The organism is Streptomyces sp. NBC_01089 (assembly GCF_045162975.1).
Lineage (GTDB): Bacteria > Actinomycetota > Actinomycetes > Streptomycetales > Streptomycetaceae > Streptomyces.
This window is the reverse complement of record NZ_CP108660.1, coordinates 4,109,780-4,338,851: the sequence shown is the minus strand read 5'-3', so window position 1 is coordinate 4,338,851 and position 229,072 is coordinate 4,109,780. Positions and strand designations below refer to the sequence as shown.

208 protein-coding genes, 6 tRNA genes, 4 pseudogenes and 1 riboswitch (1 of these 219 only partly in view) are annotated in these 229,072 nt (G+C 69.6%); of the genes and pseudogenes, 102 read left to right on the top strand and 116 right to left on the bottom strand.

The features are described from left to right. Positions 1–307 carry the 3' end of a hypothetical protein gene (locus tag OG510_RS19270; protein ID WP_406138316.1) on the top strand. 488 nt of this gene lie to the left of the window's left edge, so only the last 307 of its 795 coding nucleotides appear in the window; its start codon lies beyond the left edge, outside the window; its stop codon occupies positions 305–307. 68 nt (positions 308–375) lie between these two features. On the opposite strand, the gene OG510_RS19265 is transcribed toward OG510_RS19270, so the two are convergent. Continuing rightward, positions 376–597 carry a hypothetical protein gene (locus OG510_RS19265; protein ID WP_406138315.1) on the bottom strand — a complete coding sequence of 74 codons (222 nt, stop codon included), beginning with the start codon at positions 595–597 and terminating at the stop codon, positions 376–378. 222 nt (positions 598–819) lie between these two features. Here OG510_RS19265 and OG510_RS19260 point away from each other — a divergent pair, with 222 nt between their 5' ends. The 3 genes from OG510_RS19260 (at position 820) to OG510_RS19250 (ending at position 4,858) form a co-directional block, all read left to right on the top strand. Then, on the top strand, positions 820–1,290 hold the full coding sequence (locus OG510_RS19260) for a MarR family transcriptional regulator (RefSeq protein ID WP_164262713.1): 471 nt from the start codon (positions 820–822) through the stop codon (positions 1,288–1,290). A gap of 70 nt (positions 1,291–1,360) precedes the next feature. Further along, complete coding sequence (locus OG510_RS19255; protein ID WP_406138313.1) at positions 1,361–3,895, top strand: MFS transporter; 2,535 nt, start codon at positions 1,361–1,363, stop codon at positions 3,893–3,895. A gap of 144 nt (positions 3,896–4,039) precedes the next feature. Further along, positions 4,040–4,858, top strand: coding sequence for a YceI family protein (locus OG510_RS19250; protein WP_406138312.1), 819 nt, complete (start codon positions 4,040–4,042; stop codon positions 4,856–4,858). Positions 4,859–4,994: 136 nt separating this feature from the next. On the opposite strand, the gene OG510_RS19245 is transcribed toward OG510_RS19250, so the two are convergent. Continuing rightward, positions 4,995–5,399 (bottom strand): nuclear transport factor 2 family protein, encoded by a 405-nt coding sequence (locus tag OG510_RS19245; RefSeq protein WP_406138311.1) that lies wholly within the window; start codon positions 5,397–5,399, stop codon positions 4,995–4,997. Positions 5,400–5,538: 139 nt separating this feature from the next. Here OG510_RS19245 and OG510_RS19240 point away from each other — a divergent pair, with 139 nt between their 5' ends. Then, the gene (locus tag OG510_RS19240) at positions 5,539–6,369 is read left to right on the top strand and encodes a MerR family transcriptional regulator (protein WP_406138309.1); all 831 of its coding nucleotides are present in this window, start codon (positions 5,539–5,541) and stop codon (positions 6,367–6,369) included. A gap of 56 nt (positions 6,370–6,425) precedes the next feature. Beyond that, a complete protein-coding gene (locus OG510_RS19235; RefSeq protein WP_164262705.1) occupies positions 6,426–6,896 on the top strand; it encodes a PPOX class F420-dependent oxidoreductase in 471 nt (156 codons plus the stop codon). A 63-nt stretch (positions 6,897–6,959) separates the two neighbouring features. On the opposite strand, the gene OG510_RS19230 is transcribed toward OG510_RS19235, so the two are convergent. The 3 genes from OG510_RS19230 to OG510_RS19220 are packed head-to-tail and all read right to left on the bottom strand — an operon-like array spanning position 6,960 to position 9,994. Next, entirely contained in the window at positions 6,960–7,445 is a 486-nt protein-coding gene (locus OG510_RS19230) for a hypothetical protein (protein ID WP_406138307.1), read from the bottom strand. 59 nt (positions 7,446–7,504) lie between these two features. Continuing rightward, positions 7,505–8,440, bottom strand: a complete 936-nt coding sequence (locus OG510_RS19225; protein ID WP_406138306.1) for a TetR/AcrR family transcriptional regulator C-terminal domain-containing protein — start codon at positions 8,438–8,440, stop codon at positions 7,505–7,507. 48 nt (positions 8,441–8,488) lie between these two features. After that, positions 8,489–9,994: an MFS transporter gene (locus OG510_RS19220; protein WP_406138305.1), complete on the bottom strand. Its 1,506-nt coding sequence runs from the start codon at positions 9,992–9,994 to the stop codon at positions 8,489–8,491. Between the two features lie 119 nt (positions 9,995–10,113). Between OG510_RS19220 and OG510_RS19215 the strand changes: the two genes are divergently transcribed. Continuing rightward, positions 10,114–10,944, top strand: a complete 831-nt coding sequence (locus OG510_RS19215) for an endonuclease/exonuclease/phosphatase family protein (protein ID WP_406138304.1) — start codon at positions 10,114–10,116, stop codon at positions 10,942–10,944. 142 nt (positions 10,945–11,086) lie between these two features. On the opposite strand, the gene OG510_RS19210 is transcribed toward OG510_RS19215, so the two are convergent. The 4 genes from OG510_RS19210 to OG510_RS19195 are packed head-to-tail and all read right to left on the bottom strand — an operon-like array spanning position 11,087 to position 17,071. After that, positions 11,087–13,339 (bottom strand): ArnT family glycosyltransferase, encoded by a 2,253-nt coding sequence (locus tag OG510_RS19210; protein WP_406138303.1) that lies wholly within the window; start codon positions 13,337–13,339, stop codon positions 11,087–11,089. Beyond that, complete coding sequence (locus tag OG510_RS19205; RefSeq protein ID WP_406138302.1) at positions 13,336–14,616, bottom strand: glycosyltransferase; 1,281 nt, start codon at positions 14,614–14,616, stop codon at positions 13,336–13,338. The genes OG510_RS19210 and OG510_RS19205 overlap by 4 nt, the downstream gene beginning before the upstream one ends. 40 nt (positions 14,617–14,656) lie before the next feature. After that, a complete protein-coding gene (locus tag OG510_RS19200; RefSeq protein ID WP_406138301.1) occupies positions 14,657–16,330 on the bottom strand; it encodes an ATP-binding protein in 1,674 nt (557 codons plus the stop codon). Between the two features lie 3 nt (positions 16,331–16,333). Then, positions 16,334–17,071, bottom strand: coding sequence for a response regulator transcription factor (locus OG510_RS19195; RefSeq protein ID WP_164266832.1), 738 nt, complete (start codon positions 17,069–17,071; stop codon positions 16,334–16,336). Between the two features lie 234 nt (positions 17,072–17,305). Between OG510_RS19195 and OG510_RS19190 the strand changes: the two genes are divergently transcribed. Both OG510_RS19190 and OG510_RS19185 read left to right on the top strand, forming a co-directional pair. Then, the gene (locus OG510_RS19190; protein WP_406138300.1) at positions 17,306–17,857 is read left to right on the top strand and encodes an NADPH-dependent FMN reductase; all 552 of its coding nucleotides are present in this window, start codon (positions 17,306–17,308) and stop codon (positions 17,855–17,857) included. A gap of 25 nt (positions 17,858–17,882) precedes the next feature. After that, positions 17,883–18,098: a hypothetical protein gene (locus tag OG510_RS19185; RefSeq protein WP_406138299.1), complete on the top strand. Its 216-nt coding sequence runs from the start codon at positions 17,883–17,885 to the stop codon at positions 18,096–18,098. Positions 18,099–18,123: 25 nt separating this feature from the next. Here OG510_RS19185 and OG510_RS19180 read toward each other — a convergent pair whose 3' ends face one another. The 4 genes from OG510_RS19180 to OG510_RS19165 all read right to left on the bottom strand — a co-directional run bounded on the left by OG510_RS19180 (position 18,124) and on the right by OG510_RS19165 (position 21,082). Continuing rightward, the gene (locus OG510_RS19180; RefSeq protein ID WP_406138297.1) at positions 18,124–18,996 is read right to left on the bottom strand and encodes a DUF2797 domain-containing protein; all 873 of its coding nucleotides are present in this window, start codon (positions 18,994–18,996) and stop codon (positions 18,124–18,126) included. Positions 18,997–19,170: 174 nt separating this feature from the next. Further along, positions 19,171–20,184, bottom strand: coding sequence for a BRO family protein (locus OG510_RS19175; RefSeq protein WP_406138296.1), 1,014 nt, complete (start codon positions 20,182–20,184; stop codon positions 19,171–19,173). A gap of 542 nt (positions 20,185–20,726) precedes the next feature. Next, a tRNA-Arg gene (locus OG510_RS19170) sits at positions 20,727–20,799 on the bottom strand. A gap of 192 nt (positions 20,800–20,991) precedes the next feature. Next, positions 20,992–21,082 (bottom strand) — tRNA-Ser (locus tag OG510_RS19165). A gap of 280 nt (positions 21,083–21,362) precedes the next feature. Between OG510_RS19165 and OG510_RS19160 the strand changes: the two genes are divergently transcribed. Further along, positions 21,363–21,839 (top strand): SSI family serine proteinase inhibitor, encoded by a 477-nt coding sequence (locus OG510_RS19160; RefSeq protein ID WP_406138295.1) that lies wholly within the window; start codon positions 21,363–21,365, stop codon positions 21,837–21,839. Between the two features lie 167 nt (positions 21,840–22,006). Further along, positions 22,007–26,323, top strand: coding sequence for a PAS domain-containing protein (locus OG510_RS19155; RefSeq protein ID WP_406138293.1), 4,317 nt, complete (start codon positions 22,007–22,009; stop codon positions 26,321–26,323). 84 nt (positions 26,324–26,407) lie between these two features. On the opposite strand, the gene OG510_RS19150 is transcribed toward OG510_RS19155, so the two are convergent. From OG510_RS19150 to OG510_RS19110, 9 genes are all read right to left on the bottom strand, one after another. Then, entirely contained in the window at positions 26,408–28,057 is a 1,650-nt protein-coding gene (locus tag OG510_RS19150; RefSeq protein WP_406138292.1) for a long-chain fatty acid--CoA ligase, read from the bottom strand. A gap of 177 nt (positions 28,058–28,234) precedes the next feature. Continuing rightward, positions 28,235–28,771, bottom strand: coding sequence for a SigE family RNA polymerase sigma factor (locus OG510_RS19145; RefSeq protein WP_406138290.1), 537 nt, complete (start codon positions 28,769–28,771; stop codon positions 28,235–28,237). Between the two features lie 166 nt (positions 28,772–28,937). Further along, a complete protein-coding gene (locus OG510_RS19140) occupies positions 28,938–30,122 on the bottom strand; it encodes a glycoside hydrolase domain-containing protein (RefSeq protein ID WP_406138289.1) in 1,185 nt (394 codons plus the stop codon). A 75-nt stretch (positions 30,123–30,197) separates the two neighbouring features. Then, entirely contained in the window at positions 30,198–31,364 is a 1,167-nt protein-coding gene (locus tag OG510_RS19135; protein ID WP_406138287.1) for a lipid-transfer protein, read from the bottom strand. Next, positions 31,361–31,849: a MaoC family dehydratase gene (locus OG510_RS19130; protein ID WP_406138285.1), complete on the bottom strand. Its 489-nt coding sequence runs from the start codon at positions 31,847–31,849 to the stop codon at positions 31,361–31,363. The genes OG510_RS19135 and OG510_RS19130 overlap by 4 nt, the downstream gene beginning before the upstream one ends. Next, entirely contained in the window at positions 31,846–32,901 is a 1,056-nt protein-coding gene (locus OG510_RS19125; protein ID WP_406138283.1) for an acyl-CoA dehydrogenase family protein, read from the bottom strand. Before OG510_RS19125 ends, OG510_RS19130 begins: the two co-directional genes overlap by 4 nt. A gap of 1 nt (position 32,902) precedes the next feature. Beyond that, the gene (locus OG510_RS19120) at positions 32,903–33,979 is read right to left on the bottom strand and encodes a bifunctional MaoC family dehydratase N-terminal/OB-fold nucleic acid binding domain-containing protein (RefSeq protein ID WP_406138282.1); all 1,077 of its coding nucleotides are present in this window, start codon (positions 33,977–33,979) and stop codon (positions 32,903–32,905) included. Further along, positions 33,976–35,169 (bottom strand): acyl-CoA dehydrogenase family protein, encoded by a 1,194-nt coding sequence (locus OG510_RS19115; RefSeq protein ID WP_406142456.1) that lies wholly within the window; start codon positions 35,167–35,169, stop codon positions 33,976–33,978. Before OG510_RS19115 ends, OG510_RS19120 begins: the two co-directional genes overlap by 4 nt. Positions 35,170–35,389: 220 nt before the next feature. Next, positions 35,390–35,695: a hypothetical protein gene (locus tag OG510_RS19110; protein WP_406138281.1), complete on the bottom strand. Its 306-nt coding sequence runs from the start codon at positions 35,693–35,695 to the stop codon at positions 35,390–35,392. Positions 35,696–36,017: 322 nt separating this feature from the next. On the opposite strand from OG510_RS19110, the gene OG510_RS19105 reads away from it, so the two are divergent. Beyond that, positions 36,018–36,896, top strand: a complete 879-nt coding sequence (locus OG510_RS19105; RefSeq protein WP_406138279.1) for a bifunctional DNA primase/polymerase — start codon at positions 36,018–36,020, stop codon at positions 36,894–36,896. Between the two features lie 148 nt (positions 36,897–37,044). Here the strand turns inward: OG510_RS19105 and OG510_RS19100 are convergent, their stop codons facing one another. Continuing rightward, positions 37,045–37,491, bottom strand: coding sequence for a DUF6344 domain-containing protein (locus tag OG510_RS19100; RefSeq protein WP_406138277.1), 447 nt, complete (start codon positions 37,489–37,491; stop codon positions 37,045–37,047). A 241-nt stretch (positions 37,492–37,732) separates the two neighbouring features. On the opposite strand from OG510_RS19100, the gene OG510_RS19095 reads away from it, so the two are divergent. From OG510_RS19095 to OG510_RS19085, 3 genes are all read left to right on the top strand, one after another. Then, positions 37,733–38,893 carry a phosphodiester glycosidase family protein gene (locus OG510_RS19095; RefSeq protein WP_406138275.1) on the top strand — a complete coding sequence of 387 codons (1,161 nt, stop codon included), beginning with the start codon at positions 37,733–37,735 and terminating at the stop codon, positions 38,891–38,893. Positions 38,894–38,973: 80 nt separating this feature from the next. Further along, complete coding sequence (locus OG510_RS19090; protein ID WP_406138273.1) at positions 38,974–39,642, top strand: helix-turn-helix transcriptional regulator; 669 nt, start codon at positions 38,974–38,976, stop codon at positions 39,640–39,642. A gap of 55 nt (positions 39,643–39,697) precedes the next feature. Then, on the top strand, positions 39,698–40,174 hold the full coding sequence (locus tag OG510_RS19085) for a DUF3291 domain-containing protein (protein WP_406138271.1): 477 nt from the start codon (positions 39,698–39,700) through the stop codon (positions 40,172–40,174). Positions 40,175–40,821: 647 nt separating this feature from the next. Here OG510_RS19085 and OG510_RS19080 read toward each other — a convergent pair. The 11 genes from OG510_RS19080 to OG510_RS19030 all read right to left on the bottom strand — a co-directional run bounded on the left by OG510_RS19080 (position 40,822) and on the right by OG510_RS19030 (position 47,858). Further along, entirely contained in the window at positions 40,822–41,985 is a 1,164-nt protein-coding gene (locus OG510_RS19080; RefSeq protein ID WP_406138270.1) for a tyrosine-type recombinase/integrase, read from the bottom strand. Further along, positions 41,985–42,206: a helix-turn-helix domain-containing protein gene (locus OG510_RS19075; RefSeq protein WP_014155129.1), complete on the bottom strand. Its 222-nt coding sequence runs from the start codon at positions 42,204–42,206 to the stop codon at positions 41,985–41,987. Before OG510_RS19075 ends, OG510_RS19080 begins: the two co-directional genes overlap by 1 nt. Before the next feature lie 2 nt (positions 42,207–42,208). Next, complete coding sequence (gene repSA / locus OG510_RS19070) at positions 42,209–43,624, bottom strand: replication initiator protein RepSA (protein ID WP_406138268.1); 1,416 nt, start codon at positions 43,622–43,624, stop codon at positions 42,209–42,211. Between the two features lie 91 nt (positions 43,625–43,715). Beyond that, complete coding sequence (locus OG510_RS19065; RefSeq protein WP_406138266.1) at positions 43,716–44,030, bottom strand: SpdD-like protein; 315 nt, start codon at positions 44,028–44,030, stop codon at positions 43,716–43,718. Positions 44,031–44,056: 26 nt separating this feature from the next. Beyond that, entirely contained in the window at positions 44,057–44,212 is a 156-nt protein-coding gene (locus tag OG510_RS19060; RefSeq protein WP_010060553.1) for a hypothetical protein, read from the bottom strand. Positions 44,213–44,224: 12 nt separating this feature from the next. Beyond that, on the bottom strand, positions 44,225–44,416 hold the full coding sequence (locus OG510_RS19055; protein WP_406138265.1) for a mobile element transfer protein: 192 nt from the start codon (positions 44,414–44,416) through the stop codon (positions 44,225–44,227). Between the two features lie 5 nt (positions 44,417–44,421). Beyond that, complete coding sequence (locus OG510_RS19050) at positions 44,422–44,607, bottom strand: hypothetical protein (RefSeq protein WP_406138263.1); 186 nt, start codon at positions 44,605–44,607, stop codon at positions 44,422–44,424. An 18-nt stretch (positions 44,608–44,625) separates the two neighbouring features. After that, positions 44,626–45,291 (bottom strand): DUF2637 domain-containing protein, encoded by a 666-nt coding sequence (locus tag OG510_RS19045; protein WP_406138262.1) that lies wholly within the window; start codon positions 45,289–45,291, stop codon positions 44,626–44,628. After that, positions 45,291–45,476 (bottom strand): hypothetical protein, encoded by a 186-nt coding sequence (locus OG510_RS19040; protein ID WP_406138261.1) that lies wholly within the window; start codon positions 45,474–45,476, stop codon positions 45,291–45,293. Before OG510_RS19040 ends, OG510_RS19045 begins: the two co-directional genes overlap by 1 nt. Positions 45,477–45,556: 80 nt before the next feature. Then, positions 45,557–46,909: an FtsK/SpoIIIE domain-containing protein gene (locus OG510_RS19035; protein WP_406138259.1), complete on the bottom strand. Its 1,353-nt coding sequence runs from the start codon at positions 46,907–46,909 to the stop codon at positions 45,557–45,559. 169 nt (positions 46,910–47,078) lie between these two features. Beyond that, entirely contained in the window at positions 47,079–47,858 is a 780-nt protein-coding gene (locus OG510_RS19030; protein WP_406138257.1) for a GntR family transcriptional regulator, read from the bottom strand. Between the two features lie 18 nt (positions 47,859–47,876). Here OG510_RS19030 and OG510_RS19025 point away from each other — a divergent pair, with 18 nt between their 5' ends. The 3 genes from OG510_RS19025 (at position 47,877) to OG510_RS19015 (ending at position 50,845) form a co-directional block, all read left to right on the top strand. Then, complete coding sequence (locus OG510_RS19025; RefSeq protein WP_406138255.1) at positions 47,877–48,341, top strand: NUDIX hydrolase; 465 nt, start codon at positions 47,877–47,879, stop codon at positions 48,339–48,341. Positions 48,342–48,797: 456 nt separating this feature from the next. Further along, complete coding sequence (locus OG510_RS19020) at positions 48,798–49,859, top strand: DUF262 domain-containing protein (protein ID WP_406138253.1); 1,062 nt, start codon at positions 48,798–48,800, stop codon at positions 49,857–49,859. A 62-nt stretch (positions 49,860–49,921) separates the two neighbouring features. Next, complete coding sequence (locus OG510_RS19015; RefSeq protein ID WP_406138252.1) at positions 49,922–50,845, top strand: hypothetical protein; 924 nt, start codon at positions 49,922–49,924, stop codon at positions 50,843–50,845. Between the two features lie 336 nt (positions 50,846–51,181). Here OG510_RS19015 and OG510_RS19010 read toward each other — a convergent pair. The 5 genes and pseudogenes from OG510_RS19010 to OG510_RS18990 form a co-directional block, all read right to left on the bottom strand. Further along, positions 51,182–51,457: pseudogene (locus OG510_RS19010) on the bottom strand (hypothetical protein); the annotation flags it as partial. Positions 51,458–51,459: 2 nt separating this feature from the next. Continuing rightward, the gene (locus tag OG510_RS19005; protein ID WP_406142455.1) at positions 51,460–52,185 is read right to left on the bottom strand and encodes a GntR family transcriptional regulator; all 726 of its coding nucleotides are present in this window, start codon (positions 52,183–52,185) and stop codon (positions 51,460–51,462) included. Between the two features lie 8 nt (positions 52,186–52,193). Next, a complete protein-coding gene (locus tag OG510_RS19000) occupies positions 52,194–52,418 on the bottom strand; it encodes a hypothetical protein (RefSeq protein WP_406138250.1) in 225 nt (74 codons plus the stop codon). Between the two features lie 199 nt (positions 52,419–52,617). Next, a pseudogene (locus OG510_RS18995) lies at positions 52,618–52,928 on the bottom strand (hypothetical protein). A gap of 12 nt (positions 52,929–52,940) precedes the next feature. Next, positions 52,941–53,219: a hypothetical protein gene (locus tag OG510_RS18990; protein WP_406138249.1), complete on the bottom strand. Its 279-nt coding sequence runs from the start codon at positions 53,217–53,219 to the stop codon at positions 52,941–52,943. A 78-nt stretch (positions 53,220–53,297) separates the two neighbouring features. Between OG510_RS18990 and OG510_RS18985 the strand changes: the two genes are divergently transcribed. Continuing rightward, positions 53,298–54,053, top strand: a complete 756-nt coding sequence (locus OG510_RS18985; RefSeq protein WP_406138247.1) for a GntR family transcriptional regulator — start codon at positions 53,298–53,300, stop codon at positions 54,051–54,053. 163 nt (positions 54,054–54,216) lie between these two features. Here the strand turns inward: OG510_RS18985 and OG510_RS18980 are convergent. Together OG510_RS18980 and OG510_RS18975 are read right to left on the bottom strand one after the other, a co-directional pair. After that, positions 54,217–54,301 (bottom strand) — tRNA-Ser (locus OG510_RS18980). A 43-nt stretch (positions 54,302–54,344) separates the two neighbouring features. Next, positions 54,345–55,766: a S1C family serine protease gene (locus OG510_RS18975; RefSeq protein WP_406138246.1), complete on the bottom strand. Its 1,422-nt coding sequence runs from the start codon at positions 55,764–55,766 to the stop codon at positions 54,345–54,347. Between the two features lie 331 nt (positions 55,767–56,097). Between OG510_RS18975 and OG510_RS18970 the strand changes: the two genes are divergently transcribed. The 3 genes and pseudogenes from OG510_RS18970 to OG510_RS18960 all read left to right on the top strand — a co-directional run bounded on the left by OG510_RS18970 (position 56,098) and on the right by OG510_RS18960 (position 58,950). Then, positions 56,098–56,904, top strand: coding sequence for a glycerophosphodiester phosphodiesterase (locus tag OG510_RS18970; RefSeq protein ID WP_406138244.1), 807 nt, complete (start codon positions 56,098–56,100; stop codon positions 56,902–56,904). A 110-nt stretch (positions 56,905–57,014) separates the two neighbouring features. Beyond that, positions 57,015–57,528: pseudogene (locus OG510_RS18965) on the top strand (ATP-binding protein); the annotation flags it as partial. Positions 57,529–57,966: 438 nt separating this feature from the next. Further along, positions 57,967–58,950, top strand: coding sequence for a DUF5926 family protein (locus tag OG510_RS18960; protein ID WP_406138242.1), 984 nt, complete (start codon positions 57,967–57,969; stop codon positions 58,948–58,950). A gap of 430 nt (positions 58,951–59,380) precedes the next feature. Here the strand turns inward: OG510_RS18960 and OG510_RS18955 are convergent, their stop codons facing one another. Then, a complete protein-coding gene (locus OG510_RS18955; RefSeq protein ID WP_406138240.1) occupies positions 59,381–60,100 on the bottom strand; it encodes a bifunctional DNA primase/polymerase in 720 nt (239 codons plus the stop codon). Positions 60,101–60,616: 516 nt separating this feature from the next. Between OG510_RS18955 and OG510_RS18950 the strand changes: the two genes are divergently transcribed. Together OG510_RS18950 and OG510_RS18945 are read left to right on the top strand one after the other, a co-directional pair. Next, positions 60,617–62,206, top strand: a complete 1,590-nt coding sequence (locus tag OG510_RS18950) for a PP2C family protein-serine/threonine phosphatase (RefSeq protein ID WP_406138239.1) — start codon at positions 60,617–60,619, stop codon at positions 62,204–62,206. 121 nt (positions 62,207–62,327) lie between these two features. Beyond that, positions 62,328–63,812, top strand: coding sequence for an aminopeptidase P family protein (locus OG510_RS18945; RefSeq protein WP_406138237.1), 1,485 nt, complete (start codon positions 62,328–62,330; stop codon positions 63,810–63,812). A 56-nt stretch (positions 63,813–63,868) separates the two neighbouring features. Here OG510_RS18945 and OG510_RS18940 read toward each other — a convergent pair whose 3' ends face one another. Then, positions 63,869–64,348, bottom strand: coding sequence for an ATP-binding protein (locus OG510_RS18940; RefSeq protein WP_406138235.1), 480 nt, complete (start codon positions 64,346–64,348; stop codon positions 63,869–63,871). A gap of 247 nt (positions 64,349–64,595) precedes the next feature. Here OG510_RS18940 and OG510_RS18935 point away from each other — a divergent pair, with 247 nt between their 5' ends. The 12 genes from OG510_RS18935 to OG510_RS18880 all read left to right on the top strand — a co-directional run bounded on the left by OG510_RS18935 (position 64,596) and on the right by OG510_RS18880 (position 77,808). Continuing rightward, on the top strand, positions 64,596–65,420 hold the full coding sequence (locus OG510_RS18935) for a hypothetical protein (RefSeq protein WP_406138233.1): 825 nt from the start codon (positions 64,596–64,598) through the stop codon (positions 65,418–65,420). A 107-nt stretch (positions 65,421–65,527) separates the two neighbouring features. After that, on the top strand, positions 65,528–66,310 hold the full coding sequence (locus OG510_RS18930) for a YcnI family protein (RefSeq protein WP_406138231.1): 783 nt from the start codon (positions 65,528–65,530) through the stop codon (positions 66,308–66,310). Positions 66,311–66,348: 38 nt separating this feature from the next. Beyond that, positions 66,349–67,041 (top strand): SCO family protein, encoded by a 693-nt coding sequence (locus tag OG510_RS18925; RefSeq protein ID WP_406138229.1) that lies wholly within the window; start codon positions 66,349–66,351, stop codon positions 67,039–67,041. Continuing rightward, entirely contained in the window at positions 67,038–67,520 is a 483-nt protein-coding gene (locus tag OG510_RS18920) for a copper chaperone PCu(A)C (protein WP_406138227.1), read from the top strand. Before OG510_RS18925 ends, OG510_RS18920 begins: the two co-directional genes overlap by 4 nt. A gap of 13 nt (positions 67,521–67,533) precedes the next feature. Further along, complete coding sequence (locus tag OG510_RS18915; RefSeq protein WP_406138225.1) at positions 67,534–69,498, top strand: copper resistance protein CopC; 1,965 nt, start codon at positions 67,534–67,536, stop codon at positions 69,496–69,498. Positions 69,499–69,503: 5 nt separating this feature from the next. After that, entirely contained in the window at positions 69,504–70,835 is a 1,332-nt protein-coding gene (efeB, locus tag OG510_RS18910; protein ID WP_406138223.1) for an iron uptake transporter deferrochelatase/peroxidase subunit, read from the top strand. A gap of 68 nt (positions 70,836–70,903) precedes the next feature. Next, the gene (gene pheA / locus OG510_RS18905) at positions 70,904–71,839 is read left to right on the top strand and encodes a prephenate dehydratase (RefSeq protein ID WP_406138221.1); all 936 of its coding nucleotides are present in this window, start codon (positions 70,904–70,906) and stop codon (positions 71,837–71,839) included. 637 nt (positions 71,840–72,476) lie between these two features. After that, positions 72,477–73,754 (top strand): serine--tRNA ligase, encoded by a 1,278-nt coding sequence (serS, locus tag OG510_RS18900; RefSeq protein ID WP_406138219.1) that lies wholly within the window; start codon positions 72,477–72,479, stop codon positions 73,752–73,754. After that, positions 73,751–74,572 carry an HAD family hydrolase gene (locus OG510_RS18895; protein ID WP_406138217.1) on the top strand — a complete coding sequence of 274 codons (822 nt, stop codon included), beginning with the start codon at positions 73,751–73,753 and terminating at the stop codon, positions 74,570–74,572. Before serS ends, OG510_RS18895 begins: the two co-directional genes overlap by 4 nt. A 155-nt stretch (positions 74,573–74,727) precedes the next feature. Next, positions 74,728–75,402: a FadR/GntR family transcriptional regulator gene (locus OG510_RS18890; protein ID WP_406138216.1), complete on the top strand. Its 675-nt coding sequence runs from the start codon at positions 74,728–74,730 to the stop codon at positions 75,400–75,402. Positions 75,403–75,520: 118 nt separating this feature from the next. After that, a complete protein-coding gene (locus tag OG510_RS18885; RefSeq protein WP_406138214.1) occupies positions 75,521–76,798 on the top strand; it encodes a CynX/NimT family MFS transporter in 1,278 nt (425 codons plus the stop codon). A gap of 182 nt (positions 76,799–76,980) precedes the next feature. Then, a complete protein-coding gene (locus OG510_RS18880) occupies positions 76,981–77,808 on the top strand; it encodes a hypothetical protein (protein ID WP_406138212.1) in 828 nt (275 codons plus the stop codon). Positions 77,809–77,950: 142 nt separating this feature from the next. Here OG510_RS18880 and OG510_RS18875 read toward each other — a convergent pair whose 3' ends face one another. Genes OG510_RS18875 through OG510_RS18860 form a run of 4 tightly spaced genes read right to left on the bottom strand, consistent with a single transcriptional unit; the run spans position 77,951 to position 81,487 of the window. Next, complete coding sequence (locus tag OG510_RS18875; protein WP_406138211.1) at positions 77,951–78,670, bottom strand: ABC transporter permease; 720 nt, start codon at positions 78,668–78,670, stop codon at positions 77,951–77,953. Positions 78,671–78,687: 17 nt separating this feature from the next. Then, on the bottom strand, positions 78,688–79,599 hold the full coding sequence (locus tag OG510_RS18870) for an ABC transporter ATP-binding protein (RefSeq protein WP_406138209.1): 912 nt from the start codon (positions 79,597–79,599) through the stop codon (positions 78,688–78,690). Further along, on the bottom strand, positions 79,596–80,477 hold the full coding sequence (locus tag OG510_RS18865; protein WP_406138208.1) for an ABC transporter permease: 882 nt from the start codon (positions 80,475–80,477) through the stop codon (positions 79,596–79,598). The genes OG510_RS18870 and OG510_RS18865 overlap by 4 nt, the downstream gene beginning before the upstream one ends. Further along, positions 80,474–81,487, bottom strand: coding sequence for an ABC transporter ATP-binding protein (locus OG510_RS18860; protein ID WP_406142454.1), 1,014 nt, complete (start codon positions 81,485–81,487; stop codon positions 80,474–80,476). The genes OG510_RS18865 and OG510_RS18860 overlap by 4 nt, the downstream gene beginning before the upstream one ends. Positions 81,488–81,934: 447 nt before the next feature. On the opposite strand from OG510_RS18860, the gene OG510_RS18855 reads away from it, so the two are divergent. The 4 genes from OG510_RS18855 to OG510_RS18840 all read left to right on the top strand — a co-directional run bounded on the left by OG510_RS18855 (position 81,935) and on the right by OG510_RS18840 (position 86,685). Beyond that, on the top strand, positions 81,935–82,834 hold the full coding sequence (locus tag OG510_RS18855; protein ID WP_406138206.1) for a M24 family metallopeptidase: 900 nt from the start codon (positions 81,935–81,937) through the stop codon (positions 82,832–82,834). Next, positions 82,831–84,597: an SDR family oxidoreductase gene (locus tag OG510_RS18850; protein WP_406138204.1), complete on the top strand. Its 1,767-nt coding sequence runs from the start codon at positions 82,831–82,833 to the stop codon at positions 84,595–84,597. The genes OG510_RS18855 and OG510_RS18850 overlap by 4 nt, the downstream gene beginning before the upstream one ends. Then, complete coding sequence (locus OG510_RS18845; protein ID WP_406138202.1) at positions 84,594–85,565, top strand: metal-dependent hydrolase; 972 nt, start codon at positions 84,594–84,596, stop codon at positions 85,563–85,565. The genes OG510_RS18850 and OG510_RS18845 overlap by 4 nt, the downstream gene beginning before the upstream one ends. A gap of 175 nt (positions 85,566–85,740) precedes the next feature. Continuing rightward, complete coding sequence (locus tag OG510_RS18840; protein ID WP_406138201.1) at positions 85,741–86,685, top strand: MerR family transcriptional regulator; 945 nt, start codon at positions 85,741–85,743, stop codon at positions 86,683–86,685. Positions 86,686–86,862: 177 nt separating this feature from the next. Here OG510_RS18840 and OG510_RS18835 read toward each other — a convergent pair whose 3' ends face one another. Together OG510_RS18835 and OG510_RS18830 are read right to left on the bottom strand one after the other, a co-directional pair. Further along, positions 86,863–87,816, bottom strand: a complete 954-nt coding sequence (locus OG510_RS18835; RefSeq protein WP_406138199.1) for a GNAT family N-acetyltransferase — start codon at positions 87,814–87,816, stop codon at positions 86,863–86,865. 175 nt (positions 87,817–87,991) lie between these two features. After that, positions 87,992–88,903, bottom strand: a complete 912-nt coding sequence (locus OG510_RS18830) for an LLM class flavin-dependent oxidoreductase (protein WP_406138197.1) — start codon at positions 88,901–88,903, stop codon at positions 87,992–87,994. Positions 88,904–89,007: 104 nt separating this feature from the next. Here OG510_RS18830 and OG510_RS18825 point away from each other — a divergent pair, with 104 nt between their 5' ends. Continuing rightward, positions 89,008–89,865 carry an HAD-IIB family hydrolase gene (locus OG510_RS18825; protein ID WP_406138195.1) on the top strand — a complete coding sequence of 286 codons (858 nt, stop codon included), beginning with the start codon at positions 89,008–89,010 and terminating at the stop codon, positions 89,863–89,865. A gap of 202 nt (positions 89,866–90,067) precedes the next feature. Here OG510_RS18825 and OG510_RS18820 read toward each other — a convergent pair whose 3' ends face one another. The 5 genes from OG510_RS18820 to hisC all read right to left on the bottom strand — a co-directional run bounded on the left by OG510_RS18820 (position 90,068) and on the right by hisC (position 99,269). Then, positions 90,068–91,756, bottom strand: a complete 1,689-nt coding sequence (locus tag OG510_RS18820; protein ID WP_406138193.1) for a GAF domain-containing protein — start codon at positions 91,754–91,756, stop codon at positions 90,068–90,070. Positions 91,757–91,776: 20 nt separating this feature from the next. After that, positions 91,777–95,373, bottom strand: coding sequence for a thiol reductant ABC exporter subunit CydD (gene cydD, locus OG510_RS18815; RefSeq protein ID WP_406138191.1), 3,597 nt, complete (start codon positions 95,371–95,373; stop codon positions 91,777–91,779). Between the two features lie 29 nt (positions 95,374–95,402). After that, a complete protein-coding gene (cydB, locus tag OG510_RS18810) occupies positions 95,403–96,404 on the bottom strand; it encodes a cytochrome d ubiquinol oxidase subunit II (protein WP_406138190.1) in 1,002 nt (333 codons plus the stop codon). Between the two features lie 13 nt (positions 96,405–96,417). After that, positions 96,418–97,995 (bottom strand): cytochrome ubiquinol oxidase subunit I, encoded by a 1,578-nt coding sequence (locus OG510_RS18805; protein ID WP_406138189.1) that lies wholly within the window; start codon positions 97,993–97,995, stop codon positions 96,418–96,420. Positions 97,996–98,189: 194 nt separating this feature from the next. Then, positions 98,190–99,269, bottom strand: a complete 1,080-nt coding sequence (gene hisC, locus OG510_RS18800; protein ID WP_406138188.1) for a histidinol-phosphate transaminase — start codon at positions 99,267–99,269, stop codon at positions 98,190–98,192. A gap of 335 nt (positions 99,270–99,604) precedes the next feature. Here hisC and OG510_RS18795 point away from each other — a divergent pair, with 335 nt between their 5' ends. The 3 genes from OG510_RS18795 (at position 99,605) to OG510_RS18785 (ending at position 102,949) form a co-directional block, all read left to right on the top strand. Next, entirely contained in the window at positions 99,605–100,726 is a 1,122-nt protein-coding gene (locus OG510_RS18795) for a LacI family DNA-binding transcriptional regulator (protein WP_164258018.1), read from the top strand. Between the two features lie 171 nt (positions 100,727–100,897). After that, positions 100,898–101,968, top strand: coding sequence for a metallophosphoesterase (locus OG510_RS18790; protein WP_406138186.1), 1,071 nt, complete (start codon positions 100,898–100,900; stop codon positions 101,966–101,968). 150 nt (positions 101,969–102,118) lie between these two features. Further along, positions 102,119–102,949: a hypothetical protein gene (locus OG510_RS18785; RefSeq protein ID WP_406138185.1), complete on the top strand. Its 831-nt coding sequence runs from the start codon at positions 102,119–102,121 to the stop codon at positions 102,947–102,949. 35 nt (positions 102,950–102,984) lie between these two features. Here OG510_RS18785 and thiC read toward each other — a convergent pair whose 3' ends face one another. Further along, positions 102,985–104,760, bottom strand: a complete 1,776-nt coding sequence (gene thiC / locus OG510_RS18780) for a phosphomethylpyrimidine synthase ThiC (RefSeq protein ID WP_406138184.1) — start codon at positions 104,758–104,760, stop codon at positions 102,985–102,987. Further along, a riboswitch (TPP riboswitch) is annotated at positions 104,753–104,879 on the bottom strand. It overlaps the preceding gene by 8 nt. A gap of 64 nt (positions 104,880–104,943) precedes the next feature. Between thiC and OG510_RS18775 the strand changes: the two genes are divergently transcribed. Next, the gene (locus tag OG510_RS18775) at positions 104,944–106,350 is read left to right on the top strand and encodes a YibE/F family protein (RefSeq protein ID WP_406142453.1); all 1,407 of its coding nucleotides are present in this window, start codon (positions 104,944–104,946) and stop codon (positions 106,348–106,350) included. Between the two features lie 56 nt (positions 106,351–106,406). Here the strand turns inward: OG510_RS18775 and OG510_RS18770 are convergent, their stop codons facing one another. The 4 genes from OG510_RS18770 to OG510_RS18755 all read right to left on the bottom strand — a co-directional run bounded on the left by OG510_RS18770 (position 106,407) and on the right by OG510_RS18755 (position 108,684). Further along, positions 106,407–106,841, bottom strand: a complete 435-nt coding sequence (locus tag OG510_RS18770) for an SsgA family sporulation/cell division regulator (protein ID WP_406138182.1) — start codon at positions 106,839–106,841, stop codon at positions 106,407–106,409. 114 nt (positions 106,842–106,955) lie between these two features. Then, on the bottom strand, positions 106,956–107,726 hold the full coding sequence (locus tag OG510_RS18765; protein ID WP_406138180.1) for an IclR family transcriptional regulator: 771 nt from the start codon (positions 107,724–107,726) through the stop codon (positions 106,956–106,958). A gap of 242 nt (positions 107,727–107,968) precedes the next feature. After that, positions 107,969–108,187, bottom strand: coding sequence for a DUF5326 family protein (locus OG510_RS18760; RefSeq protein ID WP_164258033.1), 219 nt, complete (start codon positions 108,185–108,187; stop codon positions 107,969–107,971). Between the two features lie 179 nt (positions 108,188–108,366). Next, entirely contained in the window at positions 108,367–108,684 is a 318-nt protein-coding gene (locus tag OG510_RS18755; RefSeq protein WP_164258035.1) for a cupin domain-containing protein, read from the bottom strand. Positions 108,685–108,735: 51 nt separating this feature from the next. On the opposite strand from OG510_RS18755, the gene OG510_RS18750 reads away from it, so the two are divergent. From OG510_RS18750 to OG510_RS18735, 4 genes are all read left to right on the top strand, one after another. Then, a complete protein-coding gene (locus tag OG510_RS18750; protein ID WP_164258037.1) occupies positions 108,736–109,113 on the top strand; it encodes a phage holin family protein in 378 nt (125 codons plus the stop codon). Between the two features lie 7 nt (positions 109,114–109,120). Beyond that, on the top strand, positions 109,121–110,287 hold the full coding sequence (locus tag OG510_RS18745) for a cystathionine gamma-lyase (RefSeq protein WP_406138179.1): 1,167 nt from the start codon (positions 109,121–109,123) through the stop codon (positions 110,285–110,287). A 272-nt stretch (positions 110,288–110,559) separates the two neighbouring features. Then, positions 110,560–111,465, top strand: a complete 906-nt coding sequence (locus OG510_RS18740; RefSeq protein ID WP_406138178.1) for a LysR family transcriptional regulator — start codon at positions 110,560–110,562, stop codon at positions 111,463–111,465. 60 nt (positions 111,466–111,525) lie between these two features. Next, positions 111,526–112,008: an NUDIX domain-containing protein gene (locus OG510_RS18735; RefSeq protein WP_164258041.1), complete on the top strand. Its 483-nt coding sequence runs from the start codon at positions 111,526–111,528 to the stop codon at positions 112,006–112,008. Between the two features lie 107 nt (positions 112,009–112,115). On the opposite strand, the gene OG510_RS18730 is transcribed toward OG510_RS18735, so the two are convergent. Beyond that, positions 112,116–112,754: an HAD family hydrolase gene (locus OG510_RS18730; RefSeq protein ID WP_406142452.1), complete on the bottom strand. Its 639-nt coding sequence runs from the start codon at positions 112,752–112,754 to the stop codon at positions 112,116–112,118. A 76-nt stretch (positions 112,755–112,830) separates the two neighbouring features. On the opposite strand from OG510_RS18730, the gene OG510_RS18725 reads away from it, so the two are divergent. Together OG510_RS18725 and OG510_RS18720 are read left to right on the top strand one after the other, a co-directional pair. After that, entirely contained in the window at positions 112,831–113,364 is a 534-nt protein-coding gene (locus OG510_RS18725) for a DUF2269 domain-containing protein (protein ID WP_406138176.1), read from the top strand. Positions 113,365–113,369: 5 nt separating this feature from the next. After that, positions 113,370–114,224: a GNAT family N-acetyltransferase gene (locus OG510_RS18720; RefSeq protein WP_406138175.1), complete on the top strand. Its 855-nt coding sequence runs from the start codon at positions 113,370–113,372 to the stop codon at positions 114,222–114,224. A 27-nt stretch (positions 114,225–114,251) separates the two neighbouring features. On the opposite strand, the gene OG510_RS18715 is transcribed toward OG510_RS18720, so the two are convergent. After that, the gene (locus OG510_RS18715) at positions 114,252–115,550 is read right to left on the bottom strand and encodes an MFS transporter (RefSeq protein ID WP_406138173.1); all 1,299 of its coding nucleotides are present in this window, start codon (positions 115,548–115,550) and stop codon (positions 114,252–114,254) included. A 162-nt stretch (positions 115,551–115,712) separates the two neighbouring features. On the opposite strand from OG510_RS18715, the gene OG510_RS18710 reads away from it, so the two are divergent. Genes OG510_RS18710 through OG510_RS18700 form a run of 3 tightly spaced genes read left to right on the top strand, consistent with a single transcriptional unit; the run spans position 115,713 to position 117,900 of the window. Continuing rightward, the gene (locus OG510_RS18710; RefSeq protein WP_406138171.1) at positions 115,713–116,177 is read left to right on the top strand and encodes a MarR family winged helix-turn-helix transcriptional regulator; all 465 of its coding nucleotides are present in this window, start codon (positions 115,713–115,715) and stop codon (positions 116,175–116,177) included. Positions 116,178–116,224: 47 nt separating this feature from the next. Next, the gene (locus OG510_RS18705; RefSeq protein WP_406138170.1) at positions 116,225–116,677 is read left to right on the top strand and encodes a GNAT family N-acetyltransferase; all 453 of its coding nucleotides are present in this window, start codon (positions 116,225–116,227) and stop codon (positions 116,675–116,677) included. Positions 116,678–116,736: 59 nt separating this feature from the next. Next, a complete protein-coding gene (locus OG510_RS18700; protein WP_406138168.1) occupies positions 116,737–117,900 on the top strand; it encodes a winged helix DNA-binding domain-containing protein in 1,164 nt (387 codons plus the stop codon). A gap of 178 nt (positions 117,901–118,078) precedes the next feature. Here the strand turns inward: OG510_RS18700 and OG510_RS18695 are convergent, their stop codons facing one another. After that, positions 118,079–119,473: a serine hydrolase domain-containing protein gene (locus OG510_RS18695; RefSeq protein ID WP_406138167.1), complete on the bottom strand. Its 1,395-nt coding sequence runs from the start codon at positions 119,471–119,473 to the stop codon at positions 118,079–118,081. A gap of 294 nt (positions 119,474–119,767) precedes the next feature. Here OG510_RS18695 and OG510_RS18690 point away from each other — a divergent pair, with 294 nt between their 5' ends. Next, complete coding sequence (locus OG510_RS18690) at positions 119,768–120,181, top strand: hypothetical protein (RefSeq protein ID WP_406138166.1); 414 nt, start codon at positions 119,768–119,770, stop codon at positions 120,179–120,181. Positions 120,182–120,233: 52 nt separating this feature from the next. Continuing rightward, positions 120,234–120,535, top strand: a pseudogene (locus OG510_RS18685) (hypothetical protein); the annotation flags it as partial. A 54-nt stretch (positions 120,536–120,589) separates the two neighbouring features. On the opposite strand, the gene OG510_RS18680 reads toward OG510_RS18685, so the two are convergent. The 3 genes from OG510_RS18680 to OG510_RS18670 form a co-directional block, all read right to left on the bottom strand. Next, positions 120,590–121,960 (bottom strand): caspase domain-containing protein, encoded by a 1,371-nt coding sequence (locus OG510_RS18680; protein WP_406138164.1) that lies wholly within the window; start codon positions 121,958–121,960, stop codon positions 120,590–120,592. Positions 121,961–121,996: 36 nt separating this feature from the next. Continuing rightward, positions 121,997–122,371 carry a hypothetical protein gene (locus OG510_RS18675; protein ID WP_406142451.1) on the bottom strand — a complete coding sequence of 125 codons (375 nt, stop codon included), beginning with the start codon at positions 122,369–122,371 and terminating at the stop codon, positions 121,997–121,999. Positions 122,372–122,518: 147 nt separating this feature from the next. Beyond that, positions 122,519–123,211 carry a haloacid dehalogenase type II gene (locus tag OG510_RS18670; RefSeq protein ID WP_406138163.1) on the bottom strand — a complete coding sequence of 231 codons (693 nt, stop codon included), beginning with the start codon at positions 123,209–123,211 and terminating at the stop codon, positions 122,519–122,521. An 87-nt stretch (positions 123,212–123,298) separates the two neighbouring features. Here OG510_RS18670 and OG510_RS18665 point away from each other — a divergent pair, with 87 nt between their 5' ends. Beyond that, positions 123,299–123,856, top strand: a complete 558-nt coding sequence (locus OG510_RS18665; RefSeq protein ID WP_406138162.1) for a CGNR zinc finger domain-containing protein — start codon at positions 123,299–123,301, stop codon at positions 123,854–123,856. Positions 123,857–123,909: 53 nt separating this feature from the next. On the opposite strand, the gene OG510_RS18660 is transcribed toward OG510_RS18665, so the two are convergent. The 3 genes from OG510_RS18660 to dnaB all read right to left on the bottom strand — a co-directional run bounded on the left by OG510_RS18660 (position 123,910) and on the right by dnaB (position 127,408). Continuing rightward, entirely contained in the window at positions 123,910–124,770 is an 861-nt protein-coding gene (locus OG510_RS18660) for a MerR family transcriptional regulator (protein WP_406138160.1), read from the bottom strand. Positions 124,771–124,884: 114 nt separating this feature from the next. Continuing rightward, on the bottom strand, positions 124,885–125,802 hold the full coding sequence (locus tag OG510_RS18655; protein ID WP_406138158.1) for an alpha/beta fold hydrolase: 918 nt from the start codon (positions 125,800–125,802) through the stop codon (positions 124,885–124,887). A gap of 127 nt (positions 125,803–125,929) precedes the next feature. Beyond that, a complete protein-coding gene (gene dnaB, locus OG510_RS18650) occupies positions 125,930–127,408 on the bottom strand; it encodes a replicative DNA helicase (RefSeq protein WP_164258282.1) in 1,479 nt (492 codons plus the stop codon). Between the two features lie 424 nt (positions 127,409–127,832). On the opposite strand from dnaB, the gene OG510_RS18645 reads away from it, so the two are divergent. After that, complete coding sequence (locus tag OG510_RS18645; RefSeq protein WP_406138157.1) at positions 127,833–129,170, top strand: MATE family efflux transporter; 1,338 nt, start codon at positions 127,833–127,835, stop codon at positions 129,168–129,170. 134 nt (positions 129,171–129,304) lie between these two features. Here the strand turns inward: OG510_RS18645 and rplI are convergent, their stop codons facing one another. From rplI to rpsF, 4 genes are all read right to left on the bottom strand, one after another. Further along, positions 129,305–129,751, bottom strand: a complete 447-nt coding sequence (rplI, locus tag OG510_RS18640) for a 50S ribosomal protein L9 (protein WP_164258278.1) — start codon at positions 129,749–129,751, stop codon at positions 129,305–129,307. 18 nt (positions 129,752–129,769) lie between these two features. After that, positions 129,770–130,006, bottom strand: a complete 237-nt coding sequence (rpsR, locus tag OG510_RS18635; protein ID WP_003967857.1) for a 30S ribosomal protein S18 — start codon at positions 130,004–130,006, stop codon at positions 129,770–129,772. A gap of 43 nt (positions 130,007–130,049) precedes the next feature. After that, complete coding sequence (locus tag OG510_RS18630; protein WP_406138155.1) at positions 130,050–130,658, bottom strand: single-stranded DNA-binding protein; 609 nt, start codon at positions 130,656–130,658, stop codon at positions 130,050–130,052. Positions 130,659–130,730: 72 nt separating this feature from the next. Beyond that, positions 130,731–131,021 (bottom strand): 30S ribosomal protein S6, encoded by a 291-nt coding sequence (gene rpsF, locus OG510_RS18625; RefSeq protein ID WP_164258274.1) that lies wholly within the window; start codon positions 131,019–131,021, stop codon positions 130,731–130,733. Between the two features lie 266 nt (positions 131,022–131,287). Here rpsF and OG510_RS18620 point away from each other — a divergent pair, with 266 nt between their 5' ends. The 3 genes from OG510_RS18620 (at position 131,288) to OG510_RS18610 (ending at position 134,102) form a co-directional block, all read left to right on the top strand. Further along, positions 131,288–131,623 carry a hypothetical protein gene (locus tag OG510_RS18620; RefSeq protein ID WP_406138154.1) on the top strand — a complete coding sequence of 112 codons (336 nt, stop codon included), beginning with the start codon at positions 131,288–131,290 and terminating at the stop codon, positions 131,621–131,623. 120 nt (positions 131,624–131,743) lie between these two features. After that, positions 131,744–132,862, top strand: coding sequence for a peptidoglycan bridge formation glycyltransferase FemA/FemB family protein (locus OG510_RS18615; RefSeq protein WP_164258270.1), 1,119 nt, complete (start codon positions 131,744–131,746; stop codon positions 132,860–132,862). A gap of 208 nt (positions 132,863–133,070) precedes the next feature. Then, the gene (locus OG510_RS18610; protein ID WP_164258269.1) at positions 133,071–134,102 is read left to right on the top strand and encodes an alanine racemase; all 1,032 of its coding nucleotides are present in this window, start codon (positions 133,071–133,073) and stop codon (positions 134,100–134,102) included. Between the two features lie 52 nt (positions 134,103–134,154). Here OG510_RS18610 and OG510_RS18605 read toward each other — a convergent pair whose 3' ends face one another. Beyond that, on the bottom strand, positions 134,155–135,660 hold the full coding sequence (locus OG510_RS18605) for a glycosyltransferase family 87 protein (RefSeq protein WP_406138152.1): 1,506 nt from the start codon (positions 135,658–135,660) through the stop codon (positions 134,155–134,157). 143 nt (positions 135,661–135,803) lie between these two features. Then, positions 135,804–138,491 carry a transglycosylase domain-containing protein gene (locus tag OG510_RS18600; RefSeq protein WP_406138151.1) on the bottom strand — a complete coding sequence of 896 codons (2,688 nt, stop codon included), beginning with the start codon at positions 138,489–138,491 and terminating at the stop codon, positions 135,804–135,806. Between the two features lie 399 nt (positions 138,492–138,890). On the opposite strand from OG510_RS18600, the gene OG510_RS18595 reads away from it, so the two are divergent. From OG510_RS18595 to OG510_RS18585, 3 genes are all read left to right on the top strand, one after another. Next, entirely contained in the window at positions 138,891–139,565 is a 675-nt protein-coding gene (locus OG510_RS18595) for a helix-turn-helix transcriptional regulator (protein ID WP_406138150.1), read from the top strand. A 49-nt stretch (positions 139,566–139,614) separates the two neighbouring features. Continuing rightward, the gene (locus OG510_RS18590) at positions 139,615–140,697 is read left to right on the top strand and encodes an inositol-3-phosphate synthase (protein WP_406138149.1); all 1,083 of its coding nucleotides are present in this window, start codon (positions 139,615–139,617) and stop codon (positions 140,695–140,697) included. A 215-nt stretch (positions 140,698–140,912) separates the two neighbouring features. After that, positions 140,913–141,470, top strand: a complete 558-nt coding sequence (locus OG510_RS18585; protein ID WP_406138147.1) for a hypothetical protein — start codon at positions 140,913–140,915, stop codon at positions 141,468–141,470. 90 nt (positions 141,471–141,560) lie between these two features. Here the strand turns inward: OG510_RS18585 and OG510_RS18580 are convergent, their stop codons facing one another. After that, positions 141,561–143,003 carry a CCA tRNA nucleotidyltransferase gene (locus OG510_RS18580; RefSeq protein ID WP_406138146.1) on the bottom strand — a complete coding sequence of 481 codons (1,443 nt, stop codon included), beginning with the start codon at positions 143,001–143,003 and terminating at the stop codon, positions 141,561–141,563. Between the two features lie 182 nt (positions 143,004–143,185). On the opposite strand from OG510_RS18580, the gene OG510_RS18575 reads away from it, so the two are divergent. From OG510_RS18575 to trxA, 7 genes are all read left to right on the top strand, one after another. Next, complete coding sequence (locus tag OG510_RS18575; RefSeq protein ID WP_406138144.1) at positions 143,186–145,480, top strand: DUF6049 family protein; 2,295 nt, start codon at positions 143,186–143,188, stop codon at positions 145,478–145,480. A 46-nt stretch (positions 145,481–145,526) separates the two neighbouring features. After that, positions 145,527–147,686 carry a murein biosynthesis integral membrane protein MurJ gene (gene murJ / locus OG510_RS18570; protein ID WP_406138143.1) on the top strand — a complete coding sequence of 720 codons (2,160 nt, stop codon included), beginning with the start codon at positions 145,527–145,529 and terminating at the stop codon, positions 147,684–147,686. Positions 147,687–147,814: 128 nt separating this feature from the next. Next, on the top strand, positions 147,815–149,548 hold the full coding sequence (locus OG510_RS18565) for a protein kinase family protein (RefSeq protein ID WP_406138142.1): 1,734 nt from the start codon (positions 147,815–147,817) through the stop codon (positions 149,546–149,548). 25 nt (positions 149,549–149,573) lie between these two features. Next, positions 149,574–150,287 carry an RNA polymerase sigma factor SigM gene (sigM, locus tag OG510_RS18560; protein ID WP_406138141.1) on the top strand — a complete coding sequence of 238 codons (714 nt, stop codon included), beginning with the start codon at positions 149,574–149,576 and terminating at the stop codon, positions 150,285–150,287. Continuing rightward, positions 150,284–151,189 carry an anti-sigma factor family protein gene (locus OG510_RS18555; protein ID WP_406138139.1) on the top strand — a complete coding sequence of 302 codons (906 nt, stop codon included), beginning with the start codon at positions 150,284–150,286 and terminating at the stop codon, positions 151,187–151,189. Before sigM ends, OG510_RS18555 begins: the two co-directional genes overlap by 4 nt. A 106-nt stretch (positions 151,190–151,295) precedes the next feature. Beyond that, positions 151,296–152,270 (top strand): thioredoxin-disulfide reductase, encoded by a 975-nt coding sequence (gene trxB, locus OG510_RS18550; RefSeq protein ID WP_164258245.1) that lies wholly within the window; start codon positions 151,296–151,298, stop codon positions 152,268–152,270. A gap of 49 nt (positions 152,271–152,319) precedes the next feature. Further along, the gene (gene trxA / locus OG510_RS18545) at positions 152,320–152,667 is read left to right on the top strand and encodes a thioredoxin (RefSeq protein WP_406142450.1); all 348 of its coding nucleotides are present in this window, start codon (positions 152,320–152,322) and stop codon (positions 152,665–152,667) included. 87 nt (positions 152,668–152,754) lie between these two features. Here trxA and OG510_RS18540 read toward each other — a convergent pair whose 3' ends face one another. The 9 genes from OG510_RS18540 to rpmH form a co-directional block, all read right to left on the bottom strand. Beyond that, entirely contained in the window at positions 152,755–153,372 is a 618-nt protein-coding gene (locus OG510_RS18540) for a GNAT family N-acetyltransferase (protein WP_406138138.1), read from the bottom strand. 309 nt (positions 153,373–153,681) lie between these two features. Further along, positions 153,682–154,785, bottom strand: a complete 1,104-nt coding sequence (locus OG510_RS18535; RefSeq protein ID WP_406138137.1) for a ParB/RepB/Spo0J family partition protein — start codon at positions 154,783–154,785, stop codon at positions 153,682–153,684. Beyond that, complete coding sequence (locus OG510_RS18530; protein WP_164258364.1) at positions 154,782–155,858, bottom strand: AAA family ATPase; 1,077 nt, start codon at positions 155,856–155,858, stop codon at positions 154,782–154,784. Before OG510_RS18530 ends, OG510_RS18535 begins: the two co-directional genes overlap by 4 nt. A gap of 250 nt (positions 155,859–156,108) precedes the next feature. Continuing rightward, positions 156,109–156,825 (bottom strand): 16S rRNA (guanine(527)-N(7))-methyltransferase RsmG, encoded by a 717-nt coding sequence (gene rsmG / locus OG510_RS18525; RefSeq protein WP_371791453.1) that lies wholly within the window; start codon positions 156,823–156,825, stop codon positions 156,109–156,111. A 105-nt stretch (positions 156,826–156,930) separates the two neighbouring features. Then, positions 156,931–157,443: a R3H domain-containing nucleic acid-binding protein gene (locus tag OG510_RS18520; RefSeq protein ID WP_266855226.1), complete on the bottom strand. Its 513-nt coding sequence runs from the start codon at positions 157,441–157,443 to the stop codon at positions 156,931–156,933. Positions 157,444–157,458: 15 nt separating this feature from the next. Further along, positions 157,459–158,772 carry a membrane protein insertase YidC gene (gene yidC, locus OG510_RS18515; protein WP_406138135.1) on the bottom strand — a complete coding sequence of 438 codons (1,314 nt, stop codon included), beginning with the start codon at positions 158,770–158,772 and terminating at the stop codon, positions 157,459–157,461. Positions 158,773–158,775: 3 nt separating this feature from the next. Beyond that, complete coding sequence (yidD, locus tag OG510_RS18510; protein WP_164258231.1) at positions 158,776–159,105, bottom strand: membrane protein insertion efficiency factor YidD; 330 nt, start codon at positions 159,103–159,105, stop codon at positions 158,776–158,778. Next, complete coding sequence (gene rnpA, locus OG510_RS18505; RefSeq protein ID WP_406138132.1) at positions 159,102–159,473, bottom strand: ribonuclease P protein component; 372 nt, start codon at positions 159,471–159,473, stop codon at positions 159,102–159,104. Before rnpA ends, yidD begins: the two co-directional genes overlap by 4 nt. A gap of 18 nt (positions 159,474–159,491) precedes the next feature. After that, on the bottom strand, positions 159,492–159,629 hold the full coding sequence (gene rpmH, locus OG510_RS18500) for a 50S ribosomal protein L34 (RefSeq protein WP_030990579.1): 138 nt from the start codon (positions 159,627–159,629) through the stop codon (positions 159,492–159,494). 364 nt (positions 159,630–159,993) lie between these two features. Between rpmH and dnaA the strand changes: the two genes are divergently transcribed. The 11 genes from dnaA (at position 159,994) to OG510_RS18445 (ending at position 174,319) form a co-directional block, all read left to right on the top strand. Further along, entirely contained in the window at positions 159,994–161,760 is a 1,767-nt protein-coding gene (gene dnaA, locus OG510_RS18495) for a chromosomal replication initiator protein DnaA (RefSeq protein WP_406138131.1), read from the top strand. A gap of 850 nt (positions 161,761–162,610) precedes the next feature. Continuing rightward, the gene (dnaN, locus tag OG510_RS18490) at positions 162,611–163,741 is read left to right on the top strand and encodes a DNA polymerase III subunit beta (RefSeq protein ID WP_406138130.1); all 1,131 of its coding nucleotides are present in this window, start codon (positions 162,611–162,613) and stop codon (positions 163,739–163,741) included. A 111-nt stretch (positions 163,742–163,852) separates the two neighbouring features. Beyond that, complete coding sequence (gene gnd, locus OG510_RS18485; protein WP_164258223.1) at positions 163,853–164,731, top strand: phosphogluconate dehydrogenase (NAD(+)-dependent, decarboxylating); 879 nt, start codon at positions 163,853–163,855, stop codon at positions 164,729–164,731. A gap of 31 nt (positions 164,732–164,762) precedes the next feature. Then, positions 164,763–165,893: a DNA replication/repair protein RecF gene (gene recF, locus OG510_RS18480; protein ID WP_164258221.1), complete on the top strand. Its 1,131-nt coding sequence runs from the start codon at positions 164,763–164,765 to the stop codon at positions 165,891–165,893. After that, entirely contained in the window at positions 165,890–166,492 is a 603-nt protein-coding gene (locus OG510_RS18475; RefSeq protein WP_406138128.1) for a DUF721 domain-containing protein, read from the top strand. The genes recF and OG510_RS18475 overlap by 4 nt, the downstream gene beginning before the upstream one ends. Positions 166,493–166,854: 362 nt before the next feature. Beyond that, positions 166,855–168,918: a DNA topoisomerase (ATP-hydrolyzing) subunit B gene (gene gyrB / locus OG510_RS18470; protein WP_406138126.1), complete on the top strand. Its 2,064-nt coding sequence runs from the start codon at positions 166,855–166,857 to the stop codon at positions 168,916–168,918. A 41-nt stretch (positions 168,919–168,959) separates the two neighbouring features. Continuing rightward, the gene (gene gyrA, locus OG510_RS18465; protein ID WP_164258215.1) at positions 168,960–171,596 is read left to right on the top strand and encodes a DNA gyrase subunit A; all 2,637 of its coding nucleotides are present in this window, start codon (positions 168,960–168,962) and stop codon (positions 171,594–171,596) included. A gap of 93 nt (positions 171,597–171,689) precedes the next feature. Further along, positions 171,690–172,235: a DUF3566 domain-containing protein gene (locus OG510_RS18460; RefSeq protein ID WP_406138124.1), complete on the top strand. Its 546-nt coding sequence runs from the start codon at positions 171,690–171,692 to the stop codon at positions 172,233–172,235. Between the two features lie 59 nt (positions 172,236–172,294). Then, positions 172,295–172,368 (top strand) — tRNA-Ile (locus OG510_RS18455). Between the two features lie 153 nt (positions 172,369–172,521). Continuing rightward, the gene (locus OG510_RS18450) at positions 172,522–172,656 is read left to right on the top strand and encodes a DLW-39 family protein (protein ID WP_003958712.1); all 135 of its coding nucleotides are present in this window, start codon (positions 172,522–172,524) and stop codon (positions 172,654–172,656) included. A gap of 340 nt (positions 172,657–172,996) precedes the next feature. After that, entirely contained in the window at positions 172,997–174,319 is a 1,323-nt protein-coding gene (locus OG510_RS18445) for a hypothetical protein (RefSeq protein ID WP_406138123.1), read from the top strand. Between the two features lie 90 nt (positions 174,320–174,409). On the opposite strand, the gene OG510_RS18440 is transcribed toward OG510_RS18445, so the two are convergent. Both OG510_RS18440 and OG510_RS18435 read right to left on the bottom strand, forming a co-directional pair. Next, positions 174,410–175,753 (bottom strand): serine/threonine-protein kinase, encoded by a 1,344-nt coding sequence (locus tag OG510_RS18440; protein WP_406138121.1) that lies wholly within the window; start codon positions 175,751–175,753, stop codon positions 174,410–174,412. Positions 175,754–175,832: 79 nt separating this feature from the next. Next, entirely contained in the window at positions 175,833–176,381 is a 549-nt protein-coding gene (locus OG510_RS18435) for a DNA-binding protein (RefSeq protein ID WP_164258207.1), read from the bottom strand. A gap of 151 nt (positions 176,382–176,532) precedes the next feature. Between OG510_RS18435 and OG510_RS18430 the strand changes: the two genes are divergently transcribed. Next, positions 176,533–176,605 (top strand) — tRNA-Ala (locus tag OG510_RS18430). Between the two features lie 441 nt (positions 176,606–177,046). Here the strand turns inward: OG510_RS18430 and OG510_RS18425 are convergent. Both OG510_RS18425 and OG510_RS18420 read right to left on the bottom strand, forming a co-directional pair. Then, on the bottom strand, positions 177,047–177,217 hold the full coding sequence (locus tag OG510_RS18425; RefSeq protein WP_406142449.1) for a DUF397 domain-containing protein: 171 nt from the start codon (positions 177,215–177,217) through the stop codon (positions 177,047–177,049). A 266-nt stretch (positions 177,218–177,483) separates the two neighbouring features. Then, a complete protein-coding gene (locus OG510_RS18420; protein ID WP_406138119.1) occupies positions 177,484–178,227 on the bottom strand; it encodes an SDR family oxidoreductase in 744 nt (247 codons plus the stop codon). A 226-nt stretch (positions 178,228–178,453) separates the two neighbouring features. Here OG510_RS18420 and OG510_RS18415 point away from each other — a divergent pair, with 226 nt between their 5' ends. Continuing rightward, the gene (locus OG510_RS18415) at positions 178,454–179,299 is read left to right on the top strand and encodes a helix-turn-helix transcriptional regulator (RefSeq protein WP_406142448.1); all 846 of its coding nucleotides are present in this window, start codon (positions 178,454–178,456) and stop codon (positions 179,297–179,299) included. Positions 179,300–179,427: 128 nt separating this feature from the next. Here the strand turns inward: OG510_RS18415 and OG510_RS18410 are convergent, their stop codons facing one another. Both OG510_RS18410 and OG510_RS18405 read right to left on the bottom strand, forming a co-directional pair. Beyond that, entirely contained in the window at positions 179,428–181,050 is a 1,623-nt protein-coding gene (locus tag OG510_RS18410) for a Na+/H+ antiporter (RefSeq protein ID WP_406138117.1), read from the bottom strand. Between the two features lie 30 nt (positions 181,051–181,080). Beyond that, positions 181,081–183,477, bottom strand: a complete 2,397-nt coding sequence (locus OG510_RS18405) for an FUSC family protein (protein ID WP_406138116.1) — start codon at positions 183,475–183,477, stop codon at positions 181,081–181,083. Positions 183,478–183,692: 215 nt separating this feature from the next. On the opposite strand from OG510_RS18405, the gene OG510_RS18400 reads away from it, so the two are divergent. Further along, a complete protein-coding gene (locus OG510_RS18400; RefSeq protein WP_406138114.1) occupies positions 183,693–184,112 on the top strand; it encodes a MarR family winged helix-turn-helix transcriptional regulator in 420 nt (139 codons plus the stop codon). Between the two features lie 88 nt (positions 184,113–184,200). Here the strand turns inward: OG510_RS18400 and OG510_RS18395 are convergent, their stop codons facing one another. The 4 genes from OG510_RS18395 to OG510_RS18380 all read right to left on the bottom strand — a co-directional run bounded on the left by OG510_RS18395 (position 184,201) and on the right by OG510_RS18380 (position 189,045). Next, positions 184,201–184,893 carry an SRPBCC family protein gene (locus OG510_RS18395; protein ID WP_406138113.1) on the bottom strand — a complete coding sequence of 231 codons (693 nt, stop codon included), beginning with the start codon at positions 184,891–184,893 and terminating at the stop codon, positions 184,201–184,203. Positions 184,894–185,042: 149 nt separating this feature from the next. Beyond that, positions 185,043–187,550 (bottom strand): xanthine dehydrogenase family protein molybdopterin-binding subunit, encoded by a 2,508-nt coding sequence (locus OG510_RS18390; protein WP_406138112.1) that lies wholly within the window; start codon positions 187,548–187,550, stop codon positions 185,043–185,045. Positions 187,551–187,555: 5 nt separating this feature from the next. Continuing rightward, positions 187,556–188,176, bottom strand: a complete 621-nt coding sequence (locus OG510_RS18385; protein ID WP_406138110.1) for a 2Fe-2S iron-sulfur cluster-binding protein — start codon at positions 188,174–188,176, stop codon at positions 187,556–187,558. Next, positions 188,173–189,045, bottom strand: a complete 873-nt coding sequence (locus OG510_RS18380; RefSeq protein ID WP_406138109.1) for an FAD binding domain-containing protein — start codon at positions 189,043–189,045, stop codon at positions 188,173–188,175. The genes OG510_RS18385 and OG510_RS18380 overlap by 4 nt, the downstream gene beginning before the upstream one ends. A 312-nt stretch (positions 189,046–189,357) precedes the next feature. Between OG510_RS18380 and OG510_RS18375 the strand changes: the two genes are divergently transcribed. After that, the gene (locus OG510_RS18375) at positions 189,358–190,596 is read left to right on the top strand and encodes a TetR family transcriptional regulator (protein WP_406138107.1); all 1,239 of its coding nucleotides are present in this window, start codon (positions 189,358–189,360) and stop codon (positions 190,594–190,596) included. A 72-nt stretch (positions 190,597–190,668) separates the two neighbouring features. Here OG510_RS18375 and OG510_RS18370 read toward each other — a convergent pair whose 3' ends face one another. The 7 genes from OG510_RS18370 to OG510_RS18340 all read right to left on the bottom strand — a co-directional run bounded on the left by OG510_RS18370 (position 190,669) and on the right by OG510_RS18340 (position 197,124). Beyond that, positions 190,669–191,184 carry an SRPBCC domain-containing protein gene (locus tag OG510_RS18370; RefSeq protein WP_406138105.1) on the bottom strand — a complete coding sequence of 172 codons (516 nt, stop codon included), beginning with the start codon at positions 191,182–191,184 and terminating at the stop codon, positions 190,669–190,671. Beyond that, complete coding sequence (locus OG510_RS18365; protein WP_406138104.1) at positions 191,181–191,510, bottom strand: ArsR/SmtB family transcription factor; 330 nt, start codon at positions 191,508–191,510, stop codon at positions 191,181–191,183. The genes OG510_RS18370 and OG510_RS18365 overlap by 4 nt, the downstream gene beginning before the upstream one ends. 213 nt (positions 191,511–191,723) lie before the next feature. Beyond that, on the bottom strand, positions 191,724–194,303 hold the full coding sequence (locus OG510_RS18360; protein WP_406138103.1) for an MFS transporter: 2,580 nt from the start codon (positions 194,301–194,303) through the stop codon (positions 191,724–191,726). Next, positions 194,296–194,850 carry a MarR family winged helix-turn-helix transcriptional regulator gene (locus OG510_RS18355; RefSeq protein ID WP_164258314.1) on the bottom strand — a complete coding sequence of 185 codons (555 nt, stop codon included), beginning with the start codon at positions 194,848–194,850 and terminating at the stop codon, positions 194,296–194,298. The genes OG510_RS18360 and OG510_RS18355 overlap by 8 nt, the downstream gene beginning before the upstream one ends. A 169-nt stretch (positions 194,851–195,019) precedes the next feature. Continuing rightward, positions 195,020–195,484: a hypothetical protein gene (locus OG510_RS18350; RefSeq protein ID WP_406142447.1), complete on the bottom strand. Its 465-nt coding sequence runs from the start codon at positions 195,482–195,484 to the stop codon at positions 195,020–195,022. A gap of 125 nt (positions 195,485–195,609) precedes the next feature. Next, entirely contained in the window at positions 195,610–196,566 is a 957-nt protein-coding gene (locus OG510_RS18345; protein ID WP_406138100.1) for a hypothetical protein, read from the bottom strand. Between the two features lie 45 nt (positions 196,567–196,611). Beyond that, positions 196,612–197,124: a hypothetical protein gene (locus OG510_RS18340; RefSeq protein ID WP_406138098.1), complete on the bottom strand. Its 513-nt coding sequence runs from the start codon at positions 197,122–197,124 to the stop codon at positions 196,612–196,614. A 456-nt stretch (positions 197,125–197,580) separates the two neighbouring features. On the opposite strand from OG510_RS18340, the gene OG510_RS18335 reads away from it, so the two are divergent. Then, positions 197,581–198,198, top strand: a complete 618-nt coding sequence (locus tag OG510_RS18335; RefSeq protein WP_406138097.1) for a hypothetical protein — start codon at positions 197,581–197,583, stop codon at positions 198,196–198,198. A gap of 244 nt (positions 198,199–198,442) precedes the next feature. Here OG510_RS18335 and OG510_RS18330 read toward each other — a convergent pair whose 3' ends face one another. Next, positions 198,443–199,144: a DUF5324 family protein gene (locus OG510_RS18330; RefSeq protein WP_406138095.1), complete on the bottom strand. Its 702-nt coding sequence runs from the start codon at positions 199,142–199,144 to the stop codon at positions 198,443–198,445. Between the two features lie 284 nt (positions 199,145–199,428). Between OG510_RS18330 and OG510_RS18325 the strand changes: the two genes are divergently transcribed. Next, positions 199,429–199,980, top strand: coding sequence for a peptidylprolyl isomerase (locus OG510_RS18325; protein WP_406138093.1), 552 nt, complete (start codon positions 199,429–199,431; stop codon positions 199,978–199,980). Between the two features lie 166 nt (positions 199,981–200,146). Next, positions 200,147–201,067 (top strand): rhomboid family intramembrane serine protease, encoded by a 921-nt coding sequence (locus OG510_RS18320; protein WP_406138091.1) that lies wholly within the window; start codon positions 200,147–200,149, stop codon positions 201,065–201,067. Between the two features lie 389 nt (positions 201,068–201,456). Here the strand turns inward: OG510_RS18320 and crgA are convergent, their stop codons facing one another. Beyond that, the gene (gene crgA, locus OG510_RS18315) at positions 201,457–201,714 is read right to left on the bottom strand and encodes a cell division protein CrgA (protein ID WP_164258323.1); all 258 of its coding nucleotides are present in this window, start codon (positions 201,712–201,714) and stop codon (positions 201,457–201,459) included. A 146-nt stretch (positions 201,715–201,860) separates the two neighbouring features. Here crgA and OG510_RS18310 point away from each other — a divergent pair, with 146 nt between their 5' ends. From OG510_RS18310 to OG510_RS18285, 6 genes are read left to right on the top strand one after another with little or no spacing between them, the layout of a single operon-like run. Continuing rightward, positions 201,861–202,628: a DUF881 domain-containing protein gene (locus tag OG510_RS18310; protein ID WP_406138089.1), complete on the top strand. Its 768-nt coding sequence runs from the start codon at positions 201,861–201,863 to the stop codon at positions 202,626–202,628. A gap of 20 nt (positions 202,629–202,648) precedes the next feature. Continuing rightward, positions 202,649–203,380, top strand: a complete 732-nt coding sequence (locus tag OG510_RS18305; RefSeq protein WP_406138088.1) for a class E sortase — start codon at positions 202,649–202,651, stop codon at positions 203,378–203,380. Positions 203,381–203,440: 60 nt separating this feature from the next. Then, the gene (locus OG510_RS18300) at positions 203,441–203,617 is read left to right on the top strand and encodes a hypothetical protein (RefSeq protein WP_203598953.1); all 177 of its coding nucleotides are present in this window, start codon (positions 203,441–203,443) and stop codon (positions 203,615–203,617) included. Continuing rightward, positions 203,614–204,252 (top strand): aminodeoxychorismate/anthranilate synthase component II, encoded by a 639-nt coding sequence (locus OG510_RS18295; protein WP_164258330.1) that lies wholly within the window; start codon positions 203,614–203,616, stop codon positions 204,250–204,252. The genes OG510_RS18300 and OG510_RS18295 overlap by 4 nt, the downstream gene beginning before the upstream one ends. A 5-nt stretch (positions 204,253–204,257) precedes the next feature. Next, positions 204,258–205,667 (top strand): class E sortase, encoded by a 1,410-nt coding sequence (locus OG510_RS18290; RefSeq protein ID WP_406142446.1) that lies wholly within the window; start codon positions 204,258–204,260, stop codon positions 205,665–205,667. Positions 205,668–205,695: 28 nt separating this feature from the next. Further along, positions 205,696–206,427 (top strand): class E sortase, encoded by a 732-nt coding sequence (locus tag OG510_RS18285; RefSeq protein WP_406138086.1) that lies wholly within the window; start codon positions 205,696–205,698, stop codon positions 206,425–206,427. Positions 206,428–206,521: 94 nt separating this feature from the next. On the opposite strand, the gene pknB is transcribed toward OG510_RS18285, so the two are convergent. The 6 genes from pknB to OG510_RS18255 form a co-directional block, all read right to left on the bottom strand. Further along, positions 206,522–208,546, bottom strand: coding sequence for a Stk1 family PASTA domain-containing Ser/Thr kinase (gene pknB / locus OG510_RS18280; RefSeq protein WP_406138085.1), 2,025 nt, complete (start codon positions 208,544–208,546; stop codon positions 206,522–206,524). Positions 208,547–208,709: 163 nt separating this feature from the next. Continuing rightward, positions 208,710–210,173: a peptidoglycan D,D-transpeptidase FtsI family protein gene (locus OG510_RS18275; RefSeq protein ID WP_406138083.1), complete on the bottom strand. Its 1,464-nt coding sequence runs from the start codon at positions 210,171–210,173 to the stop codon at positions 208,710–208,712. Then, a complete protein-coding gene (locus OG510_RS18270) occupies positions 210,170–211,579 on the bottom strand; it encodes an FtsW/RodA/SpoVE family cell cycle protein (RefSeq protein ID WP_406138082.1) in 1,410 nt (469 codons plus the stop codon). Before OG510_RS18270 ends, OG510_RS18275 begins: the two co-directional genes overlap by 4 nt. Before the next feature lie 24 nt (positions 211,580–211,603). Further along, a complete protein-coding gene (locus OG510_RS18265; RefSeq protein ID WP_406138080.1) occupies positions 211,604–213,115 on the bottom strand; it encodes a Stp1/IreP family PP2C-type Ser/Thr phosphatase in 1,512 nt (503 codons plus the stop codon). A gap of 130 nt (positions 213,116–213,245) precedes the next feature. After that, a complete protein-coding gene (locus OG510_RS18260) occupies positions 213,246–213,764 on the bottom strand; it encodes an FHA domain-containing protein (protein ID WP_406138079.1) in 519 nt (172 codons plus the stop codon). 10 nt (positions 213,765–213,774) lie between these two features. After that, positions 213,775–214,602 (bottom strand): FhaA domain-containing protein, encoded by an 828-nt coding sequence (locus OG510_RS18255; protein ID WP_406138077.1) that lies wholly within the window; start codon positions 214,600–214,602, stop codon positions 213,775–213,777. Positions 214,603–214,927: 325 nt separating this feature from the next. Between OG510_RS18255 and OG510_RS18250 the strand changes: the two genes are divergently transcribed. Next, positions 214,928–215,013 (top strand) — tRNA-Leu (locus tag OG510_RS18250). A gap of 154 nt (positions 215,014–215,167) precedes the next feature. Here OG510_RS18250 and OG510_RS18245 read toward each other — a convergent pair. Further along, entirely contained in the window at positions 215,168–217,525 is a 2,358-nt protein-coding gene (locus tag OG510_RS18245) for a DHA2 family efflux MFS transporter permease subunit (RefSeq protein ID WP_406138075.1), read from the bottom strand. 10 nt (positions 217,526–217,535) lie between these two features. Beyond that, positions 217,536–218,147, bottom strand: coding sequence for a TetR/AcrR family transcriptional regulator (locus tag OG510_RS18240; RefSeq protein WP_406138074.1), 612 nt, complete (start codon positions 218,145–218,147; stop codon positions 217,536–217,538). Between the two features lie 169 nt (positions 218,148–218,316). Here OG510_RS18240 and OG510_RS18235 point away from each other — a divergent pair, with 169 nt between their 5' ends. Then, the gene (locus OG510_RS18235) at positions 218,317–218,676 is read left to right on the top strand and encodes an ArsR/SmtB family transcription factor (protein ID WP_406138073.1); all 360 of its coding nucleotides are present in this window, start codon (positions 218,317–218,319) and stop codon (positions 218,674–218,676) included. Then, positions 218,660–221,338, top strand: a complete 2,679-nt coding sequence (mgtA, locus tag OG510_RS18230; RefSeq protein ID WP_406138072.1) for a magnesium-translocating P-type ATPase — start codon at positions 218,660–218,662, stop codon at positions 221,336–221,338. Before OG510_RS18235 ends, mgtA begins: the two co-directional genes overlap by 17 nt. A gap of 39 nt (positions 221,339–221,377) precedes the next feature. Here the strand turns inward: mgtA and OG510_RS18225 are convergent, their stop codons facing one another. Then, on the bottom strand, positions 221,378–223,081 hold the full coding sequence (locus OG510_RS18225) for an LCP family protein (protein WP_406138070.1): 1,704 nt from the start codon (positions 223,079–223,081) through the stop codon (positions 221,378–221,380). A gap of 146 nt (positions 223,082–223,227) precedes the next feature. Here OG510_RS18225 and tatA point away from each other — a divergent pair, with 146 nt between their 5' ends. After that, entirely contained in the window at positions 223,228–223,524 is a 297-nt protein-coding gene (tatA, locus tag OG510_RS18220; RefSeq protein WP_406142445.1) for a Sec-independent protein translocase subunit TatA, read from the top strand. Positions 223,525–223,710: 186 nt separating this feature from the next. Here the strand turns inward: tatA and OG510_RS18215 are convergent, their stop codons facing one another. Beyond that, positions 223,711–224,643 carry a M56 family metallopeptidase gene (locus OG510_RS18215; protein ID WP_406138069.1) on the bottom strand — a complete coding sequence of 311 codons (933 nt, stop codon included), beginning with the start codon at positions 224,641–224,643 and terminating at the stop codon, positions 223,711–223,713. Positions 224,644–224,646: 3 nt separating this feature from the next. After that, positions 224,647–225,105 carry a BlaI/MecI/CopY family transcriptional regulator gene (locus tag OG510_RS18210; RefSeq protein ID WP_406138068.1) on the bottom strand — a complete coding sequence of 153 codons (459 nt, stop codon included), beginning with the start codon at positions 225,103–225,105 and terminating at the stop codon, positions 224,647–224,649. A 171-nt stretch (positions 225,106–225,276) separates the two neighbouring features. Between OG510_RS18210 and OG510_RS18205 the strand changes: the two genes are divergently transcribed. Beyond that, positions 225,277–225,852, top strand: a complete 576-nt coding sequence (locus OG510_RS18205) for a TerD family protein (protein WP_164263466.1) — start codon at positions 225,277–225,279, stop codon at positions 225,850–225,852. A gap of 109 nt (positions 225,853–225,961) precedes the next feature. Here OG510_RS18205 and OG510_RS18200 read toward each other — a convergent pair whose 3' ends face one another. Beyond that, entirely contained in the window at positions 225,962–226,576 is a 615-nt protein-coding gene (locus tag OG510_RS18200; protein ID WP_406138067.1) for an FMN-dependent NADH-azoreductase, read from the bottom strand. A 122-nt stretch (positions 226,577–226,698) separates the two neighbouring features. Here OG510_RS18200 and OG510_RS18195 point away from each other — a divergent pair, with 122 nt between their 5' ends. Further along, positions 226,699–227,046 carry a winged helix-turn-helix transcriptional regulator gene (locus OG510_RS18195; RefSeq protein ID WP_406138066.1) on the top strand — a complete coding sequence of 116 codons (348 nt, stop codon included), beginning with the start codon at positions 226,699–226,701 and terminating at the stop codon, positions 227,044–227,046. Between the two features lie 142 nt (positions 227,047–227,188). Here OG510_RS18195 and OG510_RS18190 read toward each other — a convergent pair whose 3' ends face one another. Continuing rightward, a complete protein-coding gene (locus OG510_RS18190) occupies positions 227,189–227,632 on the bottom strand; it encodes a MarR family winged helix-turn-helix transcriptional regulator (RefSeq protein WP_406138065.1) in 444 nt (147 codons plus the stop codon). A gap of 101 nt (positions 227,633–227,733) precedes the next feature. On the opposite strand from OG510_RS18190, the gene OG510_RS18185 reads away from it, so the two are divergent. Continuing rightward, complete coding sequence (locus OG510_RS18185; RefSeq protein ID WP_406138064.1) at positions 227,734–228,930, top strand: hypothetical protein; 1,197 nt, start codon at positions 227,734–227,736, stop codon at positions 228,928–228,930. Positions 228,931–229,072: the final 142 nt, after the last annotated feature.

Sequence of the window (229,072 nt, the reverse complement as noted above, 5' to 3'; positions counted from 1 at the left end):
CCCCGCCGTGCTCAAGGCCGGCGCCCCCGACCGGGCCGCGGCGGACAAGCGCTGGTGCGAGAAGGTGACCGTGCGCTTCAGCAACACCGGCGGTTCACCGGTCGCTTCGGGCACGGTGACCTTCTCCACGCACATCATCGGCGGGCTCGGGGTGGACTGGGCGACCCGCACCTCGAAACAGCCGCTGCCCGCGCCGATCGCCGCCGGTGCGGCCACGTCCAAGACGTACACCGTGTGCGTGGACGACTGGCGGGTGCCGCTGGGGATGCACATCGAGACCCGGAAGATCTCCGTCAGCTGGAAATGACCCTGGGCGGGCCGGAGTCCGGCCCGCCCAGGTCAGCGGAAGAGGAGTGGGAACGACTGCCGGGAGCGTCAGCCCAGCGCGAGGAAGGCGACGGCCGCCAGCACCACGATCACGACGATGACCCCGGCGATCAGGCCGATCCGCGGGCCCGACTGCTGCTGCGGAGCGGCCGCGGGCGGAGTGGCGCCCTGCGGTGCGCCCTCGTCGACAAAGGCGCGGAACATCTGGGTGCTGCCCGCGGGGTCGTAGTTGCCCTCGGGGCCTTGGGGCGCTTGGGGGTTGTGTGCCATGAGGCAGGACCCTAGCGAACCCTGCGGTTCCGCCCAACCCCCGGCCGACGGGCAACACCTTTCGAACACCCTTCCGTCACCTCGTTGACCCCACCCATGCGGATATTTTGACTTCCCTTTACCTTTCCCGGCCTCATTTAATTTGCCTGCAGCAACCAACGGCTTTAAAGTTGCCTGAAGCAACAACATAGAGTGCTCACAGACAGCCCACAGGGAGGTGCCGTGGCAGCGCAGAGTCAGTACGAAGAACTGGCCAGGCAGCTGAGTGCCATCGGCGCCGTCAAGCGGGGCCTCTCCCGCATACTCCCGCCCGAGTGCCCCGCCGGATCGGCAGCCGTGCTGTCCCTGCTGGGCCAGCACGGCGAGATGCGGATGAGCAGGCTTGCCGAATTGCTCGCCGTGGACATGTCGGTCACCAGCCGGCATGTGGCACACGTCGCGGAGCGCGGCTGGATCGAGCGGTCCCCGGACCCCGCCGACAAGCGCTCCCGCATCCTGCGGCTCACCCCCGCAGGCAACGACCTGCTCGGCGTACTCGCCGAGCGACACATCGAATCTCTCGCTCGCACGCTCAGCGACTGGTCCGACGACGAAGTCGGGCAGCTCAATGTGCTCCTGGAACGCCTGCGCGCCAGCTTCGGCGACTGCCGGGCCTGGGCCGGACAGCACGAGCAGACCCGTACATCCGCATAGACCCGCATAGACCCGCGTGGATACGCACGGACCCGCGTATCACCCGCGTAAGTAGAGACTGAGGAAACCCATGGCTACGACCACACCAGCCGGTGTGCGGGGCGGCCACGCCAAGCACGGGGGGAATCCCGCACCCCACGGGGGACAACCCGCCCCCGGCAGCGGTGCGCCGATGACCCACCGGCAGATCATGGAGGCCCTGTCGGGCCTGCTGCTCGGTATGTTCGTCGCGATCCTGTCGTCGACGATCGTCACCAACGCGCTGCCGAAGATCGTCTCCGATCTGCACGGCAGCCAGTCCTCGTACACCTGGGTCGTCACCGCGTCGCTGCTCGCGATGACGGCGACCACCCCGCTCTGGGGCAAGCTCTCCGACCTGTTCAGCAAGAAGCTGCTCGTCCAGATAGCCCTGATCATCTACGTCCTGGGCTCGGCCGCCGCAGGTCTGTCGCAGAACTCGTCGACGCTGATCATCTTCCGGGTCGTCCAGGGCATCGGCGTCGGCGGTCTCTCCGCCCTCGCGCAGATCGTCATGGCCGCGATGATCTCCCCCCGTGAGCGGGGCCGGTACAGCGGTTACCTCGGCGCCACCTTCGCCGTCGCGACCGTCGCGGGACCGCTGCTCGGCGGTGTCATCACGGACACCAGCTGGCTCGGCTGGCGCTGGTGCTTCTACGTCGGTGTGCCCTTCGCGATCATCGCGCTGATCGTGCTGCAGAAGACCCTGAAGCTCCCGGTCATCAAGCGTGAGGTCAAGGTCGACTGGGGCGGCGCGTTCTTCATCGCCGCCGCCGTGTCCCTGCTGATGGTCTGGATCACCTTCGCCGGTGACAAGTACGACTGGATGTCCTGGCAGACGGGCGCCATGGTCGGCGGCTCGATCGTCCTCGGACTGCTCTTCGTGCTCGTCGAGTCGAAGGCGAGCGAGCCGATCATCCCGCTGCGGCTCTTCCGCAACCCGACGATCACGCTCGCCTCGATCGGCTCGCTGTTCGTCGGTGTCGCGATGTTCTCCGGCACCGTCTTCTTCAGCCAGTACTTCCAGCTGGCGCGCGGCAAGTCGCCGACGATGTCCGGTGTGATGACGATCCCGATGATCGGTGGTCTGTTCATCTCGTCGACCCTCTCGGGGCAGTTCATCACCCGGACGGGCAAGTGGAAGGTCTGGCTGGTCAGCGGTGGTGTGCTGGTGACCGCCGGGCTCGGCCTGCTGTCCACCATCCGGTACGACACCACGTACTGGCACGTGGCGATCTTCATGGCCCTGATGGGTCTCGGCATCGGCATGATGATGCAGAACCTGGTGCTCTGCACGCAGAACCAGGTATCCCAGAAGGACCTCGGCTCGGCCTCCTCCACCGTGTCGTTCTTCCGCTCCCTCGGTGGCGCTGTCGGCGTATCGGCGCTGGGCGCGGTGCTCGCCAACCGGGTCACCCACTTCGTCACCGACGGTCTCCACGACCTCGGCCCGAAGGGCGCGGCACTGGCCGGAAAGGGCATGAGCGACGGATCGGTTCCCGACATCGGTGCCCTCCCGCAGCCGCTGCGCTCCATCATGGAGAGCGCGTACGGCCACGGCGTCGCCAACGTCTTCCTGTACGCGGCCGCGTGTGCGCTGCTCGCCTTCCTGGTGACGCTGTTCATCAAGGAGGTCCCGCTGCGGACCCGCGCCGTGGGTGCGCCCGAGGAGGAAGCACCCGCCGACGCCGTCCCGGCACCGATGGCGGAGACTGTCAGTACAAACGCCGTTCCGGCCGGCACCCGGCCGGCCCCCGCCACTTCTTACGAGAGTGTCCCGACCACTGAGGAGACGATGCCGATGCAGTCCGTTCCCACCCCAGGTATCACGATCCACGGTGTCGTCAGGGGCGCCGAGGGCGCACCGGTCGGCCAGGCGGCCGTCACGCTGATCTCGCTGGCCGGGCGCCAGCTGGGCCGCGCGATGGCGCAGGGCGACGGCGGTTACGCCGTGGACGCGCCGGCCTCCGGCTCGTACGTCCTGATCGCGTCGGCCGACGGCTTCCAGCCGCAGGCGTCCACCGTGTCCGTCGGGGACGAGGCCCTGTCGTACGACATCCTCCTCTCCGGCACGAGCGGTCTCGCCGGTGTCGTGAGGTCCGCCGACGGCGTCAAGGCCGTCGAGGGCGCGATGGTCGTCGTCACCGATGTGCGGGGCGACGTGCTGGCCACCGGTAAGTCCGGTGCGCAGGGCGACTTCACCTTCAGCGAGATGATTCCCGGCTCGGTGACCGTCGCGGTGAACGCGACCGGCTTCCGGCCGATGGCCCTGCCGGTGGAGGTCGGCGGCCAGGGTGTGACCCGTATCGAGGTCGCGCTGGAGTCCGGTTCGCTGGTCCAGGGTGTCGTACGCGGTGGAGCCGACCGGCGCCCGCTGCCCGACGCCCGGGTGACCCTCGTGGACGCCGCGGGCAATGTGGTGTCCACGGCGACCACCGGGTCCGACGGCGCCTACGGATTCGCCGACCTCAACTCCGGCGATTACACGGTCATCGCGACGGGTTACCCGCCGGTGGCGGGCTCGTTGACCGTCGCGGGAAGCGGCATCGACGGACACGACATCGAACTGGCCCACCCGGGCGAGTAGTCACCAGGCTGCCCCAGCGGATGCGGGGCGCGAAGGGGCCAGGTCAGGCCGGGCCCCTTCAAGCCCCGGACGCGGTGGTGGTGGGCAGGGGACGGCCCGCCACCACCGCCCGGGGCCCACTTTTTTGAAGGAGAGAGAACGGGAATGGGACTTCGCGCACAGGTACGGACGCGCGACGGCTGGGCGGTCCAGCACGCCGTGGTGACCGTGACCGACATGACCGGCGCGCAGGTACTGCGGGCGCAGGTGGGCGAGGACGGCACGGTGAGCGACGACGCGACCCTCGCCCCCGGTCCGCACACCGTGATCGTGACGGCCGTCGGTTACGCGCCCGCCGCGTCCACGGCGTTCGTCACGGCGAGCGGGCGTGCCGACGTCGGCACGGTCGTCCTGGCCAGGCAGGGCGGTGTGGAACTCCCGCCGCCCGGCACCTGGACGCTGGACCCGGCGCACTCGTCGGTGGGCGCGGTCGCCCAGCACCTGGGCATCTCCAGCGTGCACGGCCGGTTCACCGAGTTCGTGGGGCGTATCGAGATCGCCGAGGACGTCGAGAAGTCGCGCGTGGAGGCCGTCATCGCGACCGCCTCGATCGACACGGGCAACGGGATGCGCGACGGCCATCTGAAGTCCGCGGACTTCCTGGACGTCGAGACCTACCCGCAGATCACGTACAGCAGCACCGGGATCACCCCCGCGGGCCCGGACCGCTGGACGGTCCACGGCGAGCTGGCGCTGCACGGCGTGGCCCGCGAGGTCGACCTGAACCTGAGCTACCTGGGTACGGGCCCCGACCCGTGGGGCGGCGTGCGCGCGGCCTTCCACGCGACGGCCGAACTGCGCCGCGAGGACTTCAGGATGAACTACAACCAGGTCGTCCAGGCGGGTATCTCGGCCATCGGGACCACGCTCAAGGTCGAGCTGGACATCCAGGCCGTGCAGGGCGACTCGCTGCCCGTCGCGTAACGGGCCGCACCGGCACCGGCACCCGCACCGGCCCGCGCGACTTCTGCGCGGAACTCCGCCCGGCCCCGGCGGCACACGCTTTCCGTGTGCCGCCGGGGCCGGGCGTTGTGCTCCCTGTGCTGCCGCTCCGTGGGCCCTACGCCTCGGGCAGCGGCTGGACGGTCAGCTGGTAGTCCTGCAGGATCCGGCCGTCGTCGTCCAGCACGAGGAACACCCGGGCGACCCAGGCCACTTCGCCGGTCTGCGGGCCCTTGGCACAGGTCAGCCGGACGGTGAACACGACCACGTCGTCGTGCACGGTCACATGGTTGTCGTCCGTGAGGTGGTACGCGCCGGAGGCGACGAACAGCCCGTACGCCTCGGCGACCCGGTCCACCAGCCCGGCGTGACCGCGGAACTGGGTGCCCTCGACGAACTCGACGCCGTCCGGGGCCCACAGCTCCCCGACGGTGCGCTCGCGGGCGGCGGCATCCGGCTCGCTCCAGACGGCGACGTAACGCTCCACGATCCGGTCGACGTCCCTGGTGACGGTCTGCGGCATGCTCGGTCAACTCCCCTGCTCGGTCGGTTTCCGGCCGGGATCCGGCCGTGCACAGCAGCCTCCGGACGGCCGTCGGGGGAGGGTCAAGGGGGACGTCGCCGCCGGACTCTCCCCCTGGGGGAGGGCGCACAATCGCAGGGTGACGAGCTACCTGTCGATCGGCGATTTCTCGCGCGCCACCCACATGACCGTCAAGACCCTGCGCCACTACCACGAGATCGGGCTGCTCGAACCGGCCGCGGTCGATCCGCGGAGCGGGTACCGGCGTTACGTGGCCGAGCAGATCCCCACGGCTCAAGTGGTGCGCCGCTTCCGGGATCTGGGGATGCCTCTCGATGAGGTCAGGACCGTGCTGACCGCATCGGACGTGGCGGACCGCAACCGGCACATCAGCGCGCACCTGAACCGGCTGGAGGAGGAGCTGGGCCGCACCCGTCGCGCCGTCGCCTCGCTGCGGGACCTGCTGACGCCGCCCGCGTCCGACGCCCCGCCCGGCATCGAGCTGCGCGGCGTCGGCGCGGTCGGGGCCGCCGCTGTGACCGCGACGGTCGAGGCCCAGGACATCGGGGCCTGGCTCCAGGGCGCCCTCGGTGAGCTGTTCGCGACCGTGGCCGGCCAGGGCCTGCGGGAGACCGGCCCGGCCGGCGGTGTGTACGCGGACGAACTGTTCACCCTGCACCGGGGGCAGGCCACCGTCTTCGTGCCCTGTGACGGCGAGGTCCGGCCGGTCGGCCGGGTCGAGCCGCTGCTCGTGCCACCGGTGGAACTCGCCGTGCTCGAACACTGCGGCCCGCCGTCCGATGTGGACCGGGCCTACGGAGCGCTGGCCGCCTACGTGTCCCGGCATGCGCTCGCCGTGGACGGCCCGATCCGGGAGTACTACCTGGTCGGCGCGCGGCAGACCCAGGACAGCACGCGGTGGCGGACCGAGGTCTGCTGGCCGGTCTTCCGCACCCGCGCCGAGGACTGATCCGACACCGGGGGCGACGGCCCTCCCGGTCCGTACGGGAGTCGTATCGTGCAGCCATGGCACCCAACATCGCGACCAACACCCCTGTGGAACTGCCCGGCCTGCTCGACTTCGTACGCCCCAGGCACCGGGCGATCCTGCTCACCACCCGCTCCGACGGCCGCCCGCAGGGCTCCCCGCTGACCTGTGGGGTGGACGACTCGGGGCGGATCGTCCTGTCGACCTACCCCGAGCGCGCCAAGACCCGCAATGTCCGGCGGGACGCGCGGGTGAGCGTCATCGTGCTGTCGGACGAGTGGAACGGCCCCTGGGTCCAGATCGACGGAGCGGGCGAGGTCATCGACTCCCCGGACTCGGTGGAGCCGCTGGTGGAGTACTTCCGCAACATCTCCGGGGAGCACCCTGACTGGGACGAGTACCGCGCGGCGATGATCAAGCAGGGCAAGTCGATCATCCGGATCACGCCGGAGCGGTGGAGCCCGATCGCGACCGGCGGCTTCCCGGCACGGCTGGCCGAGGACGGGTAGGCGCCGGCACCGCGAGTCGGGCGGCCGCCCCTGCGAGGTGGGCGGCCTCCGGCACGCGCCGGGTCACAGTGTGGCGGCCCGCCCGCGCAGCAGTATGTTCTGTGTCCCCAGCCCGATCGCCAGGTACGCGTACAGCGACGCGGTGCCCAGCACCCCCGCTCCGGCCGCGTGGTCGATCCACAGCCCCAGACCGATGTGCACGGCCACCGAGGCCAGCCAGAGTCCGGTGGTGGCCGCCGTTCCCTTGCGCAGTACCTCTCCCTGGGCGCCGTGCCACAGCCGTACGGTCCGTGACCTGACCGCCCCCAGGCCCGCCGCGACCGCCAGGCTCACCACCAGCAGGGCCATGGGCAGCACGGTCAGCCGGTGGTCCTGGAGGACCGTGGCGATACCGAAGGCGATCCCCGCGACGCCCAGGACACCGAGGACGGCCGGGCCGATCAGCGAGCCGTAGCGCCTTACCGGGCGGGTGCGCAGCTGCCGGAATATCACCAGGCCGACGACCGCCACGGCTATGACGGGCGCGGGCCCGCCCTGTGTGCTCTGCATAGGACAACTCCCCCTCAGGCCACCGTTCTTGACGGCAGCACCTGACAGGGATTGTCCCCTCAGTGGCCGTCGGCCGCCGCGGAACCCCGCTCCGGCCCTTCCCCTGCCTCGCGTTTGGCCTCGATGCCCGCGATCAGCAGGTCGAGAGCGAAGTCGAAATCGCGCTCGCGCATCTCCTCGACCGTGTCGCCGCCGCGTGCCGCCATCACGTCCTGGGCCTGTTCGAACGTCCGGCGCAGCGAGGGCTGTTCGCTCATCCCGCCCATGGCGTGCCGGTGGTACTCGTCCTGGGTCATCCCGGCCCGTGCGCAGCGGTCCCTGAAGTGACCCTCGACGGTGCCGAACCCGTACACGAACTGGAAGACCGCGGCGAGGCCCCCGGTCTGGCCGCGCAGCGGGAGGTCCGCGTGGCGCATCACGTCCTGGGACGCCGCCGCGAACTTCACCGCGTGCGGCCCGATGTTGAGGAACACGCCGACCAGCGGGGAGACCCAGGGATGGCGGACCAGGATGCTCCGGTATCCGGCCGCGAGCCGGCGCAGCTGAACCCGCCAGTCGCCCGCGCCCTGGCCACCGCTCCGGTCCTGGTCCCGGTCCACGCTCTGGCCCTGGTCCCGGTCCCCGCTCCGGTCCTGGTCCCGGTCCACGCTCCGGCCCTGGTCCCGGTCCCCGCTCCGGTCCTGGTCCCCGCCGTCCTCATCCGTGCCGGGCAGGGCGAGTTCGCCCATCACCGCGTCCAGCGCCAGTTCCAGGAGGTCGTCCTTGGTGTCCACGTACCAGTAGACCGACATCGCGGTAACGCCCAGTTCGGCGGCGAGGCGGCGCATGGAGAACTTCGCGAGGCCCTCGGAGTCCAGCAGCCGGACCGTCGCCGCGGTGATCTTGTCCAGGTCGAGCCCGGCCGGCTGGTCCGTTCTGCGGGTGCGTGTCACCTTTCCGCCCAGCCAGACACTGGCCCGCGCGGGACCCTTCGCACGGTCGGCCGCAGTCACCATGGCGCGCCTCCTCCGGAACGTGTGGATCCACCGGTACCGATGTCGATGTTAGGCCGCCGCCACCCGTACATCTGCCCGCTCGGCCCGCCGGAGCAGCACCGCGGCGAGCAGCCCGCCCGCAAGTACCGCTGCCGCGCCCACCAGTTGGCTGGTCTGCAGACCCGAGGCGAATGCGTCCGCCACCCGGCCGCGCTCGCCCGGCCCGTCGGCGGCCGCGAGAGCCGCCGGCAGTGAGGCGGCGCCCAGGGCGGCGGGCAGGAGGCCCGCGAAGCGGGAGTTGAGTACGGCACCGAGCACGGCGACCCCCAGGCCGTTGCCGAATTCGGCCAGCGTGCCGTTGACGCCCGCGCCGACCCCGGCCTTCTCCGGCGGGATCGCGCTCATGATCGCGTTGGCCATCGCGGGCATGGCGAACGCGATACCCGCCCCCATGATCACAAGCCCCAGCAGCATCCCGGGGTAGCTGTCCCCGCCGAGCAGCGCGATGGCCGCGAGCCCGGCCGCGAGCGCGGCCATCCCGGTGGCGATGGTGGCGGGCGTGCCGAGCCGGGGCAGCAGCCTGGCCGAGAGCCCGGTGAGGTTCAGCGCCACGATGGTCAGCGCCATGGGTGCGGTCCGCAGCCCGGCGGCCAACGGCCCGTACCCGAGGACGAACTGCAGGTGCTGGGTGAGCAGGAAGAGCGAGCCGCCCATGCCGAAGGCGACGAGGATCGCCCCGGCGACGGCGCCGACGAAGCGCTGGTTACGGAAGAAGTGCATGTCCAGCATGGGGAACGGGATGTGCAGTTCCCAGGCGACGAAGACGGCCAGGAAGACGAGGCCCACGCCCGCCGAGACGGCGACATGGGTGGAGGCCCAGCCGTGGTCCGGGCCGGAGATGATCGCGTACACGACCGCGGTCATCCCGACGGTGGAGAGCAGCGCGCCGAGCAGGTCGGGGCGGTCTCCTGACGGGTTCTTGGACTCCGGTACGAGGGTGACCACGGCGAAGAGCGCGACGACCGCCACCGGGATGTTGATCAGGAAGATCGCACCCCACCAGAAGTGGTCGAGCAGCACACCGCCGATGAGCGGTCCGACGGCGAAGCCGAGTGAATTGACCGTGGACCAGAGGCCGATGGCCCTGACGCGCTCGGTGTCGTCGAAGATCTGGACGACGACGGCGAGCGTGGTCGTCATCAGCAGGGCGCCGCCGACCCCCATGCCCGCGCGGGCGGCGATCAGCTGCGCGGTGGACTGGGCGAGCCCGGCGACGAGCGATCCGGCCCCGAAGAGCGCGAGACCGGCGATCAGCATCTTCTTACGGCCGTAGCGGTCCGCCGAACTGCCCGCGGTGAGCAGCAGACCCGACTGCACCAGCGAGTACGCGTTGATCATCCACTGGATGTCGGCGGTGGACGCGTGCAGGTCACGGGTGAGGGAGGGGATCGCGACATTGAGGACGGTGTTGTCGAGCAGCACGGTCAGCTCGGCGAGGCAGATCACTCCGAGGATCACCCAGCGCTGGGGGTGCGGGGTGGTGACGCTGTCGTGCTCGGCGGCGGTGGCCGTCATGCCGACTCCTGTTTCCTGGGCTGGGTGGGGCGGGGCGGGTGGAGTTCTACACCGTAAAGGACATCCTTCTACGGTGTAAATTCGTTTTGCGTCGAGCTGCTTGCGGGTAACTACGTCCGATGAAGCTGACTGGTCGTGTTGCTGAAGTGCTGCTGGTCTCCGGCGTCCTGGCGGCGCTGGCCGTGCCCCCGGCGCAGGCGGCACATGCCCCCGCTCCCGCCCGTGGCCGCGACGTACCGCTGCGGGTCGCCTCGTACAACATCCACGCGGGCGCCGGGATGGACAACGTCTTCGATCTCGACCGCCAGGAGAAGGCCCTGCGCGCGCTGCACGCGGACGTGATCGGCCTGGAGGAGGTCGATGTCCACTGGGCCGCGCGCAGCGAGTGGCGGGATGTGGCGGGCGAGCTGGCGAAACGGCTCGGGATGCAGGTGTTCTTCGCCCCGATATACAGCGTCGACGGGCGGGAATTCGGCGTGGCGGTGCTCTCCAAGTACCACATCCTGAAGGCCACGAACCACAAGATCACCCGCCTCTCCACCCAGGACCCGAACCCGGCCCCGGCGCCCGCCCCCGGCTTCGGTGAGGTCGAACTGCGGGTGAAGGGCGTGCCGCTGCACGTGTACGTGACGCATCTGGACTACCGCGCCGACCCCTCCGTACGGGTGAGCCAGGTCGCCGAGACCCGCCGCATCATGGGGCGGGACCGGGGCCGCAAGATCCTCCTGGGCGACTTCAACGCGACCCCGGACGCCCCCGAGCTGGCGCCGCTGTGGCGGGAGCTGACGGATGTGGAGCCGGGCAAGCCGACGTTCCCGGCGCTGAATCCGGTGCAGCGGATCGACTATGTGGCGGTTTCACGCGGGGTGGCGGTGCGCGGCGCCGACGTACCCGACACGCTCGCTTCCGACCACCGGCCGATCGTGGCGGACGTGTCGTTGCGGCGGTAGGCGTGGGCCGCGGACGAGAGGCGAGGGCGAGCGGCAAGCGGCGAGCGGCGAGCGGCGGGAAGGCCGGGTCGGCCGAACGCGGGAAGAGGGGCGGGCCGGGGAGAGATGCTCCCCGGCCCGCCCCTTTCGTCCTCCCCGCAGGTCAGCCGCCGGAGGCGCTCGTGCCGGCCTTCACCTGCGTCAGGTCGTACAGGGTCACCGACCCCACCGTCACCTTCACGAACCGTCCCTCGACCCAGGACGTGATCTTCGAGGCGGAACCGCTGCCGGAGCCACCGGGGCCGCCGCCCATCCCGCCGCCCGAGACGAAGTAGTGGATCTTCCCGTCCGTCACGTCCTTCTTGAACTGCGCGAGCGTGGGCGAGGGATCGCTGCCGTTGAAGCCGCCGATCGCCATGACCGGCTTCTCGGTCGCGAGCTGGTAACTCGCGGCGTTCTGCGAGCCGATGGCCGCGGCCATCCAGGTGTAGTCGTCGGCGTCGGCACTGATCTTCGCCTTGACCTTGGCGCTGACCTTCTGGCCGTCGAGCAGACCGCCCATGCCACCGCCGCCGAAGCCGCCCTCGGCCATCCGGCCGCCGCCCGGCCAACGGCCGTTCTGCGTCCCGCCCTTGCCGGACTGGCCCTGGCCCTGACCTTGCTGACCCTGGCCTTGCCGGCCCTGCCCGGTCGGCGGCATGCCCGCCTGACCGCCGGGGGCGTTCCCCGGGGCCTGACCGCCAGGAGCGTTGCCCGGAGCCTGCCCGTTCGCGGCGGTCCCGGCCCCGCCGCCCTTCGCGTTGCCCTGCCCGGTGGGCGCCTGTCCCATCCCCGGGCCGCCGCGGCCACCGCCGCCGGGGCCGCCGCCCATGCCGCCCATCCGGCTCGCGCCCGCCGGGCCCGCCGTCACGATCGACCCGCTGTGGCCGGTGCTCAGCGTGGACACCGTGTACGCGAACGGCGCGGCCAGCGAAGCCACCAGCCCCACCCCCGCGGCGCCCAGCGCCAGCCGCCGGTTCAGCCGCCCGGCCACCACCAGGCCGATCGCCGCCACGAGCCCCACGACCAGCACCGCCCAGCGCAGCCACGGCAGATAGTCCGGCGTCCGCCCGAGCAGCACATACGCCCAGACCGAGGTGGCCGCGACCACGGCACCCAGCACCGCCGACCACCCGAACCTGCCGCGCTCCTCCCACAGGACCGTGACGCCCATCCCGACGAGAGCGGCGATGTACGGGGCCAGCGCCACCGTGTAGTACTGGTGGAAGATCCCGGCCATGAAACTGAAGATCAACAGAGTCATCAGCAGAGCGCTGCCCCACACCAGGAACGCCCCGCGCGCGGTCTCCGTGCGCTTCAGCCGCCAGGTGAGGACGACCCCGGCGACCAGCAGGATCAGCGCGGCGGGCAGCAGCCACGAAATCTGGCTGCCGATCTCGGAGTTGAACATCCGGTCGAGACCGGTCTCACCCCAGCCGCCCATACCGCCGCCACCGCCACCGCGGCCGTCACCACCGCCACCGCCCCCGCCGACACTGCCGGTCTCGTCGCCGCTGATCCGGCCGAGCCCGTTGTAGCCGAAGGTCAGCTCGAGGAACGAGTTGTTCTGCGAGCCGCCGATGTACGGGCGCGAGGACGCGGGCCACAGCTCGACGATCGCCGTCCACCAGCCGCCCGCCACGACCATCGCCGCCGCGGAGAGACCGATCTGGCCCAGCCGCCTGCGTACCGGCACCGGCGCGAACACCGCGTACACCACAGCCAGCGGCGGCAGGATCAGGAACGCCTGGAGGGTCTTGGCCAGGAAGGCGAAACCGATCGCCACACCCGCCCACACCAGCCACTTCGTACGCCCGTCCTCCAGCGCGCGCAGCACGAGGTAGACGGTGACCGTCATCAGCAGCGCCAGCAGCGCGTCCGGGTTGTTGAAGCGGAACATCAGCGCCGCGACCGGAGTCGTCGCCAGCACCACGGCCGCGATCAGCCCCGCCGCCGCGCTGAACCGGCGCCGTACCGCCGCGTACAGCACCGCGACCGTCCCGACACCCATCAGCACCTGCGGCACGAGGATCGCCCAGGAGCTCAGCCCGAAGATCCGCACCGACAGCGCCATCGGCCAGAGGGCGGCCGGGGGTTTGTCGACCGTGATGGCGTTCGCCGAGTCGAGCGAGCCGAAGAAGAGGGCCTTCCAGCTCTCCCCGCCGGCCTGGGCCGCCGCCGAGTAGAAGGAGTTGGCGTATCCGGAGGCGCTGAGGTCCCAGAGATACGACACGAGGGTGAGCAGCAGCACCGCGAGGAACGCGGGCCGCACCCAGCGCGGGTCGTCGGCACGGCCGCGCCACAGCCGGGCGAGGCGCGGGCCGCGGAACGGCGGTGCGCCGGCCGCCTGGATCGGATCGGTGGAGAGGGTGGTCATCGTGCAGTCCTCGGATCGTCGGTGCGCCGCTCGGGGAACACCCAGGCGCGGAAGAGCAGGAAACGCAGCACCGTCGCTGCGAGGTTGGCCGCGATCAGCACCGCGAGCTCGGTGCCGTGCGAGGGGTCGTCGGACGCCGCGCCGAGTGCGGCGAGTGACCCGCTGGTGAGGGCGAGGCCGATCGCGAACACGACCAGCCCCTGCGCCTGGTGGCGCACCGCGCTGTCGCGCCCGCTCACCCCGAAGGTGAGTCTCCGGTTCGCCGCCGTGTTGATCAGCGCCGAGACCAGCAGGGCGCCCGCGTTGGCGAGCTGCGGGCTCACCCCCGTACGGAACAGGGAGTACAGCAGCAGATAGAGCAGGGTCGAGACCGCGCCGACGACGCAGAAGCCGACCAGCTGGCGGGCCAGCCCCCCGGGCACACCGGAGAGTTCACGGTCGCGCGGATCGTCCCCGAAGGGGCGTGCGAGACGGTCGAGCGGGAGCGCGCCGACCCCCAGCGCGCGCCCCACCCGCCAGACGCCCTTGAGGTCGTCGACGGCCGTCCGCACGATGTGCACGGTCGACTCCGGGTCGTCGACCCAGTCGACCGGCACCTCATGGATCCGCAGCCCGGCCCGCTCGGCGACCACCAGCATCTCCGTGTCGAAGAACCACCCCGTGTCCTCGACCATCGGCAGCAGCCGCTGCGCGACATCCCTGCGGATGGCCTTGAACCCGCACTGGGCGTCGCTGAAGCGGGCGGACAGCGACGAGCGCAGGATCAGGTTGTACGCACGCGAGATGAACTCGCGCTTGGGTCCGCGCACCACCCGCGAACTGCGCGCGAGACGCGAGCCGATGGCGAGGTCGGAGTGCCCGGAGATCAGCGGAGCCACCAGGGGCAGCAGCGCGTTGAGGCCGGTGGACAGATCGACGTCCATATAGGCGAGTACGGGGGAGTCGGACGTGGACCACACACTGCGCAGCGCCCGCCCGCGTCCCTTCTGGTCCAGCCGGACGGCCCGTACCTCGTCCAGCTTCGCCTCCAGCTCCGCCGCCACCTCGGGTGTCCGGTCGGTGCTCGCGTTGTCGGCGATCGTGATCCGGAAGCTGTACGGGAACGTACCGGCGAGATGGTCGCGGAGCCGCAGCACACACGGTTCGAGGTCCTTCTCCTCGTTGAACACGGGGATCACCACATCGAGCACGGGGGCAACGAGCACGGGGGCGCCGGCCGCGGTCACGGGAAGGTGTTCCCGTGTCGGCAGGGTGCCCGGAGAAGTGTCGGTTCGCATACCGACGACACTCGCCGGCCGCGCTGTCACCCCTGTGTGGTCAGCCTGTGACAGTGCTGTGAGTACCGGCGCCGTGAGAGCCGGCGCCGTGAGAGCCGGCGCCGTGAGTAACAGCGCTTTGAGTGACAGCGCTGTGGGTCGTCGGGCCGGGGGCCGCCACGGGGGCCGCGGGCAGCCGGACCGCGAACTCCGTGCGCCCCGGCACACTCCGTACGTCCACCGTCCCGCCGTGCGCCACCACGACCGCCTGCACGATCGCGAGACCGAGCCCGGTCGAGCCGGCGTGCCGGGAACGCGAGGCGTCCCCGCGGGCGAACCGCTCGAAGACGTACGGGAGCAACTCGGCCGGAATGCCCGGGCCGTCGTCCACCACATCCACCACCACCCAGCCACCGTCGCGGCGTATCCGCGCGGTGACCGTGGTGCCGGGCGGGGTGTGCGTACGGGCGTTGGCCAGCAGATTGACCAGGACCTGCTGGATACGGGCCCCGTCGGCGGGCACCAGGGCCGGTTCGTCGGGGAGTTCGAGCCGCCAGATGTGGTCCTGGCCCGCGGCCCGCGCATCGCTCACCGCGTCGACCACGAGCGGCGAGAGATCGGTGTTCTCGTACGCGAGCGGGGAACGACCGGTGCCGCCGTACGCGGGCGGGGGCCGATCGGCGCCGCCGTACGCGGGTGTGGGCTGGTCAGCGCCGCCGTACGCGGGCGGGGAGAGGGGATCGGTGCCGGCGCCGTGCGCGGGCGGGCGTCCGGCGTCCAGGCGGGCGAGCAGCAGCAGATCCTCCACCAGACCGGTCATCCGCCCGGCCTCCGACTCGATACGCCCCAGAGCGTGCCGGGTGTCGGGGCCGGTCTCCTCGTGGCCCCGCCGGGTCAGCTCGGCATAGCCGCGGATGGAGGCCAGCGGGGTCCGCAGCTCATGGCTGGCGTCGGCGACGAACTGCCGTACCCGCGTCTCGCTCTCCTGCCGGGCCGCCAGCGCCGAACCCACATGGCCCAGCATCCGGTTGAGCGCCGCACCGACCTGGCCGACCTCCGTCCGCGGATCGGCCTCGGCGCCCGGCACCCGCTCCAGCGGGGCCACCTCACCGCTGTGCAGCGGGAGTTCGGAGACCCGGGTCGCGGTCGCCGCGACCCGTCTGAGCGGGCGCAGCGCTATCCCGACCAGCGCGGTCCCGGTGAGGGCGGCCGCGAGCAGCCCGGCCGCCGTGACACAGACCTCGACCACGATCAGGGTCGTGACGGTGGACTGGACACCGTCCAGCGGAAAGCCGAGCACGAAGGTGCCGCTGTGGGAGTAGGTCGCCCGGAAGTCCCCGAGGCCCGGGAGGGAGACGGTGTGCGGATCGCCGTCCCTGGGCACCGACTTCAGCGCGTCGAGCTGGTCGGCGCCGAGCGGCGAACTGTCGGGCCGCGCGCCGGGCGTGGCGACGCTCTTCACCCCGTCGACCAGATCGTCGCTGCCGACGACGGTCCGCCCGCCGACGGCCCCTATCGGCAGCCCGGGCTGCTGGACGATGGAACGGTCGCCGCCCATCGGATCGTGGTCGGGACGCTGGGCCGCCGCCGTCAGCTGCTTGTCGAGCTGCTGCTCCAGATTGGAGTGCATGACGATCGTGGTGACCGAACCGATCACGGCCACCACCACGGCGATCAGCGCCACGGCCGATACGACGAGCCGTGTCCGCAGCGACCAGCGCCGACGCGCCGACACCGGCTACTCCCCGGGCTTGATCAGATATCCGGCGCCGCGCCGGGTGTGGATCATCGGCGTACGCCCCGCGTCGATCTTGCGCCGCAGATACGAGATGTACAGCTCGACGACGTTGGCCTGGCCGCCGAAGTCGTACGACCACACCCGGTCGAGGATCTGCGCCTTGGAGAGCACCCGGCGCGGATTGCGCATCAGGAAGCGCAGCAGCTCGAACTCGGTCGCGGTCAGATGGATATTGGTCCCGCCCCTGGTCACGTCGTGGCTGTCCTCGTCGAGGGTCAGGTCCCCGACGGCGAGCAGCGACTCACTGCGCTGCGCGCCCGTGCCGGACCGCCGGATCAGCCCGCGCAGTCTGGCCACGACCTCCTCCAGGCTGAACGGCTTGGTCACATAGTCGTCGCCGCCCGCGGTCAGACCCGCGATCCGGTCCTCCACGGCATCCTTGGCGGTCAGGAAGAGGACCGGCACATCCGGCAGCTCGCGGCGCATCCGGCCGAGCACGGCGATGCCGTCCATGTCGGGGAGCATCACATCGAGCACCACGGCATCGGGCCGGAACTCCCGTGCTGTCCGCACGGCTCCGGCCCCGTCACCGGCGCTGCGCACCTGCCAGCCCTCATAACGCAGCGCCATCGAGAGCAGCTCCGCGAGGGCGGCCTCGTCATCCACGACGAGCACACGCACCGCGCTGCCGTCGGGCCTACACATTTCGGTACGCCCCTGGGGCGAGGTCGTAGTCATGGGACCACCTTCCGAGCGACCTCTGAGAGACCCCTTTCCCCAACCTGTGAAATTCCTGAGAAACACGGGCACGGCTGGGAGGCACGCGCCTGCTCTCATCGGCCGACCGGGCATGTGCCCGGGCATGTGCCCGGGCATGGGGATGGCCGGCCGGTGGGTCGGTCGGTCGATCGGGAGCACGGTCGGTCGAAAGCACGGTCGGTGTCGGCCGACCGGTCGGAGTACGGTCGCCCCATGCGGATCCTCACGCTTTCGGGCAGCCTGCGTGCCCGTTCCACGAATGGTTCCCTGCTGCGTGCGGCCCGGACGCTGACCGAGGCCGACGGCACGGCCGTCACGACCGCCGACATCGGCGGGCTGCCCCACTTCAACCCGGACCTGGACGGCGAGGGTGCCGTGGCGCCCGCCCCGGTGGCGGCCCTGCGGAAGTCCGTCGCGGAGGCGGACGCGGTACTCGTCGTGAGCCCCGAGTACGCGCACGGTGTGCCCGGCGTCCTGAAGAACGCCCTGGACTGGCTGGTCAGCAGCGGCGAGTTCATCGACCGCAGGGTTGGCGTGATCACCGCATCCCCCAGCCCGACGGGCGGCGACTACGCCAACGCCCAACTGCGCGAAACGCTGCGGATGATGACCGGCACAGTGGTGGACGAGTCCTGCCTGACGGTCGGAACCATCAGCGCCAAGCTCGACCGGGACACGGGCGAGATCGCAGATCCGGAACTCACGGCACAACTCAAGACAGCTCTCCAGGCCCTGACACCGAACCCAACGACGACGACGGCCTGACGACAAGGTCCTGACGATCACGGCGATGGCGGCGACTGCGACTGCGGGCGGCGCCCCGACGAGCACGGCGACTGCGGGGCGGCGGGCGGCGGCCCCGACGATCACGGCGACGGACACGGCGACGGCGGCCCGACGATCACGGCGCCGACGACTGCGGGCGGCGGCTGAGGGCAACGGCCCGCCGATCACAGCGACGGCGGCGACAGCGGGCGGCGGGCGGCGGGCGGCGGGCGGCGGCTGAGGGCAACGCCCGCGCCCCCTCCACCTCAGAACAGCCCAGGCTGGTCCACCCCCGGTTGCGGCAAGGCTGCCCGCACGGGCACGGTCACCCCAGCCCCCGGCTCCGCACCCGTCAGCCCCCAGCCGGCCATCAGCCGGGTGTCGAGGACGGTCACCGCACCATCACCCCCGGCCAGATGCAGGTCGGGCCCCGCGGCAGCCACCAGCCGCCCGGCGACGGCCCCGCCCGCCACCAGTTCGCTCACCACCCCGGCCGGGTCCCCGAGCCCCGCCAGTCCGAACACCTCTCCGTGATCGGCCACTTCGCAGACCATCCGCTCCAGCGAATCCGGCCACCCGGCCAGCGCGACGGCCCGCGCGTGCACACCACGTACCTCGGCCGCACGCTCCTCCCGCCCCGGCAGCCGGGACCGCACCGCCCGCTTGTCGGCGTACGGGATCCGGTCCGGCACCCCCAGCGCCGTACGCAGCAGCTCCTCGGTCCGCCGCGCCGCCATCAACGGCCCGCGTCCGAGCCAGCTGAAAGCCACCGCCCCCTGCTCCCTCAGCCGTGCAGGACCGCGCTCCTCCGCCGTGATCCCCACCTTGACCATCCCGGCCCCGAACCAGGCGAGGTAGACGCGGTAGACCCGGGGATCGTCGGCGATGGTGTCGGCCGCCACCGAGTGCGCCCGGTCGAGCCGCGCGCACTCCCCACACCGCGCCTGCGTGCCACGCCCCGGCACGCGTGCCCGCAGCGGGCAGGCATGTCCTCGCGCCCCCACGCACATCCGCTCCCCCGCATCCTCGACCCGGAAGCCGACCTCGGTCCCGTAGACAAGCGGACTGGCCCGGCCCCGCCCCTCCCACACGAGCCGCGGCCCTTCGTCCCCCCACCGCAGCCCGCCGGAACGCCACATGGTCCCTGCGCCCCTCTCCCTCTGCCTGGTCCGCCCTGCACGGGCACCACATCCCCGTCACTCGCAGCATGCCACCCCCCACTGACAGTGGGACCGGCCCCGAGCGGGGATGCCCGCCACACGCACCCGGCACGGGGCCGCGCACACCTTCAGCGGCACTCGGACGAGCGGCACTCAGACGAGTACGTAGACAGGCGCACCGTCCGGAGCGCACCCCGACTGCCGTATACAGCCGCGCCGCAGCAGATGCCGGACACAGTCCTGGACGCGGGCGGGGGACAGGCCGGTACGCCCGGCGATCTCCTCCGTACTGCAGCGAGCGGCGCCCGCCACGAGCCCGGGCGCCAGGACGGCCGCGACCGTACGGACGTCCTCGGTGATGACCAGGTTCCGGTCCTGCCAGCACGCGAGCAGTTCCTGAGGCGTACCGGCCCCCGCGGCGGAAGCACCCGCCCCTGCGGAGGCACCCGACCCCGCGGAGACGCCCGACCCTGCGTCGGCGCCCGGCCCGGCGGAAGCACCCGGCTGCGCCCGCTCGGCGAGCCGGTCCAGCGAATCGGCGATCCGGTGGAACGCCTGGGTCAGCAGATCCTGCCCCCGACTGGCCTCGCGCAGCAGCAGATGACGCTCCTCCTCCCTGGCCGCGCACGCCTCCGCCGCCCGGATGCTCCGCTCCTCGAGCCGCACGAGCGCGTCGACGATCTCCTCCGGCATGACATAGGCGGTACGCAGTTCGTGCGCGGGCTGCACCGGGGCCGGGACGAGTTCGTACGCACCGTCACGCTGCACCGTGGCCACCACATCGGCCACCCAGCGCCTGAAGGGTGCGCACTCCTGCTTCGTACAGCCGTTGACCAGCTGGATGAGCCCGGCGAGCGTCACCATCTTCATGGACTTCTTCAGCCCGTGACCAGCGATTCTGCGCGAAGCGTCTGCCCCGTAGACACCTCTCGCGAGATCACCCAGGCTCTGCCGGCAGTCCGGCGAGACATGCCACTGCAGGGCCTGTCTGGTGTTCGCGTAACCAAGGTTCCCCGCGACGTCCACGGCCGGAAACCAGTGCGCACCGTCGGGCAGCGTCAACCGCCGCACCCGCGCGCCCGTCGCCGCGAACACGAAGTCGCTGACGTCGACCGCGTCCCGGCATGGCGTCATCGGCTCGTCCTCGGGCGTGTCCTGCTCGAACATCGAGCACCACCTCCGGTTCGGAACCTAGCCGCAGGCATATGCAACTCCGCCCGAACGAAGGCAAGTTCACTCGTTAGGCGACAGGAGGCCGACTCCGCCGCCCCGGCGGCCGTTCCCGCCCGTCAGCTCAGACAGAAGAAGCGGAACGGCAATCAAAGACTCGACCGGTTCGACGCCGCGCTCTCCACCACCCATAACCGCGGCGGCAAGGCGGCCACGACATGGGGAGACCTGGGCGCGTCCGACGGCAGCACACCCGCCGACCCGAACGTGCACTGGGAGAAAACGGTCTGCGACCTGACCAAGGACGTCCACGACGATCCCTACGCCGTCGGATACACGGGGATGGCCTGCGTCGACCAGAGCGTCAGGGTTATCCCACTCAGCGACCACGCCGGTGACGCCCCCTGCGCTCGGCCCAGGCAAAGGCCGGCCTCAAGACCCCGAACACGGCACCCTGAGACATCGGAGAGACCCAAGAAGCACGCGGCCGACAACGCCAGAGGCCCTCAGGATTCCTCCTGAGGGCCTCTGGCCTGCTGTGCACTCGGCAGGATTCGAACCTGCAACCTTCTGATCCGTAGTCAGATGCTCTATCCGTTAAGCTACGAGTGCTTGGCGTTCCGGGCTTTTCTGCCCCGTCGGCGTTGCGAGAACAACATTACATGACCTGCGGCGTCAGGTGAAATCCATTAGCCGCACCCCCACTGAGCTGCGGAAACGCGCTCTCCCCCGCGCCCTGCGGAGACCGCCACGGAACGACTGAAGCCCCGTCCTTCACGGACAGGGCTTCAGCGATCCAGTCGGCGGAGGCGGAGGGATTTGAACCCTCGATGGGCCGTAAAACCCAAACCGCATTAGCAGTGCGGCGCCATAGACCGGACTAGGCGACGCCTCCAGCACACCGAACACAGTCGCGCGAGCGCGAAGTGGTGCGTGCAGATGATGACACAGCCTTGCGGGCCGTCACCAATCGCGGCTCACGGTACTAGGCCGTGGGGTGGGAGAGCAAAGTCGTTCGTGTCGCGCAACGCCCGGCGCGCACACGCGTTAGAGAGAGCGTTGGAGATGCAGTTGCAGGGGAGCCGCCCCTGGCCGCACCGCACCGCACCGCCGGTCCGTGGGCCCCCGCTCCCTGATCCTTCTGCCGTGATCCGTTCTGCCGAGGAGTTACGTCAATGCTGCGCCGCCTCGCTCTCACCGCCGCCGCCTGCCTTTCCGCGCTGGCCGCCGCCCCCGTCGCCACTGCCGCGACCACCGCTCCTGTCGCCCCCGTCCCCATCCCCGTGGCCCAGCCGGGCCACCGGCTGCCCGATCCGCAGGTCCGTGACCGGCTCACCATCACCGTCTCCGATTCCGGTGCCCGCGCCGCCGACGGCACCCGCCGCCTCAGCTGCTCACCCGCCGGGGGGACGCACGCCACGCCGCAGCAGGCGTGCGACCGGCTGGATCAGCTCGCCGCCGACGGGCGGAAGCCGTTCGCGCCGGTTCCCGCCACCATGATGTGCACGATGCAGTACGGCGGTCCGGCCACCGCGCACATCACCGGAATCTGGCGCGGCCAGCCCGTCGACGCGACATTCCGGCGTACGAACGGGTGCGAGATCGCCCGCTGGAACGCCCTGGAACCGGTCCTTCCGCACACCGTCGGCTGAGCTCCGCCCAGCCGTCCGTCCACACAACCTTGGTGAGAGCTCCCCCTCATCCGCCGCATGTCCGGAGCGCCTGCCTTTAGACTTCCGGCAGTGACACGCCATGGCCCGAGGGGCAAGATGGGCCGGGTTGTCAGCAAGGTGCAGTAGTTCAGGGAGGAAGCGTCGTCGTGAGCAGCAGGCCATCCCGAGGCGCTGCTCGCCTCGCAGCCATACTTGACGCCCTCCCGGACGGGCTGTTGCTCGTCAATTGCAACGGAACGGTCGTCAACGCCAACTCCATCGCCCTCGAAGCCTTCGAGACGCCGGGCACGGCACTCGTCGGCCGGGGGCTGCTCGATCTGCTGCCGGAGTTCGACTCCCGGCTGATCCCGGGCTCGATGCGGCGGCCCGAAGGCGCGGACGAGCAGGGCAGGACCAAGCCGACGCGGATGCTCGCGCGGCGCACCGACGGCGCGGAGTTCCCCGTCGAGGTGACCAGCGCGAATCTGGAGGACGGCCGGGAAGCCTACGACTCCTACGGTGGCGGGTTCACCGGTGACGAGCTGCTGATGCTCGTCGTACGGGATCTGTCGGGCACCGTCGACACCGAGGCCGAACTGGCGCGTTCGCAGCGGCAGACCGAGATGATCCTGCGTGCGGCGTCCGAGGGCGTCGTGGGCACCGACACCGACGGGCGCGTCGTTCTCGTCAACCCCTCGGTCGCGCAGATCCTCGGCTTCCGGGCGAGCGACCTCGGCGGCCGGGAGCTGCACCCGCTGGTCCAGCACTCCCGCGCGGACGGCGAGCCCTTCCCGTACGACGAGAGCGCCCTCGCCGACACGCTCAGGTCCGGGCGCAAGCACCGGGTGCGCGGGCAGGTGCTGTGGGCGAAGGACGGCAGCCCGGTGCCGGTCGACCTGACCACGGCGCCGGTCCGGGACGGCGAGCAGCTCGTCGGCGCGGTCCTGACCTTCGCGGACCGCCGCCCGTACGAGAAGCAGGCCAAGCAGCATGCCGACGAACTCCGGGCCAAGGACGAGCGGAACACCGCTGCCGAGGCACGGCACACGGACGAGCTCGCGGCCCGGGACAAGAAGCACGCGGCGGAGCTGTCGGCGCGGGCGGAGGAGTACGCGGCCGAGCTGGCGTCGCGGGCCGAGAAGCACGAGGCGCTCGAAGAGCGGCAGCAGCAGCTGACCGCGGTGCTCGGCGACGCCCTGCGCGGGCCGTTGGAGGAGCTGCGGGCCGAGCTGGGGACGCTCGCCGCCGACCCGGCAGGTCAGCTGTGGCCGGAGGCCAACCAGATCCTGCACCATCTGGCCGCCGGTTACGCCCGGATGACCACGCTCGTCGACAGCGTCCTCGGCTTCCAGCGGCTCGCCGCGGGAACGGAGGAGCTGACCAGGGCGAAGGTCATGCTCGACGCCGTGGTGGCAGCGGGGGTGGAAGGCGCGGTCGAGCTGATCGGCCCCGGCCGGGTGCAGTTCGCGGTGCACGCGCCGCCCATAGAGGCCGAGGTAGACGGTGGCCGGCTGGCGACCGCTCTCGCGCATCTGATCGCCGATGTGGCCGGCGTGGACGCCACCGGCAAGGCACGGGTCGCCCCCGGCGGCGCCTATGTGGACTCGACGATCGTGGTGGCCGCAGCGCAGCGCGGCAAGGTCGTACGGATCGAGGTACGCGGGCCGTTCAGCGGCGGGGACCCGGTGCACGAGCCGATCGTGCGCGGCATCGTCCGGGCGCACGGCGGTGTGCTGCAGACCCATGAGGTGCCGGGGACGGCCGGAAGTGCGTATGTGCTGGAACTGCCCCTCGGGGACGGTTCGGGCACGGTGGATCCGGCCGCCGCGGGCCCGGCGGAGTCCGGCGGTCCGGGAGCGGACCGGACCGACCGGCCCGACCAGCAGAACGTCACGTCGGGTGGCGGGCGCCGGCGGGGGAGGCGCTCGTCCACCGATGCCTTCCTGGAGAGCGCGGGCTCCGGCGGCGACGGGGGCGCGAACCCTGCGGACGCCACGGGGGCCGGCGCGGGTGTGGTTGGCGGTGCGGGTGCCGGTGCGCCGGAGCCGCCCACCGGCCGCCGCAGGGCGCGCCGCGGGGAAGCCGGTCCTGGTGCGGCTCCCGCGCCTGTTCCCGCTCAGCCGTCGGCCCCTGTGGCGGGGACCGGCGCGGGCGCGGCTGCCCCGGGTGCTCCGGGCGCGGGCCGTACGGACGGGGCCGGTACGGGTGCTTCCGGCGTGGGCGGCCAGGCTCGGGGGGCTTCCGGTCCTGCGGGCGGGGCGGCGGCAGGCCGCACCGGACCGTCCATTCCGGCACAGGAGAACGGCGCGGGCGACGGCGGAACGGGCCGCAGGCGCGGTCGTACGGAACTGCCACCGGGGGCGCCCGCGGGGCCGGGTCCCGAGGGCGCAGTGCCGCAGGCGGGTGGCATGCCGTCGGAGGGTTCCGTGGTGACCGCCGCCGAGAACGCCCGGGCGGGCGCGCCCGGTGCGAGTCAGCCGCAGCGCGGGGCGACCGTACCGCCGCAGGGTGTACCGGCGGATGCGCCGGTGCCCACCGGGCGGCGTGCACGGCGCGCGGAGGGCGTGCGCGAGATCGAGAACGCCCGCCCCGCCCTCGGCCCCGCTCCCGCCCCCGCCGCAGCACAGCCGGGGGCCGCATCCCCCGGTCGGCCGGGGCAGCCGTTCCCGGGCCAGCCGGGCCCGTCCGTCCAGCAGGGCCAGGGGCAGCCGTCCCAGCCAGGCCAGCCGGGTCAGGGCCAGTCGTTCCATTCAGGCCAGCCGGGTCAGCCGGGCCAGACGCAGACGCCGCCTCCCGGTCGTCGGGCGCGCCGGGCTCTGGCAACCGCTTCGGCTTCGGCGGCCGTTGAGGCCGAGCGCCCGCGTACGCCGTTCGCGCTGCCCCCCGCGGACGCGGACCGGGTCCAGGGCGACCCGCAGGCGGCCCCCGGGATGCCCGACGGTTCGCTGCCGGGCCACCACGACTCCGTACGGACGGCCGGGCGCCCCGGCGGCGACCAGCTCGCGCCGCACGCCCCGCAGCACCACCCGGGCACGGAACCGGGTTCAGGGCCGGGTTCAGCCCCTCCGGCGGGCGAAGAGCAGCTGAAGGACGGCACGTTGTACGCGTCGCCCGACGGCTGGCCCTCCGTCAGCGAGCGCCCGACGGCGGAACGCCCGAACACGGAGCGCCCGAGCACCGATCGCCCGACGGCCGACGAGGCTGCGGCGCAGCCGTTGCCGGCCGAGGAGCCGATGCCGGCCGACTCCGCCCAGGGACGTGCCATAAGCGTACGAACGCTCGGCCAGGGCGTTCCGTTCGCCGAGCAGATCGCGACACAGCAGAACCAGCCGCACTCGCTGGGCTCCGGCCGGCGGCGCAAGCTCGCGGCCCCGCCGGAGGGCGACCGCCCCGAACCGGCCGCCCGCCCGCACCCGCAGACAACCGGGGAGCAGGGCACACCCCAGCAAGGCACGCCACATCAGGGGACGCCCCAGCAGGGCACGCCGCATCAGAACGTGAACCAGCAGAACGCGAGCCAGCAGGGCATCAGCCAGCAGGGCCAGCCGCCCTCGGCCCACCTGGCGCAGCAGTCACATCTGGCGCAGCAATCACAGCAGTCCCAGCTGTCCCAGCAGCGCCTCTCGCCCCAGTCGGAGGGCCGTTCGTACGCCATAGGCGCCCCTGACGAGGGGTCGGAGGGGCCCGAGCCGCTGGACGGCCCCGGTGGCGCCGTGGAGGTGGCCAACCGGCCGCAGCCGCAGCCCGTGGACGACGAGCTGCCCCCCGAGCCGCTCGACAACCCGCGCCGGCTGCTCGTCTGGCCCGCGCCCGACGTCTCCACCCAGCAGGCGCTGAGCGACCGCGGTTACCGCCCGGTGATCGTGCACTCCCGTGAGGAGGTCGACGCGCAGATCGCCGCGTTCCCGGCGGCGCTCTTCGTCGACCCGCTGACCGGGCCGATCACCCGTAAGGCGCTGCAGTCACTGCGCCAGGCGGCGGTGGCGGCCGAGGTGCCCGTCCTGGTGACGGCGGGGCTCGGGCAGGCGACACGGGAGGCCGCCTACGGGGCCGATCCGGCCGTCCTGTTGAAGGCGCTGGCGCCGCGTGACAGCGAGCAGCACCCGTCGCGCGTCCTGCTGATCGAGGAGCACGAGGAGATCGCGCTCGCCCTGACCGAGACGCTGGAGCGCCGCGGTATGCAGGTGGCCCGGGCCGGCACCGACGCGGAGGCGGTCACCCTGGCGGCCCAGATGCGGCCGAACCTGGTGGTGATGGACCTGATGCAGGTACGCCGCCGACGTGCCGGAATCGTCGACTGGCTCCGCGCGAACGGGCAGCTGAACCGCACCCCGCTGGTCGTCTACACCTCGGCCGGAATGAACGCCTCCGAACTGGCCGGGCTCACGTCGGGCGAGACGGTGCTGTTCCTGGCGGAACGCTCCACCAGTACCGAGGTGCAGGGCCGGATCGTCGACCTGCTGGCGAAGATCGGCACCAATTGAGCGACCGGCCCGGACGGCACCGGCCCGGACCGGCACGGACGAGTGGCGCGGCTCTGACGTCAGAGCCGCGCCACTCGTCCGGCATCAGAGCTGGGTCGTGTCCAACTCACCGTCCGCGTACTGCTTCCTGAGCACCTTCTTGTCGAACTTCCCGACCGACGTCTTCGGCACGGACGGCACGATCGCCCACCGCTCCGGCAGCTGCCACTTGGCGACGGACCGCGCGAGGAACTCCCTGAGCTCCTCGTACCCGACGCTCTCGCCCTCCTTCAGCACGACCGTCGCGAGGGGCCGTTCGCCCCACTTCTCGTCGGGGACGGCGACCACCGCCGCCTCGGCGACCGCGGGATGCGCCATGATCGCGTTCTCCAGGTCGACGCTCGAAATCCACTCCCCGCCGGACTTGATGACGTCCTTGGCCCGGTCGGTGAGCGTCAGGAAGCCGTCGGGGCTGATGACGCCGACATCGCCGGTCCTCAGCCAGCCGTCGGGGCTGAACTTGTCGTCGGGCCGGAAGTTCTCGCCGCCCGCGCCGCCGTAGTACGCACCGGCGATCCACGGCCCGCGCACCTCCAGCTCACCGGCCGACTCGTTGTCCCAGGGCAGGATGTCGCCGCCCGGTCCGGCCAGCCGGGCCTCGATGCCGACGGGGAAGCGGCCCTGCGTGACGCGGTACGGCCATTCCTCCTCCGGGGTCAGCCCGGCGGGCGGGTTGGACGTCGTACCCAGCGGCGAGGTCTCCGTCATGCCCCAGGCGTGGCAGAGCCGCACACCCAGCTTGTCGTACGCCTCCATCAGCGCGGGCGGGCAGGCGGCGCCGCCGATGGTGACCCGCTTCATCGAGGTCAGGTCGCGCGGGTGGGCGGTCACCTCGGCCAGCAGCCCCTGCCAGATGGTGGGCACGGCCGCCGCGTGCGTCGGCTTCTCCTGCTCGATCATCTCGGCGAGCGGCGCGGGCTGCAGGAAACGGTCCGGCATCAGCATGTTGATGCCCGTCATGAACGTCGCGTGCGGCAGCCCCCAGGCATTGACGTGGAACTGCGGCACGACCACCAGCGTCGTGTCCTGGTCCGTGAGCCCCATCGACTGGGCCGAGTTGACCTGCATGGAGTGCAGGAAGATCGAACGGTGGGAGTAGACGACGCCCTTCGGCTCGCCCGTGGTGCCCGAGGTGTAGCAGAGGGCGGCGGCCTGACGCTCGTCGATCTCGGGCCAGTCGAATCGCGTCGGACGGCCCGCGATCAGTTCCTCGTACTCGTGCACGGTCGCGGTGGCCCCGGCGAGCAGCGAACGGTCACCCGGGCCGCTCACCACCACATGCTCGACGGTCGGCAGGTCCGGCAGCAGGGGCGCGAGCAGCGGCAGCAGGGAGCCATTGACGATGATCACGCGGTCGGCCGCGTGGTTGACGATCCAGATCAGCTGCTCGGCGGGGAGCCGGATGTTGAGGGTGTGCAGAACGGCGCCCATCGAGGGAACGGCGAAGTACGCCTCGACGTGCTCCGCGTTGTTCCACATGAGGGTCGCCACCCGCTGGTCGCCGTCGATGCCCAGCTCGTCGCGGAGCGCGTTGGCGAGCTGCACGGCGCGTACGCCGGTCTCGGCGAAGGTGCGGCGCTGCGGCGCGTCGGCGTCGCCCGTCCAGGTGGTGATGCGGGATGACCCGTGCACCAGCGTGCCGTGGACGAGAATGCGGGTCACTGTGAGCGGTACGTCCTGCATCGTGCTCAGCACGGCGACCTCCTGGGGGCAGCGTTGCCTACGCATGGGTAATGTGTCGCAATTCTGCTCACATACCACGCGGTATGTCACTACCCGTCCTCAGGAAATCCGTCCCTGCCCGGCCCCGCCGCCATCAGCCGGGTGCGGGCAGGCAGGCAAACAAGCAAGGAAGCAAGGAAGCAAGGAAGCTCAGTGTGCGGGTGACAGCTCCGGGTCCTCGCGCAGCTTGCCGAGTGCGCGGGAGACCGCGCTCTTGACCGTGCCGACCGAGACTCCGAGCACCTCGGCGGTCTGCTGCTCGCTGAGGTCCTCGTAATAGCGCAGCACCAGCATGGCCCGCTGCCGGTCGGGGAGCTTCATCACCGCGTGCCACATCGCGTCGCGCAGCGCCTGCTGCTCGGCCGCGTCGGGGGCGGGCGCTGTCTCCGGCTCGGGCAGGTCCTCGCAGGCGAACTCGTCGACCTTGCGCTTGCGCCACTGCGACGTACGGGTGTTCACCAGCGCCCGCCGGACGTAACCGTCCAGCGCGCGATGGTCCTCGATCCGTTCCCACGCGACGTACGTCTTGGTCAGCGCGGTCTGGAGCAGATCCTCGGCATCACTCGGATTGGCGGTCAGCGAACGGGCGGTACGCAGCAGAACGGGCCCCCGGGCACGCATGTAGGTGGCGAACGACGAGTACGGCGCCGCCGCCTTCGCTGCGCTGGTACAGACTGGCGTGGTCATAGCTCCACGCTAGGAGCCGGACCCCCCTGAGCAGATCGCCCAGAGGTGCCGAAGGCGAATCCCCCTCAGGTTGTAGGAGTGGTGGTACCCCCACCTCCTGAAGGTGGAGGGCGCCCCTCGCTTCGTCGGGGTTCCTGTGACGGGACCGGAGATTCGGACCCGGTCCCTAGTCGGCGATACGGGCCACCGGGGCGTCGACCCGGTTCCGGTCGATGCTGAGCTGTTCGCCGCCGTGCTCCTCCTTCACATCACCCGCGTACTGGTGGATCCGCAGATGCGGCGACCAGTCCTGGCTCCGCAAGGACGGTTCCCCGGTCACCGAGGGCTTGTCGTTCCAGCGGGCGAACCACATCACCGAAGGCAGGTCCGACGTACCCGCCCTGCGCTCCGCCCCGATCTGCTCCACCCCCGAGTCCGCGCTGCTGTAGAAACCGGAGACGTACCCGAGCCGCTCCACCTCGCGGTCCCAGGAGCGGATGAAGGAGAGGGTGGTGGCGGCGCAGTCCCGGTCGTCCTGCGCGTACGCCTCCATGTCCAGATAGAGCGGAGACCCCGCCACCATGCCGAGCGCCTTGGCCCGCTCGACCGCGTCGCGCCCCTCGTCCGCACCCTCACCGGCGGGGTCCGAGCCGATCGTGACCTTCCGTTTGCTGTCCGCCGACACGCACGGCGACTGCGAGCCGACGAACACCGGCAGCACCTTCCAGCCCATCCCGTACACACTCGACACCCAGCTCTTGGTCAGCTCGGGCTGGTTCGGGCAGCCCCGGCCGCGTCCCCCGTAGTACACGCCGATGCTCCGGTACTTGGACGAGTTCCAGGCGCGCATCGTCGCGAGGGACGGGGTGACACAGGTGTCGAACCCCCAGCCGTCGAACCGGTCGGTGTCGGTATCAGCAGCGGCACCCGACGCCGCTGTCACAGCCCCCGTCGCCCCCGTGTCACTGGCCCCCGCGTCACCGGCGCCCGTGTCACCAGCCCCCGCATCACCGACAGCCGTGTCACCGGCACCCGTCTCGTCGATGCGCGTCCCAGCAGGCTGCTCCGACCCGGTGTCCGCCGTCCCGGGCTGCGCCTCCCCGGTGCCGTCGGCGATGCCGTCGGGGCTGCCGTCAGGCCCTGGCACGGGGCCCGACCGCGAGCGGGACGGTGGGTCAGCCCGGGTGCCCGCCACGGAAGCGGTTCCCGCATCGGGGCCGGCCCCGGGCTGTGCGGCCGGCCGCGCGGCCGGCTGTGCGCCGTCCGCCGTACCGCCCCGCGTACCGGGCAGGGGAGTGGTGACATCCGGTGCCGCGTCGGCGGCCGGGGCCGCGAGCGCGAGGAGCACCGCCGCGCCCAGAAGATGGGACAAGAACATCTTTTGTCGTTGCATAGGGCGCAGTGAACGGCCCGCCTACCCGGACCACCCAGTGCCCACGCCGCAGTGTCAGCCGTCCGTGCCGAGGATGAGCCCGGATGTGGGTACTCCGGTACCCGCGGTGACGAGGGTGGTCGCCGCACCGGGTATCTGGTTCACCGAGGTCCCGCGCACCTGTCGCACGGCCTCAGCTATGCCGTTCATGCCGTGCAGATACGCCTCACCCAGCTGCCCGCCATGGGTGTTGAGCGGCAGCGCCTCCTCCGCGACGAAGGCCGCTGCTTCACCCGGCCCGCAGAAGCCGAACTCCTCCAGTTGCATCAGCACGAACGGAGTGAAGTGGTCGTAGAGGATGCCCACGTCGATGTCGGACGGCCGGAGTCCGGATGTCTGCCAGAGCTGCCGGGCCACCACGTTCATCTCGGGCAGGCCGCTGAGATCGTCCCGGTAGAAGCTGGTCATCTGCTCCTGTGCCCGGCCCGCCCCCTGCGCCGCCGCCACGATCACCGCCGGCGGTCGGCGCAGATCGCGGGCGCGCTCAGCGCTGGTGACGACGATCGCCTGCCCCCCGTCGGTCTCCTGGCAGCAGTCGAGCAGCCGCAGTGGCTCCACGATCCACCGCGAGGCGGCGTGCTCGGCGAGGGTGATCGGCTTCTCGTAGAAGTACGCCGCCGGGTTGCTCGCCGCATACCGTCGGTCGGTCACCGCGACATGGCCGAACGCCTCGGCCGTGAGTCCGTACGTGTGCAGATACCGCTGGGCGGCCATCGCCACCCAGGAGGCGGGTGTGAGCAGCCCGAACGGCAGCGCCCAGCCGAGCGCGGCGCCCTCCGCCGACGGCTCCCTGTGCTGGACCCCCGAGCCGAACCGCCGCCCCGAGCGCTCATTGAACGCCCGGTAGCAGACCACCACGTCGGCCACTCCGGACGCGACGGCGAGCGCGGCCTGCTGCACCGTGGCGCACGCGGCGCCGCCCCCGTAGTGGATGCGGGAGAAGAAGGACAGTTCCCCCATCCCGGCCGCCTGGGCGACCGTGATCTCGGGACTGGTGTCCATGGTGAAGGTGACCAGGCCGTCCACATCGGCGGGGGTGAGGCCCGCGTCGTCGAGGGCTGCGTGGACCGCTTCCACGGCCAGTTTGAGCTCGCTGCGCCCGGAGTCCTTGGAGAACTCCGTCGCCCCGATCCCGGCGATGGCGGCCTTCCCGCCGAGCGAGTCACGCCTGCGCGTGGTCACGCGGCCACCCCCTTTCCGGACTGCGCACCGGAACCGGCCCCCGCCTCGTTGCCGGAGCCCGCCTGACTGCCGGAGCCCGCCTGGTTACCGGAGCCCGCCTCCGCGCCGTCAGCCGTGACAGTCACGTTGCCAGTGACATGGCGGCCCTTCCCGTTGGTGCCGGTGATCCGGATCTCCGTGACGTCCCCTTCGACCGCGGTGACCGTACCCGTCAACACCATCGTGTCCCCCGGGTAGTTGGGAGCCCCCAGCCGGATCGCGACCTTCCGCAGCCGGTATCCGGGGCCGAAGTGGTCGGTGATGTATCTGCCGACCAGCCCATTGGTCGTGAGGATGTTCATGAAGATGTCCGGGGAGCCCTTCTCCCTGGCGGCCTCGGCATCGTGGTGCACGTCCTGGTAGTCGCGGGAGGCGACAGCGCCCGCGACGATCAGCGTGCGGGTGATCGGGATCTCCAGCGGCGCCAGTTCATCGCCGACTCTCATACCGGCTCCTCCATCTCTGCGGTTCCCGCCGTATCGCCGTCCACGAGCAACGTGCCCAGCTCGTCCAGCACTTCGCTCCCACAGCCCAGATAGGCGTCGAGCTGCCGCCCCCACAGGAAGTGCCGGTGCACGGGATGTTCAAGATCGGAACCCAGCCCGCCGTGCAGATGCTGACCCGCGTGCACGACCCGCTTGCCCGCTTCCGATGCCCACCAGGCCGCGGTCAGCGCATGGGTGGCGAACGGCAGCCCCTCGTCGTGCCGCCAGGCCGCCTCGTACGCCGTGACCCGTATCGCCTCGGTGTCCATGTACGCGTCCGCCGCCCGCAGCAGCACCCCCTGGTTGGTGGAGAGCGGCCGGCCGAACTGCTCCCGCTCCGAGGTGTACGAGACGGCACGCGCGAGCGAACCGGCGCACACACCGGCCTGGAGACCGGCGAACGCGATCCGTGCCACCGCCAGCACCTGCTGGTACGCCCCCGGGCCGCCCAGCGCCTCGGCGGGCGCCCCCGACAGGGTCAGCCGCCCTCCCGACCAGGGCGCGGTGCTCTCCACCGGCTCCGTGCGCCCGTCCGCCACCCGGACCAGCCAGAGCCCGCGGTCCTGGTCGGCCACCAGGACCAGAGTGGCGTCCCGCAGCCAGGGCACGAACGGCACGGTCCCGCTCAGCCTGCCGTCGGCGTCGGCCCGCACGCCGCCTCGCGCCGGGAGGGCACCCGTAGCCACCGCCGTCCCCTCCCGCAGCGCGGGCAGCAGTCTCCCGCGCTGCTCCTCAGTGCCGTGCGCGGACACCGCCAACAGCCCGTACACACAGGACGCGGTGAGGGGGACCTGGGCCGTGGTCCGTCCCTGCTCCTCCAGGAGCAGCACCAGACCGAGCAGCCCCGTGTCCTCGGCGGCCGCCACCAGACCGGCCGCGCCCAGCGCTTTCCACAGCTCGGCGTCCGTCCCCGTGCCGGCCGCCGTCAACCGCTGATGCGTGGAGAGATCCGCGAAGATCCGTGCGGCCAGATCACGCGCCGCTTCCTGCTCCTCCGTCGGTGTGAAGTCCATGTCAGCCCCCACTTGCCCTGAACACCGGAAGCTCCACGTCCGCGTCCACGCGCAGGAATTCGAGGCTCACCGGGAGCCCGACCCGCACCTTGTCGTACGGCACTCCGATCACATTGCTCACCATGCGCACCCCCTCGGCCAGCTCGATCAGCCCCACCGCATAGGGCGGGTCGAAAGCCGGAAAGGCCGGATGGTGCATGACCACATACGAATAGACCGTCCCGGCGCCGCTCGCCTCGACCGTGTCCCACCGGGACGAGCCACATGCGTTACAGCCCGGCAGCCAGGGGAACCGCAGTGCCGAACAGGACAGGCACCGCTGGATCAGCAGCTGGTGCCGGGCCACCCCCTCCCAGAACCCGGCGTTGTCCCGGTTGACCACCGGACGTGGCCGCCTCGCTCCCTGCCCCGGGGCGTCGGCGGGCCGGGCCTTCGTCGTCGCTCCGGACCCCCGGTCGGCCGTTGCCGGTGTCTTCGCCCTTGCCCCGGGGGCGTACTTGAGGATCCGGAAGCGGTGTGTCCCCACCAGCCCGCCCTCGCCCCGGACATCCATCCGCGTGGTGACGAAATACCCGGTGCCCAGCGCCGTCTTCTTGCGCCCGGAGACCGACTCGATCACCGCGTCGAAGGTGATCCGGTCGCCGGGCCGCAGGTCCCGCAGATACTCCTGCTCGCAGTCGGTCGCGACGACCGCCGTGCAGCCCGCACCGTCCAGCAGTGCGAACAGCTCGTCGTAGGCCGCCGTCCTGCCCTCGTGCCCCGAGAGCCCGCCCATCGTCCATGCCTGGAGCATGGTGGGCGGCGCGACGGCCGGATAGGCCGGGTTCGCGTCCCCCATCGCCTCGCACCAGTGCCTGATCATCGCTTCGTTGACCGGATCCTTGCCCACCCCCGACGTCGCGGCGGGGCACCCCTCGTACACCTTCAACTGCTCGTACAGCGGGTCCTTGCCGCCCCCCGCCGCACCGCCGACCGCACCACCGCGGACCGGCCCACCGCCGACCGCATCACCGTCAGCCGCACGACCGCCGGCCGCACCACCGTTCACCGCCTGGTCCCTCACCACCTCTCCGCTCACCTCTTCCTGCTCCTCATCCCGAGTCGCATCGTCGCGACGATCTCCCGCTGCACCTCGCTCACCCCGCCCCCGAATGTGTTGATCTGCGCCGCCCGGTTCATCCGCTCCAGCTCCCCGTCCCCGAAAGCCCCCGGAGCCCCCGCCCGGATCAACGCGGTCTCCCCCGCGATTTCCTGACACATTCGATACACCTCTACGGCGCTTTCGGTTCCCAGAAACTTGACCCCACTTGCGTCGCCAGGCGCGAGAGTCCCCGCCCCGACGTCCCCGACCAGGCGCCAGTTGAGCAATCTGACGGCCGCGAGCCGGGCGTGCACCTCCGCGAGCCGCGCCCTGACCCACGCGCGGTCGCCCGGGCGTACGCCGGTGTCCGGGTCGGGTGTGCGGGCGTACGCCAGGACCTCCGCGTAGGAGTCCTCCGCCTGCATACCGATCGCGGCCAGCGCCACCCGCTCGTGGTTGAGCTGGTTGGTGATCAGCTTCCAGCCCGCGTTCTCCGCACCCACCAGGTTCCCCGCGGGCACCCGGATCCCGTCGTAGTACGTGGCGGTCGTCGTCTGGCCGCCCACCGTCTCGATCGGGGTCCATGAGAAGCCGGGCGCGTCGGTCGGCACCAGGATGATCGAGATTCCCCGGTGCTTCGGCGCCTCCGGGTCGGTCCGGCAGGCAAGCCAGATCCAGTCCGCGTTCTGGGCGTTGGAGGTGAAGACCTTCTGCCCGTCGATCACCCACGCATCGCCGTCCCGCACCGCACGGGTGCGCAGCGAGGCCAGATCGGTACCGGCCGATGGCTCGCTGTAGCCGATCGCGAAGACGATGTCGCCGCTCAGGATGCGGGGCAGGAAGTAGTCCTTCTGCTCCTGCGTCCCGTACTTCATCAGCGTCGGACCGACGGTGTTCAGCGTGACCATCGAGACGGGCGCGCCCGCCCGGTACGCCTCGTCGAAGAAGACGAACTGCTCGTCGGGGCCCCGCCCCTTGCCCCCGTACTCGACGGGCCAGCCGAGCCCCAGCATCCCGTCGGCGCCGATACGCCGCAGCAGCGCCCGCTGTTCCTCGGGGCGTGCGCCGGCGCCCGGCGGTGCGCCAGCGGCGTCGGCGTCACCGGGTCCTGGGCGCATCACTTCACGGAAATAGGAACGGAGTTCGGCGCGGAGCGTCAACTGCCGTTCCGTCGGGGCGAGGTGCACGTCGGCGGCCTCCCTGGCGTCCGGATCAGATTTCTGACTGTCCGTCAGGTACACATCCGGTGTCAAGACCGGAACCCGATCACAACTGCCGCCGCAGCACGCGCAAAACCGTCCGGGCGACGGCGCCTCAGCACCGTCGCCCGGACAGTCATTCACCCCGTGCAGCACTCGTGCGGTTCCCGCACGGCCCCCACGATCCCGACCCCCATCGGGCCGTATGTCACCAGAGCCGGGTGAAGTTCACCGTGTAGTGGGCCTGGTCGATCGACGTGAACGCCGAGCCGTTCACACTCGCCGTGCTGTTCTGGTTCGATGCGCCGGAACCGGTGGCGACCTGCTGCGTGGTGGTCGAGTTGCCGTTGTTGTTGTGCCCGACGCCACTGCCGACGACCCCGGCAACACTGGCGTTGGATCCGCTGCCCGCGACGGCGCCGGTGTCCGCGGCCGCCACACCTGTGAAGAGGGCCGCTGCCAGCGGCAGGGCGGCGACGGCGGCAAGGACGCGAACGGTACGGATGTGTGCCATGTCATTTCCTCCAGGAACCAGAAGTTCGGCTGTTTCCGGGGCGGTTGGCCGACCGCCCCGGCGTGTTCGTTCACGACTGTCGCGAGATCAGAGTTGCCCACGCTGCCCCCGCTGAACCAGCCTGGAAGACCTGATTCCCTCGCAAGCGTGACGTTAAGTCGATAAACCCCCATCACGTCACGAACCTGCGCAACAGCAAGCACACGGACACAGAATCCGGGCACCCCAGGCGATGAAGCGTTTCTGCACTTCTCCCGGACGGGGCGCGAACGAACTCTCCGCCCCGCTTTTCCTATTCGAACACCTGCGCGACAATGGATGTATGGCCGCCATAGACAGGCACTCCGCCACCCTGGCCCTCGCCCACGCGCTCTCCGCCGCCGAGCTCGGTCTCCCCGTCATCCCCCTGTCCCGCACCAAGCTCCCGGCGATCCCCTCACCGCACCGCGGGGAAGCCGGCCCGGTCCGCTGCCGCGGCGCCTGCGGCCGTACGGGACACGGCGTCCACGACGCCACGGCCGACCCCGCGGCCGTGCGCGCACTGTTCGCCGCCGCCCCCTGGGCCACCGGCTACGGCATCGCCTGCGGCCGCCCACCGCACCATCTGATCGGCATCGACCTCGACACCAAGGCGGAGAGCGACTCCACGGCCGCTCTGCAACGCCTCGCACTCAAGCATCTGTTCACGATCCCGGAGACCGTCACCGTGCTCACCCCGAGCGGTGGCCGCCATCTCTGGCTGACCGGACCACCCGGCAGGGTCGTCCCCAACTCGGCGAGCCGGCTCGCTCCCGGCATCGACGTCCGGGGCGCCGGCGGCTATCTCGTGGGGCCCGGTTCACTCACGGCCCACGGTGTCTACCGCCTCGCGCCCGGCACGGCACATCTCGCGCCCGCGCCCTGTCCTCGTGCTCTGCTCCGTCTGCTCACGCCTCCCGCGCGTTCCCCGTACTCCACCGGCCGTCCCGTTCAGGGCCGCGGCCTGGTGCACTTCGTACTCGCCGCCCATGAGGGGCAGCGCAACACCCGTCTGTTCTGGGCCGCCTGCCGCGCCTACGAGAACGGCTTCGGCGATCAGCTCGCCGACCGGCTCATCCGTGCGGCTGTCCATACCGGACTCACCGAACAGGAAGCCCGTGCCACCATCGCCTCGGCAGCCCGCCTGGCGATGCCTTCCGCGCCATCGGTACGGCCTGTGTGACCAGCAGTACCTGCAGTACCTGCATGACCCGCATGACCCGCATGACCCGCATGACCCGCATGACCCGCATGACCCGCATGACCCGCACGCTGCGAGTGAACTGCGTGACGCGAGTGTCTTGCGTGATCTCGCAGTGTCGGTCGCACGATCAGGCCGGCTGAAGAACCGCTTCGCCGACCGCGGCGTCCGCGATCGCCTCGTCCGAGGCCGCGTCGGTGTCGAGCGGGAGGTGCCGCGTGCTGGGCGTGGATCCGTGTGCTTCGGCGCGGATGCGCTGCTTGATGGTCGGAGGCAGTGCGCGGTCCTTGGGCAGCGCCCACCAGGCGACCTGCGCAGGTTCGACCGTGACCGGTACGGGGGCCGCCGCCGGTGCCGGTGCGGGGGCCGGTTCCGCGGCCTCCGGAGCTGTTCGTACGGCGGGGATGCCCGTCGTACGCACGGCGCGGCCCGTCGGGCCGGCGGGAACCGGGGCGGCCGCACCGGCGGGGACAGCGGTGGCGGCGGCGCGAGCCGAACCGGAGAATCCGAGCATCGCGACGAGCGCGAAGAACGCGGTGGTGAAGGCGGCCCACACCTTCTTGGCCTGGCTGGTCATGACGACCCCTCATTTCTGTGCTCTGCAGTGGTTTTTACGGTGGGACGTTCTACGTACTTTTCACATGATGCGGATGGGGTTCGGACAGAAAGGGACCAACGCACAGAAAGTGGTGTTCTTCCGATGAACACCACCCGGTTGGCCCCTCCCGGCTGGGCGGATTTCCGCTGACGGGTTCCGATGAGACGTCAGATGAGGCGTCAGGTGAGTGCGCGTCAGGTACGTCAGGTAGAGGAGCGTCATGTCCCAGGCAACGGATCCCGGCCCCCGGAAGCGCCGCCTGCTCCCCCGCAGGAAGGCCACCCGGGCGGTGCTCGCAGCCCTCCTGGTCTGCGTCGGAGCCCTCGGCTGGTCCGTCAGCGGCGCCCTGACCTACCCGGGCGACGACAGCACGGCGGCACGGCTCGCGGGCTGGGCACGGGAGCACTCGCTGGGCGTCGTGGTCGACAAGCTGGAGAACATCAGGTACGACCTCGATCCGCCGAAGGTCGGCGGGGCCCTGTCCGCCGACGCCCAGGCCCGGATGAACCAGACCGCGGCCGCGCAGGCGCCCCCGCCCGGCGCCCACCCCGAGGTACCGCTGCACGCCCCGATGCGCCCCCTAGTCTCACCGGCGCTCAAGGGCGAGGGCGTCTACCGCACGCTCGCCGCCGACAGCAAAGGCCGGCCGATCGTGCAGGGGACGTACGTACGGCCCGACGCCGAGCACACGTCGTACGAGGCGGCCGTCGCCTGGATCAGCACCAAGAACGCCCGCTTCCAGCTCCACCCTGGCGTACGCGAGCCCGGCGGCACCTTCTCGGTCCCGCCGAACGTCCCCAAGGGGCAGCGCACCGGACTGGTCGCCACCTGGAACGGCGGCTTCAAGGTCTCCGACGGCGGCTCCAACGGGGGCTTCTTCCTCAACGGCCGTACCGTCGGATCGCTCCGCGACGGCGCGGCGTCCGAGGTCTTCTACCGCGACGGCTCGATGAAGCTCGGCGTCTGGGGCCGCGATGTACGGATGACGCCGGATGTCGTCGGCGTACGCCAGTGCCTGGAGCTGATGGTCGACGGCGGGAAGGTCGTCCCGGACATCGACGACGACTCCAAGTGGGGTGCCACCGACCAGAGCGCGATGTACGTGGCCCGCTCGGGTGTGGGCGTCACCGCCAAGGGTGACGTCATCATGGTGGTCGGCCAGGCGCTCACGGCCCGCACACTGGCGGACCTGATGCAGCGCGCAGGTGCCGTACGGGCGATGCCGCTGGACATGAACCGCGCGTGGCCGTCCTTCATGAGCTACGACGGCAGGACCGACCCCACCGACCCGAAGCCGACGAACATCCTCGACTTCGAGAACCCGCCGGAGCGCTACTACAACCAGGCGACGCGGGACTTCGTGGCGGTGTACGCGCGCTGAGAGCGAAAGGCGCCCGGTCCGGGGCGGGAGGCCGAGCGGGGGCCCGGCCTGCCGTCCGGACGTCGCCATAGACTCGCGGCGTGAGCAGCAGGGACGAGAGCGAGGACGAAGTCCTGGAGGCCGTGGGCGCGCTGGCGGAGCCGGTGCGGCGCAGGCTGTACCGGTACGTGGCCGAGACACCGGGGGCGACCGGCCGCGACGCGGCGGCCGATGCGGCCGGGATCTCGCGCTCCCTCGCCGCCTTCCACTTGGACAAGCTGGTCGAGGCCGGCCTCCTGGCCGTCACCTACCAGCGGCTGTCCGGGCGTAGCGGACCGGGTGCGGGCCGGCCGTCGAAGCTGTATCTGCGGGCCCCGGGCGAGCGGGCGGTGTCACTGCCGCCCCGGTCGTACGGTTCGGCAGGGCGGCTGCTCGCCGGGGTGGTGGACGGCGCCGGGCTGGACAGGGAGCTGCAGTCGGCGGCGCGGGCCGCCGGGGCCGCCGAGGTTCCGGCCGCCGATGACGGGCCCGTCGCGCTGCTGCGGGCACGCGGCTACGAGCCCTACCTGGACGGGACGACCGTCCGCCTGAACAACTGCCCGTTCCACGCGCTTGCGGACGAATTCCCCGCGCTCACCTGCGGGATGAACCTCGCGTACATCGAGGGCCTGCTGCCCGGCTGCGCCGGGGGCGAGGGCTGGACGGCCGCGATGGACCCGCTTCCCGAGGGGTGCTGCGTCGCCCTGACTTCCGGAGCCCAGTCGCCCTGACTTCTAAAACCAATAGGTCTTGACGATAGAAAGCCGGGGCCACCATGCTGTCCTCATGACCACTTTTCAGCTGGCCCAGGTCAATGTCGGACGGATCGTCGCCCCGCTCGACGGGCCCGTTCTGGCCGACTTCGTCGCCCAGCTCCCCGAGATCAACGCACTGGCCGACAGCGCCGACGGCTTCGTCTGGCGGCTGGTCGACGACGGCGGCGCGGACTCGACGAGTCTGCGCCCGGACGGCCATGACGACATGCTGCTGATCAACTGCTCGGTCTGGGAGTCGGTCGAAGCCCTCAAGGAGTTCACCTACCGCAGCGACCATCTGCGGCTGCTGGGCCGACGCCGCGAGTGGTTCAAGCGGATGTCCGAGCACCATCAGGCCATGTGGTGGGTCCCGGCCGGCCACCGGCCCACTGCCGCCGAGGCGATGGCCCGCGTCGGCCTGCTGCGCGAGCACGGCGAGAGCGCCGAGGCGTTCACCTTCCGCACCCCCCACCCGGCGCCCTCGTCCGTCACCGCGTCCGGGTCGTGATGCGCCGGCGGATGTGAGGTGGCCGTACGCGGGCGCGATGCGGCCCCGTAGACCCTGTGCAGCCCCGTACACATGCGGAAGGGGCGCATCCGCGAACGGATGCGCCCCTTCTGCACTGCACTTGCTCTGACCTGCAAGCGGTGGGTGTGGGATTTGAACCCACGGTGACTCTCGCCACGACGGTTTTCAAGACCTTTCGGTGATCACGCCCGCTGTCCGCTAAACCGCAGCTCAGGCGGGTGTTGACCACCCCGTGAAGCTCGTCTTCATCGTCATCGTGCCCGCTACGTGCCCCACAGGTAGCGCAGGAGCCCGATGGCGCGCTGTGCGATTGCTCGGCAGGTCAGTGCACTGCCTGATCGTTCAGGAGAACAGGGAGCCCACCAGTATCGCGCCGTAGTGCGTGCATTGGTGCCGCCGCTTGCAGTAGCGCTTCGCCCGCCACAACGAACGCCGCGTGAACTCCTTCTCGCACCAGACGCACTTGCGAGTCTTGGCATCCCCCATGGCGACGACCCTATCGGTCAGCGACAACGCACCGAACAGGAACCAGCCCGACCGTGTCCCAGGGGGGACGGTGCTTATCCTGAGCGGCCCACCGGTGCTGCTGTCGGTCCCCGGCGAGCCGCCGCCACGTCTCCCACACATCAGACGGGTGCGGGTACCCCAGCAGAGCCGTCATCATCATCTCTGCGTGCCTCAGGCTCGTGACCGCCGAGCCAGGAGTCCGCCGCCTCCGCCACCTGGTCGTCACGGCCGACAACGGGCCGGGCGTAGTGCCGGGTCGTAACGCTCGCGTTCGAGTGCCCAAGCCGGTGCGCGGCGGTCATCACGCCGTACCGATCGGCGACCCACGTCCCGTGCGAGGCGCGGAGATCGTGCGGCGTGACGTCAGTGAGCCCGGCAGCCGCCACGGCGGGATCGAAGTACGCCTTGCGCCACTGGTTGTAGCGCAGAGGCTTGCCACCAGGCGTGACAAACAGGAGAGCGTCCTCCCCACTGGGCAGCGTCTCCAGGTGCCGGCCGATCCGCGCCGCGAGTGACGGCCCGATTCGCAGGACCCGCTTCTGATGGGACTTGGGGGTGTCGAAGACGAGGGTGCCGTTCGCTTCGGCCAGGTTCTCATCGACGAGGACCAGGCCGCCCGACACATCGATGTCCGCTCGCCGCAGCGCGAACGCCTCCCCCACCCGCAGACCCGCGTAGGCGAGCAACGAGATCAGCAGGTCATGCGGTTTCGTCGCGCTCCGCACGATCCGCGAGGCTTCCAGCGGGGTGAGGATGTGCGGTTCGGTCTGCGGCATGCGAGGCAGCTTCACGCCCCTGCACGGTGTCTGCCCGATCATCTCGTTGTCAACGGCGGCCCGCATGATCTGCGAGAGCACCCGGTAGGCCTGCCTGATCCGCGAGGCGCTGAGACCGCGGGTCTTCATCGCACCGACCCATTCGACGATGGTGATAGGCCGGAGGCTGGACAGCTCACGGTCACCGAGAGCCGGAACGATCAAAGAGTTGATCAGGGATCGGTACGACGCCTGTGTCTTGTGCTTGAGCTGCGGGGAGACCGCGGTAAGCCATCGTGCCGACCAGTCGCGGACGGTGGTCCGCCCCTCGGCGGGGTCGAGCCAGCGGCCCTCCTCCATCTCGATGCGCTTCCGTGCCAGCCAACGATCGGCGTCCGTCGTTGTCGCGAACGTCTGATCAGCGGCACGCAGCACGCCGTCAGGCCCCGGATACCGAGCCTGGAACCGGCCGGACGGCAGCTTCCGAATCCGGCCGAAGGCGCGGCGGGCCTTACGCTTGGCGGCCATCAGGCAGCCCTCCGGTACGAGTACGCCGACGCGGGCCGCAGGACGATCGGCGCCACCGTGTGAGCACTGACGTACTCCTCCACGGCGCTCTCGGGGATGCGGACGTGTCGGCCGACCTTGACGAACGTGATGCGGCGTTCCTCGATGAGCCGGCGAGGGAAGCGAAGACCGGTGCCGAGGCGTTCGGCCACCTGATTCACGGTGAGCAGTCGGTCCGCCACGGTCACCACTCCCCCTCGTTGGCAGTGAGCCCCTTCAGTGCGTCGCGGGCGGTCTCGCGGTTGGTCTGGAGGTCACGGGCGATGGTGGCGGCGAGAGCGCCTTCGCCGGGGGTGTGCCCGTGGCCGACGTACTGCCAGTCCGTCAGGACGAGGACGGTGTCCGGTTCACGGTCCGCCAGGCCGAGGACGGTCGCTTCCTGCGAAGCGCGGTAGTCGGCGCGTTCCTGGCGGAGGGCACCCAGGGTGGTCGAGTAGGTGCGGGACTTGGACGAGAAGTGACCGCGAAAGCCGAGCATGTGGGCCCAGGCCCAGAGGCGCCGGTCCGGATAGAGGCTGTCGAGCTCACGGCATGCGGTGATGAGCCGACGGGTGTGATCGGGAACGCGGTGGCGGTCGAGTTCGGCGAGTTCACCGATACGGCGGTCCAGGGTGCCGGTGTTCTCGGCGGCTTTGGTGGCGTACTTGGCCACGTACGAGGCAACAGCCTGTTCGGTGACATCTGAACCGTCGCCGAAGGCCTTGACCGGGCGGACGTCGAGCTGTCGGCCCCACCGGAAGGTCCGGGCCGGCTGTTCACCGGCAGCCGGGACAGAGACCGATGTGTACGAGTGCGCGGCTGCGGCGCGTATAGCGTCGGTGAGGAGATCGACCGTGGCCCAAGAGGGCGGCGGAGTACAAGGTCCCTTCGGGCCGTCGAGACGTACGACGGCATGGAAGTGCAGGGCTCCGCGCTTCTGGAATTCGGCGACCTTGCCGAAGGAGACGCGGAGATGGTCGCCCAGCTCACGGCGTGGGATGTTCGCGTGGATGGCGAGTTCGCGGCGGAGGCGGGTGGTGAAACGCTGCCAGAGCTCCCCGGCGTGGTTGTTGAACAGCACGGCGCCCGCGTAGTCGTAGGTCTCCGGATCAAGGGCGGAGCCCAGGTCCCCGGAGTCCGAGGCGTGCGCCGTGCCGCACCGGCAGGTGCCCCGGTCAGGGCGGTTGTGGACAGGGCCGAACGAGGGTGCGGTGAGGGTGGCGAATACGCGCGGGTGGTCGCGGACGGCGGCGGTGACGTCGCAGCGGTCGTCTCCGGCGAGGCCAGCACGGATCAGGTGGTAGGTGTCGCCCGCGTAGGTCCAGGCGCAGGAGGGGCAGCGGGAGGCGCGGCGGTTGCCGCAGGCGATACGGAGGCGTCCGCCCGGCTCGTACGCGGTCGAGTAGCGATTCAGGGTCTCGCCGGTGGCCTTGTCCTTGTGGGTTACCCAGCCGCTCAGATGGACGGGATCGGCACAGCCGCCGGTGCGGCGGATCTGTTCCTCCCAGCGGGTGTAGTCGGAGGCCGAGGCCACCCGGAGGACGTCCCCGAGGACGGTCGGGTCGAGCTGTGGGGCGGGCATGGACCGCTTCTGTTTCGAGGGTGAGGGCCGGTGAGCCATGCTGGGGGTTCCTTCCGGTTGCGAGATCGATCGGTGGGCACGGCTCCCGGGCGGCGGATGCTTGGCGGTATCGAGGCCGCCCGGGGGCCGGTCAGCGGTGTTTGGCGTCGGACGCGATCAGGGAGCGCAGGACGACCGCGCAGACGGCGACCGATGTGCTGGTAACGGCGACCGCCAGGAGCAGCGAGACCAGGACGGTGCCGACGACCATGACGACGGCAGTACCGGCACCGACGAGCGCGAACGCAGTGCCGGGGGTGAGCTGTACGACCGGACGGGACGGCTCAGGGGCGGCGGCGGGTGCCGGGGCAGGCATGCCCGGCGTGATGGTGGTCGGCTGGATGACGGCGGGCGGGGTGACCAGGCCCGAGGGCTGCGGCATGGTCGGGATCTTGGGCTGGAACATGGTGGGGCTCCTCTCCCAGGTGCGGGTTACTTGACGGCGGTGTCGATGACGGACGCGAAGAGGCTGTCGGCGAGGAGGTAGCCGCCGAGGAGGAGCACGCAGATCAGCCACACCGGCGGACGGAAGAGCTTGATGCCGAGGTAGCCGACAACCAGCAGGGCGATCCAGAGGGGGACGTCCATGGACGCTGTCTCCTAACGGACGGTGCAGCGGTGGGTACGGGCGGCGAGTTGGGCGGCGGTCCGGCTGGAGTAGTCGGCGGACCAGCCGCAGCGGTCGGCAGTGCAGACGGCGGCGTGGGCGGTGCGGCCGGTGCGGGCGCAGTGGGTGCCGATCTGCACGGGGCCGATACGCATCACGGAGTGGAAGCTGTCGCGGGCGGGCATGCCGGTCAGCCCCTGTCGGTCGTCGGGTCGGTGTACTGGGCGCGGATGCTGCGGGCAGCGGCCGGGTCGTCGACGCGCCGTGCGGCTTCCTCGGCAAGCAGGTGGGCGAGGAAGCGGCGTCCAGCTGCGGCCATCTCACGCGCTCCGTCGAGGCAGTCGGCCACGGTCAGGTCGGCGGGGTCGTTGGTCATCTCGGGTCTCCTTTGCGGTCAGCTGAGGTGGGCGGCGATGGCGTCGGCGAGGTGGGGCGGTACGCCGAGGCGGGAGCGGAGGGTGTCGGTGTCGATCGGAGAGCCGTTGCGGGTGCGGTAGTCGTCGGCGACCTTGCGGGCGTGGTCGATCAGCACGGCGGGAACGGGCGGATTCGGGGACGGGGCCGGAGGCGAGGACAGGGCCGTTGTCGCAGGGAGTTCATCGGCCGGGGATGGGATCGGGGCGGCGTCAGGCACACGCGCCGACCCGACGTCCTTCGTCTCCGTGACGGCGGCTGACGGAGCTGGCTCCGGCCTCCCCGATGAGTGGGCAAGGAGAGTGCCACCGAGGAAGGCGAGCGCTGGCCATCCGGCGATGCCGAGCCGGAGCGGGGCTGGCGGGTCGGCCAGGTCGAGGAACCCGGCGGTGGCGACGTTGGCGCCGAGCGAGGCGAACAGGGCGATCAGGAACCAGCACCAGGCCAACCGGGACGGGCCCTCACTGCGGAGCCGACGCCAGGCGGCGACAAGGAGCAGGTCGACGCTGACCGGGTAGGCCCATGCCTTCCAGCCGTCCTGTCCGGCCGCGGCGGCGAGGTCGTGCAGGTGCGCGAAGGACAGAGCCCCGGCGATGACCGCCTGGATCAACACCGCGTCGATCCGGACACCGTGCCGGGCGCCCATCAGAAGTCCTCAGCGGGGTCGGAGTCGTCCGGGAACGTGCCCGGCGGCGGCTCCGGCAGCGACACGGCGAGGGACGGGCTGACGACGTCCACGAAGTCGAGGTCGGCGCCGCCCATGTCGGCGTACAGAGCGAGTTGGCCGAGCAGAAGCACGGTCCGGGCGAAGTCCTCGCAGTCGGGGCACATGGCGGTTCTCCCTTCTCTGGGCATGGCAGTGGTAGGGACTCGGCGCGAAGACGGTCACGCCTACCGAGTGGGGGGAGAGATCAGGCGGTGGCCGGAGAGGCCTTCGCCGATGGCACAAGTTCTGTGGCGGTGCCGGTGGTGGGCCGGAAAGGGGCCAGCTCGGGCAGGTCCGGGGTCCTGTCGGCGTACCGGTTGCAGAGGTTCACGGCCTGGCGGAGCGAGGTGTGCGGAGCGCGGATGCGGTGCCAACCACCGGACGCGTCTCCCGCGATGGCGAGGCCTCGCAGTTCGGCGGGAATCTGGATGGCGGCGAGGACCGCGTCCGGGGCGATGTCGCCGAAGGCCATGTTGGCGGAGGTCTCGTCGTTGAGACGGTGGGCGGTGCGGCCGGTGAGTTGGGCGCGGAGCATGGTGATGCCCTTGCCGAGTTCGGAGCCGAAGCGCTGTCCGCAGATTTCCAGGTAGATACCGGCGGCGCGGCCGAGCTGCGCGAGACGGACCAGGGCGGTGATGATGCGGTCCCGCCGCCTCTCCTCCTCCTTCGTTGCGTACAGGGCGAGTTCGGCCACCTCGTCGACCAGGACGACGACCGGGGTCGGACGGAGCTCATCAGGCAAGTCCCAGATGTCGGCGGCGATCTCCGCGTCTGGCACATCGACGGTGATGCGCTGCTGGGTACGGATGAGGCGGTAGACGTCCGCCATCCGCGCCACAAGTGCATCGAGGAGTTCGGCAGCGGTGTCCGGGCTGTCGGCCAGCGCGGAGAACCGGCGCGCCAGCGGGAAGAGTTCGACCCCTTGCTTGCAGTCGATGCCGACGAGGGCGACGTCCATGGGAGCGAGGCCGGCGACCAGGTTGCGCTGGTAGACCGACTTGCCGGACTCCGTGGCACCGAGGGTGAGGGCGTGAGGTATCGCCCGGTAGTCGCGGTAGTGCACCGCCCCGTCCTCCCGAAGGGCGACCGGCACCCGCATCGCCCGGGTCTCCGTCCCAGCAGGCATCTGCACCCGCTTGAGCACGTCGTATCCGGTCATCCGCATCTCGACGACACCGGACCGCACCTCACGCGAGGTCACGCCGAACATCGAGAACGAGTGCCGAAGCCGGTCCGAGGCCGCAGCGATGTCGAAGACGTCCTGGCCGGGGCGGAGCTTGAGTCGGAGGACCAGGCCGGTGCGAGTCGGCCGCAGTCGCCGGATACGCGGTGGGCGGGGCTCAGGTATCGGCCGGTTGGTGGCCCGAGCCAGGGCTAACCGCCACCGCGCCGGCGGAACGGTCAACCCGCACGCATCCATGACCGAGCGGTACCGGACCAGGACCCGCAGCGCGGCCAGAGTGACCCCGAAGGCCAGCCAGTACCAGGCGGGCCGCCGCCACCGCAGGAGACCCGCAGCGGCGACGACCAGCACCAGAGCGACCGTGAAGGCGGTCATGATCAGGCCGCCTTCGACCCTGCGGCGGCGACGTCGGCGAGCGAGGTGACCGCGACCGCGCGGAACGCGATGCCGTGCCGCCGCTGACCGTTGAAGTCATCACTCCTGTACATGAGTCAACCCGCCGCGAAGAAGAACTCGCGACGGGTTGCGGGGAGTTGAGCGGGCGTCAGTCGCCGGCAGGGAGCCGGTACTCGAAAACGAACTGGTCAGCGGCCATGAGCGTGTCACACACCTCGACCACGCGACCCGCGGTCGTACGGGCCTCCCGGATCAGGTGAACGACGGGCGCACCCGGGCTGAGCGCAAGTTCCGACGCTTCCCACTTCGAGGCCGGGCGCGCTTGCAGCGTCTCGACGAACTCCGCGAACTCATGCCCGTGGTCTTCGAGTCGGGCGTAGATGCCACCGCCCCCGGGGTTCTCGGCGAACAGCTCCGGGATCTCCTTCACCACGTCCCAGGGCAGATAGGACGAGGCGGTCTCGACCGGGGTGCCGTTACGGAAGTAGAGGCGCCGACGGGCCAGCACCTGCGTACCGGCGGGTACGCCCAGACGCTCGGCCGCATCCTCGGGCGCGTCCATGGGACCGATGTAGAGGACGCTGACTTTCGCGGTGGCGCCGGACTGTGCGGACTCCGCGAGGTAGGCGGCCTGGCCACCTTGCCGGAGCGAGCGCCGGAACCGATCGGAGGAGCGGTGCCGTACGGGGGGCCGGTTCTTCACGATCGAGCCCTTGCCGTGCCGGGTCTCGACGAGCCCACTCGCCCGCACCTCGACCATGGCCTTACGGATCGTCCCGCCCGAGACGCCGTAGCGGTCCACCAGCTCGGATTCACTCGGCACCATGTCGCCGGCCTTGAGAACTCCCGCCCGGATCTGCTGCACGAGGTCATCAGCGATCTGCACATACCGAGGACCGGAACCGGCCCCTCCCGCCGCAGTTCCCATAGTCCTTCCCTGCCTCCTATGCTCCTCTACATGAGTCAACCACAGGAAGCGGCACCCCCTCCCCTGCACTCCGTGTCCGTAGCCGGAGTAGTGGTGCGCGAGGACGGCCGCCTCCTGGCGATCCGCCGAGCCGACAACGGCACCTGGGAGCTCCCCGGCGGCATCCTTGAACTCAACGAGACACCGGAAGCCGGCGTTGCCCGCGAGGTCTGGGAAGAGACAGGCATCCACGTCGAGGTGGACCAGCTCACCGGCGTCTACAAGAACACGACCCGCGGCATCGTCGCCCTGGTCTTCCGCTGCAAGCCCTCCGGCGGCACCGAGCGCACATCGAGCGAGTCGACAGCCGTCTCCTGGCTCACTCCCGACGAGGTCAGCGAGCGCATGGCCGAGGTCTACGCGGTTCGTCTCCTGGACGCCCTGGACGGCAACGGCCCTCACGTGCGGAGCCACGACGGCAAACAGCTCATCCCAGCGGGATAAGACTTTCTCTACTTCATCAAGGCCCGCGCACGGCGCGGGCGCGCGCCACTTCTGCGGCGCGGCCTGCCTCCTGTCTCCGCCCCGGCTGGCCGCGCCCGGCGGCGCGCTACGTGCTGCGGGTTGGAGGTAGGGAACCCCGCTTTGGCTGGGGCGGTCGGCTCCACGGCTTTAGCCACCTCCCCGGTTCGGGTCCCGCGTCGAGCAAGACCAGGGGGCCACTCGTTCAAATTCCGGGCAGGATCACAGCCTGCCCGAGTTGCCGGCCAGCGTACGGCCCCCTGCTCATGCTCGACCCCAAACCGGGCAGGACACCGGCCAAACCCGCTCCACCGCCGTCGTACACATCCAGAGTCTCCTCGTTCTCGAGGCACAGCCCTCGAGCACCGCCTACGATGACCCTTCGGCCAGTCCGCGCAATTGGCCACTCACAAGAAGAGGTAAAAGGGAGTATTGGTTATGCCGGAACGCCTTGAGCGCCGTCAGTCATTGCAGACGATTGCCTGGTTCAACGATCTAAATAAAAGGCAGCTACTCAACCTCACACCCCCGTACCAAAGGCGATCGGTCTGGAACCAACAGTATCGGGAATACTTCGTTGAGACGATCCTACTTGGATATCCAGCACCCGCGATCTTTCTGCACGAGGATATTCGATCGGATGGCACCGCTCACTATAACGTCGTAGACGGAAAACAAAGACTTACTGCCATCTTCGAATTCATCTCCGGAAGTTATGCCATCGCGGAAGACTCGGCACTGGAAAGGTACCAGGGGCAATATTTCTCCGCACTTGACGACTCGATAAAAAAGTCGTTCTGGACGTACCAGTTCCTGGTTGAGTACCTGCCTACCACCGACGAGGCAACCCTTAACAACGTCTTCGACCGAATCAACCGAAATGTTGCGAAACTAACCAAGCAGGAGCTCAGGCATGCGAAGTTCGACGGACGTTTTGCTCGAGCTACAGAAGATATGACCGAGCTCGTTGAATCGGAACTCCCCACAAACGTTCCGCACATCGCTGCGGCGTCCAAGCGCCAAATGAAAGATGTGGAACTAGTTGCACAACTCCTGCTTCTTATTGAAAATGGCCCACAAGCCTTTTCTCAGGAAGAGTTGGATGAGGCATACAGTAGTCGAGATGAAGGATGGGAAGCGGAAACCAGCGCACGCGCTCGATTCACCGAGATGATTGCGTATCTCAAATCCATTTTCTCACACGACCAGTTCACCGGATTCCCTGCCCCTGTACGCCGTATCAGAAATCAAGCAGATTTCTACTCTCTTTTCGGAGCAGCGTTCGCGCTTCAGCAATCCAAGCAACTACCGGATGCCACGCTTGCGTCGGAGCGCTTGGCAAGTTTCCTGGAAACGGTGTCTGACGAGATCAAACGCGCAGGGTCCACAAACGCCGTAATGTACTACGATGCGGCACGCTCAGCGTCGAATGACGCTAAGCAGCGCAATACCAGAATTCGAATCATCTCTGAAGTCCTTTCCGGCGTCACGGAGGCCTAGAAGTGGCCGTCCCAAGTCGTGTACTGAACGCATATCGGCAGGTTGAAACAACGCTATCCTTCGTGGAGCGTCACGTCTCCGGAACGCTCAGACCTTACTGCGATCAGCGGGGGTACCCGTACAAAGGACGAAAAAAACAGCTCGTATCGCTTTCCGAGAAACTGGAGTCCGGCAGGTACAGTCGCTGGTCCGAGGTTGATGACCTATACGCATGCACGGTAGTTGTACCGACTGCGGCACATGAAGATTCCGTACTAGGGTTCCTGTCCGATGCCTTCGAAGAGGTGGAGGTACGTCGGCGGAACTCTACACAAAAGGCCCCCGATGTCTTCAGGTTCGATTCAACTCGCTACATTGGAAGAATCGAGAGCAACCCCGGACTCGACTTGCCGGAGGGAGTTCAAAACATTCAGTTCGAAGTTCAGATTCCCACGGCATTTGAATACGCGTGGGCTGTAGTCACACATGACCTCGTTTACAAAAGCGAGAATTTCGATTGGCGAGAGCAGCGTCTAGCCTCCTTGCTGAAGGCGTCGGTAGAGCAGAGCGAGCTCCTAATCGCAGGGTTCCAATCCAATGTCAGCATCGTCCCTAAATCTGCCCACCCAGACTCCGACGCCAAGAATCAGATTGTTGATATTTTCAGGGGCCTGGTTATTTCAGGATCAATCTCTAAGGAACTGACGCCAACCAGTTGGAGTAGATTTGCCGACAACTTCTACTCGCTAGCCAAAAGCTATTCATCGCGTCGAGCGGCACCCGTCAAAGCTGTCGAACTAGCTAACGCCATTGCCGCGAGAATAGAGGGGAGTGACGAATGGTCAGAACTAATGAGCGGGTCGCTTTTTCAAGTAGTCCTTGGAATGGTCGGAGGGAAAATCGCCCCAGCAGCCAATCTGAATAACTTTGTAGTCGTAGATAGTGTGGAGTTGCGAGACTTTCACAACCTGGAGCATATCCCCAAGGTATTCGATTTTAACTCTTAGTGACCCAAACATGGACTGCCGGTCATATATGGCGTCACGGGTACATGCTATCCGCCGCTGAACACGAGCACCTTGCAATTCCCCTTCAGCTCTCGCCAACCACCAATTCCGAGGATCGACAATCACTTTCATCCGGATGGTCGATTCATCACTTTCGCGACGTCCATAGCGAGCCGTCCAGGCCAGTCAGAGATACACTCGGGGGCGCATCTGATCGACCCAGAAGAAGTGGCCAACGGGGAGGAGACCCCGAAATCCTGTCCGGGTTCCCCTCCCCGCATAGTCCGGGAGCCTGTTATCGGTGAGCGCCGTTGTGCCGTTGTGCCGTTGTGTCTTCAGATTCTGGCCACGGCTGGCCGCTACACGAAGCACGTCCTTTAGGGCACCCGTCAGGTCATGGTTCAGGCGGCGCAAGTCATTCAGCTCCGCGTTCTGGTCGTCGAGGAGTCCCGAAGCCTCTTCCAGCCGTTCGGTGGCCGTGTCGAGTTGGATCGCTTCGATGTTGTTCGCCAAGCGGGACATGTAGCTGCCCGGGTCGTCAGTGCTTAGGTAGCAGGGTTTGTCATCCAGGCCGGACCACGGGAGTAGCCGCAGTTCGTTCGGTGCAGTCATCCTTAGGTCTGCCTCTCGTCGAGCACGTGGTGGGCGGTGAAGACGGCATCGACGCGGTCTCCCGGGAAGGCCAGAAGCGCAGCTTCGACGACGCGGCCGGTGGAGTCGGTGGCGATGCGGGTGATCGCGAGGACGGCCGTCGTGGGTCCAATCCGGAGGGCCGAGGCCTCGTGCGGTGTGGGAGAGCGGGCGCAGACCGTTTCTCGGACGGTGGCCGGCGACGGGCCGAGGACGGCGAATCTCGTGACTCCTTCCCGGTAAACGGAGTCGTCGTCGATGACTCCGGCCGGGGCCAGGTCGCGCGGGATGTAGATGCGGGCCAGGCCGTGCGGCGTCCGTTGTCCGAGGCTGAGGCAGGTGTACTCCGCGAGGGGGCTGCCCGTTGGCACCTTCAGCAACGTCGTCAGGCGCACGGAGGCCGGAACCGTGGTGCTGCGAACCGTGATGCGCAACGTTGGCTCAGCGGCGGTCCAGGGGTCCAGCGTGCCCCAGCCGCCGACGTACATGGTCTTGGGGCGGGGGCGACGGACGTAGTTGCCCTTGCCGTGGATCTTCTCCACGAGTCCTTCGCCCTGGAGCACGGCGAGGGCGCGTCGCAGTGTCACTGTGCTGACCTTGTACCGGGCGGCCAGGCCAACTTCGGACGGTAGGCGCTCGCCAGGCTTGATGCGGCCCGTCGTGATCTGGTGACGGAGATCGTCGGCGATGTCGTGGTGACGAGAGGGCATCGAGCCGGTCACCGCCTTCTCAGCAATCGCACGGCGACGAGCCGGGTACGTGTGTGTATGGCCAGCAACTCGCCCGAATCGAAAACCAGTTGTTTGGCTCCCTGGGGGAGTTGAAAGAGGTCTCTCACCAGGCGTGCCTGGCCGCCGAGTTGGATGATGTCGCCGCGCTGCACGGTGGCCGCGGTGACCTCGATGTGCGAAACCAGCGCACCGACGGGGACTTGAGGCCTCACAGCGTCACCTCCACGGCCGCGGGCAGATCAGGCGTCGAGTGGCACGGGCAGTCGCACGCCTCATAGATCACCGGGACGTCGACCGGTGCCAAGAACGGGGAGGACTCAACGCAGGTGGAGTGTGTACCGATCCGGCACGCAATCGATCGGTAGGGGACGGAAGTGGTGTCCGCAACGCGCGGCTGTCGACGATGGGGCATCAGCGAACCCCCGCGAGGGCCGACAAGGCATTGGCCGGCAGACGAGGCGCGGCGACCACCGCTCGTGTCCGTGCACGCTCTTCCCACGCCAGCAGGTACGGACGGACGAGCGCGACATCCTCACCCCTCAAGGGCGACGGTGGACCGCGCCAGCCGAAGCCTGGCCCAGGACGACGGTCGCAGCGTCAGCCGACGCGGCGGAGGTGCGAGCGCCCAGCGGCCGGGAGGGCGTTAAGGGGCGGCGGTGCCGGCCTTTCGAGAAGTACCGCTCTCTGGTGAGCGAGGCGGCACGGCGGATACGGTTGAGCATGCTGTTCAGCTCCTATCGCTGATAGCGCGGTCCCCCGACATCGCCCGTCGTGGGGACCGTTTTGCGTACGACCGCCCATAAGGTGCGGCCGTTCAAACTGGTGGCCAGGAGTCCGAATCGATCGGCCTCGGCCACCACGTCCAGGACCTCCCGCCATGAATCGGCGTTGAGCGTTTCCGGTACTTCCGCCTCGACCGTCGTGAACTGCGTGTGCTCCTCCACGCGCGTGGGGAGCCCGATGGCGGACAGTCGGGCGGCGATGGCCGCCGCGGTTACTCCCGAAGCGGGCACAGGGCAGCCTCCGTCACCAGCGATCACTTTCAGTGAAGCTAGTTAACTAGATTAGAGCTAGTGGACTAGATTTTCCATATGTCTGAGCAACCGCCGTATCTCCGCATCGCCGACGAACTCCGACGGCGCATCGCGGAGCACGTCTGGGAGCCGGGGGACCGCCTCCCCTCCCGCGCCCAGATCGGCCAGGAGTGCGACGTGGGCGAGAACGTGGTGCGCCGGGCACAGGAGCTGCTGATCTCCCAGGGCGTGCTGGAAGGCCGCGCCGGATCGGGCACCTACGTCGCCGAGACCCGGCAGCGAGTACGGGTCGTCCGGTCAACGGCCCGCGAGCAGCCCGGCGGAGCTCCGTTCCGCCAGGACATGAAGGCGCTCGGCAGACAGGGCGACTGGGAGAGCCGGACCGACGCGAAGGTGCCAGCCCCGGCGGAGATCGCAGCGCGGCTCGGGGTGGCCGAGGGCGAGCTGTGCGTAAAGACGACGTACGAGTTCCTGGCGGACGGCAGGCCGGTGCAGCTGTCGACGAGTTGGGAGCCCTACGACCTCACCGCCGGCACACTCGTCGTCCTCCCCGAGGGAGGGCCGCACGCCGGGGCAGGTGTCGTGAACCGCATGGCCACGATCGGAGTCACCGTCAGCCACGCGGTGGAACAGCCCGAACCACGGCACGCGACCGCCGAGGAAGCGTCGCTACTCGGCATCCAGAAGGCCGCACTCGTCACGCACATCCGGCGGACGTACTACAGCGACCAAGGCCGTCCCGTGGAAACAGCGGACATCGTGGTGCCCGCAGCGCACTGCGAGATCGTCTACGAGATCCCGATCAGCCGATAGCGGCAGTTCCCGACAGCCCCGCAGCACTGCATGGCCGTGCCCCCCGCGTGCCCCTTCCGTGCCCGATAGACCGGGAAACCAGGGGGAACAGCGGTGTTCGGCGGGGACCGGGCATGACTAAGGCCCCCGACCGTTTTACGTGGTCAGGGGCCTTCTCGCACAGCGGTGGGTGTGGGATTTGAACCCACGGTGACTCTCGCCACGACGGTTTTCAAGACCGTTCCCTTAGGCCGCTCGGGCAACCCACCCCGCGCCACCCCGCCGGGGTGATGCGGGAAACAGACTAGCGCGTCAGCTGTCGCCCTTGCGCTGGCCCAGGGTGACCTCGACCGTGTGCTCCTTGCCGTCGCGCTTGTAGGTGAGCTGGACCTTGTCGCCGGGCTTGTGCGTCCAGATCGTGCCGATCAGGGTCGGGCCGCTGTCGATCGCCGTGTCGTCCAGCTTGGTGATCACGTCACCGGGCTTCAGACCGGCCTTGGCCGCCGGGCCGTTGGCCGCGACGGAGTCCGTGCCGCTGGCGCCCTGGTCGGAGATCTTGGCGCCGTTGCCCTGCTCGTCCATGGAGACCGTGGCGCCGATCACCGGGTAGACCGGCTGACCGGTCTTGATCAGCTGCTGGGCGACGTTCTTCGCCTGGCTGATCGGGATGGCGAAGCCGAGGCCGATCGAGCCGGCCTGCGAGTCGCCGCCGAGGCTGCCGCTGCTGGCCGACTGGATGGCCGAGTTGATGCCGATGACCGCACCGCGGTCGTCGAGCAGCGGGCCGCCCGAGTTCCCCGGGTTGATCGAGGCGTCGGTCTGCAGGGCGCTCATGTACGACGCCTTGCTTCCCGAGCCGTCGCCCGAGGCCACCGGGCGGTTCTTGGCGCTGATGATGCCGGTGGTCACCGTGTTGGACAGGCCGAACGGCGCACCGATCGCGATGGTCGAGTCGCCGACGGCCACCTGGTCGGAGTTGCCGAGTTCGAGCGGGGTGAGCCCGGAGGGCGCGTTCTTGAGTTTGACGACGGCCACGTCGTAACCCTGCGCCCGGCCGACCACCTCGGCGTCGTACTTCTTGCCGTTGGAGAACGTCGCCGTCAGGGTGCCCCCGTCGGCCGCCTCCGCCACCACGTGGTTGTTGGTGAGGATGTGGCCCTGGGTGTCATAGATGAAGCCGGTGCCGGTGCCGCCGTCGCCGTTGCCGCTCTTCGCCTCGATGGTCACGACGCTCGGCAGCGCCTTGGCCGCGATGCCCGCCACCGTGTTCGGGGAGCGCTTGACGTCCTGCGCCTTGCCGGGCGCCGACACGGTCGTCGAGCCCGTCGCGTTGTCGCTGTGCTCGGCGGCGAAGTACCCGATACCGCCGCCGACACCTCCCGCGACCAGCGCCGCGACGACCACCGCTGCGATCAGACCGCCCGCGCGCTTCTTCGGCCCCGAGGGCGGAGCCGGTACGGGCGCACCCCACACGGGGCCGCCGCCCTCTCCGTAACCGCCGTTGCCGCCGCCCCCGTACGAGGGAAGTGACGGCGGCGGCGGGGGCCAGCCGGCGTCCGCGGCCCGGACGGGCCCGGGGGTGCCGGCGGGCACCGGCCCGGGGAGCTGCGCGGTGGCTTCGGTGCCGGAAGCGGGCGTGCCCTCAGGAGCGGCAACCGGCACGGGAGGTGCGGACGGGGCGGGTGGTGCGGTCTCGGCCGCCGTGCCCTCGGTGCCCTCGTTCTCGGTGCTCACAGCTCTTTCTCCTCGGTTCCACGTCGTCTCGGTCAGAGTCCCGCTGTGCAAGTGTCTGCGGACAGCTTTTCCCACAGCACGTCGGGGCACTGTAAGCGGGAGCTGTGCGTCATCGTCTTCCCAGTGGGTTGTCCTGTCGGGCCGCCCGGCCGGTCGCCCCGGCCGGTCGCCCACTGGACTTCTCCCCTTCCGCCTCCCGCACATCCTTTATTTCGGATGAGAAGGATGAGAAGGGGCGGGAAGCCCGCACCTTCACAGACCTGCCCGCGTTCACACACCTGCCCGCATACTTCTGCGCTCGCCTACCCCGCCGCGGTGACACCATGACGCGGTGACCCACGTACGACAGCACAGCATCCAGGTCGTCGCCCACCGGGGGGCGTCCGAAGACGCCCCCGAGCACACCCTCGCCGCGTACACGCGCGCCATCGAGGACGGTGCCGACGCCCTCGAATGCGATGTCCGGCTCACCGCCGACGGCCATCTCGTCTGTGTGCACGACCGGCGCGTGAACCGCACGTCCGACGGCCGCGGCGCGGTCTCCGCCCTGGAACTGTCCGATCTCGCCACCCTCGACTTCGGGTCCTGGCGGGACTGGAAGGACCCGGACGAGTCCCCGGACTGGGACCGGGAGAGTACGTCCGTACTCACCCTGGACCGGCTCCTGGAGCTGGTCGCCGACTCGGGCCGCCGGGTGGAGCTGGCCATCGAGACCAAGCACCCCACCCGGTGGGCGGGCCAGGTGGAGGAGCGGCTGCTCGCGTCGCTGGCCCGTTTCGGCCTGGACTCGCCGTCGCCGGGGGACTCGTCGCCGGTGAGGATCATGAGTTTCTCGGCCCGTTCACTGCACCGGGTCGCCGCCGCCGCACCCGCCATCCCCACCGTCTATCTGCTGCAGTTCCTCTCGCCGCGGCTGCGCGACGGCCGGCTGCCCGCCGGTGCCGGGATCGCCGGACCCGGTATGCGGATCCTGCGCAGCCACCCCGGATACGTCGAACGCCTGCACAGGGCCGGGCACCAGGTGCATGTGTGGACCGTGAACGAGCCGGAGGACGTCGCGCTCTGCGCCGAACTGGGCGTGGACGCCATCATCACCAATCGCCCGAAACAGGTCCTGTCTCAACTGGGTCGGCTTTAGCCATAATTGATCGCGATTAGCACCCTGTGGCTGATTATTCCTTTTCAATCCGGATTAATGCGGTCACAGGGAGTGCACCGGCGCGTTCGGTGCGTATTCGAGCACGTCGAGTGCGTCATCGGGCCTCGTTTGGCCGGTTTCCGGTGCCGTACGCGGGGGCATCCAATCGATGGCGTGGGGGCAAAGGAGGTCTCGGGGGTGGCGTTGGTGGTGGCACAGGAAGTGCCCGCGTCGTCGAGCATGGCCGTACCCCATGGCCCTGCGGGCGTGGGGGAAGCGAGACACCGGATGCGCGATCAGCTGCGCAGGACCGGCGTGTCCGACTCGGTCGTCGACGACGCGGTACTGATCCTTTCCGAACTGCTCAGCAACGCCTGCCGGCACGGCAGGCCACTGGGCCGGACAGAGATCGGTGACGGCGATGTCCGCGCTGCTTGGCGCGTGGACAAGGCAGGCAGACTGACCGTGGAGGTGACCGACGGGGGCGGCCCGACCCGACCGGTTCCAGCCACTCCATCGGTCACGGCGCGCGGCGGTCGCGGGCTCAACATCATCAGCGCTCTGGCGCAGGAGTGGGGCGTACGGGACAACGTGTCCGGCGAAGTGACCGTCTGGGTGCTCGTCACCGAGGCGCGCCGGGAGGAGCGCACCGCGGGCGGTTCCGCCGGCGGGCCCGCCGGCGGGCCGGGCTTCCCCGCTCAGGCCACCCCGGTCACCCCGGTCGCCTCGGCCGTCTCGGCCGTCTCCGGCTTCTCGGGGGTGCCCGAGGTCTCGGAGCTGGCTGCCGGGTTCGCTCCGGAGATGGTTCCGGAGCCGGCCCCGGAGTTCGCCGATGCCGCGGAATTCCCGGCGGTCACGGCGCAGTTCCCGGACGTGGCCGGCTTCCCTGAGTCCCCCGTGCCGGACGTCTCCTTCCCCGACCTCTTCGACGGAGTCGACTGATCCGGCTCCGGACGGGTGGGCGGCGGCGGCCCGGTCTCCGTGAGCCCCCGCGCGATGGGGCGGACATCCCATAGGCTCGCGCCAGACACAGGTCCAGCGCAGTCGGGAGAGAGCCGCACCATGGCGAAGAAGCGTCCTCAGACGAAGGCCCCTCACGGAACCAACGGGGCCCGCTCCGCAGGCGCCGCCGAGCACGTCCCCGTGGTCGGGGCCCGTGAGCCCTGTCCCTGCGGCTCCGGCCGTCGCTACAAGGCATGCCACGGCCGGGCGGCCGCGCACGCGGTGGCCGAGCTGGTCCAGCGCCCCTTCGACGGCCTGCCCGGCGAAGGCGACTGGGTCGCACTGCGCGAGCTGGTGCCCGCGGCGACCGTGGAACTCACCCTCAAGGGCGGGCTGCCCGACGGCGTGCCGTCCGTGACCCTCGCGACCGTGCTGCCCATGGCCTGGCCCGCGCTGCGCCGTGACGACGGCTCCGTCCTGCTCGGCCTGCAGAACGACACCCCGTCCGGCGACCTCAGCCGCGACCTGGCCGACACCCTCCAGCGGGCGCTGGCCGCCGAGCCCGGCACCCCCGTCACCGGCCGGCAGGCCGCGCCCGACGGGCCCCGGCTCCAGGATCTGCTGGACCCGGGCGCTCCTTTCGAGCCGGTGGTACACCCGGGGTTCGAGTTCTGGGTGCCCGACTCGGAGAACGCCACACCGGAGGTCGCCGCCTCACTGGAGCGCGCCAACGAGGCGGTCATCCCCACCGCGAGGCTCACCTCGGTGGACTCCGCCTACTGGTGCGAGACCCCCGACAAGAACCATCTACGCTGGGTGATGCTCCACCCCGAGGAGCAGCTGCTGGACGCCCTGGCCCGGCTGCACGCCGCGGGCACCTCGTCGCTCGGCGTCGGGACCAGGCTGGTCGGGTCCTTCCGCGCGCACGGGCTGACGGTCCCGGTCTGGGACCTGCCGAGCGCGATGAAGGCCGAGGAATGCGAGAAGCCCGCCGCCGAGTTCGCGGAGCGGCTGACCGCGGCCCTGGCCACCGACGCTCCGCTCACTCCGGAGGAGCGGCGGGCCCGCGGCGGCCTCACCAACCGCCAGGTGACGCTCAGCTGAGAGTGACGGTCCGGGCAGACGGCAGGTGACTCCGGTCACAACTGGCCGTGCGCACAGGTAAGTCGCTGTCCGAATACATGAGATCGAATTTGCGAACCGCCGATCTCTTGTTACCGTTCTAGTAGCCCGGTCGTTGGTGCATCCCCCGTCGCCAACGGCCGGGCCCTTCCATGCCCGGGTTCTCAATGCCCGGCAGGGGGCGCGGAGTTGCTCTCCGAGCACGGCGGGCCGCCCAGCGGCAACGCACCGCCCCCGCCCCGTGCACCCGCGCGACACCGGCTCGCGGCCCCGCACTCCGTACGCGGCCCACGCGCCGGTCCACGCGGGGCGCGCCCCCGAGCAGTTCCGAGCCGCACCGGCCGGGCACCGTCAGCAGACGAACAGCCCCGGCCTCTTGGACTCCCGGCCAAGCACCGTCGGCCCGTGCCAGTCAGTAGGCGAGCTTGCTGCCGCCGCCGGGGGCGCCGGTGCTCGCCTCGACCAGCGCGTCCAGCACCGCCTCGACATCCGGCAGCCAGGGCGCCCCGGTGCCGCGTGCGCCCGCGGATCCACCCGCGTCAGGCACCGGCCGTACGCCAGGAGCGGGGGCGCGCTCCCACCAGACAGGGCCCTTGCCGGTCTCGGAGGGCGGCAGCACCAGATAGCCGCCCTCGCCGTGGAACCGCAGTGAACTGGGCACCCAGTCCTTGGCATGCAGCAGTTCGCCGAGCCGTTCCAGCGAGTACGGGGCGACCAGCAGCGACCAGCGCGTGGGCGACGCCACGACCGGCCCGAGCCGCATGCCCATCCGGTCGAGCGCGACCAGGGCGCGTGCGCCCGCGACGGCGGGCAGGCTGAGCGCACACGGCGCACGGCCTCCCGTTGCCATGATCACCGGGGCGTCGGGGCGGCCGGTCCACCACCAGCGCACCATGCGCGCGTCGGTGGTCGCCGCGAGGAGTCCCGGGTCGAAGGGGTGTGCGCCGGGGACGACGCACTCGGGGTCGGGGCAGCCGCAGCCGCGCTCCCGGCCGGCGGAGGCGATGTGCCCCACACCGGGAACGACGGGCCACTGCCAGCCGGTTGCGCAGGTCAGCGCCGCGTCGAGCTGTGCGTGCCGTCCACTGCGCCGGAACCGGAGTCCGCGTCGCCTTCCGAGGATCTCGCGCATGAGCGCTCGTTCCTTTCCGTTGAACGCCGAGGTCCGCATCGCGTCATGGATACGTAAACGTCACTGTCTGTGCACACACTCTTGGCCCGCGGTGATGGTTACCGGCAGGGCGGAGCCTGGTCCGAGTTCATAGCTCAAGCATGGCCAGGAGTGGCGCGTGGGTGGCGCGTACTTGTCCCGTGCTGTCTGTGCTTGCTTCTGTGCTGTGCGCTGTGCCGGTGAATCGCCGTGCCGCTGAAACGCTGTGCCACTGTGCCGCTTGCGCGAACCCCGCCATTCGGGGATGGGCGTGACCCACAGCGGTATAGACGCCCGGGCCCGCCAACAGGTTCCGGGGCGGTGTCAACTGCCCCTGGCCATCATCGATTACGTACCCACCGCAGTCGGTGTGACGCTCTGCCGAACGACCTCAGTCGACATCAAATAGCCGCACAGGGGGGCACTTTCCGGCCAAGTTGGTTATCTACTGGAAGGCGACAGAAATCTCCCGCGGACACCAGGGGCCCCAAGGGGACAATGCTGGACATCTCCTCGCTTCTGCGTGTACATGTGGATCCATTGATAGCTACGCAGAATGGCATGGGGGTTTGCGATGCTATTGAGCGAAACACACCAGTCAGAAAGCCGGCTGCCATGAGCGCACCTCACCTGCCGAAAGTGGCTGGAATCGACTCCACAGTTCCGGCCCCCGCGCACACTGCCGCACCACTCCCCGCCCCCGTACCGGCCGCCGCCCCCGGCGCCCTGATCCAGGACCGGCTGGCCGGCTGGGTCTTCGACCTCACCACGCTGCACGAACTCACCGAACGGCTGGCCGCCACCAGCACCCTGGACGACGCGCTCCTGGAGTTCCTGCGGGCCGGCGCGTCCCTGGTCGGCGCCCGGCGCGGCCTGGTCGTGCTGGAACCCCGGAGCACCCCGGCGCCGGGCGGCCCGGCGTACGGCCCCTGTCCGGCCCGCACCGTCGGACTCGGTCTCAGCCACGCCGAACTCGGCCACATCGAAACGATTCCGCGCGGCGTCACGGCGTACGGACGCATGCTCGAAGGCGGTACGGACACATCCCCCGGCGCGCACACCGGCGCGCAAACCGCCACCAACACAGCCACCGACCCCGGCGGCCCCGCCCCGTCCGACGGCATCGCCACCCCCGACATCCTCGGTGACAAGCACCTCGACCCCCGCCACCGTGAGGTCGCCACCCGGGTCGGCTTCGCGGCCAGCTACGCCGTCCCGCTCTCGGCCGCGACCGCCGGCCCGCTCGGCGCGGCCGTCTGGCTCTACGACGAGCCCGCCGAACCCGCGGACCGCCACCGCCGGCTCATCGGCCTCTACACGCGGTACGCGAGCGAGCACCTGGCGCGGCTGGTCGAACTGACCCGCGCCCGCGCCCGGGTGAGCACCCTCACCGACGAACTGCTGCCCCGCCGCCTCCCCCGGGTGCCAGGAGTGCGGCTCGCCGCCTGCCACCGCACAGGACCGCTCGGCGGCGGCGACTGGTACGACGCGCTGCCGCTGGCCGACGGCGCGCTCGGCCTCACCGTCGGCTCGGTCACCGGCTCGGGCCCCGGCGCCACCGCGGCGATGGGACGGCTGCGGGCCGGGCTGCGGGCGTACGCCGTGATGGAGGGCGAGGACCCGGTCGCGGTCCTCTCCGACCTCGAACTGCTGCTGCGGCTCACCGAGCCCGCCCGCTCGGCGACCGCGCTCTTCGCCTACTGCGAGCCTGCCCGGCGCACGATCGTGCTGGCCGGCGCCGGGCACACCCCGCCACTGCTCATCGGCGACCGGCGTACCGAGTTCGTCGAGACCTCGCTGTCGGCCCCGCTGGGAATGCTCTCCTGCTGGGAAGCGCCGAGCGTGGAGTTCTCACCCGCACCAGGAGAGACGGTTCTGCTCTGCACCGACGGGCTGCTGCGCCGCACCGGGGACTCCACCGACCGGGCGTTCGCCCGGCTCCACTCGGCGGCGACGACCGTGCCCCTGGCGGCACGCGACGACCCGGCGGCGATCGCGGACCACGTGCTGCGAACGATGCTGCCCGAGGGCCTCGACCAGCAGGAATGCGCCGATGACGTGGTGATTCTGGTGGCCAGGTTCGACTGAGTTGCGGCGAACTCCGTACGTGCGCGGAGCAGTCCGCGTAAGAGGTCTTTCGGCACTGGGCCCCCTTCCGTACACCCGTACGATGGAGGGGGCCCAGTGTCGTACTCAAGGAGACAGAAACGTGTCTGAGGAGCTCACCCCGGAGAACCCGGAGACCCCGGAATCCCTGGAGACCCCGGCGGCGGAAGCCGTCAAGCCCCGGAAGAACGGCCTCTACCCGGCCGTGTCCGAAGAGCTCGCCGAGAACATGAAGTCCGGCTGGGCCGACACCGAGCTGCACGGCCTGGAGCCCATCGCCCAGGCCGCCCACACCGCCGCCCGGCGTGCCTCGCTCTCGGCGCGCTTCCCCGGCGAGCGCCTGGTCGTCCCGGCGGGCCGGCTCAAGACCCGCTCCAACGACACCGAGTACGCCTTCCGCGCCGCGAGCGAGTACGCGTACCTCACCGGTGACCAGACGCAGGACGGCGTCCTGGTCCTCGAACCGGCCGCGGACGGCGGGCACACCGCCACGGTCTATCTGCTGCCACGCTCCGACCGGGAGAACGGCGAGTTCTGGCTCAGCGGCCAGGGCGAGCTGTGGGTCGGGCGCCGGCACTCGCTCGCCGAGGCCGAGCAGCTGCTCGGGATCCCGGCGAAGGACGTCCGCGAGCTGCCCGCCGCGCTCACCGCCGCCACCGGTCCGGTCCGCGCCGTCCGCGGGTACGACGCGGGCATCGAGGCCGCGCTGACCGACAAGGTCACCGCCGAGCGCGACGAAGAGCTGCGCGTCCACCTCTCCGAGGCGCGCGCAGTGAAGGACGACTTCGAGATCGGCGAGCTGCAGAAGGCCGTCGACGCAACGGTCCACGGCTTCGAGGACGTCGTGCGGATCCTCGACAAGGCCGAGGCCACATCCGAGCGCTACATCGAGGGCACGTTCTTCCTGCGCGCCCGCGTCGAGGGCAACGACATCGGCTACGGCTCGATCTGCGCCGCGGGACCGCACGCGACCACCCTGCACTGGGTGCGCAACGACGGAGATGTCCGCTCCGGCGAGCTGCTGCTGCTGGACGCCGGGGTGGAGACGCACTCCCTCTACACGGCCGATGTGACGCGCACGCTCCCCATCGACGGCCGCTTCAACGCGCTGCAGCGCAAGATCTACGACGCGGTGTACGAGGCGCAGGAGGCCGGTATCGCGGCGGTCAAGCCCGGCGCGGCCTACCGCGACTTCCACGACGCCTCCCAGCGCGTACTCGCCGAGAAGCTCGTCGAGTGGGGCCTGGTCGAAGGCCCCGTGGAGCGAGTGCTGGAGCTGGGCCTGCAGCGCCGCTGGACCCTGCACGGCACCGGTCACATGCTCGGCCTCGACGTCCACGACTGCGCGGCCGCGCGCACCGAGGCGTACGTCAACGGCACGCTGGAGCCCGGCATGTGCCTCACGGTCGAGCCCGGTCTGTACTTCCAGGCGGACGATCTGACGGTGCCCGCCGAGTACCGCGGCATCGGAATCCGGATCGAGGACGACATCCTCGTCACGGCGGACGGCAACCGGAACCTGTCCGCGGGGCTGCCGCGTCAGGCGGACGAGGTCGAGGCGTGGATGGCCTCGGTCAAGCAGGGCTGACCTCCACAGCACGAGCGAGGGCGCGCCGCCCGGGGCAGTCCGGTCACCAAGGCCGGTCAGGAAGCCCTGAGCAGCGCGTCCTCACGCCATTTCAGGACCTTGTCGAAGCGCACCATCGCGCCACGGCCCGGCCTGTTCCGGAAGTCGGCGTGATCGGAGAGTTCCGCGATCAGGCCCAGGCCCCGGCCGCTCTCGGCGCAGGCCGGGGTCTGCGCCGTCGGGTGTGCCAGTACGTTCTGCGGGGCGGCGCGGCGCTTCTGCCGCACGGGGAAGCCCGGGCCCGAGTCGGTGACCTCGATCCGGCAGCGCTCGCCGTCGAGGAACGCCGTCACCCGGTACCCAGGGGAAGTGGCGCCCGGCCCTCCGGTTCCGCCGTGTTCCACCGCGTTCGCACAGGCTTCGCTGAGCGCGAGTGACAGATCGAAGGAGACGTCGGGGTCCACGCCCGCTGTCTCCATGGCACCGAGCAGAAGACGACGGGCGAGCGGAACGCTCGCGGCTTCGCGCCGCAAATGCAGAGACCACCAGATGCTCATGCTCCAGCCTCCTGGCTGCGGCTCGACATTACGGTTACGTATTGCCGTGGTACCCGGGTCGTAAGCACGCAGTTGACGTGATATCGCTCATTCGGCGGACGCGCGTACCGTCCGCGCCGGTGTATCGGGGGCCGTGACGGGTGTGACGCGGGCACTTCGGCGGGGCGGGCGGGGCCACCAGGACGGATCGTGACCTTCCGGACCTGCCGTATGCGGGCCCTGGGCCCAGTGCGATGATGGCCCGGCCATGCTTATCCCTGCCGTACGCGCCGGAGCCGGTCCACGGCTTCTGAGGACCGCGGTCTTCACCGCGGTCTGCGTCGTGCTGGCCGGGGTGGGGCACGCGCTGGCCTCCTGTGCGGCCGTCCCGTGGTGGACGCTGGCCCTCGGGTTCGCCGGACTGTTCGTCGTGGCCGCGCCCTTCGCCGGGCGGCAGCGCTCGCTGCCCGGCATCGCCGCTGCGCTGACCGCGGGCCAGCTCGCACTGCACACCGTCTTCGGGTTCGGCCAGCACGGTGCCATGGCGATGGGCGCCATGGGCGCGACGGCCGGAACGGGCGGGACGGGCAAGCCCGCGGGCGACACGTCCGCCCTGGTCCTGCTCGCGGGAAAGCTGGTCTGCGGCGCGGGCGCCGCCCCACTGAGCGCGGCCAGGGCCCACCGCATCGTCAGCGCGGCGGGCATCGACCCGTCGGCGAGCGCCGCCCAGGCCGCACCGCACCACCTGGTGGCGGCCACCCCGTCGACGTGCTTCATGCTGCCGAGCCTTCCCATGGTGCTCGGCCATCTGCTGGCGGCCCTGGCGACCGGCTGGGTGCTGCGGCGCGGCGAGATCGCGCTGTTCCGGCTGACCCGGCAGTCGCACGGGGTGGCCGAAGGGGCGCTCGTACGTCATCTGCGCGCCGCTCTCGCGCTGGTACGCGCCTTGCGTGCCGGACTTCCCGGAGCACCCGTCCAGGGACCGCGCGCCGGGTACGCACCCCTCCCCGCGCCGCTGTGGACAGCGGGCGAAGCGCTCCAGCACACGGTGATCAGGCGCGGTCCGCCCGCCACGTACGTGTTCGCAGCCTGACGCGGCACCTCCCCACGCGCGCAGCGACGGGAGCGGGTGCCGTGCTGTCCGCGCGCACCGGCGCGCGGGCTGCCACCGTCCCTCACTCACCGTGGAGTGTGTTCCGTATGAGCATCAACCCCCTGAACGACAACCCGCAGGTCCCCGCCGGTCGGCGTGGCGGCCGCCCGGGGATCACCCGCCGTATCGCCGTGGTCGGCGGCGTCGCCGCCACCTCCGTCCTGGTGCTCGCGGGTACCGCCTTCGCGCACGTCACCGTCCAGCCGCAGGGTGACGCGGCCAAGGGCGGCTACGCGACGATCGCGTTCAAGGTCCCCAACGAGCGTGACAACGCGTCGACCACCAAGCTCGAGGTCAACTTCCCGGCCGACCACCCGCTCGCCTCGGTGATGCCGGAGCCCGTGCCGGGCTGGAAGGCCACCGTCACCACGTCGAAGCTGCCCAAGCCGCTGACCATCGAGGGCAAGCAGATCGACAAAGCCGTCACCAAGGTCACCTGGACCGGCGGGAAGATCGCGCCCGGACAGTTCCAGCAGTTCCCGCTGTCCGTCGGCCAGCTGCCCACCGACACCGACCACCTGACCTTCAAGGCTCTGCAGACGTACTCCAACAAGGAGGTCGTGCGCTGGATCGAGGAGCAGAAGCCGGGCGCCGACGAGCCGCAGAACCCGGCGCCCGTACTCAAGCTGACCCCGGCCGCCGACACGGCCGGCGCCACCCCGGGCAGCACATCCGCACCGGGCGACAGCGGCGCGCCCGCCAAGACTGCCACCGCCTCGTCTTCGGACGGCAGTGACAACACCGCCAGGATCCTCGGGGTCATCGGCATCGTCATCGGCATCGCGGGCGTCGCCTTCGGTGTCCTCGCCGGCCGGCGCCGTAGCGCCTGACGCGTCCACACCACCCACAGCACTTGGGACGTTCCTCCATGCACAGCACGACACGCAGCACGAAGCACCGCACATACAAGAAGTCGCTGACCGCCGCCGCCCTCGCGGTGGCGGCCGCCTTCTCGCTCGCCGCCTGCAGCACCGACAACGGCGGCAGCTCGGGCAAGAGCGCGGTGGCCGATGTCTCCGGCCAGAACAAGACGCAGGCGGCGACGGTCCTCGACACCCCGTTCACCAAGCCGGACTTCGTCCTCACGGACACCCACGGCAAGAAGTTCGACTTCCGCAAGGAGACCAAGGGCAAGCCGACCCTGATCTACTTCGGCTACACGCACTGCCCGGACATCTGCCCGCTGACCATGGGCAATATCGCCGTGGCCAAGAAGGCGCTGCCGAAGGCCGACCAGAAGAAGCTGCAGGTCGTCTTCGTCACCACCGACCCGGACCGCGACACCCCGTCCGAACTCGGCAAGTGGCTGAAGGCGCAGGACCCGTCGTTCATCGGGCTCACCGGCGACTTCAAGACGATCCAGGCGGGCGCCCGCTCGATCGGCATCGGCATCTCCCCGACCAAGAAGGAGAAGGACGGCACGATCGTCTCGATGCACGGGGCGCAGGTCGTGGCCTTCTCGCCGAAGACGGACAAGGGCTACCTGCTGTACGGCGAGGACACCACGGTCAAGGACTACACGAAGGACCTCCCGAAGATCGTCAAGGGTGAGAAGCCGTGAGCCGGGGCACCCGGGCGAGCGCCGTCTGCGCCGTGGCCGCCGCCGCGGCCGTGGCGCTGGCGGGCTGTTCGTCGTCCGGCTCGTCCGACGACCGGGCCAAGGACAGACCCGAGCTGAAGGTCACCGAGTCCTTCATGCCCGAGCCGGTCGGGGGCAGCGGAATGGCCGCGGGGTTCGTGACCGTCACCAACAGCGGTGGCACAGCGGACCGGCTCACGTCCGTGACCAGTCCGCTCTCCGACGACGTCACCATGCACACGACCAAGAACCAGCAGATGCTCTCGGTGAAATCGCTCCCGGTCCCCGCCCACGGCGAACTGGACCTGGAGCGCGGCGGGAACCACCTCATGTTCATGGACCTCAAGAAGCAGCCCAAGCGCGGCCAGCAGGTGACCGTCGAGCTGCACTTCGCGAAGGCCGGCGTCCTGAAGGCCGAACTTCCCGTCAAACAGCCCACCTACAACCCGCAGCACAGTTGAGGAGCTGACCCGAATGACGGCGACCACCGCCCCACCGCGCTCCGGACTCCCGCTCGCACGGCTGCTGCTCGTCGCGGCGGCGATCCTCGGCGCACTGTTCGCCGCGGCCGCCCCCGCCTCCGCGCACGCGGCCCTGCTCGGGAGCAACCCGAAAGCCGGAGCGGTGGTCGCCAAGGCTCCGGCGGACGTCGCGCTCACCTTCTCCGAACAGGTCGCCATGGACAACAAGTCCATCCGCGTCCTCGACCCGAAGGGCAAGCGCTCCGACACCGCCAAGCTCCGCAACCTCTCCAAGGGCAGCACCGTCACCTACGGCGTCGACCTGCGCCCCGGCCTCGCCAAGGGCACCTACACCGTCGCCTGGCAGGCCATCTCCGCCGACAGCCACCCCGTGTCGGGCGCCTTCACCTTCTCCATCGGCGCCCCGTCCAGGACCACGGTGTCCGCCACCGGCGAGAACGTCGGCGGCGGACTCGTCGGCGTCCTCTACGGCGCCGCGCGCTACGCCTCCTACGCCGGATTCATCGTGCTGGTCGGCGGCAGCGCCTTCATCGTCACCTGCTGGCAGCGCGGGGCGAACGAACGGCCGCTGCAACGGCTCGTCGTACGCGGCTGGCTGACGCTGACCGCTGCCACCCTCGTCCTTCTGCTGCTCAGGGCGCCGTACACCGGCTCCGGGCATCTCGGGGACGTCTTCGACCTGAGCGCGCTCAACGGCGTACTCCAGACCAAACCGGGCGCCGCGCTCGTCTCCAGACTGCTGCTGCTCGGCGCGTCCGCGCTCTTCGTCGCCGTCCTCTTCGGGGCGTACGCCCGGCGCACGGCCGCCACGGAGCCGGAGGCGGCGAAGGAGCGGAAGGACCTCACCTTCGGCCTGGGCGTCGGGGGCACGGTCGTCGCCGCCGGGATCGCCGCGACCTGGGCGCTCACCGAGCACGCGTCGGTCGGCCTCCAGCCCGGGATCGCGATGCCCGTCGACATCGTGCACCTCCTGGCGGTCGCCGTCTGGCTCGGCGGTCTTGCCGCGCTGCTCGTCGCCCTGTTCCGTACGCCGTCCATCGAACGGGCCGCCGTGCGGCGGTTCTCCGGTATCGCCTTCACCGCCGTCTGCACCCTGGCGGCGACCGGCCTCTACCAGTCGTGGCGGCAGGTCGGCTCCTGGTCCGCGCTCTTCGGTACGGGGTACGGGCAGCTGCTCATGGTCAAGGTGGGGCTCGTCGCCGTGGTCGTCTGCATCGCGTCCTTCTCCCGGCGCTGGACGGCACGCCTCTCGGAGACGGCCGCGGACGGGGCCGCCGCCGGTGAGGAGACTCCTGCTGCCGCCGTTGAGGCTGTTGCCGCTGAGGGCGGCGTCACCGGCACCGCGGAGCAGGAACAGGAGCCGGTCACCGCCCCCGCCGATCCGCGGCGGGCCGCCCAGCTCGCCCGGCAGCAGGCCGCCAGGACCGTGGTGCGCGAAAAACGCGTACGGGACGCCGACCCGCACCGCACCGGGCTGCGGAAGTCGGTGCTCGCCGAGACCGTCGTCGCCGTGGCGCTCCTGGCCGTGACGACGGTCCTGACGACCACCGAACCGGGCAGGACCGAGGAGGAAGCCGGACGGAACCCCTCCGCCGCCGCGGCCGCGGCGCCGTCCGGGCCGGTCGACATCACCCTCCCGTTCGACACCGGCGGCCCCAAGGGCAAGGGCACGGCGTCGCTCGAACTCACCCCGGGCCGCAGCGGCAGCAACCAGCTGCACCTCTTCGTGAACAACCCCGCGGGCAAGCCGTACGACGTCCCCGAGGTGAGGATCGCCCTCACCCTCAAGGCGAAGAAGATCGGGCCGCTGCCCGTCGTCCCCGACCATCTGTTCACCGGACACTGGAGCGCGGACGGCGTTCAGATCCCGATGGCGGGCAACTGGGACATCGCGGTGACCGTACGGACTTCCGACATCGACGAGACCACCGTGAACAAGACGGTGGAGATCGGCTGACCAGCATGAACGACATCTCCAGGAGGCGGCTGCTCGGAACGGCGGGCGCTGTGGGCGCGGGCGGCCTCGTGGCGGGCGCCGCGGGCGGGGCCGGGGTACGCGCGGCGACCGAGGCGGCGCCGCCGACGGCGCTGACGACCGTCGGCTCGACCGAGGTGGCCTTCCACAGCACGGAGAAAACGGCCGGTTCGGGGAAGTCCGCAGGCTCGGGGAAGACCGCCGGAAGCAGCGGTTCCGCCGGGTCGGCGCACTCCGCGCCCCAGTCGGGCATCACCACACCCGCCCAGTCCACCGGGTATCTGATCGCCTTCGACCTGGCGGCCGGCGCCGGCCGGACCCAGGCCGCAGCGCTGCTGCGCCGCTGGTCGGCGAGTACACAGCGGATGATGGCGGGCGAGCCGGTCAGCAGCGGTGACACCGGGATCGCGCTCGACGCCGGCCCCTCGTCCCTGACCGTCACCTTCGGCTTCGGCCGGTCCTTCTTCAGCCGTACGGGACTGACCGCGCAGCGCCCCACCCAGCTCGACCCGCTGCCGGACTTCGCGTCCGACCAGCTGGACGCGGGGCGCAGCAACGGCGATCTGTGGGTGCAGATCGGCGCGAACGACCCGCTCGTCGCCTTCCACGCGCTGCGCGCACTCCAGAACGAGGCCGGTACGGCGGCCCGGGTCCGCTGGCAGATGAACGGTTTCAACCGCGCGCCCGGCGCCACCGCCAAGCCGATGACCGTCCGCAATCTGATGGGCCAGGTGGACGGGACGGGGAACCCCAAGCCGTCGGACAGCGACTTCGACCGGCGCATCTTCGTCCCGGCCGGCGGCGGCACCGGCGCGGAGGCGCAGCCGGAGTGGATGGCGGGCGGCTCGTACGCCGTCGTGCGCCGGATCAGAATGCTCCTCGACGACTGGGAGAAGCTCCCGTTGAAGAAGCAGGAGCAGGTCATCGGGCGGCGGAAGAAGGACGGCGCCCCGCTGACGGGAGGCACCGAGACGACCGCGATGGACCTGGACAAGGTCGGCCCGGACGGCAAGTTCGTCATCCCCGACAACGCCCATGCCCGGATCTCGGCCCCCGAACAGAACGGCGGTGCCGCGCTGCTGCGGCGCACCTTCTCGTACCACGACGGGATCGGCCGGGACGGCACACCGGACGCCGGGCTGCTCTTCGTCTGCTGGCAGGCGGACCCGGACCACGGCTTCGTACCGGTGCAGCGGAAGCTGGACCGCGGCGACGCACTGTCCACGTTCATCCGGCACGAGGCCAGCGGACTCTTCGCGGTGCCCGCGGCTGCCGGCCCGGGCGAGTACGTGGGACAGCGCCTCGTCGAAGGCCACTGAGCGGGGGGCTCGGGCGGAGCAGGTCCGGCTCCCGGGACCCGGGGCGTTCGGCCTATTAGGGTGACCGTATGTCAGCCACTCGCTTCACCTATCTGGGCCCCGAAGGCACGTTCACCGAGGCGGCTCTGCGCACGCTGCCCGAGGCCGCCACCCGTGAACTCGTCCCGATGGTGTCCGTGCCGGCGGCACTCGACGCGGTACGCACGGGAGAGGCCGCGGCGGCGCTCGTCCCGATCGAGAACTCCGTCGAGGGCGGCGTCACCGCGACTCTCGACGAGCTGTCGGGCGGCGAGCCGCTGATGATCTACCGCGAGGTCCTGCTGCCGATCGCCTTCGCGCTGCTGGTGCGCCCGGGCACGAAGCTGTCCGATGTGAAGACGGTGACGGGCCACCCCGTCGCCCAGCCGCAGGTACGGAACTGGCTGCGGGCGAACCTCCCGGAGGCGGTGTGGGAGTCGTCCGCCTCCAACGCGGACGGTGCGCGTCTCGTCCAGGAAGGGCGGTACGACGCGGCCTTCGCCGGTGAGTTCGCCGCCGCCACGTACGGGCTCGAACCGCTGATCACCGAGATCCACGACGCACAGAACGCCGAGACGCGCTTCGTCCTGGTGGGGCGCCCCGCCAGGCCAGCGGCGCCGACCGGCGCGGACAAGACGTCGGTGGTCGTCTGGCAGCGCGAGGACCACCCAGGAGCGCTCCTCGAAATCCTTCAGGAGTTCGCGGTGCGCGGGGTCAACCTGATGCTGCTCCAGTCCCGGCCGACGGGCGAGGGCATCGGCAACTACTGCTTCGCCATCGACGCGGAGGGCCATATCTCGGACCGCCGGGTGGGCGAGGCGCTCATGGGGCTCAAGCGGAGCTGCCCGGACGTGCGGTTCCTCGGTTCGTACCCGCGGGCCGGGGTGACGGCACAGGACGTACGGGAGCTGCGGTCCGGAACGTCGGACGCGGAGTTCGTGGCGGCGTCGGACTGGCTGGCGCGCAGCGAGGACGGCCGGGCCTGACGGGACCGGCCGGACCCGTTTCGGGGCCCCTGTCCCCGTAACGCGATCGTCGTACGTCCTGGTTTCCGTACTCCGGAAAAGTTATCCACAGGCCCTGTCTCGACCTGGGGACAAGTCGACAGCACAAGGCGACATGGTCGACAAATCACCGTAGTGACGACACTTCCATCCACAGATCAGCAGGTGGGGCACTGTCACCCCAATTCCACCGATCAACCCTTTAGAGCGATCAATTCCCACCTGAATGAGTGCGCGGAGGGGGTTTGGAAGGGAAATTCCGGCGAACAGCCGGTTGCCTGTGAGGCTTTCGGAACCATCCCCTTCGCCATCCACAGATTTCCCACACAGCCTGTGGATAACTAATCCGGGCTGCGGATCCCTGTGGACAAGCGAGCCCAAGTCCCTCCCGGCACAAGGGAAATGAGTCAACGGTTTCGCCCGGAATGCTTCGTTCCGGGGAATCGGTCCCCCTTATTGACCAGCGGCCGACGCGAGGCGGGTGACACCGCCGCCGGGATATCTCCACCCCTCTCACCTTTCCATAGATAGTGGATCAATACGGACAAAGCGTCTTCGGTACCGCGGTGCGGTGAATATCAAGTCGAGGGGCGCGAGCGGGCACCGGTAACCTGGTGGGGTGATTGACCTTCGCCTGCTCCGTGAGGACCCCGACCGTGTTCGCGCCTCCCAGCGCGCCCGTGGAGAGGACGTCGCCCTCGTCGACGCCCTGCTCTCCGCCGACGAGCGGCGAAGGTCGTCCGGACTCCGGTTCGACGAACTCCGCTCCGAGCAGAAGACACTCGGCAAGCTGATCCCCAAGGCGGCGGGCGAGGAGAAGGCCGAGCTGCTGAAGAAGACGGGCCGGCTGGCAGCAGCCGTCAAGGCGGCCGACGCCGAGCAGAACGAGGCGGACGAGGAGACCAAGCGCCTGCTGCTCCAGCTCGGCAACCTCGTCCACCCGGACGTGCCGGTCGGCGGCGAGGAGGACTTCACCGTCCTGGAGACGCACGGCACCATCCGCGATTTCGCGGCCGAGGGCTTCGAGCCCAAGGACCACCAGGAGCTCGGCGAGGCCCTGCGGGCCATCGACACGGAGCGCGGTGCGAAGGTGTCGGGCTCGCGCTTCTACTACATGACGGGCATCGGCGCATTGCTCGAACTGGCCCTGGTCAACGCGGCGGTCGCCCAGGCCACCGAGGCCGGGTTCATCCCGATGCTGACACCGGCGCTGGTCCGCCCGCGCGCCATGGAGGGCACCGGCTTCCTCGGCCAGGCCGCCGAGAACGTCTACCACCTGGAGAAGGACGACTACTACCTGGTCGGCACCTCCGAGGTCCCGCTCGCCGCGTACCACATGGACGAGATCATCGACGCGGGTGAACTGCCGCTGCGGTACGCCGGGTTCTCCCCCTGCTACCGCCGGGAGGCCGGCACGTACGGCAAGGACACCCGCGGCATTTTCCGGGTGCACCAGTTCAACAAGGTCGAGATGTTCTCGTACGTGCACCCCGACGACGCGGCCGCCGAGCACCAGCGGCTCCTGGAGTGGGAGAAGCAGTGGCTGACCAGCCTCGAACTGCCCTTCCAGGTGATCGACGTGGCGACCGGCGACCTCGGGGCATCGGCCTCAAGGAAGTTCGACTGCGAGGCGTGGATCCCGACGCAGGGCAAGTACCGCGAGCTGACGTCCGCGTCCAACTGCGACGGCTTCCAGGCCCGGCGGCTGTCGGTCCGGATGCGTGACGGCAAGAAGGTCCAGCCGCTGGCCACGCTCAACGGCACGCTCTGCGCCGTACCGCGCACCATCGTGGCCATCCTGGAGAACCACCAGCTCGCCGACGGCTCGGTCAGGGTCCCGCCGGTGCTGCGGCCCTATCTCGGCGGCCGGGAGACTCTGGAGCCCGCGTCCAAGTGACGACTCCCGCCACTCCCGCACTCGCCCACCGGCTGATCGCGACCGACCTGGACGGCACGCTGCTGCGTGACGACGGTTCGATTTCCGAGCGCACCCGTGCCGCACTCGCCGGAGTCACCTCGGCGGGGGCGGCGCACATCATCGTCACCGGACGCGCGGTTCCGTGGACCCGGCACATCCTCGACAGCCTCGGTTACGAGGGCCTCGCGGTGTGCGCGCAAGGGGCGCAGGTGTACCACGCGGGTGAGCGACGGCTGCTCACCTCCGTCACCCTGGACCGCCGGCTGGCCGCCGTCGCGCTCGCCAAGATCGAGGCGGAGACCGGCCCGCTGGCCCTGGCCGCCAGCCGGGACGGCCTCGACGGGGAAGTGCTGGTGAGCCCCGACTACCGGGTGAGCGAGGGCCCGCTGCCGGTGGCGCGCTTCGACGCCAGGGACGAACTGTGGTCCGAGCCGATCAACAAGGTCTACATACAGCACCCGGAGCTGGGCGACGACGCGCTGGCGGACATCGCACGGCAGTCCGTCGGGAACCTGGTGGATGTGGTCATGGCCGGCGAGGACGTGGTGGAGATCCTGCCGCTGGGGCTGAGCAAGGCGACCGGCCTGTCGCTGGCCGCCCGGCGGCTGAAGCTCACCGCTGCCGACACGATCGCTTTCGGGGACATGCCCAACGACATCCCGATGTTCGGCTGGGCGGCACACGGGGTGGCGATGGCCAACGCCCATGACTCCCTGAAGGCCGTGGCGGACGAGGTCACCGCGTCCAACGAGGACGACGGCATCGCCGTGGTGCTGGAACGGCTGCTCCAGGGCTGACGCCGGCAGGGGCATCGACAGGACACATGCCCGCTTGGCCGCGGGCGCGTCGCCTGTTGGGTGCAGTTGTAGGATGACTGGGCAACCGGGTGACCGGATGCCATGCATGCCGAAACACGACGAACGCGCGAACACGACGAACATGGGGCGACGAGATGGCACTGCGTGCGGCAGGACGGCACTCCCTCGTGGATACCGTCGTCCAACAGCTACGGGATCAACTGGCCGGCGGAGAGTGGTCCGTGGGTGACCGCATCCCCACCGAGCACGACCTCGCCGAACAGCTCGGCGTGGGGCGCAACACCGTGCGTGAGGCGGTACGCGTCCTGGTGCACGCCGGGCTCCTGGAGTCCCGCCAGGGCAACGGCACCTTCGTACGCTCCACCGCCGACCCCTCCGCCGTACTCCGCACGATGAGCCACGCGGGTGTGCTGGACATCCTGGAGCTGCGGGTCGCCCTGGAGGCGGAGGCCGCCAGGCTGGCGGCCGTACGCAGGGACGCGGCCGACCTCGACCGGCTCCGGGAAGCCCTCGGCGCCCTCCACGAGCACGGCGACCGGGCTGCCGACGCCGACCTCGACTTCCATCTGGGGGTGGTCGAGGCCACGCACAACACCACGTTCGCCGAGGTCTACCGCTTCTTCTCGACCCAGATGCACGAATCCCTGGTCGCCGCCCTCGGCGACCGGGAGATGCCGCCGATCGACTTCACCGCGCACGAGGCCCTCGTCGACGCGATCGAGAGCGGTGACCCGGCCGCGGCCGAACAGGCCGCCCGCGCACTGCTCCAGGTGCCGATGGACGTGGTCCGCCGACTGGTGGGCCGCTGAGCGGCCTCTCCCCACGACCGCCGCTCCCGCACCCATCACCCACCCCACGAACAGCAGCAACGCACGAACAGCAACGCCGCACAGAAACACCGCACAGAAACGCTGAGAGGTACCTGACGTGTCCCGCCCGGATCTGGATCATCTGCTTCCCGACTCGGAGGCCGATGTCCGGCCGTCCCCCGAGGGAGCCGCCGCACGGCGCGCCCTGATCGCGCACCCCGCCGTGCTGCTCATCGGCATCGTGCTGGCCTCGCTCAACATGCGGGCGGCGCTGGCGAGCGTGTCACCTCTCATCGGCGAGATCAGCGACACGTTCGGCCTGTCGTCGACGGCGTCGAGCCTGGTCACCTCCGTCCCGGTGCTGTTCCTCGGGGTGGGCGCGATGATCGCCCCCTGGCTGGCACGCCGCTTCGGCACCGAGGTGGTCCTGCTGTGCGCGCTGATCCTGCTCGCCGTCGGCGTTCTGGTCCGGGTCCTGCCGTCCGTATTCGCCCTGTACGGCGGCGGAGTGCTGGCCGGCACCGCGATAGCCCTGCTCAACGTGCTGATGCCGGGGCTGATCAAGCGGGACTTCCCGGACCGGGCCGCGTCGATGACCTCTGTCTACACAGGCGCGATGATCGGCGGCGCCACGCTGTGCGCCGCGGCCTCGGTCCCGCTGGAGAAGGCGTTCGGGAACAGCTGGCAGGCGTCGCTGGCGTTCTGGTCGCTGCTGGCCGCGGTCGCCGCCGTGGCGTGGCTGCCGCAGGTGCTGATCGCCCGCGGCCGTACCGGCCACGAGGTGCGCGTCGCCCCCGCAGGCACGGGACCGGCCCGGAGTATCTGGCGCTCGGCACTGGCCTGGCAGGTCACGCTGTTCATGGGCCTCCAGTCGCTCTGGTCGTACGTGCTGATCGCCTGGATGCCGACGATCTTCACGGACCACGGGATGAGCCGGTCGACCGCGGGCGTGATCTTCGCGTTCAACAACCTGGTCCAGGTCGCCGGGGCCTTCGGCGTACCGCTGCTCGCCGGCCGGATGCGCAGCCAGCGCCCGCTGATCGTGCTGGTCACCTCGATGGTCGCGGTCGGCTACGCGGGCCTGATGGTCGCCCCGGTGTCGGGTGCCTGGCTGTGGTCGGCGGTGCTGGGTGTCGGGCAGGGCGGCGCGGTGGGGCTGGCCCTGACGCTGATCGTGCTGCGGTCGGGCGACGCGCAGACGGCGGCGCGGCTGTCCGGGATGGCGCAGACGGTCGGCTATCTCCTCGCCGCGGCCGGCCCGCTGACAGCCGGTGCCGTGTACCAGGCGACGGGCAGCTGGACCCTGCCGATCGCCCTGGTCCTCGGGGTATGCGCGGCGGCCCTGGTGGTGGGCCTGTTCGCGGCCCGCGACAGGAAGGTCCAGGCAGGCGGATAGCGGAAAGGGGCGGCGGGGGGAAGCGGGGGCGGAAGCGGCCGCGGGCGCGTGACTTGTACGACTGTCGGTTCGTTGGTCAGTGCGCGTGGAGGCAACTGGGGTTCGGGGCGACGAGAGCGCGTGAAGTCGGGGAGAGGGCCGTCACTGTCATGCACCAATGATCATGAACGGCAGGCTCATCCATGCCAACCGAAATCGCCCTGCTCGAATCGCGCGCGCTGCGCGCGGACCATCTGGGACGGGTCGACGTCCTGGACAAGGTCAAGGCATTGCAGTTGCTACCGGACGGACTGCATGTCACCACGGACGGTGTCGCCCAGTACTTCGCTGTCCACAGGGAGGCTGTGCACAGCGTTGTACGGCGCCATCGCGACGAGCTCACGGGCAGTGGAATGTTTACGCTCACAGGTGATGAGCTGCGCAAACATGTAGTGGTCGTTTTGACCACACCATCCGGCAGTGGAGCGGGGAGTTATCCACAGGGGCTCTCTCGCCTCCGTCTCTTCACCCGTCGGACCGTCCTCAACATCGCCATGCTGCTGCGCGATGGCGAAGTCGCCCGCAGCGTACGGAGCCACCTCCTCGACACCGCGGAGCAGTACAGGTCGCCGGTGCCGGTGCCGGACCACCGTTTCGATGGGCTCGACCGACGCGTCACCCGGCTGGAGTCCGCGATGGCCGAGGTCGGCCCCGCGCTTCGGGAGCTGGGCCCCGTGCTGGGCCGTATGTCGGACCGTCTGGACGCGGTATCGGACCGCCTGGAGTCGGTGTCGGTCCGGCTGGGCGCCGTGTCTGACCGGCTGGGGGTGGTATCGGACCGACTGGGGGTGGTATCGGACCGTGTGGAATCCCTGGACCGGCGGCTCAGCGCCACGAACCGTGTCGTCGGGGCGATGAGCGTACGGCTCTCGGACCTCGGCGAGGACATGGCTGACGTCAAGCACCAGCTGCCGTACCTGGCGCACCGGGCGGAACAGGCACGCAGGCGGCGTCGGCGCCACCGCCGCTGACCGAAGCCCGGCCCGCCCCGGCCCGGTCCGGAAAGCGAACCCAAGCCCCCGGCCACAAGCCCCGCACAGGCCGAACAGCCGGGGGCGGGAGTGACGGCACCCCGTCGCTCCCGCCCCCGGCCCGGCCCGGCGGACCCCGGTCTCACTCCTCGCCGGCCAGCGTCAGCCGCCGCAGTTTCTGGCCCGCGTACCAGGTGGCGAGCACCGTGACGGCCACCAGCAGCACCACCGCCAGGGGCAGCCCGACGTCCGAGTCGATGGCCCCCGGGGCGCCGATCTTCTCCGCCAGCGCGAGCGACCACTGCTGGATACTCAGCGTGCGCGCACCCTTGACCAGCGTGCCGAACAGGCCCTCCCAGACCAGGGCGTAGACCAGCCCGGCGACGACCGCGTGCCGGGTGACCGTGCCCAGGAGCAGGAAGACCGAGGCGTACGCGATGGACGCGACCAGCGCCGCGACCGTGTAGGCGATGGCGATCTGACCGCCGTTGCCGTTGAGGATCATGCCCGCGATGAAGGTGGGGATCGCGGAGAACGCCATCGTGACGGCGATCGCCACGGTGAGCTTCGTGAGGATGATCGTGGGGCGCTTCACCGGTTTGGCCAGCAGATAGACGACCGACCCGTCGTCGATCTCCGGGCCGATCGCACCCGTACCGGCGATGACACCGATCAGCGGCACCATCGTGGCCATGGCGAACCCGCCGAGCACATGGGTGGCGACCTGGTCGTCGGCGCCGCTGAAGGCGCGTACCGCGGCGGCGATCACGATCAGCAGTGCGGGCAGCACGAACAGGATCGCGGCCCGGCGGCGGCCGAGCAGGGCCCGGTAGGTGAGCCGGGCGACTGTGGGGTTGTACATGGGCGTCACAGCTCCTTTCAGGCCGCTACGAGGTACGAGAAGACCGATTCCAGGGACTCGTCCGACGGCGAGACGGTGAGCAGCCGGATGCCTTGTTCACGGGCGACGCGCGGCAGCAGCGCCGTGAACCGGCCGAAGTCGACCGCCTGGATGCGCAGCGCGCCCTCCGTGACGTCCACCTCGATACCGGCGGTCGACGGGTCGGCGATCAGCGCGGCGGCCAGGGCCCGGTCGTCGCTGGACCGTACGAGATAGCGGTGCGGCCGGTCCGTCATCAGCCGGCGGATCCGGCGGAAGTCGCCGGACGCGGCGTGCCGTCCTGCCACGATCACCTCGATGTGCGAGGCGAGTTGCTCGACCTCCTCCAGGATGTGCGAGGAGAAGAGCACGGTACGGCCGTCGGCGCCCATCCGCCGCAGCAGATCCATCAGCTGCATGCGCTGGCGCGGGTCCATGCCGTTGAACGGCTCGTCGAGGAGCAGCACGCCTGGGTTGTGGACAAGGGCGGACGCCATCTTCACGCGCTGCCGCATGCCCTTGCTGTAGGTCGAGATCTTGCGGTCCTGCGCGGGCTCCATCTCGACGGTGGCGAGCGCCTGTTGGGCGGCGCGCTCGTCGAGTCCGTGCAGCTCGGCGTTTGCGACGACGAACTCGCGCCCGGTGAGGAAGTCGTACATCCCCTCCCGCTCGGGCACGATCCCGATCTGCCGGTAGACGCTCTCGTTCCGCCAGATCGGCGCGCCGTCGAGGGTCACGGTGCCCGTCGAAGGGGCGAGGAAGCCGCCCATCATGTTGATGAGCGTGGACTTGCCGGCGCCGTTGGGGCCGAGAAGCCCGGTCACACCGGGGCCGACGGTCATGGTGATGTCGTTGACCGCCACCACGTTGCCGAACCAGCGTGAGGTGTGGTCGATGTTGATGGTGGTCACAGCCCGACCTTCCGGTAGCGGCGCATCAGGACGGCGTACGAGCCGGCGATGAGCGCGAGAACGACCAGCACATAGACCGCACCTGCGCCCGCTCCCGGGCCGTTGCCGCCCGGGGAGGCGGAGGTGGCGCCGAGGAACGCGGTCTGGACGCCGTCGATCAGGGTGATCGGCGAGAAGAGCCCGAGCCAGGTGACGGCCCCGCCGGCGCCCTGGCTGAAAGCGATGGCCTGCACGGTGGAGACCGCGCCGTAGGTGATGGTCAGTACGGCGATGACCGCGGCGACTCCGAAGCCGCGGCGCGGAGTGAGCGCGGCGACCACCAGCGCGATACCGGAGAAGAGCACCGAGAGCAGCGCGACGGAGACCAGCCCCTGGCCGAACCCCTCGGTCTGGTCGGCGAAGTCGAGCTTGGCGAGGAGCGAACCGATGTAGAGGATCACCAGCGGCGCCCCGGTCAGTACGAAGAGGGCCGAGGCCATCGCCGCGTACTTGGCGATGACGTAGTCGACCCGTTCGATGGGCCGGGAGAAGTACAGCGGGATGGACTTGAAGCGCAGGTCGCGGGAGACGGCCTGCGGGGCCTGCGCCGCGAGGTACAGCCCGATGATGGCCTGGGTGAGGATGGCGTACCTGGTGTAGTCGAGCGGCAGGTCCTTGGCGTCCGTCGCCACGGCCACCGCCACGACGATCGCCGCGGGCACGCACATCACCGCGAAGAGGATCATCGGCAGCACTTTGGACTTGGCCGAGCGGCCGAGACCGTAGGCGCCGCGGAGCGACTGCGTGAAGAGCGAGCGGCGGGCGTAGGCGCGGCCCAGGCGCGGCCCGTCGTAGTTCCGGTAACCGATGTTGTGGATCTGGCTGGTCTCGGTACTCATCGCGCCTGCACCTCCTGCTTCTGCTGGCCGGGCCGGTCCGGCGGCTCGTTCCGGGTCTGCTGCTCCTGCGACTGGTTCCGGTCCGGGTGGAAGACGTCCGCGATGTGGTGGCGGCGCTGTTCCATCCGGACGAGACCGAGCCCCAGTTCGGCGACCGTGTCGCGGACCAGGTCGTACGTCTCCTCGCCTGCCGCCTCGACCAGGAGGATGTGGCCCGCGCCCGGCAGCCCCTCCTCCACACCGGCGTGCAGGGTCACGCCCGCGGCGGTCAGCGTCTCGCGCAGCGCACTCGTGCCGTCGGGGTGGGTGTCGGAGTCGGTGACCTCGACGGCCAGCGTCGCCGTGCTCTGGGTGAAGTCGCTGGTGGAGCTGGAGCGCAGCAGTGTGCCGCCGTCGATGACGACGACGTGGTCGCAGGTCCGCTCCAGCTCACCGAGCAGGTGCGAAGTGACCAGGACCGAGATGCCGAAGTCGGTGTGCACCCGGCGGATCAGGCCGAGCATGTCGTCACGGCCGACCGGGTCGAGGCCGTTCGTCGGCTCGTCGAGCAGCACCAACTGCGGGTCGTGGACCAGCGCCTGGGCCAGCTTCACCCGCTGTTTCATACCGGTCGAGTAGCCGCCGATGGGGCGGTAGCGCTCTTCGTAGAGGCCGACGTGGCGCAGCGTGTCGGCGGTGCGCTCCCGGGCGGCGGTGGGCGGCAGTCCCGACATGCGCGCCATGTGGACGACGAACTCGGTGGCCGAGACGTCGGGTGGCAGGCAGTCGTGCTCGGGCATGTACCCGACGCGCTCACGGATTTCGGCACCACTGGTGGCGACGTCGAGCCCGAGCACGGCGGCCCGGCCCTCCGTGGCGGGGGACAGACCCAGCAGGATCTTGATCAACGTGGACTTGCCGGCTCCGTTGGATCCCACGAGCCCGGTCACACCGGGTCCGATGTCCAGGGAGAGCCGGTCAAGAGCGGTCACCCTCGGGAACCGCTTGCTCAGGCTTTCGGTCGCGATCACAGTCACATTCCGAAGGTAGTGGCGCCGCTCACGCCGGGCGTCAGCCCAGACGGCTGGATCCCTGTCCGCCTCCAGAGGTAGTGACCCGTAGGGGCCCGGTACGGGAGAGGGATGAGCCGGAGCCAGAGGGAGGGGCCGACGGGAGGGGCCGGACGGAAAGGCTGGGCAGTCAGGAGCGGGGAGGGCGGGGCGGGGCGGGGCGGGGCGGGGCGGGGGCGGGGAGGGGGCGGGGAGGGGGCGGGGAGGAACGGGCCGGAAAGAGCGGGCCGGGAGGAGCGGGGCCCGAAGGAGGAGCGGCGCTGTGCCTGCGGAACGGCCGGACGAGGTTATCCACAGGGCGTTATCCACAGCTGAAGCGGGACCCTTGACGTAGCCGCCAGGCATTGTCACATTCATCAGTGTCAAGTTACGAGCACGTACCGCACACGGACGGGACGGACAGGTGGCATGGCTTCAGGGGTGAAAGCAGCAGCGCGGTGGGCGGAAGGCCCGGCCGCGCAGCCGGTCGCGCAGGGCCCCGCGCAGGCCGCACGGCTGCGCGGGTTCAGAGAGGTGCAGACCCTCGCCTATGCCTGCGCGGAGGCCGTCGCCGCCCAGCTCAGACCGGGGGTGACCGAGCGCGAGGCGGCGCGCATGCAGCGCGAGTGGCTCTACCGGCGGGGTGTGAGGGACTGGTTCCATCTGCCGTTCGCCTGGTTCGGGGACCGGACGGCGTTCGCGGGCTTCAGAGTGCCGCTGCAGTTCTTCCCGACCAACCGGCGGCTCGAAGCGGGCATGCCGTTCATTCTCGACATGGCGCCCGTCCTCCACGGCTTCACCGCCGATATCGGCTACTCAGGCTGCCTCGGCCTCAACCCGGTGCACGACAAGCTGCTCGCCGACCTGGAGGCGCACCGCACCCTCATCCTGCGCGAGGTCCGCGAAAGACGGCCGCTGCGCGCGATCTACGAGGACGTGGAGCAGCTGATGACCACCCAGGGGTACGCGAACCGGCACCGCGCCTATCCGTTCGGCGTGATCGCGCACAAGGTCGACGAGGTCAAGGAGCGCCGCTGGTCGCCCCATGTGTTCGGCTTCGGCACCCAGTCCCTCAGGGGCCTGGCGAGCGATGCGCTGCACGGCCACCGGGACGGCTGGTCGCCGCTGTGGAGCCCGTACAAATTCTCCGACCACCCGCCCCGGCCCGGGCTGTGGGCGGTCGAACCGCACCTCGGATTCCGGGGCACGGGCGCGAAGTTCGAGGAGATCCTGGTCGTCACCGACTCGGCCGACCCCGAGCAGAGTGCCTTCTGGCTGGACGACGATCTGCCGCATGTGCGGCGCTGGGCAGAGGAGAGGGCCGCATGAGCAAGGGAATCGAAGGAGCGCGGGAGCGCCGGGTGCACACCGGCGGGATCGAGCTGTGCGTCGCCGAACTGGGCGACCGGGAGCGGCCGACCGTCCTGCTGGTGCACGGCTATCCGGACAGCAAGGAGGTCTGGACCGAGGTCGCGGCCCAGCTGGCCGACCGGTTCCACGTGGTGCTGTACGACGTCCGGGGCCACGGCAGGTCGTCGGCGCCGGTACCACTGCGCGGCGGCTTCACCCTGGAGAAACTCACCGATGACTTCCTGGCCGTGGCGGACGCGGTCAGCCCCGGCGAACCGGTGCACCTCGTCGGCCACGACTGGGGATCCGTGCAGTCCTGGGAGTTCGTGACCGTGCCCCGCACCGAGGGCCGGATCGCGTCGTTCACGTCGATCTCCGGCCCCTCGCTCGACCACTTCGGGCAGTGGATCAAGAAGCGGGCATCCCGGCCGACCCCACGCAGGGCCGCCCAACTGCTCAGCCAGGGAGCCAAGTCCTGGTACGTGTATCTGCTGCACACGCCGGTACTGCCGGAAGCCGCCTGGCGCGGGCCGCTCGGCAAGCGGTGGCCGAAGATCCTGGAGCGGGTGGAGAAGGTGTCGTCCGGCGACTATCCGACGGCTTCGCTGTCCTCGGACGCCGCGCACGGCGCCTGGCTCTACCGTGACAACGTCCGCCCCCGGCTCCGCAAGCCGCGCGCCGACGCGTATGCCCATGCACCCGTCCAGCTGATCACGCCCACCGGCGACGCCTTCCTGTCGGAGCACCTCTACGACGAACTGGAGCACTGGGCACCGCAGCTGACGCGCCGTACCCTCCCGGCCAAGCACTGGGTGCCGCGCACCAGGCCGGACCAGCTCGCCGGCTGGATCGGGGATTTCGTCACCGCCAACGAGTCCCCGGGGCCCGCCCACCAGACAGCGGCGAACGGCGAGTACGCCGACCGTTTCAGCGGCAGTTTGGTCCTCGTCACAGGCGCGGCGAGCGGCATCGGCCGGGCCACCGCCTTCGCGTTCGCCGAGTCGGGAGCCCGCGTCGTGGCCGTCGACCGGGACGCGGAAGGGGCGGCGCGCACCGCGGAGATGGCGCGGCTGATCGGTTCCCCCGATGCCTGGGGGGAAGCCGTGGACGTCAGCGACGAGCAGGCGATGGAGAAGCTCGCCGAAAAGGTCGCCGCCGAGTACGGGACGGTCGACGTCCTGGTCAACAACGCGGGCATCGGCCTGTCGGGTTCCTTCCTGGACACCACGAGCGAGGACTGGAAGCAGGTCCTGGACGTCAATCTGTGGGGCGTCATCCACGGCTGCCGGCTCTTCGGCCGGCAGATGGCGGACCGCGGCCAGGGCGGCCATATCGTCAACACCGCCTCGGCAGCGGCCTACCAGCCGTCGAAGGCGCTCCCGGCGTACTCCACGTCCAAGGCGGCGGTCCTCATGCTGAGCGAGTGCTTGCGGGCCGAGCTGGCCGGACAGGACATCGGGGTCAGCGCGATATGCCCGGGCCTGGTGAACACCAACATCACGTCCACCGCACGGTTCACGGGCGTATCGGCGGACGAGGAGAAGCGCCGGCAGAAGAAGTCGGCCCGGCTGTACGGGCTGCGCAACTACCCGCCGGAGAAGGTGGCCGACGCGATTCTCGCCGCCGTGGTGCACAACCGGGCGGTGGTACCGGTGACACCCGAGGCGCGCGGCGCCCGCTTCATGTCCCGGTTCGCGCCGAGGGCCCTGCGCGCCGTCGCCCGGATGGAGCCGCCGCTGTGAGCAACGGACAGGGCGGGGCCGCAGGGCCCCATGTCATCGCGCCGCGCCGGGTCTCGTTCGACTGGGAGAACACGCCGCTGCACTGGATACCGGGCGAGCCCACCGCCACCCATGTGATCAATGTGCTGCATCTGCTGCTCCCGGCGGGCGAGCGGTGGTTCGTGAAGGTATTCAAGGAGGCCCTGCCGCTCGTCGCAGACCCCGAACTGCTCAAGGACGTCAAGGGGTTCATGGGCCAGGAGGCCACGCACAGCGTGCAGCACTCCCACGTCCTGGACCACCTGGCCGCCCAGCAGCTCGACACCGCGGCGTACACCCGGCACGTCGACTTCCTCTTCGAGAAACTGCTCGGTGAGCGCCCGCCGCTCGGCATACCGGTGCCGGCGCGGGAGTGGCTGCGCTTCCGGCTGTCGCTGGTCGCCGCGATCGAGCAGTTCACCGCGGTCCTCGGAGACTGGGTGCTGCGCGCCGACGGCCTGGATGCGGCGGGGGCGGACGCCGTCATGCTGGATCTGCTGCGCTGGCACGGCGCGGAGGAGGTGGAGCACCGGGCCGTGGCCTTCGACATGTACCAGCACTGCGGCGGCGAGGGGCTGCCGCGCTATGCCCGGCGGATCGAGGGCATGGCCGTGGTCACTCCCGTGCTGCTGTGGCTGTGGGTGTGGGGCGCCTCGTACCTCCTGCGCCACGACCCGGCCCTCGTACGCGACGACGAACAGGTTCCGGCAGGCCCTGGCCGTCCCGGGGTGACGGGCAGGCCGGGGTACTCGCTGCGGAACCACAACGGGGCGGTCGCCAGAGGGCTGCTGCCCACCTGGGGCGAGCTGGGCGCGGCGATACCTCGCTACTTCAGGCGGTCGTACCATCCCTCCCAGGAAGGCTCGCTGCGCCGGGCGGTCGAGTACCTCGCGGCCTCACCCGCCGCACGTGCGGCGGCAGGCGCGATCGGCCGCGCGGCCCTGCCGTAACCCCGCCGGGAGGAGGCGGGGAGCAGAAGCCGGGGGGCAGACGCGGGGGAAGGCAGAAGCGGGGAGGGGAGGGGGCAGGGCGGGGCGCGGGGGCGGGGGCGGGGCCCAGGGGGGAGAGGGAAACAGCAAAGGCAGGAGCAGCGGGGGGAGAACAGTGGGAGGCAGCGTGTCCGGGGTGAGCGCGTCGGAGGCCGGACCCGAGTACCGGATCGAGGATCTGGCGTACCACAGCGGCGCCACGGTCCGTACGATCCGCGCGTACCAGGACCGCGGACTGCTGCCGAAACCACAGCGGCGCGGCCGGTCCAATGTGTACGGGGACAGCCATCTGGCCAGGCTGCGCCAGATCGCCGAACTGCTCGACCGCGGCTACACGCTGGCCTCCATCAAGGAACTGCTGGAGGCGTGGGACGCCGGGCGCGGTCTCGGCGGGGTGCTGGGGCTGGTCGCCGAGGTCAGCGGGCCGTGGACCGACGAGGAGGCGGACCGGATCACCCGGGCCGAGCTGGACGCGCGGTTCGGCGGGGTGCCGGACGACAAGGCCGTGGCGGACGCGGTGGCGCTGGGCGTACTGGAGCGGGTGCCCGGCAGCGACGACGAGTTCCTGGTGCCGAGCCCGCAGGAGCTGGCCGTGGCCGTGGAACTGCACGCGGCCGGTGTCCCGCTCAAGGCCATCTCGGTCCACCTGCGGGAGCTGCGCGGCCAGGTCGAGCACATCGCTTCGCGCTTCCTGGAGTTCACCACCGAGCACGTCTTCGCCCGCTATCTGAGTCCCGCCCGGCCCACCGACGCGCATGTGGCGGAGGCCGCCTCACTCGTACGGCGGCTGCGCCCGCTCGCTCAGCAGAGCGTCGATGCCGAACTGGCCCGGGCGATGCGGCTGTTCGCCACCCGTCATCTCCAACAGCATCTCGGCCCCGACGGCCCGCCGGCTCAGCCGGGCGAGCCCGCGTCCGTAGCGGTTCCGGCGGCCACGCTCGCCGCGGTGGAGAGGCTGGTGGGCCGGGAAAACACCGCCGCGTTCATCACCGGAGCCACCGAACGGGAGCTGCAGGCAAGGGCGTTGGACGCACTGACTCTTCCACAGCAAGAATTCCGGCAAAGCGAACAAAGGCCATAAATGGTCACCACCTTGTCCACAGAATCGCCAAATACCCTGTGGATAAGTCACCTTGCCTGTGGATCATGCCTAACTCGGGGGGGCGTAAAAGATAATTCGGATGCACACTGGCGCACGCGCCCCCGCCCCCGCCCCCACTCCGGCCAGCCCTCCCGCGCCGTGCCTCGCCCCGCCGCTCTACCTCTTTCCCTTGGTCTTGATGCGCGGCGCATCCCGCGAGAGCTCCCGGAACCCGATGCCGTAGTACAGCCCGCGCGCCGCGGGGTGCCCCGGGGCGCCCAGACAGGCGACCGTGGCGTGGATGGCCCCCGCAGCCCGCGCCCGATGCATCCCGTGCAGGAGCATCGCCCTGCCCAGCCCCCGGCGCCGGTAGTCCGGATGCGTCCCGACCGGCTCGAACTCAGCGGTCCTGTTCACCTCGTCGAGCCACATGATCGTCGAGGACGCCATCGTCCCGTCCGGCGCCTCCACCAGAAGGTGCAGGTCGCCGCGGTACCCCGCCGCCTGCCGCACCCCCTCGTAGCTCTCGGCCGTGTACCCCGAGGGGGCCCAGGCGTCCAGATGGGCCTGGACCGCGGCCTCCGGCCCGGCCTCGTCGGCGGTGCGGAACCGGAACCCGTCCGGCAGCACCGGCTGTTCCACGTCGGCGAGATCCCGCTCGTTGAGCTGGGTCCATTCCCCGGTGTCGCCGAGCGAGGACGGGTCGGTCTCATAACCGTGCGCCGCCCATCTCTCCAGGGCGAAACCGTCGGCCGAACTCGGCATCACCGTCCGTTCGATGTCCGCCGCGATGCCGTCGTACCAGTCGATCACCTCGTCGACCAGCCCGGCGTGGCCGGGATGGACCTGATACGCGAGCGAAGCCCTGGTGACATCCTTCACCGACCCGTCGTTCCGCCTCACCCGGTGCGGAAGATGGGCCCAGCCCCACGCCACGAGATCCCCGCCGGACCACCACAGCCGACGCGGCCGGCTCGCACCGTCACTGGCGCGGCCCTTGCCCCAGTTCCAGGCCAGCTCACCGAATGTCGCCTCGGCGTTCATCAGTTCCGGCCGGGTGGCGGCGACACGCTGCGCCAGCCCCTGCATGAGCCGCAAGTCCTCGGCGGTCACCAGCTCGAAGTTCGCCATAACGCGCCACTGTGCCAGCACCCCGAAAAGCGAGCGAGCCCTTTTCCCGGGCACCTCGCGGGACCGTCTGCCGGGACCGGCCTGCGCGACCACCTGCCGGGGCCGCCCCGCGCGACCACCTCCCAGGACCGCCCCGCGGGACCTCCTCCCGGGACCGCCCCGCCTCCCAGCTCTGCTAGCTCTCCCCGAGCTGCGCCGACGCCTCGGTCGCGATCCGCTCGAAGACCTTCTCGTCTGCGGCGAAAATGGTGCCGGGAATCGGTGCGTGGATCACGATCTCGTCGATACCGAGCGCGAAGTACCTCCCCGCGAAGTCGACGAACGCGTCCAGGGACTCCATGGGGCGGCCCTCGTCGGGCGTGAACCCGGTGAGCAGGACCTTCTCCACCTCGGCGACGTCCCTGCCGATCTCGTCGCAAGCCGCGCCGAGCCTGTCGATCTGGCCGCGGACAGCCTCGACCGACTGTTCCGGGGTGCCCGTCTCGAAGATCTTCGGATCGCCCGTCGTCACCCAGCTCTGCCCGTGTCCCGCGGCGATCCTCATCCCCCGCGGTCCGGTGGCCGCGACGGCGAAGGGAAGCCTCGGCCGCTGCACACAGCCCGGGATGTTCCGGGCCTCGTCGGCGGAGTAGTGCGTCCCCCGGTGGGTGACCGAGTCCTGGGTCAGCAGCCGGTCCATGAGCGGGACGAACTCGCCGAACCGGTCGGCGCGTTCGCGCGGCGACCACGGCTCCTGGCCGAGCGCGGTGGCGTCGAAGCCCGTTCCTCCGGCGCCGATACCCAGCGTGATCCGGCCGTCCGAGATGTCGTCCAGCGAGAGCAGTTCCTTCGCGAGGGTCACGGGGTGCCGGAAGTTCGGCGAGGTGACCAGCGTGCCGAGCCGGACGCGCGAAGTGGCCGCGGCGGCCGCGGCCAGCGTCGGGACCGCCCCGAACCAGGGCCCGTCGCGGAACGGCACCCGCCACGAGAGATGGTCGTAGGTGTACGCGGTGTGGAAGCCCAGCTCCTCGGCGCGCACCCACTGCTCACGGCCGCCCTCGCTCCACCGGCGAACGGGAAGAATCACGGTACTCAGACGCATGGCCACGACCCTACGTCGTACGGGTGCCCGCTCCCAGGCCGTATCCACAGGCACCCACAGGTCTTCGCACTCCCGTGCGCTTCGGACGCCCCGTACGGGAGAATGGCCGGGTGACCTCAGCTAACGGCCCCGCCGCTGCCCCCCTCCCGCCCCGGCTGATCGCCACCGACCTGGACGGGACCCTCCTGCGCGACGACAAGACCGTCTCGGCCCGCACCATCGCGGCGCTCGCCGCCGCCGAGGAAGCCGGCATCGATGTCTTCTTCGTCACCGGGCGGCCCGCCCGGTGGATGGACGTCGTCAGCGACCATGTGCACGGCCACGGCCTGGCCATCTGCGGCAACGGCGCCGCCGTGGTCGACCTCCACGGTGACGAGGGCGGGCACATTTTCGTCAAGGTCCTCCCGCTGGAGCGCACCGACGCCCTCGATGTGGTCTCCATCCTGCGGGCGGCCGCTCCGGGCACGTCCTTCGCCGTCGAGCGGACCGGCGGTATCCACCACGAGCCGGCCTACCCGCCCCTGCAGTTCGACCCGGCGTCGAGTGTCGCGCCCGCCGAGAAGCTGCTCGCGGCGGACTCCGACATCGCGGACCAGCCCGTGCTGAAGGTGCTGGCCCACCATCCGGAGCTGGAACCCGACGTCTTCCTCGCCCTGGCCCGCGAGGCCGTCGACGGCCGTGCCTCGATCACCCGCTCCAGCCCGACCGCGCTGCTGGAGATCAGCGGCCCCGGGGTTTCCAAGGCCGGCACGCTGGCGCTGTGCTGTGCGGAGCGCGGCATCTCCCCCGCGGAGGTAGTCGCCTTCGGGGACATGCCGAACGATGTCGAGATGCTGCGGTGGGCGGGCACGTCGTACGCGATGAGCAACGCGCACCCGGAAGCGGTCGCCGCAGCTTCGGGGCGCACGGTGGCGAACAACGACGACGGCGTGGCGGTCGTCATCGAGCAGATCCTGAAGACCCGCTGAGCCACCGGCCCGCATCCCCACCGCCGCGAGCCACCCGCCCGTCCCAACGCCTCGTCCCACCGGCGCGAGCCACCCGCCCGTCCCACCGGCGAGCCACCCACCTGTCCCACCGCCGCGAGCCACCCACCCCGTCCCGTCGGCGGCACGCCTCACCCGCTCGCCGACGCCTGCCCCACACCACCCGGTCCCCCTACCGCCTCCGCTACAGCGGTGCCTCCCACACCACCGACGTGCCGCCGCCCTCGTCGCCGAGCCCCGGCCCGTAGGAGCTCGATCCGCCCAGCGCCTCCGCGCGCCGGCTGAGATTGCGCAGCCCGCTGCGCCGGCCGCCCTCCGGGATGCCGACCCCGTCGTCGGAGACCGTGAGGCGTACCGCAGGGCGGCCGTCCTCCAGCTGGGCCGTGGCGTCGACGGTCACATGGATCCGGGAGGCGGCGGCATGCCGGAACGCGTTGGAGAGCGCCTCGCGCAGCGCCGCGATCAGGTTCTTCCCCGTCAGCTCGCCGACCCCGGAGTCCACCGGGCCCACGAAGCGGTGCGTGGGTTTGAACCCCAGCGGTACGGCCGCCATGTTGATCTCCCGCAGCACTCGTGTGCACAGCCCCGACGGGGCTTCGGCGGGCCCCTGCTGCAGGGCGAAGATGGCGGTGCGGATCTCCTGGATCGTCACGTCCAGCTCGCCGACAGCCTTGCCCACCCCGTCGCGTACCCCCGGCGCCGCCGACTGCCGGTGGGCGCCCTCCAGCATCATCCCGGTGGCGAACAGCCGCTGGATGACGAGGTCGTGGAGGTCGCGGGCGATCCGGTCGCGGTCCTCGAAGACCGCGAGGCGCTCCCTGTCGCGCTGGGCGTCCGCCATCATCAGCGCCAGCGCGGCCTGTGAGGCGAACCGCGTGGCCAGTGAGCGTTCGGCCGCCGTGAAGGGCCTGGCACCCCGTTCGCGCGGGGTGGCCAGTACGCCCAGCAGACGGCCGCCGCTGTGCAGCGGCAGCATCATGCTCGGCCCGAACCGCTTGCCCATCTCGGTGATCATCCGTGGGTCGGACGCCGAGTCGTCCACGAACACCGGGGAGCCGGAGAGCAGGGTCGCCACGACCCCGCTCTCCGGGGGGACGATCATGCCGAGGACCTGGCCGGAGTTGTCGTTGGAGACGGCGACGACCTCGAGTCCGCCCCCCGCGGCCGGCAGCATCACCACTCCGGCGGCCGACTCCGCGAGTTGGCGCGCCTGTTCGGCCACCACCGAGAGCGCCTCGTCCGCGTCGCCGCCGGCCAGCAGAGCCGTGGTGACGGCCACCGACCCGTCGATCCACCGCTCGCGCTGTCTGGCCGCCTGGTACAGCCGGGCGTTGTTGATCGCGATGCCGGCCTCGGTGGAGAGGACCTGGACCATGTGCAGATCACCGTCGGTGAACCGGCCGCCGTCGGTCTTCTCGGCGACGTAGAGATTGCCGAAGGTCTCCCCCTGCACCCGCACGGGGACCCCCAGGAAGGTCCGCATCCGCGGATGGTGCGGAGGGAATCCGGCGAAGCGCGGATCGGCCGTCAGATCGTCGAGCCGCACCACGCGGGCATCCTCGATCAGCGCCCCCAGGATCCCGGTGTGCCCGTCCGGGATCCGGCCGATCCTCGCGGCTTCCTCCTCCGGAACGCCATGGGTGACGAAATCGCTGAGGCCGCCGCGCTCCTGGTCCACGACGCCGATCGCGGCGTACCGCGCACCGGCCAGCCCGGCGGCCGTCTCGCAGATCCGGTGGAGAGTCTCATGCAGTTCGAGGCCCGTACCGATGGAGCGCATGGCCTCCAGGAGCTGCGGCACACGCGCGGTGAACTCGGCGGATTCTCGGGGGCCCGTGGGGTCCGGGGGATCGGTGGGGTCCTGAGCTGGCATACCCCAGAGCCTAATAAGTCCTATTTCACCTGGAAAGTCGGATTCCGTTGGCTGCCGAGCAGATCACTCGCGCGCTCCCGCTCCAGCATCCGCCGCAACGGCCCCTCCAGCGCGGCCAGCTCCGCGTAGGGACCCCGCTGGACGACCCGCCCCGCGTCCAGCACAAGCACCTCGTCCACGGCGTCGAGCCCGCGGAGCCGGTGGGTGATGAGCAGCGTCGTACGCCCTTCGGTGGCCGTCAGCAGATCGGCCGTGAGGGCGTCGGCGGTCGCCAGGTCGAGGTGTTCGGCCGGCTCGTCCAGGACGAGTACGGGGAAGTCCGCGAGGAGGGCGCGGGCCAGTGCCAGCCGCTGGCGCTGCCCTCCGGAGAGCTTCGCACCGTGCTCCCCCACCGGAGTGTCGAGACCGTCCGGCAGCCCGTCCACCCAGTCCAGCAGCCGTGCCCCGGCGAGTGCCCGGCGCAGCTCCGTGTCCTGGGCCCCGGAGCGGGCCAGCCTGAGGTTCTCCCGCAGGGAGCTGTCGAAGATGTGCGCGTCCTGGGCGCACAGCCCGACGAGTCCACGCACTGTGCCGCCGTCCAGGGTGCCAGCGGCCACCCCGCCGAGCGTGTACGTACCCGACTCCGCGTCCAGGAAGCGCAGCAGGACCTGTGCGAGCGTCGTCTTGCCGGATCCGGAGAGGCCGACGACGGCCACCCGGCGCCCCGCTTCGAGCCTGAGGTCCACCCCGTCGAGCGCGCGCTCCCGTTGCCCCGCGTGGCGTGCGGTCAGCCCCCGCACCTCCAACGGGAACGGCGACGCGGGCGCCGCCGCCGGGCGCACCGGCTCCTGTACCGGGACGGGTGCGTCCAGTACCTCGTACACCCGCTCGGCGCTCCTTCTGACCCGCTGCCGGTACTGCACGGCGAGCGGCAGGCCGGTGACCGCCTCGAAGGCGGCCAGCGGAGTCAGCACCACCACGGCGAGTTCCACACCGGCGAGCCGGCCGTCGTGGACGGCCGGAATACCGACGAACGCGGCGGCGGCGACCGTCAGCCCGCAGACGAGAGCGGTCAGCCCACCGCCGAGCGCGGTGGCGGTGGCGCCCCGGGACGCGATCCGGGTCAGTGTCCGGTCGGCGCCCCTGGTGCTGTGCAGCCGGCCGCGCAACGCACCGGCGACCGTCAGCTCGGCGGTCCCCATGAGCAGATCGACGACCCGGGTGGCCAGCACTCCGCGCGCGGGCGACAGTTGGCGCTCGGCTCTGCGGGCGCAGAGGCCGCTCAGCGCGGGCACCCCGACCCCGGCGATCAGCAGCCCCGCCGCGAGCACCGCACCGGCGGCGGGCAGCAGCCAGGCGGTGAACCCGACACCGGCCGCCCCCACCACCACGGCGGCCGAGGCCGGCAGCAGCCAGCGCAGCCAGTAGTCCTGCAGCGCGTCCACGTCGGCGACCAGCCGCGACAGCAGGTCCCCGCGCCTGGCCCGGCTCAGCCCGGCGGGTGCGATGCGCTCCAGCCTGCGGTAGACGGCCACCCGCAGATCGGCGAGCATCCGCAGCACCGCGTCGTGCGACACGAGCCGCTCGGCGTAGCGGAAGACGGCCCGCCCGGTTCCGAAGGCCCGGGTGGCCGTGACCGCGACCATCAGATAGAGCACGGGCGGCTCCTGCGAGGCCCGTGAGATGAGCCAGCCCGAAGTCGCCATGAGCCCGACGGCCGACCCCAGCGCCAGACTTCCCAGCAGCAGAGCGAGCACCAGCCGTCCCCGCAGCGCACCGGCGGTCTCCCGCACCCGCGCCAGCGGGCTCATCCGGCCGGACCGCCGCTCCGGGTCCGCCACAGCTCCGGCGTCCGCTGCCGCCTCCCGGACCGCCGCGTGCTCGTCCCGCTGTGCGGGCACGGCAGCGGTATGCGGCGCGCGGGCGTCACCGTCGGCCGGGGCAGCCGGCGTTGTGCCGGGTGCCAGGGCGACCACCCGGTCGGCCACCGCGAGCAGGGCCGGCCGGTGTACCACGAGCACGACGGTGCGCCCCGCCGCCAGCCGCCGTACGGCGTCGACGATGCCGGCCTCCGTCTCGCCGTCCAGCGCCGCCGTCGGCTCATCGAGCAGCAGCAGCGGCCGGTCGGCGAGGAACGCCCGCGCCAGCGCGAGCCGTTGCCGCTGTCCGGCCGAGAGTCCCGCACCGCCCTCACCGAGGACCGTCTCGACCCCGTCGGGCAGCGCGGCGACGAACTCGTACGCCCCGGCGTCCCGCAGCGCGCTGTGCACCGCGGACACATCGGCGCCGGGACGCGCCAGCCGTACGTTCTCGGCGATCGTCCCAGCGAAGAGATACGGCTGCTGCGGCACCCAGGCGATCTGCTCACGCCACCGCTCGGGGGAGAGCGAGGCCAGTTCGACAGCGCCGGCGCCCCGGCTCTCTCCGGCCTGCCCTGCCGGACCCGGTCCCACCGGCCCGACGAGAACCCGCCCCTCGTCCGGGGTCGCGAAGCCCAGCAGGACATGGAGCAGCGTCGACTTCCCGACGCCGCTCGGCCCGGTGACCGCGACCGTCTCGCCGGCCTCGACCACCAGCGACGCCGACTCCAGCGACGGTTGGGTACGGCCGGGATGGCGCACCGTCACCCCGTCCAGCTCCAGCCGGAGCGAGCCCGGCACCTCAGCCGTCCCCGCCGTCGGCAGGGGTGTCTCCAGCACCGCGAAGATCTCCTCGGCGGCCGAGAGCCCCTCGGCCGCAGCGTGGTACTGGGCGCCCACCTGCCGCAGCGGCAGATACGCCTCGGGCGCCAGCACCAGGATCACCAGACCCGTGTACAGGTCCAGCTCCCCCTTGACGAGCCGCAGCCCGATACCGACAGCGACCAGCGCCACCGACAGGGTCGCCAGCAGCTCCAGCGCGAACGACGACAGAAACGCGATCCGCAGCGTCCGCAGGGTCGCCTTCCGGTACTCGTCCGTGATGGTTCTGATCGACTCGGCCTGCGCCTTGGCCCGCCCGAACACCTTCAGCGTCGGCAGACCGGCCACCACATCGAGGAAGTGCCCCGACAGCCGGGAGAGCAGCCGCCACTGACGGTCCATACGCGCCTGGGTGGCCCAGCCGATCAGCATCATGAAGACCGGGATCAGCGGCAGGGTCCCGACGATGATGGCCGCCGACACCCAGTCCTCGGTGACAACCCTCGCCAGCACCGCCACCGGCACCACCACCGCGAGCCCCAGCTGCGGGAGATAGCGCGAGAAGTAGTCGTCCAGCGCGTCGACGCCCCGGGTGGCCAGAGCGACCAGCGAACCCGTCCGCCGGCCGGTCAGCCACTGCGGCCCCAGCTCGGCGGACCGCTCCAGCAGCCGCCGCCGCAGCTCGGACTTGACCGCGGCGCTGGCCCGGTGTGCGGCCAGCTCGGTCAGCCAGGCCACCAGCCCCCGGCCGAGCGCCACCGCCACGAGCAGCAGCAGTTCGGTCCGCAGCCCTGATCCGTCCAGACCGCGCTGGAACGCCCCCACCACGACCTCGGCGATCAGCATGGCCTGGGCCACGACCAGACCCGCGCCGGCCAGTCCCAGGACCACCACGGCGCCCAGGAAGAGGCGCGTGGCACCGGCATACCGGAGCAGACGCGGGTCGATCGGTTTCACGTGAAACACCCTCTCCTGGTGGGCATCAGCTAGTGGGCATCGGCGATGTGGTGCGTGCCCAGCCGCTTGCGGAACACCCAGTACGTCCAGCCCTGGTAGAGCAGGACCAGCGGCGTCATGATGCCCGCGACCCAGGTCATGACCTTGAGCGTGTAATGGCCGGACGCCGCGTTGTCGATCGTCAGACTCCAGGCGGCGTTGAGCGAGGACGGCATCACATCCGGCGCCAGCGAGAGGAACAGCGCGGCGACGGTCGCCGCGATGGCCACCCCCGTGAAGGCGAAGGCCCAGCCTTCCCGGGTCCTGGCGTTCATCACGAACGCCGCGACCAGGGCGGCGAGCGCCACACAGAGCGCCGTCAGCGTGGAGCTGTCACCGCGGTCGGCCTGCAGCCAGATCAGGAAGCCCGCGGTGAGCGCCGCCGTGACGACAGCGGCCCTGGCCGCGAAGGACCTGGCGCGCACCCGGATGTCGCCCACCGTCTTGAGCGCGGTGAAGACAGCTCCGTGCAGGGTGCACAGCGCGGTGAAGGCGAACCCGCCGAGCACCCCATAGCCGTTCAGCAGGTCCCCGAACGAACCGGCGTAGTCCTGGTGGCTGTTGACCGGCACCCCGTGGACCATGTTGGCGAAGATCAGCCCCCACAGGAACGGCAGCAGCAGCGAGGTGATGAAGAGCACCCACTCCCAGTTGCGCTGCCAGCTCTCCTCGGACCGCTTGTGGCGGTACTCGAAGGACAGCACCCGCACGATCAGCAGGACCAGGATCAGTACGAGCAGCAGATAGAAGCCGCTGAAGAAGGTGGCGTACCAGACCGGGAAGGCAGCGAACATCGCACCTGCCGCGGTGATCAGCCACACCTCGTTCCCGTCCCAGACAGGGCCGATGATGTTGATCAGCACCCGGCGCTCGCGCCGGTCCCTGGCCAGCAGCCGGGTGAGGATCCCGACCCCGAAGTCGAAGCCCTCGAGGAAGAAGTAGCCGGTCCACAGCACGGCGATCAGCAGAAACCAGAAGTCGTTGAGGCCCATGACGTCTCTCCTCTCAGTACGCGAAGGTCAGGGGTTTGTCGGCGTCTTCGTCCCCGGCTCCGGACCCGCCGGGCCCACCGGAGGGGCCGCGCAGCCGCGGGTCCTCGGCGGGTGGCTGCTCGTCGGTGTCGGGGCCCATCACCGCGTATTTCTTCATCAGCCGGACGTTGATCCAGCCGAGAATCGCGTAGAGCGTGACCAGGACGATCAGCGAGATCAGCATCTCCGTCTGGGAGACACCGGGGGAGACGGAGTCGGCGGTCTTGAACAGGCCGAAGACGGCCCAGGGCTGCCGGCCCATCTCGGTGAAGACCCAGCCGATGGAGTTGGCGATCAGCGGGAAGACCAGGGAGGCCATCCCCACCCGCCAGCCCCACTTCGTGAAGAACGGGCTGAGCTCCCGGCCCGCCGTGAGCATCAGCTTGGGCGCCTCGTCGTCGCCGGTCCTGTGCTCAGGCAGCAGCCACTTCTTCTTCCGGGTCAGCCAGAGTCCGGCGGCCGCGGCCACCGAGGCGGTGAGCCCGATCCCGATCATGAGCCGGAATCCCCAGAAGGTGACGAAGATGTTCGGCACATAGTCGTCGGGGCTGCCGCCGTACTTGGCCGCTTCGGCCTTGGCGGTCTCATGGATGCCGGGCACCGCGGTGTGGAAGTCGTCGTGGGCGAGGAAGGACAGTATCCCCGGGATCGACAGCTCGACGGAGTTGTGACCGGCCGCCACATTGCCCACCGCGAACACGGAGAACGGGGCGGGCGCCTGGGTGTCCCACAGCGCCTCGGCCGCAGCCATCTTCATGGGCTGCTGCTCGAACATCACCTTGCCCAGCTGGTCACCGGAGAGCGCGGTGAGGATTCCGGCGGTCACCGTCATCACCAGGCCCATACGCAGTGACGTACGCATCATGCGGGTGCGCTTGGTGTCGGTCTTGGTGCCCGCGGCCCTGGCCCGCCTGATCTTCCACAGGTGGTAGCTGGCGATACCGACGACGAAGGCACCGCCGGTGAGGAACGCCGAGGTCATGGTGTGGGTGAAGACCACCAGTGCGGTCTTCTGCGTGAGCACGCCCCAGATGTCGTTGAGATGCGCGACACCGGTGGCCCGGTCGATGGTGTACCCGACCGGGTGCTGCATCCAGGAGTTGGCCGCCAGGATGAAGTACGCCGAGAAAGTCGTGCCGATGGCCACCATCCAGATGCAGGCACAGTGGAGCTTCTTGGGCAGCTTGTCCCAGCCGAAGATCCACAGCCCGATGAAGGTCGACTCGAAGAAGAAGGCGATCAGCGCCTCCATCGCCAGCGGCGCCCCGAAGACATCACCGACGAACTTCGAGTAGTCCGACCAGTTCATCCCGAACTGGAACTCCTGGACGAGGCCGGTGGCGACCCCGATGGCCAGGTTGATCAGCAGGAGCTTCCCCCAGAACTTCGTGGCGTGGAAGTACTTCTCCGCGCCCTTCCGCACCCAGGCGGTCTCGAAGCCCGCGGTGATCGCGGCGAGGGAGATCGTGAGGGGGACGAACAGGTAGTGGTAGACGGTGGTCAGCCCGAACTGCCAGCGCGCCAGGGTATCCGGCGACAGAGCTAGTTCCACGTCGTCACTCTCCTTACGTGGCCGGGGTCACAGCGGTTTTCTGTCCCTTTGGTCCCACACAGCCCGGAAGAAAAAGGACGCGCTTGTGAAAGCGTTCACATTCACAAGCAATAGTACGAAAGCACTTCGGGCATGACGAAGGCGGGGTACCCCCTGGGCACCCCGCCTGTCCGAACCCCGTACGGAAGGGCCTCTCAGAGCTCCTTGCGGAAGGCCGCCGCCGCCTGGAGGAAGAGGTCGTTGCCCTCGGTCTCGCCGATGGTGATCCGTACGCCCTCACCCGCGAAGGGGCGCACCATCACTCCGGCCTTCTCACAGGCCGCAGCGAAGTCGGCGGTGCGCTCGCCCAGCCGGAGCCATACGAAGTTGGCCTGCGTCTCCGGCACCGTCCAGCCCTGGCCGACCAGCCCCTCGTACACCCGGGTCCGCTCCGCGACCAGCGACCCGACCCGGCCCCACAGCTCGTCCTCGGCCCGCAGCGAAGCGACCGCGGCGTCCTGCCCCAGCTGGCTCACCCCGAACGGCACCGCCGTCTTGCGCAGCGCGGCCGCGACCGGCTCATGGGCGATGGCGAAGCCGACCCGCAGCCCGGCAAGCCCGTACGCCTTGGAGAAGGTCCGCAGCACCGCCACATTGGGCCGGTCCCGGTACAGCTCGACGCCGTCGGGCACATCGGTGTCCCGGTTGAACTCCCGGTACGCCTCGTCCAGGACCACCAGAACGTCGGACGGGACCTGGTCGAGGAAGCGTTCCAGCGCGGCCCTGCGGACCACGGTCCCGGTCGGGTTGTTCGGGTTGCAGACGAAGATCAGCCGGGTGCGCTCGGTGATCGCGGCCGCCATCGCGTCCAGATCGTGCACATCGCCGGAGTCCAGCGGCACCTGCACCGGGGTCGCCCCGCTGATGCGCGTGATGATCGGGTACGCCTCGAACGACCGCCAGGCGTAGATCACCTCGTCGCCGGGGCCGGAGGTGATCTGGATCAGCGACTGGGCGACGCCGCTCGACCCCGTGCCGGTCGCCAGGTGCGAGACCGGCACCCCGAAGCGCTCGGCCAGCTCGTTCATCAGGGCGGTGCACGCCATGTCCGGGTACCGGTTGAAGGTCCCGGCGGCGGCGAGCGCGCTCTCCATCACGCCCGGCAGCGGCGGATAGGGGTTCTCGTTGGAGGACAGCTTGTAGGCGACCGGGCCGCCCGCGGCGGCCGGCCTGCCCGGAACGTACGCGGGAATGCCGTCCAGCGCGGCGCGCAGCTTGGGGCTCTTCTGGCTCACAGCGGGTCCTCCTCGACTCGGATGGACCCACCCTATGAGGAGCGGAGCCCGGGGCGAATGCCGGGCGCCGATGGGGGGCGTACTGCCGGACATGGCGTGCGCCCATGGCTCGCGCCGTGGCGCGCGTCGCCCGAAGAGGTGAGTTGAGACCTCATCGCAACATCGGCCATGGGCCAGGCACATGCCCGCCGACACCCGAGACTCCTTTGACAAGACCCCCAAATCCCCTGTATTCAAAGGCGATTGATGTTAAATGATCATGCAGAAACGTGCCTGTCAACGCATGCATATGCGCCCCGCCCAACCACCCTTCATCGCCCTACTATCGGCTCGCCATGACAGCAGCAGGGAAGCACCAGGTGAGCCGGGCGGAGACTCCCCGCAGGGCCAACCGGCAAGGACGAGCGGGCATCCGGGACGTGGCCGCCGCGGCCGGTGTGTCCATCACGACCGTCTCCGACGCGCTCAACGGCAAGGGCAGGCTCCCGGACGCCACCCGCCGCCATGTCCGCGAGGTCGCCGACCGGCTGGGCTACCGCCCTTCCGCCGCGGCCCGAACCCTCCGTACCGGAAAGTCCGGCCTCATCGGCCTGACCGTCACCACGTACGGGGATGAACCCTTCACCTTCACCGAATTCGCGTACTTCGCCGAGATGGCCAGAGCCGCCACCTCCGCCGCGCTCGCACGCGGCTATGCCCTCGTCATCCTCCCCGCGACCTCGCGCCACAGCGCGGTCGACGTCTGGTCCAACGTCGCCCTCGACGGCACCGTCGTCATCGACCCCTCCGACCACGACCCCGTCGTCACCGAACTCGTACGCCAAGGGCTCCCCGTCGTCTCCGACGGCCGCCCGGCGAGCACCCTGCCCGTCACGGCCTGGGTCGACAACGACCACGAGGCCGCGGTCCTCGATCTGCTCGACCACCTCGCCGCCGCCGGGGCCCGCCGCATCGGGCTGCTGACCGGCACCACGACCGACACCTACACCCGGCTCTCCACCACCGCGTATCTGCGCTGGTGCGAGCGGGTCGGGCAGGACCCGGTGTACGAGTCCTACCCCGCCCACGACCCGTGCGCGGGAGCCGTCGCCGCGGACCGCCTGCTCGCCCGCCCGGACCGTCCGGACGCCGTCTACGGGCTCTTCGACCCCAACGGCACCGACCTGCTGGCGGCGGCACGGCGGTACGGCCTCCGGGTGCCCGAGGATCTGCTGCTGGTCTGCTGCAGCGAATCCACCGTGTACGCCAGCACCGAGCCGCCCATCACGACCCTCTCGCTCAAGCCCCGCCGCATCGGCACGGCCGTGATCCAGTTACTCATCGATGCCATCGAAGGCATCAACGAGGACCACCCGGTCGAGCAGGTGATACCGACCGAACTCATCGTCCGGACCTCGTCGCAGCGCCGCCCGCCGCGCACCACGGTCAGCGCACCCCGCTCACCGGCACCGGACTGAACACCCCAATAGGTATGAAACGGGCGGCCGCGCGGCAGGCCGTCCGGATTCAGCACCCCTGGTGCGTCACAGAGTGCCAGTCGCATTCCTATGATGGGCGCACGACACCGCGGACCCCCCGACCAGGCAGGTCCGACCGGTGCACGGCGCGCGACGGTGGTGGAGGGGTCGATGACTCAGGGGGCCGGTCTGGAACCCGCGATGCGGACGGCGACAGTGCGGGACTTCCGCGTACCGCCTCTGCCCGCGCCCGCGCATGTCCACGATGCCGAGCAGGCATCGCCGTACGCCCCGGGCGACGAGCCGGACGGCTACACGCCGACCCAGCGGGATCTGCCCGTCATCAGCCGTGACGGCGGTCCCGGTGACACGGTCGTCGTACGGACCGTGCGCGAACCCCTTCCCGCGGACAGCGAGGGGGGACTCGGCCCGCTCTATGTCGTCGGCGACGTCCACGGATACCTCGACGAACTCCTGGCGGCCCTGTGCGCCCAGGGGCTCATCGACGCCGAGGGCAAATGGGCCGCGGGCAACGCCCGTCTCTGGTTCCTCGGTGACTTCACCGACCGTGGCCCCGACGGCATCGGCGTCATCGACCTCGTGATGCGGCTGTCCGCCGAGGCCGCGGCCGCGGGGGGCTACTGCAAGGCCCTCATGGGCAACCACGAGCTGCTGCTCATCGGCGCCAAACGCTTCGGCGACACCCCGGTCAACTCCGGCGCCGGCACCGCGACCTTCCAGGCCGCCTGGCTGCTCAACGGCGGCCAGAAGGCCGACATGGACCGGCTGCAGGACGTCCACCTCCAGTGGATGTCGCGGCTCGACGCCATGGAGCTGGAGGACGACCACCTCCTGGTGCACTCCGACACCACCGCCTATCTCGACTACGGCGATTCCCTCGAAGCGGTCAACGACACCGTCCGCGAGACCCTGACCCGTAACGACGCCGACGAATGCTGGGACCTGTTCCGCAAGTTCACCAAGCGGTTCGCGTTCCGCGACGAGTCGGGACCGCAGGCCGTGCAGGAACTCCTCGGGGTCTTCGGCGGCCACCGGATCGTCCATGGTCACAGCCCCATTCCCTATCTGCTGGGCGAGGTCGGGGGCGAGGACGGCGACGACGGTCCGCGTACCGTCATCGAAGGCCCGCATGTGTACGCGGACGGGCTCGCCGTCGCCATGGACGGCGGTGTGACCATGGCCGGAAAGCTGCTCGTGGTGCAGCTGCCGCTGGCCGACTGATACAGCGCACGCGAAGGCGATTTCCGGAAACCCTCTGTTACCCCGTGCCATAACAGCTCTACCATCGGGTTATCCGTAGCAGGCTCTCCTCCGTTTACGTCCGACTACCCGTCAGAACGCAGGTGGTACGGCCCGACGGAGCATCGGGGGATGCACATGAACAGCGCTTCGCACCTGCTGACAGAGGACCGCCCGGAGTTCGAGCGGCTCCTCGACGACGCGCTGCGCACCGCGCCCGACCGGCCGGATCTGGCCGACCTGGGGCAGCGGCTCAACAGCGAGCAGCTCCGCACCATGGTGCTCGACGCCGACAGCCTGGTCACCGCGGCCGCGGCTGCCGAGTACGAGCACTTCGTGAAGGTGCGCGCCGAACTGCGCACGCCCGCACCGGACTCGATGGACGCCTCGGTCCTCGCCCCCGTCAGAGGCGGCCCGCGCACAGGCGCGGGGCTGGCCGCCGTTCTGGCCGTACTGGCTCCGGTGCTGGCAGGCACCGCCGCCGTGATCTTCCTGCTGGTGGGCTACATACTCAAGGCGCTCAATCCGGCGCCCGCCTTCGGCAACACCATGGTCACCGCGGGCTGGTTCTTCGCGGCCCTCACCGCCGCGGCCATCCTGGCAGCGGCGATCGGCCTCCTCCTGACGGCGCTGCGCAACGGCTCGACCGAGGTGCACCCCGAGGCCGAGGAAGGGGGCGGCGAACTCTCCGAAGAGGTCGCCCGCGCCCGGGACGCCTGGCGCCACGCCCTGGTGGAACGGGGCATCGTCCCGTTCCTGAGCGCGGCACTGGCCGACCCGAGCGTGGACCCAGCCGCCCCCGCCCCCTACCGCTCGGCGGGCCGTATCCCGAGCCTCGGCTACAGCCGCCCCGATTTCGCCAGTCCTGACGAGAACGAGACGGCGGACCACGAGCGCCCCAGCTTCACCAGCCCGGACTTCACCAGCCCGGACTTCGGCGGCCCCGACCACCCACCGGAGTAGCACCGGGGACACCCGTGGAGGTACAGCCGGCGTGCTCAGTCGGCGATCGGCAGATACACCCTGTTGCCGCTCGCCGCGAACTCCTTCGACTTCGCCGCCATCCCCGACTCGATCTCCTCCTGGCTTCCGCCGTGTTCACGGCGGATGTCCTGGGAGATCTTCATCGAGCAGAACTTCGGCCCGCACATGGAACAGAAATGCGCGGTCTTCGCCGGCTCGGCCGGCAGCGTCTCGTCATGGAACTCCCTTGCCGTGTCGGGGTCGAGAGCGAGATTGAACTGGTCCTCCCAGCGGAACTCGAAGCGTGCGTCCGAGAGCGCGTCGTCCCACTTCTGCGCGTCCTGGTGCCCCTTGGCGAGATCCGCCGCATGCGCAGCGATCTTGTACGTGATCACGCCGGTCTTCACGTCGTCCCGGTTGGGCAGGCCCAGATGTTCCTTGGGCGTGACGTAGCAGAGCATGGCCGTACCCCACCATGCGATCATCGCCGCCCCGATGCCGGAGGTGATGTGGTCATACGCCGGGGCCACGTCCGTGGTGAGCGGGCCGAGCGTATAGAAGGGGGCCTCCTCGCAGATCTCCTGCTGGAGGTCGATGTTCTCCTTGATCTTGTGCATCGGGACGTGACCGGGACCTTCGATCATCGTCTGTACACCATGACGTTTGGCGATCGTGTTGAGTTCCCCGAGGGTGCGCAACTCCGCGAACTGCGCCTCGTCGTTGGCGTCCGCGATCGACCCCGGCCGCAGCCCGTCACCCAGTGAGTAGGTCACGTCGTAGGAGGCCAGGATGTCGGAGAGCTCTTCGAAGTGCTCGTACAGGAACGACTCCTTGTGGTGCGCCAGGCACCAGGCGGCCATGATCGAGCCGCCGCGCGAGACGATCCCGGTCTTGCGGCGCGCGGTGAGCGGCACGTACCTCAGCAGCACCCCCGCGTGCACCGTCATGTAGTCGACGCCCTGTTCGGCCTGCTCGATGACGGTGTCCTTGTAGATCTCCCAGGTCAGCTCCTCGGCCTGGCCGTCGACCTTCTCCAGGGCCTGGTAGAGCGGGACCGTGCCGATCGGGACGGGGGAGTTGCGCAGCACCCACTCGCGGGTGGTGTGGATATTGCGCCCGGTGGACAGGTCCATGACCGTGTCCGCGCCCCATTTGGTGGCCCAGGTCATCTTGTCCACCTCCTCCTCGATGGAGGAAGTGACCGCGGAGTTGCCGATGTTGGCGTTGACCTTCACCAGGAACCGCTTCCCGATGATCATCGGCTCGATCTCCGGGTGGTTCACGTTGGCCGGCAGGACCGCCCGGCCCGCGGCGATCTCCTCCCGTACGACCTCGGGAGAGACGTTCTCCCGGATCGCGACGTACTCCATCTCCGGGGTGATCTCCCCGCGCACGGCGTACGCGAGCTGGCTCACCGCGCGCCCCTCACGCCCCCTGCGGGGCTGGCGGGGGCGGCCGGGGAAGACCGCGTCGAGGTTACGGAGCCCCCCGCGCGGTGAGGTGTGCTTGATCCCGTCGTCCTCGGGGCGGGCCGGGCGGCCCGCGTACTCCTCGGTGTCGCCGCGGCCGATGATCCAGTTCTCCCGGAGCGGGGCGAGCCCGCGCCGTACATCGGTCTCGACGGTGGGGTCGGTGTACGGGCCTGACGTGTCGTACAGCGTCACGTCCTGCCCATTGGTGAGGTGCACCTGCCTGACGGGCACCCGGAGATCCGCGCGCGAGCCCTCGGGGCCCGCGACATATCCCTTGTGCCAGCCCGGCTTGCGCTCGTCCTGGTCGGTGGCAGGCGTGCGTGCATCCACTGTGGTCATGAGACCTACTCCCTACGCCGGCATTACCCGGTAACAGGTTCGGCGGTCGGCGCAGCTCTCAGCAGATTGCTGGTCAGCGCCCTCTCAGCCCGGTGCTCCGAGCTCCCGCGTGTGCAAAGGTGCCCCCACGCTAACGCCAAGGACCGCGGACTGAACAGAGGGCCTCCCCGTTCTTGCGATGATCTGGCGGTGACACCACTCCCGGAACCGCCCCCCGGCGGGCACAGCCATACGCACGGTCACGGCCCCGCCGCGCCCGTGTCCCAGCATCTGCGCAAGGTCATCGCAGCGGTGCTGATTCCCTTCGCGGCGGCGGTTGTTGTCGGTCTTGCGGTCTTCTGGCCGGGTGGCGCGCCGCATCATGACCGCAGTGGTGTCGGGTTCGACCGGCAGACGCAGCAGGGCGAAGTAGTGGCGATGGCTGCGGTGAACTGCAAGGACGTACAGGGCGGCCAGTCGTCGGCCGGCGGGGGCGCGGACGGGGGCACCGGCGGGGGCGCGGGTTCGAGCGGTGGTGAGGGCACGGCGGGGCAGCGGACCGGTGCCGGTACGGAGGCCGCGCAGAACACCGGGTGCAAGAAGGCGAAGATCGAGGTGACCAGCGGCAAGGACAAGGGCCGCACCTTCACCGAGATCGTCCAGCCGGATTCCCCGCGCCAACTGCACCAGGGGCAGGGCGTGATCGTGGCGTACGCCCCGGACGCGCCCCATGATCTGCAGTACTCGGTGTCCGACGTGGACCGGAAGTTCCCGATGGCGCTGCTCGCCGGGATCTTCGCGCTGGTGGTCGTCGCCGTGGGCCGGCTGCGCGGGCTGATGGCGCTGGTCGCGCTGGCCGTCAGCTTCGCGGTACTGACGCTCTTCATCCTGCCCGCGATCCTGCACGGGTCGAATCCGCTGGTCGTGGCTGTGATCGGGGCGAGCGCCATCATGCTGATCGCGCTCTACACCTGCCACGGTCTGACGGCGCGGACCTCGGTCGCCGTCATCGGCACGCTGGTCTCACTGATGCTGATCGGGCTGCTCGGTTCCCTCTTCATCGGCTGGGCGAGCCTGACCGGGAACACCGATGACAGCACCGGGCTGATCCATGGCCTCTATCCGCACATCGACATGAGCGGGCTGCTGCTGGCGAGCGTCATCATCGGATCGCTCGGGGTGCTGGACGATGTGACGGTCACCCAGACGTCGGCCGTCTGGGAACTGCACCAGGCGGACCCCACGATGGGGGCGCGCGGGCTCTACCGGGCCGGTATCCGGATCGGCCGCGACCACATCGCGTCCGTCGTCAACACGCTCGTTCTGGCCTACGCGGGTGCGGCGCTGCCCCTGTTGCTGCTCTTCTCCATCGCGCAGAGCAGCGTGGGCACGGTGGCCAACTCCGAGCTGGTCGCGGAGGAGATCGTACGGACCCTGGTGGGGTCGATCGGCCTGGTCGCATCGGTGCCGGTGACCACAGCGCTCGCCGCGCTCGTGGTCTCGGCCGACCGTGCGGACCACGGGGCCGGCCGCCCGGCCCGCGGGACGGGGTGGGCGCTCCCCGGAGGGGGCATCGCGCGGAGCGGCGGGGGCCGCCGCCGCAAGCACTGAGAGGTCCGGTCTCCCTTCCGCAGCCCGTGCGCGTAGCACCGGTTCGGCTCGCGGCCTCAGCCCGCGTTCTCCTCCGCGAGGATCCGGCCGAGTGCCGCTTCCAGATGTCCGTCGAAGTCGCCCAGGCTGCGCTCCTCGCCGAGCGGGACGATCTTGTCGGTGCGGTCCAGGAAAGCGATCAGCGGGGCGCTGCCCGCCCGGAACAGCGCGCGGTCCGCCCCGACCTGGAGACGCAGATGGACATCGGCGAGACCCGACGGATCGCTGGGCGAGATGTGCACATCGCCGTCCCCCGTCGGGGCGTTGATCCCGTCGAGGAGCAGCTCGCGACCGAACGTCCAGGTCACCGGCTCGTCCCCGGGAAGGTGGAAGGTCATCCGCACCGCGTACGGATCACTCACCTCGTAGCAGAGCTCCACCGGAATGCGGAAGGAGAGCTCCTCGGAGACGAGGAAGCTCATCATGACCTCTGCCTGGACCGATTCGCGCATGTCCCTACCCCGCAGTAGACGCCGTGTTGGTTCCCAAGATGGCCGGGAATGTATCTCCAGGCCCTCTTGACGTAATCGTGCTGTAAGCGCAAACAGATCACAAGGAGTGATATTTCAGATACTGATAGAGAACGCAAGCGAATCGAGCAAAGCCCCAACCTCGGACCGTAACGTTTCAGCTGCAGAGAGCAACCGTACGTGCTGGTGGATGGGGCCGGAAACAGCCATCGCCGCGACACCTGAGCCGGCCGTGATCGGGATGGCCGCGCAGACGGTGCCGAGCGCGTACTCCTGCCGCTCGACCACCGGTTGTATCCGTTCCGCCGCGGCCGGCCTGCGCAGCAGGACGCACCGGTCACGTACCGAATAGCGGGTCAGCGGGCGCACCGGATGGCGGTCCAGATGGTCTCTGCGGGAGGCTTCGTCGAGCTGGCTCAGCAGACACTGGCCGAGGGCGTGTGCATGACCGGTTTCCCGGAAGTCCGCCCATTCCTCGACGGCGGGCGCGGCGGGAGTGTCGGCGACCGCGACGAGGTCGATCTCGCCCTCGTGGTACGCCGCAAAATAAATCGGTACCCCGAGCGCGTCCCGCCAGGAGTTCAGCGATTCGAGCAGTGTGGTGCGCCGGTTCCGCACGGCGCAGCGGTCGGCGAGCCGCTCGGCGGCTGCTCCGGGGACGAACACGCCGTTCTCCCGGCGCACATAGCCCTCGTGGGCGAGGGTGCGCAGCAGGTGGTAGGCGGTGGGGAGGGGGAGTCCCGCCTCCCTGGCGAGCTGTTTCGCGGGGGCTCCGCCACTGTGGGAGCTGACCGCCTCCAGCAGTCTGAGCGCGCGCTGCACCGAGCCGATCAGTGTCGGCGCAGCGGTGTCAGATGCTGTGGCCAAAGGGTCACCCCCAGCGTGCCGACGGCGGATCACAGGCCCGCGAGGGCTTCTCCCTCATGGGTCCCGCCGCACACAAATCCGCTGGTCAGCGCCTTTTCAGACAGGTTTCCCGAGGAGGCGGCGGGGATTTCTCACTGTAGCCACAGCCTCCGTCCGGCCGTGCGGTTTTACCGGCCCCGTCCCTCAGCCGGGCTAACGACCGCACGTTCAGTCGCTCTGTTCAGTCGGTCTGCCGGGTCGCTCTACCAGTCGTTCCGCGAGGACGACGAAGAGGTGAACTTGCGGACGACGTAGATCAGTCCGGCGACGAGCGCCACCAGCACCAGGGCCTTGAAGAGCAGCCCGATCACAAAGCCGATGACGGTCGCGATGAGACCGCCGAACACGATCAGCACGAGGACGGGCACGGCTACCCACTTCACCCACCACGGCATTCCCGCGAAAATCTCTCGGACCGCCATCGTCCCTACCTCTTCCTGGATGTTCCTGGACCACGCCGGCCACTCCGGGTGCTCTGCTGTCGATGCTAAAGGCGCCCGGGGGTCCGGCGGAGGCCGCGCAGCCCTTGGAATCCCCTGATCCGCCCCCTACGGGACAGCAGGGTTCCGGGCCCCACGGGTCCAGCTCCGGTCAGCCCCGGTCAGCTCTCCGGCGGAGAGAAGACCACAAGAACCCGCAGGTCCTCGGAGATGTGGTGGAACTTGTGCGCCACCCCGGCCGGGACATAGACGACCCCGCCCCGGGCGACCTCGGTCGTCTCCGTACCGACGGTGATCGAGGCCCGCCCGCTCACCACGAAGTACACCTCGTCCTGTCCGTGCGGCTGCTGGCGGTCGGTCGCTCCCGCGTCCAGCGCGTAGAGCCCCACCGACATGTTCCGTTCGCGCAGGAACTGCAGGTACGCGCCGTCGTTGGCAGCACGCTCCGCCTCCAGTTCGTCCAGCCGGAATGCCTTCATCGCTCGTCAGCCCCTGCACTCGTACCGATCGTGTCTGCCACGATCAGACACATGAAGAATTTTGTAGTCAAGACGGTTGCCAACGCGGCAGCACTCTTCGTAGCCATCTGGCTCCTCCAGGACATCACGCTCGGTGGCGACTCCACCGGCCGCAAGACGGTCACCCTGATCATCGTCGCGGTGGTTTTCGGCCTGGTGAACTTTGTCGTCAAGCCGGTTGTGAAGCTGATCGCCTTCCCCCTGTTCATCCTCACACTGGGGCTGATCACCCTGGTGATCAACGCCCTGATGCTGCTGCTGACGTCCTGGCTGTCCGGAAAGCTCGATCTCTCCTTCCATGTGCAGGGCTTCTGGACCGCTGTGCTCGGTGGCCTGATCATCTCGGTCGTCTCGTGGGCGATGAACGTCGTCCTGCCCGACGAGGACTGAGGCCCGGATGAGCACCTCTGCCATGAACACCCCCGCGGACACACCCGCCACGGGCCCCGGAGACGGGACGCGGGCGGTACGGGCCGGGCTGCCCGAGCCGGTGAAGTACGAACCGACCCTGCCCGGACCGGTCTTCGCCGCCCATTACCACCTGCCGGGCGAGCCCACCGGGCCCTACACCTACGGCCGCGACACCAATCCGACCTGGACGCATCTCGAAGCGGCCATCAGCGAGCTGGAGTCACCGGACGAGCCGGCCGAGACGGTCACTTTCGCATCGGGCATGGCAGCCGTATCGGCCGTCCTGCTCTCCCAGGCGCGCGCCGGTGACACGGTGGTGCTCCCCGACGACGGATACCAGGCACTGCCCCTCGTACGGGAACAGCTGGAGGCGTACGGCATCGAGGTGCGGACCGCGCCGACCGGGGGCGACGCCCAGCTGAACGTCCTGTCCGGCGCCCGGCTGCTGTGGATCGAGACCCCGTCCAATCCGGGGCTCGACGTCTGTGACGTACGGCGGCTCGCCGCGGCCGCGCACGCGGGCGGGACACTGGTCGCCGTCGACAACACCCTGGCGACCCCGCTCGGGCAGCGGCCCCTCGATCTCGGCGCGGACTTCTCCGTGGCGAGCGGCACCAAGGGGCTGACCGGGCACGGCGACATCCTGCTCGGCTATGTCACCTGCCGTGACGCGGAACTCGCGGGACGGGTACGGAAGTGGCGCAAGGTGGTCGGGGCGATCCCCGGGCCGATGGAGGCGTGGCTCACGCACCGCTCGCTCGCCACGATCCAGCTGCGCGCCGACCGGCAGTCGGCGAACGCCCTGGCGCTCGCCGAGGCGCTCGCCGGACGTGCGGAGGTCGAGGGCCTGCGCCATCCCGGGCTGCCGTCGGACCCCTCGCACACCACGGCGACGGGCCAGATGCGGCGCTTCGGCTGCGTGGTCTCCTTCGTGCTGCCCGGCCGCGATCATGCGGAGCGCTTCCTCGACGCACTGCGGCTGGCCGACGACGCGACCAGTTTCGGCAGTGTCCGCTCGACCGCCGAACGGCGCGGCCGCTGGGGCGGTGACGCCGTGCCTGAGGGGTTCATCCGGTTCTCGGCCGGTGTCGAGGACACCCGGGACCTGGTGGCGGACGTCCTGAGGGCACTGGACGAGGCGGCGCGGCAGTAGGAGCGCGGCAGTAGGGACCAGCAGGAGCACCGAAGCACCAGCCGCTGCGGTACCAGCGGTACCGCGGTGCACTGCGGACGGTCCGAGCCTCCCCCCTCATGGCTCGGACCGTCACCGGTTCCCCGTTCAACGCGCGAAGAACCGCCTTCACAAGGCTAGTTGACTCTGCGTCAGTGTCCAATCACAGTAGCGGCAGAGACCTATCGACTTATTTATAGTTCTGCCCGGGGGCCGCGACACCTTCGCCACCGTCAGAACGGGACGGTACGGACATGGATCTGGCCCTGCTCCGCACCTTCGTCACCGTGCACCGGGCCGGGTCCTTCACCCGCGCCGCCGCGCTCCTCGGGCTCTCCCAGCCCGCGGTCACCAGCCAGATACGCACCCTGGAGCGGCAGCTGGGACGTCCGCTGTTCCTGCGCCGGGCCCGGGGCGTCACCCCGACCACCATCGGGGACGAGCTGGCGCACCGGGCGGCACCGCATCTGGACGCGCTCGTCGAGATCACCGAGACCGGTCTCGACGAGGAGGCCGGAACGCGCACGCTGCATCTGGCGGGACCGCCCGAGTTCACCGCCGTTCGCGTACTGCCCGCGCTCACCTCGCTGATACCGCAGGGCGTCGCACTGCGCGTGTCGTTCGGCAACACCGAGGAAGCCCTGGACGGACTCGGCGCCGGACACCACGACCTCGCCATCACGACGGCACGGCCGCGCGGTGAACTCCTGACCGCGACCGCACTCTGCGACGAGGAACACGTCCTGGTCGCCTCGCCCCGCTGGGCTGCCCGGATCGGCCCGGGCACGCTGCGGCGCCGGGGGCCCTCCGTACTGAAGGACCTGCCCGTGGTGGAGGTCCATGAGTCGCTGCCCTTCGTGTCCCGCTACTGGAGCGCCGTCTTCGACGCACGCCCCGCAGGCCCTGCCGACACCGCCGCGGTCATCGCGCCCGATCTGCGGGCCGTCCAGCAGGCGGTGATGTCGGGCGCCGGGCTCGCCGTGCTGCCGCGGTATCTGTGCGAGGACGCCCTGGAGCGCGGCGAGGTGGTGGCGCTGCTGGATCCGCCGGTGCCACCGCTGCGCACCTACTTCCTCGCCGTACGCACCGGAACGCTGGCCCTCCCGCACATCGCACGGGCCCAGGAGTGGCTGCTGCGGGCGGCGTCCGACTGGTCCTGAGTGAGCGGCCCGGGGCAGCTGATGCGTTTCGGAACCCGTTTCCCGGGCCAATCTCCTTCCATGACCGAACGTCCAGTGGTCAAGCGCACCGCCCGCGCCGTGCTCCTCGACGGCGACCACCTGATCCTGATCAAGCGGACCAAGCCCGGCGTGGAACCGTACTGGGTCACCCCCGGCGGCGGAGTGGAGGCCGAGGACTCCACTGTGGTCGAAGCCCTGCACCGGGAGATCGACGAGGAACTCGGCGCCAAGATCACCGATGTGGTGCCCTGCTTCGTCGACACCGTCGAGCACATCCCCGAAGGCGGCGGGGTGGCGGGCGTGAAGGTGCAGCACTTCTTCGTCTGCCGGCTGGCGTCCATGGACCCGGCCCTGCGGCACGGGCCGGAGATCGAAGAGCCCTGCGGCGAGTACGAGATCGTCCGGGTGCCCTTCAGCCGGGTCGGGATCGCGGCCGTCCATCTGGTTCCGCTCTCGCTGCGGCACTATCTCGACGGGAACATCGAAGGGGTCAGGGCGCTCCAGGCCGCAGACCTGGGGTGAGTCCCGAGCCGGTTCGCCGGGCCGACTCCTGTCAGGGCGGCTCCCGTCGGGCCGACTCCCGTCAGGCCGGCTCTCCTGTCGGTCAGCGCGTCGGCCGGCTCCATCGGTCAGTTGGGGTCAGTCGCGGCGATGAGCGCGTAGACCTCACGCAGATCGCCGCCCGCGTAGGTGTGGGTGGCCAGCCCGGCCAGATGGTTGTCGGCGTTCACGGCAACCGACCGTGACACCGCGCGGAAGAGTTCCACGTCCGACATCGAGTCGCCGTAAGCGACACAGTCGGCCCGCCCGACGCCGAACTCCGTGCAGAGCTGGTCCGCGATCCGGACCTTCGCAGCCGCGCTGAGAATGCCCGCCGGATCCACCGGCCGGTTGAACGGCACATCGGGGAAGCGCGAGCCGTGTGCCGCATGCGCGCCCCAGCCGAGGAGCCGCTCCACGAAGAACGACGGCGAGAGCGAGATGACCGCGCAGTAATCGCCGCGCTCCCGGATCTCTCGCCAGACCTCCTGGATCCCGGCGAGCCACGGCGCCGCGTCGAAAGCGGCCGCCACATGGTCCGCGGTGAGTCCCCACCAGAGAGCGTGTACCTGCACCGCGTACTCGGGGGGACCGATCTGCCCCGAGACCAGAGCGCGCTCCAGCACACCGATCTCATCCAGTAGGCCCAGCTGGCGGGATATCTCCACCGGCGCGGCCGAACCGCGGATGAGGGTTCCGTCGAGGTCGAAGAGATGCAGGCGCGCCATGTACGCCGAGGCTAGTACAGCCACTTACTCCCCTTGTCAGACGCCCTGGGCCCGGATGCCCGGCACTGTGTTTCACGTGAAACCTCTGAGCCGCTCCGTACGCCGGGCTGTCCTCGTGGTCCATGTCGCCGTCTCGGTGGGCTGGCTGGGCCTGACCGTCGGGCTGCTCGCGCTCGGGATCACCGCGTACACCTGCGCCGACGCGTCCGTGACGGAGGCCGCGTACCGATCGATGAAGGTCTTCGGTGACTGGCTGGTCATCCCGATCGGCCTGCTCACTCTGATCAGCGGAGTGGTGCTCTCCCTCGGGACGCACTGGGGTCTGGCCCGCCACCGCTGGGTGTGGGTGAAATTCTGGCTGACGCTCGTCACCCTCGCCGCCTCCGCCCTGGCGCTGCGGCCGCAGATCAACGGCGCTGCCGCATCCGGGCACCATCCCGATCTGAGCCTGGTCTCCGCCCCCACCGTCGCCTCCTCCGCGTACTTCTTCATGACAGCCATCTCGGTGCTGAAACCGTGGGGCCTGACGGCACGCGGCCGGGAGTACCGGGACCAGCGGCGGACAGCACGGAAAGCGGTGGACGGAGCACACACCCATCAGCGAGCCTGACCCTCATGCCCTCACCCCTCGATGAGCTGCCCATCCGCCGCCTGACCCACGGCGACCTCACCTCCTGCGCCGACCTTTCGGAGAACCGCGGCTGGCCGCGCGACGATCACAAGTGGGGGCTGCTGCTCGCCGCGGGGACGGGTTACGGAATCGACGACCCCGGGGGCAAGGGGCTGGCGACGGCCTGTGTGGTCACCGCGTACGGCTCGGGACCGGCCGCCATCGGCATGCTCCTGGTCGCCGACGCGTACGCACGGCAGGGGGCCGGGCAGCGGATGATGCGCCATGTGATCGCCGAGTCCGACGGTGTTCCGCTCACCCTGTACGCGACCGCGCTCGGCCGGCCGCTCTACGAGAGGCTCGGCTTCCGGGACGTGGGCCGGGCCGAGATGGTCCGCGGTCACTTCGTTCCGCCGGGCCCGGCACCGGCTGTGGCCACCCGTCCCGCCACGGCGGGCGATCTGCCGGGGATCCTCCGTCTCGACCACGAGGTCTTCGGTGCGGACCGCACCCACCTGATCACGCGGCTGCCCGCCTTCGCCGACCAGCTGCGGGTCGCGGAGGACGCCGACGGCATCACCGGCTACACGGCGGCCTGGCCCAGCACGGACAGCCAGGTGGTCGGCCCGCTGATCGCCCGCGACACCGCGACCGCGCAGGCGCTGATCGCCTCGCTCCCGGCGGGCACCGACCGTCCGCTGCGCGCCGACATCGACGTACGCCACACGGAACTCCTCGACTGGGTCAAGGCCGGCGGGATGGAGCCGGTCGCCTTCAACACCGTGATGGTGCGGGGCATCCCGGATCTGCCGGGCGACTGGACCCGCCGCTTCACGCCCCTGACCGTCGCAGCGGGCTGAGAGGCGGGCCGTCGGCGTCGGCAACGTTCAGCGGTTCGCGGGTACTTCAGGGGCCCGCTTCCCGGGCTGCGGCGTCGATGCGGATGCAGATGTGGATGCGAATTCGGCTTCGGCTTCGGCTTCGGCTTCGGCTTCGGCTTCGGCCGCGATCCGGCCTGCGGGTCCCGCCTGGCCCGCGGACCCGCTCCGCCGCTCCAGCGTGCTGGAGACCAGGGCGAGGACCAGCGCGGACGCGGCAAGCACGGCGCCCACCCAGTTGGGTGCGGTGTAGCCGAGACCCGCGGCGATGACGATCCCGCCGAGCCAGGCGGACAGCGCGTTGCCGAGGTTGAAGGCGCCGATATTGACGGCCGAAGCCAGCGTCGGCGCCCCCGACGCATGGTCGAGCACCCGCTTCTGCAGCGGCGGAACGGTCGCGAATCCCAGCCCGCCGATCAGGAAGATCGTGACCGCCGAAGCGACCCGGTCGTGCGCGGTGAGGGTGAACAGCGCCAGGACCAGGGCCAGCCCGCCGAGCGACACGTACAGCATCGGCATCAGCGCACGGTCGGCGAAGCGGCCGCCGATCAGATTGCCGCTCACCATGCCGAGGCCGAAGAGCACCAGCAGCCAGGTGACTCCGGCCCCGGAGAATCCGGCGACGGACGTCATCATCGGTGAGATGTAGGTGATCGCGGCGAAGACGCCGCCGAAACCGAGAACCGTCATCGCCATCGCGAGCAGCACCTGCACATTGCGGAAGGCGGCGATCTCGTGCCGCAGCCGGACACCCTCCGGCCTGGGCTGCTCCGGTACGAGCCGGGCGACGCCGAGCAGACCGAGGACGCCGAGCCCGGCGACGAGCAGGAACGTCAGCCGCCAGCCGATGTCCTGGCCGATGAGGGTGCCCAGGGGCACACCGATGACATTGGCCAGCGTCAGCCCGGTGAACATCATCGCGATGGCACCGGCCTTCTTCTGCGGTGCGACCAGACCCGCGGCCACGACCGAGCCGATACCGAAGAACGCGCCGTGCGCGAACGAGGCGACGATGCGCCCGGCGAGCATCACGCCGAACACCGGGGCGGTCGCGGAGACCACATTGCCGATGATGAACAGCCCCATCAGCAGCATCAGCATCTTCTTACGGGGGACGCGGGTGCCGATGACGGTCATCAGCGGGGCTCCGGCGACCACCCCCAGCGCGTACCCCGTCACCAGGTACCCGGCGGTGGGAATCGAGACCTGGAAGGAGTCCGCGACCTGCGGCAGCAGCCCCATGATCACGAACTCGGTGGTGCCGATACCGAACGCCCCGATGGCTAGGGCGAGGAGCGCGAGTGGCATGGGGTTGCACCTTCCGGAACGGAGTACGAGATTTACTTGCATGAGCGCCTTACATGCACGGACAATACTTGCGCACGCCGTTTAATTGCAAGCGCGGTCTATCTTGGACCGTGACCTATCCTGGAGCCAGGCGGCGGTGCAGGACGACGGAGGAGACCAGCCATGGCAGCGACAGCGACCGACCCCGCACTCACCGCGCTCTCCCAGGGCTGGTGCGCGCTCTCCCTGCTGCACGCCCGCATCGAGACCCACCTCGAAAAGGCCCTGCAACACGGCCACGGGCTGAGCGTGCGTGAGTACTCGCTGCTCGACATCCTCAGCCGTCAGCACGACGGCCCGGGCGGGCATCTCCAGATGAAGCAGGTCGCCGACGCCGTGGTCCTCAGCCAGAGCGCCACCACCCGCCTCGTCACACGCCAGGAGGACCGGGGGCTGCTCACCCGCTACCTCTGCGTCACCGACCGCCGGGGCATCTACACCGATGTCACCGAGGCCGGCCGCGCGCTGCTCGACGAGGCCCGCCCCACCAACGACCGCGCACTGCGCGAAGCTCTCGACGAAGCCGCGGCCCACCCGGAACTCGGCCCGCTGGCGCGCGCGGTCGAGGAGCTCAACCGGCCTTCCTGACCCGGCCGGTGGCCTGCCGCCACCCGTGTCCACGTACTCTGCGCACCATGAGCGACCTGGAGATCCGCCCCGCACAGGAGAACGACATCCCCGCGATCGTGGCGATGCTGGCCGACGACCCGCTCGGCGCCCAGCGCGAGTCCCCCGACGACCTCGCCCCGTACACCGAGGCGCACCGGCGGATCGCCGCCGACCCGCAGCAGCACCTGGTCGTCGCGGTGCGCGAGGGCCGCGTCGTCGGCACCCTCCAGCTCACCGTGATCCCCGGGCTCTCCCGGCGCGGCGCCACCCGCTCCATCATCGAGGGCGTACGCATCCACGGCGACGAGCGCGGCAGCGGTCTCGGCACCCGGCTCATCGAGTGGGCCGTCGACACCTCACGCGACCAGGGCTGCCAGTTGGTCCAGCTGACATCGGACGCCACCCGGACCGACGCCCACCGCTTCTACGAGAGGCTCGGCTTCACCGCGAGCCACCTCGGCTTCAAGCTCCAGCTCTGACGACTCGGCCGCGCGCCACGGACCGCGGCCCACGGCCCCAGAACGGGAAGGCACCGCCCATGCACCACATCAGCGACGAGCAGCGCCGTATCCGGCTGGGCCGGCGCCACCGCCTCGCGCCCTCCACGCGGGCCGCCACCCCCGTCGAGGCGTCCGACGCCGTCGTCGCCCTGCACGCCACCGACGCGTCGACCCTCTATCTCTCCGTCTGCGCCCGGCTGGCCGAAGCGAGCACCGCCGCCGTCGAACACGCCCTGTACGAGGAAGTCTCCCTGGTACGGCTGCTCTGCCTGCGCAACACGCTCTTCGCGATGTCCCGGGACGTGGCCCCCTGCGTCGACGCCTCCACGGCCCGCGCCATCGCGGCAAAGGAGCGCAGGACGTTCCTCAAACACCTCGACGAGGACGGCGGCGGCCTGGACGAACGCTGGCTGGCCGAGGCCGAGTCGGCGACGCTGGCCGCGCTCGCCGACCGCGGCGCGGCCACCGGCAGCGAACTCTCCGCCGCGGTTCCCGCACTCCGCACGAAGATCACGGTGTTCCCCGGCAAGAAGTGGGAGGCCGTACAGGGCGTCGCCACCCGGGTCATCCGGCTGCTGGCCGCCGACGGCCGCATCCGCCGCGACCGGCCGCGCGGCTCCTGGACGTCGAGCCAGTTCCGCTGGACGGCCGGAACGTCCTGGCCCGCCCTCCCGGTCCCCGAGGCCAAGGCCGCGCTGGCCCGCCGCTGGCTGCTCTCCTACGGGCCCGCCACCGCGGCAGACCTCAAGTGGTGGACGGGGTGGACCCTGACGGACGCCCGCAGGGCGCTCATGGCGCTCGACGCGGAGGAGGTCGAGCTGGACGACGGGGCGCTCGGATTCGTCGCGCCGGGCGACACCGCTCCCGAGCCGCCCACCGAGCCGTGGGCGGCCCTGCTGCCCGGACTCGACCCCAGCGCCATGGGCTGGGCCGACCGCACCTTCCACCTCGACGCCCGACACCGCCCGGCCCTCTTCGACCGCGCGGGCAACATCGGCCCGACGGTGTGGTGGAACGGCAGGATCATCGGCGGCTGGGCGCAGCGCGCGGACGGCGACGTGGTGTGGCGGTTGCTGGCCGACGCGGGGCAGGCAGCCGCCGGCGCGGTCGAGGCGGAGGCCGCCCGGCTCGCGGACTGGGTGGGGGACGCCCGGATCACACCACGGTTCCGGACACCCCTGGAGCGGGAACTTTCTAGCTGACGCGGATAGAGAACGGAGGCCAACCGTCGGGCCGACGCAGCTGTCAGGCTGCCGCCGGCTGTCAGGCCAAGGCGCAACGTCGGGTCGGCCGAACCGCCGCGGCGGGAGGGCCGGTCCGCGGGTCCGTGCAGCCGGGTGGTCCGTACTACAGCCCCGCCCGCCCGCTGGGGCGACCCCGCTACGGCAACCCCCGCCAGCCACCCTCGTCCACGCCGCCCGGAACTGGTGCCTCCGGGTCGTACGGCTGCCGGGTGAAGACGAACGAACCCAGATTCAGATGGCTCACCTCGCCGTCACGCCGGACGGCCCGCAGCGTCTCCCCCGCGAAATAGCCGTCCAGCCCAATCCAACTGCCGTCCGGCACCGCGCGGAACCGGGAACTCCGCCCGCCGCCCGCCAGCGGGCCGAACTCCATCCCGCCGTCCGCCGTCAGCCGCAGAGCACTCACCGATGTGCCCCAGTACCAAGGGCCGGCCAGTTCGAGCAGGCCGGGAGCGACCTCCGGCAGCGGGCGCCACGGCTTCGGAATGGCTGGTTCCGCGTCCGCCACGATCCGGATCAGATCGGCGGCGACCTGTGGCCCGACCCCCGACGTGCTGTTCGAGAGCGCCACAGCGGCCACTCCGTCCGCCGCACTCACCCACAGCCCGGCCACGAACCCCGGCAGCGAGCCGGTGTGCCCGGCCAGTGTCCGGCCGTCGCGCTGGGCGAGCTGGACGCCGAGCCCGTACCCGCCGTCCCACTGGCCCGCTTCCGGCGGGGCCGCGGGGGCGCGCATCTCCCGTACGGTCTCCGCACCGAGCACCCGGTCGTCGCCCTCCACCAGAAAAGCGGCGAAGCGGCAGAGGTCGGCGGCCGTCGACCACAGTTGCCCCGCGGGCGCCATCAGCCCCAGGTCCTCGGCCGGTTCCGGAAGCAGCGCGTCCGCCCACGGGTGCACCGCCCACGCACCGGCGTGGGGCACCTGCGGCTGGGCGCTCGTACGGTCCATGCCCAGCGGTACGCAGATCTCGCGCCGCACCACGTCCGCCCATGGCGCGCCGCGCAGCGCCTCCACCACCGCGCCGAGCAGCGCGTACCCCGGGTTGGAGTAGTGGTGGCGCCGGCCGGCCGGATGCACCTGGGGCCGTTCACCGAGCAGATCCGCGATCGCGGGACGCAGCGCGGCCGACGACCGCTCCCACCACTCGCCCGGCGTCTCCGCGGCCAGACCCGCTGTGTGGCTGAGCAGTTGAGCGAGCGTCACCTCGCCGGCCCCGGTGCCCGGAAGGTGCTTCTCCAGCGGGTCCGCCAGGTCGAGCAGGCCCTCGTCACGCAGGCGCATCACGGCGACCGCGGTGAAGGGCTTGGTGATCGAACCGATCCGGTACTGCGTGTCCGCGTCCGGAGCATGACCGTCCACGCAGCTGCGCGCCCCGGACCACACCATCCGCCCGTCCCGCATCACCGCCGCCACCAGGGACGGCACTCGTCCCTCGGACTGTGCGACAGCGATGCGGTGCAGCAGCGCCCGGCGGGTGGTGGGAAGGAGTTCCGCGGAGGGGTCCGGTTGCACGGAGTCTGAAGAAGTCATGGCCCGAGACCTACCAGACGGGCCCGGGCGCGTCGACGGCCCGCAGCCGACGCCCGGAACGGCGGGAGCGGCGGGAGCGGCGGGGGAGCAGCAGGAACGGCGGGAACGGCAGCAACGGCGAGAGTCGATGGCATGCGGCGGGCCGCCGCCCGGCCCGGAAAGCCTGTTACAGGACGGTGACACACCGCCAACAACGCATGCGGGCCACACATCGTCTTTTCATGTGAGACCCACACCAACAGTATTTGTCTCACCTTTGCGTGAAATCAGAGCTCCTCACCGAAAGGGACACTCATGATCGTCACCAAGCGCCACTCTCTGCGCATCGCTGCCGTCGGCGCGCTCGCCGCCGCAACCGTCGCTCTGGCCGGAACCGCCGCCATGGCCGACACCGCGCCCGCCCCCAGCGTGCCCGTCGCGCAGACCGTCGCCGCCAAGGCCGCCATCACGGCGAAGCCGTCGGTGAACTCCGTGAAGGCGTGGCAGCTCTTCCGGGTCACCGGCACCACGACCGGCCTCAAGGCGGGCGCCAAGGTGACCCTGCAGCAGAAGCAGGGCAGCAAGTGGGTCACGCTGCCCGCATCGGCGCCCATCACCCACAGCGGCTCGTACTCGCTGGGCGTCAAGCTCGGCATCAAGGGCAAGAACCAGCTGCGCATCGTCAGCGGGAGCACGGCATCCCCGGTCTTCAACGTGACCGTGCGCTGATCACCGGACCTCCCCGTCCGACAGTGCCCCGGCGCCCACGGGCTCCGGGGCACTGCCATGCGCACGAGCTCACAGGACCCACGGGGCCCCAGATCTCAGGGTCCCCGTATCCCCTCGCCCTCTGGCCCACCACCCCACGTCAGTCCTGGCCCGCGCCGTTCGCCGGGTGGGCGAAGAGATCCTGAACCGCCCGTGCACCGATGCGCGGGCTGACGGCGCCGGTCTGGCAGCCAACCAAGTGGGCCCGGCGCCGCCATGACCGTTCCGCGCACCGATCGCGCTGTCGTACGCGGGCTCGACAAGGCCGGCGCACCGCTCGTCATCGAGGGAACGGGGTACTTCGCACGGTGTCTGCACTGAGCACCGAACCGGCACTCCAGGAATCCCACAAAGCCAGGTGACACACCTTCAGCTCAGACGTGGATCCAGGTTCAGGAGTTCGTCGTTGGTGCGGTACCGCGGGCCCGCCAGCTCGATGATGCTGTCCCTCAGCAGTACGGGGTCCGCGCTGAGGTCGCCCAGCCCGCACAGCGCGTGGTACCCGAAGCCGCGCAGGTAGGGCACCGTCCAGGTCAGTTTGCTCAGCCCGTAGTCGTGCGAGGTCGGCCCCAGCCGCACCACAAGCAGGTTCTTGTAGGTCGTGATGTCCTCCCCGACCACCGCGTCGAACGTGTGGAGAAGACCGACGAAGTCCACATCGGGCCAGGGGATGTCCACCTTCCGCCCGAAACCGTCCGTAAAACTCAGCGTCGAACGGGTCAGCACCATGTACGCCCGCCGGTCCCAGGCCCAGAAGTACAGGATCAACACGGGGAAGAAGGCCAGTCCGGCCGTGGCGGCCACCGCCTGCCAGTCCCACTTCAGGAGGACCGTCGCGCACACCAACCCGGCCAGGAGCAGAGCCGCCAGCACGACCGTGAGCGCCTTGCGCCGGCGCACGCTCTCCTCCAGGTCGTTCCGTCCGAATTCGACCGTCTTCCGCGCGTCGGACGGGGACGGGGACGGGACAGGAAAGCCGTCGTCGGCGGGCACGGCCGGGAGCCGGGGCGCCCGGTTGCGGGCGAGGGCCAGTTGATCCGTGGTGAGCGTGCCTCGCTGTTCCGGCCGCGGTTTGCCGTTCGCCACGAGGGTACGCAGCAAGTGCTCGTAGATGACGCGGAAGGTGAGCAGCTCCGGACCGCCGGGCAGCCCGGACCGCAGCAGTTCCAGCAACGCACCGGTGAAGGTCGTATGACGGGCGCCGACCGCGGTGTGCGAGGGGGCGGTGGCCGATGTCGAGGTCAGCGTGTAGGTGCCGACAATCTCCACCTGAGCGGATGCCACCGAGACCGGATCGCCCATCGCCTCGATGGCACGTCCCGAGAAGCAGCAGTCGAGGATCAGGACGCGGTTGCGCGCCGGAGATCCCGCGATGCACTCCCGGATGTGCGCGAACGGCAGCCCCGACCACTTCAGACGCCCGCTCCGGGTCGTCCGCAGGCCGAGGTGGAGCTCGCCCCTCTCGTCCACGAGGCCGTGCCCGGCGAAGTACACCAGAAGAAGGTCCTCCGCCTGCTCGGCGGCCCGTTCCAGTTGTTCGCCCACGTCCATCACAGCGCCGGGATCGTGCAGAACCGTGCAGTGACCGGGCGGGAGGCCGAGGGACCACGGGCTGGTCAGAACCTCGGCGAGATCGGTGACGTTGTTGGTCACCGCGTCGAGTGCGGGCAACGCCGAGTCCTCATAGACAGCTGTCCCGATCAGCAGCGCACGGGACCGGGCCGGATCCGCCAGACTCACTGTCCCGCCCTTCTCCACCGGTGGTCGCCCGTATCCCTACTGGCCGTTGTCCGGGTCTCTGCTGACCGCCGGCGGGTGCAGCACCGTCTCGATCACGGCCTGCGCGTCCGGCACGCGCCGGGCAGTCACCGAGACCTTGTCCCCGGTCGGTGAGGTCACCTCGACGGTCACGTCCGAACGCCGCTGCTGGAGCCAGACGGAGACCGACCGGGCCAGCACCGCGCCGGCGCCACCGCTGCCGACGGCCACGACCAGCGTGTCGGCCAGGGCGCCCATGTGCTCGGCGCCGATGGGCCGTTGCTCGATGCGTACGCGTCCGCGCAAGGCGTCCTCGCGCGCCAGCCACTGGTGCAGCGACGCCAGTTCGGCGGCGACGTCATGGCCCTCAGCGATCCGTACACGAGCAGACACCAAGGCGTCCCTCCCCCACTCCCTCAGCCGGATGGCGCCGAGTACAGGTGTCGGGACGGTACGGGAACGTCCGTTTCTGGACGCGGGAATCATCCACCGGACCGGCCGTCAGGGGCGGCCTTCCGGGGCGCCGTTCGGCCGGCCCCGCTATGACTTCGTCAGCGCGGCGGCCAGCTCGTCCAGGCTGTCCGACCGCCGGTCGAAGGTGTCGGAGCTCTTCGGAGGATCCCCGCCCGGCCTCCGCACATAGGCGGTCCGCATTCCCACCGCCTGAGCCCCGCGAAGGTCCCAGGCGTGGGCGGCGACCATCAGCACCCGCCCCGGCGGGCACCCCGCCGCGTCGACCGCGAGCCGGTACACCTCCGGCGCGGGCTTGTAGGCCCTGGCCTCTTCGGCGGACAGGGCCTGGTGCCAGCGCAGTCCGGCGTACGCGTGGAGACGGAGCAAGGTCGCGCGGCCGGCATTCGAGAGCCCCAGCACGGGAAAACGCCGCGCGAGGCGCGTGAGTCCGGCGAGCGAGTCGCTCCAGGGCTCCAGGCGCCGGCTCGCGCCGGCCAGCCGCTCGATGGCCGCCGGGTCGGTGAGCCCGGCACGGCCGGCCACACGGTGAGCCGCTTCGCGGTCGATGGCCTCGGAGTTGGCGTACGCCCTGCTGCCCTTCCCGATGCGGTGCTGCTCGTGCGCCACATGCCGCTGCCACACGGTGAGCAGCCGGCCGACCGCCGCGTCGTCGGCCGCCGGTACCGCGTCGCGAATGGCCGCTCGCAGTCCGCCCGGCTCGTCGACCATCGTTCCGAGTACGTCGAAGACGACAACCTCGATGTCGCATGCCTCGGGCATCCGGTCCCCTCCGGGTTCATGGTCGTGTCACCGGTTCAACAGGTGACGAGTCTTGCCCGCTCCCGCGTCACCGGTCAAGATGGTGACGTGAAGTTCGTCTTCGTGAGTGGCAATCCGGCTCTGGACCTGGTCGGCACCGTCGAGTCCCGTCGGCACACGGCCGTCGACCTGCTGGCCGCCCCCACCGACCTCGAGCGATGGGTCCGCGCGTGCGAAGGGCTCCCCGATCAGGTGACCGCCGACGCCGCGGCCTTCGCCTCCGCGCTGCAACTCCGCGAGGCGATCCACCAACTGGCGCTCGCGCGCATACAGAACCGACGCTTCACACCGGCCTGCCTGGACATCGTCAACAGGGCCGCCACCGGCCCGGTCCCCACGGTCGAACTCAGCGACGCGGGACTGCGTGTGTCAGGAGACCTCCGCTCCGCACTGGCCCACGTCGCACGCAGCGGGATCGCCGTACTCGCCGACCGCGAGGCATGCCTGAAGGAGTGCGGCCGTCCGGACTGCACCCGCCTCTATCTCGACCGCTCGCGCGGAGCACGCCGTACCTGGTGCGGCATGGATGCCTGCGGCAATCGCGTCAAGGCGGCGGCCTATCGAGCCCGCAGGCAGGCCGCCGGGCAGGGGCACCCGCCCAGGTAGCGCATCCGCTGCCGGACGGGACGGGACGGGGCTACGCCGACGGCCGCGATCCTTCAGGCGTGCCCGGGGGCCCGGCGCTGCGGGGCGGTCCCACGCTGCTCCGTGGCGGTACGGCGCTGCTCCTTGGCGGTAAAGCCCTGCTCCGTGGCGACCCGGCGCTGCGTGGCGCGGTGGGCGAGGGCGTCGATGATGCGCTGCCATGCCGGTGACGTCTCCGCGATCCGGGAGGAGACCAGTTTGGAGGAGACCAGTTTGGAGGAGACCGGTTTGGAGGAGACCGGTTTCAGGGTCCCCGACCGATCGCTGTCCCGCTCGTGGTCGATCTCCCAGGCGTCCAGGTCATCGATGAGCCGGTCCAGACGTGGATCATCCGGATCCCAGTCGACCGACTGATCGCAGGCGAGATACAGCCGCGTGGTCTCGGGGTCGTCGAAGCCGGCGTTCTTGTCCCGTATCCGCTCCGGCATGGCGTGCGGGTCCAGTGCCTGCATCAGGATCCACGCGTCGCGCTCCAGTCGTACCCTCAGTTCGCTGACCCCGAGACCGCGCATCCGGTTCAGGATGGCGACCACCTCAGGGGGCAGGAAAAGCGCTTCGCCATCGGCCAGTTCGGCGATCCTGCGGCGGTATTCGCTGAGCTCGCCGATCCTGCGCCGCAGTTCGGCGTCGATACCGGTGATGGCCTCGGCGAATTCGGCCGGCTGCGCATGCAGCAGCGCATCGATACGGGCCAGTGGCACGCCCGCGTCGGCGAGCGTCCTGATCCGGATGAGATTGACTGCCGCTTGCGCGCGGTAGCGGCGGTAGCCGGAGGTGTCACGCTCGGGCTCGGGCAACAGCCCGATGTGGTGGTAGTGGCGAACGGTGCGCACAGTCACGCCGGCGGTTGCCGCGAGCTGACCGATCGTGAGCACGCACCACCCTCCTCGGGTCTTCTCTTCGCGGAACGCGGCTGCGCCGGTGGGCCCGGCGCACTGCCGCCCGATGCCGTGCCGTGCCGTGCCGAGCCGAGCCGAGCCGAGCCGAGTTTAGGGGCGTGCCCGGCCGAGGACATCGCGGATCGCGTCGACCACGGCATCGGGCCGGTCGAAGCAGAGCCGGTGGTGGCTGGTGTCGGCGATGATGCGTTGCTTCCCGTACGAGACCGCGTTCACCAGGGCCGCGTCCATCCGCCTTCGCCCGTCATCCATCTCCCGCGGCGTCCGCTCCGGCGCAGACGCCTGCCGGCCTGGCTCTGTCCCCACGACGGAAAGAGCAACCACCGGGACATCGGGAAGGTCCGGCCCGGCCCGTAGCTCACGGGCGAGCCCGGTCAGCTGGGTGCGCTCGGCGATGCCGGCGCGCATCCAAGCGTCGCTCACATGGGCCTCGGTCAGCGGTGCCCGCAGGCGCTCCGGGTAATCCGCGAGCATCTCCGCGAACATCTCGCGCAGGGCCGGACGCATCCGTTCCGACTGCTCCAGGTCAGGCCCCATCCGCTCGACCGCGGCCAGCCCCGCCGACGGAGGCATGAAGTCGTCCCAGTCGCAGTGAAAAGCGTCCAGCCAGACCAACCCGGCCACGTCCTGCGGGTACAACTGCGCGAACCGATGCGCGTAGAAGCCGCCGAGCGAGTGCGGCACCAGAACGTACGGACCGGCGACGCCCAGAGCATGCAGCAGCTCGCGCAGTTCCGTGGCGACTGCGGCGGCCGTACGCGGCAGCGGGACAGGATCGCTGTAGCCGGTGCCACGACGGTCGTACACCACAGCGGTGGTGAACCGCGCAGCCTCTTGCTGAACGCCGAAATAGTCCAGCCCGACCGCCCCGGCCCCCGGCAGGAACACCACGGCCGGCCCGCCGACACCCGACCGGTGCACAAAGATCCGCCGCCCGTCGACCTCCTGAAACCCGCCGACCGGCGGACCGAACCGAGCCGGAACCGGGAAAACGCTGTTGTCCGTCATGCCCCCAGGCTCCAACCCTGACCCAGGGACAGGGGCAACCCACTCCCGATCCGGAGAGCCCGAGCCTCTTCGTGGGCCGCGGGATGAGCGGTGACCGATCCGAGGCAGCAGACAGTCAATCCCGGGATCAGGTCTGCGCCATGTCCACGAACCGCGAGTAGTGGCCCTGGAAGGCGACAGTGATCGTCGCCGTCGGGCCATTACGGTGCTTGGCCACGATCAGGTCCGCCTCGCCCGCACGCGGGGACTCCTTCTCGTACGCGTCCTCACGGTGCAGCAGGATCACCATGTCGGCGTCCTGCTCGATCGAGCCCGACTCACGCAGGTCGGACACCATGGGCTTCTTGTCCGTACGCTGCTCGGGGCCACGGTTCAGCTGGGAGAGCGCGATGACCGGGACCTCCAGTTCCTTCGCCAGCAGCTTGAGGTTTCGCGACATGTCGGAGACCTCCTGCTGGCGGCTCTCGGGGCGCCGCGAACCGCCGGACTGCATCAGCTGCAGATAGTCGATCACGACCAGCTTCAGGTCCTGGCGCTGCTTGAGCCGCCGGCACTTCGCGCGGATCTCCATCATCGACAGGTTCGGCGAGTCGTCGATGAAGAGCGGTGCGGCGGTGACATCCGGCATCCGCCGTGCGAGCCGTGTCCAGTCCTCGTCCGTCATGGAACCCGACCGCATGTGGTGCAGCGCCACCCGTGCCTCCGCCGACAGCAGACGCATGGCGATCTCGTTGCGGCCCATTTCGAGGGAGAAGATCACGCTCGGCAGCGCGGCCTTGATGGAGCAGGCCCGTGCGAAGTCCAGCGCGAGCGTCGACTTACCCATGGCGGGGCGGGCCGCGATGACGATCATCTGGCCGGGGTGCAGACCGTTCGTCAGTGCGTCCAGGTCCGTGAAACCGGTCGGCACGCCGGACATCTGGCCGCTGCGTGAGCCGATCGCCTCGATCTCGTCGAGCGCGCCCTCCATGATGTCGCCCAGCGGGAGATAGTCCTCGGATGTGCGCTGCTCGGTGACCGCGTAGATCTCGGCCTGGGCCGAGTTGACGATCTCGTCCACGTCGCCGTCGGCGGCGTATCCCATCTGCGTGATCTTCGTGCCGGCCTCGACAAGCCTGCGCAGCACCGCACGCTCGTGGACGATCTCCGCGTAGTACTCGGCGTTGGCGGCCGTCGGAACCGACTGGACGAGCGTGTGCAGATAAGGCGCACCGCCGACCTTCTTGATCTCGCCGCGCTTGACGAGTTCGGCGGCGACCGTGATCGGGTCGGCGGGCTCGCCCTTCGCGTAGAGGTCGAGAATCGCCTGGTAGACGGTCTCGTGTGCGGGGCGGTAGAAGTCCTGGCCCTTGATGACCTCGACGACGTCGGCGATGGCGTCCTTGGAGAGCAGCATGCCGCCCAGTACGGACTGCTCGGCGTCGATGTCCTGCGGGGGGACGCGCTCGAACGCGGGGGATCCGCCGTCCCAGGAGCCGTTCTCCCGGCCCCGGTCGTGCTGCTCCCGGCCCCCGGCCCCCTCACCGCGGCGCTGGCGGGAGACGGGCAGACGGTCACCCGGACTGCTCTCGGCCCAGGGGTCGTCCAAGGGCTCGGGAATGCTCACCGGCCCACCTCCTCCCGTCCGCTCAGCGGACCTAGCCGTGCGACTCTTTCTTACGGCACGGCACCGACAAACAAGGGGCCCGACTCCGCGAACGGCGCGTCGGGCGCCGGTCCACGGTAGGCCCGCAGACACCGTCAGCCAATCTTGTTATCCACAGGCCCTGTGGGTGACGGACCTCAGCCTGTGGGTAACTCGCCAAAACCTGTGCACGGGTCGGGGGACAGCGCTGTGGACAAACTCATAGCCCCACCCCGATCACCCACCTGACCTGCGCATTCGCCATCCACCGGCTGTGGGGGAGAAAAACTTTTCCGACTGGACCAAGATCACGACAAACAGCGCACAGCCCGAGCCGGAACGATAAGCTCCGTAAGGGTCACAGACCTATTGCATCTCTTACCTGTGGAAGATTAGATTGTCCCGCATGACACAGGCCCCCACGGCACCGAACCCCAGCCGCCGACGGCACGACCGGGAGATCATCGCCCTCGCCGTACCCGCCTTCGGCGCGCTGGTCGCCGAGCCGCTCTTCGTCATGGTCGACAGCGCCATCGTCGGCCACCTCGGCACCCGTCAGCTGGCGGGGCTCGGGGTCGCGGCGGCCCTGCTGAGTACAGCCGTGAGCATCTTCGTCTTCCTCGCCTATGCCACGACGGCCGCTGTCGCCCGACGGGTGGGCGCGGGAGATCTGCAGGCCGCCATCCGGCAGGGCATGGACGGCATCTGGCTCGCCCTGCTGCTCGGCGCTCTCGTCATCGCCGTGGTCCTGCCCACCGCCCCCTGGCTGGTGAGCATCTTCGGAGCCTCCGCCGACGCCTCCCCCTACGCGGTCACCTATCTGCGGATTTCCAGCATCGGCATCCCGGCGATGCTGGTGGTACTGGCGGCCACCGGTGTACTGCGGGGTCTTCAGGACACCAGAACCCCGCTGTACGTCGCGATCGGCGGCTTCGCGGCCAACGCCGCACTCAACGCGGCGCTCGTCTACGGAGCCGGTCTGGGTATCGCAGGATCCGCCTGGGGCACGGTGATCGCCCAGTTCGCCATGGTCGTCGTCTATCTGGTGGTGGTCGTACGGGGTGCCAGGAAGCACGGCGCTTCCCTCCTCCCGGACATGGCTGGGATCCGGGCCTGCGCCCAGGCCGGTGTCCCCCTCCTGGTCCGGACGCTTTCCCTGCGGGCCGTTCTGATGACAGCGACCGCTGTGGCGGCTCATCTGGGCGACACCGATGTGGCCGCACACCAGATCGTGCTCTCCCTCTGGAGCCTGCTCGCGTTCGCCCTGGACGCCATCGCCATCGCCGGACAGGCGATCATCGGCCGGTACCTGGGGGCGGGAGACGCCGAGGGGGCGAAAGAGGCATGCCGCCGCATGGTGCAGTGGGGCATCGCCTCAGGTGTCGTACTGGGTGCGCTGGTCGTGGCATCCCGGCCGCTGTTCGTCCCCCTGTTCACCAGCGACCAGGCAGTACGGGGCGTACTGCTGCCTGCCCTGCTCGTCGTGGCGGTCGCCCAGCCGATCTCCGGCATCGTCTATGTCCTGGACGGGGTACTGATGGGCGCCGGCGACGGCCGGTACCTGGCCTGGGCCATGGTCGTCACCCTGGCGGTCTTCACCCCGGTCGCCCTCCTGGTACCGAGACTGGGCGGTGGGCTGACGGCGCTGTGGTGGGCGATGGCGCTGATGATGGCGGTCCGGACAGTAACTCTCTGGCTCCGGGCCCGCTCGGGCCGCTGGATCGTCACGGGCGCCACGCGCTGATCCCAGGGTCAGCAGCTGAGCGGGGCAGCCGCCGCCGGTTTCACGTGAAACCGGCGGACGGTGCACCAGCGAAACAGCGAAAGGGCCGCCTCCCGAAGGAGACGGCCCTTTCCATGCTCTGCCGAACGCTGCAGTTACGCGGCGATGACCTCGATGCCGACCTGCGCGGCAACGTCGGCGTGCAGACGCACGGACACCTGGTGGGCGCCCAGGGTCTTGATCGGCGAACCGAGCTCGACACGACGCTTGTCGACCACGGGGCCACCGGCAGCCTTGATCGCCGAGGCGATGTCGGCCGGGGTGACGGAACCGAAGAGGCGGCCGGCGTCGCCGGAGCGAACGGCCAGACGGACCTTCACGCCCTCGAGCTTGGCCTTGACCTCATTGGCCTGCTCGATGGTCGCGATCTCGTGGATCTTGCGGGCGCGGCGAATCTGCGCCACGTCCTGCTCGCCACCCTTGGTCCAGCGGATCGCGAAACCACGCGGGACCAGGTAGTTGCGGGCGTAACCGTCCTTGACGTCAACGACGTCGCCGGCGGAGCCGAGGCCAGCGACCTCGTGGGTGAGGATGATCTTCATTTTTCGGTCACCCTTCCCTTATCGCGCAGTGGACGTGTAGGGCAGCAGCGCCATCTCACGGCTGTTCTTGACAGCCGTGGCGACGTCACGCTGGTGCTGCGTGCAGTTGCCGGTGACGCGGCGGGCACGGATCTTGCCACGGTCGGAAATGAACTTCCGCAGCATGTTCGTGTCCTTGTAGTCCACGTACTGGGTCTTGTCCTTGCAGAAAGCGCAGACCTTCTTCTTAGGCTTGCGCACAGGCGGCTTCGCCATGGTGTTTCTCCTGTGTGATCAAGAAGTGGGGGTACGGGCTGCCCTAGAAGGGCGGCTCGTCCGAGTAGCCACCGCCGGAGCCGGAACCGCCGGAGCTTCCGCCCCAGCCGCCCCCGCCCTGCTGCTGGCCACCGCCGGCCGGCGCGTTGGAGGCCCACGGGTCGTCGGCGGGTGCACCGCCACCGCCCTGCTGGCCTCCGCTGGGGGCTCCGCCCCAGTTGCCGCCGCCCTGCTGCTGGCCGCCACCGCCGCCGCCGTAACCACCCTGGCCGCCCTGACCGCCTCGACCGGTGGTCTTGGTGACCTTGGCCGTGGCCGTCTTGAGGCTGGGGCCGACTTCCTCGACATCCAGCTCGTAGACCGTGCGCTTGACGCCCTCACGGTCCTCGTAGGACCGCTGCTTCAGCCGGCCCTGCACGACGACGCGCATGCCTCGCTGAAGCGACTCCGCGACGTTCTCCGCCGCCTGACGCCAGACCGAGCAGGTGAGGAACAGGCCCTCGCCGTCCCTCCACTCATTGGTCTGCTTGTCGAAGATGCGGGGAGTGGACGCGACACGGAACTTCGCGACCGCCGCACCGGACGGGGTGAAGCGCAGCTCGGGGTCGTCGACGAGATTGCCGACGACCGTGATGACGGTCTCGCCTGCCATGGGTGAACCTCTCGGCGGGGATTGCTTGGCTGCTTGGTGCTACTCGGACCCGATGACTGCTGAGCTAGACGCTCAGTGGGTCTCGGGGCGGAGGACCTTGGTCCGGAGGACCGACTCGTTCAGGTTCATCTGGCGGTCGAGCTCCTTGACGACCGCAGGCTCGGCCTGCAGGTCGATGACCGAGTAGATGCCCTCGGGCTTCTTCTTGATCTCGTAAGCGAGACGACGACGGCCCCAGGTGTCGACCTTCTCAACCTTTCCTTCGCCCTCACGGACGACGGAGAGGAAAGTCTCGATCAGCGGGGAGACAGCGCGCTCCTCGAGTTCGGGGTCGAGGATGACCATCACTTCGTAGTGACGCATGTGGAACCCACCTCCTTTGGACTCAGCGGCCACGGTCGTTCCGTGGCAGGAGGGTCGTGATGCGTACGCAACGGTATCGGCAGCCACTGACAATCCGCTTTCGCGAAGAAAGGGATTGTTCACTGGGCTGGGCAGACACCGGTGCAGACCGTACAGACTACCCGCACACCCGCTTCCGGTTGAAATCCGGCGGTCACGGGGCAGACTCTCTAGGTGTGGGATGTGAGCGGCGTTACAGTACGCCGCCTTATGCCAGGAGGTGCCTGATGGCTCAGGCAGCGCGACACAACCCTGCTCCGCGACACAACGCCGTCGCCTCTCTCTTCGCCTCGGACGGCAAGCCGCACCCGCTGGAGGACAGCCTGGGCGTGGTGGCACTCGTCCTCGGTGTGCTGGCCCTCGTCGCGGCCGGGTTCAACAATCTCCATCTGCTGAGCTCCTGGGCAGGGCTGGTGGGGATCCTCATCGGCGCCTACGGGATGTTCATCTCGGTCACGACCCGTGAACGGTTCATCGTGATCCTCGGAATCGGCGCATCTGCGGTGGGCTTCTACATCGGCATGGCGCACGGCGGTCTCTTCGGTGGGGTGCTCGGCGGCTGAGGGCCGCCGCGGCACTAGTCCGATACGGCCAGTCGGGGCGCTCCACGGCAGCAGTAGGCTTCGGCGGGAGAGCCGACGCCCCTGTAACCATGGGGACACGCCTGCCGAGGAGCGCCCCGCATGAGCCTGACCCTGAGGACCATCAGCCGCGAGCAACATCTGGCGTACATCCAGAGTCTGCCGTCGGCGAGTCACTGCCAGGTCCCCGCGTGGGCGGAAGTGAAGACGGAGTGGCGCTCGGAGAGCCTCGGCTGGTTCGACAAGGACGGCCTGATGGTCGGTGCCGGTCTGGTGCTCTACCGGCAGCTTCCCAAGATCAAGCGGTACCTCGCCTACCTCCCCGAGGGACCGGTCCTCAACTGGTACGCCCCGAATCTCAACGAGTGGCTCCAGCCGATGCTGGCCCACCTCAAGGAGCAGGGCGCGTTCTCGGTGAAGATGGGGCCGCCGGTGGTCATCCGCCGGTGGAACGCGGCGGCGATCAAGTCGGGTATCCAGGACCCCGACGTGAAGCGGCTGCGCGACGTCGAGGCCACCCACATCGAGCCCCGCGCGTTCGAGGTGTCCGACCGGCTGCGGAAGATGGGCTGGCAGCAGGGCGAGGACGGCGGCGCCGGCTTCGGTGATGTGCAGCCCCGCTACGTCTTCCAGGTCCCGCTGGCCAACCGTTCGCTCGACGATGTCCTCAAGGGCTTCAACCAGCTGTGGCGACGCAACATCAAGAAGGCCGAGAAGGCCGGTGTCGAGGTCGTCCAGGGCAGCTACGAGGACCTCGCGGAGTGGCAGCGGCTGTACGAGATCACCGCCGAGCGCGATCACTTCCGGCCGCGCCCGCTCTCGTACTTCCAGCGCATGTGGTCGGTGCTCAACACCGAGGACCCGAACCGGATGCGGCTGTACTTCGCCCGTCACGACGGTGAGAACGTCGCAGCGGCCACCATGCTGATCGTCGGCGGTCACGTCTGGTACTCCTACGGTGCGTCCGCCAACCACAAGCGCGAAGTGCGGCCGTCGAACGCCATGCAGTGGCGGATGCTGCGGGACGCCTACGCCATGGGCGCCACTGTCTACGACCTGCGAGGCATCTCCGATTCGCTGGACGAGACCGACCACCTCTTCGGGCTGATCCAGTTCAAGGTGGGCACCGGCGGCGAGGCCGTGGAGTACATCGGTGAGTGGGACTTCCCGCTCAACAAGCTGCTGCACAAGGCTCTCGACATCTACATGTCGCGCCGTTAAGGAGCATGATGGTGCGGGCGTCCTGCCCGGCACATCAGTCCTGTCAGTTCCGTAGGACTCCTGAGTTCCGTAAGAACCGCGAGTCCCGTAAGAACCCTGGGGCCCGTAGCAACCGCGAGTCCCGTAAGTCCCGTTAGCTTCGATCGTTCCGCTCGTTCCGTTCATACCTCTGATACACCGCAGCTCCGAGAAAGGTTCCGGTCCGGCCATGGCGCTGACCCTCTATGTCGACACCGCGCGCTGGCGGGCGCACCAGAAGTCCGTGCTCGACCAGTTCCCGGGGATCGTTCCGGTCTGCAAGGGCAACGGCTACGGCTTCGGCCACGGCCGGCTCGCGGACGAGGTGACGCGCTTCGGTTCCGAGATCATCGCGGTCGGCACCACGTACGAAGCCGCCCGGATGAAGGACTCCTTCGGGGGTGACCTGCTCGTCCTCACACCGTTCCGCCGCGGCGAGGAGCCCGTGCCGCTCCCCGACCGGGTGATCCGCTCCGTCTCGTCGGTCGACGGCGTACACGCCCTGGTCGGCGCCCGCGTCGTCATCGAGTGCATGAGCTCGATGAAGCGCCACGGTGTCTCCGAGGCGGACCTGGGCCGGCTCCACGCGGCCATAGACGACGTACGCCTGGAAGGCTTCGCGCTGCACCTCCCGCTGGACCGCATGGACGGTTCGGACGCGGTCGAGGAAGTCATCGCGTGGATGGACAGGCTGCGCAACGCGCGTCTGCCGCTCCACACCATGTTCGTGAGCCACCTCAAGGCGGAGGAACTGGCGCGGCTGCAGCAGCAGTTCCCGCAGACGCGCTTCCGCGCCAGGATCGGTACGCGGCTGTGGCTGGGCGACCACGACGCGACGCAGTACCGCGGCTCCGTCCTGGACGTCACCCAGGTCGTGAAGGGCGACCGTTTCGGCTACCGGCAGCAGAAGACCGCTTCGGACGGCTGGCTGGTGGTGGTCGCGGGCGGTACGTCGCACGGAGTGGGCCTGGAAGCGCCGAAGGCGCTGCACGGGATGATGCCGCGCGCGAAGGGTGTCGCGCGCGCGGGCCTGGCAACGGTCAACCGGAATCTGTCGCCCTTCGTGTGGGCGGGCAAGCAGCGCTGGTTCGCTGAGCCGCCGCACATGCAGGTGTCGATCCTCTTCGTCCCGTCGGACGCGCAGGAGCCGAAGGTGGGGGACGAGCTGGTGGCTCATCTGCGGCACACGACGACACAGTTCGACCGCCTCGTCGATCACTGAGACAGCGCCCGGCCGGGCCACCGCCCGGCCGGTGGGTGGCCCGGCTGCCCGGCTATTCGCGCGCCGCGCCGCTGCCCCACTCGACCTGTGGCCCCTCGACCTGGTGGGCGGCGTGCCGCGCCGGATGGGCTGCAGCGCCCAGCACGAACACATCCTCAGCGCCGTCCAGCACACCTCCCGACGGATCGTCGGAGCCGTCCCTGCGCACCCCGTCGCGCTCCGGCATCAGGATGTCCCGCACGATCACCGCGCAGATGTAGAGCGTCCCGGCCAGATGCAGGGCGATGGCGAACTGGTAGCCCTCGGGCGGCAGCCCCTTGGGCTTGTCGCCGGACATCGTGTACGCGAGGTACAGCCAGATCCCCAGGAAGTACATGACTTCGCAGCCCTGCCAGATGAGGAAGTCCCGCCAGCGTGGCCTGGCCAGCGCCGCGAGCGGGATCAGCCACAGGACGTACTGCGGCGAGTAGACCTTGTTGGTGAGGATGAAAGCGGCGATGACCAGGAAGGCGAGCTGCGCGAACCGCGGGCGGCGCGGGGCTGTCAGAGTGAGGGCCACGATTCCGCCGCACGCCAGGATCATCAGCAGCATCGCCCAGGTGTTGACGTTGCCCACGTCGAGAGGCTTCCCGGTGCGCTGGGTGATGATCAGCCAGAACGAACCGAAGTCGACGTTCCGTTCCTGGCTGAACGTGTAGAACTTCTTCCACCCTTCGGGCGCCGGCAGCATGACGGGCAGGTTCACGACGAGCCAGGCCGCGACCGCGCCGAACACGGCCAGCCCGTACTCCCGCCATTTCCCGGCGCGCCAGCACAGCACGAGGAGCGGGCCGAGGATCAGCACCGGATAGAGCTTGGCTGCGGTCGCCAGGCCGATCAGGATCCCGAAGGCGAGCGCCCGCCCCCGTGACCACATCAGCATCGCCGCAGCGGTGAGAGCGACCGCGAACAGGTCCCAGTTGATGGTGGCGGTGAGCGCGAAGGCGGGGGCGAGTGCGACCAGCAGGCCGTCCCAGGGGCGGCGCCGATGGGTGCGGGTGACGCAGACCGCGATGACGGCGGTGCAGATCATCAGCATGCCCGCGTTGACCATCCAGTAGATCTGCTCGCGGTGCTGCATGGCGCCCCCGTGCGGGGTGAGCCAGGATGCGACCTCCATGAACAAGCCGGTGAGCACCGGATATTCGAGGTACGACATGTCGCCGTTGATGCGGTCGAAGTACGGGACGAGGTCGTCGGCGAAGCCGCGACCGACGTAGAGGTGGGGGATGTCCGAGTAGCAGGCGTGGTTGTACTGGGATGTTGCCCCCTGGAACCACGCCCAGTCGTAGCAGGGCATCTTCTGCACCATGCCGAGAGCGAACATGCCGATCGCGACCAGGGCGATGACACGGACGGGGGTGAGTCTGCCGAAGCCCCCGCGGGCCCACCGTCCGGCCGGCCCCCCGATCAGTTCGCTGCCCGCCGCGGCGGTCTCGTCCTGCTGAGTGGGCCGCACCACGGGCTCTGCGGTCTTCAGTGCGGGCCGGTCCTCGTGCGCGCTCGTCATGGCGCACATCCTGCCGTACGCGGCTGTGCCCGCGTGGAGGGCCGCGGCAGCCGGGCGGCCGCACAGCCGCAAGGGCCGCCACAGCGGATGAGCTGTGACGGCCCTCGTCGTGCGGACAGAGCCCTGATCAGGTGCGCGGGCTCAGGGGGCGGTCATCCGCCGGGCCCGCCGATGAAGCCGCCACCGCCGCCGGCTCCGCCCGGATCACCGCCGGTCTCGGAGGTGTCGCTGGGAGTGGGGCTGGCGCCGCCGTCGGTTCCGCCGTCCGCCGTTCCGGCATCGGTCCCGCCGTCGTTGCCGCAGGTCCAGTCCGTCCACTTGTTGCAGGACTCGGTCGGAGAGGGCGTCGGGGAGGGTGTATCGGACGGGCTGGGCGAAGGAGAGGACGGCGACGGGGTCGGCGACGGCGCGAGTGTCGGCGTCGGTTTGGGGCTCGCGACTCCGCTGCCGTAGACCACCTTCCCGATCGGTTCGGGTGCCGGGAAGCCCTTGGCGGGAGTGTTCTTGAGCGCCTGCGCCATGTAGTTGTGCCAGATCTTCGCCGGGAACGAGGCACCGTGGATCTGGTCCTCACCACCGGTGCCGTACATCTCCTCGAACTGGCGGTTCTGGCCCTTCGCGTCGTCGTTGAAGCGGTACATGTCGATGGCCGTGGAGAGCTGCGGGGTGTAGCCGATGAACCAGGCGGACTTGTTGCCGTCGGTGGTGCCGGTCTTTCCCGCGATCTGCCGGCCGGGGATCCTGGCAGCGGTTCCGGTGCCCTTGTCGACCACGGTCTTCAGCACGTTGGTGACGTTGCTGGCGATGGCCGACGAGAACGCCGACTTCTCCACCTGATCGTGCTGGTAGACGGTCCTGCCCTCGCTGGTCACCTTGGTGACCGAGAACGGCTCGTTCTGCCGGCCGTTGTTGGCGAAGGTGCCGTACGCGCCGGCCATCCGGATCGCGCTGGGGCTCGAGGTACCGATGGAGAAGGAGGGGTAGTTCGAGCTGGCCATGCTCTGCTTGTCGTCGCGCAGGCCGGCGGCGATTGCGGCCTGACGCACCTTGTCGGTGCCGACATCCATGCCGAGCTGGACGTATGCGGAGTTCACGGACTCCCGCATGGCCTCACGCAGATCGATGCGGTAGTCCGGAGCCCCGCCCAGGGACTGGTGTTCGTCGTTCGGCTGGAGCCACTCCTTGCCCTCCTTGTTCTTCCAGACGGTGCCGTCGTAGTTTCTGATCTTCAGATTGTCCTTTCCGCTGTAGAGGCTCTTGGGCGAGACGGGCGTGCGGTCCGACGCGGGCTGGTCCGCGCCGAGGCTCGGATCGCGCTTCCCGTACTCCAGGGCGGCGGCCAGCACGAATGCCTTGAAGGTCGATCCGACCTGGGCACCGGTGTAGTCCGCGTTGTTCGTGTAGTGCTTGGTCGCGTCCTCACCGCCGTAGATGGCGGCGATGGCCCCGGTCTGCGCGTCCACCGACGCCCCGCCGAACTGAACGTGCGTGTCGGTCTTCGGCCGCTTGGCAGGGTCGATGTTGGCCTTGCGTACCTTCTCGACGGACGATTCCAGCGCCTTGACCTTCTTCTTGTCGAAGGTCGTGTGGATCTGGTAACCGCCCTTGGCGAGGTCCTCGGATGTGATGCCCTGCTTGTTGTTGTTCACGAAATACGACTTCGCCAGGTCGACGAGGTAGCCGGTCTGACCGCCCAGCTGGGCGTCCGTCTTCGGCGGGTCCACCTTCGGGAACGTCTTGTACTTGGCCCGCTCGGCAGCGGACAGGCGGCCGTCCTTGACCATCTCGCCGAGGATCCACCGCCAGCGGTCGGTGGCCCGCTGGAGATTGGCCTTCGGGGTCGCCGCGGGGTCGATCCCGACGGCGCCCGCCGGGTCGAAGTAGCTGGCTCCCTTGAGCAGTGTGGCGAGGAACGCGCACTGGCTCGGGTTGAGCTTGCTGGAGTCCACCCCGAAGTACGTACGGGCCGCGGCCTGGATCCCGTAGGCGCCCCGGCCGTAGTACGACGTATTGAGGTAGTCGCTCATGATGTCGTTCTTGTTCATCTTCGCACCGACTTTGATGGAGATGAACAGCTCTTTGAACTTACGGCTGAGCGTCTGCTCCTGGCCGAGCCGCGAGTTCTTCACATACTGCTGGGTGATCGTCGAGCCGCCCTGGGTCTCACCGCCCTTGGCCATGTTGAACACGGCACGGCCGATGCCCATGGGGTCGATGCCCTTGTCCTTGTAGAAGGACTTGTTCTCGGCGGAGACCACCGCGTTCTGCATCGCTCTGGGGATCTGCGAGAGCGGCACGATCTGCCGGTTGATCTCACCGCCGGTGGCGACCATCTGGCTGCCGTCCGACCAGTAGTAGACGTTGTTCTGCGCCTGCGAGGTCTTGGTGGCGTCCGGGATACCGACCATTGCGTATGCGATGGTGCCCGCGGCCAGGATACTGGCGCCGAAACCGACGAACAGCCCGGTCACGAGCCGCCAGGACGGCACCCAGTGACGCCAGCCGTACAGATTCGCCCTCGGGTAGTCGATGAACCTCTTCTTCCGCGGGCCACGGTCACGACCGCCTTCGGGATCGCCGCCACGGCCACCGCGCCCACCGCGGCCGCCGGAACCGGCCTCAGCGGCGCGACGGCGTCCGCCTCCGCTGCGCTGGGCGGCCCGTCTGGCTTCGGCGCGACCACCATAGGGGCGCTCCTCCTCTCCGGCTGAAGCGGAAGGCGACCCGGAGGCGGTTCCCGGGGGAGCTGCGCGACGGCCGGAAGACTGCTGGGCCTCTCGTCTGGCCGCGGCACGTCCACCACTCTGCGACTGTGGCGGTTTGCGACGGTGCTCGCTCATCGAACGACTACTCCTCGGGCAGGCACTAACGCCTAGAAACGGCAGTTGAGTTCCGGTCCCCCCGATCCGCGGACAGCCCCGTGGCAGGGCGCATCCGCAGTACGCACAGGCCCTCGGCGGGCCTTGTACGCGCTGCAATCCGTGGACCGAGACGGCTGACGTCCCCTGGTGTCACTCGGTCCCCGGCGGTCTGCATGCCGCACAGACTACGCACGCGCAAACCCCTCCCACTGCCGAGGTTCGCCTCAAATCAGGCAAGTTGCTGCCTGTGAATCATTGATGTGACGCCGCTCACGAAAGCTCCCCTTGTCGCAAACGCGAGGTCGTTCTATCGTGCTGATGTATCGAGTCGATACATCAACACGGCATAAGTGACCCGGACGACAGAGGAGGCGAAGGTTGAGCAGGCGCTCCGGCATCCTCGAATTCGCCGTACTCGGTCTGCTCCGAGAGTCTCCAATGCACGGCTATGAGCTGCGCAAACGCCTGAACACCTCGCTGGGGATCTTCAGGGCCTTCAGTTACGGGACCCTCTACCCCTGCCTCAAGACGCTGGTCGCCAGCGGCTGGTTGATCGAGGAGCCGGGCAGCGCCCCGGAGGACGCAGTGGCGGCTTCACTCGCAGGACGCCGCGCCAAGATCGTCTACAGGTTGACTGCGGACGGTAAGGAGCACTTCGAAGAGCTCCTTTCGCACACCGGACCCGACACCTGGGAGGACGAGCACTTCGCTGCACGTTTTGCCTTCTTCGGGCAGACGGAGCGCGAGGTGCGGATGCGGGTGCTGGAAGGCCGCCGCAGCCGGCTGGAGGAGCGCCTCGAAAAGATGCGCGCCTCCCTGGTCCGGACGCGCGAGCGGCTGGACGATTACACGCTTGAGCTGCAGCGGCACGGCATGGAGTCCGTGGAGCGCGAAGTGCGCTGGCTGAACGAGCTCATCGAGAGCGAGCGTGCGGGCCGGGATCAACGACCGTCCCCCGACGCCGCTCAGCAGGACATAACAGGAGATACGGGCGGCCTGCCCCGGCATCGGGGTACCACCCCGCCGGATCCGTCCGAGGACATCGCTAAGTGAAGCTCTGCGTCCGCAGGGCTTCGTCGAGAACACACAGGGAGCAACCGGAATGGGTTCGGTTCGCGTAGCCATCGTCGGCGTGGGCAACTGCGCCGCCTCGCTGGTGCAGGGCGTCGAGTACTACAAGGACGCAGATCCGGCCGGCAAGGTGCCCGGTCTGATGCACGTCCAGTTCGGCGACTACCACGTAGGTGACGTCGAGTTCGTCGCCGCCTTCGATGTCGACGCGAAGAAGGTCGGCCTCGACCTCGCGGATGCCATCGGCGCCAGTGAGAACAACACCATCAAGATCACCGATGTGCCGAACACCGGTGTGAAGGTCCAGCGCGGCCACACCCACGACGGTCTCGGCAAGTACTACCGCGAGACCATCGAGGAGTCGGACGAGGCCCCGGTCGACATCGTCCAGGTCCTCAAGGACAAGCAGGTGGACGTCCTCGTCTGCTACCTGCCCGTCGGCTCCGAGGTCGCCGCGAAGTTCTACGCGCAGTGCGCCATCGACGCCAAGGTCGCGTTCGTCAACGCTCTCCCGGTCTTCATCGCCGGCACCAAGGAGTGGGCGGACAAGTTCACCGAGGCCGGTGTGCCGATCGTCGGCGACGACATCAAGTCGCAGGTGGGCGCCACCATCACGCACCGCGTCATGGCCAAGCTCTTCGAAGACCGTGGTGTGCGCCTCGAGCGCACGATGCAGCTGAACGTCGGCGGCAACATGGACTTCAAGAACATGCTGGAGCGTGACCGCCTGGAGTCGAAGAAGATCTCCAAGACGCAGTCGGTCACCTCGCAGATCCGCGACCGTGACCTGGGCGCCGACAACGTGCACATCGGCCCCTCGGACTACGTGGCCTGGCTGGACGACCGCAAGTGGGCGTATGTGCGCCTTGAGGGCCGTGCCTTCGGTGACGTTCCGCTGAACCTCGAGTACAAGCTCGAAGTGTGGGACTCCCCGAACTCCGCCGGTGTCATCATCGACGCCGTGCGTGCGGCGAAGATCGCCAAGGACCGCGGTATCGGTGGCCCGATCCTCTCCGCCTCCTCGTACTTCATGAAGTCGCCGCCGGTGCAGTACTTCGACGACGAGGCGTACGAGAACGTCGAGAAGTTCATCAAGGGCGAGGTCGAGCGCTGAAGCTCCATCTGAGAGCGGTCTAGTACTGACCGTTGAGAGCCCCGGACAGTGTCTGTCCGGGGCTCTTTCCGCGCCTATGGCCCATTTCCGACGCACGTATGTGTCACATCAGGGCCACAGACTGCTTCTCGGTGACAGAACTGCCGGAGTGACCCGCTATTTTACGGGCGTTGACAACTGCGCATACGCGTACCGCTTCAAGGGGGATCTCAACCATGTCTACTCCGCCGCCCCAGGGCCAGAATCCATACGCCCAGCAGCCCAATGGCCCCTACGGACAGCCTCAGGGCGGCAATCCGTACGGACAGCAGCCGCAGCAGCCGGGCCCTTACGGGCAGCCCGGCCAGCAGCCCGGGCCGTACGGACAGCCGGGCCAGCCCGGCGTCCCGCAGCAGCCCTCGCCGTATCTCAACCAGGGCGGCGGCCAGATACCCATGGCCCCGGTGGCGCCGATGGCTCCGTCACGCGGCAAGGGCAAGATGATCCTGCGGGTCGTCATCGCCGTGGTCGTGATCGGTGTAGCGGCCTTCAGCTGGTACTCCAGCCAGGACGATGCAGACACCGCCAAGGTCGGCGACTGCATGCACCGAGGCAGCTCCAGCGACACCAACCCGGAACTCGAAGTCGTGGACTGCAGTGACGCGAAGGCGCAGTACAAGGTCGCCGAGAAGAAGGACGGCGACAAGACCTGCGACCGCACCAAGTACAACTCGTACACCGAGACCGGTGGCAGCAAGGACTTCACGCTCTGCCTGACGGACTACAAGAAGTAGCCCGCCGCAGGAGCCACGAAGGGGCGGTGTTTCACGTGAAACACCGCCCCTTCGCCGCACCGTCCGTCATGTTTCACGTGAAACATGACCTCAGTTCTGCGCGGCCCACCACTCCTTGAGCGCCGTCACCGCTACGTCGTACTCCATCGGCCCGTTCTCCAGCCGGAGCTCAAGCAGGAACTTGTAGGCGTTGCCGATCACCGGCCCGGGCCCGACGCCCAGGATCTCCATGATCTGGTTGCCATCGAGGTCGGGACGGATCGAGTCCAGCTCTTCCTGCTCCTGCAGATGCGCGATGCGCTCCTCCAGGCCGTCGTACGCGCGTGAGAGAGCATTGGCTTTGCGCTTGTTCCGGGTGGTGCAGTCCGACCGCGTGAGCTTGTGCAGCCGCTCCAGCATCGGTCCGGCGTCACGTACATAGCGCCGTACAGCCGAGTCGGTCCACTCGCCGGTCCCGTAACCGTGGAAGCGCAGGTGGAGTTCCACCAGCTTGGTGACGTCCTTCACCATGTCATTGGAGTACTTGAGTGCAGTCAGGCGCTTCTTGGCCAGCTTCGCCCCCACCACCTCGTGGTGGTGGAAGGAGACGCCACCGTCCTTCTCGAACCGCCGCGTCCTGGGCTTACCGATGTCGTGGAGCAGGGCAGCCAGCCTGAGCACCAGATCAGGACCGTCCTGCTCCAGGTCGATGGCCTGCTCCAGGACGGTCAGCGAGTGCTCATAGACATCCTTGTGCCGGTGGTGCTCATCACTCTCCAGACGCAGCGCGGGAAGCTCAGGGAGTACATATTCGGCAAGACCGGTGTCGACGAGCAGCGCGAGGCCCTTACGCGGGTTCGCGGACAGCAGCAGTTTGTTGAGCTCGTCACGTACACGTTCCGCCGAGACGATCCCGATGCGCTCGGACATCGCCGTCATCGCGGCGACAACCTCGGGTGCAACCTCGAAGTCCAGCTGAGCCGCGAACCGGGCCGCCCTCATCATGCGCAGCGGATCATCGGAGAACGAGTCCTCCGGAGTGCCAGGAGTACGCAGCATCCGGCCGGCAAGGTCCTCCAGGCCGCCGTGCGGATCGATGAAAGCCTTCTCGGGAAGAGCGACAGCCATCGCGTTGACTGTGAAATCCCGGCGCAGAAGGTCTTCCTCGATGGAATCGCCGTACGACACCTCGGGCTTCCGCGAGGTCCTGTCGTACGCCTCGGAGCGATACGTCGTGACCTCGATCAGATAGCCGTCCTTCTGGCAGCCGACCGTCCCGAAGGCGATCCCGACCTCCCACACCGCATCGGCCCAGGGCCGGACGATCTTCAGCACGTCGTCGGGTCGGGCATCGGTGGTGAAGTCGAGATCATTACCGAGCCGGCCGAGCAGCGCGTCCCTGACCGATCCTCCGACCAGCGCGAGGCTGTGCCCGGCATCCTCAAAACGGCGGGCAAGGTCATCTGCGACCGGGGACACCCGCAGCAGTTCGGTGACCGCGCGGTGCTGCACCTGACTCAGTGCACTGGGATTGTCATCATTGGCGTTCGGCACAACAGAAAAGGGTACGTGCCCGTGCCGACCGGAGCGTCCCGATTTCCCGGCGGCTGCGACCACTCTTCTGATCATGTGGAGCAGTCCGCGGCACTCGGGCCCAGGGCACATCGTTACCATGCGTGGACGCAGCAACCGAGAACCACCGAATCAGCTGACGAAGACGAGGGACGGGCAAGCGCGTGGCCGAGGCGGCACACTTCCAGGAGACGACTCTCTCTCCTGCCCGCCGGTGGCTGCGGCGCACAGCGTCGCTGCTCGCCGGTGGAACGCTCATGGCGGGCCTTTTCTACGGTCCGGCAGCGGCTCCTGCACAGGCCGCCGTCACCGCTCAGAGCGCCGGCGCCGTGGCTGTCAGTCTCGATGCCCTGTCACCGAGCGCACCGGTGAAGGGCGACACGGTCACCATCACGGGCACGGTGACCAATAAGCGCAAGGAAACCGTCACCGACGCCCACGTCGGTGTTCGGGTGGGCCCGCGCCTGGCGGGCCGGGCAGCCATCGACGATGCGGCGAAGCACGCCTCGGACCTGACAGGTGCCGACCCCCGCGAGGTCGGCGGCAAGTACACGGAGAAATTCGCGAAACTTCCCGCCGGGATCAGTGAGGACTTCTCGATCTCGGTTCCCGTGAGCGAGCTGGACCTCGGTGCGGACGGTGTGTACCAGCTCGGGGTCTCCCTCTCCGGCCAGACACCCAGCGCCCCCTACGAGCAGGTGCTCGGCATCCAGCGGACCTTCCTCCCCTGGCAGCCCACGGCGCAGAGCCACAAGACCCAGATCACCTCGGTGTGGCCGCTCATCTCGAAGGTTCATCTGCGAGCGGAGACCAGTACCGACGCTCAGCAGACGCCGGTCTTCGAGAACGACGATCTGGCTGAGGAGCTCGCGCCCGGCGGCCGGCTGGAGCAGATGGTCTCGCTGGGCCGCTCGCTGCCCGTCACCTGGGTCATCGACCCGGACCTGCTGGCCAGCGTCGACGCGATGACCCGGAACTACCAGATCCAGGTCGGGAACACCCAGGTCGCGGGCAAGAACCAGGCCGTCGCCAAGAAATGGCTGAGCGACCTGGAGGACGCGGTCAAGGGCCAGAAGGTCGTCGCGCTGCCGTTTGCGGATCCCGATCTTGCCTCTCTGGCGCACCACGGCAAGAACGTTCCCGGCGCTCTGAGCCATCTGCAGTCTGCCACCGAGATCGCGGGCACGACCGTGCAGACGATCCTGCATGTGAAGGCGTCCACCGATTTCGCCTGGCCGGCCAGTGGCGCGATCGACCCTTCGATCGTTGATGTGGCCACCTCCGCGGGGGCGCACAACGTGATCGCCAGCAGCGACAGCCTGCAGGAGACCGCCGGGCTGCCGTACACCCCCACAGCGGCCCGCCCCATCGGCGGCGGCACCACGGCCGTGGTGTCCGACTCCAGGCTCTCCCAAGCCTTCCAGGGCGACATGGCCGAGGCAGGCGCCTCCACTCTCACAGTGCAGAACTACCTCGCCCAGACCCTGGCCCTGACCCTTCAGGAACCCTCCAAACAGCGCAGCATCGTCGTCGCGCCCCAGCGGATGCCCTCCGTCAGCCAGGCGCAGTCGATGGCGAGCGCGCTGCGCACGCTGGACGAGAACCGCTGGACCCAGCCCCTCAACCTCATCGACGCGGCCAAGGCCAAGGCCGACCCCGACGCGACGACGACGGTGCCGGGCCCGTCGGCGTACCCGTCATCCCTGCGCCGTCAGGAGTTGCCGGTCAAGGCGTTCCAGGACGTCAGGACCACGCAGTCCACGCTCGACAACTTCAAGGGCATCCTCAGCCAGCCCGACCGGGTGGTGACGCCCTTCAGCAACGCCATGGACCGCTCCATGGCCACCTCATGGCGCGGAGACGCCAAGGGCGCCGCCGCCTACCGCACCGGGGTCCAGTCCTATCTGCTGAGCCTCACCGGGGAGGTGCAGATCGTCCAGAAGTCCGACATGACGCTGTCCGGACGCAGTGCGACGATCCCGGTGACCGTGCAGAACAAGCTGCTTCAGCCCGTCAAGCACCTGGTGCTGAAGCTGCGCTCGACCAGCCCCAACCGTCTGCAGCTGGGAGACGACAAGGCCGCCGTCGCCGAGCAGCCTCTGGAGATCGCGGGCGGCCACAGCCAGACGGTGAAGTTCACGACATCGATCAATGCCAACGGGCCCGTCAGGGTGTACGCCCAGCTCTTCACCGAGGACGGCACGCCGTACGGCACTGCGAAGGCAATGCCCTTCACAGTGACAGTCTCGGAGATGACACTGACGGTCATGCTGGTGATCGCCGGTGGTCTGCTGCTTCTGGTACTCGCCGGAATCAGGATGTACACGCACCGCAAGCGGACTGCCGCTCGTGCGGCCGCTGCCGGGGGCGATGACCCGGAGCAGCCGAGTGACCCGGAGGCGGACACCGGAGCGGAAAACGGCGACCCGCCGGGCACGGGTGAGAAAGTGGACCGTTGAGCGATGTCGTGGCCGGCCGGCCGGGGACGATGAGGTGGGGTAACCAATGAACGCGCCGTACGACGGTGACCGTGACCAGGGTGCTGGGGGCGGGGCTGCGTATTCCGGTGGGACACCCCCCGAGCCCCCCGCAGCGGGCCAGAATCAGCCCGCCCCTGATCCGTATGTCCAGGACGCCTACAGCTACGACCCGTACGGGGCGCACGACCTCGGTGCCCAGGACCCGGTGGCGGATGCGCTCTACGACCGTGCGTCCCACCCGCCGCCTCCCCCCGGGACGTACACCGAGCCGCAGCCGATGTACCAGCAGCCGCCGGCCGCGCAGTACCCACCGGATCCCCGTGTCTGGGCCCAGACACCGGCGCCCGAGCCGGGGGGCCCGTCCCGCTACCTCCCGTACGGGGACGACGCGACGACCCAGTTCGTCGGGGTCGACGACCTGGTGACACAGGCCGCCGACGAGCCCGAACAGCAGGACGCGTTCGCGCACCTGTTCCGGGACCAGCAGGGTGCCGCCCCCGTTCCGCCGCCCGGAGACCCGCAGGAGCCCGCCCCCGCCCCACCTCCCGAGAAGTCGGGCGGAGCATCCGGCCTGCTGAAGTCCAGCGCGGTGATGGCCGCCGGCACCCTGGTCTCCCGCCTCACCGGCTTCGTACGCACCATGGTGATCACTGCGGCGCTGGGTGCGGCGACGCTCGGCGACTCCTTCACCGTGGCCTACACGCTGCCCACGATGATCTACATCCTGACCGTGGGCGGCGGCCTCAACTCGGTGTTCGTGCCGCAGCTGGTGCGCTCGATGAAGGAGGACGACGACGGCGGCGAGGCATACGCCAACCGGCTGCTCACCGTCGTCATGGTGGCTCTCGGAGTCATCGTCGGTATCGCGGTCTTCGCGGCTCCGCTGCTGATCCGGCTGATGTCCCTGCCGATCGCCGACGATCCTGCGGCCAACAACGTCGCCGTCACCTTCGCGCGCTACTGCCTGCCCACCATCTTCTTCATGGGTGTGCACGTCGTGATGGGGCAGATCCTGAACGCCCGCGGGAAGTTCGGCGCGATGATGTGGACCCCGGTCCTCAACAACATCGTCATGATCTTCACCTTCGGACTGTTCATCTGGGTGTACGGCACCTCCGCGGACTCCCACATGAAGGTGACGACCATCCCGGCCGACGGGGTGCGGCTGCTCGGAATCGGAACCCTGCTGGGTCTGACGGTCCAGGCCCTGTCGATGATCCCGTACCTGCGTGAGGCGGGTTTCCGCTTCCGCCCGCGCTTCGACTGGCGCGGACACGGCCTCGGCAAGGCCGTGAAGCTCGCCAAGTGGACGGTTCTGTTCGTTCTCGCCAACCAGGCGGGTGTCCTCGTGGTCACTCAGCTCGCCACCGCCGCCGGCAAGGACTCCGGGCGGTCAGGCGCGGGCATCATGGCCTACTCGAACGCGCAGCTGATCTGGGGGATGCCCCAGGCCATCATCACCGTCTCGGTCATGGCGGCCCTGCTGCCCCGGATCTCCCGTGCCGCCAATGACGGGGATATCGGTGCGGTCCGCGACGACATCTCGCAGGGACTGCGGAACTCCGCCGTGGCGATCGTTCCGGTCTCTTTCGCGTTCCTCGCCCTGGGCGTGCCGGTCTGCACCCTCCTGTTCGCCTCCAGCGGCGTCCAGGCGTCCGAGTCCATGGGCTACGTCCTGATGGCCTTCGCCCTCGGCCTGATCCCGTACTCGGTGCAGTACGTCGTCCTGCGTGGCTTCTACGCGTACGAGGACACCCGCACCCCCTTCTACAACACGGTCATCGTCGCCGCGGTCAACGCTGCGGCCTCCGCGCTCTGCTACGTCGTCCTCCCCTCCCAGTGGGCGGTGGTCGGTATGGCCGCCTCCTACGGCCTGGCCTACGCGGTCGGCGTCGGGATCGCCTGGCGAAGGCTCCGCAACCGTCTGGGCGGGGATCTGGACGGGACTCACATCCTCCGTACGTACGCCCGCCTCGCGCTGGCCTCCCTCCCGGGAGCCATCGTCGGCGGAGCTGTCGGATTCGCCGTCATCCGGGTGCTCGGAGAGGGTGTGCTGGGCTCACTGGCAGCGCTGATCGTCGGCGGCGCCGTACTTCTCGGTGTGTTCTTCATCGCCGCGAAGCGCATGCGGATCGCCGAGCTCAACTCAATGGTTGCCATGGTGCGCGGCCGCTTGGGCCGCTAGGTACCGAGCGGATCGCACAACCATCGTCCGACGCCGCGTGTCGTGCATAGCGCCGGACTGTGGGCACAATTGGCATGGCTTTGCAGACTGGCCGACAGCGCGCAACGGATGGGGAGGCAGGAACGACGGTGGCGGAACGTAGCACGGCTGCCGTCGACGTGGCCGACAACAGCGGTGACAAGCCGCTGGCCGCCAAGGCGGACAAGGCCACGGCCGACGGCACGGTGGAACCTCAGGAAACGGCTGACACCACGGCCGGTGAAGACGCCCAGGACGAGGAGAGCGAGAAGAAGCCGACGGAGCCCGCGGCGGCGCCCGACCTGCACAGCGGGCACAAGCTCGCCAGACGCTACCGGCTCGAGGAGTGCGTCACCCGTCTGGACGGCTTCAGCAGCTGGCGTGCGGTCGACGAGAAGCTCCGGCGCGCTGTCGGAGTGCATCTGCTCCCCGCTGATCACGCCCGGGCACGTGCCGTACTGGCGGCCGCACGGTCCTCCGCGCTCCTCGGCGACCCGCGCTTCGTGCAGGTCCTGGATGCCGTCGAGGAGAACGATCTCGTCTACGTCGTGCACGAATGGCTGCCCGACGCGACAGAAATCACCGCGCTGCTCGCCTCCGGCCCTCTGGAGGCACACGACGCCTACCAGCTCGTCAGCCAGGTCTCGCAAGCCATGGCCGCCGCACACCGCGAGGGCCTGTCCCACCTCAGACTCACGCCCAGCGCTGTTCTGCGTACCTCTTCCGGCCAGTACCGCATCCGCGGTCTCGCAGTGAACGCGGCCCTGCGCGGCATCACGTCGGACACCCCGCAGCGGACCGACACAGAGGCCATCGGAGCCCTGCTGTATGCCGCACTGACGCAGCGCTGGCCCTACGAGACCGATGCCTACGGTCTCTCCGGCCTGCCCAAGGGCGTCGGGCTGATCCCCCCGGACCAGGTACGGGCCGGCGTCAACCGCGGTCTCTCGGAGATCGCGATGCGGGCCCTGGCCAACGACGGCGCCACCGCGTCCCGCCAGGAACCGCCCTGCACCACCCCCGACGAGCTCGCCAAGGCCGTCGCCGCCATGCCCCGGATCCGCCCGCCCGAGCCCGCCTACACCCCGCCGCCCGAGTACCAGCGCACGAACTACCAGCAGGGCACCTACGGCCGTCCGGCGACCGGTGCCAGGGTTGCGCCCGCCCAGCCGGTGGCCGCTCCTCCGCCGCCCCTCCAGGGCCGCACCGGCAAGGTACTCAAGTGGTCCGTCTCGGCGCTGCTGATCGCCGCGCTGGGCCTGGGCAGCTGGCAGCTCGCCGACAGGCTGCTGGACCGGGACAAGGGCTCCAGCGATACCGGAACCAACCAGACCAACAACGGCAACAACAACGGCACCGGCGAGCAGAAGACTCTGCAGCCCCTCCCGGTCAAGGACGCGGCCGAGTACTCCCCGGACGGGAAGCCTCAGCACCCCGCCGATGTCGGGAACACCTACGACGGCGACAGCTCGACGTACTGGCGTACCTACTCCTTCAAGGACGGCCCCCAGCTGGCGCCCTTCAAGCAGGGGGTGGGGATCGTCTACGACCTGGGTTCCGCGAAGGATGTGTCGGCTGCCTCCATAGGGCTGCGCTACTCGGGCAACGAGACCGCGATCTCCCTGTACGCGGCCGGCTCGTTGTCGTCCTCTGCGTCACTGACCTCCATGAAGAAGATCACTTCCACGACCACCGAAGGCACCACAGCGCGTTTCAAGGCCGCCAAACCGGTGAACACGCGCTATGTACTGGTCTGGATCACGGCCATGCCGGATTCACCCAGAGACCAGTACAGCGACGCGGGCTACAAGCAGGCCATAACGGATGTGAAGTTCTCCGGCTGATCAGGGACAGGGGAGGGGCTCACCGTTGGACGACACAGCGCTCGGTACCGCCGACGACCAGGAGCTGCTGGACGCCCACGTCGCAGGCGACGCCGACGCCTTCGGTGAGCTGGTACGCCGCCACCGAGACCGGCTCTGGGCCGTGGCTCTGCGCACGCTCGGCGACCGCGAAGAGGCCGCCGACGCCGTTCAGGACGCGCTGGTATCCGCCTATCGGGCCGCCCATACGTTTCGTGGCCAGTCAGCTGTCACCACGTGGCTGCACCGCATCACGGTCAATGCCTGCCTCGATCGAGCCCGTAAAGCCGCGACACGCAAGACCTCACCCGTCGATGACACGGAACGCCTCGATCAGCTCCTCGAACCTCATGAGTCCGCCGAGGCGCCGGCAGAGCGTCAGGATCTGCACCGTGAACTGATCAAGGCCATGACCACCCTGCCCGCGGACCAGCGCGCCGCCCTGGTCCTCGTCGACATGCAGGGCTACCCGGTGGCGGAGGCCGCCCGGATCCTCGATGTGCCTACGGGCACCGTGAAGAGTCGTTGCGCACGCGGCCGGGCGAGACTCCTGCCCCTCCTCGCCCACCTACGCCCTCGGCCTGCGGAGACAGCAAACGAGACTCTGGCCGACAAGGGAAGGAACCGGAAGGCCGGAGCATCCGTCCCACCTGCGTCGAAACCGAAAGAGGCGGGACCACAGAATCCTGCTGCAGTGAAGGGCGGAGGTGGACGCGCATGACATCGACGGCCGACACGTCTCAGCATCCCGATACCGCGGAGATCGCCGATCTTGCTGAGGGTCTCCTTGCGCCATCTCGCGCAGAGGAAGTGCGGCAGCACATCGACGCCTGTTCACTCTGTTCCGATATCAGTGCCACTCTCCAAGACATTCAGGAGCTGCTGGCTACGACGCCGGCCCCCGCTCCGATGCCGGCCGACGTAGCTGAGCAGATCGACGCAGCGCTGGCCGCGGAGCCCGCGATCGGGGCCACTGCGCATGAAAGCGCGGCGCATGTTTCACGTGAAACAGCGCTCTCATCCCGGGGTACGGGGGTTGCGGAACCCATTCGCGGCAAACGCCCATCAGGCCGTCCACGTACCGCCACCGGCCCCGGGCGAGCCCGCACGGCCCGGCGACGTCATGTCGCTGCCCTCAGCGCGGCCTTCGGGGCGGCCGTCATCGGTATCGGTGTGTTCTTCCTGCAGTCGTCACCCGCCACGTCGGGCGGAGACACCAGCGCTGCGGAAAAGGCATCCAAGCGCGGGGGGACACCCGTCTTCGTCGATGCTGCCCTGCAGGGCCAGGTGCACTCCCTGCTCGCCTCGGATGCCACCGCGACGACGGTCGCCCCCCAGGAGAAGAAGACTCCATCGGTCCACATGGACTCCGGCCCGACAACGCTCAAGAACGGCCTCGATGTGGCCGTGCCGGCCTGCGTGGAGAAGGGCATAGGCCGCGAGGAAGGTCCGATCGCCGCACAGAAAGGCACCTACAAGGGCTCCGATGCCTTCCTCGTCGTGCTGCCGCACCCCACTGACTCCAGCCGGGTACAGGCTTATGTCGTCGACGCGGCCTGCGTCCACACCACACCGTCCGCTCGCGGCAAGGTGCTCCTGACCCGCGTCTATCCCCGCGGCTGACCCTTACGGGAATGCACGCCCCGTAGGATCCGTTGGGTGGGGTGAGAGTCCGCTGGACCTGGCCCCAGTCGGCAGCAAGCAGTCCGCAGAGACGAGGAAGAAACCCGTGAGCGACGTCCGTAACGTGATCATTATCGGCTCCGGGCCCGCCGGTTACACCGCCGCGCTCTACACCGCGCGCGCGTCACTGCAGCCGCTGGTCTTCGAAGGTGCAGTCACCGCTGGTGGTGCGCTCATGAACACCACCGAGGTGGAGAACTTCCCCGGATTCCAGGACGGCATCATGGGGCCCGACCTGATGGACAGCATGCGCGCCCAGGCGGAGCGCTTCGGTGCGGAGCTGGTCCCGGACGACATCGTGGCCGTCGATCTGACCGGCGAGATCAAGACCGTCACCGACACCGCCGGCACTGTGCACCGCGCGAAGGCCGTCATCGTCACGACCGGTTCGCAGCACCGCAAGCTGGGCCTGCCGAACGAGGACGCGCTCTCCGGACGCGGCGTCTCCTGGTGTGCCACCTGCGACGGTTTCTTCTTCAAGGACCAGGACATCGCCGTGGTGGGCGGCGGTGACACCGCGATGGAGGAGGCCACCTTCCTCTCCCGGTTCGCCAAGTCCGTCACCATCGTCCACCGCCGGGACACCTTGCGCGCCTCCAAGGCGATGCAGGAACGTGCCATCGCCGACCCGAAGATCAAGTTCGCCTGGGACAGCGAGGTGGCTGTGATCCACGGCGAGCAGAAGCTCTCCAGCCTGACCCTGCGCGACACCAAGACCGGAAAGACCTCCGAGCTGCCGGTGACGGGCCTGTTCATCGCTGTCGGCCACGACCCGCGTACCGAACTGTTCAAGGGCCAGCTGGACCTGGACGACGAGGGATATTTGCAGGTCGACGCGCCTTCGACCCGGACCAACCTCACGGGTGTCTTCGGCGCTGGTGACGTCGTTGACCACACCTACCGGCAGGCCATCACAGCTGCTGGGACAGGCTGCTCCGCCGCCCTCGACGCCGAGCGCTTCCTCTCGGCCCTCGCCGACAGCGAGAAGGCTGCAGAGCCCGAGAAGATCGCCAGCATCTGATCACCGCATTCCCCATCCCGAATACCCAGTGAAGAAAGAGGAGCCCGCCGTGGCCGGCACCCTGAAGAACGTGACTGACGACTCCTTCGAGCAGGACGTCCTCAAGAGCAGCAAGCCCGTACTGGTCGACTTCTGGGCCGCCTGGTGCGGTCCGTGCCGTCAGATCGCCCCGTCTCTCGAGGCAATCGCAGCCGAGTACGGCGACCAGATCGAGATCGTCAAGCTCAACATCGACGAGAACCCGGGCACTGCCGCGAAGTACGGCGTGATGTCCATTCCGACACTCAACGTCTACCAGGGCGGCGAGGTTGCCAAGACGATCGTCGGCGCCAAGCCCAAGGCCGCGATCGTTCGCGACCTGGAGAGCTTCATCGGCGATGAGGCCACCAAGTCCTGACGCACCTATGTTTCACGTGAAACAGGGGCCGCCCTCGAGAGGGCGGCCCCTGTTTTCGCATGAGGGCGGCTTCTGTGAGAGCCATCCTCACAGCGGACGCAGTACGGGGTCTTTCTTCACCGCGCCCAAGAGCCGGTCCAGGGCAAGCTCCACGTCCTCTTTCCAGGACAGGGTTGTACGCAACTCAAGTCGCAGCCTCGGGTAGTTCGGGTGCGGCCGGACCGTCTTGAATCCGACCGCCAGCAGATGATCCGCGGGGAGCAGACAAGCGGGCTCCTTCCACCGGGCATCGCCGAACACCTCGATCGCCTTGAAGTTCCTCCGCAGCAGATCCTTGGCCACGGTCTGCACCAGCACCCGCCCCAGCCCCTGTCCCTGATACGCAGGCGAGATCCACGCGGTTATCAGCTGCACGGCATCAGGCGAGACCGGACTCGTCGGAAAAGCCAGCGAACGTGGCACGTAGGCGGGCGGCGCATAGAGAACGAACCCCACCGGCACGTCATCGACATAGACGACGCGGCCGCAGGAACCCCACTCCAGCAGCACGGCCGAGATCCATGCTTCCTTCTCCAGCTCCGGCGTACCCGCCTTTACCGCGGCGTCCCCACTGACTGGATCGAGCTCCCAGAAGACACATGAACGGCAACGCCGGGGAAGGTCCGGAAGGTTGTCCAGCGTGAGCGGTACAAGCCGACGCCCCATGAACGGTGTTCCTCGCTTCCTTCACCCGCCGCTTCATAAGCGGCGCTGAGCACGCTCCACTCCCTGAGCAGGCTGCCGACGAAGCCGCCGACCACTCCTAGTCCCAGTCCAGCAGTCACCAGTCGGCTGCGGTTCACCGTTCGCATGGGCCCCTGCCCTCCCTGCGCGATGGATCAAGGTGGATGCGCCATACCAGAACGCATCGTATCCATCCCGGCGATCGGACGGATACCGTGAGAAAGCAAAGGGCGGGGCGTGTTCCGGCCTACCGGACACGCCCCGCCCTTCGAGTAAATCCCAGCCGCAGACTCAGCTCTCGTCCTCCTCGACGGCTTCGTCTGCCTGCTGCTTGTCCAGGACTCGGCCCTCGCCGGGAGCGAGCGAACCGAGAATCCGGTCCAGATCGTCCATCGAAGCGAACTCGACGACGATCTTCCCCTTCTTCTGCCCCAGATCGACCTTCACCCGCGTCTCGAAACGGTCCGAGAGCCGTGAGGCAAGGTCCGAGAGCGCCGGCGACACACGCGCTCCAGCCCGCGGTCCCTTGGCCTTCGGAGCGTTCTCCGGACGCGACTGCATCAGCGTGACGATCTCCTCGACCGCACGCACCGAAAGCCCCTCCGCCACAATGCGGTGCGCCAACCGGTCCTGCTCATCGGAATCGTCCACCGACAGCAGAGCCCGGGCATGCCCGGCGGACAGAACCCCAGCAGCAACCCTGCGCTGCACCGGAGGCGAGAGCCTCAGCAGCCGCAGGGTGTTGGACACCTGGGGCCGAGAGCGACCGATCCGGTCGGCAAGCTGATCGTGGGTGCAGTTGAAGTCCTTCAGCAACTGGTCGTAGGCCGCGGCCTCTTCCAGCGGGTTCAGCTGCGAGCGGTGAAGGTTCTCCAGCAGCGCGTCCAGGAGGAGCTTCTCGTCCTCTGTGGCCCGGACGATCGCCGGGATGCGCTCCAGACGTGCCTCACGGCAGGCCCGCCAGCGCCGTTCACCCATGATGAGCTCGAAGCGTTCGGCACCGGCCTGACGTACGACGACCGGCTGCAGAAGGCCCACCTCCTTGATGGAGGAGACAAGCTCAGCAAGAGCGTCGTCGTCGAACACTTCACGCGGCTGCCGCGGGTTCGGTGTGATCGCGTCCAGCGGCAGCTCGGCGAAGTAGGCCCCGGTGGAATCCGTCTGCTCCGCCACCGCTGCCGGTGCCGACTCCTGTGCAGGAACAGTGGGTTCCCGTGAAACCGCTCCGGTGGGCAGGGCTGCCAGCTTCGCCGCTGCCACACCCCGCTCCGCTGTCATCACGGGTGCGGCTCCCGAGGACGATGCCTCAGCACCTGCGAGCCCCACCTTCTCCTGCGGTGCGGCGGGGATCAGCGCACCGAGCCCACGTCCCAACCCCCTGCGTCGCTCACTCACTGGATCCCCTCCGACATGCTCTGCTGACTGTTCTGAATACCCGTATGCGCGTGCTGGCCGTCGTAGTGCACATCGACGCCGCGCAGCGCGATCTCACGGGCCGCTTCAAGATATGACAGCGAACCGCTGGACCCCGGGTCGTAGGTGAGGACCGTCTGCCCATAGCTCGGGGCCTCCGAGATACGAACCGACCGTGGAATGCTGGTCTTGAGGACCTCGCGGACGAAGTGACTGCGCACCTCGTCTGCCACCTGCGAGGCGAGACGCGTTCTGCCGTCGTACATGGTGAGCAGAATCGTCGACACATGAAGCTCAGGGTTGAGGTGCCCGCGAACCAGATCGACGTTCCGCAGCAGCTGGCCCAGTCCCTCAAGTGCGTAGTACTCACACTGAATCGGGATCAGCACCTCAGCGCCCGCCACCATCGCATTGACGGTCAGGAGGCCCAGAGACGGCGGGCAGTCGATGAGGATGTAGTCCAGCGGCTGTTCATACGCCTGGAGGGCTCGCTGCAGGCGGCTCTCCCGAGCCACCAGAGACACCAACTCGATCTCAGCGCCGGCGAGATCGATGGTGGCCGGGGCGCAGAAGAGGCCCTCAACGTCGGGAACGGGCTGGACCACCTCGGAGAGCGGCCGGCTCTCCACCAGAACGTCGTAGATCGATGGCACTTCGGAGTGGTGGTCAATCCCCAGCGCCGTGGAGGCGTTTCCCTGAGGATCCAGGTCAATCACCAGAACGCGCGCGCCATGCAGCGCGAGCGAGGCGGCAAGGTTGACCGTTGTTGTGGTCTTACCGACGCCGCCCTTCTGGTTGGCAACCACCATGACGCGCGTCTGCTCCGGCCGCGGCAGACCTTCTCCGGCCCGGCCGAGAGCTTCTACAGCCAGTTGGGCAGCGCGACCAATAGGGGTGTCGTCCATCGGCGGCGGTGTTTCACGTGAAACATCTTCTGCCGCCGACTCGGTACGGGGACCGGGGACCGGATCGGTCATCGGTCCCGCGATGTTGGCGTCGGACCGCAAGGATTCACTCTCCTCGACTTCAGGCTCGCAATGCACAGAGCCTGCCATGCTTTCGGGGTTGTGAACCAGCGAGGCATGTTCTTCTGTGGATGAATCCACCTTTGTGGACAACTCTGTGGCCCCAAAGGGCCTACGGTCACGCGGCGTGGAGGCCGCGCGACTGCGACTGATGATCCCATGCAGCAGAGAGCGACGTTTCACGTGAAACAAGATGCCCCTGCCGCCGCGTCACAACGTCACGACACTCCGAATTGCGCCTATTGAGCTGGTTTGGCGGTGTTGAGGGCTGCGCGATCACCTATCGACGTCGCCGGGTGCGGCTGACTCGAGCCGCCTTCGCTCGCTTCGCCGCGAAACGCACACCCCCGGGGCTCTCCCCCACCTCGACCCGAACCACAGTGGACAACGGATCAACGATCCCCTCTCCGACCTGAAGCACCGAGGTCTCGACGACACCCAGCTTGCTCAGTGCTGCCCGAGCGCCCTGAATTTCCTCTTCGGCCGTATCGCCCTTGAGGGCCAGCATCTCCCCGTACGGACGCAGCAGCGGCACACCCCACCCTGCTAGCCGGTCCAGCGGAGCGACCGCACGGGCTGTCACCACATGGACCGGTGGCAGCTTGCCCAGGACCTCTTCCGCCCGCCCCCTGACCACCGTGACATGGTCGAGCCCCAGCAGCTCCACAACCTCCTGCAGGAAATTGGTCCGCCGCAGCAGGGGCTCCAGCAACGTGATCTTCAGATCCCTGCGCACCAGGGCCAGCGGGATGCCCGGCAGTCCAGCACCGGAGCCCACATCGCAGACGGTCACTCCCTGAGGAACCACCTCTGACAGCACCGCACAGTTGAGCAGGTGCCGCTCCCAGAGCCTGGGCACCTCACGCGGGCCGATCAGCCCGCGCTTGACCCCCGCGTCCGCCAGCAGCTCCGCATACCGAACGACTTCTGGGAAGAACTCGCCGAAAACCGCATGCGCCACTTCCGGCGCCTGGGGGAGCTCCGCTGACTCCGTCACGGGGACCGTCCTTCCTTACCGCGATACCGCTTGGATGGCTGACAACAGGCTGACAAAGATCGGCCCCGCCTGCGAACAGACGGGGCCGACAGAACAGTGCACCGGTCAGGCCGGAAGCACAACAACGAAGCGCTGTGGCTCCTCGCCCTCGGACTCGCTGCGCAGCCCGGCGGCGGCGATCGCGTCGTGCACCACCTTGCGCTCGAACGGCGTCATCGGATCCAGTTTGACCGGCTCGCCGGAGCTCTTCACCTCGTCAGCAGCCTTGGCGCCCAGAGCGGCGAGCTCCTCACGCTTCTTCGCCCGGAAGCCCGCGATGTCCAGCATCAGCCGGCTGCGGTCCCCGGTCTCCCGGTGTACCGCGAGCCTGGTGAGCTCCTGGAGAGCCTCCAGCACCTCACCATCGCGTCCCACGAGCTTCTGAAGGTCGCGACTGCTCGCATCACTGATGATCGAGACCGCTGCACGGTCGGCCTCGACGTCCATATCGATGTCACCGTCGAGGTCCGCGATGTCGAGCAGACCCTCGAGGTAGTCAGCCGCGATCTCGCCTTCCTGCTCCAGCCGGCTCAGCGTGTCGCCCTCAGCGGCGGCGGAGGTGGTGGTGCCTTCCGTCACGGGATGGACTCCTTCTTACTTCTTGGACGGGTGCTTGGGGCGCTGCTGGCCCTTACGCTGCCCCGGCTTGGCTTGGCGTGCATTACGGGAAGCGGGCTTGGCATCCGGCTCGGAGTCCGCCTGCGGCTCGCTCTTGTCCAGCGAGGTCTTCTCGGAAGAATCACCGGTCGCCTTGGCGCCGCCGGGCTTCTCCGCCGCCTTCGCCCCACCGGGCTGCGCCTGGCCTGTCTGAGCAGCACCCGTCTGGCGCTTCGCCTTGGTCTGGCGCTTGGGCTGCTGACGCTTCGGCGCGGCCTCGGCCAGGCTCATGCCCTCGGCCTCGGCGGCCACAGCCGCGTCGCTCTTCTCCACGGTGCCGTCGGCCTGGGCCACGAGGCCGGACTTGCTCAGCGTGGTGATGAACTTACGCTCGGCGTCGTTGCGGTCCTTCGTCTCCTTGGACGCGATGCCCTTGATGATGTTGCGCTGGTGACGGGTACGCGTCGAACCGTGCGCGATGAGGTGCTTCTGCATCCGCTCCAGCAGTCCGGCCTGCGCCTGGCTGCCCGGCGTCGGGTTGCGGTGGATCACGAACATCTGCTGACCCATGGTCCACACGTTGGTGGTGAGCCAGTACACGAGGACACCGACGGGGAAGTTGACACCCATCACGGCGAACATCAGCGGGAAGACGTACATCAGCATCTTCTGCTGCTGCATGAACGGCGTCTTGACGGACATGTCGACGTTCTTCGTCATCAGCTGGCGCTGCGTGTAGAACTGCGACGCCGACATCATGATGATCATGACCGCGGTGACGATACGGACGTCGGTCAGCGTGGCGCCGAGCGCCGCGACCTTGTCCGAGCTGTCCATGAACTTCGCCGCAAGCGGAGCGCCGAAGATGTGCGCCTTCTGCGCGCTCTCCAGCAGCGGCTTGTCGATGTACCCCTTCGTCTGCCCGTTGGCGATGGCAGAGAGCACGTGGTACAGCGCGAAGAAGAACGGCGACTGGGCGATGATCGGCAGACACGAGGAGAGCGGGTTGGTGCCCGTCTCCTTGTACAGCTTCATCATCTCTTCGGACTGACGCTGCTTGTCGCTCTTGTAGCGCTCCTGGATCGCCTTCATCTTCGGCTGGAGCGCCTGCATGCCACGGGTCGACTTGATCTGCTTCACGAAGAGCGGGATCAGGCAGATCCGGATCAGGACCACCAGGGACACGATGGACAGGCCCCAGGCCCAGCCCGTGTCGGGACCGAAGATGGCTCCGTACAGCGAGTGGAACTGGACGATGACCCAGGAAACTGGGGTGGTGATAAAGCTGAACAGACTGGCAATCGTGTCCACTAATCAGGCTCCTTGAGCATTGGGCGAGGTCTCTGCGGCCGGGCCGGTCTCCTGACCGGAGTGCCCGCCCTTGCTTTTCCGCCACGCATTGCGCAGCAGTTCGTGCCAACGCGGACGTTTGCGCGGCGGAACGTGGTCCACGCCACCCGGCGACCAGGGGTTGCATCGCAGGATGCGCCAGGCCGTCAGTGCCGTTCCCTTCACCGCACCGTGCCGGTCGATAGCCGTATATCCGTAGTGGGAACACGACGGGTAGTACCTGCAGACAGGCCCGAGGAGCGGGCTGATCGTCCACTGGTACAACTTGATGAGAGCCAGCAGCGGGTACTTCATCGCGCGCCCCCTCCCAGTAGCCGCGCCAGGGCGGCGTCCAGGTCTCGGGCCAGGTGTGCATGGTCGGCGGTGCCCGCGCCGGGCAGCGCCCGTACGACAACCAGGCTACCGGGGGGCAGCTGAGGGAGCCGATCGCGCACCAGATGGCGAAGCTTCCGCTTCACTGCGGTGCGGACGACCGCTCCGCCCACTGCTTTGCTTACGACGAAACCCGCACGTGTCGGGGGAGTGCTCTCCCCAGGCACATGCGGGTCCGTTGTACCGCTGCGTAGATGGACGACGAGCAACGGGCGACCGGCTCGGCGCCCTCGTCGTACTGCGGCTGCGAAGTCCTCGCGCCGCCTCAGCCGATTCTCGGTAGGCAGCACGTCATGACCTGTACGAGATCAGGCGGACAGGCGGGAGCGACCCTTGCCACGGCGGGTCGCCAGAATGGCGCGACCGGCACGCGTACGCATACGGAGACGGAAACCGTGGGTCTTGGCGCGACGACGGTTGTTCGGCTGGAAGGTGCGCTTGCTCACTCGGGGGCTCCAGAAATGAATCGGGTGATGGCGGGACATCGCCTGGCTGTCACCGTGCGCCCACGAGTAGCTCGCGAATACGCCCGTGTGCACCGCTTCACGACCACAGATCGTGATCATTGCCCATCGGAGGCAGGCGGCAGCAGCCATCGACAACTCGACCTGGTCACGGTACGCGCGACTACGCCATCCGGTCAAACCGGCCCTTACGGCGGCCCCCACTGTGCACAGGCTGTGGACAACAACTTGAACCGCGTGGGTCGCCCTGACTACCTTGGCGGAACTCCCAAGTCTTTTTCCTGCCTGTCTTCACCCCCCGTCCCGAGAACCACACATTCGTGGGACCTGCGAGAGAGCGTGCCCCGTGGCTGACGTACCTGCCGATCTTGCCGCAGTGTGGCCACGAGTCCTCGAACGTCTCCTCGGCGAGGGCCAGCAAAATATCGAGCCCAAGGACAAGCAGTGGATCGAGCGCTGTCAGCCGCTGGCTCTCGTGGCGGACACCGCTCTTCTCGCCGTCCCCAATGAATGGGGCAAGCGCGTCCTCGAAGGCCGGCTGGCCCCCCTCATCAGTGAGACGCTGAGTCACGAATGCGGCCGCCCGATCCGGATCGCCATCACGGTGGACGACAGCATCGGTGATCCCTCGCAGCCGGCCCCGCCGATGCAACAACAGCAGCCGATGCAGCAACAGCAGCCCCGCTATCAGCACCCGCAGCACGACGAACCGCGGCACGGCGACACCTACGACGGATACAGCCACCGCCCTTCCGACGACGGGATGCCGACGGCCCGGCCCGCCTACCCGGACTATCAGCAGCAGCGCCCCGACCCCGGCGCCTGGCCGCGCACCCAGGAGGACCTCTCCTGGCAGCAGCCCAGGCTCGGCGGCTTCCAGGAGCGCGACCCCTATACCGGCCCGCGCTCCCAGCCGCAGCACGACTACCGGCAGCAAGACCGCCAGCAGTACGAGCAGCAGCGCCCCGAACGTCATGATCTCCGCGACCCCCAGTCGTCGCAGCGCCACCTGCCGGCGCCCAGCGGAGCGCCGGGGCCACTGGCCGCACAGCCCGCTCCGGCGCCCGGCCCGGGTGAGCCGCAGGCACGGCTGAACCCCAAGTACCTCTTCGACACCTTCGTCATCGGCGCGTCGAACCGCTTCGCGCACGCGGCCGCCGTCGCTGTCGCCGAGGCACCGGCCAAGGCGTACAACCCGCTGTTCATCTATGGGGAGTCCGGTCTCGGCAAGACCCACCTGCTGCATGCCATCGGGCATTACGCGCGGAGCCTCTACCCGGGGACCCGGGTGCGGTACGTGAGCTCGGAGGAGTTCACCAACGAGTTCATCAACTCGATCCGTGACGGCAAGGGCGACACCTTCCGCAAGCGATACCGCGATGTCGACATCCTCCTCGTCGACGACATCCAGTTCCTGGCGAGCAAGGAGTCGACGCAGGAGGAGTTCTTCCACACCTTCAACACGCTGCACAACGCCAACAAGCAGATCGTGCTCTCCTCCGACCGGCCGCCCAAGCAGCTGGTGACCCTGGAGGACAGGCTGCGCAACCGGTTCGAGTGGGGACTCACCACCGATGTGCAGCCGCCGGAGCTGGAGACGCGGATCGCGATCCTCCGCAAGAAGGCGGTCCAGGAGCAGCTCAACGCCCCGCCGGAGGTACTCGAGTTCATCGCCTCCCGAATCTCGCGCAACATCCGCGAGCTGGAGGGGGCGCTGATCCGCGTGACGGCGTTCGCCTCGCTCAACCGCCAGCCGGTCGATCTCGGGCTCACCGAGATCGTGCTGAAGGACCTGATCCCCGGCGGTGAGGACGCGGCCCCGGAAATCACCGCGAGCGCCATCATGGCGGCGACGGCCGACTACTTCGGGCTGACCATCGAGGACCTCTGCGGATCCTCGCGCAGCCGTGTGCTGGTGACGGCACGACAGATCGCCATGTACCTCTGCCGTGAACTCACGGACCTCTCACTGCCCAAGATCGGGGCGCAGTTCGGCGGCCGGGACCATACGACAGTGATGCACGCGGACCGGAAGATCCGGGCGCTGATGGCCGAGCGCCGTTCCATCTACAACCAGGTCACGGAGCTCACCAACCGCATCAAGAACGGCTGACCTGGCGGCTTTCAGCACCGCTTCCAGCACCTTCGGAGGGCGCCCCGGGACTCGAGTCCCGGGGCGCCCTCCGCCGTTCCGCACCGTTCGCCGTGTGTTCCGCGGGCCGACGCTGTTCGAATACCGGGCCGCACGCGTATGTTCTCCACAGAATTGGGGGTGGTGGGCCGTCCACACCCTGGGGACTGATCAGTTGTCCAGATTGTGTCCACAGGGGCGGCGCCTGAGACTTCATCAGGCCAGGTCAGACGGTTGTGGATTTGTGGCCAACCACCGTCCACAGCCTGTGGACGGATTTTTCTTCCACAGCCCTGGGGATTCGTTGTCCACCGGCGGCCCACAGGCAGGGCCCCGTTGTCCCCAGCTTCTCCACACCCTTGTCCACTGTTCGGCAACGAAACACCCGCGGTCACCGGGTCGAGTGAAAGCCGTCACACCGAGGTGGTTGGTTGGGCTGTGGGCAAGGTGGGTAAAGCTGGGGACGGAGCTGGGGAGAAGTGGCCCTCTCCTGTGCACCGGGTGTGCAGAACTTTTCGCCGTCCACAGAGCCGGGCACTTTTCCACCGGCTCCGCCCACAGGCGCGGTGGACAAAAAAGCGCCTCTGAGCTGGGCAAACGGGGTTATCCACGGTTTCCACAGCCCCTACTACTACTGCCCCCTAGAGTTACCGGGGAATTGGCTTCGAAGTGGGCGCTGTGCACAACTTGCCGCCGGAGCCCCGGGTGCCGCTCGGCACGACTTGACCCCGACGCGCACCGACTGTCGGCGGCGTACGTCAGACTGGTCCCCGGCGAGAAGCCGACGACGAAGGCCAGCAGGGCGAGCGAGCAACAGCAGGAGGCGGTTCCGGTGAAGATCCGGGTGGAGCGCGATGTACTCGCGGAGGCGGTGGCCTGGGCGGCCCGCAGCCTTCCGGCCCGTCCGCCGGTGCCCGTTCTTGCGGGCCTGCTGCTCAAGGGCGAGGAAGGCGCACTGAGCCTCTCCGGCTTCGACTACGAGGTCTCGGCGCGGGTCTCGGTGGACGCGGAGATCGAGGAGCAGGGCACCGTCCTCGTCTCGGGCCGGCTGCTCGCCGACATCTGCCGCTCCCTCCCCAACCGTCCGGTGGAGATCTCCACGGACGGGGTCAGGGCGACCGTCGTCTGCGGCTCTTCCCGGTTCACACTCCACACACTCCCTGTGGAGGAGTACCCGGCGCTGCCGCAGATGCCGACCGCGACGGGCACCGTCCCCGGTGAGGTCTTCGCCTCCGCCGCGGCCCAGGTGGCCATCGCGGCGGGCCGTGACGACACGCTTCCTGTCCTCACCGGCGTACGGATCGAGATCGAGGGTGACCGGGTCACCCTGGCGTCCACCGACCGCTACCGCTTCGCGGTCCGCGAGTTCCTGTGGAAGCCGGAGGACCCGGAGGCGTCCGCGGTCGCGCTGGTGCCCGCCAAGACGCTCCTGGACACCGCCAAGTCGTTGACCAGCGGTGACACCGTGACGCTCGCACTGTCCGGGTCCGGCGCCGGCGAGGGTCTGATCGGTTTCGAGGGCGCGGGCCGGCGTACGACCACGCGGCTGCTCGAAGGTGACCTGCCGAAGTACCGGACGCTCTTCCCGACCGAGTTCAACTCGATCGCCGTGATCGAGACGCCCGCGTTCGTCGAGGCCGTCAAGCGTGTCTCCCTCGTCGCCGAGCGGAACACCCCGGTGCGGCTCAGCTTCGAGCAGGGCGTGCTGATCCTGGAGGCCGGATCGAGCGACGACGCACAGGCTGTGGAGCGGGTGGACGCCAAGCTCGACGGCGACGACATCTCGATCGCCTTCAACCCGACCTTCCTGCTGGACGGTCTGAGCGCGATCGACTCCCCCGTCGCCCAGCTCTCCTTCACGACGTCGACCAAGCCCGCGCTGCTCAGCGGCCGGCCCGCTCTCGACGCCGAGGCCGACGACGCCTACAAGTACCTGATCATGCCGGTGCGGCTGTCGGGCTGAGCCGGTTCGCGGCCGTACGTCTGAGCGGCTTACCCCGCAGGTGTGTCCCCGTGTCCCGGCGTACGCTCGGACGCGGGTACGAAACGCCACCACGTCACTAAGGATCTTCTGATGGAGCTCGGTCTCGTCGGCCTCGGCAAGATGGGCGGGAACATGCGCGAGCGCATCCGCCGCGCTGGCCACACCGTCATCGGTTACGACCGCAACGCGGACGTTGCCGATGTCCACAGCCTGGAAGAGCTTGTGGGCAAGCTCAAGGGCCCCCGCGTCGTGTGGGTCATGGTCCCGGCAGGTGCCGCGACCCAGTCCACCGTCGACGAGCTGGCCGACCTGCTGTCACCGGGCGATGTGGTCGTCGACGGCGGGAACTCGCGCTGGACCGATGACGAGAAGCACGCGGTCGAGCTGGGCATCAAGGGCATCGGCTTCGTCGACTGCGGTGTCTCCGGTGGCGTCTGGGGCCTGGAGAACGGCTATGCGCTGATGTACGGCGGCGACGCCGAGAACGTCGCGAAGGTGCAGCCGGTCTTCGACGCCCTCAAGCCCGAGGGCGAGTTCGGCTCGGTCCACGCGGGCAAGGTCGGCGCCGGCCACTTCGCCAAGATGGTCCACAACGGCATCGAGTACGCCATGATGCAGGCGTACGCCGAGGGCTGGGAGCTCCTGGAGAAGGTCGACTCCGTCACCGATGTGCGCGAGGTCTTCCGCTCCTGGCAGGAAGGCACGGTCATCCGTTCCTGGCTGCTCGACCTCGCGGTCAACGCCCTGGACGACGACGAGCACCTCGACCAGCTCCGTGGTTTCGCCGCCGATTCGGGCGAAGGACGCTGGACGGTCGAAGCGGCCATCGACAACGCGGTTCCGCTGCCCGCGATCACCGCGTCGCTCTTCGCCCGCTTCGCTTCGCGCCAGGACGACTCTCCGCAGATGAAGATGATCGCCGCGCTGCGCAACCAGTTCGGTGGCCACGCGGTCGAGAACAAGAAGTAAGCCAGCAGCGGGGGAAGGTCGGCGCACGGTCATGCATGTCACGCATCTGTCGCTGGCCGACTTCCGCTCGTACGCCCGGGTCGAGGTGCCTCTCGATCCGGGCGTCACTGCGTTCGTGGGGGCCAACGGCCAGGGCAAGACGAACCTCGTCGAGGCGGTCGGCTATCTGGCGACGCTCGGCAGCCACCGGGTGTCCTCCGATGCGCCGCTGGTACGGATGGGCGCCGAGCGGGCGGTGATCCGGGCCGCGGTCACCCAGGGCGAGCGGTCTCAGCTCGTGGAGCTCGAACTCAATCCGGGCCGTGCCAACAGGGCTCGGATCAACAGATCTTCGCAGGTCAAGCCGCGCGATGTGCTGGGCATCATCAGGACCGTGCTCTTCGCGCCCGAGGATCTGGCCCTGATCAAGGGCGACCCGGGTGAGCGCCGGCGGTTTCTGGATGAGCTGATCACGGCGCGTTCGCCACGGATGGCCGGTGTGCGCTCCGACTACGAGCGAGTGCTGAAGCAGCGCAACACCCTGCTGAAGTCCGCGGCGATGGCCCGCAGGCACGGCGGCAGGTCGATGGACATGTCCACACTCGATGTGTGGGACCAGCATCTGGGGCGGGTGGGCGCCGAGTTGCTGGCTCAGCGGCTCGATCTGATCGCGGCGTTGCAGCCGCTGGCCGACAAGGCGTACGAGCAGGTGGCGCCGGGCGGCGGTCCGGTGGTGCTGGAGTACCGGAGCTCGCTGGGTGAGGGGATCGAGGCGGCTCAGTCGAAGGACGAGCTGTACGAGCAGCTGATCTCCGCGCTGGTGGAGGTACGCAAGCAGGAGATCGAGCGGGGAGTGACTCTGGTCGGTCCGCACCGTGACGACCTGGTGCTGAAGCTCGGTCGGCTGCCCGCCAAGGGGTATGCGAGCCACGGCGAGTCCTGGTCGTACGCGCTGGCGCTGCGGCTGGCGTCGTACGACCTGCTGCGGACCGAGGGCAATGAGCCGGTGCTGGTGCTGGACGACGTCTTCGCGGAGCTGGATGTGCGGCGCAGGGAGCGGCTTGCCGAACTGGTGGCGCCGGGGGAACAGGTACTGGTGACGGCGGCGGTGGACGACGATGTGCCGGGTGTTCTCGCGGGCGTGCGGTTCGCGGTCTCGGAGGGCGCGGTGGACCGGGTATGACCGGGGCACCCCTCCCGGGCGAGGACAGCGGCGGACCGTCTCGCGGTTCCGAGGCGTCGCCCGCTTCCGGACTTCCGGGTCCCGAGCAGGCCAAGGTCCCCGAGTCATCCGGTATCGACCTGGCGCGAGTCGCGCTTCGGGCGGCCAAGGAGCAGGCGAAGGCCCGGGGGGCGGCCGCACAGCAGAAGAAGCAGGCCAAGCGTGGCGGACTGCGCTCGGGTGCGCGGGCGGACGGGCGCGACCCTCTGCCGCTGGGCGCCGCGATCAACCGGCTGATCACTGAGCGTGGCTGGGAGACACCGGCCGCGGTGGGCGGGGTGATGGGCCGCTGGCCGCAGATCGTGGGCGAGGATCTCGCGAACCACTGTGTCCCCCAGCGCTACGACGAGGACGCCCGCGTACTGACCGTCCAGTGTGATTCGACGGCCTGGGCGACACAGCTGAGGCTGCTGGCCCCGCAACTGGTGGCCCGGCTGAACGCTGATCTGGGGCACGGCACGGTGAAGCTGCTGAAGGTTCTTGGCCCGGGCGGGCCGCCCCGGCGTTTCGGTCCGCTACGGGCGCCCGGGAGCAAGGGGCCCGGCGACACGTACGGATGATGCCAGTGAGCTGTCCTTGATGGCGTTCTGTGCCAGGAGCCCGTGTGAATTCGACCGGAATGTGTGCTGTTTCACGTGAAACAGCACACAGTGGGGTTGTGCGGCATGGAGGACCACCCGAAGAGCGTCCCTCACCGTAGTGGGAGGTTGACAGCCCGAGGCGCTGAAAGCCCGTGTGAGCCTCTTGGAGCCCCTTCCTGGATATGGGGAGTCGTTCGGCGCCGGTTCAGGGCGGCACATGTGGACTCAGGTACCGGCAAACCCCCATTGATGTCTGCGCTACCGGTAGACTGAGAGACAATCCCGCCACTCGCGGAACATGTCGAACGACGCAGCCGCTCCTGCCTGCCCTGGAGAGGCCTGTGCTGTGCCAGAAAGGGCGCTTCGTGGCCGATTCCGGCAACCCCAATGAGATCCCCCCGTCCACTGTCGGTGAGAACGGCGAGGTAACCGCCTCGTACGACGCCAGCGCGATCACTGTCCTTGAGGGGCTGGACGCGGTCCGCAAGCGGCCCGGCATGTACATCGGCTCGACCGGTGAGCGCGGACTCCATCATCTGGTGTACGAGGTCGTCGACAACTCCGTCGACGAGGCCCTGGCCGGGCACGCGGACACCATCGATGTCACGATCCTTGCCGATGGCGGGGTGCGCGTGGTCGACAATGGCCGCGGTATCCCGGTCGACATCGTGCCCTCGGAGAACAAGCCTGCCGTCGAGGTCGTGCTGACCGTGCTGCACGCCGGCGGCAAGTTCGGCGGCGGCGGTTACGCCGTCTCCGGTGGTCTGCACGGTGTGGGTGTGTCTGTCGTCAACGCGCTCTCCGCCAAGGTCGCGGTGGACGTCAAGCGTGACGGCTACCGCTGGACGCAGGACTACAAGCTCGGTGTCCCGACGGCGCCGCTGGCCCGTAACGGGGCGACGGAGGAAAGCGGCACCACCGTCACTTTCTGGGCCGACGGGGATATCTTCGAGACGACCGAGTACTCCTTCGAGACGCTGTCGCGGCGTTTCCAGGAGATGGCGTTCCTCAACAAGGGCCTCACCCTGACGCTGACCGACGAGCGCGAGTCGGCGAAGGCCACCGCGGGCGCGGACACCGTGGGCGAGGTCGCGGAGGAAGAACAGGTCCGCACCGTCACGTACCACTACGAGGGCGGCATCGTCGACTTCGTGAAGTACCTCAACTCGCGCAAGGGTGAGCTCATCCACCCGACCGTGATCGATGTCGAGGCCGAGGACAAGGAGCGTCTCCTCTCGGCCGAGATCGCGATGCAGTGGAACTCGCAGTACAGCGAGGGTGTGTACTCCTTCGCGAACACGATCCACACGCATGAGGGCGGGACCCACGAAGAGGGCTTCCGGGCCGCGCTGACGGGCCTGGTCAACCGGTACGCGCGCGAGAAGAAGCTGCTGCGCGAGAAGGACGACAACCTCTCCGGCGAGGACATCCGCGAGGGCCTGACGGCGATCATCTCGGTGAAGCTGGGCGAGCCGCAGTTCGAGGGCCAGACGAAGACCAAGCTGGGCAACACGGAGGCGAAGACCTTCGTGCAGAAGGTCGTCTACGAGCACCTCACGGACTGGTTCGACCGGAACCCGAACGAGGCCGTGGACATCATCCGCAAGGCCATCCAGGCACAGACGGCCCGGGTCGCGGCGCGTAAGGCACGTGACCTGACCCGGCGGAAGGGCCTGCTGGAGAGCGCCTCGCTGCCGGGCAAGCTGAGCGACTGCCAGTCCAACGACCCGACGAAGTGCGAGATCTTCATCGTCGAGGGTGACTCCGCCGGTGGTTCGGCGAAGTCTGGGCGTAACCCGATGTACCAGGCGATCCTGCCGATCCGAGGCAAGATCCTGAACGTCGAGAAGGCGCGGATCGACAAGATCCTCCAGAACACCGAGGTCCAGGCGCTGATCTCGGCGTTCGGCACCGGGGTCCACGAGGACTTCGACATCGAGAAGCTCCGCTATCACAAGATCATTCTCATGGCGGATGCCGATGTCGACGGTCAGCACATCAACACGCTGCTTCTGACGTTCCTCTTCCGGTTCATGCGGCCGCTGGTCGAGGCCGGGCACGTCTATCTGTCGCGCCCCCCGCTGTTCAAGATCAAGTGGGGCCGGGACGACTTCGAGTACGCGTACTCGGACACGGAGCGGGATGCTCTGGTCGAGCTCGGCAAGCGGAGCGGCAAGCGGGTCAGGGACGACTCGATCCAGCGATTCAAGGGTCTCGGTGAGATGAACGCCGAGGAGCTGCGCATCACCACGATGGACGTGGACCACCGGGTGCTCGGCCAGGTGACTCTGGACGACGCGGCACAGGCCGACGATCTGTTCTCGGTGCTGATGGGCGAGGACGTCGAGGCGCGGCGCTCGTTCATCCAGCGCAACGCCAAGGACGTTCGGTTCCTCGACATCTGAGTCGGTCTTGGCTGACCGCACTGAAAGGACTTTGACCAGCAATGGCCGACGAGAATTCCCCTGTGATGCCCGAACAGCCGCCCGCTGTCCCCGGGATCGGTATGCGTGTCGAGCCGGTGGGGCTCGAAACGGAGATGCAGCGCTCGTACCTCGACTACGCGATGTCCGTCATCGTGTCGCGTGCGCTGCCGGACGTGCGGGACGGTCTGAAGCCCGTCCACCGCCGGGTGCTGTACGCGATGTACGACGGCGGCTACCGGCCCGAGAAGGGCTTCTACAAGTGTGCCCGTGTCGTCGGTGACGTCATGGGTACCTACCACCCGCACGGCGACTCCTCGATCTACGACGCCCTGGTCAGGCTGGCCCAGCACTGGTCGATGCGTATGCCGCTGGTGGACTCGAACGGGAACTTCGGCTCTCCCGGTAACGACCCGGCCGCCGCTATGCGGTACACCGAGTGCAAGATGATGCCCCTGTCCATGGAGATGGTCAGGGACATCGACGAGGAGACCGTCGACCTCCAGGACAACTACGACGGCCGTAACCAGGAGCCGGTGGTTCTCCCGGCCAGGTTCCCGAACTTGCTGGTCAACGGCTCCGCGGGCATCGCGGTCGGTATGGCCACCAACATCCCTCCGCACAATCTGCGTGAGGTGGCGGCCGGCGCCCAGTGGTACCTGGAGAACCCGGACGCCTCGCACGAGGACCTTCTGGACGCTCTGCTGGAACGCATCAAGGGCCCTGACTTCCCGACCGGCGCGCTGGTCGTGGGGCGCAAGGGCATCGAGGAGGCGTACCGCACCGGGCGCGGCTCCATCACGATGCGCGCGGTGGTCGCGGTCGAGGAGATCCAGAACCGCCAGTGCCTCGTGGTCACGGAGCTTCCGTACCAGACCAACCCGGACAATCTCGCGCAGAAGATCGCCGACCTGGTGAAGGACGGCAAGATCGGCGGGATCGCCGATGTGCGGGACGAGACCTCCTCGCGTACGGGGCAGCGTCTGGTCGTCGTGCTGAAGCGGGACGCGGTCGCCAAGGTCGTGCTGAACAACCTCTACAAGCACACCGATCTCCAGTCGAACTTCAGCGCCAACATGCTGGCGCTGGTCGACGGCGTACCGCGCACCCTGTCGATCGACGCGTTCATCCGCCACTGGGTGACGCACCAGATCGAGGTCATCGTCCGGCGCACCAGGTTCCGGTTGCGCAAGGCCGAGGAGCGCGCCCACATCCTGCGTGGTCTGCTCAAGGCGCTGGACGCGATCGACGAGGTCATCGCGCTGATCCGGCGCAGCCAGACGGTCGATGTCGCGCGCGAGGGCCTGATGGGCCTGCTGGAGATCGACGAGATCCAGGCGAACGCGATCCTGGAGATGCAGCTGCGCCGGCTGGCCGCTCTGGAGCACCAGAAGATCACCGCCGAGTTCAACGAGCTTCAGGCGAAGATCAACGAGTACAACGCGATCCTGGTCTCGCCCGAGCGTCAGCGGCAGATCGTCAGCGAGGAACTGGCGGTCATCGTCGACAAGTTCGGCGACGACCGGCGCTCCAAGCTGGTTCCCTTCGACGGTGACATGTCCATCGAGGACCTGATCGCCGAGGAGGACATTGTCGTCACCATCACGAACGGTGGTTACGTCAAGCGCACCAAGACCGAGGACTACCGCTCGCAGAAGCGCGGCGGCAAGGGCGTGCGGGGCACCAAGCTGAAGCAGGACGACATCGTCGCCCACTTCTTCGTCTCGACGACCCACCACTGGCTGCTGTTCTTCACGAACAAGGGCCGGGTGTACCGGGCGAAGGCGTACGAACTCCCGGACGCGGGCCGTGACGCGCGCGGCCAGCACGTCGCCAACCTGCTGGCGTTCCAGCCGGACGAGCAGATCGCGCAGATCCTGGCGATCCGTGACTACGACGCGGCGCCGTATCTGATCCTGGCCACCAAGGGCGGCCTGGTGAAGAAGACGCCGCTCAAGGACTACGACTCGCCTCGCTCGGGTGGCGTCATCGCGATCAACCTGCGGGAGACCCCGGACGGCAGCGACGACGAGCTGATCGGCGCGGAGTTGGTGTCGGCCGAGGACGATCTGCTGCTGGTCAGCAGGAAGGCTCAGTCGATCCGGTTCACGGCGACGGACGACACTCTGCGCCCCATGGGACGCGCGACATCCGGTGTCAAGGGCATGAGTTTCCGCGAGGGCGACGAACTGCTCTCGATGAATGTCGTCAGGCCGGGTACTTTCGTGTTCACTGCCACTGACGGCGGGTACGCCAAGCGGACCCTCGTCGACGAGTACCGCGTCCAGGGCCGCGGCGGTCTGGGTATCAAGGCCGCCAAGATCGTGGAGGACCGGGGCTCGCTGGTCGGTGCGCTGGTGGTGGAGAGTACGGATGAAATCCTCGCCATCACGCTCGGCGGTGGTGTGATTCGTACGCGAGTCAATGAAGTCAGGGAGACGGGCCGTGACACCATGGGCGTCCAACTGATCAACCTGGGCAAGCGCGATGCCGTGGTCGGCATCGCTCGCAATGCCGAGGCCGGCCGAGAGGCCGAAGAGATTGACGCGGTCGACGGCGATGCGGATGCGGATGCGGTCGACGGTGGTTCGGTCGAAGCTGACACGGTCGAAGCGGTAGTCGAAGGCACCGAGCCTTCGACTGGGGAGCACGAGGAGTAGAACGTGAGTGGAGCCACGGGCGACGGAGCGGCCGCTTCCGGAGCTGGAGCACGCAGTGCCCGTGGCCCAGCCGCGGACTCTCAAGGGGGAACGGTGACGGACACGCGTGGGGCGCAGCCGCAGCCGCAGTATGAGTCGCAGCCGTACCAGCCTCCGCAGGCGTACCCGGCACCGTCGGCCGGCGGCCCGCAGGGCCGCCCGCGTACGGCTGGTGCCGGTACGCAGGCAGGGGTACGGCGTCCGCGTACGGGGGCGCGTACGACGCCCCGCACGCGGAAGGCCCGGCTGCGGGTGGCCAAGGCCGATCCCTGGTCGGTCATGAAGGTCAGTTTCCTGCTGTCCATCGCCTTGGGCGTCTGCACCGTCGTGGCCGCCGCTGTCCTGTGGATGGTCATGGATGCCATGGGCGTCTTCTCGACCGTGGGCGGGACGATCAGTGAAGCAACCGGTTCAAGTGACGGCAGTGGCTTCGATCTTCAGTCGTTCCTCTCGCTGCCGCGTGTGCTGCTTTTCACGTCGGTCATCGCGGTGATCGATGTGGTGCTGGCCACAGCGCTGGCGACGCTGGGCGCCTTCATCTACAACCTGTCGGCCGGGTTTGTGGGCGGTGTCGAGCTGACCCTCGCCGAGGACGAGTAGCGGCGCGGCTATCGATTTTGGGACTGGCCCTGGAGTGCGCTAATCTTCAGGGGCAGCGCGGGGCTATAGCTCAGTTGGTTAGAGCGCATCCCTGATAAGGATGAGGCCACAGGTTCAAATCCTGTTAGCCCCACCGCGAAGCTCGGCCCGGACGGTTTTACCGTCCGGGCCGACTGCATTACCGGGCCTGATAGTTGGATGGGAACTAGGTCACCGATCGGTATCGGCCGGTGTGTATAGTCGGGCGCCAGAAGTCCCTTACGTCAAGGAAAGACGAGGTCGCGCGGTGAAGAAGCTTCTCCTGGTCGCACTGGCTGCCATCGGCGGGCTCCTCGTGTACCGCCAGATCCAGGCGGATCGCGCCGAGCAGGATCTGTGGACGGAGGCGACTGACTCCGTGCCCGCAGGTTCGGGTGTGTGAGACACAGCGTCTTGAATGCAGGGCCCCGATCGCTTTTTGCGATCGGGGCCCTGCTGCGTTTCCGCTGTGCTGTCCCGGGAGTGGCGAGCCGGCCTCCCGCACGATGTTTCACGTGGAACAACCACTGGGCGACAGAAGAGGGCCCGGCGGGAACGGCCGCGATGATTCAGCTGTGCACGCAGACAATGCGATGGGGGCCGGGGCAGGATGGGGCGGGACCACGCTCAGCGCCGTGGTGGCTCGGGGGCTCCGCGGCCCTTGTGGTGACGCTGGTGATCGCGCGATATGAGCTTGAGGCCCGCCTGGCTCCTGGCTGCCGGGCGGAGAACGGGGGAATCAGGTGAAGGGGCTGCACAGCAGGGGCCGGATCGCGCTGGCCGCGGTGGCGGCCGTGTGCTCGGTAGGAGCGTTGCCAGGCCAGGCAGCGGCGGTGGGTGAGTCCGATCCGTACGTCTTCGACCAGCAGGCGACGACGGTGGCGGGCGCTGTGGCCAGTAACGACGCGAAGCAGCTCAAGGCCGGGTCGACCTACCGCTCCTCGATCAAGCCAGGTGGCCAGCTCTACTACCAGGTCGACCTGGACGCCACGTCCGACACCTACGTCTCCGCAGTCGCTGTGCCGGGCCTGGGGGCGCAGGAGAAGGTCGACTACACCGACGGCATCAAGGTGTCGCTCCAGGACCTCACAGGCGATTCCTGCGGCACTGACGACGATGCGGTGTTCGGCTCTGCCGGGTACCCCCGGCCGATCGCCGCTCACGCCACGCGCACTGTCGAGAAGGACGGCACCTCCTGCCAGTCGGCAGGGCCGTACTACGTGGTGATCGAGAGGACGACCAAGGCGACTTCTGCCCAGGATGAGTGGGGCCTGGAGATACGTGTCGATTCCGAACCCGGTCTGACGCCCGGCTCGGCGGGCCCGACGGAGGCGCCGAGCAGCTGGCCGTCCGCATCGCCCGTGCCGCCTTCGGGAACGGCACAGCAGACCAAGGGCGGGACGGGATTCAATGACGCTGCCGCGCTGAAGCCCGGGGTCTGGGGCGACCGGATCAGGCCCGGACAGACCCGTTTCTACCGGGTGCCGGTGGGCTGGGGGCAGCAGCTCTTTCCCAGCGCCGATCTCGGAAGCTCGTCGGGCAGCGGCTTTGTCGCCGATGCTCTCCATGTGGAGTTGTACAACCCGGTCCGGTCGGGGGTCGCCACGGGCTACACGGCGTACGACGGGAAGCCGAAGTCGGCCGCGCCGGACCCGCTGCCACCGGTCGCTTACCGGAATCGGTACAGCGTGCGTGAAGAGGTCAGCGGGGCCCGGATGGCGGGTGACTATTACTTCGCGGTCACCCTCAGTCCGGACGTCGCGAAGAGCTTCGGAGAGAAGGCGTACGGGCTGACGCTGAGGATGAGCGTCAAGGGCGCAGAGGGGCCCCCGCCGGCGTACGCGGGCGCTGTGCCCCACTACGGAACGTCAGCCGGTGAGGGCACGGGCCACGGAGCCATGAGGCTGGTCGGGATCGCGGGGATCGGTACGGGCACGGTGCTGGTGCTGGGACTCGGCGCGTGGACGCTGATCGCGAGGCGGCGCGCGGAAGCGGTGCCGGCCCAGGGGATCCAGGAGCCGGGACGGCAGTCCGCGCCGCAGTACCGGCCGCCTTCCGCCTGGTAGCCCGGCTGAAGCGGCGCTGTGGCGGGGCCGTATGGGCGCCCGGGGTGGAGGCGGCCGCCGGAGCTCCCGTGGCTCCGGGGCAGCTCCGTGTCAGCTCTGCGTCAGCGCCCAGATGCCCACCGCGAAGCAGATCAGTGCGATCACCAGGACCGGGACCGTCACCTTCGGAGGCGGTCCCGGACGTCTGCGCGGGACTGGTACCGACTGGGTGGGAACCTGCGAGGGCTGAGCGGTGTACCTATCAGTGTGGGGCTGTTCATACAGGGCCTGACCAGGGATCTGATCAGGAATCTGCGCAGGAGTCTGAGCATGGAGGGGGGATGCCGGATGCGAAACCGTGGGGGCGGCTGCGGCCGTCTGTGCCGGTGCCGGGGCGGTCGGCTGGGGAGGCGGGGCAAGGTGGAAGCTGCCCGTCTCCGACATCGCCGCGTGCTGTGGCTGCTGCGGGTGGGGTACGGGCTGCTGCTCGGTCTGCGGGTGGGCCGGCTGGGCGGGCATCCCGGGCTGCGTCCTCGCTTGCTGCACCTGGGGCTGAGACACGGGCCCTTGCTGAGACACAGGCCCCTCGGGGCCGAATCCTCCGGGCAGCGGCCCGATCTGGTCGCGGACTTCGACGGGCTGCTCGCCGGGCCCTGGTTCGGGCAACAGTTCCACTGCCGTGGCCAGCGCTTTACGGGCGCCGTTCGCCGTACGGAACCGGGCCTGGGGATCGGGCTGGAGCAGGCCGGCGAGCACCTGCCACAGTGGCTCGGGGATGCCCCGGGGTGCGCCGGGCGTCCCATGGGCGGCGAAGTGTTCCACCAGCGCTCTGGAGTCGGGCCTGGCGCCCTGGAGCAGATACAGCGCGACCAGTCCGACCGCGAACAGGTCGGCGGTGAAGTCCGGTTCGGCGCCCAGCATCTGCTCCGGTGCGAAGTAGCCGGGCGTCCCCACCACATAGTTGCTTTCGGTGAGGCGCGGCTCGCCCTTGCGCATCGAGATGCCGAAGTCGGAGAGCCGCAGATGCGGCCGCCCGGTCCCGGTGGCTTCCATCAGGATGTTCGCCGGCTTGATGTCACGGTGCACGACACCTTCCGCGTGGACGGCAGCAAGCCCGGCCAGCAGTTGGTCGAGCAGCGTGCAGACGAACGTTGGCGGCAGCGGGCCGCAGTCACCGACGACTTGGACGAGCGAGCCCCCGCTGACCAGTTCCATGGTGAACAGCACCTGGTCGTCGTCCGCAGCCCAGCTGGCCGGGGCGAGCACATGGGGGTGATCGATCCGCAGCGCCTGCTCACGCACGAAGCGCAGCAGGGTGTGCGCGTCGCTCTGCTGGAGGACCTTGGCCGCCACATAGCGGCGCCTGCGGTGGTCCCACGCGCGCCAGACAGCCCCGACGCCCCCGCGTCCGATCGGGTCCACCAGCTCGTACCGACCGGCGAAGACCTCACCCATGCGCTGTACCCATGCTCTGTGCCCGCCCCCCTGTTGGCTGAGCCCCGGCCGACTGGGTTCAGCCGGCCGGGCCCCGGCTTCAGCTCTGGTGTGCCTCGTAGTGCGAGACCGCCTCCGCGGTGCGCCCGGCGCCGTACACCTTGAGGAACTCTGCCAGTTCGGGGTGGGTCGGGGCGAGAGAGTTCGCGGCGTCGATGATGTCGCCTGCGGCTGATACGGAGCGCAGCAGTGACTGGATCTCGCGTACCACCCGGCGCACGGTCGGCGCGCCCGTGGTGGAAGTGGTCTGACCCGTGGTGGAGAGGACTGAGCCGCCCTGGGACTTCTTGATCTCTTCCATCCGATCCGTTGCCTCGCCCGCGCTGACGCTTCCGTCGGCGACCAGGCGGGAAAGCTCCTGAAGTGCCTGGACCCGCTGGACCACGGCCGGGTTTCCGATCTTGGCGCGCTGGCCACTCATCAGCTGGGAGAGCATGGGCGCGGACAGCCCGAGTACGGCGGCGAGACGGGCCTGGTTGAGGCCGAGATCATCGATGAGGCGACGGAAGAGCGCCCCCAGCGGCTCTCCGTACCAACTGCGCTGAAGGTCTCTCGCTCTCGCGGTTGCCTCTTGTTGTGCTGCGTCCATTGCGTCTCCCCATCGCTTCCCCAGGCGGCGGCTTCGCTGCCGCGAACCTCCTCGTGCATCCTACGGAGAGCGGTCACTGACCGGGAGTCCCAATCCTTTTGTGAGATCACCCCTGTGACCCGCTACTCTTGTTCTCGCACCAACCCATTACGGGGCCTTAGCTCAGTTGGTAGAGCGCTGTCTTTGCATGGCAGATGTCAGGGGTTCGACTCCCCTAGGCTCCACTTACTAAATGCCTTCTGAACTGCGGAAACGCGGTTTCAGGGGGCGTTTTTTGTGCCCACTGATGGGCACAGAAGCACGAACCGAGCCGCTGCGGAACCTCTCCTCTGAGGCCGTCCGCCGAGCGGACAGAGGAGGAGACAAGGTCCGCCGGCCGCAGCATCGGGGTGCACGGACTCGGCGTCGATGAGGCGGCAGCGCGGAACGGTGGGCGCCGGCGCTCCGCCGCTCCGGTGCTTGCACGACGCCGTCGGACGTGCCCACACCTCGGGTCCCTTAAGTCAGTACGCCTGGGGTCGCGAAACGTCGAGGCCGAGCGCCGAACCCTCCTCGTTCGCCTCGACTCCGGGCGCGGTGGGCTGCACCGAACGGTAACGCCGCCACGGGCGCGGCGCCTCGGATGACCCGAGCGGTACGAAGCGATATCGGCCTGAGCGGGCGGGCTACCGATGAGGGGCGTTGGCGGCACCGGGGCTCGTCAACGTGGCCGTGGCGGTGGGAGCGGTTTTGCTGTCTCGTACGGGCGCGGTGCCCGGGAGGTCGAGTGAGACGTCCACGCAGTTGTCTGCACCACCATCGCTGTCACTCGCCTTGCGCCATAGAGCGGTTGACAGGTCGGGCGGGCGGTTCGTGCCCGGCTGGATCTTCCATCAACCCCGCGCACCGGTTGCCTTCCGTGCAGGCAACCGGACTGGTGGCGCAGGTCGTGGTGGAACAACTGCTGGCGCCCGAGGCCACTGAATCGCTCGGTGATGTGCTTCGCGTCGCCTGCAGCAGAGCCGGCGGGATCAGCTGGTGGCAGCGTAGGGGGGAGGTGGACCGGCGAACCGGAGGCCCCGAGGAGTAGAGACCCGCATCCGGTCGGCCGGTGCGGCGCGGCTCAGTGGCTGGACAGCATGCGCAGTACGTCGGCGTGTTGTCCACGGGCCTCGGCGTACCTCAGGGGTTCGACGGCCTTGACGAGGATCTCGGCCGGTTGCTCGGCGGACCCGATGATGTCCATCACTTCGTCCAGGTAGGCATCCAGAGGCATGGCATTCTCTGCCTCCTCCTGCCCCATGAGAGCGGTGCGCACTGCCGGGGGTGCGAGTTCCAGGACTTCGATACTGGTGTCGGCGAGCTGGACACGCAGGCTCTGGGTGAACGAGTGGATGGCGGCCTTGGTCGCGCAGTAGGTCGGCGTCATGGGCAGGGGGACGAAGGCCAGCCCGGAGGAGACCGTCATGATCGTCGCCTGCGGCCGGGTGGCGAGATGCTCGGTGAGAGCGGCCACGAGACGGATGGGGCCGAGCAGGTTGGTTGTCACGGTCGCCTCTGCCGTACTCAGGAAGTCGCCGGTGTGGAGGTCCTCCGGCAGCATGATGCCGGCCATCGCGACCAGGACGTCGAGGTCGGGGTAGCGCCGCACCAGCTGCGCCGTGACGTCCCGGACGGCGACCGGGTCGGTGGTGTCGAGCAGGACGGACTCGATACCCGGGTTCTCCGCGACGATCTGCGCCAGCCTCTCCTCGCGGCGCCCGGAGACGATGACCCGGTTGCCTGCCGCATGCAGGCTCAGCGCGAGGCCGAGGCCGATACCGGAGGTCGCCCCGGCGATGAAGACGGTGTTGCCGGTGAGCTTCATGGGTGTTCTCCGCTGTGTGGGTGGTGGTGAGAGCGACGTGCGCCGCCCGGCCGATGCGGATGTACCTGGACTGCGCTCGGCGTGTACCGACCCAGTGGACGTCGTCCGGCGGTCCGGATGAAGGGCCCGCTCAGCCACTGATCGCCGGTCAGTGGATAAGGCCCGGCGCGGCTGCGACGATGGTGACCGGTGGCCGTGGACGTGCCGGAGGGGGCCCATGGACGAGATGGCGGACCGCGCGTCGCTGGGTGCCTTCCTGCGTGCCCGGCGGGAGTCGCTGCAACCGGAGGACGTGGGGCTGCGTCGTGGATCGCGCCGTCGCGCCCGTGGGCTGCGACGGGAGGAGGTGGCCGAGCTGTGCGACATGTCGGCCGACTACTTCGCCCGGCTGGAACGGGGCACCGGGCCGCAGCCCTCGCAGCAGATGGCGGCGGCCATCGCCCGTGGGCTGCGCCTCACCCCGTACGAGCGGGATCACCTGTTTCTGCTGTGCGGGCACCGCACACCGCACCGGCAATTGCGCGGCGAGCACGTCAGCCCCGGGCTGATGCGCATCCTGGACCGGCTGCAGGACACCCCGGCCCAGGTGATGGGCCCCCTCGGAGAGACGCTGCTCCAGACACCTCCGGCCGTGGCCCTGCTCGGCGAGCAGACCCACTACACCGGAGACGCGCGCAGCGCCCCTTACCGCTGGTTCACCGACGAGGTCGCGCGCAGCCGGTACCTTCCCGACGACCACAGCCACTACAGCAGGGTGAACGTCTCGCTCCTGCGGGCGGTCTCCACCCGGGACGGACCCCATTCGCAAGCCTCCCGCCTTGCAGCCGGCCTGCTGCGGGAGAGCGAGGAGTTCGCGTCGCTGTGGGACCGGCAGGAGGTCGGCCTGCGCTGGAGCGACGCCAAACGCTTCGTCCACCCGCAGGTCGGGCGCATCGACCTGTTCTGCCAGAACCTGCAGGATCTCGACACCGCACAGACCTTGCTCGTCTTCACCGCGACACCCGGCACCGACAGCTACGACAGGCTGAGTCTGCTGAACGTCCTCGGCGCGGAGAGCTTCCCGGGCGGGTAACCCCGCGGTCGCCTTCCTGGAGGTCCTGGAGGCCCTGGAGGTGTCCCGCCGGTGCCCGATCACAGCTCGGCTGCTCGGTGGTCCGGTCAGATCCGGTGGCCCGGCTGCGGAAGCGCGCCTGGGCGTGGTCAGTACTCCTCGCCTCCGTGGTCCAGTGATCCCTCTTCGTGGTCGAGTTCGTTGTGGAGCAGCCGGAGGCTGTCGTCGGGGAGGTGTCCGAGGCGACGCCAGCGGACCAGTTCGGAGCGCTGGACGTCGATCACCTGTCGCTGTGCCTGGCTCACGGACGCGGCCAGGGCCGCATGCCGGGTCCGGTGTGCGGTGGTGGGGTTTCGGGACCGGCGGAAGACCGGTCCTGGCTGTGCGCGGTGATCGAGACTGCGGCGCAGGCGCTCGATGGTGGATGCGTCGAGGAGGTGCTCGTCGGCGATGTCGTCCAGTTGTGCCAGCGCTGCGCGGGCGGCAGCGGCGCGGGCGCGGTCGTGGAGTTCGGTGTGGTCGGGCTCGCCGCGAAGGCGCAGCAGGCGGACCAGTGGGACGAAGGTCGCGCCCTGGCCGACGAGGGTGACGATGACGGTCAGATAGGCGCAGAACAGCAGCAGGTTGCGGTCCGGGAAGGGCGCCATTCCCAGGGAGGTGAGGGGCAGTGTGAGGGTGCTGGTGATGGTGATGACGCCGCGGGTGCCGGTCCAGCTCAGTGCGACGATCTCGCGGCCGGACAGCCGCTGGTCCTCACGGGAGTTGTTTCCGCCGAGGCGCAGGTGCAGCCGCCTGGGGAACCACTGTGTGCCGAAGAGCCACAGCGGTCGTACGAGGAGCACGCAGCCCAGTGTCGTTCCTGCGGCCAGGAGCAGTGTGGAGGTGGGGTACGCGCGCAGTCCGTGGAGTACGAGCGGCAGTTGCTGGCCGATGAGCAGGAAGACGAAGCCTTCCAGCAGGAAGTCGATCAGCCGCCGGACGGCTCGTGTCTGCAGGCGGCTGCTGCCCGAGACGGCGCGGGGGGTTTCGTGCCCGATCAGCAACCCGGCGACCACGACGGCGAGTACGGCCGATGTGTGCAGCAGTTCGCCGAGCAGATAGGCGGCGAACGGGGTGGCCAAGGAGATGGCGTTGACCAGCAAGGGCTCGCGAATGACGCGACGGAGCCAGTGCACGAGCGCGGCGACCAGGACGCCGACGGCCGTTCCGCCGGTAGCGGTGACCGCGAAGTGCAGCACGGCCGAGGCGGGCGAGAACTGGCCGGTGGTGGTGGCTGTGACGGCGACGGTCAGGGCGGTCAGAGCCGTGGCGTCGTTGAGCAGCCCTTCTCCCTCGATAAGGGTGGTCAGTTTGCTCGGCAGACCGGCCCGCCGTGCGGCCGCGAGCGCCGCGACGGGGTCGGGCGGTGAGACCGCGGCGCCGAGCACCATCCCGGCGGCCAGCGTCGCTCCTGGTACGACGAGGCTGAAACCGACACCGACCGCTGTCGCGGTCAGGAGTACCAGCACCACCGACAGGCTCACGATCGAGCGCAGATTTCTGCGGATCGCGATCAGGGACGAGTTCAGCGCGGCGCTGTAGAGCAGCGGCGGCAGCACCAGGGTCATGACCGCGTCGGGCGGTACCTGGATGTCGGGGCCTGGCAGGAGCGCGTAGAGCAGGCCCCCGACGGTGAGCAGGGCGGCCGTGGGCAAACCGGTCTTCGCGGCGACCAGCTCGACCGCTATGAGCATGATCACCGCTGCCAGGAGAAAGCACAGCACCTCCTGCACATCCGCCTCCCAGGTGGGGTGGACCGCTCGTCACGACGATACGCTTCCGTCGCGTCGTGACGATAGCGTATCGTCCCGGTCGCCGGGGTGCTTCGGCGTGTTTCCGCCGATCGTGATCAGCCGCCCGGTGGGTACGCGGACTTCCTCGGCGCAGGGACCGGTGAGGGGGCCGTTGGCGATCACCAGGTGTCTGCCCGGCCGCCGGGCGTGCAGGACGAACTGGCCGCCGGAGTCGGCATAGGTCACGTCGGCCTGTGCACCCGCCGGGTCGATCAGCGTCAGGGTGGCGTGCGCGACAGGAGCGCCGGTGGAGTCCTGGAGGCGGCCCCGCAGCTGCGATTCGTTGTGCTCCGCGGGCAGCGACGCGCACTCGCTGAGGGCCACCCGCAGCCTCCGGAAACTCTCCCGGGCCTCGGGGCTCGCCCAGTCGGCCGGGAGGGCCTGGGCCGCGGGGCGGTGGCCGTCGGCAGCGGCCCTTGCCAGTGCGCCGAACGCGGGGCGGGCGCGGTCGCCGTCGTGCGGGTTCGGAGCGGCGGCCAGCGCGAATCCGAGCCGCTGCAGGGCGAGATGGGCGGGCCACAAGGCCGCCACGGACGGGGCGGGGCGGGTGTCGGACAGCGCCTGCCGGAAGAGCTTTCCGAGGTCGAGGGAAGCGGTGAGGACGGCGTGCCGCCAGTCGTGTTCGTTGCGTTGGCCGTGTTCGTTGCTTGGGTCGTGTTGGTCGCGTTGGCCTTGTTGGCCTTGTTGGTCGTTTTCGTCGTGGGGGCTGTGTGCGCCTGGAGTCCCGGAAGCCCCGGGTGTGGTGGCTTCGGCCAGGGTCCGGATGAGTGAGGCCAGGTGGGCGCGGAGCGCGTCGGGGGCGGGCCTGCGCCGCAGCAAGGGGGCTGCGAGCAGTGCGACCGCCGCTCCGAGGGCCGTGGTCCAGAGCCTGTCGTCGAGCAGCGGCAGAAATGGCTGCGTCTGTGTCGCGGACAGCGGGAGGATGCCGGGGGTCAGGACCAGCATGGCCAGACCGGAGTTCTTGGCGAGGAAGGGCTGTGCGAGTCCGACCACGCCTGCGACGATCACGAGGGTGGCGGCCGCGGGCGGATGCAGCGTCAGGACGCCCGCCGCGATGACCAGGCCCAGTGCTGTGCCGGCGCAGCGTTGCGTGGAGCGGTTGAAGGTGCCCACCAGGTCGGGAGCCAGCAGCACCGAGCCCGCCGAGATCATGGCCCAGCCGGGCCGGTCGAGGCCGGCGAGGTGGCTGAGCGCACCGGCGGTGAATATCGCTGCGCCCGCGCGTACGGCGTACCGCCAGGCGTCGGCCTTGGCGCGTACTCCGGCGGCCAGGGCGGCGCGCAGGGGCGGGTAACGGCGGCGGTCCGACGGTGGTGTCGCTGTGAACGCCGGGGCGCGGGCGGCCTGTTCGGCCTCTCTCAGGGTCTTGTTGAGTCGCTGGGCTGCTGCGGACTCCGGATGTCTTGGTGTGTTCGGCCGCGTGCAGGACTTGCCCTGCCTGGTGGTCTGTTCGCTGCGCTGTCCGTCGCCCTGCTCGCTGGGGTGCGTGCTGTCTTGTCCGCTGCCCTGCTCATCGGCCTGTTGACCGGCTGGTTCGGAGTGCCGCCATGAACCCCGTGGGCGTCGGCGGCCGAGCAGTCGGGCGATGCGTGCTGCGGTCTCGGACTGCGTGTCCAGCGTCGTGCGCGGGGTGCCGGACGTCGCTGATCCGGCTGCGGCGATCGCGTGGACGGCGTACTGGTTGAGCTCCAGCAGGCGGGCCCACTCGCCGGTACGGCGCATCCGCCTCGTGCCGCCGCGGCTGAGGGTTTCGTGCGCCCCGGCCAAGGCCGCCGCGGCCGCGTGCCGGGCGGTGTCCGCGTGAGCGTCGGCGGTGTGGGCGTTGCCCGTTGCCCGGGCCAGGGTGGACAGGCACTCGTACACGTACGCCACGGCCCGGTACTCGGCCGCGCCCGCGGTCATCGCGTTCTCCACGATGACCATCAGCCAGCCGGCCGCTGCGCCGGTCGCGGCGGCGGCGAACAGGACCGGCACCTGCCGCAGATCGGCCGGGACTTGGCTGCACAGCGAGCATGCGAGCAGGTAGAGAAAACCGCCCGGCGGTGCGGCGCGCAGCACCGAGCACACGTAGTAGGTGAACGCGGCCAGCACCGCCTGGACGCCGATGGCCGCCCACTGCGACACCTGCGTGGCCGACAGCAGGAAACCGATGGTTGCCGAGCAGGCGAGCCCCGCACCGGCGAGCGGGGTGAACAGGCGCCGGTGGGCTCCGGGGGTGCTCTGTTCGAGCATGACGTTCCAGGAGCCGATGAAGGCTGCCAGTCCGATGAGCCAGCCCGCTGTCAGATAACCCGCGCCGAAGACAGCGGCACCCGTGACCGCCACCAGCAGTGCCTGCCCCCACAGCCACCGTCCCGGGTTGAGCATGACCACTCCCCGGGCGGACAGCCGCCTGCGCGGGAGAGGTGCGTAGAGCGGGTGATTGCCGCCGGTCACGGAGTCACGCCGCGGCGGAGCCTGTCCGGTCACCGATCCACCCCTGGGTAAGGAACTAAGTAAGGAACCTTATTTAGGTTACCCTAATATGGTGCTGCTCCGTTGCCCGGAGGGGGTGGCAGGGGGGAGCCGGTAGGCTGCGGCGCATGAGTGGGAGCGGCGTCGGCGACAGTGACGCCTGGTGGGCGGGCGTCCTGCTCCGCCAGGTCCACCAGCGGAAACACCAGGCGATCGACGCCGCACTGGCTTCGCTCGGGACGTCCATGTCGCAGTACGTCGTGCTGGTGGCGGTCGCGGACAGGCCCGGTTCCTCCGCACACGATCTCGCCGCACGCACCGCGCAGACGGACCAGTCCCTGGGCGCGCTCATCCGGCGCCTCGTCGACAAGGGGCTCGTGGAACGGACCTCCGGGCCCGGCCGGGTGCACCGTCACCGGCTCAGCGCGCAGGGGTACGACCTGGTGGCGCGTTGCGAGGGGCCGGTCACGCGGGTGCTCGCCGAGGAGTTCTCCGCGCTGAGCGATGCCGAACTGTTCCTGCTCAGATCACTGCTGGAGCGGCTGTAGCGGTTACGGCTGGACCGGCCCGGCCGTAACCGCTGTAACCGCTGTAACCGCTGGAGCGGCTGGAGCGGCCGTTGCTGTCGCGTCCGGGTCACCTCCGGGAGCGCCTGTTCAGCAGCCGGATCACTACGAGGGAGACCAGGACTGCTGCCGTGGGCACGGCCGCCCTCCTGAGCAGTACGGGCAGCACCGCCGCCCCGAGGTCCACGGCCTCCGGCTCGGCGGCAGGACGTACGGCAGCCGATCCCGCCGTCGTGGTCACCGCGGAAGGCACGGGCGCGGCCACCGTCGCTGTCGTCCCCGTCGTCCCTGTCGCAGCGGAAGGTGTCGTCGCGACCGGCTCGCCGTCCCGCAGCAGCGCTTCGAGGCGGGTGGCGAACTGCTGCACGATGCGGTCGCCGACCTCGGCCATGATGCCGCGGCCGAACTGCGCGGGCCGCCCGGTGATGTCGAGGTCCGTGCCCACGCGCACCCGGGTACCGGCCGGGTCGGCGGTCAGCGTCGCGGTGACCTTGGCCGCCGCGGTGCCCGAGCCACGCGCTTCGCTGCCGCTGAGGTCGAGAAGCATGGTGCGGGTGGCCTCGTTGCGGGTGACGCGGCCTTCGCCCCGGTAACTCATCTGCACCGCACCGACCTTGACCTTGACGCGGCCGGTGAAGGCGTCTCCGTCGAGGGTGTCGAGCACGGCGCCCGGCATGCAGGGCGCGACCCGGCCGAGATCCTGGAAGAGCGTCCAGGCGGTGTCGGGGTCCGCCGGGACGGTGAAGGCGTGGTCGAGTTGCATGGGTTTCCGATCATGGGTCGACCGGCTCGCGGGCCGGGTTGCGGTCCGGTCCCTTCGGGGGCCCGAGGGGACCGGAGAGGATTCCGAGAGATGTTGAGTTGAGGAGAAGGCCGGGGCGGGTGCCCGGGGCCGGCTGTTCACGGGGCTGTTCAGCCCCGGGCGGCGGCGGCGGTGGTAGTGGCGGCGGCGCTGGCGTTACGGATCAGTTCGCGCACCCGGCTCGGTGAGAGCGGTCCGCGGCGTACGACCACGCCGAACGGGCGCAGGGCGTCCTCCACGGCTCCGGTGATGACCGCCTGCGGGGCGATCGCGCCGCCTTCGCCAAGTCCCTTGACGCCGAGGTCGTTCATCGGGGTCGGGGTGAAGGTCTCGTCCATGTCGAGGTCGGGGATCTCCGATGACGTGGGCACCAGATAGTCCATGTAGGTGCCGGTGCGGGGCTGGCCGTCGGGGCCGTAGACCATCTCCTCGTAGAGCGCGCCGCCGATCCCCTGGGCGATTCCGCCCGTGACCTGTCCCTCCGCGATCATCGGGTTGACGATGGTGCCCGCGTCGTGGACGACGACGTAATGCAGGATCTCGATGCCGCCGGTGTGCTCGTCGACCTCGACGACGACCGCGTGGGCTCCGCCCGCGACCGCGAACCCGGGCGGCCGGAAGTGCACGGTCTCGCTGAGCTCTGTGCCGTGTCTGCCGTCGGCCGGTTCGGGCGTTCCGGGCAGCGCGGCCCGCCCGGCCAGCTCCGGCAGACCGATCGACGGGCCACCCGGCCCACCTGCTCGGCCCAGCCCGCCCGTTCCACTCGGTTCGCCCAGTCCTCCCGGCCCGCCCACTCCGCCCGATCCGCCCAGCCCGCGGGTCGTCACGGTGCCGTCGCGCAGTTCGAGTCCGTCCGCCGGGATCCCGAGGCGCCGGGCCGCCGCCTCGATGATCTTCTCGCGCACCAGCCGGCCGGCCCGGTGGGTGGCGTTGCCCGCGTTGACCAGGGCGCGGCTGGCGATGGTCCCCACGCCGAACGGGGTGGCCGCGGTGTCGCCGCCGACCACGTCGATGACATCGATCGGCACCCCGATGGCGTCGGCGGCGATCTGCGCCATCGAGGTGCGGTGCCCCTGCCCCTGGGAGGGTGCGCCGATGGCGAGGTGCACCCGGCCCTCGGGGGTGATGTCGATACGGGCGGTCTCGAACGGTCCGAGACCGGTGGCCTCGATGTACATGGCGAAGCCGATGCCGAGGTGCTTGCCGTCGCGGGATCCCGCCCGCTGACGGGCTCGTACCTGCCCGGCATCCACCTTGGCGACGGCGCGGCGCAGGAGTTCCGGGTAGTCCCCTGAGTCGTAGGTCTGCGGTTCGCCCGAGCGGTCCACCAGACCGGTCCTGTACGGCATCGCGTCCGGCGGTATCAGATTGCGCGCCCGCAGTTCCTCGGGCTCGATGCCCAGTTCCGCCGCCAGCCGGTCCATCGCCCGCTCCATGGCGAACACCGCCTCCGGGCGGCCGGCTCCCCGGTAGGGCGTGGCGAAGGTGGTGTGGGTGAGGACACCGGTGACGTCGATGTCCACATGCGGGACGCGGTAGGGGCCGAGCAGATGGCAGAGCGAGTTGTACGGCACGACGAGGCCGGTCATGTTGTACGCGCCGAAGTTGACCGTGATCCGGTCGCGAACGGCGAGCAGCCGGCCGTCGGCGTCCGCGGCCAGCTCGATGCGGTGGATCTGTTCGCGGGCGTGCGAGGAGGCCGTGAGGTTCTCGTTGCGGTCCTCGCGCCACAGCACGGGGCGGCCGATGAGCCGGGCGGCGTGCGGGACGAGGAGTTCCTCGATGTAGAGGATGCCCTTCTGGCCGAAGCCCCCGCCGACATCGGCGGCGATGACCCGGACCGCGGCCGGTCCGAGACCGAGGGTGTGGGCGATGGCGTCGCGCAGCCGGTGCGGGGTCTGGGTGCCCGACCACACGGTGAGCCGGCCGCTGTAGGGGTCTACCTGGGCCGAGACCGCGCGGGTCTCGATCGGGGACGCGACATAGCGGTGCGCGTCGAACCGCTCGCTCACCACGGCGTGCGCCCCGGCGAATGCCGCGTCGGGGTCGCCGACCCGGGTGGTGACGGCGACGGCGGTGTTGTCCGGCAGGTCGTCGTGCAGCAGGGGCGCGTCCTGAGCCAGGGCGTGCTCGGGGTCGACGAGCACGGGCAGCGGGGCGTACCGCACGTCGATCAACTCGATGGCGTCCTCGGCGAGGTAGCGGTTCTCGGCGATGACGACGGCGACGGGCTGGCCGACGTAGACCACCTTGGTCCGGGCGAGCAGCGGCATGGGGGTCGTCCTGACCACCGGGGCCAGGAGTTCGGCGAGGCCGGGCGGGGTGCGCAGCTCCTCCTTGTTGACCAGGGCCGGCAGGTCCGCCACATCGTCGCCGGTCCACACGGCGACGACTCCGGGGGCGGTCAGGGCCGCACTGACATCGACCGAGTCGATCCGGGCATGGGCGTGCGGGCTGCGCAGGAAAGCGGCTTCGGCGGCGCCCGGCAGGGCGATGTCGTCGACGTATCTGCCGTTGCCGCGCAGCAGCCGGTCGTCCTCGACCCGTGGGACGGAACGCCCGATCCAGGCGTCGCCGCCCTGCGCGGCCGGGTAGGCACCGTGGGATTCCTGGAACATACGGGTCACTCCCCGAATCGCTCGTCGAGTGCCTGGCACACGGCACGGCGGATGTTGCGGTAGCCGGTGCACCGGCACAGGTGTCCGCTGAGCGCGTCGGCGACCTGCTCGTCGTCCGGGCGCGCGGGCTGCTCGGTCAGGGCGGTCGCCGTCATGAGGAATCCGGCGGTGCAGAAACCGCACTGCATGCCGTGGCACTCGTGGAAGGCGCGCTGCACGGTGCTGAGCGGCGCGTCGCCGGGCGCGAGGCTCTCGACGGTGCGTACCGCGGCGCCCTCGCACTGGACGGCCAGGGTGAGACAGCTGCGCGACGGTACGTCGTCGATGAGGACGGTGCAGGCCCCGCAGACTCCGTGCTCGCAGCCGACATGGGTGCCGGTGAGGCCGAGCCGGTTGCGCAGGAAGTCGCTGAGCAGCAGCCGGGATTCGACCTGGGCGGTGAAGGGCCGGCCGTTGACCGTGAGGGTGAGGCGGTGCCAGCCGGACGGCTCGGCGAGCGGCGGGGTGCGGGTGACGGCGGGGGCGGGGGTGTGGGCGGGGGTACGGGAGTCGGTGGTCGGGACGCGGGCATCGGCCGGGGTGGGGACCGAGGGGGTGATGGGGCTCATGGGGGTGACGGGGGTCATGGGCAACGCTCCCAGGCTGTGGTGCAGGCACGGACGAGCAGGTGAGCGGCGCCCTCGCGCCGATATTCGGCGGTGGCGTGGACGTCGCCGCCGGGGGCGAGCCCGGCGTGTACGGCCCGCGCCGCTGCGGCCAGGGCCTGCTCGCCGGCATCGGTGCCGATCAGGGCGTCCTCGGCGGAGGACAGACGTACGGGTACGGGTCCAGCGCCGCAGAAGACCACGCGGGCGGTACGGACGGTGCCCGCGCCGGGGTCCCGTTGCAGGAGGACGGCGACGCCGACGGTCGCGAAGTCGCCGTGTCTGCGGGCCAGTTCGTCGAACGCCCAGCCGTGGCCCGCACCGGGCGGCGGGAACACGACTTCGGTGAGCAGTTCGTCCGGCTCGACGGCCGTGGAGAACGTGGCGACGAAGAATTCCCCGGCGGTGACCGTACGGGTGCCGTGCACCCCGGCGATCACGAAGCGGGCGTCAAGTGCGAGGGCCACGGTGGGCAGTTCGGCCGCCGGGTCGTGGTGCGCGAGGCTGCCGCAGACGGTGCCGCGGTGCCGGATCTGCGGATGCCCGATGTGCCCGATGGCGGCGGCCAGCAGCGGCCAGCCGTCGCGCACCGCGGTGTCGGCGGCGACGCGTGCCTGCCCTGCGGCGGCTCCGATGCGGAGCGCGCCCTCCTCGTCCACGTGAACGCGGCCGAGTTCCGGGATGCGGGTGATGTCCACCAGCAGCTCGGGCCTGGCGAGGCGCATGTTGAGCATGGGAACGAGGGACTGGCCGCCCGCCATGACCTTGGCCTCCCGGGTCTCGTCGGCCAGGAGGGCGACCGCCTCGCCGACGGTGGCGGGGGCGGTGTAGTCGAAGGGTGTGGGTTTCAACCTGCTGCCACCTGACCTCTCGGTTCGTCGGGCTTGATCTGGCCCGTCCGCACGGCATGGCATGCGGCGGTCCGGGGTCCAGAGATCTATCTAGTACCTAAAATGATTTACCCTAAAGTTTCATCCTGGCAAGGGGGTGCTCCGGATTTCCGACGATCGTGGTCGCTTACGTCCCTGTATGCCGGGTAAGCGGCGGCCTTCTGTCCGCCCTGCGAGGCAGATCTGTCCATCGTTCGTGATCTATTTGAACGGTCGTTTTTCTGTGCGTTTGTTCAGTGCTGCCGGCCTGAACGCTCGTTTAATCTGAAGCGTGTGGACCCAGACGACACGAACTCCGGCCCCCCGGTGCCGGGCCGGCGGCGGCCCGGCACCCGTGACCCCGAGGGCAACCGTCAGGCAGTGCTCGACGCGGCCAGGAAGCTGTTCGGTGCCCACGGGTACACGGGGGTGGGGGTGCGTGCCATCGCGGCCGAGGCGGGAGTGACACCGGGGCTGGTGATGGCGTACTTCGGTACCAAGGACGGCCTGTTCCGCGAGATGGTCGGCGGTGGGGCGGGCGTCAGCAGGGAAGTGCTCGACGCCGCGGCGGAGGACGAGGGCGACCTGCCGGCGGCTCTTGCGCGCGCGTATCTCGACCGCTGGGACCGGCTGCCCGCCGATGACCCCTGGACTGCGCTGATCCGCTCGGCCGTCGGACATCCGCCGAGCGCCGACATGCTGCGGACGATCCTCGAGAAGCAGGTCGGTGAACCGCTCGCGCGACTGCTCGGGGACTGTCCCGGTGCCGATGTACGCGCCGCCCTGATCCGCAGCATCCTCTTCGGCGTGGTCATGGAGCGCTATCTCTTCGCGCACGAACCGGCGGCATCGGTCCCCACCGACGAACTGGCGCCCGCGCTCACGGAGGTCCTCACCACGGCATTCGGCGATGCCCTCGGCGGCGGCGGCACCGCACGCCCACCGGCACAGGGATCCGGCAGTTCGGGTAGTCCCGGCAGTTCCGCCGGCTCAAGTAGCTCAAGTAGCAGCTCCGGCAGCTCCGGCGGCCCGGTCGACTCCGGTCAGGAGCCTGCCGTACACCATGAGCGCGGGCGTCCCGGCGTGGACGATTCGCCCGCCTCCCTGCTCGCCCGGCTGAATGACTGCGCGCTGCGCCATCAGACGCTCATGGGCAGGGTCGTGCGCCCCTTCGGGATCAGTCTGTCCGCCTGCGATGTGCTGACGACCCTGCATGACGCGGGCCACCCCTACCGGCTGACCATGGGTGAGGTCGCGGCAGCCGGTGTGGTCAGGGCGGGCGGTCTCACCCAGCAGGCCGACCGCATGGAGGCGGCCGGTCTGATCCGCCGGGAGCGCGACACCGGCGACCGGAGGGTCGTACGGCTGTCCCTGACCCCCGAGGGCATCGAGCTGGCCGGCCGGGTCGGCGCGGTGAGGTCCGCCCAGGAGCAGGAGCTGCTGGCCGGAATGAGCGGGGTGGACCGGCGCAGGCTCGGTACGCTCCTCGACGCCCTGGGGCGCACGCTCGGGGCCGGCGAGCACGAGCGCTGATCCAGCTCTTCGCGGTGACCCGCATGGGTGTTCCCGATGTCCTGCGGCCTTTTTCAGTGTCCCGTGGTCGCCTCAATGTCCCGCGGGCGGGCCTTCCTGCGGGCCGACGACCGGCTCGAACGTGGCCGTGTAGCGGTCGAAGAACTCCTTCCAGGCGTGGGCGGCGGACGACTCTCCGGCGAGACGGGCCAGGCAGACCTGCCATCCGGCCGCGTTGCGGGCGGCGATGGGCGGGTCCAGCTCGTCCGTGAACACCAGGCGGGTGCGGCCGCCGGGCTCGGGGGTCAGGGTGAAGCGCAGGGTTTCGTCTCCCCAGGTGTAGGCGAGGAGGCGGGGCTCGTCGGCTTCCAGGACCTTTCCGGTCAGCGTCGGTCCGCCGTCGGGGAACGGGAAACTGATACCGGCGCCCGGCTCCCAGGCGTCGGCGATGACGTCGCAGGGGAACCACGCCTTGAGTTCCTCGCGGTCGGTGATCGCGCGCCACACCTCCTCGGGCGGCCGGGCCAGGAGCCGCTCGAAACGGATGACCGGCCGGGTGCCTGCGGTGCTGAGTACGGCTTCGGCGGGGGTGCTGGAGTGGTCGTTCATGGTGTCCCTTCTTCCAGGTGCCGCTCAAGGCGGTCCAGGCTCGCGGTCCACAGCTTCCGGTAGGGGGCGAGCCATGCGTCGAGGCCGGCCAGTGGCTCCGGGCGTATCCGGTACAGCCGACGCTGGGCATCGACCCTGACCTCGACCAGTCCCGCGTCGCGCAGGGTGCGCAGATGCTTGGAGACGGTCGGCTGCGCCAGCCCGAGCCGCTCGGCCAGCTCGCCGACGGGGCGCTCGCCGTCCTTGAGCAGGTCGAGTATCCGTCGGCGGTTCGGTTCGGCGAGGACTTCGATCACGTCACTCGCCGGGGTGTTCGCGGTGCCCATACAGGCGAATATACTCTGCTGGCTATATGCCTGCAAACGCATATGAGGACGCCGCCTCTCCTGCCGCCTCTCCTGCCGTCTCCCCACGACCGTGAGTTGTCATGACCCGAGCGCGGCCGACCCCGGACAAGCCGGAGGCCGCGGTACGACACAGACTGTGTCGTACCGCGGCCTCCGGCCTTGCTCAGTACGCGGAACCCCGCTTCGACCGTGTCAGTGGCTCAGGTCCAGGTCGAGGCCCTGCCCGCCCCTGCCGTCCACCAGCAGCGGAACGGCGCTGGGCGCGTAACCGCTGGCCACCACCGTGTAGTCGCCGGTGTCGAGGTCGTTGAACGTGTACACGCCGTCCGTACCCGTGACGGTCGACCCCACGGTGTTCCCCGCGGCGTCGAGCAGCGTCACCCGGGCGTCGTCCAGCGGCTCACCCGCGCTGTTGCGGATGGTGCCCTGGACCCGGGCGCCGGGGTCGAGCCGTACCTCGTAGCGGTTGGCGGAGCCGCTGGCGACCTCCGCCGGCACGGCCGTCGGCCGGTGCCCCGTGGCGCTCACCGCGAGGGTGTAGCTGCCGGGCACCAGGTCACCGAAGGCGAAGTCGCCCGACCCGTCGGCGGTGCCGGACGCGACCACGTCACCACGCATGTCGGTGGCGATGACGAGGGCTCCCGGCAGCGGACGGTCGCCCGGCGCTGCCAGGACCGTGCCGACGAGGCCGGCCGCACCACTGAGCATCAGGTCGAAGTCGATGGGGCCTTCCCCGACCGCCACCGTCGTCGCCTGCGGCTGCCGTGCGCCGCCCGAGCCGATCAGGACGTACGTCCCGCCGGCGGGAGCCGCCACGAAGTACCGGCCGTCCGGGTCCGTCGTCGTACGGCCGAGCTGCCGGCCGCCCAGGTCGATCAGGGTCACCACGGCCTGCGGTACAGGTGTGCCGTCGCTGTCGCGGATGTAGCCCCTGACGCCCGTACCCGCGGCGTCCGTGACCACGGCCTGGTCGTCCGTCTCCGGCCGGGGCGCCGCGTGGCGTCCCGCGGCCGAGGCCGACAGCGGTTCGGGGACGGCCGCGACGGCCGCCTCGGCCTCGATGGCGGCGGTCGCCGCACCCTCCTCCTCCGCGGCGCGGGCCTGCAGGCCCGACACGTTGCGCAGCGGCACCTCCTTGGTCCACAGGACCATCAGGAAGCCGACCGCGACGACACCCGCCGCGATCAGGAACACCAGGTGCATGGAGTCGGCGAAGCCCTGCTTGAAGGGCTCGGCCAGCCGCGGGTCGAGCTGCTGGATGAACGAGGAGTCGCTCAGCACACTCGAACCGCCGCCGCCCGCACCGGGGTTCTTGACCATGTCGAGCACCGGCTTGTTGGCCGGGTTCGAGAGCACATGCGGATCGTGTAGCGCGGCCTGGAACTGCGGGGTCTGCGCGGCCGACTTGAACGCCGAGGAGATCTTGTCCCCGACGTTGCTGAACAGCACCGAGAGGAAGATCGCGGTACCGGCGGTGGCGCCCATCTGACGGAAGAACGTGGACGAGGCGGTCGCCACACCCATGTCCTGCGGCGGCACCGCGTTCTGCACGGCGAGGACCAGGGTCTGCATACAGCCACCGAGGCCGAGGCCGAAGATCAGCATGAAGACCATGGACTCCCACAGGGGGGTGTCCCACTGGACCTTGAAGTGGAAGAGCAGCAGCGCCGCGACCATCAGGGCGGTGCCGATGATCGGGAAGATCTTGTAGCGGCCGGTCTTCGCGGTGAGCTGGCCCGCCACGATCGACGCGATGATCATGCCGAGCATCAGCGGCAGCATTTCGAGGCCGGACCGGGTGGGGCTGGCGCCCTTCACGATCTGCAGGTACTGCGGGATCATCAGCATCCCGCCGAACATGCCCGCACCGATGAGCACGGACAGCAGACTGGTCTTGCTGAAGATCGAGTTGCGGAACAGCCGCATCGGGATCAGCGCGTCGTCGCCCATCCGGCGCTCCACGAGGATCCAGGCGATGATGCCCACCACCCCGATGCCGTAGCAGAGCAGCGAGTTGGTCGAGCCCCAGCCCCATTCGCGGCCCTGCTCGGCGACGAGCAGCAGTGGCACCACGCCGATCGCGATGGTGACCGCGCCCCACCAGTCGATCCGGCGGTCGCGCCGGACGTGCGGGATGTTGAGGACCTTGGCGACGACGAACAGCGCGATGATGCCGATCGGGACGTTCACCAGGAACACCCAGCGCCAGCCGGTGACGCCCAGGATGCTGCTCTGGCCGGCCAGGAAGCCGCCGATCAGCGGTCCGGCGACACTCGAGGTGGCGAAGGTGGCCAGCATGTAGCCCTGGTAGCGGGCACGTTCACGGGGCGGCACGATGTCGCCGATGATCGCCAGGGCCAGCGACATCAGACCACCGGCGCCGATGCCCTGCAGGGCACGGAAGGACGCCAGCTCGGTCATCGAGGTCGAGAAGGTGCAGAGCACCGAGCCGACGATGAAGACGCTGATCGCGGTCAGGAAGTACGGCTTGCGTCCATGCAGGTCGGACAGCTTGCCGTACAGCGGTGTGGCGATCGTCGAGGTGATCAGATAGGCGGTTGTCGCCCACGCCTGCTGGCTGAGGCCGTGCAGGTCGTCCGCGATGGTGCGGATCGAGGTCGAGACGATCGTCTGGTCGAGCGCGGCCAGGAACATGCCCAGCATGAGGCCGCTCAGGATGGTCAGGATCTGCCGGTGGCTCAAGCCGCCCGGACTGGTGGGTATCGCTTTCGTCTGGGTGTCTCCGCGTGGCGCGGACACGGCCTCACTCATGCTTGGTTGCTCCCTGCTTCGCCGCCGCTTCGGGGTGGTTTCCCGAGCAGTGACGTGCGTGTTCATGCTCTGCCAGGTCGTCGTTGAGGCGTGCCATCAGCCGGATGATCTGGTACCGGTCCTCCGGTGACCACGGCCTGAGGAGTTCCGCCAGCTCAGCGTCGCGCTGCCGCCGGTACGCCTCGAAGGCCGCCCGTCCGGCGTCGGTCGCGTGCAGCAAGGCACCGCGCCGGTCCTCCGGGTCCGGGCGCCGCGCGATCAGGCCGCTCTCCACCATCGACCGCACCTGACGGCTGACGGTCGAAAGGTCCAGGAAGGTGTCCGTGGCCAGGTCGGTCGCGCGCTGCTCGCCGTCCAGTACCAACCGGGCCAGCAGCACTCGCTCGCCGGCGCCCTGTTCGAACTTGGCCCGGCGCCTGCGGGTCGTGAGCAGCCGGGAGAACCGTACGATCTGGCTCCCGAGCCCTGCTGCGGCATCCTCGGCACTGGCATCACCGGTGACCGGCATCGCCTCCGCCGGTCGGTCATGGACCGTCCCCTTGTCCATGCCTCCCGCCTCCGTATTCTTTTTGTTGCTTGTGTCTAGCAAGTGATTGTACCGGCCCCGGACCGGTGCCGAAACACGGCGTGAGTGAGGGCTGCGCCACTAGGGACTGTCCGGCGGCTCAGCCCTTCCGTTGGCTCAGCCCTTCCGGCGGCTCGGCTCCTGCGGAGGCTCAGCTCTTCCGGCGGGCCCGGTCGGGCCAGACGACATCGACCGGGATGCCCTTCTCCCGTGCCGCGACGACCACATCCGCGGTGCCGCCGCCCTTGCCGGTCGGGGGTTCGCCGTTCCAGACCGCCACGAGACGGTCCGCGCGCTCCAGGAGCAGTGCGTTGGCGGCGTCGTACGCCGCACGGCCCGCCGATTCCTCGGGGATGACGACGACGTCGTCCGATGCCTCCACCAGCCGGTCGAAGCGGGCGGCATGGCCGGGGCGCACGGCCCTGCGGCGGTAGTCCCGGGAGGGAATGACGGCGGTCAGCCGGCCGCCGGCGGCCAGGACGGCCTCGGCGAACAGCGCGTCGGAACCCTCCGCGATGCAGGAGACACCGACGAGCGGCCCGGCCGCCGCGTAGGGCCGGAGCAGCTCCTTCAGCGCGGTACGGACCAGGGGCACGGTGTCCTCGGTCAGGTCCATGTGCCCGGTCACCGCGATCACCGTTACCGCCACAGCCGCACTCCCGTATTCGACAGCAGGCGGCGGATCCTATCCCGCGTCCGGCCGGCAGCCCCGGCGGCCGACGGCCCGGCCGCCGCGCGCTGTCACGGCAGTGGCCACGGGTAGCGCGCCGGGAAGCCGCGGCCCGACAGTTCCTGTTCCGTCGTACGGAGGGCGGCGGTGAGCGCCCCGTGGAAGAAGCGCACGGATCCCTTGCGGCCCAGCTTCCGCTTGACGTACCACCAGCGCAGCACCGGAGTGTCCCCGGGGCGCGCCCGGCAGTACTTCACCACCTGCGTCCGCCCGTGGAGCGTGAGCTCCAGCTGGTGGACGCGGAGGGTGGTGACGTCGTCGACGGAGCCCGCGAAGCCCTCCAGAGCGGCCGTGATCACGCAGGCGTCCAGGAACGCCTGCGGATACTCCGCCTTGTACAGCTGGGCCGGCGGCAGGACAAGGACCAGCCGGGTCTGGAGTTCGTGCTGGGTGATCTGGTCGATCTCCCACTTGAGGGCGGACCTGATGCCCTGACCCGGCGGCAGGATCAGGACGATGGAGTGCGCGCGCCGGATGAGGGTCCGGACGGCGTCCTGCCACTGGTCGTGCGGCGAGCGCATCCAGACCGGCCCCGGCGGCGCGAGCCGCAGATCCTGGTCGACCAGTGCGTAGGTCCGCAGCCCCAGGGCTTTCCGGGCGCTGCGGGCGATGGCCTGTTCCATGGTGGAGGCGCCGAACCAGGCGTGCGCCAGGGCCACTTCGCCGTCACTGCCGAACGGCCGCAGGATCAGGCAGTACTCCTCGTCGGACCTGACCAGCGGGCCGACGATCTCCTGGTACATCCGCGTCCGCGTGGTGCGCCGGTAGCGGCCCCAGGTGAGGGCGATGGGAACGCCGATCAGGGCGACGTAGACCAGGGGGCGTACGAACGTCAGCGGGTCGAAGTAACCGCCGTACTGCCGGTGCAGGGAGAGCAGTTTCAGCCCGAGAGCCAGCAGGACGCCGACGCCCACGAGGATGAGCAACCCGCCACCGCGCACGCCGCGCCACAACTTCCGCCCCCGCATGGCCACGAACGTAGCGCACCCGTGTCACTACGGTCCATGAACATGTCACATCGCGATACCGGCCACGAAGGCCATCAGATACGAGAGCGCGAAGATGACCGGCACCCACTGCTCGACATGCGTGAGCGGCAGATATCTGCGCCAGTCCAGCCCCTTGCCCAGCGCACCCCACTCCGCACGGGAGTAGGCGAAGGCCGGAAGCCGCGCTTCCAGGGCGCCGATCACCTCGTACTTGGCCGCGTTGAGCTGCCGGTACGAGCGGACCATCATCCACCACGCCGCGCACTGTGCGAACAGGATCAGCAGCCCGGAGGCCAGTAACCAGACGGAGGTGCCGGTCAGGGTGTGGCCGGAGAGCGCCGCCACCACGGCCACGACGGCGCTGTTGAGTGACAGGAAGAAGGTGTTCGTGAGGTTGCGCCGGGCGCTGACGCGGTCGGCCATCTCCACGCAGAGTTTGTACTGTTCGAGTATCGCCTGCTGGTACCGGTCCTTGGCCCGGGAGTAGTCAGAGGTGTTGATGTCGGTGTTCCACAACGCTTCCCCGATGTCACTCATGCCCTCAGCATGACGAAGGCGCGTGTTCTTGTCACCGGTTCTTGTCACCGGGCGAACTGCTCCGCCACGCTGGCCGGATGACGGCGGACGACGGCCGTACGGGCCGTGCCGGGGGTGCCGGCGACGGGCCCTCCGGCGACGGGGATCAGGGCGGGAACGGGGACGGCGGTGAGGACGGCCGGGAAGCGCGGTTACGGTTCATCGGGACCCGGACGTCGCGGCTGCTGGGGGCGGTCGCGGTGCTGGCGAGCGGACCGCTGCGGCTGACCCTCCTCGCCTGCTATCTCGCCCGGCATCTGCACAATCGCCTGCTGCACCACGGAGGTTGGGGCATCGCGGCGCTCGCCTGCTCCTTCCTGCTGCCGGTCCCGATGTACTACCTGGCCGCCGCGGTGCGCCGCGGGGCGCCGCCGCCTGGCCCGCCCGGCGGACACGGAGCCGCCGGACCGCCCGTATGTGCTGTATCTGCGGGGGTTCGCCGAGGACCCGCGGCTGGCCCGGCTCGCCCCCACGGTCCGTACCGTGCTCGGCGGCCCCGGCCGCTCTCCGCTCAGTGAGGAGGAGCAACTCGCCCGTGCCGTAAGGGTCATCGGTCCGCTGATCGCCGTCGGCCGCCCTGGCACCCGCCTGCACCACGCGGGAGCGCGGCGCGCCACGATGCCGGCGGACGACTGGCAGGGCCCGGTGCTGCGGCTCATGCGGGAGGCGACGCTGATCCTGATGTCGACCGGCGGTGGCGGGGCCGGGCTGCGCTGGGAACTGGAACAGGCGCTGACCCGGATACCGGTGCAGCGCCTCATCCTGCTTGTGCCGCACGGCGCCGAGTCCTACGCGCAGCTCTCCGACGACCTGCTCCGCGAGGGCCTGATCCCGGTGGCGCTGCCCGGATATCCGCCGCTGTCGGAGCGCCGGGCCCGGGTGCTTCCGTACCGGGGCGCCATCGGATTCGGGGCGGACGGTGCCGCGCACTTCGTCAGGTTCGACCCCCGGTGGCCGCATGTGGGAAAGCCGCTGCGCGGGGCGCTGCTCGATGCCCTGCTCGCGGTGGAGCCGGGGACTCTCAGGGAAAAGTAGCGGCGCCCGGCTCCCGAGCCCAGGAGGCATGGTGGGCCGCTCAGGCTCAGGGGCAGTTGGCTCTGCTGGATGTGTCTTGAGACGCGACCCGCTGGCGGATGTTTCACGTGGAACGTCGAAGGCGCCAGGAGAGCTGAGTCTCCTGGCGCCCCGCACGCTCGCGTCCGCCCGCCGGACAGCAGATCAGGATCAGAACCGGATCCAACCCGGGTCAGGTCAGGATCAGTTCCGGTTCAGGCCCGGTTCAGGTCCGCGGGTCGTCGCGCTCCGGGTCGCCCTCTTCGGCCTTGGCCTGCTTGGCCTTGACCTCGGGGTCCAGGGCGTCGGACCCGCTGCCGTCGACCGAGCTGAGCGGCCGCCGGCCGTCCCCGACCTCGGTGGGCGCGGGCGGCTCGACCAGCCAGTCGGGATTCGCCTGCTTGTCCCACCACTTCCAGGCGGCGAAGGCGCCTCCGGCGACCACGCCGAGCACGAGCATGCCCTTGGCCAGCCGGCCGGCCTTCGCGCACCGCTGCCGGCGCCTGGCCAGCCGCTGGATCTGCTTCGCGGAGACCTGACCGCGCAGCGCCGCCACGGCGGCCGCGCTGCGTGCCGTGGCCTCCTCGCGGACGGGCTGGGCCGCTGCCACGGCCTGCTCCACCCGCGGGACGAGCTGGCCGTGCGCCTGCCGGGCCGCCTTGGCCGCACGCTGCGCCGCCGCGTCGACCTTCGGCGGTACATGAGTGAGGGCCTGGTCGACGTGGGGTGCGAGGCGTGCGTCGTACTGGGTACGGGCCTGCTGGGCCGCCAGCGAGACCTTCGGCGCCAGCCGTACACGAGCTTCGCTGGCGTAATGCGTGGCCTGTTCCTTGGCCGTTCCGGCGTAGGGCGCCACCACTTCCGCGGCGTGCAGCACGTTCTCCTTCGCCGTACCGGTCGCGGCGCGCACGCTGTCCATGCGGGTCACGGGTTCCTCCTCATCGGTGGCGTTCTGTCATTCGCCTGTCCACCCATTTCGAAATCATGCCTGTCCGGCACCTTCGCGGCACCTGAGAGCGGGCATCCGGGTCAGGAAAGACGTAATCCGTCATTGTGGTTCAAGGGGGATTCTGCGGCCGACAATGCCATGGTTCGGTCCGGCACGCGCCGGTTCGGCGGTCACCCGGGTGCTTTTCCCCTGCGTGGCGGCTCGGGAGTTCGGCGCCGTGCGAGGATCGGGGAACGTCAGAGAAGACTTACGGAAGGCACATCGTGGCCGAGCAGCTTTACGCCACCCTGAAGACCAACCACGGCGACATCGAGATCCGGCTGCTGCCGAACCACGCGCCGAAGACGGTCAAGAACTTCGTCGAACTCGCTCAGGGGGAGCGGGAGTGGACTCACCCGGCCACCGGCAAGAAGTCCACGGACCGGCTGTACGACGGCACCGTATTCCACCGTGTGATCAGTGGCTTCATGATCCAGGGCGGCGACCCGCTGGGCAACGGCACGGGCGGCCCCGGCTACGAGTTCGGTGACGAGTTCCACCCGGACCTGGCCTTCGACAAGCCGTATCTGCTCGCCATGGCCAACGCGGGGCCGGGCACCAACGGCTCGCAGTTCTTCATCACGGTGCAGCCGACGACCTGGCTCACGCGCAAGCACAGCATCTTCGGCGAGGTCACCGACGCCGCGAGCCAGAAGGTCATCGACGAGATCATCACCACCCCGACCAACCCGCGCACCGACCGGCCGGTCGAGGACATCGTCATCGAGACGGTCGTCGTCGAGACCCGCGACAGCGCCGGCACCCGTAAGAGCTGAACCGCGCGGCGGCCGGAGAGCCGGCCGCCGGATCCCGCGGGCGCGGGAGCGGTGGGAGCAGAGAGCCCGTTGCCTTGTCCGGTACGGGAACCACCCGCCCCGTTCGTCCGTATGACGAGCGGGGCGGTGCAGTGCGTACGCGACCCGTACGAGACGAGGGAACCCGATGGAAGAGTTGCCAGGAGGCCCGGAGCGGCAGTCCGGGGCGGGCGGTCTGCCCCACTGCTACCGCCACCCCGGCGTGGAGACGGGCATCAGCTGCGTCCGCTGTGAGCGGCCGATCTGCCCGCAGTGCATGATCAGCGCCTCCGTCGGCTTCCAGTGCCCGGAGTGTGTGCGCGGCGGTGCGGGTTCGGGCCCGGGAGCGGGTGGGGGCACCGGCAGCACCCCGGCCGCCGCGAGCCGGCCGCGCACCGTGGCGGGCGGTGCGGTCACCGCCGACCCGCGGCTGCTCACCAAGATCCTCATCGGGATCAATGTCCTGGTGTTCATCATGCAGGTGGCGAACAACAACAGCTTCGACTCCAGCTACGAGCTGGTGGGCCAGGCGCAGACCACGCCGTTCGGGCCGCTGGTGGGCGTCGCCCAGGGGCAGTGGTACCGGCTGTTCACGGCGATGTTCATGCACGCCAACTATCCGCACATCGGCTTCAACATGCTCAGCCTGTGGTGGATCGGCGGGCCGCTGGAGGCGGCGCTCGGCCGGGCCCGCTACATCGCGCTGTATGTGCTCTCCGGGCTGGCCGGCAGCGCGCTCACCTATCTCATCGCCTCGCCGACCGAGGCATCGCTCGGTGCGTCCGGCGCCATCTTCGGGCTGCTGGGTGCCACGGGTGTCCTGATGAAGCGCATGAACTACGACATGCGGCCGCTGCTCGGGCTGCTCGTGGTCAATGTCATCTTCACCTTCACCGGCGGAATCGCCTGGCAGGCGCATCTCGGCGGCTTCGTCGCCGGGATCGTCATCGCGATCGGTATGGTGCACGCCCCGCGCGAGCGGCGGACGCTGCTCCAGTTCGGGACCTGTGCGCTGGTGCTGGTGGCGATCGTCGGCATGGTCCTGGCCAGAACCGCGATGCTGACCTGAGGGCCTGACACGGATGCCGGGCCTGGATGCCTGACACGGATGCCCGACACGAATGCCTGGGCCGGGCGCCCGATCATCCGGGTGCCCGGCCCAGGCGTCTCACGTCTGATCCAGGCGCCTGATCCGGTCCTCGGGCGCCGGTTGTCCACAGCGAGTGGTGGATCTTGTGCATCCTGTGGGGAACAGCAGTGCCCCTTGTCGCTGACCTGGGTTTCCCCAGGAAGGGCAAGGGGCGGGCCACTGTTGTGGTATGGCGCCGAGTAGTCACACCGGCGTCAACACCCGAAAGTTATCCACAGATCTTCTGAGTTTTCCCCGGCTGTGGATAGCGCTGTGGATAACTCAGGGCAGGGCTTGACGGGCGCCCGGGCGTGTGGCAGCGGGACCGGCTACTTCCACTGCGTCGAGACGCCGAAGCCGCCCGCGATGAAGCCGAAGCCGACCACGATGTTCCAGTTCCCGAACGGCTTGATGGGCATATCGCCATCGGTGACGTAAAAGACAACGATCCAGGCGAGACCGATCAAGAAGAACGCCAGCATCACCGGGGCCACCCAGCTGCGATTCGTCAGCTTTATGGCGGTCGCCTGCTTCGTCGCGGGCGGCGGCGTGAAATCGGGCTTCTTGCGGATACGTGACTTCGGCACGAGGGGCTCTCCTGTCGATGCGCTGCGTGACCGCGCAGGGGGAACTGTGTAGGAAGTGCCGGGAGCGGGATGCGACGGGACGCATTGCCTCCCCCAGGCGTCCGTTAGCGTAGTGCTTCCGGGGTGTGGAAGGAGATAAGGGTACGTTGAGCAATTCCGACGACTCTCCCACAGGCGCTGCCCGCCCCCGCGACTGGCGGCCGGTCCGCGTCCTCACCGCCGCTGTTTTCGCCCTCGCCGGACTCATCTTCGTGACCAGCTTCAACACCGCCAAGGGCACCGATATCCGCACCGACGCTTCGATGCTGAAACTCTCGGACCTCATCCAGGAGCGCAACGGCAAGAACAAGGAGCTCGGCGACTCCACCGCGGCCGTACGCCGGGACGTCGACGCGCTCGCCCAGCGTGACGGAGGCACCACGAAGAAGGAGGACGAGGGGCTCAAGGCTCTGGAGAAGTCCGCCGGTACCCAGAAGCTCAGCGGCTCCGCGGTCTCGGTCACGCTCGACGACGCCCCGCCGAACGCCACCGCCAACCCCGGCTACCCCGAGCCGCAGCCCAATGACCTGGTCATCCACCAGCAGGACCTCCAGGCGGTGGTGAACGCGCTGTGGCAGGGCGGCGCCAAGGGCATCAAGGTCATGGACCAGCGGCTGATCACCACCAGCGCGGTGCGCTGCGTCGGCAACACCCTGCTGCTCCAGGGCCGCGTCTACTCGCCGCCGTACAAGGTGACGGCCGTCGGCGACCCCGGCAAGCTGAAGAAGGCGCTCACGGCCTCGTCGGCGATCCAGAACTACCTGCAGTACGTGAAGGCGTACGGGCTCGGCTGGAAAGTCGAGGACTACGGAGCGGTGACTCTTCCCGGTTACTCGGGCACAGTGGATCTCCATTACGCAGGACCTGTGGGGTAGTTCCGGGGAGGCGGCCGGCTGTGACGGTACGAGTGATCGTCAGGAGCTTCAGCGAACTCTGCATCACCGTGGGCGCGTTGATCGTGCTGTTCGTCGCGTATCTGCTGTTCTGGACAGGCGTCAAGGCGGACAGCGCGGCGGACCACCAGATCGACGACCTGCACCGCCAGTGGGCCCACAGCGCCTCCGCCACCCCGGGCCCCGCGGCCGGCGCCTCGTCACCTTCGAAGGCGTCGAAGCCCGCGGAACCGAAGCCCGCCACCCCCGCACCCGTCGCGTACCGGGCGGGCAAGCCCTTCGCCGTGATGTACGTCCCGCGGCTCGGGCGGAGCTGGAGCAGGCCCGTGCTGCAGAACACGGCCGTCGGGACGCTCCAGCGGGGCCTCGGCCACTACACGGGGACCGCCAGGCTCGGCGCCACCGGGAACTTCGCGGTCGCCGGACACCGGCGTACCTACGGCGACCCGTTCAAGGACTTCCCGAAACTCCGCCCCGGCGACGCGGTGGTGCTCACCGACGGGACGACCTGGTACACGTACCGCATCGACAAGAAGCCCTATCTGACCGTGCCGTCCGATACCGGGGTCATCGCTCCGGTGCCCGTGAAGTCGGGCTTTCAGGGGGCCGGCCGCTATCTGACGCTCACCACGTGCGACCCGGAATGGGGCAGCAGCCACCGGCTCATCGCCTGGGGACATCTCGACTCCACGCAGCCCGTGACGCAGGGCAAGCCGGCCGCTTTGCGCGGGTGACCCACGGGCGCCTGCCACTGCCCTCTACTCTGGTGCCGTACCACGAACGGAAGGGACAGCATGTACGGCTGGATCTGGCGGCATCTGCCGGGCAACGTATGGCTTCGGGCGGTCATCTCGCTCGTGCTCGTGCTCGCTCTCGTCTACCTGCTCTTCCAGTACGTCTTCCCGTGGGCGGAGCCGCTGCTTCCGTTCAATGACGTGACCGTCGACCAGGGGATGGGGGCCGTGCGATGAGCGCCCGCATCCTCGTCGTCGACAACTACGACAGCTTTGTGTTCAACCTCGTCCAGTACCTGTACCAGCTGGGTGCCGAGTGCGAGGTCGTGCGGAACGACGAGGTCACCCTCGCGCACGCGCAGGACGGCTTCGACGGTGTCCTGCTCTCCCCCGGACCCGGGACGCCCGAACACGCCGGTGTCTGCGTGGACATGGTGCGCCACTGCGCCGACACCGGGGTCCCCGTCTTCGGGGTGTGCCTGGGCATGCAGTCGATGGCCGTGGCGTACGGCGGGGTGGTGGACCGGGCGCCCGAGCTGCTGCACGGCAAGACGTCCCCGGTGACGCACGAGGGGGCCGGTGTCTTCGCCGGGCTGCCCTCGCCGTTCACCGCGACCCGCTACCACTCGCTGGCCGCCGAGCCCCGGACGGTGCCGCCCGAGCTGGCCGTCACCGCGTGGACCGCCGACGGCATCATCATGGGCCTGCGCCACCGGGAACTGCCCGTCGAGGGCGTGCAGTTCCACCCCGAGTCGGTCCTCACCGAGCACGGCCATCTGATGCTCGCCAACTGGCTGGTGCAGTGCGGGGACGCGGGCGCGGTCGGACGGTCGGCGGGACTGGCGCCGGTGGTGGGCAAGGCCGCGGCGTGACGGCACTGCGCCCCGAGCAGGACGGCGCGGGGGCGGCCGGGGCGCCGGAACCACCGGGCGGGCCTGCCCGCGAGTACGACCCGCTGACGGACCCGCTGCCCGACCCGGCGCCGGGCCCGGCGCCGAGTGGCAGGCACGGCTCGCCGTGGTTCCGGGCGGAGCGGCCGGCGAGCCCGGCGCAGCCCGTCCAGGATCCGCCGCAGGACTGGTACGGCCGGGAGGCGGTGTACGAGCCCATAGCCCCGCCCGCCGGGCCGGTCACGCCCCCTGAGCAGGCGATGCGGCCCGAGCCGTTCCCGCAGCAGGGCCACCCGGCCGCGGATCCGGAAGGGAGTACGGCTGTCTTCCCTGCTGTACGGGACGACGGCGTACGGAGCGACGGCGTACGGAGCGACGGCGTACGGGGCGACGCCGTGCGGGACACCGCTGTAAGGGACTCTCTCGGGGGCGACGCCGGACGGGGCGAAGCCGCGGCCGCGGAGGACGCTGCCGTACGGGACAGCCCCGTATGGGACGACCCCGTACGGGACGACCTCGTACGGGACGACGAGACCGTGGGCCTCCGGGTCTCCGCCGCGGACCGGCCCGCCGTGCCGACCGGTGGCCGTGCCGAGCGCCGCAAGGCTGCCAAGGGCCGGGGCCGCAGGGGCGCCGCGCCCGCCGCGCCCGCCGAACCGGTCATCCCCGCCATCCCCCGCACCCGGATGGAGGCGCGGCTCGCGGCGCGCGCCCTCAAGGACAGCCCCGCGGTCATCGCCAGCCGGGCGATCGGTGAGATCTTCATCAGTCTCGGGGTGCTGATGCTCCTGTTCGTCACGTACCAGCTCTGGTGGACGAACGTACGCGCCCACCAGGAGGCCAACGGCACGGCCCACAGCCTCCAGGACAACTGGGCGAAGGGCGGCGACAACAAGCCCGGCGCCTTCGAGCCCGGTCAGGGGTTCGCGATCATCCACATCCCCAAGCTGGACGTGGTCGTGCCGATCGCCGAGGGTGTCAGCAAGACCAAGGTGCTCGACCGCGGAATGGTCGGCCACTACAGCGAGGGCAAGCTCAAGACGGCGATGCCGTCGGCGAAGACGGGCAACTTCGCACTGGCGGGCCACCGCAACACCCATGGTGAGCCGTTCCGTTACATCAACAAGCTCAAGGACGGCGACAAGGTCGTCGTCGAGACGCAGGACGACTACTACACCTACGAGGTGACGAGCCGGCTGGCGCAGACGTCCCCGTCGAACGTATCGGTGATCCAGCCGGTGCCGGTGGGCTCCGGCTTCACCCGGCCCGGCCGCTACATCACGCTGACGACGTGCACGCCCGAGTTCACCAGTACGTACCGAATGGTCGTGTGGGGCAAGATGGTTGATGAACGGCCACGGAGCAAGGGGATGCCCGAAGCCCTGACCGGAGGCTGAACGGTTACGGATACAGGGGACAGGTGCGGTGGCGTCGACGACCGAGCAGGACGAGCAGACAACCACGCCCCGCGCACGCGGCGGCGGCCGCGGCCCGGTCGCGACCGCGATCAGCGTCTTCGGTGAACTGCTCATCACCGCGGGGCTGGTGCTCGGGCTCTTCGTCGTCTACTCGCTGTGGTGGACGAATGTCGTGGCCGACCGGCACGCCGCCGCGCAGGGACACAAGATCCGTGACACCTGGTCGCACGGCAGCACAGGCCCCGGCGCCCTGGATACCAAGGACGGCATCGGCTTCCTCCATGTGCCGTCGATGAAGAACGGCGAAGTACTGGTCAGGCGGGGCACCAGCACCAGCATCCTGAACGAGGGCGTCGCCGGTTACTACGTGAAGCCGGTGAAGGCAGGACTCCCGTCCGCGAGCACGGGCAACTTCGCGCTGGCCGCACACCGCGACGGGCACGGCGCGAAGTTCCACAACATCGACAAGGTGAAGACCGGCGATCCGGTCGTCTTCGAGACCAAGGACACCTGGTACATCTACAAGGTTTTCAAGGAGCTGCGGCAGACGTCGAAGTACAACGTCGACGTGCTCCAGCCGGTGCCCAAGGAGTCCGGCAAGAAGAAGCCGGGCCGCTACATCACACTGACGACCTGCACCCCGGTCTACACATCGCGGTACCGGTACATCGTCTGGGGCGAGCTGGAGCGCACCGAGAAGGTCGACGCGAAGCGCACCCCGCCGCCGGAGCTGCGCTGACATCCGGATCCATGTCAACGGTGAAGCCCCGGCCCCCAGCAGGACTCAAGGAGTCCGGCTGGGGGCCGGGGCTTCGGGCTGTCGTACGCGGTGGCTAGTTCCAGCCGTCGAGGATGCCGCCCCCGCCGTCGCCGTTGTTACCGCCGCCGTGGTTCCCGCCGTTCCCGCCGCCACCGAGCGTGGTGAGCGTGACGGTGGTGCTGCCCGGGTCGTCCTCCGGGGTGCCCACCCCGGGGTCGGCGCCGGTGACGATCGCGTTGTCGTCGCCGTTGCTGCCGCCCGCGACCTGGACGTTGGTGAAGCCGGCCTGGTTGAGGATCTGCTTCGCCTCGGACAGCTTCTTGCCCCTGACCTCGGGGACCGCCGTCGGCGTGGGCGTCGCCTTGGCCTTGGCGACCGTCAGCGTGATCGTGGCGCCCTTCTTGGCCTCGCCGCCGGACGGGTCCTGGCTGAGCACCGAACCGGCCGGCTGGTCCGCAGACTCCTGGTCGGCGGCCCGGGAGACCTGGAAGCCCGCGTCGGTCAGTTGCTTGGACGCGTCCTCGAAGGTGCGGCCCGTGACGTCGGGAACCGGAATCTTGGTCGACTTCGCGATCTTGATCGTGACCTCGGAGCCCTTCTGGGCCGAGGTGTTGCCCTTCGGGGACTGGTCGAAGACCTTGCCCTCCTCGGTATCGGACTCGACCTGCTGCGGGTTCACCTTGAAACCCTTGCCCTCCAGGTCCTGGGTGGCCTGGTCCTCGGTCTCACCGTTGACGTTGGGCACCTCGACCTTGGGGGCGCCGGTGGACACGACGACCGAGACGGTCTCGCCCTGCTTGAGCTTGGCGCCGCCGAACTTCGGGTCCTGGCTGCAGACGTTGCCCTTCGGGGCGTTGTCGCACGGCTTCCGGTCCGAGACGGTCAGCTTCAGCTTGGAGTTGGCGATCAGGCCCTTCGCGCTGTCCAGGGACTCACCGACGAGCTGCGGCACCGTGACTTCGCCGGAGTCGCTGCCGCTGTTGCCGAACAGCGACTTCCCGATGAGGATCGCACCGACCAGCACCAGGACGCCCGCGATGATGAGCAGGATCGTCGACGTGTTGGACTTCTTCTGCGGGCGGCCCCGTCTGCGGTCCGGGCGGTCGTCATAGCCGTAACCACCGTCGTCCGGGTTGACCGGGGGCAGCATGGACGTCTGGCCGTCGGCCTGGTCCTGTTGCCGTATGGCGGTGGTGGGCTGCTCCGCGTCGTAACCGCCGTAACCGGCCGCGCCCATCGCCGCGGTCGCGGCGACCGGCTGCCCGTCGAGGCACGCCTCGATGTCGGCGCGCATCTCGTCGGCCGACTGATAGCGGTAGTCGGGGTCCTTGACCAGGGCCTTGAGGACGATGGCGTCCATCTCGGGCGTGATCTCGGGGTCGAAGTTACTGGGCGACTGCGGCTCTTCGCGTACGTGCTGATAGGCCACCGCGACCGGCGAGTCCCCGATGAACGGTGGCCGGACCGTCAGCAGCTCGTACAGCAGACAGCCCGTCGAGTACAGGTCCGAGCGGGCGTCGACCTGCTCGCCCTTGGCCTGCTCGGGGGAGAGGTACTGGGCCGTGCCGATCACCGCGGACGTCTGCGTCATCGTCATCCCGGAGTCGCCCATGGCGCGGGCGATGCCGAAGTCCATGACCTTGACCTGGCCGGTGCGCGTCAGCATGACGTTGGCCGGTTTGATGTCACGGTGCACGATGCCGTTGCGGTGCGAGTACTCCAGGGCCTGGAGGATCCCGATGGTCATCTCCAGGGTGCGCTCGGGCAGCAGCTTGCGGCCGGAGTGCAGGAGCTCCCTGAGCGTGGACCCGTCGACGTACTCCATCACGATGTACGGGATGGAGATGTTGTCCACATAGTCCTCGCCGGTGTCGTAGACAGCGACGATCGCGGGGTGGTTGAGCGAGGCGGCCGACTGGGCCTCACGGCGGAACCGGGCCTGGAAGGACGGATCGCGGGCGAGGTCCGCCCGCAGCGTCTTCACGGCGACGGTGCGGCCGAGCCGGGTGTCATGCGCGAGGTAGACCTCGGCCATGCCACCACGGCCGAGCACCGAGCCCAGCTCGTACCGGCCGCCGAGGCGACGCGGCTCTTCCATAGCTAATCCAGCCCTCTCCGTATGTCCCGACCGCACCCTGGGGTGGTCCGGCGGTGTGCTGTTCGCGGATACGCTACCGGCCACGGATGGATGATCAGCCCACGACCGTCAGCTGATATCGGACCGGTATCGCGCAGGTGCCGTGTGCCTTCCGTCACGATCATCACTTCTTGCTGTTGATGACGGCGGCCATGACGTCCTTGGCGATCGGAGCGGCGAGACCGCCACCGGAGATGTCCTGGCGGGAGGCATCGGAGTCCTCGACGACGACGGCCACGGCGACCGGCGAACCCTGAGCGGTCTTCGCGTACGAGATGAACCAGGCGTAGGGGTTACCGCTGTTGTTGACACCGTTCTGCGCGGTACCGGTCTTGCCGCCGACGGTGACGCCGGGGATCTTCGCGTTCCCGCCGGTGCCGTTCTCGACCACTCCCTCCATCATCTTCTGCACCATCTGCGCGTGCTCCTTGGACAGGGGCTCGCTCTGCTTCTCCGGGTCGGTCTTGGCGACGGTGTCCAGATTGGGAGCGGTGAGACGGTCGACCATGTACGGCTTCATCAGCGTGCCGTCGTTGGCCACGGCGGAGGCGACCATCGCCATCTGCAGCGGGGTGGCCGAGGTGTTGAACTGGCCGATCGAGGAGAGCGCGGTCTGCGCCTTGTCCATGTCCTTGGAGAAGACACTGGCGTTGGAGCGGGTGGGCGTGAACTGCTCGCTGTTGAAGCCGAACTTCTCCGCCTCGGCACGCATCTTGTCGTCACCGAGGTCGGCGCCGATCTTGCCGAACACCGTGTTGCAGGAGACTTCCAGGGCCTTCACCAGCGTGGCGTTCTTGCAGGGCAGATTGCCCTCGTTGGGCAGGTCGTGGGTGGAGAGCGGCAGCCGCCAGGGCAGCGGGGACCTGGTCGGGGTGTCGACGCTGTCGTACAGGCCGTTCTCCAGGGCTGCCGACGCGGTGACCACCTTGAAGGCGGAACCGGGCGGATACGTCTGGCGCAGCGCCCGGTTGAGCAGCGGCTCGTTCTTGTCGTCCTTGAGCTTGGTGTAGTTCTTCGAGTCCGTGGTCGTGGAGTTGCCCGCGAACGTCGAGGGGTCGTACGAGGGCGTCGAGGCCATGGCGAGGATCGCGCCGGTCTTCGGGTCGAGGGCGGCCACCGCGCCCTTCTTCTTGCCGAGCCCTTCGTAGGCGGCCTTCTGGGCGTCGGCGTTCAGCGTGGTGACGACGTTGCCGCCCTGCTTCTTCTCACCCGTGAACATGGAGAGCGTCCGGTCGAAGAAGAGCCGGTCGTCGTTCCCGGTCAGGATGGAGTCGTTGAGGTTCTCCAGCTGCGTCGCGCCGAACGCCTGCGAGGCGTACCCGGTGACGGGCGCCCACATGGGGCCGTCCTTCCAGGTGCGCTTGTACTTGAAGTCGCTGCCCTGGGTCTCCGTCGAGCCGGTGACGGCCTTGCCGTCGACGATGATGTCGCCGCGCTGGTGGGCGTAGCGCTCGATCTCGATGCGGCGGTTCTCGGTACGGGCGTTGAGGCTGTCGGCCTTGACGTACTGGATCCAGTTGTCGCGCAGCAGCAGGGCGACGATGAGGAGACCACAGAAGATCGCGATCCGGCGCAGTGGCTTGTTCACGGTCGGACCACCTGGGTCATCTCGGCGTCGGGGGACGGGGCGGGGGACGGAGCGGGGCGGCGCGCGGTGTCGCTGATCCGGATCAGGATCCCGATCAGGGCCCAGTTGGCGAGAACGGATGAACCGCCGTAGGCGATGAACGGCATGGTCATACCGGTCAGCGGGATGAGACCCATGACACCGCCGGCCACGACGAAGACCTGGATGGCGAAGGCGCTGGAGAGACCGACGGCGAGGAGCTTGCCGAACGGGTCGCGGGCGGCCAGCGCGGTCCGCACGCCGCGCTCGACGATCAGACCGTAGAGCAGCAGGACGGCCATCATTCCGGCCAGGCCGAGCTCTTCGCCGACGGTGGCGAAGATGAAGTCGGAGTTGGCCGCGAAGCCGATCAGGTCCGAGTGGCCCTGGCCGAGGCCGGTGCCGAGCGTTCCGCCCGATCCGAAGGCCATCAGGGACTGTGCCACCTGATCGCTCTGTGCCAGCGTCGCCTTGGAGAACGGCGCGAGCCACGCATCCACGCGCTCCTGGACATGCGGTTCGAACGTGGCCACGCCGACCGCGCCGACGGCGGACATGATCAGGCCGAACACGATCCAGCTGGTGCGCTCCGTCGCGACGTACAGCATGACGACGAAGAGGCCGAAGAACAGCAGCGAGGTCCCGAGGTCCGTCTCGAAGACCAGGATGAGGATCGACATGGCCCAGATGACCAGGATCGGCCCGAGGTCACGGCCGCGCGGCAGATACAGGCCCATGAACCGGCGGCTGGCCAGGGCCAGGGCGTCGCGTTTCACCATGAGATAGCCGGAGAAGAAGATCGCGATGACGATCTTGGCGAACTCACCGGGCTGGATGGTGAAGGAGCCGAGGCTGATCCAGATCTTGGCGCCGTTCACCGCAGGGAAGAACATCGGCAGGATCAGCAGGACCAGCGCCACCACCATGGAGATGTAGGTGTAGCGCTGCAGAATGCGGTGGTCCTTGAGGAAGACGAGGACCGCGACGAACAGGGCGACACCCAGCGCCGAGTACAGCAGCTGCTTGGGCGCGTCGGGGCTGAAGCCGCCGAACGCCAGCTTGGCCCGCTGGATCAGCCTGGGTGACTGGTCCAGGCGCCAGATGAGAGCCAGCCCGATGCCGTTCAGCAAGGTGGCCAGCGGCAGCAGCAGCGGATCGGCGTACGGCGCGAACTTGCGCACCACGATGTGGCCGACCGCCGCGAGCAGCGAGAGGCCCGTTCCGTAGCCGAGGATGCCCGACGGCAGCGAACTGTTGATCGCGAGGCCCACATTGGCGTACGCGAACACCGAGATGGCGACGGCGAATACGAGCATCAGGAGCTCGGTGTTGCGACGGCTCGGTGCTTCGATCGCGCCGATGGTGGTCGTGTTGGTGACAACGCTCATGGTGGTGAAAGGCCCCCTACGGCTCTACTGCTTACCGCACAGCGGGACCAGCTTCTGCTCATCCTCCGAGAGGCTGGGGCCGGGCGTGGGTGTGGCGCTGGGCTTGGGCTTGGTGGTGGTCCCGGTCCTGGTGGTGGTCCCACTGCTGGTGGAGGAGAGCGTGCTCGCACTGCCGGTGGTCTTGCCCGTGTCCGGCTTCGCCTTGTTCTCTTCCTCGACCTTGCGGCGCTCGGCGTCCTTCTTGCAGACACCGGCCTGCTCGGCCAGTTCACTGATCTTGCGCTTGGCCTCGCTGAGGCTGCCTTCGGTGATCGTCGCGTCGACCTGCTTGCGCTGGTACGGCGGGAGGTACTTGAGTTCGATCTCGGGGTGGTCGGTCTCGACCTTCGAGAGCGAGACCCAGGCGAGGTCCTGGCTGATGCCCTGGTACAGCGCGACGTTCTGTTTGTTGGACCCGACGTAGTACTGGGTCTGGGTCCAGCGGTACCCGCCGTAGAGCCCGCCCGCGATGACGGCGAGGGCGAGCACGACGAAGAGCGACCGCTTGATCCACCTGCGGCCGCCGGACGGCTTGATGAAGTCCTCGTCGCTGTACGCGTCGAACGCTCCGTCGGGTGCCGCGCCGTATCCGTCGCCGCTTCCGGGCGGGCCGAAGCCGCCGGGCGCGGGCGGCGGCACCTGGCGGCCGAGGCCGGAGGCCCGGCCCGCCGGGGTCTGCATGGCCCCGCCGTCGTGCTGCGCCGCCTGGTTCTCGGCGACCGCGCCCACGACCACCGGGGTGTCGTTGAGCTGCGCGGCCAGGGTGTCGTTGGAGTCGACGTCGAGGACGTCGGCCACGATGCAGGTGATGTTGTCCGGGCCACCGCCGCGCAGGGCGAGCTGGATCAGCTCCTGGATCGTCTCCTGCGGGCCCTGGTAGCTGGCGAGGGTCTCTTCCATCGTCTGGTGCGAGACGACGCCGGAGAGCCCGTCGGAACAGATCATGTAGCGGTCGCCTGCCCGCACCTCCCGGATGGAGAGGTCGGGCTCGACGTGCTCGCCACTGCCCAGCGCGCGCATCAGCAAGGAGCGCTGCGGGTGGGTGGTGGCCTCTTCCTCGGTGATACGGCCCTCGTCGACGAGGCGCTGCACCCAGGTGTGGTCCTGGGTGATCTGCGTCAGGACACCGTCCCGCAGCAGATAGGCGCGGGAGTCGCCGACATGCACGAGGCCCAGGCGCTGACCGGTCCAGAGGAGGGCGGTGAGCGTGGTGCCCATGCCTTCGAGCTGGGGGTCCTCCTCGACCATCATGCGGAGCTGGTCGTTGGCCCGCTGTACGGCCGTGCCGAGCGAGGTCAGGATGTCGGAACCGGGGACGTCGTCGTCGAGGGTGACGAGCGTGGAGATGACCTCGGAGCTGGCGACCTCGCCGGCGGCCTGGCCGCCCATTCCGTCGGCGATGGCGAGGAGCCGCGGTCCGGCGTAACCGGAGTCCTCGTTCCCCTCGCGGATCATGCCCTTGTGCGATCCGGCGGCGAAGCGCAGGGACAGACTCATGCGCACCTCGCCTGTCGGCTCCGGGTACAACCGGTCTCGAGCCACACTGCCCACCCTCCGGTCGGGAGCGCGCCCCGGCCCGTTGCCGGAACCGCTGCGGCTCGCTCGCTCCGCTCGCTCATTGTCGTGACTACTTCCGCAGCTCGATGACGGTCTTGCCGATGCGGATCGGTGCGCCCAGCGGGATCGGTGTCGGGGTGGTCAGCCGGGTCCGGTCGAGATACGTGCCGTTGGTGGACCCGAGATCCTCGACGATCCACTGGCCGTCCCGGTCGGGGTAGATCCTGGCATGCCTGCTCGACGCGTAGTCGTCGTCCAGCACGATTGTTGAATCATGTGCCCGGCCGAGGGTGACGGTCTGGCCCTGGAGGGCGACCGTGGTGCCCGTGAGGCTGCCCTCGGACACGACGAGTTTGCTCGGTGCGCCCCGGCGCTGGCGGCCGGCCGCCGCCTGCTGACGCTGTTGCGGCGGCGCGGCGGCCTGCCGCGCGGTCTGCGGAGGGCGGGCGTCCGCGTTGCGGCGTGAGCCGCGCTGCGTGACGCGCGTTCCGAACAGATCGCTGCGGATGACCTGGACGGCCACGATCACGAACAGCCACAGAACAGCTAGGAAACCTAGCCGCATGACCGTCAGGGTCAGCTCTGACATTGCCCCCGCTTCACCCTTCGGCTTGCCGGTAAACGATGGTGGAATTGCCCACGACGATCCGCGAGCCGTCGCGGAGCGTAGCGCGGGTGGTGTGCTGTCCGTCTACCACGATGCCGTTGGTGGACCCGAGATCCTGGATCGTCGAGGGGGAACCGGCGCGGATCTCACAGTGCCGGCGGGATACACCGGGGTCGTCGATACGCACGTCGGCTTCGGTGCTGCGGCCGAGCACCAGGGTGGCGCGGGAGATCTGGTGGCGGGTGCCGTTGACCTCGATCCAGCGCCGCGTCTGGGTGCTCGGCATGGGTCCCGGAGCGGGCGCACGGCCGGCTGCCGGGCGGTTCCCTCCGGGCGGAGGTGCGCTGGGCATGGGCGGAGCCGCGGCCGGCGGGTAGCCGTAGCCGGCGTTCCGCTGAGGGGCCTGAGGTGCGGCGGGGCCGCGGTCGGCGCCCTGCTGGCTGGTGCTCGACGCGAGGGTGCGGCTGCGGACGCGGTAGAGACCGGTGTCCAGGTCCTCCGCCTTCTCCAGATGGACCTTGATCGGCCCCATGAAGGCGTACCGCTGCTGTTTCGCGTAGTCCCGCACCAGTCCGGAGAGTTCGTCGCCGAGCTGTCCCGAGTACGGGCTGAGGCGCTCGTAGTCCGGTGTGCTCAGTTCGACGATGAAGTCGTTGGGGACGACGGTCCGCTCGCGGTTCCAGATCGTCGCGTTGTTGTCGCACTCGCGCTGGAGCGCGCCGGCGATCTCGACGGGCTGGACCTCGGACTTGAACACCTTCGCGAAGGTGCCGTTGACCAGACCTTCGAGACGCTGCTCGAACTTCTTCATGACTCCCATGAGGCACCTCCTCCGACGTTGGCGTCCTGGTACTGCTTACTGATCGTATCCACGCACGGGGAAATCGGCTGGTTCCCCTTGTTCCCCCTGTGGATAAGTGTCACCTCTCACACGGATCGTAGAGGTGGCTCCTGAACAGTGTCCCGCACTCGGCGTGCACTGAGGAGGAGTGGGGGGACGAGGTCCCGGTTCCGGACGGGCGCCGGTCGTTCCCGCCGGTCGCCCGCCGGAGAACGGATGTGAATCCACCCTGTCCAGCGTGCTAATCTTCGGATGTCGCCAGGCGCTCGCACAAACCAGTGAGAGAGTCTCGGAAACACCACTTGCGCGAGTGGCGGAACGGCAGACGCGCTGGCTTCAGGTGCCAGTGTCCTTAGGGACGTGGGGGTTCAAATCCCCCCTCGCGCACCATCATCGGACACCGGTGAAGGTGTTCAGTATCACGGTGGAAGGGCCCGCATCATCTCGATGATGCGGGCCCTTCTTCCGTTGCCTCATGCCCCCGAGCTCTCATGTCCCGGGTCCTGGGCGGCCGCACGGTGTTGGTGCGGCCGCCCAGGACGGTTCAGTCCGAGTGCCCCAGCAGTACGTCGAAGCCGTTCCCGGCGTCCGACGGGACTGTGATCTGTGACGCAGCGGGCGGGTAGCCCGCGGCGATCAGCGTGTAGTCGAGGCCGGTGAGACCCGTGAAGGTGTAGACGCCGTCCGGGCCCGTGGTGTGCCGGGCGACGACGTTGCCCGCCGTGTCGAGCAGGGTGACCAGGGCGTCGTCCACCGGCTCGCCCTGCGGCCCCTTCACCGTGCCCCGGACCGTCGCCGCCGCCGTGAGGGAGGCGTCGTGCCGGGTGGGTGCGGAGCCCGTCACCGTGACCAGGGCGGCGTAGGGCTGGTGGCCCTCGGCTCCGGCGGTGAAGGTGTACGCGGCCGGCGGCAGCGCGGGCAGGCGGTAGCCGCCGTCCGCGGCCGACATGGCCGAGTCGACCACGCTGCCTTCCGCGTCGGTCACGACGAGCAGCGCGCCTTCGATGGGCCCGGCCGTTCCGCTGACGGTGCCGAAGAGCCCGCCGGTGCCCGCGAGCCGGACGTTGTGCTCGACGGGCTCGGTGCCCAGGACGAGTTCGCTGATCTCGGGCTTGCGGTCGGGCGCCGAAGCGACCAGGACGTACCTGCCGTACGGGGCGGACAGCGCGTACGAGCCGTCCGGGCCGGGAACCGCGCGGGCCACCTGGCGGCCGGCCTGGTCGATGAGGGTCACCGCCGATGCCACCGGGGCGTCGAAATCACCCAGCACCCGTCCGCGTACGCCGGTCCGCAGCGGTTCCGCGGCCGGTGCCGCGGCCGGGAGTTCCGCGGTCGGCTGCTCCTGCGGGGCCGCCGTGGTGAGGTCGTCGGGCGCCCCGGGGGTGTGCGCGTCGGCCGGTTCCGGCGCCGGCCCCGCTGCCAGCGGACGGCCCTTGCGGTAAAGGAAGACCGCGATCAGGAAGCCGATCGCGAACAGCCCGGCCGCCCACCAGTAGACGATGGCGTAGCTGTGCACGGCGGCCTGGGCGAGAGCCGGCTTGGAGGTGCCGTGGTCCTTCACGTAGTCGCCGGCCGCGGTGGTCGCCATGGTGGAGAACAGCGCGGTGCCGATGGAACCGCCCACCTGCTGCATGGTGTTGACCGTCGCGGACGCGACGCCCTGGTCGGCGGGTGCGACGCCGAGGGTCGCCAGCGACATGGCAGGGGGCATCACCATGCCGATGCCGGCGCCGATCAGCAGCAGCGGCGGCAGGATGTCCGCGCTGTAGTTGCTGGACAGGTCGATCCTGGTCAGCCAGGCCAGGCCGCCCGCGGCGAACAGGGTGCCGATGGGCACCATGACCTTGGGGCCGATTTTCGGCATGAGCAGGTTGATGGAGAGCTGTGCCAGCAGCATCAGCATGAGGATCATCGGCAGGAAGGCGAGCCCGGTCTTCACCGGTGTGTAGCCGAGGATCTGCTGGAGGTAGTAGGTCAGGAAGAGGAAGATCCCGAACATTCCGGCGCCGGTGGCGAACACCATCAGGTACGAGGCGCTGCGGTTGCGGTCGGCGAAGACCCGCAGCGGCAGCAAGGGGTGCGCGGCCCTGGTCTGCCAGCCGATGAAGGCCAGCAGCAGTACGACACCGCCCGCGAGGAAGCCCCAGCACATCGGGTCGCTCCAGGTGTACGTCTCCGCGTTGGAGAACCCGAAGACGATGCAGAAGAGCCCGCTGGAGACCAGCAGGGTGCCCAGCAGGTCGAGCTTGGGACGCTGGGCGGGCGCGGGCCTGCGGATGAACAGCAGCGCCCCGGCCACCGCGAGTACGGCGATGACGAGGTTGACGTACAGCGTCCAGCGCCAGTTCAGGTGCTCGGTGAGCACCCCGCCGAGCAGCAGCCCCACCGCGCCGCCGGAACCGGCGATCGCCCCGAACACCCCGAAGGCACGGCCGCGTTCCTTCGGATCGGTGAAGGTCGTCGTCAGCAGGGAGAGCGCCGACGGCGCGAGCATCGCGCCGAACGCGCCCTGGAGCGCACGCCCCACGACCAGCAGGGTGAACCCGCCCGCGGCTCCGGCCAGTGCGGAGGAGGCGGCGAAACCGATCAGCCCGATGAGCAGGGTGGTCTTGCGGCCGAAGAGGTCGGCCAGCCGTCCGCCGAGCAGCAGCAGACTGCCGAAGGCCAGTGAGTAGGCGGTGACGACCCACTGCCGGTCGTCGTTGGAGAATCCCAGGTCCTGCTGGGCCGACGGCAGTGCGATGTTCACGATGGTGGCGTCCAGCACGACCATCAGCTGGGCGAGGCCGATGACCACGAGGGCCCACCAGCGGTGCGCCGGGGGCGGCGATGCCGAGGGGGCCGGTGGTGCGGCGGGCGGCGATATGGTGCCGACGGCCGCGTCGGCGGGTGCGGAACTCATCATGTACTCCTCAGGTGGTATCTGTGGCGCTGCCGTCGGTCCCCCGGAGCAACACGGGGAGGGCGACGGCGTCGACGTAGCGGCGCAGGTAGTCGGCGTCGGGCTCGCGCTGTTCGAAGACCAGCCGGGCGAAGCCCGCGCCCTGGATGAGGTGGGGGAAGAAGTCGAGGGCCGGATTGGCCGGATCGACCTCTCCGCGTGCGATGGCGCGGTCCACGATGCCGCGGGCTGCCTCCAGGTCGGGCCGCACCAGTGTCTCGTGCATCGCCTCCGCGAGTGCGGAGTCCTGCCGGACGGCCAGGGCGATGCCGCGCATCAGGGCATGGTCCTTCCTGGCTCTCCCGATGCGGGATGTCATCTCGTACAGGTCTCCCCGCAGGGAGCCGGTGTCGATGCCGGACAGGGTGAACGGCTTGCCGTGCCGCAGCGCTTCCGACACCAGCCGGGGCTTGCCCTGCCAGCGCCGGTACAGCGTGGCCTTGCTGCACTGGGAGCGCTGCGCCACGGCGTCGAGGCGGGCGGCTTCGTAACCGACCTCGCGGATCAGGTCCAGGGTGGCGGTGAAGATCTCCGCCTCCCGCTCGGGCGACAGCCGGGTTCTTCGGGACTCGGGCTGAGGCATGACACTCCAGTAAAACGAAACAGTTTCGTACCGATAAGCTAGGCGGCCCGACATCCGAACGCAAATGGGCCACGCTGCCACGAGCCAGGCCGACCCGAACGAAGGACCCTAGAATGGTGCGGTCCGGCAGATGGCCCGGCGGATGGTCCAGCGGTGGGGGGAAGGCGAAGTGGCGGCAGGCGTCGAGAGATTCCCGGATCCCTCCGCGGAGGTGCTCGCCGAAGCGGCCGCCGCGTTCGGTCTGCTCGCCTCGTCGGCCCGGCTGCACATCGTATGGGCGCTGGCGCAGGGCGAGAGCGATGTGAGCGGCCTGGCCGAGCGGGTCGGCGGCGCGCTCCCCGCGGTGAGCCAGCATCTGACGAAACTCAAACTGGCCGGCCTGGTCCGTTCCCGGCGGGAGGGGCGGCGGCAGGTGTATTTCGTCGACGATCCCGATGTCGTGACCGTCGTACGGCTGGTGGTCGGCCAGCTGGCCGACCGTGCCGACGGCGGGTCTTCCGCGGGCCACCTCCGTGGGACAGGCACCTGAGGCCGCCGCGGCCCCGGAGCCCGGTCCCCGGGTCTCCGTACGGGCCGTGCGGGCGGCTGACGACGCTCATCCGGCAGGCGGCGCCGCACCGGACCTGGGTGAGCTGACCTCGCTCCAGGTGCTGCGCGCCCTGGACAGCGGTCCGCGCGGGCTGACGGACGCGGTGGCCGACGCACGGCTGCGGCAGTTCGGCGAGAACACGCTGCCCGCACGGCGGCCCGTCCCCTGGCTCGTACGGTTCCTGCGCAGCGTCCGGGACCCCTTCACCGCCGTGCTGCTCTGCCTCGGGGTGGTCTCGTCGCTGGTCGCGGCGTGGGGCACCGCCTCGGTGATCATCGCGCTCGTGGTGGTGAGCTGTGTGCTGCGCTCCCTGGGCGAGCACCGCGCCGACCGCTCGATGGGCGCGCTGCGCGAGCTGGTGGCCAGTACGGCGACGGTGCTGCGACGGTCGGCGGACGACGCGGTTCCGGTGACCCGTGAGGTTCCGGTCGACCAGTTGGTGCCCGGCGATGTGGTCCGGCTCGGGCCGGGCGATCTGGTGCCGGCCGACGTACGGCTGCTGCGGGCCGTCGGGCTGAGCGTCAACCAGGCGGTGCTCACCGGGGAGTCGGCCGCGGTCGCCAAGTCGGCAGCAGACGTTCCCGTACCGGCGTCAGACGACACCGGATTCGACCGCGCGCATCTCTGTTTCCAGGGCAGCAGTGTGGCCGCGGGCAGCGGCAGCGCCGTCGTGGTGGCGACCGGGGCGCTGACGCGGTTCGCCGCCGGGCACGGGGCGGCGGTTCCGCGCGGGCCGAGCGCCTTCGACCGGTCGGTGCACGGCATTTCGTGGATCCTCATCCGGTTCATGCTGCTCACCCCGCCGCTGGTGCTGATGGCGAACGCCGCGCTGCGCGGGCGGGGCCTTGAGACGCTGCCGTTCGCCGTCGCGGTGGCGGTCGGCCTGACGCCCGAGATGCTCCCGGTGATCGTCACCAGCTGTCTGGCGCGCGGCGCCTCGCTGCTCGCCCGCCACCACGGGGTGATCGTCAAACGGCTGCCGGCGCTGCACGATCTGGGCGCGGTGGATGTGCTCTGCCTGGACAAGACGGGGACGCTCACCCAGGACCTGCCCGTGGTCGACCGGGCGCTGGGCGCGGACGGCGCGGACGACCGCGATGTCCTGCACTGGGCCGCGGTCAACGCCTGGTGGACCCTTCAGCTGGCCGATCTGCCCGCCCCCGACCCGCTCGACGAGGCGCTGCTCGGCGCGTCGGACGGTGAGGAGTTCCTGCCGTACGAGGGGATCGCCGCGCTGCCCTTCGACCCGGTGCGGCGCATGGCGACCGCCGTCGTACGCCGCCCCGGCCGGCTGGGCGTCGACACCCTCGTGGTGAAGGGCGCCGTCGAGAACGTGCTGGAACGCTGCGCGCTCGACGGCGCGGAGCGGGAGCGGCTGCTCGCGGCGGCCGGGGAGCATGTACGCGGCGGGACCAGGCTGCTGGCCGTCGCCACCGCCGAGCGCCCGGCGCGCAAGCGGGCTTACACCACCGCCGACGAGCGCGGCCTCACCTTCCGCGGCTTCGTGACCCTGCGCGACGCGCTGGTGCCGAGCGCCGCGGACGCGCTGCCCGCGCTCGCCGCGATGGGGGTGACGGTGAAGGTCGTCACGGGCGACCACCCCGGTACCGCCGCCCGTGCCTGCCAGGAGCTGGGGCTCGATCCCGGCACCGTGCTCACCGCCGGTGACGTGGACGCCCTCACGGACGGCCAACTGGCCTCGGCGGCACGTGAAACGGCCGTCTTCGCCCGCTGCACCCCCGAGCACAAGGCCCGGATCGTCCGCGCGCTCCGGGCCGACGGCCGGGTCTGCGGATTCCTCGGCGACGGGGTCAACGACCTGCCCGCCCTGTACGCGGCGGACGTCGGGATCTGCCCGCGCGACGCGGTCGACGTGGCGCGGGAGGGCGCGGACGTGGTGCTCGCCGAGCACGCGAAGGACCTGTCGGCCGTCGAACACGCGCTGCGGGCCGGACGCCACAGCAGCGGCAACATCGCGACGTATCTGCGCATCACGCTCTCGTCCAACCTCGGCAATGTCATCGCGATGCTCGCCGCCGGGCTGCTGCTGCCCTTCCTGCCGATGCTTCCGGCCCAGGTGCTGGTGCAGAACCTCTGCTTCGACGGGGCGCAGCTCGCGTTCGCCTACGACCGGCCGGCCCCCGGCGTGCTGAGCCGCCCCGCAACGCTGCGGTCGCGCGACTTCCTCCGGTTCATCACCGGCTTCGGCGCGCTCAACGCGGTCGCCGACCTCGCGACGTTCGGGGTGCTGGCGCTCGCCGTGCACGGCCCCGGGGGCCCGGACAGCGAGACGGTGTTCCACTCCGGCTGGTTCGTGGAGAACCTGCTGACGCAGGCGCTGGTGATGCTTCTGCTGCGCCGGGGGGACGGGACGAGCCCGGTCCGCTGGGCGGCGGCCGCTCTCGCCGCCGTCGGACTGCTGCTCCCGCTCTCACCGCTGGGGCCGCCGCTGGGCATGGCGCCGCTGCCCGGCCTCTACTACCCGCTGCTCCTGGTGGTGCTCGGCCTGTACGCGGTGGGGCTCGCGGCGGCCAGGCGGCGGTACGACAGGCGGCGGTGCGACAGTCGGCGGTGCGACAGCCTCCGCCCGCAGGCGAGTTGACGCTTCCGGGGGCGGTCACTCCGTACGGCCGGGGGCGCTTCAGCCGTAGGACACGTTGCTGCACGGCCCTTCGTCACCGGAGCGGGCGCCCGACGCCACCGACGAGGGGAGCGAGGAGGGCGACGAACCGGCCGGCGACGACCCCGGCGCCGGGGTGCTGTCCGGTGTCGCCGATGGGTTGTCGGCGTAGACCTGGCCCAGCGTCACGGTGATGCCGGCGGCTGCCCCTTCCTGGAGGGTCGCCCCCGCGAAGAGCCGCGCCACGGTCTCGGCGCCGGTGCGCTGCCCGGGCCCGTAGGTGATGACGGTGGACGTGTGGTTCTGGGCGGGGGCCGTCGCCGTGCCGGTCACGGTGAAACCGTGGTCCCCGAGGGTCTGGGCCGCGTGGGCGGCGAGGCCCGTGACCGTGGTGCCGTTCTGGACGCCGACGGCGATCCCGGCACCGGACACGGGTCCTGCGGGGGCCTGCTTCGACGAGGAGGACGAGGGGCTGGACGAGGAACCGGGGGACGGGGCGCTGCCGTTCTTGTGGTCCTTGCCGCTGGCGTCCTTGCCGTCGATCGTCCGGTCGGCCCGCAGATCGGACCAGAGGGCGCTCGCGGCCGGTTCGACTATGGCGACGCGCGCGCCCTGGTAACGCCAGGGAATGGTGACGAACTTGGTGTTGTGCAGATCGATGTTCTTCAGCGACATCACGAAGGAGAGCAGCTTGTCGGCGGACGACAGCCCCGGATCGACGGTGAGCGAGTGGGTGGCGGCGTCGGCGAGCGGCAGCAGTTTGGTGGGGGTGAACCCGTCGTCCTTCACCTTCTTGATCAAGGAGGAGACGAATGCCTGCTGGCGTTTGATCCGCCCGATGTCGGAGCCGTCGCCGATTCCGTGCCTGATGCGTACGTAGTCGAGCGCCTTCTGCCCGGACACGCTCTGCTCGCCCTTGGCGAAGAGGAGCTTGCCGCGGGTGGTGCGGTTCGGGTCGAGGTCCTGCTGGTAGATGTTCTGCGGCAGACACACCTGGACGCCGCCGACGACGCCGGTCAGCTTGGAGAAGCCCTCGAAGTCGACGACGACGGTGTGGTCGATGCGCATACCGGTGAGCTTCTCCACCGTGTTCTGGGTGCAGGCGGGGTTGCCCTTGGCGGTCTGTCCGACGGAGTAGGCCGCGTTGAACATCGTGTGGGGCTGCGGCTTGGTCCAGCCGCCGTCGGGCAGCTTGCAGGACGGGATGGTGACGAGGGTGTCGCGGGGGATGGAGACGGCGATCGCGTGTTTGTGGTCGGCGTAGATGTGCAGGACGAACGCCGTGTCGGAGCGGCCCACGTCGTTCTTGTCGCCGCCGCCCAGCGCACTGTTGCCGCCGGTACGCGCGTCCGAGCCGATCACGAGCACGTTCTGGCCCTTGGTGGCGGCCGCGGGGCGGTCCGCCGAGATTCCGTCCGAGCTGAAGGAGTTGATGTTTCCGTTCAGCCGGAGGTAGACCCATCCGGCGCCCGCGGTGGCCAGCACCAGCAGCGCCACGGCTATGGCGAGCAGGAGGCGGGCGCGGCCGCGTTTCTGGCGCTTGCGGCGCGCGGGCCCGCGGTCCGTGGCATGGGTGCCCTGCTGGCGGCGGTGGGGTGGTGTGCCGTGGCCCGTTCCGTGGCCGGGGTGGCCCCGGGTGCTGCTCCTGTCGCCGTTCTTCCTCCCCCGGGTCGCGGGCCGGGGGATCCGCTCGTTGCCGCGTGTCGTCCGATCGCTCGTTTTCATCTGCGCGCTCTCATCCGTCCGTCCGTACAAGAGGGGACGAACGGCCCCACCCCATGGTTGTACAGTTGCGCAATGTAGCAAGCTTTTCTGGAGAGGTTTCCGGCGGTACAGGCCGCCGGACCGACGAGAAGAAGGGTGGGGTGGAGATGCTCCGCAACGTTCTTGAGCCCTGGCACCTGCTCATCGTGGTGATCGTGGTCATGGTGATGTTCGGATCGAAGAAGCTGCCCGACACCGCCCGTGCGCTGGGCAAATCGATGCGCATTCTCAAGAGCGAGGCGAAGGCGATGAAGGACGACGGGGCTGTCACGCCGGCGTCCTCCTCGGCTTCTCCGGTGCCTTCGGCGGCTTCTCCGGCGTCCTCTGCGTCCACGGGGTCGGCGGCGTCTCCGGTTTCCCCGGGAGCCCAGGCGCCTCAGGCACCCCAGCCGGGCCAGTCGTAGGCGCTCGCGTCGGGCGTAGGTACAACTGCGCGCGCCGGAGCCGGCGGTGCTGTGCGGCCCGGTGGGGTGCGGACAGTGCTGTGCCAGCGGTGCTGTCCGGGCGGTGGCGTGCGGCCCGGTGACGTGCGGACAGTGCTGTGCCGGCGGTGCTGTGCCGGCGGTGCTGTCCGGGCGGTGGGTCCGTGGCTACAGCGGTGTTGCCGCTTCCAGTACGAGGAACAGCGCGCAGGCCGCATTCAGGGCCGACAGGGTCGACGCGGCGGTCCCCGCTGCCGCGATCAGAGTGGCGGCCCCGGCCGCTGTCAGGGCGGGCGGCCGGCCATTGACGGCGGGCGGCGGTGCCAGCAGGGCCGCCACCCGGCGCGGGACCGGCCCCGCTTCGGCGAACGCGGCCAGGCCGGGCGCGGTGGCCCGCCGGGAGACGAGCGCGGCCCGGCCGACGGCGTGGGCCGTCATCCTGCGGTCGCCGGTGGCCTGTGCGGCCTCCTCGTCGGCCCAGCGCTCGGTGCTGTAGGCGACGGCGGCCCGCAGCGGGCGCAGCAGCGGGTTGGCACAGCCTGCCAACTGCGCCGCGAGCAGCAGCCGGTGGTGCCTGCCCCGCAGATGTGAGCGCTCGTGGGCGAGCAGCGCACCGCGTTCCCGCGCGCCGAGCGAGGAGAACATGCCGGTCGAGAGCACGATGCGGCCGGGTGATCCGGGCAGCGCGTACGCGTACGGGGCGTCGTCGGGCAGGACCGCGACCTCCGCCGCCGTGGGCAGCAGGGCCAGCGTCCGGTGGGCGCAGGTCCGGAAGCGGATGTGGCGGTACAGCGTGAGCGCCCAGCCGGCCGCCACGCAGGTGAGCGCCGCGATGGCCGCCCGGCCGGCCACCTCGTCGTAGGGGACGGCGGCGCGTACCTCGGGGTCGGACCAGCTGTCCGGCAGTGGATTGCCGGGCAGCTGGGCCGTCCCGACGACCATCAGCAGACCGAGGCAGAGCGTGCTGCACGCCGCGAGGATGACTGTCACGGCGGTGAGCAGACGGGCGGCGTGCCGGGGATGCAGATGCTGTTCGGCGAGGCGGGCGACGGGCAGCGCGGTGAGCGGCAGGATCAGCGGCAGGAAGACGAAGACGCCCATCGGTCAGCGCTCCGCTTCGTCCGGCGGAGGCTCGCCTCGCGTGTTCTCGTGCGGTGCGCTCTCGTCGTGGTGGGGAGCCTCGTTCAGGAGTGAGCGCAGCAGGTGCTCGTCGTCGAGGGAGAGCGCGGACACGAAGCTGGAGAGCACCGCGTCCCGGTTCTGCTGCTTGTCGAGCAACTGCCGCATCCGCAGTGCCGCGAGACCCGATTCGTCCGCCACCGGCTGCCACAAGATGGGGCGCCCCGAACTGCTGCGGGTGACGGCCTTCTTCTCGTACAGCCGGGTCAGGATGGTGATGACGGTCGTGTAGGCGAGGCCCCCGCCGAGCCGTTCCTGTACCCAGGCGGCTGTGACCGGCTCGTCCGCCGTGCCCAGGACGGCCAGCACCTGGGCCTCCAGCTCGCCCTGGCCCCGTCTGCGTACGCGCGGTCGCGGAGCCCGGTCGCCCTTGTCGCCGCCCATGCCGCGGACTCCTTCCCTCTTCCCCCGGCGCCTCCCGGGCGCAGGGGCATCGTATCCAGCGGCGTCACAGGACTCGCGACATGATTTCTACAGTGTTGTAGATTTCAATGGGCCGTACGGAACAACCGGGGCGCCCCGCGCCCGTCCGCTGGATTCGAGAAGGGAAGCAATATGGGTGTGAGCCTCGCCAAGGGCGGCAACGTCTCGCTGAGCAAGGAGGCGCCCGGCCTCACCGCCGTGCTGATCGGCCTCGGCTGGGACGTCCGTACGACGACGGGCGCTGATTACGACCTGGATGCCAGCGCACTGCTGTGCAACGACTCCGGGAAGGTCGTGTCCGACCGGCACTTCGTCTTCTACAACAACCTGACCAGCCCCGACGGCTCCGTCGAGCACACCGGCGACAATCTCACCGGCGAGGGGGAGGGCGACGACGAGTCCATCAAGATCGACCTGGCCGCGGTGCCCGCCGATGTCACCAAGATCGTGTTTCCGGTGTCGATCCATGAGGCGCAGGAGCGTGGCCAGAGCTTCGGTCAGGTCAGCAACGCGTTCATCCGCGTGATCAACCAGGCCGGCGGAGCGGAGATCGCCCGCTACGACCTGAGCGAGGACGCGTCGACGGAGACCGCGATGGTCTTCGGTGAGCTCTACCGCAATGGCGTGGAGTGGAAGTTCCGCGCGGTCGGCCAGGGCTACGCCTCCGGACTGGCGGGTATCGCCGCCGACTTCGGTGTCAGCGTCTGAGGACTGGCCCTCAGGACTGTGGGGCCGGGCTTCGAGGCCCGAGTTTCACGTGAAACCCCCGCGTCGGCCGATGTGAGCCGCGCGGGGGTTCTGTGTCTGCCGTGCTGGTTCAGGCGGCGAGGCGGGTGGCGAGTGCCTTGGCCTTCGACGCTGCCTCGTCCAGCGCCTTGGCGCGCGAGGTCTCGGCGAGCGGGACCAGGTCGGCCATGGCGGGCTGCGATGCGGCCAGGGTCAGCTCGGGGACGATGAAGTCGACCTCGGCGCCGAACATCCCCGTCAGCAGCTTCTCCAGGTAGTTCTGGACGAACTCGAAGCTCTCCCGGGGCGTCCCGGGAGCGTAGGAGCCGCCGCGGCTGGCCACGATCGTGAACGGCGTGCCGGCCAGCGGGCTCTCCGCGCCGCCACCGTTGTGACCCGCGATGATCGCGTGGTCGAGCCATGCCTTGAGGGTCGAGGGGATCGAGAAGTTGTACATCGGGGCGCCGATCAGCACGGCGTCCGCCTGGGCCAGCTCATTGGCCAGTTCGGCGCGGAGCGGGGACTCGGCGCCCGCGGCCGCGGCGGCGGCGTCGAGGTGCGGCACCGGGTCAGCGGCAAGGTCGCGGTAGACGACCACGCCCTCGGGGTGCTGCTCCCGCCAGGCGTTCACAAAGACGGAGGTGACGTCGCGGGAAGCGGAGCCCTGCGGGAAGACCGCGGAGTCGATGTGCAGAAGAGTGGCCATGTCGTTCTCCATGAAGCGTGAGGGGGGCGTGATACCCAAAACCATGTGTACCTATAAATAGCATAGTCCCTTACTTTTCCGCAGCTACTCACGGAGTGGCCCGCACTCAGTACTCTGAGGGCATGGCGGAACACAGCGAGCAGACGTGCAAACAGGTCGGCGGGGCGATCACGCGCGTCTTCGAGCTACTGGGCAAGCGCTGGACAGGGCTGATCGTGGCCGTCCTGATGCAGCAGTCCGTGTATTTCTCGGACCTCCGCCGGGCCATTCCCGGTATCAGCGAGCGGATGCTCTCCGACCGGCTGACCGAACTCGCGGCGGCGGGACTTCTCGTGCGCGAGGTGGACGAAGGGCCCCCGCTGCGCGTCTCGTACCGGCTGACCGAGGTGGGCCGGGCGCTCGGCCCCGCCCTCAAGGAGCTCGGACAGTGGGCGGAGATGTATCTCCCGGAGAGCGGCGGCCGCTGCTGACCGCCTTCTGTCGGTGCCGGTGCCGGTGCCGGTGCCGGTGCCGACGCCAATGCGGTGCCGGTGCCTGTGTCGATGCCAATGCGGTGCCGCTCGGCGTTCGGCGTTCGGCTCGGTCGGCGCAGCTCGCCCGGCTCGGCTCGGCTCAGCTCAACTCCGCTGAGTTGTAACGCAGTAGGTAGGTCGCGAAGCGGTCGAGGTCTTCTTCACTCCAGTCGGCCAGCCGGTCGCGGACGGCGGCCCGCCGGCTGCCCTGGGACGAGGCGAGTTTCTTCGTACCGGCTTCGGTGGGGTGGAGGACCTGCACCCGCTGGTCATCGGCGGCGGGGCGCCGCTCGACCAGGCCGAGTTTCTCCAGCACCGCGAGCTGACGGCTGACCGTCGATTTGTCCAGCATGTAATGGGCCGCGAGATCGGTCGCCCGGCAGCCCTGGCTGTCGTCGATGTGCGCGAGCAGGGTGTACGAGACCAGGGGCAGCTCGGGGTGCAGGCGAGCCGCTGTGGCGCGGGCGCGCCGGGCGAAGGCCGTCAGTTCGCGCTGAATGGTGTCGACGGACGCGTCGTGGTCCCGGTGGTCGTTGCCGGTCATGTTGTGCCCTCCTGGTTATTAGTTGTATAGTACAACTCGAATAGAAGGTTGTAAAAGCCAACTAGTGACTCCGAACGGCAGTCAAGCAGGAGAGGTGTCCGATGTCCGCAGGCCCCACGAACGGTGCCGTCAGTACGGGGGCTGCTCTGCGCCATGTCCTCGGCCATCTCGTCATGCCCCTGCTGATGTGCATCGGGATGGGGCTCGCGTACCTGGGAGCGTTCCACTCCCCGCAGCCGCATGAACTCCGGGTCGCGGTCGTCGGATCCGGGCCGAGCGCGCAGGTGCTGGCCCAGACGCTGCACGACAAGGCCGACGGCGCGCTCGATGTCCGTACCGTCCCGGACCGTGGCACCGCGGTCCAGCAGCTGAAGGACCAGGACGTGTACGGCGCCTTCGTGCCGGACCGTACGAGCCCCGAGCTGGTCGTCGCCTCCGCGTCGTCCGACACCACGGCCACCGCGGTCGAGAAGGTTTTCACGCAGGTCGCGTCCCAGCAGGGCGAACCGCTCAAGGTGACCGACGTGGCGCCGACGGCGAGCGGTGACCCGACCGGGCAGGGCATCTTCTTCCTGCTGGTCGCCCTGAGCATCGGCTCGTACGCCTCCGTCGCGGTGATCGGCGGGGCCGGTGCGGTGCTTCCGCTGCGGATCAGGGCCCTGCTGGCGCTCGGGACCTCCCTGGTGGTGAGCGCGATCGGTGCCGCCTTCGCCGGGCCGGTGTTCCATCTGGTCGACCACGGGCTCGGTGGGGTCTGGGCCATGGCGTGCATCTACTCTGCGGGCATCCTGCTCGTCGGCGTGGGGCTGCACACCTTCCTGAAGCGGTGGACGACGCTCGGCGTGATGGTGCTGTTCGTGATGCTCAACTTCACGAGTTCCGGCGGGATCTTCCGGCCCGAGCTGCAGCCCGGCTTCTTCGGCGCGCTGCACGCCTTCTGGAACGGCGCGGGCTTCGTGGAGGGCGTGCGCAGCCATGTGTACTTCGGTGGTCATGCCCTCGGCGGCAATGTGCTGGTCCTGGCGTTCTGGCTGCTGGCGGGTCTGATCGTGATGGGCGTCGCGGGGCTGGTCGAGGCGGGTCGCCGCAAGTCGGCCGTACGCGCCGCCGGTACGGGGGCCGCTCCCGCGGAGAGGTCGGTGTCGCCGGCCGGCCGGGAGGGGACCGGCGAAGAAACGGTTGCAGAGACTGCCGATGGGGCCGCCAACAAGCCTGCCCATGGGTCCGTCAACGGGTCCGCGGCCGAGCCCGCTGATGAGGCCACGGAGGAGGAGCTGGAAGAAGCGGTCGGCGTGTGAGGGCAGGCAGAGCGCCCGGCCTGCGCGCCGGGCGCGAGGCGCAGGTGTGTGCGCCCGGCAGCCGTGCGTGGCACTGGGCCGTGGCCGACTGCCCGTACCGCAGGCGGAGTTGACCACCCGGGTGACCCGGAAGCGGAGTTGA

What these genes read in the sequence shown, in the direction of transcription:
- OG510_RS19265 (WP_406138315.1), bottom strand. Translation starts at nt 597, where the DNA reads ATGGCACACAACCCCCAAGCGCCCCAAGGCCCCGAGGGCAACTACGAC.
- OG510_RS19255 (WP_406138313.1), top strand. Translation starts at nt 1,361, where the DNA reads ATGGCTACGACCACACCAGCCGGTGTGCGGGGCGGCCACGCCAAGCAC.
- OG510_RS19250 (WP_406138312.1), top strand. Translation starts at nt 4,040, where the DNA reads ATGGGACTTCGCGCACAGGTACGGACGCGCGACGGCTGGGCGGTCCAG.
- OG510_RS19245 (WP_406138311.1), bottom strand. Translation starts at nt 5,399, where the DNA reads ATGCCGCAGACCGTCACCAGGGACGTCGACCGGATCGTGGAGCGTTAC.
- OG510_RS19235 (WP_164262705.1), top strand. Translation starts at nt 6,426, where the DNA reads ATGGCACCCAACATCGCGACCAACACCCCTGTGGAACTGCCCGGCCTG.
- OG510_RS19230 (WP_406138307.1), bottom strand. Translation starts at nt 7,445, where the DNA reads ATGCAGAGCACACAGGGCGGGCCCGCGCCCGTCATAGCCGTGGCGGTC.
- OG510_RS19225 (WP_406138306.1), bottom strand. Translation starts at nt 8,440, where the DNA reads ATGGTGACTGCGGCCGACCGTGCGAAGGGTCCCGCGCGGGCCAGTGTC.
- OG510_RS19220 (WP_406138305.1), bottom strand. Translation starts at nt 9,994, where the DNA reads ATGACGGCCACCGCCGCCGAGCACGACAGCGTCACCACCCCGCACCCC.
- OG510_RS19215 (WP_406138304.1), top strand. Translation starts at nt 10,114, where the DNA reads ATGAAGCTGACTGGTCGTGTTGCTGAAGTGCTGCTGGTCTCCGGCGTC.
- OG510_RS19210 (WP_406138303.1), bottom strand. Translation starts at nt 13,339, where the DNA reads ATGACCACCCTCTCCACCGATCCGATCCAGGCGGCCGGCGCACCGCCG.
- OG510_RS19205 (WP_406138302.1), bottom strand. Translation starts at nt 14,616, where the DNA reads ATGCGAACCGACACTTCTCCGGGCACCCTGCCGACACGGGAACACCTT.
- OG510_RS19195 (WP_164266832.1), bottom strand. Translation starts at nt 17,071, where the DNA reads ATGACTACGACCTCGCCCCAGGGGCGTACCGAAATGTGTAGGCCCGAC.
- OG510_RS19190 (WP_406138300.1), top strand. Translation starts at nt 17,306, where the DNA reads ATGCGGATCCTCACGCTTTCGGGCAGCCTGCGTGCCCGTTCCACGAAT.
- OG510_RS19185 (WP_406138299.1), top strand. Translation starts at nt 17,883, where the DNA reads ATGGCGGCGACTGCGACTGCGGGCGGCGCCCCGACGAGCACGGCGACT.
- OG510_RS19180 (WP_406138297.1), bottom strand. Translation starts at nt 18,996, where the DNA reads ATGTGGCGTTCCGGCGGGCTGCGGTGGGGGGACGAAGGGCCGCGGCTC.
- OG510_RS19175 (WP_406138296.1), bottom strand. Translation starts at nt 20,184, where the DNA reads ATGTTCGAGCAGGACACGCCCGAGGACGAGCCGATGACGCCATGCCGG.
- OG510_RS19160 (WP_406138295.1), top strand. Translation starts at nt 21,363, where the DNA reads ATGCTGCGCCGCCTCGCTCTCACCGCCGCCGCCTGCCTTTCCGCGCTG.
- OG510_RS19145 (WP_406138290.1), bottom strand. Translation starts at nt 28,771, where the DNA reads ATGACCACGCCAGTCTGTACCAGCGCAGCGAAGGCGGCGGCGCCGTAC.
- OG510_RS19130 (WP_406138285.1), bottom strand. Translation starts at nt 31,849, where the DNA reads ATGAGAGTCGGCGATGAACTGGCGCCGCTGGAGATCCCGATCACCCGC.
- OG510_RS19125 (WP_406138283.1), bottom strand. Translation starts at nt 32,901, where the DNA reads ATGGACTTCACACCGACGGAGGAGCAGGAAGCGGCGCGTGATCTGGCC.
- OG510_RS19110 (WP_406138281.1), bottom strand. Translation starts at nt 35,695, where the DNA reads ATGGCACACATCCGTACCGTTCGCGTCCTTGCCGCCGTCGCCGCCCTG.
- OG510_RS19105 (WP_406138279.1), top strand. Translation starts at nt 36,018, where the DNA reads ATGGCCGCCATAGACAGGCACTCCGCCACCCTGGCCCTCGCCCACGCG.
- OG510_RS19100 (WP_406138277.1), bottom strand. Translation starts at nt 37,491, where the DNA reads ATGACCAGCCAGGCCAAGAAGGTGTGGGCCGCCTTCACCACCGCGTTC.
- OG510_RS19095 (WP_406138275.1), top strand. Translation starts at nt 37,733, where the DNA reads ATGTCCCAGGCAACGGATCCCGGCCCCCGGAAGCGCCGCCTGCTCCCC.
- OG510_RS19085 (WP_406138271.1), top strand. Translation starts at nt 39,698, where the DNA reads ATGACCACTTTTCAGCTGGCCCAGGTCAATGTCGGACGGATCGTCGCC.
- OG510_RS19080 (WP_406138270.1), bottom strand. Translation starts at nt 41,985, where the DNA reads ATGGCCGCCAAGCGTAAGGCCCGCCGCGCCTTCGGCCGGATTCGGAAG.
- repSA (WP_406138268.1), bottom strand. Translation starts at nt 43,624, where the DNA reads ATGGCTCACCGGCCCTCACCCTCGAAACAGAAGCGGTCCATGCCCGCC.
- OG510_RS19065 (WP_406138266.1), bottom strand. Translation starts at nt 44,030, where the DNA reads ATGTTCCAGCCCAAGATCCCGACCATGCCGCAGCCCTCGGGCCTGGTC.
- OG510_RS19060 (WP_010060553.1), bottom strand. Translation starts at nt 44,212, where the DNA reads ATGGACGTCCCCCTCTGGATCGCCCTGCTGGTTGTCGGCTACCTCGGC.
- OG510_RS19055 (WP_406138265.1), bottom strand. Translation starts at nt 44,416, where the DNA reads ATGCCCGCCCGCGACAGCTTCCACTCCGTGATGCGTATCGGCCCCGTG.
- OG510_RS19050 (WP_406138263.1), bottom strand. Translation starts at nt 44,607, where the DNA reads ATGACCAACGACCCCGCCGACCTGACCGTGGCCGACTGCCTCGACGGA.
- OG510_RS19045 (WP_406138262.1), bottom strand. Translation starts at nt 45,291, where the DNA reads ATGGGCGCCCGGCACGGTGTCCGGATCGACGCGGTGTTGATCCAGGCG.
- OG510_RS19040 (WP_406138261.1), bottom strand. Translation starts at nt 45,476, where the DNA reads ATGTGCCCCGACTGCGAGGACTTCGCCCGGACCGTGCTTCTGCTCGGC.
- OG510_RS19035 (WP_406138259.1), bottom strand. Translation starts at nt 46,909, where the DNA reads ATGACCGCCTTCACGGTCGCTCTGGTGCTGGTCGTCGCCGCTGCGGGT.
- OG510_RS19030 (WP_406138257.1), bottom strand. Translation starts at nt 47,858, where the DNA reads ATGGGAACTGCGGCGGGAGGGGCCGGTTCCGGTCCTCGGTATGTGCAG.
- OG510_RS19025 (WP_406138255.1), top strand. Translation starts at nt 47,877, where the DNA reads ATGCTCCTCTACATGAGTCAACCACAGGAAGCGGCACCCCCTCCCCTG.
- OG510_RS19020 (WP_406138253.1), top strand. Translation starts at nt 48,798, where the DNA reads ATGCCGGAACGCCTTGAGCGCCGTCAGTCATTGCAGACGATTGCCTGG.
- OG510_RS19005 (WP_406142455.1), bottom strand. Translation starts at nt 52,185, where the DNA reads ATGCCCTCTCGTCACCACGACATCGCCGACGATCTCCGTCACCAGATC.
- OG510_RS18985 (WP_406138247.1), top strand. Translation starts at nt 53,298, where the DNA reads ATGTCTGAGCAACCGCCGTATCTCCGCATCGCCGACGAACTCCGACGG.
- OG510_RS18960 (WP_406138242.1), top strand. Translation starts at nt 57,967, where the DNA reads ATGGCGAAGAAGCGTCCTCAGACGAAGGCCCCTCACGGAACCAACGGG.
- OG510_RS18955 (WP_406138240.1), bottom strand. Translation starts at nt 60,100, where the DNA reads ATGCGCGAGATCCTCGGAAGGCGACGCGGACTCCGGTTCCGGCGCAGT.
- OG510_RS18950 (WP_406138239.1), top strand. Translation starts at nt 60,617, where the DNA reads ATGCTGGACATCTCCTCGCTTCTGCGTGTACATGTGGATCCATTGATA.
- OG510_RS18940 (WP_406138235.1), bottom strand. Translation starts at nt 64,348, where the DNA reads ATGAGCATCTGGTGGTCTCTGCATTTGCGGCGCGAAGCCGCGAGCGTT.
- OG510_RS18935 (WP_406138233.1), top strand. Translation starts at nt 64,596, where the DNA reads ATGCTTATCCCTGCCGTACGCGCCGGAGCCGGTCCACGGCTTCTGAGG.
- OG510_RS18930 (WP_406138231.1), top strand. Translation starts at nt 65,528, where the DNA reads ATGAGCATCAACCCCCTGAACGACAACCCGCAGGTCCCCGCCGGTCGG.
- OG510_RS18925 (WP_406138229.1), top strand. Translation starts at nt 66,349, where the DNA reads ATGCACAGCACGACACGCAGCACGAAGCACCGCACATACAAGAAGTCG.
- OG510_RS18915 (WP_406138225.1), top strand. Translation starts at nt 67,534, where the DNA reads ATGACGGCGACCACCGCCCCACCGCGCTCCGGACTCCCGCTCGCACGG.
- efeB (WP_406138223.1), top strand. Translation starts at nt 69,504, where the DNA reads ATGAACGACATCTCCAGGAGGCGGCTGCTCGGAACGGCGGGCGCTGTG.
- pheA (WP_406138221.1), top strand. Translation starts at nt 70,904, where the DNA reads ATGTCAGCCACTCGCTTCACCTATCTGGGCCCCGAAGGCACGTTCACC.
- OG510_RS18890 (WP_406138216.1), top strand. Translation starts at nt 74,728, where the DNA reads ATGGCACTGCGTGCGGCAGGACGGCACTCCCTCGTGGATACCGTCGTC.
- OG510_RS18880 (WP_406138212.1), top strand. Translation starts at nt 76,981, where the DNA reads ATGCCAACCGAAATCGCCCTGCTCGAATCGCGCGCGCTGCGCGCGGAC.
- OG510_RS18875 (WP_406138211.1), bottom strand. Translation starts at nt 78,670, where the DNA reads ATGTACAACCCCACAGTCGCCCGGCTCACCTACCGGGCCCTGCTCGGC.
- OG510_RS18865 (WP_406138208.1), bottom strand. Translation starts at nt 80,477, where the DNA reads ATGAGTACCGAGACCAGCCAGATCCACAACATCGGTTACCGGAACTAC.
- OG510_RS18855 (WP_406138206.1), top strand. Translation starts at nt 81,935, where the DNA reads ATGGCTTCAGGGGTGAAAGCAGCAGCGCGGTGGGCGGAAGGCCCGGCC.
- OG510_RS18850 (WP_406138204.1), top strand. Translation starts at nt 82,831, where the DNA reads ATGAGCAAGGGAATCGAAGGAGCGCGGGAGCGCCGGGTGCACACCGGC.
- OG510_RS18835 (WP_406138199.1), bottom strand. Translation starts at nt 87,816, where the DNA reads ATGGCGAACTTCGAGCTGGTGACCGCCGAGGACTTGCGGCTCATGCAG.
- OG510_RS18820 (WP_406138193.1), bottom strand. Translation starts at nt 91,756, where the DNA reads ATGCCAGCTCAGGACCCCACCGATCCCCCGGACCCCACGGGCCCCCGA.
- cydB (WP_406138190.1), bottom strand. Translation starts at nt 96,404, where the DNA reads ATGGGCCTCAACGACTTCTGGTTTCTGCTGATCGCCGTGCTGTGGACC.
- OG510_RS18795 (WP_164258018.1), top strand. Translation starts at nt 99,605, where the DNA reads ATGACAGCAGCAGGGAAGCACCAGGTGAGCCGGGCGGAGACTCCCCGC.
- OG510_RS18790 (WP_406138186.1), top strand. Translation starts at nt 100,898, where the DNA reads ATGACTCAGGGGGCCGGTCTGGAACCCGCGATGCGGACGGCGACAGTG.
- OG510_RS18785 (WP_406138185.1), top strand. Translation starts at nt 102,119, where the DNA reads ATGCACATGAACAGCGCTTCGCACCTGCTGACAGAGGACCGCCCGGAG.
- thiC (WP_406138184.1), bottom strand. Translation starts at nt 104,760, where the DNA reads ATGACCACAGTGGATGCACGCACGCCTGCCACCGACCAGGACGAGCGC.
- OG510_RS18770 (WP_406138182.1), bottom strand. Translation starts at nt 106,841, where the DNA reads ATGCGCGAATCGGTCCAGGCAGAGGTCATGATGAGCTTCCTCGTCTCC.
- OG510_RS18760 (WP_164258033.1), bottom strand. Translation starts at nt 108,187, where the DNA reads ATGGCGGTCCGAGAGATTTTCGCGGGAATGCCGTGGTGGGTGAAGTGG.
- OG510_RS18755 (WP_164258035.1), bottom strand. Translation starts at nt 108,684, where the DNA reads ATGAAGGCATTCCGGCTGGACGAACTGGAGGCGGAGCGTGCTGCCAAC.
- OG510_RS18750 (WP_164258037.1), top strand. Translation starts at nt 108,736, where the DNA reads ATGAAGAATTTTGTAGTCAAGACGGTTGCCAACGCGGCAGCACTCTTC.
- OG510_RS18745 (WP_406138179.1), top strand. Translation starts at nt 109,121, where the DNA reads ATGAGCACCTCTGCCATGAACACCCCCGCGGACACACCCGCCACGGGC.
- OG510_RS18740 (WP_406138178.1), top strand. Translation starts at nt 110,560, where the DNA reads ATGGATCTGGCCCTGCTCCGCACCTTCGTCACCGTGCACCGGGCCGGG.
- OG510_RS18735 (WP_164258041.1), top strand. Translation starts at nt 111,526, where the DNA reads ATGACCGAACGTCCAGTGGTCAAGCGCACCGCCCGCGCCGTGCTCCTC.
- OG510_RS18730 (WP_406142452.1), bottom strand. Translation starts at nt 112,754, where the DNA reads ATGGCGCGCCTGCATCTCTTCGACCTCGACGGAACCCTCATCCGCGGT.
- OG510_RS18720 (WP_406138175.1), top strand. Translation starts at nt 113,370, where the DNA reads ATGCCCTCACCCCTCGATGAGCTGCCCATCCGCCGCCTGACCCACGGC.
- OG510_RS18715 (WP_406138173.1), bottom strand. Translation starts at nt 115,550, where the DNA reads ATGCCACTCGCGCTCCTCGCCCTAGCCATCGGGGCGTTCGGTATCGGC.
- OG510_RS18710 (WP_406138171.1), top strand. Translation starts at nt 115,713, where the DNA reads ATGGCAGCGACAGCGACCGACCCCGCACTCACCGCGCTCTCCCAGGGC.
- OG510_RS18705 (WP_406138170.1), top strand. Translation starts at nt 116,225, where the DNA reads ATGAGCGACCTGGAGATCCGCCCCGCACAGGAGAACGACATCCCCGCG.
- OG510_RS18700 (WP_406138168.1), top strand. Translation starts at nt 116,737, where the DNA reads ATGCACCACATCAGCGACGAGCAGCGCCGTATCCGGCTGGGCCGGCGC.
- OG510_RS18695 (WP_406138167.1), bottom strand. Translation starts at nt 119,473, where the DNA reads ATGACTTCTTCAGACTCCGTGCAACCGGACCCCTCCGCGGAACTCCTT.
- OG510_RS18690 (WP_406138166.1), top strand. Translation starts at nt 119,768, where the DNA reads ATGATCGTCACCAAGCGCCACTCTCTGCGCATCGCTGCCGTCGGCGCG.
- OG510_RS18670 (WP_406138163.1), bottom strand. Translation starts at nt 123,211, where the DNA reads ATGCCCGAGGCATGCGACATCGAGGTTGTCGTCTTCGACGTACTCGGA.
- OG510_RS18655 (WP_406138158.1), bottom strand. Translation starts at nt 125,802, where the DNA reads ATGACGGACAACAGCGTTTTCCCGGTTCCGGCTCGGTTCGGTCCGCCG.
- OG510_RS18645 (WP_406138157.1), top strand. Translation starts at nt 127,833, where the DNA reads ATGACACAGGCCCCCACGGCACCGAACCCCAGCCGCCGACGGCACGAC.
- rplI (WP_164258278.1), bottom strand. Translation starts at nt 129,751, where the DNA reads ATGAAGATCATCCTCACCCACGAGGTCGCTGGCCTCGGCTCCGCCGGC.
- rpsR (WP_003967857.1), bottom strand. Translation starts at nt 130,006, where the DNA reads ATGGCGAAGCCGCCTGTGCGCAAGCCTAAGAAGAAGGTCTGCGCTTTC.
- OG510_RS18630 (WP_406138155.1), bottom strand. Translation starts at nt 130,658, where the DNA reads ATGGCAGGCGAGACCGTCATCACGGTCGTCGGCAATCTCGTCGACGAC.
- rpsF (WP_164258274.1), bottom strand. Translation starts at nt 131,021, where the DNA reads ATGCGTCACTACGAAGTGATGGTCATCCTCGACCCCGAACTCGAGGAG.
- OG510_RS18620 (WP_406138154.1), top strand. Translation starts at nt 131,288, where the DNA reads ATGGCTCAGGCAGCGCGACACAACCCTGCTCCGCGACACAACGCCGTC.
- OG510_RS18615 (WP_164258270.1), top strand. Translation starts at nt 131,744, where the DNA reads ATGAGCCTGACCCTGAGGACCATCAGCCGCGAGCAACATCTGGCGTAC.
- OG510_RS18610 (WP_164258269.1), top strand. Translation starts at nt 133,071, where the DNA reads ATGGCGCTGACCCTCTATGTCGACACCGCGCGCTGGCGGGCGCACCAG.
- OG510_RS18605 (WP_406138152.1), bottom strand. Translation starts at nt 135,660, where the DNA reads ATGTGCGCCATGACGAGCGCGCACGAGGACCGGCCCGCACTGAAGACC.
- OG510_RS18600 (WP_406138151.1), bottom strand. Translation starts at nt 138,491, where the DNA reads ATGAGCGAGCACCGTCGCAAACCGCCACAGTCGCAGAGTGGTGGACGT.
- OG510_RS18590 (WP_406138149.1), top strand. Translation starts at nt 139,615, where the DNA reads ATGGGTTCGGTTCGCGTAGCCATCGTCGGCGTGGGCAACTGCGCCGCC.
- OG510_RS18585 (WP_406138147.1), top strand. Translation starts at nt 140,913, where the DNA reads ATGTCTACTCCGCCGCCCCAGGGCCAGAATCCATACGCCCAGCAGCCC.
- murJ (WP_406138143.1), top strand. Translation starts at nt 145,527, where the DNA reads ATGAACGCGCCGTACGACGGTGACCGTGACCAGGGTGCTGGGGGCGGG.
- OG510_RS18555 (WP_406138139.1), top strand. Translation starts at nt 150,284, where the DNA reads ATGACATCGACGGCCGACACGTCTCAGCATCCCGATACCGCGGAGATC.
- OG510_RS18540 (WP_406138138.1), bottom strand. Translation starts at nt 153,372, where the DNA reads ATGGGGCGTCGGCTTGTACCGCTCACGCTGGACAACCTTCCGGACCTT.
- OG510_RS18530 (WP_164258364.1), bottom strand. Translation starts at nt 155,858, where the DNA reads ATGGCAGGCTCTGTGCATTGCGAGCCTGAAGTCGAGGAGAGTGAATCC.
- yidD (WP_164258231.1), bottom strand. Translation starts at nt 159,105, where the DNA reads ATGAAGTACCCGCTGCTGGCTCTCATCAAGTTGTACCAGTGGACGATC.
- gnd (WP_164258223.1), top strand. Translation starts at nt 163,853, where the DNA reads ATGGAGCTCGGTCTCGTCGGCCTCGGCAAGATGGGCGGGAACATGCGC.
- recF (WP_164258221.1), top strand. Translation starts at nt 164,763, where the DNA reads ATGCATGTCACGCATCTGTCGCTGGCCGACTTCCGCTCGTACGCCCGG.
- OG510_RS18475 (WP_406138128.1), top strand. Translation starts at nt 165,890, where the DNA reads ATGACCGGGGCACCCCTCCCGGGCGAGGACAGCGGCGGACCGTCTCGC.
- gyrA (WP_164258215.1), top strand. Translation starts at nt 168,960, where the DNA reads ATGGCCGACGAGAATTCCCCTGTGATGCCCGAACAGCCGCCCGCTGTC.
- OG510_RS18440 (WP_406138121.1), bottom strand. Translation starts at nt 175,753, where the DNA reads ATGGGTGAGGTCTTCGCCGGTCGGTACGAGCTGGTGGACCCGATCGGA.
- OG510_RS18435 (WP_164258207.1), bottom strand. Translation starts at nt 176,381, where the DNA reads ATGGACGCAGCACAACAAGAGGCAACCGCGAGAGCGAGAGACCTTCAG.
- OG510_RS18420 (WP_406138119.1), bottom strand. Translation starts at nt 178,227, where the DNA reads ATGAAGCTCACCGGCAACACCGTCTTCATCGCCGGGGCGACCTCCGGT.
- OG510_RS18415 (WP_406142448.1), top strand. Translation starts at nt 178,454, where the DNA reads ATGGCGGACCGCGCGTCGCTGGGTGCCTTCCTGCGTGCCCGGCGGGAG.
- OG510_RS18405 (WP_406138116.1), bottom strand. Translation starts at nt 183,477, where the DNA reads ATGCTCAACCCGGGACGGTGGCTGTGGGGGCAGGCACTGCTGGTGGCG.
- OG510_RS18400 (WP_406138114.1), top strand. Translation starts at nt 183,693, where the DNA reads ATGAGTGGGAGCGGCGTCGGCGACAGTGACGCCTGGTGGGCGGGCGTC.
- OG510_RS18395 (WP_406138113.1), bottom strand. Translation starts at nt 184,893, where the DNA reads ATGCAACTCGACCACGCCTTCACCGTCCCGGCGGACCCCGACACCGCC.
- OG510_RS18390 (WP_406138112.1), bottom strand. Translation starts at nt 187,550, where the DNA reads ATGTTCCAGGAATCCCACGGTGCCTACCCGGCCGCGCAGGGCGGCGAC.
- OG510_RS18385 (WP_406138110.1), bottom strand. Translation starts at nt 188,176, where the DNA reads ATGACCCCCGTCACCCCCATGAGCCCCATCACCCCCTCGGTCCCCACC.
- OG510_RS18370 (WP_406138105.1), bottom strand. Translation starts at nt 191,184, where the DNA reads ATGAACGACCACTCCAGCACCCCCGCCGAAGCCGTACTCAGCACCGCA.
- OG510_RS18365 (WP_406138104.1), bottom strand. Translation starts at nt 191,510, where the DNA reads ATGGGCACCGCGAACACCCCGGCGAGTGACGTGATCGAAGTCCTCGCC.
- OG510_RS18360 (WP_406138103.1), bottom strand. Translation starts at nt 194,303, where the DNA reads ATGAGTGAGGCCGTGTCCGCGCCACGCGGAGACACCCAGACGAAAGCG.
- OG510_RS18355 (WP_164258314.1), bottom strand. Translation starts at nt 194,850, where the DNA reads ATGGACAAGGGGACGGTCCATGACCGACCGGCGGAGGCGATGCCGGTC.
- OG510_RS18350 (WP_406142447.1), bottom strand. Translation starts at nt 195,484, where the DNA reads ATGGACCTGACCGAGGACACCGTGCCCCTGGTCCGTACCGCGCTGAAG.
- OG510_RS18345 (WP_406138100.1), bottom strand. Translation starts at nt 196,566, where the DNA reads ATGCGGGGGCGGAAGTTGTGGCGCGGCGTGCGCGGTGGCGGGTTGCTC.
- OG510_RS18340 (WP_406138098.1), bottom strand. Translation starts at nt 197,124, where the DNA reads ATGAGTGACATCGGGGAAGCGTTGTGGAACACCGACATCAACACCTCT.
- OG510_RS18320 (WP_406138091.1), top strand. Translation starts at nt 200,147, where the DNA reads ATGGAAGAGTTGCCAGGAGGCCCGGAGCGGCAGTCCGGGGCGGGCGGT.
- OG510_RS18300 (WP_203598953.1), top strand. Translation starts at nt 203,441, where the DNA reads ATGTACGGCTGGATCTGGCGGCATCTGCCGGGCAACGTATGGCTTCGG.
- OG510_RS18295 (WP_164258330.1), top strand. Translation starts at nt 203,614, where the DNA reads ATGAGCGCCCGCATCCTCGTCGTCGACAACTACGACAGCTTTGTGTTC.
- pknB (WP_406138085.1), bottom strand. Translation starts at nt 208,546, where the DNA reads ATGGAAGAGCCGCGTCGCCTCGGCGGCCGGTACGAGCTGGGCTCGGTG.
- OG510_RS18270 (WP_406138082.1), bottom strand. Translation starts at nt 211,579, where the DNA reads ATGAGCGTTGTCACCAACACGACCACCATCGGCGCGATCGAAGCACCG.
- OG510_RS18265 (WP_406138080.1), bottom strand. Translation starts at nt 213,115, where the DNA reads ATGAGTCTGTCCCTGCGCTTCGCCGCCGGATCGCACAAGGGCATGATC.
- OG510_RS18260 (WP_406138079.1), bottom strand. Translation starts at nt 213,764, where the DNA reads ATGTCAGAGCTGACCCTGACGGTCATGCGGCTAGGTTTCCTAGCTGTT.
- OG510_RS18255 (WP_406138077.1), bottom strand. Translation starts at nt 214,602, where the DNA reads ATGGGAGTCATGAAGAAGTTCGAGCAGCGTCTCGAAGGTCTGGTCAAC.
- OG510_RS18245 (WP_406138075.1), bottom strand. Translation starts at nt 217,525, where the DNA reads ATGAGTTCCGCACCCGCCGACGCGGCCGTCGGCACCATATCGCCGCCC.
- OG510_RS18240 (WP_406138074.1), bottom strand. Translation starts at nt 218,147, where the DNA reads ATGCCTCAGCCCGAGTCCCGAAGAACCCGGCTGTCGCCCGAGCGGGAG.
- OG510_RS18225 (WP_406138070.1), bottom strand. Translation starts at nt 223,081, where the DNA reads ATGAAAACGAGCGATCGGACGACACGCGGCAACGAGCGGATCCCCCGG.
- tatA (WP_406142445.1), top strand. Translation starts at nt 223,228, where the DNA reads ATGCTCCGCAACGTTCTTGAGCCCTGGCACCTGCTCATCGTGGTGATC.
- OG510_RS18215 (WP_406138069.1), bottom strand. Translation starts at nt 224,643, where the DNA reads ATGGGCGTCTTCGTCTTCCTGCCGCTGATCCTGCCGCTCACCGCGCTG.
- OG510_RS18210 (WP_406138068.1), bottom strand. Translation starts at nt 225,105, where the DNA reads ATGGGCGGCGACAAGGGCGACCGGGCTCCGCGACCGCGCGTACGCAGA.
- OG510_RS18205 (WP_164263466.1), top strand. Translation starts at nt 225,277, where the DNA reads ATGGGTGTGAGCCTCGCCAAGGGCGGCAACGTCTCGCTGAGCAAGGAG.
- OG510_RS18200 (WP_406138067.1), bottom strand. Translation starts at nt 226,576, where the DNA reads ATGGCCACTCTTCTGCACATCGACTCCGCGGTCTTCCCGCAGGGCTCC.
- OG510_RS18195 (WP_406138066.1), top strand. Translation starts at nt 226,699, where the DNA reads ATGGCGGAACACAGCGAGCAGACGTGCAAACAGGTCGGCGGGGCGATC.
- OG510_RS18190 (WP_406138065.1), bottom strand. Translation starts at nt 227,632, where the DNA reads ATGACCGGCAACGACCACCGGGACCACGACGCGTCCGTCGACACCATT.
- OG510_RS18185 (WP_406138064.1), top strand. Translation starts at nt 227,734, where the DNA reads ATGTCCGCAGGCCCCACGAACGGTGCCGTCAGTACGGGGGCTGCTCTG.